This is a genomic window from Streptomyces sp. NBC_00376 (assembly GCF_036077095.1).
In the GTDB taxonomy this organism is placed as follows: domain Bacteria; phylum Actinomycetota; class Actinomycetes; order Streptomycetales; family Streptomycetaceae; genus Streptomyces.
This window is the reverse complement of sequence record NZ_CP107960.1, coordinates 6772385-7003070: the sequence shown is the minus strand read 5'-3', so window position 1 is coordinate 7003070 and position 230686 is coordinate 6772385. Positions and strand designations below refer to the sequence as shown.

At 71.6% G+C, this 230686-nt stretch carries 198 protein-coding genes, 1 tRNA gene and 3 pseudogenes (2 of these 202 cut by a window edge); 72 read left to right on the top strand and 130 right to left on the bottom strand.

What is annotated here, in order from left to right; all coding sequences use genetic code 11:
* From OG842_RS31595 to OG842_RS31580, 4 genes are all read left to right on the top strand, one after another.
* Window positions 1-360, top strand: partial view of a cryptochrome/photolyase family protein gene (locus OG842_RS31595; RefSeq protein WP_266736036.1) — the 3' portion only. It extends 1002 nt beyond the left edge of the window; only the last 360 of its 1362 coding nucleotides appear in the window; the start codon falls outside the window, past its left edge; the stop codon is at window positions 358-360.
* Window positions 361-421: 61 nt separating this feature from the next.
* Window positions 422-2050 carry a molybdopterin-dependent oxidoreductase gene (locus OG842_RS31590; protein ID WP_443064015.1) on the top strand — a complete coding sequence of 543 codons (1629 nt, stop codon included), beginning with the start codon at window positions 422-424 and terminating at the stop codon, window positions 2048-2050.
* A gap of 54 nt (window positions 2051-2104) precedes the next feature.
* On the top strand, window positions 2105-3085 hold the full coding sequence (locus OG842_RS31585) for an ADP-ribosylglycohydrolase family protein (RefSeq protein WP_266736037.1): 981 nt from the start codon (window positions 2105-2107) through the stop codon (window positions 3083-3085).
* Window positions 3086-3205: 120 nt separating this feature from the next.
* Window positions 3206-3649 (top strand): SPW repeat protein, encoded by a 444-nt coding sequence (locus OG842_RS31580; RefSeq protein ID WP_266736039.1) that lies wholly within the window; start codon window positions 3206-3208, stop codon window positions 3647-3649.
* A gap of 86 nt (window positions 3650-3735) precedes the next feature.
* Here the strand turns inward: OG842_RS31580 and OG842_RS31575 are convergent, their stop codons facing one another.
* The 5 genes from OG842_RS31575 to OG842_RS31555 all read right to left on the bottom strand — a co-directional run bounded on the left by OG842_RS31575 (window position 3736) and on the right by OG842_RS31555 (window position 10388).
* On the bottom strand, window positions 3736-4809 hold the full coding sequence (locus OG842_RS31575; protein ID WP_266736041.1) for a DUF917 domain-containing protein: 1074 nt from the start codon (window positions 4807-4809) through the stop codon (window positions 3736-3738).
* Window positions 4802-6397, bottom strand: coding sequence for a hydantoinase/oxoprolinase family protein (locus tag OG842_RS31570; protein ID WP_266736043.1), 1596 nt, complete (start codon window positions 6395-6397; stop codon window positions 4802-4804). The genes OG842_RS31575 and OG842_RS31570 overlap by 8 nt, the downstream gene beginning before the upstream one ends.
* Before the next feature lie 50 nt (window positions 6398-6447).
* Window positions 6448-7887 carry a purine-cytosine permease family protein gene (locus OG842_RS31565; protein WP_266736044.1) on the bottom strand — a complete coding sequence of 480 codons (1440 nt, stop codon included), beginning with the start codon at window positions 7885-7887 and terminating at the stop codon, window positions 6448-6450.
* 117 nt (window positions 7888-8004) lie between these two features.
* On the bottom strand, window positions 8005-9345 hold the full coding sequence (locus OG842_RS31560; RefSeq protein ID WP_266736045.1) for a hydantoinase/oxoprolinase N-terminal domain-containing protein: 1341 nt from the start codon (window positions 9343-9345) through the stop codon (window positions 8005-8007).
* Window positions 9342-10388, bottom strand: a complete 1047-nt coding sequence (locus OG842_RS31555; protein WP_266736046.1) for a DUF917 domain-containing protein — start codon at window positions 10386-10388, stop codon at window positions 9342-9344. The genes OG842_RS31560 and OG842_RS31555 overlap by 4 nt, the downstream gene beginning before the upstream one ends.
* Window positions 10389-10488: 100 nt before the next feature.
* Here OG842_RS31555 and OG842_RS31550 point away from each other — a divergent pair, with 100 nt between their 5' ends.
* The 3 genes and pseudogenes from OG842_RS31550 (at window position 10489) to OG842_RS31540 (ending at window position 14698) form a co-directional block, all read left to right on the top strand.
* The gene (locus OG842_RS31550) at window positions 10489-12063 is read left to right on the top strand and encodes a PucR family transcriptional regulator (RefSeq protein ID WP_266736047.1); all 1575 of its coding nucleotides are present in this window, start codon (window positions 10489-10491) and stop codon (window positions 12061-12063) included.
* A gap of 27 nt (window positions 12064-12090) precedes the next feature.
* Window positions 12091-13356 (top strand): annotated as a pseudogene (locus OG842_RS31545) (allophanate hydrolase); the annotation flags it as partial.
* A 208-nt stretch (window positions 13357-13564) separates the two neighbouring features.
* Window positions 13565-14698: an LLM class flavin-dependent oxidoreductase gene (locus OG842_RS31540; protein ID WP_266736048.1), complete on the top strand. Its 1134-nt coding sequence runs from the start codon at window positions 13565-13567 to the stop codon at window positions 14696-14698.
* Between the two features lie 117 nt (window positions 14699-14815).
* Here the strand turns inward: OG842_RS31540 and OG842_RS31535 are convergent, their stop codons facing one another.
* The 12 genes from OG842_RS31535 to OG842_RS31480 all read right to left on the bottom strand — a co-directional run bounded on the left by OG842_RS31535 (window position 14816) and on the right by OG842_RS31480 (window position 27064).
* Window positions 14816-17650: a DEAD/DEAH box helicase gene (locus tag OG842_RS31535; RefSeq protein WP_266736049.1), complete on the bottom strand. Its 2835-nt coding sequence runs from the start codon at window positions 17648-17650 to the stop codon at window positions 14816-14818.
* A gap of 45 nt (window positions 17651-17695) precedes the next feature.
* Entirely contained in the window at window positions 17696-18604 is a 909-nt protein-coding gene (locus OG842_RS31530) for a diacylglycerol kinase (protein WP_266736051.1), read from the bottom strand.
* A gap of 17 nt (window positions 18605-18621) precedes the next feature.
* Window positions 18622-19572 (bottom strand): twin-arginine translocase subunit TatC, encoded by a 951-nt coding sequence (gene tatC / locus OG842_RS31525; RefSeq protein WP_266736052.1) that lies wholly within the window; start codon window positions 19570-19572, stop codon window positions 18622-18624.
* Window positions 19573-19637: 65 nt separating this feature from the next.
* A complete protein-coding gene (gene tatA / locus OG842_RS31520; protein ID WP_266736054.1) occupies window positions 19638-19931 on the bottom strand; it encodes a Sec-independent protein translocase subunit TatA in 294 nt (97 codons plus the stop codon).
* Window positions 19932-20194: 263 nt separating this feature from the next.
* Window positions 20195-20392, bottom strand: coding sequence for a hypothetical protein (locus tag OG842_RS31515; protein WP_266736055.1), 198 nt, complete (start codon window positions 20390-20392; stop codon window positions 20195-20197).
* Between the two features lie 210 nt (window positions 20393-20602).
* Entirely contained in the window at window positions 20603-20872 is a 270-nt protein-coding gene (locus OG842_RS31510; RefSeq protein ID WP_266736057.1) for a hypothetical protein, read from the bottom strand.
* Window positions 20873-20891: 19 nt separating this feature from the next.
* Window positions 20892-21848, bottom strand: coding sequence for a helix-turn-helix transcriptional regulator (locus OG842_RS31505; RefSeq protein ID WP_266736059.1), 957 nt, complete (start codon window positions 21846-21848; stop codon window positions 20892-20894).
* A gap of 17 nt (window positions 21849-21865) precedes the next feature.
* Window positions 21866-22819 (bottom strand): helix-turn-helix transcriptional regulator, encoded by a 954-nt coding sequence (locus tag OG842_RS31500; protein ID WP_266736060.1) that lies wholly within the window; start codon window positions 22817-22819, stop codon window positions 21866-21868.
* 113 nt (window positions 22820-22932) lie between these two features.
* Window positions 22933-23307: an FKBP-type peptidyl-prolyl cis-trans isomerase gene (locus OG842_RS31495; protein WP_124718714.1), complete on the bottom strand. Its 375-nt coding sequence runs from the start codon at window positions 23305-23307 to the stop codon at window positions 22933-22935.
* Between the two features lie 46 nt (window positions 23308-23353).
* Window positions 23354-24307, bottom strand: a complete 954-nt coding sequence (locus OG842_RS31490) for an FKBP-type peptidyl-prolyl cis-trans isomerase (RefSeq protein WP_266736061.1) — start codon at window positions 24305-24307, stop codon at window positions 23354-23356.
* 126 nt (window positions 24308-24433) lie between these two features.
* Window positions 24434-25795 (bottom strand): Pup--protein ligase, encoded by a 1362-nt coding sequence (gene pafA / locus OG842_RS31485; protein ID WP_266421641.1) that lies wholly within the window; start codon window positions 25793-25795, stop codon window positions 24434-24436.
* A 9-nt stretch (window positions 25796-25804) separates the two neighbouring features.
* Complete coding sequence (locus tag OG842_RS31480; protein ID WP_266736063.1) at window positions 25805-27064, bottom strand: MFS transporter; 1260 nt, start codon at window positions 27062-27064, stop codon at window positions 25805-25807.
* A gap of 136 nt (window positions 27065-27200) precedes the next feature.
* Here OG842_RS31480 and OG842_RS31475 point away from each other — a divergent pair, with 136 nt between their 5' ends.
* Complete coding sequence (locus OG842_RS31475) at window positions 27201-28241, top strand: LacI family DNA-binding transcriptional regulator (protein WP_266736064.1); 1041 nt, start codon at window positions 27201-27203, stop codon at window positions 28239-28241.
* Between the two features lie 69 nt (window positions 28242-28310).
* Here OG842_RS31475 and prcA read toward each other — a convergent pair whose 3' ends face one another.
* From prcA to arc, 6 genes and pseudogenes are all read right to left on the bottom strand, one after another.
* Window positions 28311-29123 (bottom strand): proteasome subunit alpha, encoded by an 813-nt coding sequence (gene prcA / locus OG842_RS31470; RefSeq protein ID WP_266736066.1) that lies wholly within the window; start codon window positions 29121-29123, stop codon window positions 28311-28313.
* A 58-nt stretch (window positions 29124-29181) separates the two neighbouring features.
* The gene (prcB, locus tag OG842_RS31465) at window positions 29182-30027 is read right to left on the bottom strand and encodes a proteasome subunit beta (RefSeq protein WP_266736067.1); all 846 of its coding nucleotides are present in this window, start codon (window positions 30025-30027) and stop codon (window positions 29182-29184) included.
* Window positions 29979-30169 (bottom strand): annotated as a pseudogene (locus tag OG842_RS31460) (endonuclease domain-containing protein); the annotation flags it as partial. The gene prcB and the pseudogene OG842_RS31460, both read right to left, overlap by 49 nt.
* A 101-nt stretch (window positions 30170-30270) precedes the next feature.
* Complete coding sequence (locus OG842_RS31455; RefSeq protein ID WP_124718707.1) at window positions 30271-30489, bottom strand: ubiquitin-like protein Pup; 219 nt, start codon at window positions 30487-30489, stop codon at window positions 30271-30273.
* Between the two features lie 121 nt (window positions 30490-30610).
* Window positions 30611-32122: a depupylase/deamidase Dop gene (gene dop, locus OG842_RS31450; RefSeq protein WP_353962604.1), complete on the bottom strand. Its 1512-nt coding sequence runs from the start codon at window positions 32120-32122 to the stop codon at window positions 30611-30613.
* Between the two features lie 234 nt (window positions 32123-32356).
* Window positions 32357-34123, bottom strand: a complete 1767-nt coding sequence (gene arc / locus OG842_RS31445) for a proteasome ATPase (protein WP_266736068.1) — start codon at window positions 34121-34123, stop codon at window positions 32357-32359.
* A gap of 242 nt (window positions 34124-34365) precedes the next feature.
* Between arc and OG842_RS31440 the strand changes: the two genes are divergently transcribed.
* A complete protein-coding gene (locus OG842_RS31440; protein WP_266736069.1) occupies window positions 34366-34677 on the top strand; it encodes a ferredoxin in 312 nt (103 codons plus the stop codon).
* A 39-nt stretch (window positions 34678-34716) separates the two neighbouring features.
* Here OG842_RS31440 and OG842_RS31435 read toward each other — a convergent pair whose 3' ends face one another.
* From OG842_RS31435 to OG842_RS31425, 3 genes are all read right to left on the bottom strand, one after another.
* Window positions 34717-35295: a hypothetical protein gene (locus OG842_RS31435; RefSeq protein ID WP_266736071.1), complete on the bottom strand. Its 579-nt coding sequence runs from the start codon at window positions 35293-35295 to the stop codon at window positions 34717-34719.
* Window positions 35296-35541: 246 nt separating this feature from the next.
* On the bottom strand, window positions 35542-36450 hold the full coding sequence (locus OG842_RS31430) for a tRNA (adenine-N1)-methyltransferase (protein ID WP_266736072.1): 909 nt from the start codon (window positions 36448-36450) through the stop codon (window positions 35542-35544).
* 61 nt (window positions 36451-36511) lie between these two features.
* Entirely contained in the window at window positions 36512-37762 is a 1251-nt protein-coding gene (locus tag OG842_RS31425; RefSeq protein WP_266736074.1) for a site-2 protease family protein, read from the bottom strand.
* 171 nt (window positions 37763-37933) lie between these two features.
* Between OG842_RS31425 and OG842_RS31420 the strand changes: the two genes are divergently transcribed.
* Together OG842_RS31420 and OG842_RS31415 are read left to right on the top strand one after the other, a co-directional pair.
* Window positions 37934-38779, top strand: a complete 846-nt coding sequence (locus OG842_RS31420; protein WP_266736076.1) for a RecB family exonuclease — start codon at window positions 37934-37936, stop codon at window positions 38777-38779.
* 10 nt (window positions 38780-38789) lie between these two features.
* Window positions 38790-39461 (top strand): response regulator, encoded by a 672-nt coding sequence (locus tag OG842_RS31415; RefSeq protein WP_266736078.1) that lies wholly within the window; start codon window positions 38790-38792, stop codon window positions 39459-39461.
* Between the two features lie 48 nt (window positions 39462-39509).
* On the opposite strand, the gene OG842_RS31410 is transcribed toward OG842_RS31415, so the two are convergent.
* The 3 genes from OG842_RS31410 to metH all read right to left on the bottom strand — a co-directional run bounded on the left by OG842_RS31410 (window position 39510) and on the right by metH (window position 45811).
* Window positions 39510-41111, bottom strand: coding sequence for an ABC transporter substrate-binding protein (locus OG842_RS31410; RefSeq protein WP_266736080.1), 1602 nt, complete (start codon window positions 41109-41111; stop codon window positions 39510-39512).
* Between the two features lie 365 nt (window positions 41112-41476).
* Window positions 41477-42178 (bottom strand): HAD family hydrolase, encoded by a 702-nt coding sequence (locus OG842_RS31405; RefSeq protein ID WP_266736082.1) that lies wholly within the window; start codon window positions 42176-42178, stop codon window positions 41477-41479.
* A 120-nt stretch (window positions 42179-42298) separates the two neighbouring features.
* The gene (gene metH / locus OG842_RS31400) at window positions 42299-45811 is read right to left on the bottom strand and encodes a methionine synthase (protein ID WP_266736083.1); all 3513 of its coding nucleotides are present in this window, start codon (window positions 45809-45811) and stop codon (window positions 42299-42301) included.
* 239 nt (window positions 45812-46050) lie between these two features.
* Between metH and OG842_RS31395 the strand changes: the two genes are divergently transcribed.
* The 6 genes from OG842_RS31395 (at window position 46051) to OG842_RS31370 (ending at window position 53077) form a co-directional block, all read left to right on the top strand.
* Window positions 46051-46815 (top strand): IclR family transcriptional regulator, encoded by a 765-nt coding sequence (locus OG842_RS31395; RefSeq protein WP_266736084.1) that lies wholly within the window; start codon window positions 46051-46053, stop codon window positions 46813-46815.
* A 235-nt stretch (window positions 46816-47050) separates the two neighbouring features.
* Window positions 47051-47842 (top strand): MIP/aquaporin family protein, encoded by a 792-nt coding sequence (locus OG842_RS31390; RefSeq protein ID WP_266736085.1) that lies wholly within the window; start codon window positions 47051-47053, stop codon window positions 47840-47842.
* A gap of 56 nt (window positions 47843-47898) precedes the next feature.
* Window positions 47899-49425, top strand: a complete 1527-nt coding sequence (gene glpK, locus OG842_RS31385; RefSeq protein WP_266421599.1) for a glycerol kinase GlpK — start codon at window positions 47899-47901, stop codon at window positions 49423-49425.
* Window positions 49426-49430: 5 nt separating this feature from the next.
* Window positions 49431-51041 carry a glycerol-3-phosphate dehydrogenase/oxidase gene (locus OG842_RS31380; protein WP_266736086.1) on the top strand — a complete coding sequence of 537 codons (1611 nt, stop codon included), beginning with the start codon at window positions 49431-49433 and terminating at the stop codon, window positions 51039-51041.
* 151 nt (window positions 51042-51192) lie between these two features.
* The gene (locus tag OG842_RS31375) at window positions 51193-52251 is read left to right on the top strand and encodes an LLM class flavin-dependent oxidoreductase (protein WP_266736087.1); all 1059 of its coding nucleotides are present in this window, start codon (window positions 51193-51195) and stop codon (window positions 52249-52251) included.
* Between the two features lie 154 nt (window positions 52252-52405).
* A complete protein-coding gene (locus tag OG842_RS31370; RefSeq protein ID WP_266736088.1) occupies window positions 52406-53077 on the top strand; it encodes a FadR/GntR family transcriptional regulator in 672 nt (223 codons plus the stop codon).
* Between the two features lie 97 nt (window positions 53078-53174).
* Here the strand turns inward: OG842_RS31370 and OG842_RS31365 are convergent, their stop codons facing one another.
* The 5 genes from OG842_RS31365 to OG842_RS31345 all read right to left on the bottom strand — a co-directional run bounded on the left by OG842_RS31365 (window position 53175) and on the right by OG842_RS31345 (window position 59048).
* Complete coding sequence (locus OG842_RS31365) at window positions 53175-54227, bottom strand: ABC transporter permease (protein WP_266736089.1); 1053 nt, start codon at window positions 54225-54227, stop codon at window positions 53175-53177.
* Entirely contained in the window at window positions 54224-55744 is a 1521-nt protein-coding gene (locus OG842_RS31360; RefSeq protein ID WP_266736091.1) for a sugar ABC transporter ATP-binding protein, read from the bottom strand. Before OG842_RS31360 ends, OG842_RS31365 begins: the two co-directional genes overlap by 4 nt.
* A gap of 2 nt (window positions 55745-55746) precedes the next feature.
* Window positions 55747-56787: a sugar ABC transporter substrate-binding protein gene (locus OG842_RS31355; protein ID WP_266736092.1), complete on the bottom strand. Its 1041-nt coding sequence runs from the start codon at window positions 56785-56787 to the stop codon at window positions 55747-55749.
* Between the two features lie 129 nt (window positions 56788-56916).
* Window positions 56917-57696 carry an SDR family NAD(P)-dependent oxidoreductase gene (locus OG842_RS31350; RefSeq protein ID WP_266736094.1) on the bottom strand — a complete coding sequence of 260 codons (780 nt, stop codon included), beginning with the start codon at window positions 57694-57696 and terminating at the stop codon, window positions 56917-56919.
* Window positions 57693-59048 (bottom strand): L-fuconate dehydratase, encoded by a 1356-nt coding sequence (locus tag OG842_RS31345; protein ID WP_266736096.1) that lies wholly within the window; start codon window positions 59046-59048, stop codon window positions 57693-57695. Before OG842_RS31345 ends, OG842_RS31350 begins: the two co-directional genes overlap by 4 nt.
* A 256-nt stretch (window positions 59049-59304) precedes the next feature.
* On the opposite strand from OG842_RS31345, the gene OG842_RS31340 reads away from it, so the two are divergent.
* A complete protein-coding gene (locus tag OG842_RS31340; RefSeq protein WP_266736097.1) occupies window positions 59305-60387 on the top strand; it encodes a PAC2 family protein in 1083 nt (360 codons plus the stop codon).
* A gap of 63 nt (window positions 60388-60450) precedes the next feature.
* Here the strand turns inward: OG842_RS31340 and OG842_RS31335 are convergent, their stop codons facing one another.
* From OG842_RS31335 to OG842_RS31315, 5 genes are all read right to left on the bottom strand, one after another.
* On the bottom strand, window positions 60451-63495 hold the full coding sequence (locus OG842_RS31335) for an NPCBM/NEW2 domain-containing protein (RefSeq protein ID WP_266736098.1): 3045 nt from the start codon (window positions 63493-63495) through the stop codon (window positions 60451-60453).
* 134 nt (window positions 63496-63629) lie between these two features.
* A complete protein-coding gene (mshC, locus tag OG842_RS31330; RefSeq protein ID WP_266736099.1) occupies window positions 63630-64859 on the bottom strand; it encodes a cysteine--1-D-myo-inosityl 2-amino-2-deoxy-alpha-D-glucopyranoside ligase in 1230 nt (409 codons plus the stop codon).
* A gap of 152 nt (window positions 64860-65011) precedes the next feature.
* Window positions 65012-65884 carry an SCO1664 family protein gene (locus OG842_RS31325; RefSeq protein ID WP_266736100.1) on the bottom strand — a complete coding sequence of 291 codons (873 nt, stop codon included), beginning with the start codon at window positions 65882-65884 and terminating at the stop codon, window positions 65012-65014.
* The gene (locus OG842_RS31320; protein WP_124718684.1) at window positions 65848-66438 is read right to left on the bottom strand and encodes a DUF3090 domain-containing protein; all 591 of its coding nucleotides are present in this window, start codon (window positions 66436-66438) and stop codon (window positions 65848-65850) included. Before OG842_RS31320 ends, OG842_RS31325 begins: the two co-directional genes overlap by 37 nt.
* A gap of 104 nt (window positions 66439-66542) precedes the next feature.
* The gene (locus tag OG842_RS31315) at window positions 66543-67241 is read right to left on the bottom strand and encodes a histidine phosphatase family protein (protein ID WP_266736101.1); all 699 of its coding nucleotides are present in this window, start codon (window positions 67239-67241) and stop codon (window positions 66543-66545) included.
* A 65-nt stretch (window positions 67242-67306) separates the two neighbouring features.
* On the opposite strand from OG842_RS31315, the gene corA reads away from it, so the two are divergent.
* Entirely contained in the window at window positions 67307-68302 is a 996-nt protein-coding gene (corA, locus tag OG842_RS31310; protein WP_266736102.1) for a magnesium/cobalt transporter CorA, read from the top strand.
* A 25-nt stretch (window positions 68303-68327) separates the two neighbouring features.
* Here corA and OG842_RS31305 read toward each other — a convergent pair whose 3' ends face one another.
* Together OG842_RS31305 and OG842_RS31300 are read right to left on the bottom strand one after the other, a co-directional pair.
* Window positions 68328-69116 (bottom strand): ferritin-like domain-containing protein, encoded by a 789-nt coding sequence (locus OG842_RS31305; RefSeq protein ID WP_266736104.1) that lies wholly within the window; start codon window positions 69114-69116, stop codon window positions 68328-68330.
* 200 nt (window positions 69117-69316) lie between these two features.
* Window positions 69317-70366 (bottom strand): LLM class F420-dependent oxidoreductase, encoded by a 1050-nt coding sequence (locus tag OG842_RS31300; protein ID WP_266736105.1) that lies wholly within the window; start codon window positions 70364-70366, stop codon window positions 69317-69319.
* Window positions 70367-70506: 140 nt separating this feature from the next.
* Between OG842_RS31300 and OG842_RS31295 the strand changes: the two genes are divergently transcribed.
* Both OG842_RS31295 and OG842_RS31290 read left to right on the top strand, forming a co-directional pair.
* Window positions 70507-71490, top strand: coding sequence for an aldo/keto reductase (locus OG842_RS31295; RefSeq protein WP_266736107.1), 984 nt, complete (start codon window positions 70507-70509; stop codon window positions 71488-71490).
* Complete coding sequence (locus OG842_RS31290) at window positions 71487-73913, top strand: helix-hairpin-helix domain-containing protein (RefSeq protein ID WP_266736109.1); 2427 nt, start codon at window positions 71487-71489, stop codon at window positions 73911-73913. The genes OG842_RS31295 and OG842_RS31290 overlap by 4 nt, the downstream gene beginning before the upstream one ends.
* Before the next feature lie 92 nt (window positions 73914-74005).
* Here the strand turns inward: OG842_RS31290 and OG842_RS31285 are convergent, their stop codons facing one another.
* Window positions 74006-74656, bottom strand: a complete 651-nt coding sequence (locus OG842_RS31285; protein WP_266736111.1) for a hypothetical protein — start codon at window positions 74654-74656, stop codon at window positions 74006-74008.
* A gap of 47 nt (window positions 74657-74703) precedes the next feature.
* Between OG842_RS31285 and OG842_RS31280 the strand changes: the two genes are divergently transcribed.
* Window positions 74704-74892, top strand: coding sequence for a DUF5703 family protein (locus tag OG842_RS31280; protein WP_030918345.1), 189 nt, complete (start codon window positions 74704-74706; stop codon window positions 74890-74892).
* A 66-nt stretch (window positions 74893-74958) separates the two neighbouring features.
* On the opposite strand, the gene OG842_RS31275 is transcribed toward OG842_RS31280, so the two are convergent.
* The 3 genes from OG842_RS31275 to OG842_RS31265 all read right to left on the bottom strand — a co-directional run bounded on the left by OG842_RS31275 (window position 74959) and on the right by OG842_RS31265 (window position 77597).
* Window positions 74959-75735: a chaplin gene (locus OG842_RS31275; RefSeq protein ID WP_323185874.1), complete on the bottom strand. Its 777-nt coding sequence runs from the start codon at window positions 75733-75735 to the stop codon at window positions 74959-74961.
* Between the two features lie 138 nt (window positions 75736-75873).
* Window positions 75874-76107: a chaplin ChpH gene (gene chpH, locus OG842_RS31270; protein WP_266736113.1), complete on the bottom strand. Its 234-nt coding sequence runs from the start codon at window positions 76105-76107 to the stop codon at window positions 75874-75876.
* A 164-nt stretch (window positions 76108-76271) separates the two neighbouring features.
* On the bottom strand, window positions 76272-77597 hold the full coding sequence (locus OG842_RS31265) for a M20/M25/M40 family metallo-hydrolase (protein WP_266736114.1): 1326 nt from the start codon (window positions 77595-77597) through the stop codon (window positions 76272-76274).
* Between the two features lie 184 nt (window positions 77598-77781).
* Here OG842_RS31265 and OG842_RS31260 point away from each other — a divergent pair.
* Window positions 77782-77866: transfer RNA gene (locus tag OG842_RS31260), tRNA-Leu, on the top strand.
* 288 nt (window positions 77867-78154) lie between these two features.
* Window positions 78155-79090 carry a pseudouridine synthase gene (locus OG842_RS31255; RefSeq protein WP_266736115.1) on the top strand — a complete coding sequence of 312 codons (936 nt, stop codon included), beginning with the start codon at window positions 78155-78157 and terminating at the stop codon, window positions 79088-79090.
* 61 nt (window positions 79091-79151) lie between these two features.
* Here the strand turns inward: OG842_RS31255 and OG842_RS31250 are convergent, their stop codons facing one another.
* Both OG842_RS31250 and OG842_RS31245 read right to left on the bottom strand, forming a co-directional pair.
* Window positions 79152-79781 carry an MBL fold metallo-hydrolase gene (locus tag OG842_RS31250; protein WP_266736116.1) on the bottom strand — a complete coding sequence of 210 codons (630 nt, stop codon included), beginning with the start codon at window positions 79779-79781 and terminating at the stop codon, window positions 79152-79154.
* Complete coding sequence (locus OG842_RS31245; RefSeq protein ID WP_266736117.1) at window positions 79781-80866, bottom strand: S-(hydroxymethyl)mycothiol dehydrogenase; 1086 nt, start codon at window positions 80864-80866, stop codon at window positions 79781-79783. Before OG842_RS31245 ends, OG842_RS31250 begins: the two co-directional genes overlap by 1 nt.
* Window positions 80867-81246: 380 nt before the next feature.
* Here OG842_RS31245 and phsA point away from each other — a divergent pair, with 380 nt between their 5' ends.
* Window positions 81247-83070, top strand: a complete 1824-nt coding sequence (gene phsA / locus OG842_RS31240; protein WP_266737325.1) for an O-aminophenol oxidase PhsA — start codon at window positions 81247-81249, stop codon at window positions 83068-83070.
* 102 nt (window positions 83071-83172) lie between these two features.
* Here phsA and OG842_RS31235 read toward each other — a convergent pair whose 3' ends face one another.
* A complete protein-coding gene (locus OG842_RS31235) occupies window positions 83173-83874 on the bottom strand; it encodes a FadR/GntR family transcriptional regulator (RefSeq protein ID WP_266736119.1) in 702 nt (233 codons plus the stop codon).
* A 144-nt stretch (window positions 83875-84018) separates the two neighbouring features.
* Between OG842_RS31235 and OG842_RS31230 the strand changes: the two genes are divergently transcribed.
* Together OG842_RS31230 and OG842_RS31225 are read left to right on the top strand one after the other, a co-directional pair.
* Complete coding sequence (locus OG842_RS31230) at window positions 84019-84528, top strand: gluconokinase (protein ID WP_266736120.1); 510 nt, start codon at window positions 84019-84021, stop codon at window positions 84526-84528.
* Between the two features lie 11 nt (window positions 84529-84539).
* Window positions 84540-85937, top strand: a complete 1398-nt coding sequence (locus OG842_RS31225; RefSeq protein ID WP_266736121.1) for a GntT/GntP/DsdX family permease — start codon at window positions 84540-84542, stop codon at window positions 85935-85937.
* Here the strand turns inward: OG842_RS31225 and OG842_RS31220 are convergent.
* Together OG842_RS31220 and OG842_RS31215 are read right to left on the bottom strand one after the other, a co-directional pair.
* Complete coding sequence (locus tag OG842_RS31220; protein ID WP_266736122.1) at window positions 85926-86603, bottom strand: cytochrome b/b6 domain-containing protein; 678 nt, start codon at window positions 86601-86603, stop codon at window positions 85926-85928. The two genes, OG842_RS31225 and OG842_RS31220, sit on opposite strands and share 12 nt — an antisense overlap.
* A complete protein-coding gene (locus tag OG842_RS31215; protein WP_266736123.1) occupies window positions 86545-87270 on the bottom strand; it encodes a molybdopterin-dependent oxidoreductase in 726 nt (241 codons plus the stop codon). The genes OG842_RS31220 and OG842_RS31215 overlap by 59 nt, the downstream gene beginning before the upstream one ends.
* 155 nt (window positions 87271-87425) lie before the next feature.
* Here OG842_RS31215 and OG842_RS31210 point away from each other — a divergent pair, with 155 nt between their 5' ends.
* Window positions 87426-87875: an ASCH domain-containing protein gene (locus OG842_RS31210; protein WP_266736125.1), complete on the top strand. Its 450-nt coding sequence runs from the start codon at window positions 87426-87428 to the stop codon at window positions 87873-87875.
* Between the two features lie 21 nt (window positions 87876-87896).
* Here OG842_RS31210 and OG842_RS31205 read toward each other — a convergent pair whose 3' ends face one another.
* Window positions 87897-89552, bottom strand: coding sequence for an FAD-binding dehydrogenase (locus OG842_RS31205; RefSeq protein ID WP_266736126.1), 1656 nt, complete (start codon window positions 89550-89552; stop codon window positions 87897-87899).
* A gap of 210 nt (window positions 89553-89762) precedes the next feature.
* On the opposite strand from OG842_RS31205, the gene OG842_RS31200 reads away from it, so the two are divergent.
* From OG842_RS31200 to OG842_RS31175, 6 genes are all read left to right on the top strand, one after another.
* Window positions 89763-90656 (top strand): DMT family transporter, encoded by an 894-nt coding sequence (locus tag OG842_RS31200; protein WP_266736127.1) that lies wholly within the window; start codon window positions 89763-89765, stop codon window positions 90654-90656.
* A 67-nt stretch (window positions 90657-90723) separates the two neighbouring features.
* Window positions 90724-91353: a TetR/AcrR family transcriptional regulator gene (locus OG842_RS31195; protein ID WP_266736128.1), complete on the top strand. Its 630-nt coding sequence runs from the start codon at window positions 90724-90726 to the stop codon at window positions 91351-91353.
* 43 nt (window positions 91354-91396) lie between these two features.
* Window positions 91397-92170, top strand: a complete 774-nt coding sequence (locus OG842_RS31190; protein WP_266736129.1) for a glucose 1-dehydrogenase — start codon at window positions 91397-91399, stop codon at window positions 92168-92170.
* A 34-nt stretch (window positions 92171-92204) separates the two neighbouring features.
* Window positions 92205-92726, top strand: coding sequence for an NUDIX hydrolase (locus OG842_RS31185; protein WP_266736130.1), 522 nt, complete (start codon window positions 92205-92207; stop codon window positions 92724-92726).
* 51 nt (window positions 92727-92777) lie between these two features.
* Entirely contained in the window at window positions 92778-93173 is a 396-nt protein-coding gene (locus OG842_RS31180; RefSeq protein ID WP_266736131.1) for a YidH family protein, read from the top strand.
* On the top strand, window positions 93170-93481 hold the full coding sequence (locus tag OG842_RS31175) for a DUF202 domain-containing protein (protein ID WP_266736132.1): 312 nt from the start codon (window positions 93170-93172) through the stop codon (window positions 93479-93481). The genes OG842_RS31180 and OG842_RS31175 overlap by 4 nt, the downstream gene beginning before the upstream one ends.
* A 31-nt stretch (window positions 93482-93512) precedes the next feature.
* On the opposite strand, the gene OG842_RS31170 is transcribed toward OG842_RS31175, so the two are convergent.
* Window positions 93513-94457, bottom strand: a complete 945-nt coding sequence (locus OG842_RS31170) for an NADP-dependent oxidoreductase (protein ID WP_266736134.1) — start codon at window positions 94455-94457, stop codon at window positions 93513-93515.
* A 65-nt stretch (window positions 94458-94522) separates the two neighbouring features.
* Window positions 94523-95812 carry a glucarate dehydratase family protein gene (locus OG842_RS31165; protein ID WP_266736135.1) on the bottom strand — a complete coding sequence of 430 codons (1290 nt, stop codon included), beginning with the start codon at window positions 95810-95812 and terminating at the stop codon, window positions 94523-94525.
* Window positions 95813-95991: 179 nt separating this feature from the next.
* On the opposite strand from OG842_RS31165, the gene OG842_RS31160 reads away from it, so the two are divergent.
* Complete coding sequence (locus OG842_RS31160; protein WP_266736136.1) at window positions 95992-97014, top strand: phosphotransferase family protein; 1023 nt, start codon at window positions 95992-95994, stop codon at window positions 97012-97014.
* Between the two features lie 8 nt (window positions 97015-97022).
* Complete coding sequence (locus OG842_RS31155; RefSeq protein ID WP_266736137.1) at window positions 97023-98237, top strand: acyl-CoA dehydrogenase family protein; 1215 nt, start codon at window positions 97023-97025, stop codon at window positions 98235-98237.
* On the opposite strand, the gene OG842_RS31150 is transcribed toward OG842_RS31155, so the two are convergent.
* Together OG842_RS31150 and OG842_RS31145 are read right to left on the bottom strand one after the other, a co-directional pair.
* Entirely contained in the window at window positions 98221-102909 is a 4689-nt protein-coding gene (locus tag OG842_RS31150; protein ID WP_266736139.1) for a HEAT repeat domain-containing protein, read from the bottom strand. The genes OG842_RS31155 and OG842_RS31150 overlap by 17 nt on opposite strands.
* 73 nt (window positions 102910-102982) lie before the next feature.
* Window positions 102983-103147: a hypothetical protein gene (locus OG842_RS31145; protein WP_266736141.1), complete on the bottom strand. Its 165-nt coding sequence runs from the start codon at window positions 103145-103147 to the stop codon at window positions 102983-102985.
* A gap of 74 nt (window positions 103148-103221) precedes the next feature.
* On the opposite strand from OG842_RS31145, the gene OG842_RS31140 reads away from it, so the two are divergent.
* Window positions 103222-104109, top strand: a complete 888-nt coding sequence (locus OG842_RS31140) for a LysR family transcriptional regulator (protein WP_266736142.1) — start codon at window positions 103222-103224, stop codon at window positions 104107-104109.
* Window positions 104110-104132: 23 nt separating this feature from the next.
* Here the strand turns inward: OG842_RS31140 and OG842_RS31135 are convergent, their stop codons facing one another.
* From OG842_RS31135 to OG842_RS31125, 3 genes are read right to left on the bottom strand one after another with little or no spacing between them, the layout of a single operon-like run.
* Window positions 104133-104726, bottom strand: a complete 594-nt coding sequence (locus OG842_RS31135; protein ID WP_093541408.1) for a TetR/AcrR family transcriptional regulator — start codon at window positions 104724-104726, stop codon at window positions 104133-104135.
* Window positions 104727-104755: 29 nt separating this feature from the next.
* Entirely contained in the window at window positions 104756-106450 is a 1695-nt protein-coding gene (locus OG842_RS31130; protein WP_266736143.1) for an AMP-binding protein, read from the bottom strand.
* Window positions 106447-107211: an SDR family oxidoreductase gene (locus OG842_RS31125; RefSeq protein ID WP_266736145.1), complete on the bottom strand. Its 765-nt coding sequence runs from the start codon at window positions 107209-107211 to the stop codon at window positions 106447-106449. Before OG842_RS31125 ends, OG842_RS31130 begins: the two co-directional genes overlap by 4 nt.
* Before the next feature lie 185 nt (window positions 107212-107396).
* On the opposite strand from OG842_RS31125, the gene OG842_RS31120 reads away from it, so the two are divergent.
* The gene (locus OG842_RS31120; RefSeq protein ID WP_266736146.1) at window positions 107397-108662 is read left to right on the top strand and encodes an exo-beta-N-acetylmuramidase NamZ family protein; all 1266 of its coding nucleotides are present in this window, start codon (window positions 107397-107399) and stop codon (window positions 108660-108662) included.
* A gap of 57 nt (window positions 108663-108719) precedes the next feature.
* On the opposite strand, the gene OG842_RS31115 is transcribed toward OG842_RS31120, so the two are convergent.
* Complete coding sequence (locus OG842_RS31115) at window positions 108720-111542, bottom strand: penicillin acylase family protein (protein ID WP_266736147.1); 2823 nt, start codon at window positions 111540-111542, stop codon at window positions 108720-108722.
* A gap of 229 nt (window positions 111543-111771) precedes the next feature.
* Here OG842_RS31115 and OG842_RS31110 point away from each other — a divergent pair, with 229 nt between their 5' ends.
* Window positions 111772-112371 carry a hypothetical protein gene (locus tag OG842_RS31110; protein WP_266736149.1) on the top strand — a complete coding sequence of 200 codons (600 nt, stop codon included), beginning with the start codon at window positions 111772-111774 and terminating at the stop codon, window positions 112369-112371.
* 63 nt (window positions 112372-112434) lie between these two features.
* On the opposite strand, the gene soxR is transcribed toward OG842_RS31110, so the two are convergent.
* Window positions 112435-112908: a redox-sensitive transcriptional activator SoxR gene (soxR, locus tag OG842_RS31105; RefSeq protein WP_266736150.1), complete on the bottom strand. Its 474-nt coding sequence runs from the start codon at window positions 112906-112908 to the stop codon at window positions 112435-112437.
* Between the two features lie 131 nt (window positions 112909-113039).
* Here soxR and OG842_RS31100 point away from each other — a divergent pair, with 131 nt between their 5' ends.
* A complete protein-coding gene (locus OG842_RS31100; RefSeq protein ID WP_266736151.1) occupies window positions 113040-113501 on the top strand; it encodes a MaoC family dehydratase in 462 nt (153 codons plus the stop codon).
* Between the two features lie 78 nt (window positions 113502-113579).
* Here OG842_RS31100 and OG842_RS31095 read toward each other — a convergent pair whose 3' ends face one another.
* The 3 genes from OG842_RS31095 to OG842_RS31085 form a co-directional block, all read right to left on the bottom strand.
* Window positions 113580-114203, bottom strand: coding sequence for a TetR/AcrR family transcriptional regulator (locus tag OG842_RS31095; protein ID WP_266736152.1), 624 nt, complete (start codon window positions 114201-114203; stop codon window positions 113580-113582).
* 81 nt (window positions 114204-114284) lie between these two features.
* A complete protein-coding gene (locus tag OG842_RS31090; RefSeq protein WP_266736154.1) occupies window positions 114285-114575 on the bottom strand; it encodes a YiaA/YiaB family inner membrane protein in 291 nt (96 codons plus the stop codon).
* A 91-nt stretch (window positions 114576-114666) separates the two neighbouring features.
* On the bottom strand, window positions 114667-115818 hold the full coding sequence (locus tag OG842_RS31085) for an acyl-CoA dehydrogenase family protein (RefSeq protein WP_266736156.1): 1152 nt from the start codon (window positions 115816-115818) through the stop codon (window positions 114667-114669).
* Between the two features lie 65 nt (window positions 115819-115883).
* Here OG842_RS31085 and OG842_RS31080 point away from each other — a divergent pair, with 65 nt between their 5' ends.
* The 4 genes from OG842_RS31080 to ppk2 are packed head-to-tail and all read left to right on the top strand — an operon-like array spanning window position 115884 to window position 119331.
* A complete protein-coding gene (locus OG842_RS31080; RefSeq protein ID WP_266736157.1) occupies window positions 115884-116558 on the top strand; it encodes a TetR/AcrR family transcriptional regulator in 675 nt (224 codons plus the stop codon).
* A gap of 15 nt (window positions 116559-116573) precedes the next feature.
* Complete coding sequence (locus OG842_RS31075) at window positions 116574-117296, top strand: ArsR/SmtB family transcription factor (protein ID WP_401875559.1); 723 nt, start codon at window positions 116574-116576, stop codon at window positions 117294-117296.
* Window positions 117297-117329: 33 nt separating this feature from the next.
* Window positions 117330-118310, top strand: a complete 981-nt coding sequence (locus tag OG842_RS31070; RefSeq protein WP_266736159.1) for a DMT family transporter — start codon at window positions 117330-117332, stop codon at window positions 118308-118310.
* Window positions 118276-119331, top strand: a complete 1056-nt coding sequence (gene ppk2 / locus OG842_RS31065) for a polyphosphate kinase 2 (RefSeq protein WP_401875558.1) — start codon at window positions 118276-118278, stop codon at window positions 119329-119331. Before OG842_RS31070 ends, ppk2 begins: the two co-directional genes overlap by 35 nt.
* A gap of 31 nt (window positions 119332-119362) precedes the next feature.
* Here the strand turns inward: ppk2 and OG842_RS31060 are convergent, their stop codons facing one another.
* Window positions 119363-120445 (bottom strand): Zn-dependent alcohol dehydrogenase, encoded by a 1083-nt coding sequence (locus OG842_RS31060; RefSeq protein ID WP_266736160.1) that lies wholly within the window; start codon window positions 120443-120445, stop codon window positions 119363-119365.
* A gap of 60 nt (window positions 120446-120505) precedes the next feature.
* A complete protein-coding gene (locus tag OG842_RS31055) occupies window positions 120506-121894 on the bottom strand; it encodes an aldehyde dehydrogenase family protein (protein WP_266736161.1) in 1389 nt (462 codons plus the stop codon).
* A 317-nt stretch (window positions 121895-122211) separates the two neighbouring features.
* Between OG842_RS31055 and OG842_RS31050 the strand changes: the two genes are divergently transcribed.
* Entirely contained in the window at window positions 122212-123021 is an 810-nt protein-coding gene (locus OG842_RS31050) for a hypothetical protein (protein WP_266736162.1), read from the top strand.
* A gap of 63 nt (window positions 123022-123084) precedes the next feature.
* Here OG842_RS31050 and OG842_RS31045 read toward each other — a convergent pair whose 3' ends face one another.
* The 9 genes and pseudogenes from OG842_RS31045 to OG842_RS31010 form a co-directional block, all read right to left on the bottom strand.
* Entirely contained in the window at window positions 123085-124971 is a 1887-nt protein-coding gene (locus tag OG842_RS31045) for an ABC transporter ATP-binding protein (RefSeq protein ID WP_266736164.1), read from the bottom strand.
* A gap of 114 nt (window positions 124972-125085) precedes the next feature.
* Window positions 125086-125280: a hypothetical protein gene (locus OG842_RS31040; RefSeq protein ID WP_266736165.1), complete on the bottom strand. Its 195-nt coding sequence runs from the start codon at window positions 125278-125280 to the stop codon at window positions 125086-125088.
* Between the two features lie 11 nt (window positions 125281-125291).
* Window positions 125292-125426: pseudogene (locus OG842_RS45275) on the bottom strand (MFS transporter); the annotation flags it as partial.
* A complete protein-coding gene (locus OG842_RS31035) occupies window positions 125396-126853 on the bottom strand; it encodes a CitMHS family transporter (protein WP_266736167.1) in 1458 nt (485 codons plus the stop codon). The gene OG842_RS31035 and the pseudogene OG842_RS45275, both read right to left, overlap by 31 nt.
* Window positions 126854-126985: 132 nt before the next feature.
* Window positions 126986-129238 (bottom strand): molybdopterin-dependent oxidoreductase, encoded by a 2253-nt coding sequence (locus OG842_RS31030; protein ID WP_266736168.1) that lies wholly within the window; start codon window positions 129236-129238, stop codon window positions 126986-126988.
* 98 nt (window positions 129239-129336) lie between these two features.
* Window positions 129337-129957 carry a TetR/AcrR family transcriptional regulator gene (locus tag OG842_RS31025; protein ID WP_266736169.1) on the bottom strand — a complete coding sequence of 207 codons (621 nt, stop codon included), beginning with the start codon at window positions 129955-129957 and terminating at the stop codon, window positions 129337-129339.
* Window positions 129958-130078: 121 nt separating this feature from the next.
* Window positions 130079-131362, bottom strand: coding sequence for a hypothetical protein (locus tag OG842_RS31020; protein ID WP_266736170.1), 1284 nt, complete (start codon window positions 131360-131362; stop codon window positions 130079-130081).
* On the bottom strand, window positions 131359-132162 hold the full coding sequence (locus OG842_RS31015) for a hypothetical protein (protein WP_266737330.1): 804 nt from the start codon (window positions 132160-132162) through the stop codon (window positions 131359-131361). The genes OG842_RS31020 and OG842_RS31015 overlap by 4 nt, the downstream gene beginning before the upstream one ends.
* Window positions 132163-132287: 125 nt before the next feature.
* On the bottom strand, window positions 132288-134441 hold the full coding sequence (locus OG842_RS31010) for a right-handed parallel beta-helix repeat-containing protein (RefSeq protein WP_266736171.1): 2154 nt from the start codon (window positions 134439-134441) through the stop codon (window positions 132288-132290).
* 155 nt (window positions 134442-134596) lie between these two features.
* Between OG842_RS31010 and hmgA the strand changes: the two genes are divergently transcribed.
* From hmgA to OG842_RS30995, 3 genes are all read left to right on the top strand, one after another.
* Window positions 134597-135925: a homogentisate 1,2-dioxygenase gene (gene hmgA / locus OG842_RS31005; protein WP_266736172.1), complete on the top strand. Its 1329-nt coding sequence runs from the start codon at window positions 134597-134599 to the stop codon at window positions 135923-135925.
* 49 nt (window positions 135926-135974) lie between these two features.
* Window positions 135975-136751, top strand: a complete 777-nt coding sequence (locus OG842_RS31000; protein WP_266736173.1) for a GntR family transcriptional regulator — start codon at window positions 135975-135977, stop codon at window positions 136749-136751.
* A gap of 90 nt (window positions 136752-136841) precedes the next feature.
* Window positions 136842-138071, top strand: a complete 1230-nt coding sequence (locus tag OG842_RS30995) for a type ISP restriction/modification enzyme (protein WP_401875835.1) — start codon at window positions 136842-136844, stop codon at window positions 138069-138071.
* A gap of 19 nt (window positions 138072-138090) precedes the next feature.
* On the opposite strand, the gene OG842_RS30990 is transcribed toward OG842_RS30995, so the two are convergent.
* Window positions 138091-138798 (bottom strand): TetR/AcrR family transcriptional regulator, encoded by a 708-nt coding sequence (locus OG842_RS30990; RefSeq protein ID WP_266736177.1) that lies wholly within the window; start codon window positions 138796-138798, stop codon window positions 138091-138093.
* Window positions 138799-138861: 63 nt separating this feature from the next.
* Between OG842_RS30990 and OG842_RS30985 the strand changes: the two genes are divergently transcribed.
* Window positions 138862-139839 (top strand): ATP-binding cassette domain-containing protein, encoded by a 978-nt coding sequence (locus OG842_RS30985; RefSeq protein ID WP_266736179.1) that lies wholly within the window; start codon window positions 138862-138864, stop codon window positions 139837-139839.
* Between the two features lie 71 nt (window positions 139840-139910).
* Window positions 139911-140663 carry an ABC transporter permease gene (locus OG842_RS30980; RefSeq protein ID WP_266737331.1) on the top strand — a complete coding sequence of 251 codons (753 nt, stop codon included), beginning with the start codon at window positions 139911-139913 and terminating at the stop codon, window positions 140661-140663.
* 16 nt (window positions 140664-140679) lie between these two features.
* On the opposite strand, the gene OG842_RS30975 is transcribed toward OG842_RS30980, so the two are convergent.
* The 3 genes from OG842_RS30975 to OG842_RS30965 all read right to left on the bottom strand — a co-directional run bounded on the left by OG842_RS30975 (window position 140680) and on the right by OG842_RS30965 (window position 142895).
* A complete protein-coding gene (locus tag OG842_RS30975; protein ID WP_266736180.1) occupies window positions 140680-141288 on the bottom strand; it encodes a TetR/AcrR family transcriptional regulator in 609 nt (202 codons plus the stop codon).
* 242 nt (window positions 141289-141530) lie between these two features.
* Window positions 141531-141794: a hypothetical protein gene (locus OG842_RS30970; RefSeq protein ID WP_266736182.1), complete on the bottom strand. Its 264-nt coding sequence runs from the start codon at window positions 141792-141794 to the stop codon at window positions 141531-141533.
* Between the two features lie 300 nt (window positions 141795-142094).
* A complete protein-coding gene (locus tag OG842_RS30965; RefSeq protein WP_266736183.1) occupies window positions 142095-142895 on the bottom strand; it encodes an SGNH/GDSL hydrolase family protein in 801 nt (266 codons plus the stop codon).
* Window positions 142896-143124: 229 nt separating this feature from the next.
* On the opposite strand from OG842_RS30965, the gene OG842_RS30960 reads away from it, so the two are divergent.
* A complete protein-coding gene (locus OG842_RS30960; RefSeq protein ID WP_443064014.1) occupies window positions 143125-144219 on the top strand; it encodes a DUF5925 domain-containing protein in 1095 nt (364 codons plus the stop codon).
* A 10-nt stretch (window positions 144220-144229) separates the two neighbouring features.
* Here the strand turns inward: OG842_RS30960 and OG842_RS30955 are convergent, their stop codons facing one another.
* Window positions 144230-144607 carry a GntR family transcriptional regulator gene (locus tag OG842_RS30955; protein ID WP_266736187.1) on the bottom strand — a complete coding sequence of 126 codons (378 nt, stop codon included), beginning with the start codon at window positions 144605-144607 and terminating at the stop codon, window positions 144230-144232.
* A gap of 80 nt (window positions 144608-144687) precedes the next feature.
* On the opposite strand from OG842_RS30955, the gene OG842_RS30950 reads away from it, so the two are divergent.
* Window positions 144688-145608, top strand: coding sequence for a GNAT family N-acetyltransferase (locus OG842_RS30950; protein ID WP_266736189.1), 921 nt, complete (start codon window positions 144688-144690; stop codon window positions 145606-145608).
* Window positions 145589-146083, top strand: a complete 495-nt coding sequence (locus OG842_RS30945; RefSeq protein WP_266736191.1) for a DUF402 domain-containing protein — start codon at window positions 145589-145591, stop codon at window positions 146081-146083. Before OG842_RS30950 ends, OG842_RS30945 begins: the two co-directional genes overlap by 20 nt.
* Before the next feature lie 97 nt (window positions 146084-146180).
* Here the strand turns inward: OG842_RS30945 and OG842_RS30940 are convergent, their stop codons facing one another.
* Window positions 146181-146897 (bottom strand): TetR/AcrR family transcriptional regulator, encoded by a 717-nt coding sequence (locus OG842_RS30940; RefSeq protein WP_266736193.1) that lies wholly within the window; start codon window positions 146895-146897, stop codon window positions 146181-146183.
* Window positions 146898-147068: 171 nt separating this feature from the next.
* Here OG842_RS30940 and OG842_RS30935 point away from each other — a divergent pair, with 171 nt between their 5' ends.
* The 3 genes from OG842_RS30935 to OG842_RS30925 all read left to right on the top strand — a co-directional run bounded on the left by OG842_RS30935 (window position 147069) and on the right by OG842_RS30925 (window position 151751).
* Window positions 147069-148520 carry an APC family permease gene (locus OG842_RS30935; protein WP_266737333.1) on the top strand — a complete coding sequence of 484 codons (1452 nt, stop codon included), beginning with the start codon at window positions 147069-147071 and terminating at the stop codon, window positions 148518-148520.
* Window positions 148521-148610: 90 nt separating this feature from the next.
* Window positions 148611-150248 carry an amidohydrolase gene (locus OG842_RS30930; protein WP_266736195.1) on the top strand — a complete coding sequence of 546 codons (1638 nt, stop codon included), beginning with the start codon at window positions 148611-148613 and terminating at the stop codon, window positions 150246-150248.
* A gap of 75 nt (window positions 150249-150323) precedes the next feature.
* The gene (locus OG842_RS30925; RefSeq protein WP_266736197.1) at window positions 150324-151751 is read left to right on the top strand and encodes an amidase; all 1428 of its coding nucleotides are present in this window, start codon (window positions 150324-150326) and stop codon (window positions 151749-151751) included.
* Window positions 151752-151785: 34 nt separating this feature from the next.
* On the opposite strand, the gene OG842_RS30920 is transcribed toward OG842_RS30925, so the two are convergent.
* The 4 genes from OG842_RS30920 to OG842_RS30905 all read right to left on the bottom strand — a co-directional run bounded on the left by OG842_RS30920 (window position 151786) and on the right by OG842_RS30905 (window position 159020).
* Window positions 151786-153333 (bottom strand): trifunctional class I SAM-dependent methyltransferase/NUDIX hydrolase/VOC family protein, encoded by a 1548-nt coding sequence (locus OG842_RS30920; RefSeq protein WP_266736198.1) that lies wholly within the window; start codon window positions 153331-153333, stop codon window positions 151786-151788.
* Window positions 153334-153463: 130 nt separating this feature from the next.
* Window positions 153464-154357, bottom strand: a complete 894-nt coding sequence (locus tag OG842_RS30915) for an esterase/lipase family protein (RefSeq protein ID WP_266736199.1) — start codon at window positions 154355-154357, stop codon at window positions 153464-153466.
* Window positions 154358-154539: 182 nt separating this feature from the next.
* Window positions 154540-155547, bottom strand: coding sequence for a DNA polymerase Y family protein (locus OG842_RS30910; RefSeq protein ID WP_266736200.1), 1008 nt, complete (start codon window positions 155545-155547; stop codon window positions 154540-154542).
* The gene (locus OG842_RS30905; protein WP_266736202.1) at window positions 155544-159020 is read right to left on the bottom strand and encodes a DNA polymerase III subunit alpha; all 3477 of its coding nucleotides are present in this window, start codon (window positions 159018-159020) and stop codon (window positions 155544-155546) included. The genes OG842_RS30910 and OG842_RS30905 overlap by 4 nt, the downstream gene beginning before the upstream one ends.
* Window positions 159021-159208: 188 nt before the next feature.
* Between OG842_RS30905 and OG842_RS30900 the strand changes: the two genes are divergently transcribed.
* From OG842_RS30900 to OG842_RS30870, 7 genes are all read left to right on the top strand, one after another.
* A complete protein-coding gene (locus tag OG842_RS30900) occupies window positions 159209-160249 on the top strand; it encodes a DUF3533 domain-containing protein (RefSeq protein ID WP_266736204.1) in 1041 nt (346 codons plus the stop codon).
* A 159-nt stretch (window positions 160250-160408) separates the two neighbouring features.
* Entirely contained in the window at window positions 160409-161812 is a 1404-nt protein-coding gene (locus tag OG842_RS30895; RefSeq protein ID WP_266736205.1) for a hypothetical protein, read from the top strand.
* A 121-nt stretch (window positions 161813-161933) separates the two neighbouring features.
* Complete coding sequence (locus tag OG842_RS30890) at window positions 161934-163208, top strand: AAA family ATPase (protein ID WP_266736206.1); 1275 nt, start codon at window positions 161934-161936, stop codon at window positions 163206-163208.
* Window positions 163205-164449, top strand: coding sequence for a vWA domain-containing protein (locus tag OG842_RS30885; protein ID WP_266736207.1), 1245 nt, complete (start codon window positions 163205-163207; stop codon window positions 164447-164449). The genes OG842_RS30890 and OG842_RS30885 overlap by 4 nt, the downstream gene beginning before the upstream one ends.
* A 112-nt stretch (window positions 164450-164561) precedes the next feature.
* Complete coding sequence (locus OG842_RS30880; RefSeq protein WP_266736209.1) at window positions 164562-165074, top strand: hypothetical protein; 513 nt, start codon at window positions 164562-164564, stop codon at window positions 165072-165074.
* A gap of 112 nt (window positions 165075-165186) precedes the next feature.
* On the top strand, window positions 165187-165684 hold the full coding sequence (locus OG842_RS30875) for a phospholipase (protein WP_266736211.1): 498 nt from the start codon (window positions 165187-165189) through the stop codon (window positions 165682-165684).
* A gap of 299 nt (window positions 165685-165983) precedes the next feature.
* Window positions 165984-166859 (top strand): alpha/beta fold hydrolase, encoded by an 876-nt coding sequence (locus OG842_RS30870; RefSeq protein WP_266736212.1) that lies wholly within the window; start codon window positions 165984-165986, stop codon window positions 166857-166859.
* Between the two features lie 54 nt (window positions 166860-166913).
* On the opposite strand, the gene fxsT is transcribed toward OG842_RS30870, so the two are convergent.
* The 4 genes from fxsT to fxsA all read right to left on the bottom strand — a co-directional run bounded on the left by fxsT (window position 166914) and on the right by fxsA (window position 174874).
* Window positions 166914-170843, bottom strand: a complete 3930-nt coding sequence (gene fxsT, locus OG842_RS30865; protein WP_266736214.1) for an FxSxx-COOH system tetratricopeptide repeat protein — start codon at window positions 170841-170843, stop codon at window positions 166914-166916.
* Entirely contained in the window at window positions 170827-172188 is a 1362-nt protein-coding gene (fsxC, locus tag OG842_RS30860; RefSeq protein ID WP_266736216.1) for an FxsC protein, read from the bottom strand. The genes fxsT and fsxC overlap by 17 nt, the downstream gene beginning before the upstream one ends.
* A gap of 204 nt (window positions 172189-172392) precedes the next feature.
* Window positions 172393-174639 (bottom strand): radical SAM/SPASM protein FxsBH, inactivated beta-hydroxylase extension form, encoded by a 2247-nt coding sequence (gene fxsBH / locus OG842_RS30855; RefSeq protein WP_266736218.1) that lies wholly within the window; start codon window positions 174637-174639, stop codon window positions 172393-172395.
* Between the two features lie 67 nt (window positions 174640-174706).
* Window positions 174707-174874, bottom strand: coding sequence for an FxSxx-COOH cyclophane-containing RiPP peptide (gene fxsA / locus OG842_RS30850; protein ID WP_266736220.1), 168 nt, complete (start codon window positions 174872-174874; stop codon window positions 174707-174709).
* A 255-nt stretch (window positions 174875-175129) separates the two neighbouring features.
* On the opposite strand from fxsA, the gene OG842_RS30845 reads away from it, so the two are divergent.
* The gene (locus OG842_RS30845; protein ID WP_266737334.1) at window positions 175130-176026 is read left to right on the top strand and encodes a DUF4231 domain-containing protein; all 897 of its coding nucleotides are present in this window, start codon (window positions 175130-175132) and stop codon (window positions 176024-176026) included.
* A gap of 78 nt (window positions 176027-176104) precedes the next feature.
* Here OG842_RS30845 and OG842_RS30840 read toward each other — a convergent pair whose 3' ends face one another.
* From OG842_RS30840 to OG842_RS30795, 10 genes are all read right to left on the bottom strand, one after another.
* Complete coding sequence (locus OG842_RS30840) at window positions 176105-176584, bottom strand: hypothetical protein (protein ID WP_266736222.1); 480 nt, start codon at window positions 176582-176584, stop codon at window positions 176105-176107.
* 213 nt (window positions 176585-176797) lie between these two features.
* On the bottom strand, window positions 176798-177697 hold the full coding sequence (locus OG842_RS30835) for a S1 family peptidase (protein ID WP_266736224.1): 900 nt from the start codon (window positions 177695-177697) through the stop codon (window positions 176798-176800).
* Window positions 177698-177951: 254 nt separating this feature from the next.
* Entirely contained in the window at window positions 177952-178767 is an 816-nt protein-coding gene (locus tag OG842_RS30830; RefSeq protein ID WP_266736226.1) for a DUF1684 domain-containing protein, read from the bottom strand.
* A gap of 4 nt (window positions 178768-178771) precedes the next feature.
* Window positions 178772-180073, bottom strand: coding sequence for an NtaA/DmoA family FMN-dependent monooxygenase (locus tag OG842_RS30825; RefSeq protein WP_443064013.1), 1302 nt, complete (start codon window positions 180071-180073; stop codon window positions 178772-178774).
* Entirely contained in the window at window positions 180070-181137 is a 1068-nt protein-coding gene (locus OG842_RS30820) for an LLM class flavin-dependent oxidoreductase (RefSeq protein ID WP_266736228.1), read from the bottom strand. Before OG842_RS30820 ends, OG842_RS30825 begins: the two co-directional genes overlap by 4 nt.
* Window positions 181138-181255: 118 nt before the next feature.
* A complete protein-coding gene (locus tag OG842_RS30815) occupies window positions 181256-182230 on the bottom strand; it encodes an ABC transporter substrate-binding protein (protein ID WP_266737337.1) in 975 nt (324 codons plus the stop codon).
* A gap of 32 nt (window positions 182231-182262) precedes the next feature.
* Window positions 182263-183015, bottom strand: a complete 753-nt coding sequence (locus OG842_RS30810; protein WP_266737338.1) for an amino acid ABC transporter ATP-binding protein — start codon at window positions 183013-183015, stop codon at window positions 182263-182265.
* Between the two features lie 26 nt (window positions 183016-183041).
* A complete protein-coding gene (locus OG842_RS30805; RefSeq protein WP_266736230.1) occupies window positions 183042-183941 on the bottom strand; it encodes an amino acid ABC transporter permease in 900 nt (299 codons plus the stop codon).
* 100 nt (window positions 183942-184041) lie between these two features.
* Window positions 184042-185886, bottom strand: a complete 1845-nt coding sequence (locus OG842_RS30800) for an FAD/NAD(P)-binding protein (protein ID WP_266736232.1) — start codon at window positions 185884-185886, stop codon at window positions 184042-184044.
* Complete coding sequence (locus OG842_RS30795) at window positions 185883-186749, bottom strand: amino acid ABC transporter permease (RefSeq protein WP_266736234.1); 867 nt, start codon at window positions 186747-186749, stop codon at window positions 185883-185885. Before OG842_RS30795 ends, OG842_RS30800 begins: the two co-directional genes overlap by 4 nt.
* Window positions 186750-187258: 509 nt before the next feature.
* On the opposite strand from OG842_RS30795, the gene OG842_RS30790 reads away from it, so the two are divergent.
* Complete coding sequence (locus tag OG842_RS30790; RefSeq protein ID WP_266736236.1) at window positions 187259-188197, top strand: ABC transporter substrate-binding protein; 939 nt, start codon at window positions 187259-187261, stop codon at window positions 188195-188197.
* 28 nt (window positions 188198-188225) lie between these two features.
* Here the strand turns inward: OG842_RS30790 and OG842_RS30785 are convergent, their stop codons facing one another.
* Window positions 188226-189461, bottom strand: coding sequence for a DUF5685 family protein (locus OG842_RS30785; RefSeq protein ID WP_266736238.1), 1236 nt, complete (start codon window positions 189459-189461; stop codon window positions 188226-188228).
* A 308-nt stretch (window positions 189462-189769) separates the two neighbouring features.
* On the opposite strand from OG842_RS30785, the gene OG842_RS30780 reads away from it, so the two are divergent.
* Complete coding sequence (locus OG842_RS30780) at window positions 189770-190210, top strand: cell division protein SepF (protein ID WP_266736239.1); 441 nt, start codon at window positions 189770-189772, stop codon at window positions 190208-190210.
* A gap of 21 nt (window positions 190211-190231) precedes the next feature.
* On the opposite strand, the gene OG842_RS30775 is transcribed toward OG842_RS30780, so the two are convergent.
* Entirely contained in the window at window positions 190232-191428 is a 1197-nt protein-coding gene (locus OG842_RS30775) for an acyl-CoA dehydrogenase family protein (RefSeq protein ID WP_266736240.1), read from the bottom strand.
* 73 nt (window positions 191429-191501) lie between these two features.
* On the bottom strand, window positions 191502-193202 hold the full coding sequence (locus tag OG842_RS30770) for an MFS transporter (protein ID WP_266736242.1): 1701 nt from the start codon (window positions 193200-193202) through the stop codon (window positions 191502-191504).
* Between the two features lie 533 nt (window positions 193203-193735).
* Here OG842_RS30770 and OG842_RS30765 point away from each other — a divergent pair.
* Window positions 193736-194743 carry a phosphatase PAP2 family protein gene (locus tag OG842_RS30765; protein WP_266736244.1) on the top strand — a complete coding sequence of 336 codons (1008 nt, stop codon included), beginning with the start codon at window positions 193736-193738 and terminating at the stop codon, window positions 194741-194743.
* Window positions 194744-194856: 113 nt separating this feature from the next.
* On the opposite strand, the gene OG842_RS30760 is transcribed toward OG842_RS30765, so the two are convergent.
* The 4 genes from OG842_RS30760 to OG842_RS30745 form a co-directional block, all read right to left on the bottom strand.
* Window positions 194857-195072 (bottom strand): I78 family peptidase inhibitor, encoded by a 216-nt coding sequence (locus OG842_RS30760; protein WP_266736245.1) that lies wholly within the window; start codon window positions 195070-195072, stop codon window positions 194857-194859.
* A gap of 411 nt (window positions 195073-195483) precedes the next feature.
* The gene (locus OG842_RS30755) at window positions 195484-196443 is read right to left on the bottom strand and encodes a helix-turn-helix transcriptional regulator (protein ID WP_266736246.1); all 960 of its coding nucleotides are present in this window, start codon (window positions 196441-196443) and stop codon (window positions 195484-195486) included.
* A 58-nt stretch (window positions 196444-196501) separates the two neighbouring features.
* Entirely contained in the window at window positions 196502-197350 is an 849-nt protein-coding gene (locus OG842_RS30750) for a transferase (RefSeq protein WP_266736248.1), read from the bottom strand.
* The gene (locus OG842_RS30745; protein WP_266736250.1) at window positions 197347-198630 is read right to left on the bottom strand and encodes a glycosyltransferase; all 1284 of its coding nucleotides are present in this window, start codon (window positions 198628-198630) and stop codon (window positions 197347-197349) included. Before OG842_RS30745 ends, OG842_RS30750 begins: the two co-directional genes overlap by 4 nt.
* Window positions 198631-198997: 367 nt before the next feature.
* Here OG842_RS30745 and OG842_RS30740 point away from each other — a divergent pair, with 367 nt between their 5' ends.
* Window positions 198998-199798: a hypothetical protein gene (locus OG842_RS30740; protein WP_266737339.1), complete on the top strand. Its 801-nt coding sequence runs from the start codon at window positions 198998-199000 to the stop codon at window positions 199796-199798.
* 137 nt (window positions 199799-199935) lie between these two features.
* The gene (locus OG842_RS30735; RefSeq protein ID WP_266736252.1) at window positions 199936-200280 is read left to right on the top strand and encodes a hypothetical protein; all 345 of its coding nucleotides are present in this window, start codon (window positions 199936-199938) and stop codon (window positions 200278-200280) included.
* A 91-nt stretch (window positions 200281-200371) separates the two neighbouring features.
* Here OG842_RS30735 and der read toward each other — a convergent pair whose 3' ends face one another.
* The 6 genes from der to OG842_RS30705 form a co-directional block, all read right to left on the bottom strand.
* Window positions 200372-201841, bottom strand: a complete 1470-nt coding sequence (gene der, locus OG842_RS30730) for a ribosome biogenesis GTPase Der (protein WP_072484253.1) — start codon at window positions 201839-201841, stop codon at window positions 200372-200374.
* Between the two features lie 67 nt (window positions 201842-201908).
* Complete coding sequence (locus tag OG842_RS30725) at window positions 201909-202565, bottom strand: lysophospholipid acyltransferase family protein (RefSeq protein ID WP_266736255.1); 657 nt, start codon at window positions 202563-202565, stop codon at window positions 201909-201911.
* A complete protein-coding gene (gene cmk / locus OG842_RS30720; RefSeq protein ID WP_266736256.1) occupies window positions 202562-203263 on the bottom strand; it encodes a (d)CMP kinase in 702 nt (233 codons plus the stop codon). Before cmk ends, OG842_RS30725 begins: the two co-directional genes overlap by 4 nt.
* A 127-nt stretch (window positions 203264-203390) precedes the next feature.
* Complete coding sequence (locus tag OG842_RS30715; RefSeq protein ID WP_266736257.1) at window positions 203391-204476, bottom strand: prephenate dehydrogenase; 1086 nt, start codon at window positions 204474-204476, stop codon at window positions 203391-203393.
* Window positions 204473-204835, bottom strand: coding sequence for a chorismate mutase (gene aroH / locus OG842_RS30710; RefSeq protein ID WP_266736258.1), 363 nt, complete (start codon window positions 204833-204835; stop codon window positions 204473-204475). The genes OG842_RS30715 and aroH overlap by 4 nt, the downstream gene beginning before the upstream one ends.
* Window positions 204836-205038: 203 nt before the next feature.
* The gene (locus tag OG842_RS30705; protein WP_266736260.1) at window positions 205039-205467 is read right to left on the bottom strand and encodes a YidB family protein; all 429 of its coding nucleotides are present in this window, start codon (window positions 205465-205467) and stop codon (window positions 205039-205041) included.
* A 144-nt stretch (window positions 205468-205611) separates the two neighbouring features.
* Here OG842_RS30705 and OG842_RS30700 point away from each other — a divergent pair, with 144 nt between their 5' ends.
* Window positions 205612-206343, top strand: a complete 732-nt coding sequence (locus tag OG842_RS30700; protein ID WP_266736262.1) for a nucleotidyltransferase domain-containing protein — start codon at window positions 205612-205614, stop codon at window positions 206341-206343.
* On the opposite strand, the gene OG842_RS30695 is transcribed toward OG842_RS30700, so the two are convergent.
* The 14 genes from OG842_RS30695 to OG842_RS30630 form a co-directional block, all read right to left on the bottom strand.
* A complete protein-coding gene (locus tag OG842_RS30695; RefSeq protein ID WP_266736263.1) occupies window positions 206333-207124 on the bottom strand; it encodes a nucleotidyltransferase domain-containing protein in 792 nt (263 codons plus the stop codon). The genes OG842_RS30700 and OG842_RS30695 overlap by 11 nt on opposite strands.
* Before the next feature lie 3 nt (window positions 207125-207127).
* A complete protein-coding gene (locus tag OG842_RS30690; protein WP_266736264.1) occupies window positions 207128-208150 on the bottom strand; it encodes an ADP-ribosylglycohydrolase family protein in 1023 nt (340 codons plus the stop codon).
* Window positions 208147-208881 (bottom strand): NUDIX hydrolase, encoded by a 735-nt coding sequence (locus tag OG842_RS30685; protein WP_266736265.1) that lies wholly within the window; start codon window positions 208879-208881, stop codon window positions 208147-208149. The genes OG842_RS30690 and OG842_RS30685 overlap by 4 nt, the downstream gene beginning before the upstream one ends.
* Entirely contained in the window at window positions 208878-209957 is a 1080-nt protein-coding gene (locus tag OG842_RS30680; RefSeq protein ID WP_266736267.1) for an AAA family ATPase, read from the bottom strand. Before OG842_RS30680 ends, OG842_RS30685 begins: the two co-directional genes overlap by 4 nt.
* Window positions 209954-210607, bottom strand: coding sequence for a nicotinamide riboside transporter PnuC (gene pnuC / locus OG842_RS30675; RefSeq protein WP_266736269.1), 654 nt, complete (start codon window positions 210605-210607; stop codon window positions 209954-209956). Before pnuC ends, OG842_RS30680 begins: the two co-directional genes overlap by 4 nt.
* 130 nt (window positions 210608-210737) lie before the next feature.
* Window positions 210738-211892, bottom strand: a complete 1155-nt coding sequence (locus tag OG842_RS30670; RefSeq protein ID WP_266736271.1) for a pseudouridine synthase — start codon at window positions 211890-211892, stop codon at window positions 210738-210740.
* Entirely contained in the window at window positions 211892-212539 is a 648-nt protein-coding gene (gene scpB / locus OG842_RS30665) for an SMC-Scp complex subunit ScpB (RefSeq protein ID WP_266736273.1), read from the bottom strand. The genes OG842_RS30670 and scpB overlap by 1 nt, the downstream gene beginning before the upstream one ends.
* Window positions 212536-213537, bottom strand: a complete 1002-nt coding sequence (locus OG842_RS30660) for a segregation and condensation protein A (RefSeq protein WP_266736275.1) — start codon at window positions 213535-213537, stop codon at window positions 212536-212538. The genes scpB and OG842_RS30660 overlap by 4 nt, the downstream gene beginning before the upstream one ends.
* A gap of 112 nt (window positions 213538-213649) precedes the next feature.
* The gene (locus tag OG842_RS30655) at window positions 213650-214279 is read right to left on the bottom strand and encodes a hypothetical protein (protein ID WP_266737340.1); all 630 of its coding nucleotides are present in this window, start codon (window positions 214277-214279) and stop codon (window positions 213650-213652) included.
* On the bottom strand, window positions 214276-215394 hold the full coding sequence (locus OG842_RS30650; protein ID WP_266736277.1) for a ParA family protein: 1119 nt from the start codon (window positions 215392-215394) through the stop codon (window positions 214276-214278). The genes OG842_RS30655 and OG842_RS30650 overlap by 4 nt, the downstream gene beginning before the upstream one ends.
* Before the next feature lie 369 nt (window positions 215395-215763).
* Window positions 215764-216879, bottom strand: a complete 1116-nt coding sequence (gene ald / locus OG842_RS30645; protein WP_266737341.1) for an alanine dehydrogenase — start codon at window positions 216877-216879, stop codon at window positions 215764-215766.
* Between the two features lie 143 nt (window positions 216880-217022).
* Window positions 217023-219086: a tetratricopeptide repeat protein gene (locus tag OG842_RS30640; protein ID WP_266736279.1), complete on the bottom strand. Its 2064-nt coding sequence runs from the start codon at window positions 219084-219086 to the stop codon at window positions 217023-217025.
* Between the two features lie 189 nt (window positions 219087-219275).
* Window positions 219276-219902 carry an NUDIX domain-containing protein gene (locus tag OG842_RS30635; RefSeq protein ID WP_266736281.1) on the bottom strand — a complete coding sequence of 209 codons (627 nt, stop codon included), beginning with the start codon at window positions 219900-219902 and terminating at the stop codon, window positions 219276-219278.
* 89 nt (window positions 219903-219991) lie between these two features.
* The gene (locus tag OG842_RS30630) at window positions 219992-221677 is read right to left on the bottom strand and encodes a CTP synthase (protein ID WP_266736283.1); all 1686 of its coding nucleotides are present in this window, start codon (window positions 221675-221677) and stop codon (window positions 219992-219994) included.
* A gap of 393 nt (window positions 221678-222070) precedes the next feature.
* Here OG842_RS30630 and OG842_RS30625 point away from each other — a divergent pair, with 393 nt between their 5' ends.
* Window positions 222071-223897, top strand: a complete 1827-nt coding sequence (locus tag OG842_RS30625) for a glycoside hydrolase family 15 protein (RefSeq protein WP_266736285.1) — start codon at window positions 222071-222073, stop codon at window positions 223895-223897.
* Window positions 223898-223904: 7 nt separating this feature from the next.
* Here the strand turns inward: OG842_RS30625 and OG842_RS30620 are convergent, their stop codons facing one another.
* Window positions 223905-224786, bottom strand: a complete 882-nt coding sequence (locus OG842_RS30620) for a sulfurtransferase (RefSeq protein WP_266736287.1) — start codon at window positions 224784-224786, stop codon at window positions 223905-223907.
* 215 nt (window positions 224787-225001) lie between these two features.
* Here OG842_RS30620 and OG842_RS30615 point away from each other — a divergent pair, with 215 nt between their 5' ends.
* On the top strand, window positions 225002-226627 hold the full coding sequence (locus tag OG842_RS30615; RefSeq protein ID WP_266736288.1) for a PucR family transcriptional regulator: 1626 nt from the start codon (window positions 225002-225004) through the stop codon (window positions 226625-226627).
* An 18-nt stretch (window positions 226628-226645) separates the two neighbouring features.
* Here OG842_RS30615 and OG842_RS30610 read toward each other — a convergent pair whose 3' ends face one another.
* The 4 genes from OG842_RS30610 to OG842_RS30595 form a co-directional block, all read right to left on the bottom strand.
* Window positions 226646-227740, bottom strand: a complete 1095-nt coding sequence (locus OG842_RS30610; protein ID WP_266736290.1) for a glycosyltransferase family 4 protein — start codon at window positions 227738-227740, stop codon at window positions 226646-226648.
* 187 nt (window positions 227741-227927) lie between these two features.
* A complete protein-coding gene (locus OG842_RS30605) occupies window positions 227928-228692 on the bottom strand; it encodes a hypothetical protein (protein ID WP_266736291.1) in 765 nt (254 codons plus the stop codon).
* 28 nt (window positions 228693-228720) lie between these two features.
* Entirely contained in the window at window positions 228721-230466 is a 1746-nt protein-coding gene (gene recN / locus OG842_RS30600; protein WP_266736293.1) for a DNA repair protein RecN, read from the bottom strand.
* 108 nt (window positions 230467-230574) lie between these two features.
* Window positions 230575-230686: the 3' end of an NAD kinase gene (locus OG842_RS30595; RefSeq protein ID WP_266736295.1), read on the bottom strand. It continues 794 nt past the right edge of the window; only the last 112 of its 906 coding nucleotides appear in the window; its start codon lies beyond the right edge, outside the window; its stop codon occupies window positions 230575-230577.

Sequence of the window (230686 nt, the reverse complement as noted above, 5' to 3'; positions counted from 1 at the left end):
GTGGCCGGCTTCCTCACCAAGACGCTGTACGCCGACTGGCGGGTGGGTGCCCGGCACTTCCTGGACCTGCTGGTCGACGGCGATGTGGCGAACAATCAGCTCAACTGGCAGTGGATGGCGGGCACCGGCACCGACACCCGGCCCAACCGGCTCCTGAATCCGGTGGTCCAGGGCAAGCGGTTCGATCCGCGCGGCGCCTATGTGCGCCGCTGGGTGCCTGAGCTCGCGGAACTGGCGGACGGCGAGATCCATGAGCCGTGGAAACTCACCGGGCCGCGCCGGGCCGCGATCGACTACCCGGATCCGCTCGTCGGCCTGGCCGAGGCACGCGCCCGGTTCGAACGGGCCCGCGGCCTGTAACGGCCCGCGACCGATCGGGTGAGGGACCAATCCGCCCGGCGCCGGGCGACGAATCCCGATCGTGAGTGAAGACCGAGACGATGCACAGCCCACCGGAACCGCCCGGCCCCCGCGACCGGGCGGGACGCGCACCGCCCTCGCCGCGCTCAGCGGTCTGATCGCCGGGTTCTGCGCCCTGGCGGTCGCCGAGCTGGCCGCGGCCCTCGTACGTCCCGAGGCGGGCCCGGTCACGGCAGTGGGAGGTGCGGTGATCGACCGCACTCCCCCGGCCGTGCGGGACTTCGCCGTACGGAACTTCGGCACCGCCGACAAGCTGGCGCTCCGGCTCGGGATCCTGGTCCTCCTGGCGCTCTTCGCCATGGCGATCGGGGTGCTGGCGCTACGTCACCGACGGCTGGGGTCGGCTGCCGTCCTGGTCTTCGGCCTGGTCGGGGCGGTGGCGGCGGCAGGGCGTCCGGAGGGCGTGCCGGCCGATGCGCTGCCGTCGGTGGTGGGTGCCGCGGTGGCGGTGGCGGTGCTGTATCTCCTGGTCGGACGGCTCGCACCGGCGCCCGGTCCCGGTCCCGCGGCCGGAGGGCGGGACGAGGGTGCGGACGGCGGCTTCGACCGCCGCGGCTTCGTGGTCGCGGCCACCGCCACGGCGGCGGTCTCCGCCGGCGCGGGACTCCTGGGCCGCCGGCTCACCTCCTCCGTCCAGGCGGGGGCCTCCGCCTCCCGTCATGACCTGGTCCTCCCGGCCCCGCAGTCCTCCGCCCCGGCGGTGCCGGCCGGAGCCGATCTGAGGATCCGGGGGCTGACCCCGTTCATCACCCCGGACAAGGACTTCTACCGGGTGGACACGGCGCTGGTCGTGCCACGCGTCGATGCCGGCGCCTGGCGGCTGAGGATCCACGGCCGGGGTGTGGCGCGGCCCTTCACAGTCGGCCTCCACGACCTGCTGCGAAGGGAGGTCGTCGAACGCGACGTCACCCTGGCCTGCGTCTCCAACGAGGTCGGCGGACCCCTGGTCGGCAACGCCAGGTGGCTCGGGGTGCGACTGGCCGATCTGCTGCGCGACGCGGGAGTACGTCCCCCGTCCGAGGGCGGCCCCGCCGACCAGATCGTGGCGCGTTCCGTCGACGGCATGACGATCGGCACACCGGTCGAAACGGTCATGGACGGGCGCGACGCGATGCTCGCCTTCGGCATGAACGGTGAGCCGCTGCCCTTCGAGCACGGCTTCCCGGTCCGGATGGTCGTCCCCGGCCTGTACGGATACGTGTCGGCCTGCAAGTGGATCGAGGACATCGAGCTGACCACGTTCGCCGCCTACGACGCCTACTGGGTCCGGCGCGGCTGGGCCCAGCAGGCACCGGTCAAGACCGAGTCCCGGATCGACACCCCCCGCCCGTCCGCCTCCCCGAAGGCCGGCGTCGTGCCGGTGGCCGGGGTCGCCTGGGCCCAGCACCGCGGCATCTCCCGGGTCGAGGTCCGGGTGGACGGCGGGAAGTGGCACACCGCCCGCCTGGCCGCCGCCGGCACCCGCGACACCTGGCGCCAGTGGGTGTGGGAGTGGCCCGCCGCATCCGGCCGTCACACCCTGGAGGTCCGCGCCACCGACGGAACCGGCGCCACCCAGACCGGCATCCGCACGGGCACCGTGCCCGACGGTGCGACCGGCTGGCACTCGGTGGTGGTCGACGTGTCCTGAGCCCGGGTACCCCCACGACGTACAGCAGGAGCTCGCGCTCCGTACGCTGACCGGATGAGACGTCCGGGCATGGTGGACCGGCAGGACCGGGTGGCGGGTGCCGTCGTCGGATCGGCGGTGGGTGACGCGCTGGGCGCGCCCTTCGAGTTCGGGCCCGCCGGTGTGTACACGGCACGCTTCCCCGACGGCGTCGGCACGATGTGCGGGGGCGGCGGCTGGGACCCCGGCGAGGCCACGGACGACACGCAGATGGCCGTGCTGGTCGCGGAGTCCCTGCTGGAGCGGGGCGGCCTGGACCTTCCCGACATGTTCGGCCGGTTCCGCAGATGGGCGGCGGGCGACCCGAAGGACATCGGGCTCCAGACCGAGGAGGTCCTGACGAGCGGTGAGGCATGGGACCTCGCGGCGGCGCTGCACTTCCAGGTGAGCGGACGTGCGGCGGGCAACGGTTCGCTGATGCGGGCGGCCACCTCCGCCGTGTACTTCGCGGCCCGGGGCCGTGCGGCGACCATGGACGCCGCCCGCCGGATCGCCGCCCTGACCCACGGCGACCGGGCCGCCTGGGAGGGCACCGCCGTGCTCCACGAGCTGATCCGGGTGGCGCTGGACGGCGGCGATCCGCTCTCCGCCGTCCCGGACGCCCTGGAGAGCGTGCACGAGGATCACCGGGGCCGCTGGGCCACCGTCCTCGCACCCGGCTGGCGCCCGGAGGAGGCGACGGAGTTCAACGGTGCGGTCTGGCCGTGCCTCGGCACCGCGCTGTGGGCGCTGCGCACCACGGATTCGTACGAGAACGCCCTGGCCGCCGCCGTGGACGTGGGCGGGGACACCGACACGGTCGCCGCCGTGACCGGCGCCCTGGCGGGTGCGGTGCACGGCTTCGGCGCGATCCCCCCGCGCTGGACCGAGCCGCTGCACGTACCGCTTCCGGGGTACGGGGACCGGGTGCTGCGGACGCCCGGACTGGTGGCCCTGGCCGGGCGGCTGGACAGTGCGTCACCGCGTGCGGTTCCCACGGATTTCCGCGAGTCCTGAATCTACACATAAGGGCGATATAAGCGCAGAATGACAGAGCAGGCCGCTCAACGCGCACAGGTGGCGCGGTCGGTCGCTGCGGTGGTCGGCGGTCTGCCAGGAGCGAAGGAGACGAACCCCATGTCAAACATCTCGCACACCGGCCGTGACATGGCCAGTCACCCCGATGTCTCCGAAATGCGCGATCGCTATGCCCGCATGCTCGGTGGCCGCGATGTGGCCCTGGTGGACGCACCGGTGTTCCTCGTCGGTCTCTACTGCGCCATCTCGCCGTGGGTGCTGCACTTCACGGCAAGTCAGCCCACACTCGCGACGCACAACCTGATCATGGGTCTCGCGATCGCCGCGCTGGGCCTCGGGTTCACCGTGATGCCGGAACGCATGTACGGCCTGAGCTGGGCCATCTGCGCGATGGGGATCTGGACGATCCTCGCGACGTGGATCGTCGGCAGCAGCCCCGACCTCGGCATCGTCCTCAACAACGTCATCATCGGCGGCCTGACCATACTGCTGGGCCTGGCCTGCGTCGCCGTGTCCATGAAGAGCGGCAAGCGGACGGTCTGAGACGAGGGATCGTCCGGCGGAAGGGAATGCCCGGCCGGCCCGCTCCGTGCGGACCGGCCGGGCGCCGGAGTGGACCGGCCAGTGGGTCAGCTCTCCCGGAACGGCAGGTAGTCCACGTCGTACCCGAAGTACCGCGGCCCGGCGAGCGCCAGGCCGCCCGGGGTGGTCCAGCGCGGGTCGCAGGGCGCCGCGAGGACGCTGACGCGCAGGCCGTAGCGCAGCCCCTCCGTGGTCACCGGATCGCCGGTGTCGGTGTCCAGCACGCAGATCAGGTCGGGCGTGGTGGCGACCGTCTCGCCGTCGCGGGTGGCCAGCAGATGCTCGTTCTGGAAGCCGAGTTCGAGCACCCGGCCCGCGTCGTCGCCGATGCCCTCGATCCGGGCGCTGCCCCGGGCGAAGCCGCCCTCGGTGCGGCGGCTGACGTCGATCACCTTGCCGGTCAGCAGATGGGTTCCGGACAGCATGGTCCGGGCCGCGAGCACCGGGTCGGTGTGCGCGGCCCGCGCCTCGCGCACCGCTGCGCCCAGCCGCTCGGCGAGCGTCAGCGTGGCGGGGACGAGCCCGTCGACGAGCTGGTCGCCGCGCATCACGGTGTCGGCGCTGGAGATCTGGCAGCCCAGCTCCACGCAGACCGCCCGCGCGATGCGCTCGGCGGCGTGGTTGGAGACGGCGTCGACGATGATGCTGTTGCCCTTGTCGTCGGCGAGCGCCATCGGGGTGTTGGCCACCCCGATCAGGCCGGGCAGCACCATCTGCGCCTCGGGGAAGGCACGGCCCATGGCGTCGCCGTCGACCAGCGGCAGCCCCGCCTCGGCGGCGCAGGCGATGGGCAGCATGGAGTTGACGCCGCCGACCTCGATCGGTGCGATGTGGGTGGCGGCCCGGCCGATGTGCTTCTCCAGGGCGCGCAGCGCGGCCACTTCCTCGCCCCCGGCGGGGACGCGTTCCAGCAGCACCGTCGGTGCCCCCATCCCGGAGACGGGGACCACCGTCGCGTCGTCCGGCACCTCGTCGAAGGCGACGAGCCGCACCGGGCCGTACTTGCGGATGGCCTCGCGGGCCAGCAGCTTGCCGATGTACGGATCGCCGCCCCCGCCGGTGCCGAGGATGCCCGCGCCGCGCGCGATGTCGTCCAGGTTGTCGAGGTTGATCTCACGCATGTGACGCTGCTCCATGGATGTCGCGCGCCCCGGCCGGGGCGTGGGTGATGCCTATGCCGTTCAGGTCGAGGTCGCCGACCGCCTTGACGCGGATACGGGTCGCGCCGCCGGGCAGATAGGCCAGCGGGACCTCCTCCACGTCGACGACGCGGACCGAGCCGGGCCTGGCGCCCGCGCTCTCGGCCCGGCCCACCGCCTCCTCGCGGGCCTCGGCGAGCACCGCGTCCCGGCGCCCCTCCGGGACCTGGAAGACCCGGTCCACCTCTCCGCCGACCTGGGCGATGGCGGCCCCCACCGCGTTGGCGACGTCGAAGTGGCCGGGGCGACGCACATCGTCGAAGCCGGGCAGGGCCGCGGGTACCAGCACGCTGCCGCCGCCGACCGCGACGACCGGCAGTACCCCCGCCGAGGTACGCATCCGGTCGACGGTCTCCGCCAGCCGCTCCGCGATCCGGTCGAGCGCGCGGGCGGTGAACTCCGGGTCCAGGTGGGCGACCCGGGAGCGGTCACCGATGTCGGCGCGGCCCGCGGCGACCGCGAGATCGGTGGCCGTCAGGGTGTCGCCGCCGAAGACCAGCGCCTCCTCGGTGAGCCGGAATCCGACCGAGCGGGGACCGGTCTCGCCGTCGGGCGACACCAGGGAGCCACCGCCGATGCCGAGCGAGAGGACGTCGGGGATACGGAAGTTGGTCCGGATGCCCGCGGCCTCGCTCTCGCCCGCCGCCTCGCGCGGGAAGCCGCCGGCCAGGATGCCGACGTCCGCGGTGGTGCCGCCGACATCGACGACCGCGCAGTCCCCGAGGCCGGACAGGAAGGCGGCGCCGCGCATCGAGTTGGTGGGCCCGGAGGCGAAGGTGGCCACCGGGTAGGCGCGGGCGAAGTCCACGTCCATCAGCGTGCCGTCGTTCTGCGACAGGAAGAACGGGGCGGTCAGCGACACCTCGGCGAGCGACTTGGCGAACGACTCCACGATCACGGTCGCCAGGTCGCGCAGGGCCGCGTTGATGATCGTGGCGTTCTCGCGGGCCAGCAGCCCGACCCGGCCGAGCTCGTGCGAGAGCGAGAAGTGCACGCCGGGGCCCAGTTCGGCGGCCAGGATCTCGGCGGCCCGGCGCTCGTCCTCCTCGGCGACCGGGGAGAACACCGAGGAGACGGCCACCGAGGTCAGTCCGCGCGCGGCGATGTCGGCGGCGGTGCGCTTCAGCTCCTCGGGGTCGAGCGGCGACAGCGGCCGTCCGTCGAACTCCCGCCCGCCGTGGCAGAGATAGCCGTGCCCGCCGACGGCCGCCCGCTGGCGCTCCGGCCAGTCGGTCATCGGCGGCAGGGCGGCGGTGGCTGGCAGGCCGAGGCGTACCGCGGCGACGGGGGCGAGCCGGGCGCCCTCGATCAGCGCGTTGAGGAAGTGGGTCGTGCCGATCATCACGGCGGTGACCGATTCCATCGGCGGGTCCAGGGCCCGGATCGCCGCGGTCACGCCGGAGGTGACGTCGGAGGTGGTGGGGGTCTTCGCGGTGGCGATGATCCGGTCGTCGTCCCCCAGAAGGGCGGCGTCGGTGTTGGTGCCTCCGACGTCGATTCCGATGCGCATGGTGTGTCCGTCTTTCGTAGGGGGTGGGTGTGTCGGGGCGGGCGTACGGGTCAGGCGATGGCCTTCGACGACCAGGCCGTGCCCGATTCAGCCTCGATCGCCGCCGCGGGACGTGCGGGCTGTTCGAACGGCAGGTCGCGGGCGCCGCGCACCAGGCCGAGCTTGCCGAGGACGACATAGCCGAGCCCGGCCAGCAGCAGGGAGTTGAGCGCCGGGATGCCCCACCACTGGTAGTGGTCGCCGAGCCAGCCGAACAGGGAGGCGGCGGCCCACAGGGCGATGGTCGCGGGCACCCAGCTGGGTTCGGTCTCGGGCAGCCGGCCGGCGGCGCGCGAGGCGTCCAGCTGCGGGCGCCACTTCTTCACCACGAAGTACTCGGCGACCATGATTCCGGCGACCGGCGGAGTGAGGACACCGAGCACCGTGAGGAAGTCGGTGAACCGGTCCAGGATTCCGGCGGCCGCGGCGAGGCTGCCGAGGACACCGATCGTGACGGTCGTGCCGACCCGGTTGAGCCGGACCTTGAAGAGCGCCTCGACCGCGCCGATCAGGCCGAGCGAGGAGGAGTACAGGTTCCAGTTGTTGATCTTCACGGTGGCGGAGACCAGGACGATGACGCCGATGACGCCGGAGGAGGACGTGATGATCGCGATCAGGTCGGAGGACTTCACCGCGTAGGCGAGCAGCACCCCGCCGAGGCCCAGCACGTACTCGCCGAGGCTGATGCCCACGACCGTCTGCTTGACGACGTCGCCGGTGTTGCGGTTGAAGCGGGTCATGTCGGGGGTGGTGACCGCGCCGACGATGTACGAGCCGGCGACGATGGTCGCGCCGGTGGCGATGGACATGTGGGCGCCGAACGGCGCCGAGGCCACCAGGTCGCCGACGTTGTGCCGGGAGAACTCGACCATCATCGCCCAGCCCGCGAGGCCGAGGAAGGCGGGAACGGTGACGAAGGCCGTCCAGCCCATGGCGCGGAAGCCGCGCAGGACGAGCGCGGTGACGCCGAGCCCGCAGATCAGGCACCAGGCCCAGACCGGCAGCGTGGGCACGATGGAGTGCAGCCCGGCCGCGAACACCGCCGTCTGCACACCGAACCAGCCGAACAGGCTGACCGCTATGACGAGTCCGATGAGGGTGGAGCCGTAACGGCCGAAACCGGTCCAGCGGACCAGCATCGAGGTGGACAGGCCCTCCCGCATGCCGGCGATGCCGACGAATATGCAGACGATCTCCAGGATCACCGAGCCGAGCGTGAACGCCCAGAAGGCGCCCCAGAAGGAGAGTCCGGCGCCGAGCGCGGCACCGAGCAGGAACTGCGTCAGGTCGGAGAGCTGGCCGAAGCGCTGCACGGCGACGTTGAACCAGGAGTAGCGGGCCGCGCGCGGCACCCGCTCCAGCGGGTAGTCCTCGTCCTGCTGCGTCTGCGCCGATGTCTGCGCTTGTGTCTGCGTGGATGGCTCTTGGTGCACATCGAGCTGCTGGGTCATGGGGACGGATCCTCGGGTGAGCGGGTGAGCGGGTGAGCGGGTGAGCGGGTGAGCGGGCGGGCAGGAGGGCGCAGCAGCACGGCACCGGCCTGCTGCGGTGGGGCGGGGAGCGGGGGTTCAGAGCGGGAGGGGCGGTCCTACGGCACGGGCCCGCAGGAGCACCGCCCCGGGCAGGTACGGCACCGGAAGGTCCGGTTCCGCGTGGGTGCGTACGCGCCTGGGATCGGCCCCGGCCCGTACGGCGCCGGCCCGGGCCAGGTCGCGTACCTCGTCCCGTACGGCGTCGAGCCGTCGGCCGGGTCCCCGGCGGACGATCCGGTCGTACTGGCCGCCGACCGGGCTGGCCGCCGCGCCGAACGCCCCGGCGACTCCGCCGTGTCCGGGCCGTACGACGTCGAACCCGGCCAGCACTTCGGCGGGTACGTCGCCCGCACCGCCGCCGACCAGGATCAGCGGGAGGAGTCCGGCGGCGGGGCGCATCCGGTCGGCGGCCTCGGCGAGTTCGCGGTGGGCGTCGGCCCGCACGGTGATCAGGTCGGGGAAGCGCACGCTGACCGGGACACCGCCGATGCGTTCCCCGGGGCCGGCCTCCTGGGGGTAGCCGCCGGTCAGCGCACCGACCCGGGCGCGGCGTTCACCGATGTCGGCGACCACGGCGTCCTGGAGCCCGGCCAGGAGTCCGGCGCCGCGGATGGTGCAGGCGGGTCCGCTGCCCAGGCTGAGTCCGGGCTGGCGGCGCAGGTACTCCAGGCTCATCAGCGTGCCGTCGCTGCGGGTGACGAGGACGGCGGCGCCGGGCGCGAGACCGAGCCGGGGCAGGGTGGCGGTCAGTTCGTCGGCGACCTTGGCCACGAGCACGGACAGGGCCGCGTCGAGGACCGTGGCGTTCTCGCGGGCCAGCAGGTCGAGGGTGCCGACGTCGCTGGAGAGCAGGACGGTCGTGTCGGGGCCCGTCTCGGCGCGCAGGATCTCGGCGGCCTCCCGCTCCTGGCCCCCGTCGACGGGCGAGAACACGGCGGTGACGGCGAACGCCTCGGCGCGTCCGGCCAGCGAGGCACCGAACCGGGCGACCGCGTCCCGGTCGAGCGGCGTGGTGCCACGGGGCGCCAGACCACCGCCGCCCCGCACGTTCGCGGTGCCGGCGCACACGGCGTCGCGCAGGGCCTCGGGCCAGCCGAACAGCGGCCGCACGGCGTCGGCGGCCGCGCCGCCGACCCGCAGCACTCCGACCCGGGCGAGCCCGTGCCGCTCCCTGACCGCGCGGGCGGCGACCCGCAGGCCCACGGCGAGCTGGGTGGCCCGGCCGCGCAGCTCGGCGGGGAGCGCGCGGACGGCGGCGGCGAGCGATCCGACGGCGTCCCCGGCCAGCGAGGGCACCTTGACGGCCCGCACCGCCCGGTCGCCGTCGAGGAGCACGGCATCGGTGTTGGTGGGCCCGACATCCACTCCGAGGATCACGAGGTGCCTCCCGGAGCCCGGAACCCGTCGGCGGTGCCGGCGAGGCCGGCCAGACCGAATGCGGCGGGCCCGGCGAGCCGCAGGCCCTCGGGGGTGTACCAGGCGGGGTCCGAGGGGAGCGTGACGAGGTGGACGCGCAGTCCGTAGCGGACCTCCTCGACCGGGACGGCCCAGCCGGTCGCCACGTCGACCAGGGCGATGACGTCCGGTACGACGGCGAGCGGGGCGCCGTCCTCCAGGGCCGCGACGAATTCGCTGCGGGCCTCGACGAGCACCAGCCGGCCCGCGTCGGGGCCGCCGCCCTCCAGCAGGACACCCGTGGCGTCGTCGCTGTCGGCGCCCTCGGTGGCGTACCTCCGGACGGAGGAGACCTTGCCGGTCAGCAGTGGGGCCGGTCCTTCGCCGCGGCCCAGAGCCAGGGCGCGGGTGACCGATCCGAGGACGGCGTGCCGGGCCGCCTGCCCGGCGGTGAGCGGGTAGTCGGTGGACGCGGCGCGCCCGCCGAAGGCGACGACGGCGGCGCGGGCGAACTGTTCGAGGTGCGCGCCGTCCACGTCGTCGACCACGACGGTGTGACCGTGCTCGTCGGCGAGGACGGCCGGTCCCGGACGCAGCCCGGCCAGCTCCAGGACGTTCTGGTCCATCCGGGGAAAGGCCCGGCCCATGGAGTCGGCGTCGAGCAGCGGCAGCCCCAGCCGGGCCGCCCAGGCGACGGCGACACAGCCGTTGAGGCCGCCGATCTCGCTGCTCATCACCGCGGCGACCGGTGCGCCGTGCAGCGCCTCGAAGCGGTCCCGCAGCCGTGCGGGCTCGGCCCGGCCGCCGATCCGTTCGGCGGCGACGGCGGGCGATCCGACCAGCCCCACCGGCATGACGAGCGCGTCGGCGGGGAGCACCGCCGGGTCGACGACGGGCACCGGACCGCTCTCCTCGATCGCCTGTCCGGCGACGGGAAGGGTCACATCGGCGGGTCCGCCGCCCCCTGATCCCAGGACGGCACAGCCCCGCGCGAAGTCGGCGAGTGCTCCGGCGTCCACGTGCATGAATCCCAGCGTACGGAGACGGATCGCGCCCCCCGTGGGCCATGAGCCCGTGATTCGGCGGCCGGGTGTGCTGGTGGCACATCGGCAGCACACTGGAGGGATGGCGAACATCCTGGAACTCCTCTCCTCCCCCGGACTCGAAGCGGTCCGCCCGCTGGTGGGCCCGCTCGACGCGGTGGAGGTCACCGGGGTGCGGCTGGAGCCGCGCCCGGACCGGCTCGCCGCCATCCCCGCCGGGACGGTCGCCGTGCTGCTGGCCCCGGTGCCGGGGCATCTGCTGGACGTGGCGGTGCGGGACGCGGCCGCGGCGGGAGCCGCCGCGCTGGTCCTGACGGGCGTGACCGAGGCCCCGCACGGGCTGCCCGCCGAGGTGACGGCCACGGCACGGGCGCTCGCCGAGCGGGGCCGGGTCGCGGTGCTGTACGCCGAGGGGGACCTCGCGGCTCTCGTGGTGGCCGTGGAGCGGGCGGTGGCCGGGTCCGCGGCGGACGCGCTGGCCCGGGTCGAGGCCGCGGCGCGGGAGGTGACGGCGGTCGCGGGCGACCCCGGCCGGGTGGCCGTGGCGGCCGGACGCGCCCTGGGCGTGCCCGTGGAGCTGCGCGCCGCGGGTCCGGGCGAGGAGGGCGCGGCTGCCGCGGGCCCGGACGGCGAGATCCGGCTGGCGGCCCCGGCCCGCCCCGGTCACGCGGGTACGGCGGTGCGCTCGGTCCTCGCGCTGGCGGCACTCGCCGCGGCGGGCGGCGGGCACGGCGACGTTCCGGTGCGCTCCCGGGGCCGGCTGCTCGCCGAACTGCTGGTGGCCCCGCAGGACCAGGCCGCCCGGCTGGCCGCCCGGGGCCGGGCGCTCGCGCTGCCGGTGGACGGCTGGCACATCGCGCTGCGGGTCGAGGCGGGCGGTCTGGACGCCTCGAACCGGCCGAAGGCCCTGGACGCGGTCATGTCCCAGGCACTGACCCTGCTGCGGACCTGGGACGGGCCGGCGGCCGCCCCCGGCACCACCACCGCGCCGTCCGCCCCCTCTGCCTCGTCCCCGCAGTCCGCCGACTCCGTCCAGTGGAACGCCGCGCTGGTCGACGACGCCCTCGTCCTGCTCAGCACCTGGCCCGCGGACCCGGGGACGAACGGGCGGCGCGCCACTCTGGCCCGCGCCCGCCGGGTGGTGGACCGGCTGGCCGGACTGCGCCCGGAGGCCGGTCTGCGGTGCGGCGTGGGCTCGCCGCACCGGGGCCCGCTGGGCATCCGTACCTCCGCCCGGGAGGCCCGTGCCGCGGTGCCGCGCGATGTGGGACCCGCGGTGGCGGCGCACGACGCGGTGGGTCTGGACCGGATGCTGCTGGAGTGGTACGCCTCCGACACGGCGCGCGAGGCGGTCAGCGAACTCCTCGCCCCGGTACTGGCGCTGGGCCCGGAACGCGCCGAGCCGCTGCTGCGCACGCTCCAGGGGTACCTGGACCACAACAACTCGCCCGCCCGCGCCGCGGACGCGCTCCATCTGCACCGGAACGCGGTGGGCGCCCGCATCCGCAAGGTCGTCCAGCTGACGGGCGCCGACCTGAACGAGCCGGACGTCCGCCTCGCGCTCCAACTGGCCTGCCGCGCGGGCCTGTCCGCTCACCCGACCGAGTCGTTCACGACCACCGGCAGCGGCACGCCCGACGCCTCGACGACGCACTGAGGCAGGACAAGAATCCGAGGACCGACCATGGCGACAACCTCCACCGTCCTCAACCGCGTCCGGGACGCCCATGCCCGTATCGACGCGGTGGAGCGCCCCGAGCTCTGGATCGATCTGCGCCCCCGGCACGACGTGGAGGCGGAGGCCGCACGGCTCGACGCCCGCCTGGCCTCGGGCGAGCGGCTCCCCCTGGCGGGCCGCCTGCTGGCCGTCAAGGGAAACATCGACGTGGCCGGCCTACCCACCACCGCGGGCTGCCCCTCGTACGCGTACGAACCGGGCGCCGACGCCCCGGCGGTGGCCCGGCTGCGCGCCGCCGGTGTCCTGGTGATCGGCACGACCAACATGGACCAGTTCGCCACCGGCCTGACCGGCACCTGTTCCCCGTACGGCGCGGTGGCCTGCGCGTACGATCCCGACCGGATCGGCGGCGGCTCCAGCTCCGGTTCGGCGGTCGCCGTGGCCCTGGGCATCGTGGATCTCGCCCTGGGCACCGACACCGCGGGCTCCGGCCGTGTCCCCGCCGCGTTCAACGGCGTCTTCGGGCTGAAGCCGACCCGCGGTCTCGTACCGACCGACGGCGTGGTCCCCGCCTGCGCGAGCCTGGACTGCGTCACCGTCTTCGCCCGTACGCTCCCCGAGGCCGAACGGGCGATGGCCCTGATGGCCACCCCCGCCCCGCACCCCGACCGCTCCCGCGTCCCGGGCCCCTGGCGGATCGCGGTCCCGCCCACCGGTCAGCTGGAAGCCGCCCCGAACTGGGCGGCGGCGTACGAGTCCACGGCCGCCCGGCTCCGTGCGGCGGGCGCGGTGCTCCGGCCGGTCGATCCGGCGCCGTTCACCGAGGCGGCCGCGATGCTGTACGACTCCGCGTTCGTCGCCGAGCGCTATGCCGCGGTCGGCGCGTTCATCGACGGCGCGCCCGACGCCCCAGGCCTCGACCCCACGGTGGCGGGGATCATCACCGCGGCCCGCGACATCCCGGCGCACCGGCTCTTCGCCGACCGGGCCCGGCTGGCCGGCCTCCGTGCCACCGCGACGGCCGCACTCGGCGACGCGGACGCCCTCCTGCTGCCCACCGCGCCGGAACACCCCACGCTCGCCGAGGCCATGGCGGACCCGCGGGCCGTCAACACCCGCCTCGCCCGGTTCACCGGCTCCACCAACCTGTTCGACCAGTGCGCGGTGGCGGCCCCCGCCGGTGAAGTGGACGGGCTGCCGTACGGCGTGATGCTGATCGGCCCGGCACACACCGACGAGCGACTGGCCCGCATCGCCGAACTCGCCGGACCCGTCCGCCCCTTACTCCCAGGAACCGGTTGACCGCTCACCAACACACCTGTTCCACTGGACGGATGCGCCCTCAGCTGCGGCTGGTCACCCGTGACCACATCGACTTCGGTCGAGTGTGGTCCGCCTCGTGTTGCCGCTGACCGTTCCCACGTCAGCGCTTCCCACGACCGGTTCTCCATTTCTCCGCAGCACGAGATGAGGCTTCGCCATGCCCGTCGAGTTTCTCGGCATCGCAGCAACGAACGAAGGTTCCGAGGTGACAGCCCGCTCCGGGGCGTCCTTCGACAAGGAGTACACGCTCAAGCTGGCCCGCGCGCACGAGGACCACGGCTGGGACCGGGTGCTGTTCGCCTACGGTTCCGGCTCCCCCGACCCGTCCCCGGCCGCCGCCTACGTCGCGGCCCGCACCGAGAAGCTCCGGATCCTGGTGGCGCACCGCCCCAACGTCTCGTACCCGACGTTCGCCGCCAAGACCTTCGCGACCCTGGACCGGATCAGCGACGGACGCCTCGCCGTGCACTTCATCACCGGGGGCAATGACCACGAGCAGCAGCGCGAGGGCGACTTCCTCACCAAGGACGAGCGGTACGCGCGCACCCGCGAGGCCATCCGGATCATCAAGCGGGCCTGGACCTCGCACGAGCCCTTCGACCACGAGGGCACGCACTACCGCTTCAACGACTTCGTGAGCGACACCTTCCCCGTGCAGCAGCCGCATCCGCAGGTCTCGTTCGGTGGTTCCTCAGCGGCGGCGTACGCGGCCGGGGGCGCCGAGGCCGACATCTACTGCCTGTGGGGCGAGCCGCTGGCCCAGACCGCGGAGCAGATCGCCTCGGTGAAGGAGGCCGCAAGGGCGGCGGGCCGTACGGACGTGCCACGGATCCAGGTCGCCTTCCGCCCGATCATCGCGCCCACCGAGGAACTGGCCTGGGAGAAGGCCCACCGCACCCTGGCCCGGATCAGGTCCCACAAGTCGGGCACACCACGGAAGGCCCCCGAGAACACGGGCTCCCGGCGCCTCCTTGCGGTGGCCGCCGCGAACGACCGCCACGACCGCGCCCTGTGGACACCGACCGCGGCGGAGACCGGCGGCGCCGGCAACTCGACGGCCCTGGTGGGAACCCCCGAAACGGTGGCACAGGCCCTGCTGGACTACTACGACCTGGGCGTGGACATCTTCTCGGCCCGCGGCTACGACCTCCTGGACGACGCGATCGACTTCGGCCGCCACGTCATCCCGCTGGTCCGCGAGGAAGTGGCCAAACGAGACGCGGCCGACATATCCAGCCCCTCCGGCCACACCCAGCCCTCTCCGGCCGCACCCAGCCCCTCCGGCGTCTGAGGAACGGGGGTCCGGGGGCAGAGCCCCCGGTCACGGGAAGGGGCGGGTAGGGGAACACCCCCGCCCCGCACCCGGCCCCCGCCCCACAACGCCAACCGCCCCGCACCCGCGGGCACCTCACCCCACGGAGCTGTACGCCACAACCCCCCGCAACACCGCGTCCACCGCCTTGTGCGCGTTCCGGGCCACGGAACTCCCGTCCCTCGGCGCCGCAGCGGCGATCTGTCCCAGCACGTCGATCACCTGCTTGCACCACCGCACGAAGTCCCCGGCCGGCATCTCCGCCTCGCCCAGCACCTCGTCCAGCGTCCGCCCCGACGCCCACATGTAGACCGCCCAGGCGAAGCCGAGATCGGGTTCGCGCTGCCCGACCCCCTCCGCCTGGTTGATCTTGAAGTCCTCTTCCAGGGCGTCGAGCCGGCCCCAGATCCGGACCATCTCACCCATCGCGGTCTTCGCGGGCCCCGACGGCAGCTTCGGCGCCACCGCGTCATCCGCCTGCCGCGCCTCGTACACCAACGCCGAGACGCAGGCAGCGAGTTCGGCAGGGTTCAGTCCCTCCCACACACCCGCCCGCAGGCACTCGCTCGCCAGCAGATCGAGCTCGCCGTAGAGCCGCGCGAGCCGGCGCCCGTGCTCGGTGACCTCATTGCCCCGCAGGTAGTCGAGCTCGGTGAGCAGCGCGACGATCCGGTCGAAGGTGCGGGCGATCGTGTTCGTCCGCCCCTCGATCCGCCGCTCCAGCTGCCTCGTGTCGCGCTGCAGCCGGTGATACCGCTCGGCCCAACGCGCGTGGTCCTCGCGCTCGTCGCACCCGTGGCAGGGGTGCGCGCGCAGCTCCGCCCGGTAGCGGGCGATCGCCCGGTCGTCGGCCGCGACGGACCGGCTCTTGCGGTGCCGCTCCGGAACTATGTGCCCGGCCTTGGTCCGTAGCGCGGAGGCCAGGTCGCGGCGCGACTGCGGGGAGCGCGGATTGAACGACTTCGGCACCCGCATCCGCTCCAGCGCCTCCACCGGAACCGGGAAGTCGATCGAGGCGAGCCGCTTGACCTGGCGCTCGGCCGTGAGCACCAACGGCCGTGGCCCGTCGTGGTATTCGAGCCCGCGATGGCCGTGCCCATTGGTCCGCCCGGCGGGCAGACCCGGGTCGAGCACCAGCGCCAGCCCGGCGAACTTGCCGGTGGGCACATGGATGACATCGCCGGGCTTGAGCCTCTCCAGGGACGCCGCCGCCTCGGCCCGCCGCTGCGTCGCGCCCTGCTTGGCCAGCTCGGTCTCCCGGTCCTTGAGGTCGCGGCGCAGCCGCGCGTACTCCTCGAAGTCACCGAGGTGGCAGGTCATGCCCTCCCGGTAGCCCTCCAGCCCCTCTTCGTTCTTCTGGACCTGCCGGGAGATACCGACCACCGACCGGTCGGCCTGGAACTGCGCGAAGGAGGTCTCCAGCAGCTCGCGCGAGCGGTGCCGCCCGAACTGCTGCACCAGGTTGACGGCCATGTTGTACGAGGGCCGGAAGCTGGACCGCAGCGGATACGTGCGCGTACCGGCGAGTCCGGCCAGCGCCCCCGGATCCATGCCGCGCTGCCACAGCACCACCGCGTGGCCCTCGACGTCGATGCCGCGCCGCCCGGCCCGCCCGGTCAGCTGGGTGTACTCACCGGGGGTGATGTCGGCGTGCTGCTCGCCGTTCCACTTGACGAGCTTCTCCAGCACCACCGAGCGTGCGGGCATGTTGATACCGAGGGCGAGCGTCTCCGTGGCGAAGACGGCCTTGACGAGCCCGCGGACGAACAGCTCCTCGACGACTTCCTTGAACGTCGGCAGCATGCCCGCGTGGTGCGCGGCGATGCCCCGCTCAAGTCCTTCGAGCCACTCGTAGTAGCCCAGGACGTGGAGGTCCTCGCCGGGGATGGAGGCGGTCCGCTCCTCGACGATCTCGCGGACCAGGCGCCGCTTCTCCTCGTCGTTGAGCCGCAGTCCGGCGTGCAGGCACTGCTGCACGGCGGCCTCGCAGCCGGCCCGGCTGAAGATGAACGTGATGGCGGGGAGCAGCCCTTCGGCGTCCAGCCGGTCGATGACCTCGGGCCTGGCCGGGGTCCAGATCCGGCTGCGCTGGCGCCGCTCGCGCTCCCGGTCCGCCTCGCGGACCATCTTGCCGCGACGGCGCTCACGCGGGTTGTAGCCCCGCTGGTTCTCCATCCGGGCGAGCCGGACGAGGTCGGGGTTGACCTCGCGGCGTCCGGCGCCGCGGCCGCCGTGATCGGTCTCCTCCTCGAAGAGGTCGTACATCCGGCGGCCGGCCAGGACGTGCTGCCAGAGCGGCACGGGCCGGCTCTCGGAGACGATCACTTCGGTGTCACCGCGGACGGTGTCCAGCCAGTCGCCGAACTCCTCGGCGTTGGACACGGTCGCCGACAGTGACACGAGGGTCACGGAATCCGGGAGGTGAATGATCACTTCCTCCCAGACGGCGCCCCGGAAGCGGTCGGAGAGGTAGTGCACCTCGTCCATCACCACGTACCCGAGGCCCCGCAGCGCCTGCGAGCCCGCGTACAGCATGTTCCGCAGCACCTCGGTGGTCATGACGACCACCGGGGCATCGGCGTTGACGCTGTTGTCGCCGGTCAGCAGGCCGACCTTCTCCGGCCCGTAACGCTTGACCAGATCGGCGAACTTCTGGTTGGAAAGGGCCTTGATGGGCGTGGTGTAGAAGCACTTGCGGCCCTGTTCGAGGGCGAGGTGCACGGCGAACTCGCCGACGATCGTCTTGCCCGAGCCGGTCGGGGCGGCGACGAGTACTCCCTTGCCCGCCTCCAGGGCCTCACAGGCCTCGATCTGGTAGGGGTCCAGATCGAATTCGTACAGCTCACGGAAGGGCGCGAGTGCGGTGGCCTGCTCGGCGGCGCGGATCCGAGAAGCCTGGTATCGCTCAGCTGGTGAGAGGTCCTCTGTCATCGTGCTTTCGAGCCTACCCGCCACCTCTGACACCAGGCTCGATCTTTAAATCCCGCCGGAAGAACCCGGCGTGAGCACCCGCACGGCACCGGGCACGCAGCGTGCGGTGAGCGGCAGGGACCCGAGCGGTTCACCGTCCGCGTAGGCGGTGACACCCGCTGCGACCAGCTCGATCGAGGAAACCCGGTGCACGGTGACCTTGGGGTGGCTGAGATGCGTGCCCTTGTAGACCCGGGGGAACACCTTGAGCAGGGTGGTACGGCTGCAGTCCCCGACGACGGTCACGTCGAACAGCCCGTCGTCCATCTCCGCGTCCGCGCAGATCCGCATGCCCCCGCCGTACGTCGACCCGTTGCCGACCGCGATGAGCGTCGCCTCGATCTCCCTGACCGGTCCGTCGTCCAGCCTGACGCGGTACGCGATGGGCTTGAACGCGGCGAGTTCGGCGAGGATCGCGAGGTCGTACTTGAACCGTCCGCCGACCCATCGCATGCGGTTCCCGCGGTCGTTGACCCGGGAGTCGAAGCCGGAGGCGAGCACCGATCCGAACCAACGCTCACCGACCCGTCCGAGGTCGATCTCGCGGACGCCGCCGCCCTTGAGCGCCTCGGCGGCCAGCCGTCCGGCGGCGGCCGGATCCCGTATCGGCAGCCCGAGCGCGCGGGCGAAGTCGTTGCCGGTGCCGACCGCGACGACCCCGAGCGGGGTCATCGTCCCCGCGACGGCCTGCAGGGCGAGGGACATCATGCCGTCCCCGCCCACGGCTATCAGCGCTCCGGTCCCGCCCGCGACGGCCTCACGGGCCCGCCGCAGGGCGTCGTCGGCGTCCTCGCCGAGAACCGTGCGCACGGAGAATCCGGCGTCCCGCAACGCGGAAGCGGCCGGCTGCGCGGCGTGCGCGCCCCGGCCGCGTCCTGCGGTGGGATTGACGAAAAGGGTGATCTCGCTGGTCACCCGGGGACCCTACAAGGTCAGGTGATGTCGTCGTAACCGTTCACACGGTCCCGGTCCGAACTCGCCTGTGCGGGCAACGACCGGCTGGAGGAGACCGATTCGATCTCACCGATGTCCTCGGGGGTGAGGTCCAGGTCCGAGGCCTCGTCGTCGGCGGGTCCGCCCGCCTCCAGTTGCGCCTTGCGGCGGTCGTTGAGGAGCGAGATCCCCGTGGCCACGAAGTAGAGCACCCAGATCGGTCCGGCGAGCCCCAGCATGCTCACCGGGTCGGTGCTGGGCGTGGCCACCGCCGCGAAGACCGTGATGCCCATGATCATGCCCCGCCACCAGCCGAGCATCCGTTTGCCGGTGATGACCCCGCCGAAGTTCAGCATGACGAGCAGCAGCGGCAGCTCGAAGGAGAGCCCGAAGACCACCACCATGCGTGTGATCAGATCGAGCAGTTCGTCCAGCGGCAACTGGTTGTCGAGGTCGGCCGGCGAGAATTCCAGAAGCACGCGCGCCATCGTGGGCAGCGTCATGTACGCGAAGAAGCCACCGGCGAGGAAGAGGGGGAATCCCGCGCCGACGAACGCCAGCGAGTACTTCTTCTCCTGCTTGTGCAGGCCCGGGGCGACGAAGGCCCACAACTGGTAGAGCCAGACCGGCGACGAAAGGACGACGCCTGCCATCAAGGAGACCTTGAGGGCAAGGGTGAACGGGGTCAGCAGACCGTTCAGGACGATACGCGCGCAGGTGGCGTCCTCCTGCTTGGCGAGTTCGGCGAAGCTGGACGCACACCCGACCGACTTCAGCACCGGGTTGGTGAAGAACTCGATGATGTCCTTGTAGAAAAACGCGGCCACAATCGTGACGACGACGATTCCCAACAGGCCCTTCGCCAGCCGGTTACGCAGCTCACGCAGGTGCTCCACCAAGGGCATGCGGCCCTCTGGGTCCGTCTCCTGCTTGCGGGCAGACTTGAGCAACCCACGTCCTCATCTCGTGCAGCAGGCCCTCACATATCAGGGCGCCTGCGTCGGCCCGGTTGTTGTCAGCGCTTGGTCGAGTCGGTCGGCTCCGCGACCGGACGCGAGCTGCTCACGTCGCCGGGGGCCGCCTTGATGGTGCGCTGGGCGGTCTGGTCCTGGGCCGCATCGTTGGCGGCCGGCTCGGCCGGGGTCGCCGAAGGGCTGCCCTCGGACTTCATGGCCTTGGCCTCGCTCTTGAGGATGCGGGCCGACTTGCCGAGCGAGCGAGCCATGTCAGGAAGCTTCTTCGCGCCGAACAGCAGAACAATGACGACGAGGATCAGGATGATCTCGGGAGCGCCGAGCCTTCCGAACATATGTGTGTACCTTCTCACCGAGGCAGCAGGGGTGGGGCGGATCGAACCTCGGACGGACGTCCGACCTTCGTACTGTCAGCGATCGTATCCCGCAGGAGTAAACGCAGGGCAATACCCACGCATCCTTGCGATTACGGCCCACGCCTCGCTCTCCGGGCCGCCTTCAGCAGCGTACCCCTCGAAACCGGGAAACTGGAGGCCGCGCCCGCTCCGATCCATCCGCCCTGCTCACAGGGCGGATCGGGGCAGCGGAGGCGGTACGGCTAGCGCAACGCCTCGCCGGCGGCGGCGAGGTTGGTCGCCGCCCTTTCGAGGTCCTCCGCGGCCCGGTTGATGCGCTGGGTGGTACGCGTCACCTGACGCCCGAGCCGCTGGGCCTCGATGAAGACCTTGACGGCCAGCACGCCGAGAACGGCGATCCCCAGGAACCCCAGGGCGATGGCGAGCATGGGCCAGAACATGGGCTGAGCCTCGATGTGTCTAGGGGGTGTCTGATAAATGGATGCGGGAGAAGGAGCGGCGTCCGGTGCGTGCGATCGCAGGGCGCCGGAGCGGCCTCGTGGCGGAGCCACGTGGGCGTTTCGGCAACGCCGCGAGCGTGCGTACCGGACACCGCGACGCCGCAGGCATTTGTCAGACACCCCCTGGGGGGCCGACAGCATGGAAAGTGGCTAGAGGCCGGCGTGCAGGCGCAGCGTCCGCACCCCGCCCCTGGTGAGGAGCTCGACTATCCGCTCCCCCGCGGGCTTGCGGACGGCCGCACCGCACTGCGGGCAGGTGAAGGAGTAGAACGTCGTCCGGCGACTCGCACCCACCGCGAGGCGAATGGCGCCCGCGGCCAGTTCGAACCGTTCGCGACAGTCCGGGCAGGCGGCCTTGAACCGTACGGACTCGGGCACCACCACGGTCGGAACACCTGACACCACAGACATATTGCTCATATCTCCCTCAGGTTTCCGCTCAGGCCGGTTCGTCGTACGCGGCGAGCGCCGCACGGGCCGCATGCTGTGCACTGCGCGCCAGCTCCGGCGGGGAGACGATGCGGCCTTCACCGCCCAGCCGCAGCGCGAGCCTGCGCAGCGAGGCCGGGTCGGGGGTGCGCAGGGTGATCCGCAGCCCGCCGTCGGGCAGCTCCTGTGCGCTGTCGTGCGGGTAGTACTCGGCGACCCAGCGTCCGCCGGGGCCCACCTCGACGACGACTTCCGGGTCCTCCGCGGCCGGCTGGACGAGCCCCTCGGACAGGTCCCGCAGTTCCAGCTCGGGCGGTGCGGCGGGCTCGTCCAGCAGCCGGATCTCGGCGACCCGGTCGAGCCGGAACGTACGCCGGTCCTCGGACGACCTGCACCAGGCCTCCATGTACGTGTGCCCCACGGCGAACAGCCGGATCGGGTCCACCTCGCGCTCGGTGAGCTCGTCGCGCGCGGGCGAGTAGTAGCGCAGCCAGAGCCGGCGCCGCTCGGAGATCGCCCGGTCGACATCGGCGAAGACGCCGCCCTCGGACTCGAAGGTGACCGAGAGCCGCGAGCTCGCCGCCCCCACCTCACCGGCCGCGGTCTCCAGCTTCGCGGTGGCCCGCAGCAGCGCCTGCCGGTCGCTCTCGCGCAGCCCCGGCAGCGTTGCCACGGCACGGGCGGCGACCAGCAGGGCCGTCGCCTCGTCGGCGGCGAGCCGCAGCGGCTCGGCGACGTCGTCCGGGTTGTGCCACCAGATGCGGTCGCCGTCGGTGTCGATGTCCAGCAGGTCCCCACCGCGGAAGCTCGTCCCGCACATGGGCAGCACGTCGAGGTCCGAGATCAGCTCGTCCTCGGTGATCCCGAAGGCGCGGGCGACGTCCTGGACGTGGGCGCCGGGGCGCTCGCGCAGGTACGTCACCAGGGAGAGCATCCGGCGGGTCTGGTCGATCGCGTTCGTGGCCATGGGTTGCCGTCCCTCTCTCAGTCCTTGGCCACGGCGCGCAGCCGGTCCACCACATCGGCCCGCAGATCGGCGGGTTCCTGTACGACGACGTCCGGGCCGAACTCGACGAGCCAGGCGTCCAGGCCGTGTCCGTACGGAATCTCCAACTCGTCCCACCCGTTCCCGAGTTCCCGGACCGACACGGCGCGCGAACGCAGCGGGTAGCCGGCCCCGGTGCGCAGCCTGATCAGCGCGGTCCGGGTCGCCGTCTCCCCCGCCCAGCTCTCGACCGTCTCGCGTACGGTCACGACGTCGGGCACCGCGGCGGTGAAAGCCCCGGCCCGGGAGCGGACCCGGCCGGTGATCCGGGAGAGCCGGAACACCCGCTCGGCGCCTCGGTCCCGGTCCCAGCCGGCCAGGTACCAGTGCCCGCGCCAGCACTCCAGGGTCCACGGCTCGACCTGGCGCTGTTCCGGCGTGGCGGCGTTGCCCTTGCGGTAGTCGAAGGTGACCGGACGGCGGTCGCGGCAGGCCAGCATCAGCGGCTCGAACGCCGCCTCGTGGACGGGGATGCGCGGTTCGAGAGGGCTGTGCACCTCGTACGCGTCCTCGGCCTCCGGCATGCCGGCGGCCCGCAGCTTCTGGAGAGCACCGCTGGCCGCACCGGCCAGCCGCGCCTGCTGCCAGACCTTGGCGGCCAGCCCGAGCGCCGCGGCCTCCTCGGCGTCCAGTGTGATCGGGGGCAGCCGGTTGCTGTCGCGGCGGGCGAGATATCCCGTCTCGCCGTCCAGGTTCTCCACGGTCTCGATGATCAGACCGAGCTCGCGCAGATCGTCCTTGTCGCGCTCGAACATCCGGTTGAAGGCGTCGTCGGAGCCTGCCTCCAGATAGGCCTCGATGGAGCCGCGCAGCTCGCGCTTGCTGAGCGGGCGGCGGGTCCCCAGCAGACACAGCGCCAGGTTCATCAGCCGCTCGGCCTTGGCAATCGCCATCGACGCCCTTTCTGTTTCGCTCTACGACGCTCGACCGTACCGCTACGCGCTGTCGGGACAAAAGCGAGGGCCCGTGCCTGGCGGCACGGGCCCTCGTATCGCACGGGTGCGGATCAGACGGCGACCAGGTCGCAGACGAAGATCAGCGTCTCGCCGGGCGCGATGCGGCCGCCACCGGCGCCGCGGTCGCCGTACGCGAGGTGCGCGGGAATGGTCAGCTGGCGACGGCCGCCGACCTTCATGCCCTGGACACCCTGGTCCCAGCCGGCGATGACCTGGCCGGCACCGAGCTGGAACTGCAGCGGGGTGCCGCGGTTCCAGGAGGCGTCGAACTCCTCGCCGGTGGAGAAGGCCACGCCCACGTAGTGGACGGAGACGGTGGCGCCCTTCTCGGCCACCGGACCGTCGCCCTCCCAGATGTCCTTGATCTCCAGGTCGGCCGGCGGCTCGCCACCCGGGAAGTCGATCTCGGGCTTCTCGATGCTCACTGACTTGCTCCTCTTACTGATGAACTGCTGGACAACCGGGACAGTCTTACATCTTCGTCAGGAGGTCCACGGCGAAGACCAGCGTGGACTTGGCGGGGATGGTCTGCTGAGCCTTGTCACCGAAGCCCTGGTCCGGCGGGATGACGAGCAGCACCCGGCTGCCGATCTTCTTGCCGACCAGACCGTTCTTCAGCCCCTTCAGGGTCACCTGGGAGAGCGGGAAGGTCTGCGTCTTGCCCGCCGCGTAGGTGCTGTCGAAGGTCTTGCCGTCCTTCCACGTCAGTCCGACGTAGTTCACGACGACGCTGTCGGTGTCCTTCACGACCTCGCCCTTGGACTCCAGGATGTAGTTGGAGACGAGCTTGGTCGGCGGGTCGGTCTTGGTCGGGATCGTGACCTTGGGGGCCTTGCCGTCCGTGTTGGTGCCGACCTTCGGGAGGTCGATGTTGTCCTGGGCGACCTCGGTGCCCTTGGCCGAGGCAGGGATCTGCGTCGCCTTCAGGACGTCGACGACGAAGACGAGCGTGGCCTTGGGCTTGATGTCGCCCTGGCCCTGGTCGCCGTACGCGAGGTCCGGCGGGATGACCAGCTGGACCCTGCTGCCGACCTTCTGGCCGACGAGACCCTTGTCCCAGCCCTGGATGACCATGCCGGCACCGAGGGTCAGGTCGAACGGCTGCTTGCGGTCGAAGCTGTTGTCGAACGGCTTGTCGGAATCCCAGGACTGACCGAGGTAGTTGACCTGGATCGCGTCGCCGTTCTTGAGCGTGGCGCCGTCGCCCTGGCTGACGACCTTGGTCTTCAGCTCCTTGGGCGGGTTCCCCGTGCCCTTGGCCAAGGTCGGCTTCTCACCGAATTTCGCGCCCGCGGTGATAGCGGGGAACCCGTCCTTCGTCGCGGCGGAAGCAGAAACGGAATCGGAATTGGAGCCCTTTTCGCCACCGCAGGCCGCTGTCAGCAGCAACAGGGGGACGACGAGAAGGCCGGCAAGTCGGCGCACTTGTTCCTCAGATCTCAGACGGCACAGTTGGATGAGTCCCCGACACTCTAGGGCGTACGCAGGGCCCCGTACGAGGAGCGTACGGGGCCCGCGTCGCGTCGGTGGCCGGGATCGTGCCGTGCCGGCTCACATACCCGCGATCAATTTCTCCACCCGGTCGTCGACCGAACGGAACGGGTCCTTGCACAACACGGTGCGCTGCGCCTGGTCGTTGAGCTTGAGGTGGACCCAGTCGACGGTGAAGTCCCGCCGCTGCTCCTGCGCCCTGCGGATGAAGTCGCCGCGCAGCCGCGCCCTGGTGGTCTGCGGGGGCACGGACTTGCCCTCGAAGATCTTCAGGTCGTTGCAGATGCGGGCGGCCTGTCCCTTGCGCTCCAGCAGGTAGTACAGGCCGCGACGACGGTGGATGTCGTGGTACGCGAGGTCTATCTGGGCGACCCGCGGATGCGACATGGTCATGTTGTGCTTGGCCCGGTACCGCTCGATGAGCTTGTACTTCATCACCCAGTCGATCTCGGTCTCGATCCGGTCGAGGTCCTCGGCCTCGATCGCGTCGAGCGTGCGGCCCCAGAGCTCCAGGACCTGGGCGACGGTTCCGGTGCGGATGCCACGGCGGTCGACGAAGTCGACGGCCTTCTCGTAGTACTCGCGCTGCACCTCGATGGCGGACGCCTCGCGGCCACTGGCCAGGCGCACCTTGCGCTGTCCGGTGGTGTCGTGGCTGACCTCGCGGATCGCCCGGATCGGGTTCTCCAGCGTCAGATCCCGCATCACCGTGCCCGCTTCGATCATGCGGAGCACCAGGTCGGTCGCGCCGACCTTGAGCAGCATGGTCGTCTCGGACATGTTGGAGTCACCGACGATGACGTGGAGGCGGCGGTACCGCTCCGCGTCGGCGTGCGGTTCGTCACGCGTATTGATGATCGGGCGGGAACGCGTGGTCGCGGAACTGACGCCCTCCCAGATGTGCTCGGCACGCTGGCTGACGCAGTAGACCGCGCCCCTGGGGGTCTGCAGCACCTTGCCCGCGCCGCAGATCAGTTGCCTCGTGACGAGGAAGGGAATGAGGATGTCCGCGAGCCGGGAGAATTCTCCGTGCCGTGCCACGAGGTAGTTCTCATGGCATCCGTAGGAGTTTCCCGCCGAGTCGGTGTTGTTCTTGAAGAGATAGACGTCGCCCGCGATTCCCTCCTCGTGCAGGCGGCGTTCGGCGTCGACGAGCAGGCCTTCGAGAATGCGCTCGCCGGCCTTGTCGTGGGTGACCAGCTCGGTCAGGTTGTCGCATTCGGGGGTTGCATATTCCGGATGCGATCCCACGTCGAGGTAGAGGCGGGCGCCGTTCCGCAGAAAGACATTGCTGCTGCGGCCCCATGACACAACACGGCGGAAGAGGTAGCGCGCCACTTCATCAGGGGACAGTCGGCGCTGTCCCCTGAACGTGCACGTGACGCCGTACTCGTTCTCCAGCCCGAAAATGCGGCGGTCCATGACTGAACATTACGCCTGATGGCCTGAGCTGAAACCGGGTTCGACAGCACCGTTTCGATCATTTTCCGATCCCCGTACGGAAACGGCCGTACGCCCGGGAACTGCGAGTACCCTTCCCGTCGCCAGCAGGACGAGCAGCGCCGCCACCCCACCGGCCCCCGCCACCGCGAAGCTCCACGAGGTGCCGCCCAGCTCGACGGCCGGGCCCGCCACGGCCGTTCCCGCCGCCGCACCGACCCCGAAGGTCGTCACCAGCCAGGAGAACGCCTCGGTCACGGTGCCCCGCGGCGCGTGCCGGTCGACCACGATGAAGGAGCAGGCGATCGCGGGCGCCAGAAAGACTCCGGCCACTGCCGCCAGTGCGGTCATGGCGACCACTCCCGGGGTCAGCATCAGCGGCAGATAGCCCAGCGCCAGCAGCGCGACGATGACCCGCAGCCGGCGCTCCGGCGCCCCGGCCCACTGCCGTGCCCCGTAGACCGCGCCGCCGATCAGCGCGCCCAGCCCGAGCGCGGCCATCAGCCAGCCGTACACCGACTCCCGGCCGTGGTCGTCGGCGTAGGCCACACCGGCCACCGTGATCGAGCCCAGCGCGAGTCCGACGAAGAAGAACGACCCGAGCAGCGCCAGCAGCCCCGGTGAGCGCAGCGCGCCCAGCCAGTGCGCCTCGCGGGGTGCGGAGCGCCAGGCCCGGGAGGGCTCGGAGAGGACGACGGAGAGCGCCCCCAGGACGCCTATCGCGTTGATGACGAGCAGGGCGGCGGCGGGCGACCACAGCGAGACCAGCACCGTCACCAGCAGCGGGCCCACGGTGAACATGACCTCCTGGGCGACGGCGTCCATGGCGTACGCCCGGTGCACCCGGTCCTCACCGCCCAGCACGCTCGGCCACAGGGCCCGCAGACCGCCCTCCAGCGGCGGTGTGAAGACCCCGGCCACCACCACAGCCCCGTAGGCCAGCGGCAGCGATCCCAGGCCCACCAGGGCCAGCAGGGCCATTCCCAGCGCCGACACCACGGCGGCCGGGAGCTGGACGCGCGGCTGGCCGTACAGGTCCACGGCGCGGCCCAGCAGCGGCTGCCCGACCGCGGTGGACAGTCCGTACACGGCCGCGAGCGCGCCGGCGAGGGTGTAGCTGCCGCCCTCGGCCCTGGTGAAGAGCACGATCGCGATGTGGGCGGTGCCGCTCGGCAGCCGCCCCACGAGGGTTCCCGCCAGCAGGCGGGCGGCATGCCGCGCCCGGAGGATGTCCAGATATCCCGCGGCCATGTCCTGTCGCCCCTCTCCCTCGGGCGATCTTCCGGCACCCAGAGGTTTTACGTATAACGTCGAGGTTCATACGTACCATGTGCCCAGTCCGCAGGTCCACCTCACGGCGCCTGCCCCGACCGGCCCGGAGGCCCGAGTGACCAGCGCACCACAGCCCGCCCCGACCCGGCCCACCAGCCGCGACGTCGCGCGGGCCGCAGGCGTCTCACAGGCCACCGTCTCCCTCGTGCTCGGCGGCAAATGGCGCGGCCGGGTCTCCGAGGCCACCGCCGAGCGCGTGCGCCGCACCGCCCACGAACTCGGCTACCGGCCCAACCTCGCCGCCCGCAACCTGCGCCTGGGCCGCACCAGGACGGCACTGCTGGTCGTCCCCGCGCTCACCAACGAGTTCTTCGCACGCGTCTACACCGGCACCGCCGAGGTCGCCGCCGAGCACGGCTTCGGCGTCGTCCTCTACCCGTCCCCCGAGGGCACCGGCCCGGCCCGGGACCCCTTCGCCTCGGCGAGCGCCTCCCTGGACGGCGTGATCGCCTCCTCCATGGCCGCCGGGGCGCTCGACGCGCTGCGCGGCGCGGGACTGCCGCTGGTGATGCTCGACAGCGATCCGGCGGACGCCGGTGTCGCGGCCCGCGTCAACCTGGACATCGCCGACGGCATGCGGCAGGTCGCGGAGCACCTCCTGGCCCTCGGCCACCGCCGCTTCGTCCACCTGGCGTCGGCGGTCGGCTCCTGGACCTTCGCGGTACGCGGCAGGGCGCTCCACGAGGCCCTGCGGGCGGTGCCCGGCACCTCCGTGCGGACCGTCACGGCGGCGCTCGACGTCCACGCGGGCCGCGTCGCTGCGGAGCACACGCTCGCCGCCCCGGGCCCCCGGCCCACCGCCCTCGTCTGCGACGACGACATCCTCGCCGCGGGTGCCTGCAAGGCCGCCCGCAGACTGGGCCTGCGGGTGCCCGACGATCTGTCCGTCACCGGGTTCGACGATCTGGCCCTGGCCACGGCCGTCGAGCCGGAGCTCACCACCGTGCGGCTGCCCGCCGAGCAGGTCGGGGAGCGCGGCATGGCCGCCCTGCTGGCCGTCCTGGACGACCGGCCGGCCGAGACCGGCAGCCTCCCGGTGCAGCTGGTGGCCCGCGGCTCCTCGGCGCCCCCGCCCCCGGACGCCCCGCGGGCATGACCGTGCCCCGGCCCGCCGGAAGCGGCGGACCGGGGCACGGTCACAGCGGTGGAACCGTCCTTCGACGGACTACTCCACGTCACCACCGGAGTCGGTGGGCCTCGATTCGTCGGGAGCGGCGGCGGACCCGCTGCCCTCGCCCTCCTCGGTGTCGGACGGGGCGTCCGTCGGCGCGGAGCCGCCGTCCGCCTCCAGCAGCCGCGCCAGCTGCCTGCCGACGATCCGCTTGAACTTGCGCTGCTGGGGCCGCGTACGGTCCAGGACCGCGACCTCCAGCCGCTCGGCGGGGATCTCCCGCTCGCTGCCGTTGGGATCGCGCGACAGCGCCTGCACCGCCAGCTTGAGCGCCTCGGCGAGCGTCATCCCGTCGCGGTGGCGCTGGTCCAGGAAGGTGCTGATCTGCTCGGCGTTGCCGCCGACCGCCACCGAGCCGTGCTCGTCGACGATCGAGCCGTCGTGCGGCAGCCGGTAGATCTGGTCGCCCTCCGGTTCGGTGCCCACTTCGGCGACCACCAGCTCCACCTCGTACGGCTTCTCGGCCGCACTGGAGAAAATGGTGCCCAGCGTCTGCGCGTACACGTTGGCCAGCCCACGGGCCGTCACATCGTCACGGTCGTAGGTGTATCCGCGCAGATCGGCGTAGCGCACGCCGCCGATACGGAGATTCTCGTACTCGTTGTACTTACCGGCGGCGGCGAAACCGATCCGGTCGTAGATCTCGCTGAACTTGTGCAGCGCGCGGGACGGGTTCTCGCCGACGAACACAATGCCGTCGGCATACTGCAGCACAACCAGGCTGCGACCACGGGCGATGCCCTTCCGGGCGTATTCCGCCCGGTCGGCCATGGCCTGCTGAGGTGAGACATAGAACGGCGTCGACACCGGTTATCCGTCCCTTTCTGTCAGTGACGAGAGCATCGGAGAAGCAGCGGAACGGAAGTCAGAGCAGCGCGGCACGCGGGCCGTCGGGCTGCTCCAGCCGGCGCTCCAGGACCGAGCGCGCGATCTCGGAGGACTCCGCCTCGTCCAGCCTCCGGAAGCCTTCGTCGGTGATGACGGTGACGATCGGGTAGATCCGCCGGGCCACGTCGGGGCCGCCGGTCGCCGAGTCGTCGTCCGCGGCGTCGTACAGCGCCTGCACGACCAGAGTGAGGGCCTCCTGCTCCGTCAGCTCCCCGTGGTAGAGCTTCTTCATCGAGCTCCGGGCGAAGACCGACCCGGAGCCGGTGGCCGCGTACCCGTGCTCCTCGGAACGGCCTCCGGTGACGTCGTACGAGAAGATCCGGCCCTTCTCGCGGTCGATGTCGAAACCGGCGAAGAGCGGCACGACGGCGAGGCCCTGCATGGCCATCGCCAGATTGCTGCGGATCATCGTGGAGAGCCGGTTCGCCTTGCCCTCCAGGGAGAGCTGGGCGCCCTCGACCTTCTCGAAGTGCTCCAGCTCCAGCTGGAAGAGCTTGACCATCTCCACGGCCAGTCCGGCCGTGCCGGCGATGCCCACCGCCGAGTACTCGTCGGCCGGGAAGACCTTCTCGATGTCACGCTGGGCGATCACATTGCCCATGGTCGCTCGCCGGTCACCGGCCAGCACCACACCTCCGGCGAACGTCACCGCGACGATCGTCGTCCCGTGCGGCGCCTCGATGGCCCCTTGGAGGGGCGGCAGCTTCCGGTTGCCGGGGAGCATCCCGGGCGACTGGTCGGACAGGAAATCCATGAACGAAGAGGATCCCGGCGTCAGGAAGGCAGCTGGTAGACGCCCGGTGCTACGAGTGTTGGCTTCCACGCGTTTCCCTCCAGGTAAGCGACGGCCCTGAGCAAGGCGTCAGGATCGTCTCCCAACTTGCCGATGGCCGAGTTGCAGTTGATGCGGTTACGCCACGGACCCTACCCGCCCCGTGGCGGTGATCCACATGAACCGCGGGGGCAGCTGCACGGCTCGCGGTGCCGTTTGCGCCCGCGCGGTACGGGCCGGACCGGCCCGTACCGCGCGCACCGCTCTCCACTCCCCCGCGTTCACATCCGTGAACTACTGTCCACCCTTTTGAACGAAGGAACGCACGAAGTCCTCGGCGTTCTCCTCGAGCACATCATCGATCTCGTCCAGAACCGAGTCGACGTCGTCGCTCAGCTTCTCCTGGCGGTCCTTGAGGTCCTCGGAGACCTGCGCGTCCTGCGCCTGCTCCTCGACCTCCTCGGTGGAACGCGTCGCCTTCTGCTGTCCGCCGCCGGTGTCCTTGGTCGCCATCTAGCTCACCCCGCTCGGTTCGAAGCACTTGATCAGACCCTACCCACGGGCTCCGACATCGGCCCGGTACTTTCCCTCAACGTCCGGGGGTCATCCCGATGATTCCCCGATCCCGGCCCTTTCAGCCGCCCGACAGGACCTGGACCAGCTCCTCCGCCGTGCGGCAGCGGTCCAGCAGCTCCTTGACGTGATTGCGGGTACCACGCAGCGGTTCCAGGGTGGGTACCCGTTGCAGTGAGTCATGACCGGGCAGGTCGAAGATGACCGAGTCCCAGGAGGCCGCCGCCACGTCGTCGGCGTACTGCTCCAGGCAGCGGCCCCGGAAATAGGCCCTGGTGTCCTCCGGGGGCTTCGTACGGGCCTGCTCGACCTCGTTCTCGTCCAGCAGCCGCTTCATCTTCCCGCGGGCCGCCAGACGGTTGTAGAGGCCCTTCTCGGCCCGCACGTCGGCGTACTGGAGATCCACCAGGTGCAGGCGTGCCGCGTCCCAGTCCAGGCCGTCCCGGCGGCGGTAGCCCTCCATGAGCTCCCGCTTGGCGATCCAGTCGAGCTCGCCCGACAGGCTCATCGGGTCGTTCTCCAGCCGGTTGAGTGTGTCCTCCCAGCGGATCAGGACGTCCTTGGTCTGCTCGTCGGCATCCGCCCCGTACCGCTCCTCGACGTACTTGCGGCCCAGCTCGAAGTACTCCATCTGCAGTTGCACCGCGGTGAGCGTACGGCCGCTGCGCAGCGTGATGAGGTGCTTCAGGGTCGGGTCGTGGGAGACGTGGTGCAGGGTGCGCACCGGCTGGTCGACCGCGAGATCCACGTTGATGAAGCCGTCCTCGATCATGGAGAGGACCAGGGCGGTGGTGCCGAGCTTGAGATAGGTGGAGATCTCCGAGAGGTTCGCGTCACCGATGATCACATGGAGCCGGCGGTACTTCTCGGCGTCGGAATGGGGTTCGTCGCGGGTGTTGATGATGGGGCGCTTGAGCGTGGTCTCCAGCCCGACCTCGACCTCGAAGTAATCGGCGCGCTGGCTGATCTGGAAGCCGTGCTCGTGGCCGTCCTGGCCGATTCCCACGCGCCCCGCCCCGGTGACCACCTGGCGGGAGACGAAGAACGGCGTCAGATGGCGCACGATGTCGGAGAACGGGGTCTCCCGCTTCATCAGGTAGTTCTCGTGCGTGCCGTACGAGGCGCCCTTGTTGTCGGTGTTGTTCTTGTAGAGGTGGATCGGCTGGGCGCCGGGGAGCTGGGCCGCGCGCTCGGCGGCCTCGGCCATGATGCGTTCGCCGGCCTTGTCCCAGAGGACCGCGTCCCGCGGATTGGTGACTTCCGGGGAGCTGTACTCCGGGTGCGCGTGGTCGACGTAGAGGCGGGCCCCATTGGTGAGGATGACATTGGCGAGGCCGATGTCCTCGTCGGTGAGCTGGCTGGAGTCCGCGGTCTCGCGGGCGAGGTCGAAACCTCGCGCGTCCCGCAGCGGATTCTCCTCCTCGAAGTCCCAGCGGGCGCGGCGCGCCCGGTGCATCGCCGCTGCGTAGGCGTTGACGATCTGGGACGAGGTGAGCATGGCATTGGCGTTGGGGTGGCCGGGGACGGAGATCCCGTACTCCGTCTCGATGCCCATTACTCGCCGTACGGTCATGCGGCCCTCCTTGCCCGGCGGCGCTCCCTTGAGGGGCGGCGCTCAAGTACCGCTGCTTGTCGGTGCGCGTGCACTGCCCGTCCACGCACTGCGCGACCGGGCGGTACGCAAGAGCCTAGAGCGCCTCTGTGCTGGTGGGGAGATCAATTACGTCTTTGCTGCGGTGTCGCGCGATCGGGACCGAAAGCAACCGGCTGCGGATGCCCGGCCGGGCATCCGCAGCCTGACTGCGTTCTACAGGTACTGACCGGTGTTCGCCACCGTGTCGATGGAGCGACCGGTGTCCGCGCCCTGCTTTCCGGTGACGAGCGTGCGGATGAAGACGATCCGCTCGCCCTTCTTGCCGGAGATCCTGGCCCAGTCGTCCGGGTTGGTGGTGTTCGGCAGGTCCTCGTTCTCCTTGAACTCGTCCACGCACGCCTGGAGGAGATGGGAGACGCGAAGGCCCTTCTGGCCCTGGTCGAGGAAGGCCTTGATGGCCATCTTCTTGGCCCGGTCGACGATGTTCTGGATCATCGCGCCGGAGTTGAAGTCCTTGAAGTACAGGACTTCCTTGTCGCCGTTGGCGTACGTGACCTCGAGGAAGCGGTTCTCCTCGGACTCGGTGTACATCCGCTCGACGACCGACTGGATCATGGCGTGCGCGGCGGCTTCCTTGGAGCCGGTGTGCTCCGCGAGGTCGTCGGCGTGCAGCGGCAGCGAGGGCGTGAGGTACTTCGCGAAGATGTCCTTCGCGGCCTCCGCGTCCGGGCGCTCGATCTTGATCTTCACATCGAGGCGGCCGGGTCGCAGGATCGCGGGGTCGATCATGTCCTCGCGGTTGGAGGCGCCGATGACGATGACGTTCTCCAGGCCCTCGACGCCGTCGATCTCGGCGAGCAGCTGGGGGACGATGGTGTTCTCCACGTCCGAGCTGACACCGGATCCGCGGGTACGGAAGAGCGACTCCATCTCGTCGAAGAAGACGATGACGGGAGTGCCCTCGCTCGCCTTCTCACGGGCACGCTGGAAGACCAGGCGGATGTGCCGCTCGGTCTCGCCGACGTACTTGTTGAGGAGCTCCGGACCCTTGATGTTGAGGAAGTAGCTCTTGCCCGCCGGCTGGCCGGTGACCTCGGCGACCTTCTTGGCAAGGGAGTTGGCGACGGCCTTGGCGATGAGTGTCTTGCCGCAGCCGGGGGGACCGTAGAGCAGGATGCCCTTCGGCGGACGCAGTTCGTGTTCCTTGAAGAGGTCGGGGTGGAGGTAGGGGAGTTCGACCGCGTCCCGGATCAGTTCGATCTGGTCGCCCAGGCCGCCGATCTTGTCGTAGTCGATGTCCGGTACCTCTTCGAGGACGAGCTCTTCGACCTCGCTCTTGGGGACCACTTCGTAGACGTAGCCGGACCTGGGTTCGAGCAGGAGGGCGTCGCCGGGGCGGATGGTGATGTCCAGCAGCGGCTCGGCGAGCCGCACCACCCGTTCCTCGTCGGTGTGCCCGATGACCAGGGCCCGCTCGCCGTCCTCAAGGATCTCCTTGAGGGTGACGATGTCCCCGGCCCGCTCGAATTCCATGGCGTCGACCACGTTGAGCGCTTCGTTGAGCATGACTTCCTGGCCGCGCCGGAGGTCGTCGAGCTCGACACTGGGACTGACGTTCACCCGGAGCTTTCGGCCTCCGGTGAAGATGTCGCAGGTGCCGTCCTCGTTGCCCTGAAGAAACACACCGAACCCGGCCGGCGGCTGTGCGAGCCGGTCGACTTCTTCCTTGAGGGCCACGATCTGGTCGCGGGCCTCGCGCAGTGTGCTGGCGAGCCGCTCGTTCTGTGCGGACACGCCTGCCAGGTTTGTCTGCAACTCGACGATCCGCTCTTCGAGAATCCTCGTATGGCGCGGAGAGTCGGCGAGCTTACGTCGCAGGACGGCGATTTCCTGCTCGAGATAGGCGACCTGGCCGGCTGGGTCTTCGGACCCCCGCCCGGGCCGGATGCCGCGGTTGATGTCGTCGTCGTGGGCTGCCACGGTCCTCACCTCCTCCAAGGGGAGCTGGACGCTTCCTGACCCTACCTGGGTGGGTGATGATTGAAACCCCTAGATCACAAAGACTGCGGGGCGTGTCCGATCTTCACCCTTGCGTTCCCCCTCGTGTCAGGGGAATACCCACCCTTCAACATCGGAAAGCTGCCGGTTGTATCGTCGAACCGTTCAACACCCGTCAGGGCTGGCTTCTTTTGGTTCGGATAACGCAGGAAACGGCAGGAGAAATGACCGTGCAGCAGGACGCTCCCATCGGTGGCGACGCGCAGGACCTGGAAGTCTGGATCGACCAGGACCTCTGCACGGGCGACGGAATCTGCGTCCAGTACGCACCCGAGGTGTTCGAGCTGGACATCGACGGTCTGGCCTATGTGAAGAGCGCCGACGACGAGCTGTTGCAGGACCCGGGCGCGACGACGCCCGTTCCGCTGCCGCTCCTCCAGGACGTGGTCGATTCGGCCAAGGAGTGCCCGGGGGACTGCATCCACGTCCGTCGCGTCTCGGACAGCGTCGAGGTGTACGGCCCCGAGGCCGCCTGACCCGGCGGTCGCGGGTCTCCGGTCACGCGCGGTGACCGGTCAGGCGTTGCCGGGGGCGGCCTGGGTGGCGCGGACGAACGCGCCGCCCTTCCACTGCCAGGTGACCCGCTCCTGCTGGTCGGGGCAGCAGCGCGCGACCTCGTCGGAGGAGTAGCCGAGCAGGGTGGCCGAAATGATTCCGTCACGCACCGCGAAATCGCTGATGCTCATCGCCTGAGCGGGGTCCACCAGGGTCGCCACGACCCTCGGTGCGGCCCCGCTTCCGCGTGTGAGGACGTAGACGCCGCTGGGCGGGGTGCCGGAGCCGGCCGCGCAGTGGACCACCGCGACGGTCTCGGGGCGGCCGTCACCGTCGAGGTCGCCGGTGGCCTGCTTGGCCACGGTGTTCTCCAGCCCGCCGCATTCCAGGGGGAAGTCCGCCTGCGCCGGGTCGGGGGCGGTGACGGTCGTGGTGCCGTGCTGCGCCGTGGTGCGGTGGGGGGTGGAGGCCGAGGCCGAGGGGTCCGGCTGGAGCAGGCCGGCGGCCGCGACCACTGCGGCCATGGCCGCCGCCGTGGCGAGCCAGTGCAGCGGCTTGGTGTCGGTGTGCGCGAGGTCCGGGAGCTCGGAGTGCTGCACGCGGGATGTCTCCTGTGGTTCCTGTGGATCGAGGACGCCCGGGTGGGCGGCGCCACCGGTGGGGCTGCCGCGGCGGCATGAGTGGCCAGCATCGTGCCACACCTCACAGAACAGCGGAACGGTGGGGTCGGCACGGATTACGGGACGTCCGAGGACGGTGCCCTCGGACCGGCAACGAAAGGGCGCCGCCGTCGAGTTCCCGGGTCGGTCCGGGAACTCGACGGCGGCGCCGGTGCGTTGCGCGGGTCAGCCGCGGGAGGAGCCGCCGCTCTGGCTGCCGGGACCGTCGTAGTCCTCGCCGTAGGCGCCCTTGGCGGGGCGGCGGCGGCGCAGCGGGGCCTCCACACCGTCGGCCAGGCGGCGGGCGGTGACGAGGAAGCCGGTGTGGCCGATCATGCGGTGGTCCGGGCGGACGGCCAGGCCCTCGACGTGCCAGTTGCGGATCATCGATTCCCAGGGCTGCGGCTCGGCGAAGCAGCCGATCTCACGGATGGACTCGACGGTCCGCGCGAGCTGGGTGGTGGTGGCGACGTACGCGCAGAGGATGCCGCCGGGCACCAGCGCCTTGGAGACGGCCTCCAGGCACTCCCAGGGGGCGAGCATGTCGAGGACGACACGGTCGACGTCGGTGTCCGAGAGGTTGTCCTGGAGGTCGCCGACGGTGAGCTGCCAGGCCGGGTGCGGTTCGCCGAAGTAGCGTTCCACGTTCTGCTGGGCGATCTCGGCGAAGTCCTCGCGGCGCTCGTAGGAGTGCAGCATGCCCTGGTCGCCGACGGCGCGCAGCAGGAAGGTGGAGAGCGAGCCGGAGCCGACGCCGGCCTCCACGACGCGGGCGCCGGGGAAGATGTCGGCGAAGGCCAGGATCTGCCCCGCGTCCTTGGGGTAGACCACGGCGGCGCCGCGGGGCATGGACAGGACGTAGTCGGGGAGCAGGGGGCGCAGCGCGAGATAGGCGACGTTTCCCGTGGTTCGGACAACACTGCCCTCGGGAGCACCGATCAGCTCGTCGTGCGGGAAAGAACCCTTGTGGGTGTGGAAGTTCTTTCCGGCTTCGAGCGTGAAGGTGTAGTGGCGTCCCTTGGGATCGGTGAGCTGGACCTGGTCCCCGACCTTGAAGGGCCCGCGTCGGCGGGCGGCACCGGTCGGTTCAGACATGTGACCAGCGTACCGGTGATTCCCCGGGCTCCGACCGCGAGCCCGGGGCGGGGGCGGGCGGTCAGGCGGCGGGCCTGGCCAGAGCGGCGACGAACGCGCGTTCGACGTCTGCGGTGGAGAGGACTCCGTAGATCTCGCCGGTCTCCTCCAGGACGAGGTACTCGGTGGCCGGGCTGGCCTTGAGCCGGTCCAGGAGGGCTTCGCCGGACAGCTCGGCGGAGACCTTCATGCCTTCGGTGAGGTCCTGGGCGAGACCGCTGACGGCGACCCAGGGGCGGCGGTGTTCCGGTACGCCCACGATGGCCGTCTCCCGGACGATGCCCTTCGGTTCCCCGTGGCCGTCGACGACGACGAGTGCGCGGGCACCGGCTTCGTTGGCCCGGCGCAGGGCCTCGGAGAGCGGGGTGGCGGACTCCACCGGGACGGCGCGCCGGGTGAGGGTGCGGGCGCGCAGTTCGGGGAGGTGTTCGCGCAGGCGGGCCATGCGCAGGCTGTTGCCCGCCCCGGTCCAGATGATCGCGGCGAGGATGGCGGCGAGCAGCGCGTCGGTGATGGTGTCCATGCCGCTGAGGTCGCCGGGGTCGTTGCCGAAGGTCCCGGTGTGGGTGAGCAGCGGCAGGCCGATCAGGGTGATGACGGCGAGGGCGCGGCCGACCCAGGCGGCGGCGACGGTGCCGCTCATCGGCTTTCCGGTGACCTTCCAGACGACTGCGCGGAGCATGCGTCCGCCGTCCAGCGGGAGTCCCGGCAGGAGGTTGAAGGCGGCAACCAGGAGGTTGGAGATCATCAGGCCGGCGAGCAGGACGCCGGGCACCGTGCCGGGCTCGACGAACATCATCCCGATGTAGAAGAGGCCCGCGAGCACCAGGGAGAGCAGCGGTCCGACGAAGGCGAGCAGGAATTCGCGGCCCGGGGTCTCGGACTCCTTCTCGATCTCGGAGACGCCGCCGAAGAACTGGAGCTGGATGCGGCGCACCGGAAGCTTGTAGCGCAGTGCCACGACCGTGTGGGCCAGTTCGTGGACGAGCACGGAGGCGTAGAAGGCGATCGCGAAGAAGAGGGAGACCAGATAGCGCGCCGAGCCGAGCTCGGGCAGCACCCGTTCGAGCTGGCCGCCGAAGACCCAGGTGATCAGCGCGGCCACGAGGAACCAGCTGGGCGCGACGTACACGGGCACGCCGAAGGGGCGGCCCATGAGAAGGCCGCCTCCGGGCTCTTCGGGGCGCTGCGGTTCGTCCTTGTCGGGGCCGGGTCCGGGGGTTGTTCCCCCTGCACCGGGCTGCGGCCGCCCGCTGTCGCCGCTCTCGTCCACGGGGTCCCTTCGGTCGGTGCCCTACGGCACGGTCATGCAGTGTTCGAGGCTGTGTGGTCGATGGTATGCCGCCCGCTGTCAGTGGCGGGCCGTAGGGTCTTCGACATGACCTCCCTGCCGCGGCCCGCTCAGCCGCCTTCGTCCCTGTCTCCGTCGCGGGCGAGTGATTTCATGCAGTGTCCGCTGCTGTACCGCTTCCGGGTCATCGACAAACTGCCGGAGAAGCCCAGCGAGGCGGCTACCCGGGGCACGCTGGTCCATGCGGTGCTGGAGCGGCTGTTCGACAACCCCGCGGTGGAACGCACTGCGGGCCGGGCCACGGCGCTGATCCCCGCCCAGTGGGACCGGCTGCTGGAGTCCAGGCCGGAGCTGTCGGAGCTGTTCGCCGAGGATGCCGGGGGCGAGCGGCTGGCGCGCTGGCTCTCGGAGGCGGAGAGCCTGGTGGAGCGGTGGTTCTCACTGGAGGATCCGACGCGTCTGGAGCCCGCCGAGCGGGAACTGTTCGTCGAGACGGAGCTGGAGTCGGGGCTGCGGCTGCGCGGGGTGATCGACCGGATCGACGTGGCGCCGACGGGCGAGGTCCGGATCGTCGACTACAAGACGGGGAAGGCGCCGCGCCCGGAGTACGCGGAGGGCGCGCTCTTCCAGATGAAGTTCTACGCCCTGGTGATCTGGCGGCTGAAGGGTGTGGTGCCGCGCCGGCTCCAGCTGGTCTACCTCGGCAGCGGGGACATCCTCACGTACGACCCGGTGGTGGCGGACCTGGAGCGGGTGGAGCGCAAGCTGCTGGCGCTGTGGGACGCGATCCGGCTGGCCACGGAGACGGGCGAGTGGCGGCCCCGGCCGACGAAGCTCTGCGGCTGGTGCGACCACCGGTCGGTCTGTCCCGAATTCGGTGGCACTCCCCCGGTCTATCCGTTGACGGCCCGCCCGGCAGGGGCGGAGCAGGATGTGCAGGGCAGAATGGATCCGGTCCGTACTGAGGCCGGCCGGCCTGTGGCCCCCGAAGGACCCTGAAGGAGACTCTGTGGCTATCCGCGTCCTACTGGTCGACGACCAGCCCCTACTGCGCACCGGCTTCCGGATGATCCTGGAGGCGGAGGGCGATCTCGCGGTGGTGGGTGAGGCCGGTGACGGTCTCCAGGCTCTCGACCAGGTGCGGGCGTTGCAGCCCGATGTGGTGCTGATGGACATCCGGATGCCCCGGATGGACGGCGTCGAGGCGACCCGCCAGATCACCGGACCGGGCCGCGACGGCCCGGCGAAGGTGCTGGTGCTGACCACGTTCGATCTCGACGAGTACGTGGTGGAGGCGCTGCGCGCCGGTGCCAGCGGCTTCCTGCTGAAGGACGCCCCGGCCAATGAGCTGGTGCAGGCCATCCGGGTGGTCGCGGCGGGCGAGGCGATGCTCGCCCCGAGCATCACCCGCAGGCTCCTCGACAAGTACGCGGACCATCTGCCGTCCGGCGAGGAGCCGTTGCCCGACACCCTGCACACGCTAACCGACCGCGAGGTCGAGGTGCTGAAGCTGGTGGCCCGCGGCCTGTCGAACGCGGAGATCGCCGCGGATCTGTTCGTCAGCGAGACGACGGTCAAGACGCATGTCGGCCATGTGCTGACCAAGCTCGGGCTGCGCGACCGGGTGCAGGCCGCGGTGTACGCGTACGAGAGCGGCCTGGTCCGCCCCGGCGCCCAGTGACCTGAGCGGCGGGTGCCCCGGCCTGACGGGTCCGGGGCACCTCCCGGCTCAGCGCGGGTCTTCTGCCAGCTCCCACAGCTGGAGGTCGGCGGAGGCGTTGAGCGCCCATTCGACGCCGGTGAGGCCCTCGCGGGAGGCGACGTACTGCTTGCCCTGCCAGATCGGCAGTACGGGTACGTCGGTGGCGACGACGTCCTGGAGCTGCTGGAAGGTCTTGGTCGCGGCGCTGCGGTCGGTCTCGCGGCGGGACTGCGGGATGAGCGTCTTCTGCGCCAGGGCCGACTTGTAGGGCGAGTTGAGGAAGTTGTTCCGGTCGAGGAACGGCGCCGTGAAGTTGTCGGGGTCCGGGAAGTCGGGGAACCAGCCCATGCCGTAGACGGCGTAGTCGCCGCGGACCTGGGCGGGGCGGAATTTCTCCCAGGGGGTGCCCTTGACGGTGACGTCGAACAGCCCGGTGTCGTTGAACTGCTTCTTCAGGGCCTGGAATTCTGCGGCGGTGCCGACACCGAAGTGGTCGGTCGTGTAGTGCAGGGTGAGCTTCACCGGAGTGCGGATGCCCGCCGAGCGCAGGATCGCCGCGGCCTTCGCGGTGCTGGGCTCGCCGTACTTGTTGTAGAACGAGTTGGTGTGCCCGGCGATGCTGGAGGGGATCAGCGAGTACAGCGGCTCGGCCGTGGTGCCGTACACCTTGCCCGCGATCTCGCCCCGGTCGATGACCTGGGCCATGGCCTGACGGACCGCCTTGTCCTTGACGGCCGGGTCCTTGGTGTCGAAGCCGAGACAGCGGATGGCGAAGCTGGGCATCTCGGTGAGATCGACGCCGCTCTCGGGCTTCTCCAGCAGCTGCTTGGCCTGTGCGGGCGTCATGGTGCGGGCCATCATGTCGATCTTCTTGCTGTCGAACGCCTTCCCCATCGCGGCCGCGTCGGGGAAGAGGTCCAGCTCGACCTTGTCGTTGCGCACCTTCAGGTCCCCCTTGTAGCGGGGGTTCCTGGTGAAGTGGATCTTGACGACCTTGTCGTGCCGGGTTTCCGCCTTCATGGTGTACGGGCCGGAGCCGTCCACCCGGAACCCGGTCCGTGCGGACTTCGCCGGATACGCGCTCCGCGGCACGATCCCGGCGACGGGGGTGGACAGCTTGTACGGGAACGTGGCGTCCGGTGTGCGCAGGTGGAAGACGACCTCCCGCTCGCCCTTCGTCTCGATCGTGTCGATGTTGTCGAGCAGGGCGACCGGCCCGTTGGCGGCGTGGATACCGATGACCCGGTCCATCGAGTACTTCACGTCGTCGGCGGTGACCGGCTTGCCGTCGGCGAACTCCAGGCCGCTGCGCAGCTTGCAGCGGTAGCTCTCGTTCTGGGTGTCCGTGAAGGCGCAGCCCTCGGCCGCTTCGGGCACCGGCAGGCCGCCGCCGCGCGGCACGTGCATCAGGGTCTGCACGGTCTGCCGGAGCACGTTCCACACGCCGGCTTCGTAGCCGATGGCGGGATCGAGCGGCGCGGGGTTGTCCTTGGAGGCGACGAGCTGGTCCGTGGCACCGACGACGACGGCGTCCTTGCCGTCGCCCCCGTCACCCGACGCGCCGCAGGCGGCGAGTACGGGCGCGAGCAGGCCGACGACGGCCGGCAGCACCAGAGTCTTGCGGTTCATCTTGGACGCTCTCCCTCATCCGGGCATGGAGAAGGCGACATTAGTAGGCATCGTCGACAATGCCGGACCGGAGAACTGCCGGCGCACAATCGGGTGGTGCGGGGAATTAACGGCGAGCCATTTCCCCGCACCAGGAATGTTCCGCAGATATCCGGATGAACCAGGACACCTAAGCACCCCAAATCGGACGCGCCGGGGGATCTCGAAAAGCCCCCGGACCGCTCTTCCGGTGACAAAGCTCACGCCCAGGGCCGTTCGAATCCCCTATTCGATCACCGACTCGCCCACGCTCGCACGACAGAAAACGCACCATCCGCCGCCGAGAGCTTTTCTATTCATTCACAGAAATACTCTCGGTATGCGGATCAACGCTTTCCCGTGACCAGGCCCCGGAGAAAAGCGAGGTCGACTTCTTCGAGCGAACGTACGACCACCCGGCCGGACGCGGGGGCGATGGGGGCGACGGACGGTACGGCGACCACCCGGCAGCCCGCCGCCTCGGCGGCCGCGACACCGGTCGCGGTGTCCTCGATGACCGCGCAGTACTCGGGATCCGCGCCGAAGCCGGAAGCAGCGAAGAGGTACGGCTCCGGGTGCGGCTTCGTACGGGAGACCTCGTCGCCCGCGACGGTGAGGGCGAAGTGGTGACGGCCCACCGACTCCAGTACCCGGTCGATGATCCGCCGGTGCGAGGCAGAGACCAGGGCCGTGGGAATGTCGTGCCTGACCAGTTCGGCGAGCAGCCGGGCCGCGCCGGGCATCAGCGGCACACCGCGGCCGATGCGCTTCTCGAAGCGGTCGTTGAGCAGCACGGTCAGCTCGTCGAGGGTGATGTCCGCACCGGTGACGTCCATGAGGTAGCCGGCACTGCGGGTCATCGGCCCGCCGACCACCACGTCCCGCCAGGCTTCGTCGAGCTGGTGCCCGAGCTCGGCGAAGACCTCCACCTCCGCGTCCCACCAGAACCCCTCGGTGTCGACGAGGGTGCCGTCCATGTCGAGGAGGACGGCCTGGAGCGCGGCGCCTTCGGCCGTGCGGGTCAGGGACGCGGGGACGGTGCTGGTCATCCGGCACACCTTCCGTAAGGGACGAGAAGGCCGGCCGCCATTTCCCGTGGGAAGGGCGACCGGCCTGCACTGGGCCGACAAGTGTACGACTTGTCGTGCTACCTCGCGTTGAACTGCGTCTTACCGCGCGTTGAAGTACTTCGCCTCCGGGTGGTGGATGACGATCGCGTCGGTGGACTGCTCCGGATGCAGCTGGAACTCCTCCGAGAGATGCACCCCGATCCGCTCCGGCTGGAGCAGCTCGGCGATCTTCGCGCGGTCCTCCAGGTCGGGGCAGGCCCCATAGCCGAGGGAGAAGCGCGCGCCCCGGTACTTCAGGGCGAACATGTCCTCGACGTCGGTCGGGTCCTCGCCGCCGAAGCCCAGCTCGGCGCGGACCCGGGCGTGCCAGTACTCGGCGAGGGCCTCGGCGAGCTGGACGGACAGGCCGTGGAGTTCGAGGTAGTCGCGGTAGGAGTTGGCCTCGAAGAGCTTCGCGGTCTCGGCGCCGATCCTGGAGCCGACGGTGACGACCTGGAGGCCGATCACATCGGTTTCGCCGGATTCCTCGGGGCGGAAGAAGTCCGCGAGGCACAGGCGGCGGCCGCGGCGCTGGCGGGGGAAGGTGAAGCGGGTCCGCTCCGAGCCGTCCTCGTGGAGCAGGATCAGGTCGTCGCCCTTGGACACGCACGGGAAGTAGCCGTGGACGACGGCGGCTTCCAGGAGGTTCTCGGTGTGGAGCTTGTCGAGCCAGCCGCGCAGGTGCGGGCGGCCCTCGGTCTCCACCAGCTCCTCGTACGTGGGTCCGTCGCCGGTGCGGGCCTGCTTCAGCCCCCACTGGCCCTTGAAGAGGGCGCCCTCGTCGAGCCAGGAGGCGTACTCCTTGAGCTGGATGCCCTTGACGACGCGGGTGCCCCAGAACGGCGGGGTCGGGACCGGGTTGTCGACCGCGACGTCGGAGCGCACGCCCTCCTGCGGCTCGTCGACCTCCAGGACCGCGGTGTCGCGCTTGGGCACCCGGCGCTGCTTGAGCTCGGGCAGGACCGCGCCCGGGACCCCGCGCTTGACCGCGATCAGCGCGTCCATCAGCCGCAGGCCCTCGAACGCGTCGCGGGCGTAGCGGACCTCGCCCTCGTAGATCTCGTGGAGGTCCTGCTCGACGTAGGCGCGGGTCAGGGCCGCGCCGCCGAGGATCACGGGGAAGTCCGCGGCCAGCTTGCGCTGGTTCAGCTCCTGGAGGTTCTCCTTCATGATCACGGTCGACTTGACCAGGAGGCCGGACATGCCGATGACGTCGGCGCGGTGTTCCTCGGCGGCCTCCAGGATCGCGGAGACGGGCTGCTTGATCCCGAGGTTGACGACGTTGTAGCCGTTGTTGGACAGGATGATGTCGACGAGGTTCTTGCCGATGTCATGGACGTCGCCGCGGACCGTGGCCAGGACGATGGTGCCCTTGCCCTCGGCGTCCGACTTCTCCATGTGCGGTTCGAGATAGGCCACCGCGGTCTTCATCACCTCGGCGGACTGCAGCACGAACGGCAACTGCATCTGCCCGGAACCGAACAGCTCACCGACGACCTTCATGCCCTCCAGGAGGGTGTTGTTCACGATGTCCAGGGCGGGCGTGGTGGTGAGCGCCTCGTCGAGGTCGGCCTCCAGGCCGTTCTTCTCGCCGTCGATGATGCGGCGCTGGAGCCGCTCGTCCAGCGGCAGGGCCAGCAGCTCCTCGGCCTTGCCCGCCTTCATCGACTTCGTGCTGACCCCCTCGAACAGCTCCATGAGCTTCTGGAGCGGGTCGTATCCCTCGGCCCGGCGGTCGTAGATCAGGTCGAGCGCGACCTTGACCTGCTCCTCCTCCAGGCGGGCGATGGGCAGGATCTTCGAGGCGTGCACGATCGCGGAATCGAGGCCGGCCTTGACGCACTCGTCCAGGAAGACCGAGTTCAGCACGACCCTGGCAGCCGGGTTGAGACCGAAGGAGATGTTCGACAGGCCCAGGGTGGTCTGCACGTCGGGGTGGCGCTTCTTCAGTTCACGGATCGCCCCGATCGTGGCGATGCCGTCGCCCCGCGACTCCTCCTGGCCGGTGCAGATGGTGAAGGTCAGGGTGTCGATGAGGATGTCCGACTCCTGGACGCCCCAGTTGCCGGTGAGGTCCGCGATCAGCCGCTCGGCGACGGCGACCTTGTGCTCGACGGTGCGGGCCTGGCCCTCCTCGTCGATCGTCAGCGCGATCAGTGCGGCACCGTGCTCCACGGCCAGCGCCGTGACCTTGGCGAACCGGGACTCCGGACCGTCACCGTCCTCGTAGTTCACCGAGTTCAGAACGGCACGCCCGCCCAGCTTCTCCAGACCGGCCCGCAGCACGGGCAGCTCCGTCGAGTCCAGCACGACCGGGAGGGTGGACGCGGTCGCGAAGCGGCCGGCCAGCTCCTCCATGTCCGCCACACCGTCGCGGCCCACGTAGTCGACGCAGAGGTCGAGCATGTGCGCGCCCTCGCGGATCTGGTCGCGGGCCATCTCCACGCAGTCGTCCCAGCGGGCTTCGAGCATGGCCTCGCGGAACTTCTTCGACCCGTTGGCGTTCGTACGCTCACCGATCGCGAGGTACGAGGTGTCCTGGCGGAACGGGACGGTCTGGTAGAGGGAGGCGGCGCCCGGCTCGGGGCGCGGGTCGCGGGGGGTGACGGCCACGCCGCGGACCCGCTCGACGACCTGGCGCAGGTGCTCCGGAGTCGTGCCGCAGCAGCCGCCGACCAGCGAGAGGCCGTACTCCCGGACGAAGGTCTCCTGGGCGTCGGCGAGCTCGGACGGGGACAGCGGGTAGTGCGCGCCGTCCTTGCCGAGCACGGGGAGACCGGCGTTCGGCATGCAGGACAGCGGGATGCGGGAGTGCCGGGCGAGGTAGCGCAGGTGCTCGCTCATCTCGGCGGGGCCGGTGGCGCAGTTCAGGCCGATGAGGTCGATGCCGAGCGGTTCCAGGGCGGTGAGCGCCGCGCCGATCTCGGAGCCGAGCAGCATGGTGCCGGTCGTCTCGACGGTGACGGAGCAGATCACGGGGAGGTTGGCCCCGGTGGCCTCCAGGGCGCGCCGGGCGCCGATGACGGAGGCCTTGGTCTGGAGCAGGTCCTGGGTCGTCTCGACCAGGAGGGCGTCGGCGCCGCCCGCGATCATGCCCTCGGCGTTCTGCTGGTAGGCGTCGCGGAGCTTGGTGTACGGGGCGTGGCCCAGCGTCGGCAGCTTCGTGCCCGGGCCCATCGAGCCCAGCACCCACCGCTGCTGTCCCGTCGACGCGGTGAACTCGTCGGCGACCTCGCGGGCGATCCGCGCACCGGACTCCGAGAGCTCGAAGACCCGCTCGGGAATGTCGTACTCGCCCAGGGCCGCGAGATTCGCGCCGAAGGTGTTCGTCTCGACGCAGTCGACGCCGGCGGCGAAGTACTCCTCGTGCACCGAACGCACGATGTCCGGGCGCGTGACGTTCAGGATCTCGTTGCACCCTTCGAGGTTCTGGAAGTCCTCAAGGGTCGGGTCCTGCGCCTGGAGCATGGTGCCCATGGCACCGTCGGCCACCACCACGCGGGTGGCGAGCGCCTCGCGGAGGGCTTCGGCTCGGTTCCGGCTGTCGGCGGAAGGGGTCGGCGACGAGGCCATGGATGTACTCCCTGGGATGCGACGGCTGTCGGCTTTGCGTCTTCGGTGGAAGGCGCACCAGGCCAGCGTAGCCGGGCGACGCCCGGGGCCGTCACTCCGTCCCACGGAACGGACTGCATGCTGTGCGGGGGGATGTCCGGTTCGCAGCGGTGTCGCGGTTTTGCCGCGCGATCGAGCGGGGGTCGACATCGACCGATAGTGTTCAGCATTGTCGAACCGAGGTGGAGGAGTACGGCGCGATGGCCAAGAACATCCAGTCGCTGGAGCGGGCGGCGGCGATGCTGCGCCTGCTGGCAGGCGGCGAGCGTCGGCTGGGGCTCTCCGACATCGCCTCTTCACTGGGCCTGGCCAAGGGCACGGCGCACGGCATCCTGCGCACGCTCCAGCACGAGGGCTTCGTCGAGCAGGACGCCGCGTCCGGCCGCTATCAGCTGGGCGCCGAGCTGCTGCGCCTGGGCAACAGCTATCTGGACGTCCACGAGCTGCGGGCCCGCGCACTGGTCTGGACGGACGACCTGGCCCGCTCCAGCGGCGAGAGCGCCCATCTGGGCGTGCTGCACCAGCAGGGCGTCCTCATCGTCCACCACGTGTTCCGCCCCGACGACAGCCGGCAGGTCCTGGAGGTCGGGGCCATGCAGCCGCTGCACTCCACGGCCCTGGGCAAGGTGCTCTCGGCGTACGACCCGGTGGCGCACACCGAGGCCATGGAGGCCGAGCGGCAGTCCTTCACGCCGCGCACCGTCACCGATCCGGAGGAGTTCGAGACGATGCTCGACCTGATCCGGGCGCGCGGCTGGGCGGCCGACGTGGAGGAGACCTGGGAGGGCGTGGCCGCGGTGGCCGCCCCGATCCACGACCGGCGGCGGATGCCGGTCGGCGCGGTGGCCGTGACCGGCGCGGTGGAGCGGGTGTGCGCCGACGGGGAGCTGCGCCCCGAGCTGATCGCCGCGGTGCGCGACTGCGCCCGTGCGGTCTCCAGGGACCTGGGCGCCGGGCGCTTCTGAGCACCGCGGCGCCGCGCCACCCGGTAACGATCGAGTTATAGGCCACACAACCCTTGACGCCCGATTCACCTGGGGGAAGCATTGCCGTTCATCGGTCGGCATTGTCGAACACCAAACGGAAACAGCGTTAGGGTGTGACAGCGCCAAGGGCCGGAAAACGCCCTCCCACGAGGGCGCGGACCACCGGAGGGACCCGGGGTTCGGCTTCCCTGGACGAAGGACAAAGGAGTCGCGGGTGTCCAGCTCCGACATCTTCATCGGCGAGACCATAGGTACCGCCGTGCTCATCCTGCTCGGCGGCGGTGTCTGTGCCGCCGTCACTCTCAAGCGCTCCAAGGCGCGGAACGCCGGCTGGCTGGCCATCACCTTCGGGTGGGGTTTCGCCGTGCTGACCGGCGCGTATCTGGCCGGTGGGGTTTCCGGCGCGCACCTCAACCCGGCGGTCACGATCGGTCTCGCGATCGAGGGCGGCACCGAGTGGAGCGACGTTCCGCTGTACCTCGGCTCCCAGCTGCTCGGCGCGATGATCGGCGCGGTGCTGGTCTGGCTGACGTACTACGGGCAGTTCCGGGCACACCTCACGGATCCGGAGATCCTGTCCGCCCACACGGGTGAAGAGGGCATGGTCGACAAGGCCTCCGCCCCGAAGGCCGGGCCGGTCCTGGGCATCTTCTCCACCGGTCCCGAGATCCGCCACGCCGTGCAGAACCTGGTCACGGAGATCATCGCCACCGTCGTGCTCGTCCTGGCGATCCTCACCCAGGGCCTGAACAACGAGGGCAACGGTCTGGGCACGCTCGGCGCGCTGGTCACCGCCCTGGTGGTCGTCGGTATCGGTCTCTCGCTCGGCGGCCCGACGGGCTACGCGATCAACCCGGTTCGCGACCTCGGTCCGCGTATCGTGCACGCGCTGCTGCCGTTGCCGAACAAGGGCGGTTCCGACTGGGGCTACGCGTGGATCCCGGTCGCCGGACCGCTCATCGGCGGCGCGATCGCGGGCGGCCTCTACAACGTCGCCTTCGCCTGAGCCGTGGCGCCCAGAGCCGCAACCCTCACGACCACACAGACTTCCGGGAGCACACCGTGACCGACGCACACACCACCGGCCCGTTCATCGCGGCCATCGACCAGGGCACCACCTCCAGCCGCTGCATCGTCTTCGACAAGGACGGCCGGATCGTCTCCGTCGACCAGAAGGAGCACGAGCAGATCTTCCCGAAGCCGGGCTGGGTCGAGCACAACGCGACCGAGATCTGGGAGAACGTCCAGGAAGTCGTGGCCGGCGCCATCGTCAAGGCGGGCATCACCGCCGCCGACGTGAAGGCGATCGGCATCACGAACCAGCGCGAGACCACGCTGCTCTGGGACAAGAACACCGGTGAGCCGGTCCACAACGCCCTCGTCTGGCAGGACACCCGGACGGACGCGCTCTGCAAGGAGCTCGGCCGCAATGTCGGGCAGGACCGTTTCCGCCGCGAGACCGGGCTGCCGCTCGCCTCTTACTTCGCCGGCCCCAAGGTCCGCTGGCTGCTCGACAACGTCGAGGGGCTGCGCGAGCGCGCCGAGCGCGGCGACATCCTCTTCGGCACCATGGACTCCTGGGTCATCTGGAACCTGACCGGCGGCACCGACGGCGGCGTCCACGTCACCGACGTCACCAACGCCTCGCGCACCCTCCTGATGAACCTGCACGAGATGCAGTGGGACGAGCGGATCCTGCAGTCGATGGAGATCCCGGCCGCGGTGCTCCCCGAGATCCGTTCCTCCGCCGAGGTGTACGGCAACGCCAAGGGCGGCGTGCTCGACGGGGTCCCGGTGGCGTCCGCGCTCGGTGACCAGCAGGCGGCCCTCTTCGGCCAGACCTGCTTCTCCGAGGGCGAGGCCAAGTCCACGTACGGCACCGGCACCTTCATGCTGATGAACACCGGTGAGACGCCCGTCAACTCGTACAACGGGCTGCTGACGACCGTCGGGTACCGGATCGGCGACCAGAAGCCGGTCTACGCCCTGGAGGGCTCCATCGCCGTCACCGGTTCGCTGGTGCAGTGGATGCGCGACCAGATGGGCCTGATCAAGTCCGCGGCCGAGATCGAGACCCTGGCCTCCTCGGTCGAGGACAACGGCGGCGCGTACTTCGTGCCCGCGTTCTCCGGTCTGTTCGCCCCGTACTGGCGCTCCGACGCCCGCGGTGTCATCGCCGGTCTGACCAGGTACGTCACCAAGGCACACATCGCCCGTGCCGTCCTGGAGGCCACCGCCTGGCAGACCCGCGAGATCACCGACGCCATGACCAAGGACTCCGGGGTCGAGCTGACCGCCCTGAAGGTCGACGGCGGCATGACCTCCAACAACCTGCTGATGCAGACGCTCGCCGACTTCCTGGACGCGCCCGTGGTGCGGCCCATGGTCGCCGAGACGACCTGCCTCGGCGCCGCCTACGCCGCCGGTCTGGCCGTCGGCTTCTGGCCGGACACCGACGCGCTGCGCGCCAACTGGCGCCGGGCCGCCGAGTGGACCCCCCGCATGGACGCGGACACCCGCGACCGCGAGTACAAGAGCTGGCTCAAGGCCGTGGAACGGACCATGGGCTGGATCGAAGACGAGGAGTAATCGACATGACCACCCTGCAGAGCGTCCCGGCCCTCGGGACCCACCCGGCCTCCGGCTCCCTCCCGAGCCGTGCCGAAACCCGGGAGCAGCTGTCCAAGGCGGCGTACGACCTCCTGGTGATCGGTGGCGGCATCCTGGGCATCTCCACCGCCTGGCACGCCGCGCAGTCCGGGCTGCGGGTGGCTCTGGTGGACGCCGGCGACTTCGCCGGCGCCACTTCCTCCGCCTCCTCCAAGCTGCTCCACGGCGGTCTGCGCTACCTGCAGACCGGCGCGGTGAAGCTGGTCGCGGAGAACCACTTCGAGCGCCGTGCGGTGTCCCGCCAGGTGGCCCCCCACCTGGCCAATCCGCTCACCTTCTACCTGCCGGTCTACAAGGGCGGCCCGCACGGCGCGGCCAAGCTCGGCGCGGGGGTGTTCGCCTACTCGGCGCTCTCCGCGTTCGGTGACGGCGTCGGGCATGTCATCAGCCCGGCGAAGGCCCGGCGCGATGTGCCGGAGCTGCGTACGGACAACCTGAAGGCCGTCGCGGTCTACGGCGACGACCAGATGAACGACGCCCGGATGGCGCTGATGACGGTGCGCGCGGCCGTCGACGCGGGTGCGGTCGTGCTCAACCACGCGGCGGTGACCGGGCTGCGGTTCACCAGGGGCCGGGTGACCGGCGCCGATCTCGAGGACCGCCTGGACGGCACGGAGTTCGGTGTCAACGCCCGTCTCGTGCTGAACGCCACCGGGCCGTGGGTCGACCACCTGCGCAGGATGGAGAACCCGGACGCGGCGCCTTCCATACGCCTGTCCAAGGGCGCGCACCTAGTCCTGAAGCGCACCCGTCCGTGGAAGGCCGCGCTGGCCACCCCGATCGACAAGTACCGCATCACGTTCGCCCTGCCGTGGGAGGACATGCTGCTGCTCGGCACGACGGACGAGGCGTACGAGGGCGATCCCGCGGACGTCGCGGTCAACGAGAAGGACACCGCACAGATCCTCGACGAGGCGGCGTTCTCCATCCGGGACCAGCAGCTCTCGCGCGATCTGATCACGTACTCCTTCGCCGGTCTGCGGGTGCTGCCGGGCGGCCCCGGCGACACGTCCAAGGCCAAGCGCGAGACGGTCGTGACGGAGGGGCGCGGCGGGATGCTGTCGGTCGCGGGCGGCAAGTGGACGACGTTCCGCCACATCGGCCGTACGGTGATGAGCAAGCTGGCCGCGCTCCCCGGGCACCCGCTCGCGGAGGACATGGAGCCGATCTCGCGGCTGCCGAAGAAGCTCCCGCTGCCCGGCATCGCCAACCCGAACGCGGTGGCGCACCGGCTGCTGATCGACGGCGCCGCGCCGGGTCCCCGGATGTCGGCCGACACCGCGCGGCACCTCGCCACGCACTACGGTTCGCTCTCCTTCGACATCGCCCGGATGGCGAACGAGAACCCGGCGCTGGCCGAGCGCATCCACCCGGACGCGCCGGAGATCTGGGCGCAGGTCGCCTACGCCCGTGACCACGAGTGGGCCGAGACGGCGGACGACGTGCTGCGCCGCCGCACCACGCTCACGATCCGGGGCCTGGCGACGGACGAGATCCGGGCGGGCGTCGAGTCGATGCTCGGCGACCGGGACTGACGAGGACGTACGTACGGGTACGGGGACGTAGGTCGAGGGGGCGGCTCCCGCGGGGGAGGCCGCCCCTTCCCGCGTGTCCGGAACGGCACGGTCTGCCGACGCGCCACACGGCTGCCATACGGGCGCAATACGGCACGGGGACAGTTGAACCATGAAATTCTCTGTGCTCTCCCTCATCGGCCACGCCCCGCACCCGCTGAACCACCGGCTCCCCTCCCCCGCCGAGCGGTTCGAGGAAGTGATCGGGACCGGCGTCGTCGCGGAACGGCTCGGTTTCGACGCGTACGCGATCGGTGAACGGCACGCCGGTCCGTTCCTCTCGTCCAGCCCGGGTGTGGTGCTCGGCGCGCTGGCGGCCCGTACCTCCACGATCCGGCTGCTGACCGGCGTCACGGTCGTCGCGATCCTCGATCCGGTGCGGGTGGCCGAGGACTTCGCGACGCTCGACCAGATCTCCGGGGGCCGGATCGAGCTGGTCGTCGGGAAGGGTGCGGAGGCCGGCCACTTCGACCTCTTCGGGCTCGACGAGGAGCGGCAGTGGGACCTCCAGAAGGAGAAGTACGAACTGCTGCGCCGGCTCTGGAGCGAGGAGGGCGTCGACTGGGAGGGCGAGTTCCGGCCCGCCCTGAAGAACACCACGACCCTGCCGCGCCCGTACGCGGGACCTCCGTGCGTCTGGCACGGCTCGGCGACCAGCCTCGAATCCCCCGAACTGGCGGCGCGCCACGGCGATCCGCTCTTCACCGCCAACGCCGTCCAGCCCCGTGCGGCGTACGCCCGGCTGATCGACCACTACCGGGAGCGCTTCGAGGCGTACGGCCACGATCCGGCCCGCGCGCATGTGGCCGCGGGCTCGGGCGGGCTGCTGATCGCCGACAGTTCGCAGCAGGCCGTGGAGCGCTACAAGGAGCTGTACGAGGCGAAGGTGGCACAGTCCTTCCGGCCGCACCTGGAAGGGAGGGCCGGGTACAACACACCGTTCCGGACGATCGAGGAGGCCATCGCGGACGGGCCCCAGCTGATCGGCAGCCCGCAGCAGATCACCGACAAGATTCTCGGCTGGCACGAGGTGTACGGGCACGACCTCCAGTCGGTCGGCGTGGACGGCTTCGGGCTGAGCGCCGACGAGCAGGCCGAGACGCTCCAGCGGTTCGCGGAGGAGATCGCTCCGGTGGTGCGGCGCGAGGCACCGTCCACGCTCTGGGACTGACCCCGGCGGGCGTCCGGCCGCCCGCACCCTGGACGACCTGCGGCAGACCTGGTTCATCCGCCTCCTCCGACCCGCATAATGAAGGGATACATCGGATGTCTGAACCCAGTTCTGATTCCAGTTCTGATTCCAGTCCGGATCCAGGAGGACCGTCATGGCTGTCACCGACGAGGCGATCGAGAAGATCAAGGGAATGATCGTCTCGGGTGCGCTGCGCCCCGGCGACCGGCTCCCCAAGGAGAGCGAACTCGCGGCGGAGCTCGGGCTCTCCCGCAACTCGCTCCGGGAGGCGGTGCGGGCTCTTTCGCTCATCCGCATTCTCGATGTGCGCCAGGGCGACGGCACCTATGTGACCAGCCTCGATCCGCAGCTGCTCCTGGAGGCACTGAGCTTCGTGGTGGACTTCCACCGCGACGACACGGTGCTGGAGTTCCTCGCGGTCCGCAGGATCCTGGAGCCCGCCGCGACGGCGATGGCCGCCACCCGGATCAGCGAGGCCCAACTGGACGCGCTCAGCTCTCAGTTGGATGCGCTGGGGGCGCAGCCCTCGGTGGAGGAGCTGGTCGCCAGCGATCTGGAGTTCCACCGGGGCATCGTGCAGTCGTCCGGGAACTCGGTGCTCTGCTCGCTGCTCGACGGGCTGTCGGGGCCGACGACCCGGGCGCGGGTCTGGCGCGGGCTGACGCAGGAGGACGCGGTCACCCGGACGCTCCACGAGCACCGGGCGATCGTGTCGGCGCTGCGGGACCGGGACGCGGAGGCCGCGCGGGCCTGGGCGACGGTGCATGTGGCGAGCGTGGAGCAGTGGTTGCGGTCGTCGCTGTAGCGCGGGGCTGGACGGACCCGGGGCTCCGGACCGGACCCCCGGACCTCGAACGCCGGACGGGCTGGATCTGCACCGTCCGGCGTTCGGGAAGCGGGATTCAGTCCTGCTTCTCGCCGCTCGCGAAGCGGGAGATGACCAGGGCGACGATGATGATCGCGCCGTTGAGGAACTGGTTCCACAGCGCCGGGACACCGCCGAGGGTCATCACATTGACCACCAGCTGGAGCGTCAGCACACCGGTCAGCGCCCCGAACAGCGTGCCGCGGCCGCCCTTGAGGCTGATGCCGCCGATGACCGCGGCGGCGAACACCTGGAAGATCCAGCCGTTGCCCTGGGTCGCCGCGACCGATCCGTAGTGACCGGTGTAGAGGATGCCCGCGAAGGCCGCCAGCAGGCCGCCGACGGCCAGCACGATCCAGGTGACCCGGTCCACCCGGATGCCCGCCGCGCGCGCCGCTTCCGGGTTGCCGCCGATGGCGTACAGCGAGCGGCCGTGGCGCAGCCAGGCCAGCGCGGCGCCGCCGACGGCGAACAGCGCGAGGCAGATCCAGACGGCGGCCGGTGCGCCGAGCCACTCGCTCTTGCCGAGGTAGCGGAAGGACTCCGGGACGTCCGTGATGGACTTGCCCTCGGTGATGCCGATGTGCAGGCCGCGCAGCATGGTGAGCATGCCGAGCGTGGCGATGAAGCCGTTGACCCTCAGCTTCAGCATCAGGAAGCCGTTGACCGCGCCGATGACCAGGCCGACCAGCAGACAGAGCGGGATCGCCGACCACGTGGGCAGCAGCCCCAGGCCCGCGAAGCGGCCGCCCTCGGCGGGCAGCACCAGCCACATCGCGACGACCGGCGCGATGCCGATCGTCGACTCCAGCGACAGGTCCATCCGCCCGCAGATCAGGATCAGCGCCTGGCCCAGCACCAGCAGGCTCAGCTCGGAGGACTGCTGGACGACGCTGATCAGGTTCTCGGAGGTCAGGAACACCGGCGAGACGATGAACCCGATCACCATCAGCACCAGGATCACCGGTACCAGCGAGAAGTCGCTCCACCTGATCAGCTTGAGCCGGTCCAGCGGCCTTTCGCCGGCCGGGGAGCCCTTCGGTCCGCTGTCGATGCCGTCGGCCGTCAGGGGCCGTACCGTGCCGGTCATTCCCTCTCCCCCACACCTTCCATGGCGGCGACGAGCTCCCCGTCGTTCCACCCGCTTGCGAATGTCGCGACCACGCGTCCGTGGAACAGGGCGAGCACCCGGTCGCAGACCCGCAGATCGTCCAGCTCGTCCGAGATGATCACTGCGGCGTTCCCCTCGTCGGCGACCCGCCGTACGACTCCGAGCAGCGAGTCCTTGGACTTGATGTCCACGCCCGCGGTGGGCCGCACCGCCACCAGCACGCTGGGTTCACGGGCCAGCGCCCTGGCCACCACCACCTTCTGCTGGTTGCCGCCCGAGAGTCCGGAGACGGGCTGTTCGGGCCCCTGTGTCTTGATGTCCAGCGAGGCGATCATCGAGCGCGCGAACTCCCTGGTACGGGAGGGCAGTACGGTCCCCCACGGGCCGAGCTGGTCGGTGACCGTGAGCGTGGCGTTCTCGGCGACGCTGCGTTCCAGGACGAGGCCCTGGTCGTGCCGGTCCTCGGGGATGTAGCCGATCCCGGCGTCCAGCGCGTGCGGCACGCTGCCGGAGCGCACGGCCCTGCCGTGCACCCGGACGGTGCCGCCGCCCGCCTTCCGCATGCCGGCCAGGGTCTCGCCCAGGGCCGTGTTGCCGCTCGCCGCCGATCCGGCCAGGCCGAGCACCTCGCCGGGGCGGACCTCCAGGTCCAGTGGTTCGAACTGGCCCTGGACGGTGAGCCCTTCGGTACGCAGCACGGGGTCGGCCGATCCGTCCCGTGCCGCGGCCCCACTGCCGCCCGCGTGCCAGGCGGTGGCACCGGCGGACTGCTCGCCGGTCATCGCCGCCACCAGCTCCGCCTTGGCGATGTCGGCGACCGGGGCGGTCAGCACATGGCGGGCGTCACGGTAGACGGTGACCGCCGTGCACAGCTCGTACACCTCCTGGAGGTGGTGGGAGATGAAGAGGAACGCCACTCCCTGGCTCTGCAGTTCCCGCAGCTTGTCGAAGAGCCTCCCGATGCCCCGGGCGTCGAGCTGGGCGGTCGGCTCGTCCAGGACGATCAGCCGGGCGCCGAAGGACAGCGCCCTGGCGATCTCGACGAACTGCCGCTGCTCGACGGCGAGATCGCGTGCCCGGGTGCTGGGGTCGACCTCTACACCGTACTCGGCCAGCAGCCGCTGCGCGCGGCTGCGGAGCCTGCCCCAGCTGATCCAGCGTGCCTTGTCGTCGAAGCGGTTGAGGAAGAGATTCTCCGCGACGGTCAGATCCGGGACGACCATGGATTTCTGGTAGACGCAGGCGATCTTCGACTGCCAGGCCGCGGTGTCCCCGAAGGCGGGCGCGGGCTCCCCGCCGAAGGCGACCGTGCCCGCGTCCGCCTTGTGGAGTCCGGTCAGGACACTGACCAGGGTCGACTTTCCGGCGCCGTTGCGCCCGACCAGGGCGTGCGACTCACCCGGCTGCACGGTGAGCCGGACCCCGTCGAGCGCCACGGTGGGCCCGAAGCGTTTGACAACGCCTTCCGCCTGTACGGCAGGTGGTGCCTGGTCCATGGCTAGCTCTTCTTCTCCAGCTGGTTGGCCCACAGCTTCGGGTCGTCGACGTTGTCCTTGGTCACCAGCGGCGCGGGGAGCTGGTCCTCGAAGCCGTTCGGGATCTTGATGATGTTGGAGTCGTGGTCGGTGGGGCCTTCCTTGAAGGTCTTGCCGTCCAGGGCCGCCTTGGCGTAGTACAGCGCGTACTTCGCGTACAGGTCGGCGGGCTGGGAGATCGTCGCGTCGATCTTCCCGGCCTTGATGGCGTCGAACTCCTCGGGGATGCCGTCGTTGGATATGATCGTGATGTGCCCCGGCGTACCGGCCGGCTTCAGCAGCTTCTTCTGCTCCAGCAGGGCGAGGGTGGGCTGCAGGAAGACACCGCCGGCCTGCATGTAGATGCCGTTGATGTCGGGGTTGGCGGCCAGGGTGGCCTGGAGCTTGGCGGAGGCGACGTCGCCCTTCCAGTCGGTGGCCAGCTCGAAGACCTTGATGCCGGGGAAGTCCTTGTCCATGCAGGCCTTGAACGCCTCGGACCGGTCGCGGCCGTTGATCGAGGAGAGGTCGCCCTGGAACTCGACGACCTTGCCCTTGCCCTTGAGCTGCTCGCCGAGGTACTTGCAGGCGTTGGTCCCGTACGCCTTGTTGTCGGCGCGCACCACCATGTAGATGTTGCCCTTGTCGGGGCGGGTGTCGACGCTGACGACCGGGATCTTCTTCTCGTTCAGCGTGTTGAGCGACTCGGCGATCGCACCGGTGTCCTGCGGTGCCATCACCACGGCCTTGGCACCCTGGTCGGTGAAGGTCTGGACGTTGGCGACCAGCTTGCCGATGTCGTTCTGCGAGTTGGTCAGCGGCAGCGCCTTGACCTCGCCGGCCTCGACACCCTTCTCCACGTAGTTCTGGTACGAGTTCCAGAAGTCGCTGTCGCTGCGCGGCAGGTCGATCCCGACCTTCCCGCCGCCCGCGCCGTCGGCGGTCGACTCGCGGTTGCAGCCCGCGAGGGCGGTGACTGCCAGCAGTACGGCGCAGGCCGCCGCACTCGTCGTACGCACTCTCATTGGTGTCCCGTCCTTTGTGAGTACCGGCTCGGAGCCCTGTCGGCAAAGCGGAGGTGCATCGTGCGCGGAGGTGCATCGTGCGCGGGGGGCGCGGCCCATGACGCGGCTCGGGCCGCGCTCCCCCGGTCGTCAGCTCTCGGCGGGGCGCAGGCGCAGCCCCTGCATGCCGCCGTCGACGGCCAGCGCCGTGCCGGTGACCGAGGCGGCGGCGGGGCTCGCGAGGTAGACGATCGCGGCGGCCACCTCGTCGGCCGACACCAGCCGTCCCAGAGGCTGGCGGGCGTTGAGCGCGGCCCGCTCGGCTGCCGGGTCGTCGGCCTGGCCGAGGAGCCGGCCGATCCACGGGGTGTCCGCCGTACCGGGGTTGACGCAGTTGACCCGGATGCCCTCGCGGACGTGGTCGGCGGCCATCGCCAGGGTCAGCGAGAGCACCGCGCCCTTGCTCGCGCTGTACAGGGCGCGCTGCGGCAGCCCGGCGGTCGCCGCGATGGAGCAGGTCTGGGTGATCGAGACGGCGCCTGGGCGGTCGGCCGCCGCGCGCCGCAGATGGGGCAGGGCGTGCCGGGCGGTGCGGACCATGCCGAGGACGTTGATGTCCAGGACCCGGGTCCACTCCTCGTCGGCGTTGTCCTCGACGGTGCCGATGGATCCGATGCCGGCGTTGGAGACGACGGTGTGCAGTGCGCCCAGTTCGGCGGCGGCCCGGTCGACCGCCTCGCGCACCGCGTCGTCGTCGGTGACGTCGGCCTTGACGGCGAGGACGCCCTCGGGGGCGCCCGCGGTCTCCCGGTCCAGTACGGCCACCCGGGCGCCGCGCGCCAGCAGCATGGTCGCGACGGCGGCCCCGATGCCGGAGGCGCCGCCCGTGACCAGGGCTCCCATTCCTTCGAAGTCGCTCGTCGCGGTCATCGGCCGGCCTCCTCGGTGGTGCGGCGGGACTGCCATACGGCGCCCTCCGGATAGCGGTGTGCGTCGATCGACTCGGGGAGCATCCGGGCGGAGAAGCCCGGGGAGCTCGGCGCGGTGTAGCGGCCCGACTCGATCACGGTGGGATCGGCGAAGTGTTCGTGGAGATGGTCGACGTACTCGATCACACGGTTGTCCCAACTGCCTGAGACCGCCACGTAGTCGAACATCGAGAGGTGCTGCACCAGCTCGCAGAGTCCTACCCCGCCCGCGTGCGGGCAGACCGGCACGCCGTACTTGGCGGCGAGCAGCAGGATCGCCAGGTTCTCGTTGACGCCCGCGACGCGGGCCGCGTCGATCTGGACGAAGTCGACGGCCCCGGCCTGGAGCAGTTGCTTGAACACGACCCGGTTGGCGACGTGTTCGCCGGTTGCGACCTTGACCGGCTGGCCCGCGCGGACGGCGGCGTGGCCGAGGATGTCGTCGGGGCTGGTCGGTTCCTCGATCCAGTGCGGGTCGTACGGCGCGAGCGCGGTCATCCACTCGACCGCGTCCTGGACGTCCCAGCGCTGGTTGGCGTCGACGGCGATCCGGATGTCCGGTCCGACGGCCTCGCGGGCCAGGGCGAGTCTGCGGACGTCGTCGCTCAGGCTGCCGCCGACCTTCAGCTTGATCTGGGTGAAGCCGTCGGCGACGGCCTCCTTCGCGAGCCCGACCAGCTTGTCGTCGCTGTAGCCCAGCCAGCCGGGCGAGGTGGTGTACGCCGGGTACCCTTCGGCACGCAGCCGCTCGGCGCGCTCGGCCCGGCCGGGTTCGGCGGCCCGCAGGATCTCCAGGGCCTCGTCGGGGGTGAGGGCGTCGGTGAGGTACCGGAAGTCGACGAGGGAGACGAGCTCCTCGGGCGTCATCCCGGCGAGGAACTCCCAGACCGGCCTGCCCGCGAGCTTGGCGGCCAGGTCCCAGGCGGCGTTGACGACCGCTCCGGCCGCCATGTGCATCACGCCCTTCTCCGGGCCGAGCCAGCGCAGTTGCGAGTCATGGGTGAGCTCGCGGTGCAGTGCGGCGAGATCGGCCGCGGTGCGGGGCACCGGGCGCCCCAACAGATAGGGGCGCAGCGTGTCGATGGCGGCGGCCATCACCTCGTTGCCGCGCCCGATGGTGAAACAGAAGCCATGTCCCTCGATGCCGCCGCTGCCGCTGTCCGGTCCGCCCGTGCGGTCCTGGACATCGGTGCGCAGTACGACGTAGGCAGCCGAGTAGTCGGGATCGGGGTTCATGGCGTCCGAGCCGTCCAGTTGTTCCGAGGTCGGAAAACGGATGTCGTGGACCTCGAAATCCGTGACGGTCTGACTCATGTGCGCCCCCAGGGGAATAACATCGGACCTCTGTTCTGGTCATCCGATGTATAGCGCCACGAAGACCCCAACGTCCAGCGCCTGAACGAAATCTACCCATCACAGCTCGGATGTATCCCGGGTCTGATGCCCTGATTCGACCGGTGATACGCCTGTGCGGGCCGGGTTCGCCCGGCCGTGTGCTCGGGCTGCGGCGCAAGTGGCCGGAAGCCGTAAGGTTGATGGGTACACAAGGGAACTTCGGAAGGAGGCCTGGGTGATCGAGCTCGAGGGGGTTCCCGAGCTGATCGACCCGGTCATGGTGGCCGCGTTCGAGGGTTGGAACGACGCAGGGGACGCCGCCTCCACGGCGGTCGCGCACCTGGACCGGGAGTGGAAGGGCGAGGTGTTCGCGGCGCTGGACGCCGAGGACTACTACGACTTCCAGGTCAACCGGCCGACGCTCTGGCTGGACGGCGGGGTGCGCAAGATCACCTGGCCGACCACCCGGCTCTCCGTGGTCCGCGTCGGCGGGGACAAGCCCCGCGATCTCGTCCTGGTCCGGGGTATCGAACCATCCATGCGCTGGCGCTCGTTCTGCAACGAGATCCTGGGCTTCGCCCATGAGCTGGGAGTGGAGATGGTGGTGATCCTGGGCGCCCTGCTCGGCGACACCCCGCACACCCGGCCGGTGCCGGTCAGCGGAGTCACCTCCGACCCGGACCTGGCGCGGACCATGGACCTGGAGGAGACCAAGTACGAGGGGCCGACGGGCATCGTCGGCATCCTCCAGGAGGCCTGCACGCACGCGGGCGTGCCCGCGGTGAGCCTGTGGGCGGCGGTGCCGCACTACGTGTCGCAGCCACCCAACCCGAAGGCCACGCTCGCGCTGCTGAACCGGCTGGAGGACCTCATCGGTCTGCGCATCCCGCTGGGCGAACTGCCCGAGGACGCGCGCGCCTGGCAGCTCGGCGTCGACCAACTGGCCGCCGAGGACAGCGAAGTGGCCGAGTACGTGCAGACGCTGGAGGAGGCCCGGGACACCGCCGAGCTGCCCGAGGCGAGCGGCGAGGCCATCGCCCGGGAGTTCGAGCGGTATCTGCGCCGCAGGGACATCGGTCCGGGCCAGGCACCGGGCGGGCACGCGACGGAGAGCGGCGACACCTCGTACCTGCGCGACACCTCCAGCGGCCGCACCCGGCCGCCGAAGCCGGTCCGTCCCGAGACCGGGGGCGACACGGGACCCGGCACGCCGCCCGCGGACGGACCCGGCCGGCAGCCACCGGCCGACCGGGAGGGCGACGGCGGCGGGGACGGCGAGGGACCCCAGGGTCCGCCGGAGGACTCCCCGGAGGACTGACGGGACCGGTGGAGCGCCGGGCGGGTACGTGACCGCCCGGCGCTCCCGTGCTGTCCGGGACATTCAGGAACAGGTGAACCGGGCTCCGGCCCAGTCCCCGTGGTCACCGGTCTTGGAGCCGTTGGTGTCCGTGACCTTCAGGTGCACATGGCGCGCACCGTCGAGCTTCACGTCGACCGGCACGGTCGCCGAGGCCCCGGTCACCTTCGGGGAGGTCCACAGCACCTTGCCGTCCGCCTCGACGGAGAAGGCCACTTCCCCGTAGCCGTTGATCTCGTCGTCGATGCCCGCGTCCGCGGTGAACGTGGTGCAGCGCCCGCCGAGATAGACCTCGATGTCGGAGTCGGCGTGGGTGCCGATCCCCTTCTCGTACGTCTTCCCGGCGAGGGTCAGCGGGTGCCCGTCGGTGGCGCCCGACTCGCCGTTGCTGCGGTCGCGTTCGGCCGGTCCGTAGCCGTTGGTGGACTTCAGCCACACCAGATCGCTCGCCCAGGCCTCACCGGTGGGCGGCGGTGGCATCACTCCGGCGGCGAACCGCTGGGTGGCGGTGCGGGATTCACCGGCCGACCGGTAGCGGACGAGGGCGGTGATCCGTGCCTCTCCCGCCGTGGCGTCCTTCGCGGGGGTGACGGAGACCTCGACCCGCCGGGTGGTGCCCGCCGGGATCCGGTCCACCTTCGCGGGCCCGGCGACCTGCCAGCCCTCGGGGACGTCCAGACCGACCTGGGCATCCGTCACATCGGCCGTGCCCGCGGTGACGTCGACGGTGACGGTGCCCTCGGCCCCGGCGCCGACCTCCTGGCCGGACGGCGCGGAGACCACGGCGTTCGCCGCGGCGGTCCGCCCGCCGACCGCGCTGGTGTTCTTCAGCTTCACCGAGAACGACCCGGCGGTGGAGAGCGGCGCGGTCTTGATCTTCACGACGCCGCCGCGGTCGTCCCGGTCGTACCACCAGCCCTGCTTCGCGGCCTTGTACGCGGCGGCGGAGTCCAGCCGGGGCAGCTTCCCGCCGAGTTCGACCGCGCTCGGGGCGGAACCGGTGTGCACGCTGAACTCGTACGGGCGCTTGCCCTGCTTGCCGGTGAACTCCCCCTTGCTCGCGCCGATCCGCACGGTCACGTCGCCCGCGCCCCGAACCGGTGCGTCGACGTCGGCCCGCTGGGTGGCGTACTTGCCGTCGCGGTGCTGCCGGGTGACGCCGTCGTCCTCGTACAGCGTGAAGGACGACTTGCCCTGCGGGTAGATGTCCCAGGCGAGCGGGGAGCCGGCGGTGCGGTCCTTGTACGAGCGGATGCCGGGCCACATCGGCACGCTGGCACCGCCCTTGACGAACAGCGGCAGGGTGTCGAGCGGGGCGCTGTAGTCGTCGAGGGTGACCGGCCCCTCGTAGGTCCGCCCGCTCCAGTAGTCGGTCCAGGTGCCCTTCGGCAGGTAGATGCCGTCGCGTTCGGTGCTGTCCTGGTAGACCGGGGCGACGAGGAAGTCCTCGCCGGACATGAATTCGTACTTCGCCGCGTCCGTCGCCGCCTTCGGGTCGTCCGGGTATTCGAGGACGAGCGGGCGGACCATGCCGACGCCGGTCTTCGTCGCCTCGTGCGCGTAGGAGTACTGGTAGGGCAGCAGCGACTCCTTGAGCTTGAGGTAGTCGCGGTTGATCGTGGTGTGCGGCTCCCCGTACCGGAAGGGCTGCTTGTCGCTGGCCGCCCAGCCGTCCATCGTCATCGTGGTCCCCAGGAACATCTTCCACTGGAGGTCACGGGTGTACGTCTTGGCGCTGCCGCCGAAGATGCCGTCGACGTCGCCGGTGGTGTAGGCGAGACCGGACATCGTGGCGCCCGCGTAGGTCGGGATCTGCCAGCGGATGTAGTCCCAGGTGCCGTACTGGTCGCCGGACCACTGCACACCGCAGCGCTGCGCGCCCGACCAGCTCTCGGGGGCGTAGGTGAAGCCGCGGGCGTCGCTGTTGTCCTCGATGCCCTTGTACGCGTCCTTGCAGCCGTCCAGGGCGAACTTGTAGCCGGCGCCGATCCAGGCGACGTCCAGCTTGGCGACCCGCTGGCCGGCCTTGACCTGCTCGGCGATCTTGTCGATGCCGTCCTGGGTCCACAGGCCGAGCTGCATGTCGCGGTCCTGGAGGCCCTTGGCCGTCTCGGCGAGGTCCTCGTGGCCGCAGCCGTAGCCGTCGTTGACGAGCATCCAGCCGTTGGGCATGTCGTTCTCGACGTAGCCGTCGGCGACCTTCAGGGCGTCCAGGGTGTGGCGCTCACCGCGGTTGGCGTTGTGGAGGTAGCAGTCGGCGTCGCCGATCTCCATCCCGTACACCGGCGGCAGGAAGGGCTTGCCGGTGAGCTTCGTGTACTGCCCGATGACGTCCTTGGCGCTGTCGCCCGCGAAGTAGTAAGCGTCGAAGCGCTGCTCCTTCGCGCTGGTGGTCACCGGGTCGTTGAAGGCGTAGGTGTTCGGCGCGTAGGTGTTGCGGAAGACGCCGTAGCCGGCCGAGGAGAGGTAGAACGGCACCGAGTTGGGGTGGCCGCCGTCGTTCCAGTTGTAGTCGACGCCGACCTCGACGGTCTTGTCGCGGTGCGAGGTGTTGCCCCGGCCGTTCTGCATGCCGGCGCCGTAGAACTGCTCGTCCGCGCCGCGGGCCAGCGTCTGGGTGGTCTTCCCGCCGTTCCAGCTCAGCCCCTTGGCCTCGGACCAGACCTGGCTGCCGTCCGCCCGGTACAGGGCGAAGCGCAGGGGAGATTTGTAGGCCCGCAGGGTGACGTCGGAGGTGGAGAGTTCGTAGCGGTCGCTCCGCTCCTTCCACCGGGTGTGCGGCGGGGTGCCCTGCGGCAGGACGATGTCGTCGCCCGTCGGGTCCGAGAACGTGCCGTCCGGGGCGAGTTCGATGCGGAAGGTCTCGTCGGAGACGAAGCTGACCCGGGCCTCGGCGGCTCCGGCCTTCAGGTGGTAGACGGATCCGTCGGCGGAGAACCCGGTGAGGTCGCCGACCGTGGTGTCCGGCTCGGCAGCACCGGCCTGGGCCGCACCTGGTCCCGAGAGGACGGCGAGCAACCCCAGCAAGGCTGCAACTGCCGCCGTTCTGATGCGCGTTGATGATTGCATAGAGCGCTTTTAGCGCAGCATCGAGCACTTGACCATGGACAAAACGGAACCGGCCCTGAACTTCGTCGAGAAGTCCAAGGCCGGTTCGTCCGGAACGTCCGGTGGATATCAGCGGGTTGCCACCCTGCGCGGCGCTACAGGGCGACGCCCAGCAGTGCGTCGACGGTGCGCGAGACGAGGCCGGGCGCGCCCTCGTCCGTACCGCCCTCGGCGTTCTGCCGCTCGGCCCAGCGGTCCACGGCGGCCAGCGCGGCCGGCGCGTCCAGGTCGTCGGCGAGGGCCTCGCGGACCTCCTCGACCAGGGCATCGGCGGGCAGTCCGTCGGGCCGGGAGACGGCGGCCCGCCACCGGGCCAGCCGCTCCACCGCGTCGGCGAGCACCTGGTCCGTCCACTCCCAGTCGGACCGGTAGTGGTGCGACAGCAGCGCCAGCCGGATCGCCGCCGGGTCCACGCCGTCGCGGCGCAGCTGCGAGACGAAGACCAGGTTTCCCCTGGACTTGGACATCTTCTCGCCGTCCAGGCCGACCATTCCGGCGTGCACGTAGGCCTGGGCGAAGGGGTGTTCACCGGTCAGCACCTGGGCGTGCGAGGCGCCCATCTCGTGGTGCGGGAAGGCGAGGTCGGACCCGCCGGCCTGGACGTCGAAGCCCATGCCGAGGTGGTCCAGGGCGATGGCGACGCACTCGATGTGCCAGCCGGGCCGGCCGGGGCCGAGCGAGCCACCGTCCCAGCTCGGCTCGCCCTCGCGGGCGGCCATCCAGAGCATCGGGTCGAGCGGGTTCTTCTTGCCGGGGCGCTCCGGGTCGCCGCCGCGTTCGGCGGAGAGCAGCCGCATCGCCTCGGCGTCGAGGTTGGAGACCTCGCCGAAGTGCGGGTCGGTCTCGACGGAGAAGTACACGTCGCCGTCGAGCTCGTAGGCGGCGCCGGCGTCGCGGAGCCGTTCCACCAGCGGGACGATGCCGGGTATCGCCTCCACGGCGCCGATGTAGTGCTTCGGCGGGAGCATGCGCAGGGCGGTCATGTCCTCGCGGAACAGGGCCGTCTCGCGCTCGGCGAGCTCGGTCCAGTCCTGGCCGTCGCGCACGGCCCGCTCCAGGAGCGGGTCGTCCACGTCGGTCACGTTCTGGACATAGTGAACCTGCCGCTTGGTGTCGAGCCACACGCGCTGAACGAGGTCGAACGCGTTGTAGGTCGCCGCATGACCCATGTGGGTCGCGTCGTACGGCGTGATGCCGCAGACGTAGATGCGGGCGACGGGACCGGGGTCAAGGGTGATCCGTCCGCCGGTCGCGGTGTCGTGGATCCGAAGGTCGCGGCCCTTGCCAGGCAGGGCGGGGACCTCAGAAGCGGGCCAGGCATGCATGTCACGAGCGTAACCGGATGCATGTTCCGGATACGAACCGGATGCCGGATCTTGACCGAAGAGGCACTCTTGCGCCGGGCGGTTCCATCTGCTTGGGGAGACGGCCCGGTCACCCCGGTCCGCGCCCCGCCACCCCGTTTCCGCTGCTCCGCTCAGACCGGGGGCCAGGGGATCGACGGCCATTGCCCGCTCGGCTCCGGGTGTCTGCCCGTCGCCCTGAGCCCCGCCACACGGCCCCGCAACGCCTCGATCTCGACCTCGGTGATCAGCTCGGCCAGCCGGGTGACGAGCGGGGTTCCCGGCGCGAGTTCCGCGCCCAGCCGTTCCACGACCTCGACGGCCTCGGCCGTCAGCGGCTCCCCCGCCCAGCCCCAGAGCAGCGTGCGCAGCTTGTCGTCGGCGTTGAATGTCACACCGTGGTCGATGCCGTAGAGCCGGCCGCCGGGTGCGGGCAGCAGATGGCCGCCCTTGCGGTCGCCGTTGTTGATCACCGCGTCGAGGACGGCCAGCCGCCGCAGCCGGGCGTCGTCCGCGTGGACCAGCAGGGCCGTCCTGCCCTCACCGACCTCGGCGTGGGCGACGGCCTTCCAGCCCTCCCCCGGCTCCTCGTCCTCGACGAGCGCGAGCAGTGGCGGCTCGCCCGCCTCGCCGTCCCCGCCATTCTCGTTGTCCTCGTCGCGCTGGGGTGCCGCGTCGATCCACAGCTGGCACATGCCCTCGCCGTACGGGCCGTCCCGCAGCACGGTGGGCGGCACCAGGCCCCAGCCGGTCGCCTCGGAGATCTCGTACGCGGCCACCTCGCGGGCGGCGAGCGTGCCGTCCGGGAAGTCCCACAGGGGCTGCTCGCCGGCCACCGGCTTGTAGACGCAGGCCGCCTCCTCGCCGTCGCGCGCGACCGTGCAGTAGAGCACCGCGTTGGACGCGCCGCGGATCTGTCCGAGAACGGTGAGCTCGCCCTCGGTGAGCAGATCGACCAGTTCGCTGCCGGTCAGGCTCCGCGACGGTATCCGTTCTGGCGCGGGCATACGTGTCCTTCCGGGTCTAGCGGCAGGCTGCACAGCGGGCACGGCGGACGTCCGGCGTTCACGACGTCCAGGGCGCGCTTGGCGAAGGCCCGTGCCTGCGCGCCGCTGAGACGGACCCGGAGCATCGGCGGTCCGTTCTCCTCGTCCTGGAGCAGCCGTTCCTCGGCCTCGGCGAGATCCTCGTCGGATTCCACGTCCAGTTCGACCAGCGCCTGCGCCTCGACGATCATGCGCTGTTCCTCGCCGTCCCAGGCGAGCGCCATCGTGCCGACCCGGAACTCCTCCTCGACGGGGACGTCCAGGGGCGCGGTGTCGGTGACGTCCATCGGCGCCACGGCGGGCACCGGGGAATTCCCGCCGGTCCGCCGCACCACCTCGTCGAGCAGTTCGTCGATCCGCTCGGCGAGCGCGGCGACCTGGGTCTTCTCCAGGGCCACGCTGGTGACACGTCCGCCTGAGGATGCCTGCAGGAAGAACGTACGACGTCCAGGCAACCCGACCGTACCGGCCACGAAGCGGTCCGGGGGGTCGTAGAGGAACACCTGACGGGACACGTCCTGTCTCCCTTGAACTCGACGGTGGATGGGGGGCGGCCGGGGCCCGGGACATTCCCCGGGGCAAGGCGCCTACGGAGCGTCCACCCTACTGCGCGAAGCGATCACGGTGCCCCAGCGCCGCCCCCGACCGCCGCGTCCGCGTCCGAGCCCTCCGGGCGCGGGTGTTCGCGCGGCGCCAGCGACGCAAGGTCCCCGGTGTCGCCGAGCCGCAGCAGGAAGGGCCGCAGCCTGGTGTAGCGGATCGCGGTGACCGAGCAGGGGTCGGCGTGGATCCGCTGGAAGAGGTCGAGATGCATGCCGAGCGCATCGGCGACCAGGGCCTTGATGATGTCGCCGTGCGAGCACATCACGTACATGGCGTCGTCGCCGTGCCCGGCCTCGATACGGGCGTTCCAGTCCCGTACGGCGTCGACCGCTCGCGCCTGCATGCCGCGCATCGACTCGCCGCCGGGGAACGCCGCGGCCGACGGGTGCTGCTGCACTACGCCCATCAGGGGTTCGTCGGCGAGTTCCGCGAGCTTGCGCCCCGACCAGTCGCCGTAGTCGCACTCACTGATCCGGTCCTCGGTGTGCAGCTCCAGCTCCGGACGGGCGGCGAGCAGCGGCCGCAGGGTCTCCCGGCAGCGCTGGAGCGGGCTGCTGACGGCGGCGGCCAGGGGCAGCCCGGCGAGCCGTCCGGGCAGCGCCGCGGCCTGCTCGGCACCGCGTTCGTCGAGCGCGACCCCGGGAGTGCGGCCCGCGAGCACCCCGGCGGTGTTGGCGGTGGAGCGTCCGTGGCGTACGAGGATCAGGGTGGGCATACGGGCCAGCCTAAGGGCTGGCCGCCGACGCCGATGAGGTGCGCCCAGGACCGCGGCAGGGAAGAATGCGCGCCGTGATCGTGGACTGTGCCATCTACCGGGACGGGCGCCGCACCGACGGCCCCGCCGACCTCTCCGATGCCCTCGAAGAGGCACGGGCCACCGGCGACGCGTTCCTCTGGATCGGGCTGCACGAGCCGACGGAGAAGGAGTTCGGCCTCGTCAGCAGCGAGTTCGGCCTGCATCCGCTGGCCGTGGAGGACGCCCTGAGCGCGCACCAGCGCCCCAAGCTGGAGGTGTACGACGACTCGCTCTTCGCGGTCATCAAGCCGGTGGTGTACGAGCAGAGCAGCGACACCGTCACCACCGACGAGCTGATGGCCTTCATCGGCGATTCGTTCGTCGTGACGGTCCGGCACGGGGAGGGCGCGCCGCTCGCCGCGGTGCGCCGCCGCCTGGAGGCCGAGCCGGAGGTGCTCAAGCACGGGCCGACGGCGGTGCTGTACGCGATCAGTGACGCCGTCGTCGACCACTACATAGAGGTCGCGGGCGAGCTCCAGGTCGACCTGGAGGAGCTGGAGGCCGAGGTCTTCGCGCCGACCGGCGTCGGTGACACCAAGAGCACCGCGTCCCGCATCTACACCTTCAAGCGGCAGATCCTGGAGTTCCGCCGGGCGGCCGGACCGCTGAGCTCCCCCATGGCCCGGCTGGCGAGCGCGGACGTGCCGTTCGTCCACGAACACTCGCAGCCGTTCTTCCGCGACGTCAGCGACCATCTGACGCGCGCCAACGAGTACGTGGAGGGGCTGGACCGGCTGCTCTCCGACATCCTCTCGGCCCATCTGGCCCAGGTGGGCGTGCGGCAGAACGACGACATGCGCAAGATCTCGGCCTGGGCGGCGATGGCCGCCGTGCCGACGATGGTGGCGGGGATCTACGGCATGAACTTCGACCACATGCCGGAACTCCGCTGGGTGTGGGCCTATCCGGCGGTGATCGCGCTGATGGCCGCCGTGGTCTTCGGGCTGTACCGGCAGTTCAAGCGTCGCGGCTGGCTCTGAAGTACGGGCGGGCGCCCCGCCCGGTTCAGGCGAACCCGGGCTCCGGCGTGGCGGGACCGCCCAGCGCGTCGCGCCGCTCGGGCTGTTCCAGGCTCACCATGCGCCGCCACCCGACGAGCCGTTCGTACGTGTAGACGGCGTGGATCCCGGCGGCCAGCACCGCCGATCTGACCCGGGGCCAGCCCAGGATGCGGCCCATGTGGTCCATCACGGCGAGGCTGACGTCGCGGTAGACCCGGATCTCGACGAGCGCGCACTCGCGCAGGATGTGCTGGACGGTGCGGCCGTGTCCGGCCCGTGCGAGGCGGAGCAGTTCCTCGTGGCAGTACGCCAGATGGTTGTCCTCGTCGTTCGAGATCATTTTCACGGCGCGGCCGAGGTCGGGGTGGTCGGCGAAGTACTTGCGCAGCAGGGCCATCTGCTCGGAGGCGCGCTGCTCGGTGACCCGGCTGTGGGCGAGGTAGGTGATGATGTCGCGCTCGGAGAGCCGTTCCTCGCCCCGCAGCTGCTCGTGGGCGAGGCCGATGCCGTGCTTCTCCAGCAGCATCGTGTAGTCGGTCTCGTGCGGGACCTCCGCAGGCTGGAGCCCACGCTTCTTCAGCAGCGCGTTGAAGATCCGGCCGTGCTTGTCCTCGTCGGCACCGTGCCGCGCGATCTTGGGCGCCAGGGCGCGCTGGCTCTCGGGCACCAGGGCGGCGATACGGCCGTTCTCCCAGCCGCCCTGGGCCTCCCCGCCGGCCGCGATGGAACAGAACAGCCGGAACGACTCGTCGTCTTCGAGAATCTCCTGGAACAGGTTCCTTGCCGAGAGCATCACTGCCACCTCCGTGCCGCATCCACCGAGCGACAGTCAAGTGCGGCACACCCACGCGGGCAACAGGAACGAGCCCCGGCTACTCCGGATGGGGGTGCGGCCCGGCGTAACCGAACTGCCGTGCGCGCGTTGATATGCGTAACGGCCGTGGCGGGGAGCCCCCGAGCCCCCACCACGGCCGTAGAGCTGCCTCCCGGGGCTTACGCGAGCCCGGAGCGCTCCAGCGCGTCCGTACCGGCCCGCAGGGCCGTGAGCCGCTCCTCCAGCGTGAATCCGGCCGGGGCGAGGGTCAGTGTCGTGACACCCGCGGCGGCGTAGGCCTGCATCCGCTCGGCGATCCGCTCGACCGGACCGAGCAGCGTGGTCTGGTCGATCAGCTGGTGCGGTACGGCGGCGGCGGCGCCGCTCTTGTCGCCGGACAGGTACTTGTCCTGGATCTCGGCGGCTTCCTTCTCATAGCCCATGCGCTGCGCGAGCTGGTTGTAGAAGTTCTGCTTCCGGCTGCCCATGCCGCCCACGTACAGGGCGGTGTACGGACGGAACATGTCCGCGAGGCCGTTGACGTCGTCGCCGACGGCGAGCGGCAGGGTCGGGCAGACGTCGAAGCCCGCCATGGTCAGACCGGCCTTCTCCCGGCCCGCCCGCAGGTACTTCAGCGCCGTGTCCTCCAGGTGCTCGGCGGAGGGGAAGATCAGCAGCGCGCCGTCGGCGATCTCGCCGGTCTGTTCCAGGTTCTTCGGGCCGATCGCGGCGATGTAGAGCGGGATGTGCTCGCGCTGCGGGTGGACGGTCAGCTTGATGGGCTTGCCCGGACCGTCCGGCAGCGGCAGCGTCCAGTGCTGTCCCTCGTAGGAGAGCCGCTCGCGGGACATGGCCCTGCGGACGATCTCGACGTACTCCCGGGTACGGGCCAGCGGCTTGTCGAACTTGACGCCGTACCAGCCCTCGGAGACCTGCGGTCCCGACACGCCGAGGCCGAGCCGGAACCGGCCGCCGGAGAGCGAGTCGAGGGTGGCGGCGGTCATCGCCGTCATGGCCGGCTGGCGAGCCGGGATCTGCATGATCGCGGAGCCGACGTCGATGGACTCGGTCCGGGCGGCGACCCAGGAGAGCACGGTCGGCGCGTCGGAGCCGTACGCCTCGGCCGCCCAGCACACGTCGTATCCGAGCCGGTCGGCCTCCTGGGCGACGGCGAGATTGTCGCCGTCCATTCCCGCGCCCCAGTAACCGAGATTGATGCCGAGCCGCATAGCCGCTCCCCTTACCGATCAGTAACGTCCCTGAGCTCCGGACTCTAGCGCGCGGCGGCGCGATCCGGCAGGGGCGACTTGACGCCGCGTTGTCCACAGGCTTCCGCCGAGTCGGCTTCCGGCCAGTAATCTCAGCGCCCATGGAGCAGAGGCATCTCGGCCGCACCGGCCTTCGAGTGTCCCGGATCGGGCTCGGCACCCTCACCTGGGGCCGGGACACCGATGAGCACGACGCCGCCGAACAGCTGAAGGCCTTCTGGGAGGCGGGCGGCACGCTGGTCGACACGGCCGATGTGTACGGCGGCGGGGAGGCCGAGTATCTGCTCGGGCAACTCGTCGGCGGCCTGGTGCCACGGCACGATCTGGTCATCGCGACGAAGGCCGGCAGCGTGGCCGATCCCTACCGCCGGTTCGACGGATCGCGCGGGCATCTGCTGGCCGCGCTGGACGCCTCCCTGGAACGGCTCGGCACGGACCACGTGGATCTGTGGCAGATCCACGCCTTCGACCCGGGGACCCCGCTGGAGGAGACCCTTCAGGCAGTGGATCTGGCGGTGTCCAGCGGGCGTGCCCGGTACGCGGGGGTGTCGAACTTCTGCGGCTGGCAGCTGGCCAAGGCGGCGACCTGGCAGCTCGCCTCGCCCGGGGTGCGCACCCGGCTGGCGAGCACGCAGATGGAGTACTCGCTGTTGCAGCGGGGGGTGGAGCGGGAGGTGCTGCCCGCCGCCCTCGATCTCGGTGTCGGGCTGCTGCCCTCCTCCCCGCTGGGCCGCGGGGTCCTCACCGGGAAGTACCGGTCGGGCACTCCCGCGGACTCGCGCGGTGCCTCGGAGCTGCTGGCCCCGTTCGTCGAGCCGTATCTCGACGAGGCCGCGAGCCGCGTGGTGGACGCGGTGGCGACGGCTGCGGACGGGCTGGCCACGACGCCGCTCCAGGTGGCTCTCGCCTGGGTGCGGGACCGGCCCGGCGTGGTGGCCCCGATCGTCGGCGCGCGCAATGCGCAGCAGCTCACGGAGGCGTTGTCAGTGGAGGCGCTTAGTCTTCCTGACGAGATCTGCCAGGCGCTCGACGATGTGTCGGCGCCCGTGCACCGCTATCCCGACCAGGACTGGAGCACGCTGTGACTGCGCTTCCCCGGGGGGAAACCCCCGGCTCCCCGGCCGCCGACGACGCCGTCGTCGCGCCCCCCTCCGCCGACGTGCCCGCCCCGTCCACCGGGGACGGGACGGAGACGGAGGGCGGCGCCCCCGGGCCCACCGGGGCGGGCGACACGGAGCCGGCCCCCGGCACCGGCGGACCGGCCGAAGCGACGGACGGCGGACCCGACGATGCGGCGGACGGCGAACCGGCCGGAGCCGCGGCCGAAGCGACGCACGACGGGCCGGACGGAGCCGACGACTCCGACGGCCCCGACGACTCCGCGGACGGGACGACGGACGACGGACCGGCCGAGCCGGCCGAGGCCGCGGAGGACACGGCCGACGGCGCCGGGGACGGGGCGGACGCCGCCCCCGCGCAGCTCTCCGAGGCCGAGGCCGAGCTCGCCGCCCAGCGTGAGCTCCAGGAGCGGATCGAGAAGCGCAAGGCCGAGAAGGCGGGCCCCATCGCCGCTGGGGGGAAGCTGAGCGGCAAGGCGGCAGACCTGCTGGCGGCCGTGCGCGCGGTGGAGAGCGGCGAGCAGTCGGCCACCTCGTTCTTCGACTCGCCCGCACCCGCCGCCCCCCGCCGGACCGCACCCGAGCCCGCTCCGGCCCGCCCCCGCGCCCCCGAACCGGCGCGGGCGCCGCAGAGCGCCTCGCCGCAGGCCGTCGCCGCGACCGCCGCCGTGCTGGCCGACGGCGGGGCTCCGGCGGCGCTGGCGGGACCGGCGGCCGAAACCCTCGGGGCGCAGGCGGCCGACGCCCTGCGCGTGGACCCCTGGCAGCTGCTGGCCGTGCCGGGGGTCAGGCCCGAGCAGGCGGACGGGTTCGCGCGGGCCCTGCTCGGTGCCGAGTGCGGTCCGGACGACGAGCGGCGGACCGCCGCCCTGGTCGGCTGGCTGCTGGAGCGGGCCGCGCTTCGGGGCCACACGGCCCTGGACGCGTCGGAGGTACGGGCCGCGCTCGCCGAGCGTTCGGTGACCGATCCCGACGCCGCCGTGCAGCACGCTGTCGCCGAGGGCGTCGTCCTGGTCTTCCAGGACGACGGACAGGACGGGCAGGACCACGACGGGCAGGGGGCCGGGGCACCTGCGGAATCCGGCGAGGAACCCGGCGCGGGCGCCGAGCGGGCCGGGCAGGAGCCGGTGCAGGTACTGCTCGGCCTCGACCGCTACGCACTCGCCGAGGAGAGCCTCGCCGACGGCCTGGCCCGGCTGGTCAACGCCTGCGAGAAGGACGCCGACTGGACGGAGGCGGCCTCGGCCGCGAGCTCCCCGTCGGCGGCCGAGCTGATCCGCGCGGTCGCGGCCCACGGCCTGGTGGCACACACCGGGGGCGAGGCCGCCAGGGCCGAGCCCGCCGCCCTGATCACCGCGGCCCGCGCTCTCGGGCTGCGCGCCCTGGGCGCCACGCACAGCGCCGACGGCAGGCGCCGGCTGGCCGCGGCGACCGGTGCCCCGGAAACGGCCGTCACCCTCGCCGGTCTGCTCTCGGGCGAGCAGGGCCCGGGACGCGACGAGGAAGGCGCCGTCGCCGTCGACCTGCTCGTCGTGCTGGACGCCCCGCAGCTGGACGTGGAGACCGCCGCGATCCTGGTCGAGTCGCTGGCCGACGGCACCCGCCTGGTGCTCAGCGGCGATCCCGGGGTGCTGGGATCGGCCGGTGCGGGGCGGGTGTTCGCGGATGTGCTGGCGGCCCGCGCGTGCCCGCAGATCGTCTCCCGTACGCCGGATCCGGGACCCATCGGCGAGCTCGTCTCCGGCATCGGCATCGGCGAGCTGAACCAGGTCGAGGCGCCCGGCAAGGAGGTGGTGATCGTCCCCGTGCGCGATGCGGGCGAGGCGGTGCACCGCACCGTGCAGCTGGTGGCCGACTCGGTGCCGCGCGCCATCGGCGTACCGTCGTCCGACACCCAGGTGATCACCGTCGGCCACGGCGGCTCGGCGGGCACCCGGGCGCTGAACGCGGCGCTGAAGCAGCGGCTCAACCCCGGGCCCGGCCGGTTCGGCGGCTTCGACCCGGGCGACCGGGTCGCCCACGTCCCGGCGCCGGGCAGGACCGAGCCGGGTGTGGTCGTCTCGGCGGACGCCGAGGGCCTGCATCTGGACTGCGCGGGCACGGAGGTCGTCGTGGCCCAGGAGCGGGTGGAGTCCTCCGTGCGCCACGGCTGGGCCCTCAGCGCCCACCAGGCGGCCGGGATGCGGTGGCCCGCGGTGGTCGTCGTGCTGCCGGGCGACGCGGCGCAGGGACTGAGCCGCTGCTGGGTGTACACCGCCTTCAGCCGCGGCGAGCGCCATCTGTCCGTGGTGCACGGGGTGGATCAGGCGCTGCCGCGCGCGGTCGCCCAGCCTCCGGCCCAGGACCGCACGACGCGGCTGCGCACCCTGCTGGAGACCCCGGCCCGCTGACCGGGTCCCGTCGGGGACGACAGGGCCGGACGGGCTCGGCACATAGCCCGTCCGGCCGACGGATCAGCAGGCCCGCCGCCCGACGGCAGGGGTCAGACGGGGTCCAGGCGGGCCGGCTCCTCGTCCGGTTCGTCCTCGTCGAAGACGGCGCTGACGTCGAAGCGGCAGACCACCAGTTGCGGATCCGCGTCGTCGAAGGGCGCACCGAGCCACTCCCCCGCCTCGGGGAGCTCCTCGGCAGCCGTGACCCAGAGTGTGGAGTCCCCCTCCTCCAGCCCGAACTCCGTGTGCCGGGAGGCGATCTCGTCGGGTTCGTACTCCCCGAAGAGCACGCCGAGCGCCGCGTGGACGCTGGAGCCGACCACCGCGGCACTCCCGCTGCGCTCGTCCTGGTCGAGGTCGGCGATCCGCTGGGCCTGTGCGAGCAGCCTCGGCGGCTCCACCACCGCGTAGTCGCGCCGGATCAGCACACTGAGTGCGTTCGGCTCCTCTGGGCCGGTGTACGGCGGCAGCGAATCCTCCGCACCCGGGATCTCGAAAGGAGTGACTTCGTCGTACCGGTCGTAGAGCAACTCGTCGTAGAACTCGGCGGCAGCGGCCAGTGCGTTGAACGCGTCATAGACGGCCACGTCGTCGTCCCCGGTCCGGCGTTCGACGGCCGCGAGGTGGTGGTCGAGCGCGGCTTTGACCGCCTCGGCGGCGGCGCGTACCTCGGCAGCAGTGGGCTGCGCAGCATCAGACATAGTGCAGACGCTATCCGTACACGGGCTCTGCCCGCACAATAGATGCGATGCCGGAATACGAATTTGTCGATGTGTACGTGCCGCGCGGGGTTTCCCGGAAGGAGACAGCCCGCCTGCTGACCGACCATGCCGAGTACGGTCACTGGGAGTTGGACCGGCTGACGCTGCGTCGCGACGGCAGTCGAAGGGTGCGCCTGCGGCGGCGGATCATCCGCCAGCTCCGGGCCACCTGGTAAGCCGGAGCGGGCCCGGCATCCGCGGGGCCCGCTCCGTTCTTCCTGCTCGCTCGCCGTCCCGGTCCGTTACGCGGACGTCCGGGCGCGGCGGTAGAGCATCGTGCCCGCACCTGCCATCAGCAGGCCCGCACTCGCCGGGATCAGCAGGTCGAGCCCGCCCCCTCCGGTGTGTGCCAGCTGCGCCACGTTTGCGACGTTCCGGGTCTCGGGCACGTTCGGCACGGTCCGCGGTCCGGGAGCCGGAGGTTCGGTGACCGGGGTGACCGGGGGCGGGGTGCCGATGGGCGGCGTGACGGCGTCCGGGCCGTTCTCGCAGTCGTTGCCGAGGGTTGGGTTGAGCAGACCGCCGATGGTGATGCTGTTCCCGCAGGCGTTCACGGGGATGTCGATGGGCGCCTGGATGTTGTTGCCGGACAGCACCCCCGGCGAGCCCGTCGTGACGCCCTGGGCCGTCGCCCCGCTCTGGGCCGTCGCCCCGCTTCGGGCTGTCGGCCCGCCGCCGATCGGGGCCCGGTGCTTGCCCGTGCCGGGCCGACTCGCCTGGGTGAGGTCGCCGGAGACGCGGCTGCCGGAGACGTGCCTCCCCTGGGAGTCGTCCTGCGAACCGTTTCCGCAGGTGTTTCCGAACGCCGGGTTGAGCAGTGCCACGACGTCCACGGAGTTGCCGCACACGTTGACCGGTACATGGACCGGGATCTGTACCGAATTCCCTGACAGCACCCCCGGGGAATTCGTCGCTTCGCCGGACGCTCCCGCGTCCGCATGCGCGTAACCGCCACTCAGCGCGAGCGCCCCGCCCGCCGCCGCCATGGTGATCAGGCCTTTACGCGTGACCTGTCGCATAGGTTGTTTCCTGCCTTCTGCCTTCCGGAAAACCCCCGGACTCGACCGTGCGGGGGCGAAGTACCCAGCGGCCCCGGAGTGCATGGTGTGCACTCCGGGGCCGACCGGATTCAAACCCTTACGGGTTGACGCACGACGTCAGGCGTTGACGCAGGTGTTGCCGAAGGCGGGGTTCAGCAGCCCGATCACGGAGATCGTGTTGCCGCACACGTTCACCGGCACGTGGACGGGCACCTGGATGTTGTTGCCCGAGATCACGCCGGGGCTGCCGACTGCGGCGCCCTGGGCACCGGAGTCCGCGACGGCCATGCCCGCGCCAGCGAGCACCAGACCACCAGTGACAGCCGCAGCAGCGACGACCTTCTTGATCATTATTCCTCCTAGTTGGCAATGCGGTCCCAGCCGCGGACCGCATCACCTGTAACGAGGAAGAGGTAATCGGGCTACGAGCGTGCGCTCCCTTTCACTCGTTCCGGTCAAATACGCACAAGCTGGCGATTGTTGGTGCGGGAAGTCGGCGAAACACCGGCAAGGCGTCAGCAGTTGTCGATGAAACGGTCGAGCACCCGCACACCGAACTTCAGACCATCCACCGGCACGCGCTCGTCAACACCGTGGAACATGCCCGCGAAGTCGAGCTCCGGGGGCAGCTTCAGCGGGGCGAATCCGAAGCAGCGGATGCCCAGGTCGTCGAAGGACTTGGCGTCGGTGCCGCCGGAGAGCATGTACGGCACGGCACGGGCGATCGGGTCCTCCGCCTTCAGGGCGACCTGCATCGCGTCGACGAGCGAGCCGTCGAAGCTGGTCTCCAGCGCCTTGTCGCCGTGCACGTCCTCGCGCTTCACGCGCGGGCCGAGGATCCGGTCCAGATCCGCCAGGAACTCCTCCTCGTAACCGGGCAGGAACCGGCCGTCGACATGGGCGATGGCCTGGCCGGGGATGACGTTCACCTTGTAGCCGGCACCCAGCATGGTGGGGGCGGCGGAGTTGCGGAGCGTGGCGCCGACCATCTTGGCGATGCCGCCCAGCTTGGCGAGCGTGGCCTCCATGTCCTCCGGGTCGAGCGGGGTGCCGAGCGCGTCGGACAGCTCGTCGAGGAAGGACCGCACGGTCTTGGTCACCCGGACCGGCCACTTGTGCCGCCCGAGCCGTCCGACCGCCTCGCAGAGCTCGGTGATCGCGTTGTCGTCGTTGGTCATCGAGCCGTGGCCGGCGGTTCCGTCCACGGTGAGCCGCATCCAGTGCATGCCCTTCTGGGCCGTCTCGACGAGGTAGAGCCGCAGCTTCTCGTTCACCGTGAAGGAGAAGCCGCCGACCTCGCCGATCGCCTCGGTGACCCCCTCGAAGAGGCTGGGGTGCTTGTCCACGAGGTACCGCGCGCCGTACGTTCCGCCCGCCTCCTCGTCCGCGACGAAGGCCAGCACGATGTCGCGCGGGGGCTTGCGGCCGCTGCGCATCCGGTCACGGACGACCGCGAGGGTCATCGCGTCCATGTCCTTCATGTCGACCGCGCCCCGGCCCCACACGCAGCCGTCCGCGACCTCGCCGGAGAACGGGTGGTGGGTCCAGTCGTGGGCATTGGCCGGAACCACGTCGGTGTGACCGTGGATGAGCAGCGCGGGCCTGGACGGGTCCTCGCCCTCGATCCGGGCCACGGTCGAGGCGCGGCCCTTGTGGGACTCGAAGATCTGGGGTTCCAGCCCGACCTCGGCGAGCTTCTCCGCGACGTACTCGGCCGCGCCCCGCTCCCCCGGTCCCGAATGGTCCCCGTAGTTGCTGGTGTCGATCCGGATCAGCTCACGACAGAGGTCCACGACCTCGTCCTCGCCGGAGCCGGTCCGAGCCGTGCTGGTCTCGCTCACGCTGCTTCCTTCCACCGTCGCTGTGGTGCTCCCCCTCATCCTCCCGCGCCCGGCCCGTACGCCCAAGGGCACCCGCCCCTCGTCATGCGCCCTTCACGCTGTCCGGGGCGTGATCGAGCACCCCCGAATGTTTGCTATTGTTTTCCACGTCGGAACGGGCCGGAGCCCGCGAGACAGACACCTAGTCCGGGTGGCGGAATGGCAGACGCGCTAGCTTGAGGTGCTAGTGCCCTTTATCGGGCGTGGGGGTTCAAGTCCCCCCTCGGACACAATGCGAAAGCGTCGATCAGGAGCAGTCCTGATCGGCGCTTTCGCGTTGTGTGGCCGCCGCCCCGCTGGACCCGCTCATGTGTACCGGGCACATCCCGAACCGGCGTCGGATGCGCTGCACGGCCGGCTCGACGGGGGCCGAGCTCATCGGCTGCGGTCCGGAGAAGGTGACGCTGCCGGGCGCGTGAGGGTGCCGGCCCGGTGACCGGCGATAATGTGCGGACATCCCGGGCGACGGAGCGAGGAGCCGGCACCATGAGCACCGCCGTAGTGGTCGGCGTTCCCCGATGAGGGGGCGTGCGAAGCCCCCGGCGGCGCCGCTGCCGCAGCGGGACGGGATCGATCCGGTCCGGCTGCGGCTCCCGGAGGATCCGGACGGTGCGTGGCCGACGGTGCGTGATCACCTGCTGGCGCGGTTCTCGGACGCGATCGGGGTGCGGCGGGTGGACGCCATGTTCGCCGAGGGCCGGTTCGTCTCGGTGCGAGGCCCGGTGTCCGCCGACGAGCCGTACGAGAAGGGCCGGTACATCTGGTTCCACCGGGATTTCGCGCCGGAGGAACCGGTGCCGTTCCCGGTCGGGGTCGTCCACCGCGACGAGCATCTCGTCGTCGCCGACAAGCCGCACTTCCTGGCGACGACGCCGCGCGGCCGGCACATCACCGAGACCGCGGTGGCCCGGCTGCGCCGCGAGCTGGACCTGCCCTCGCTCCAGCCGGCGCACCGGCTGGACCGGCTGACCGCGGGTCTCGTGCTGTTCGTCGTACGGCCCGGGGAGCGGGGCGCGTACCAGACGATGTTCCGGGACCGTCTGGTGCGCAAGGAGTACGGGGCGGTGGCGCCGTACGATCCCGCGCGGGCCTTCCCGCGCACCGTGCGCAGCCGGATCGTGAAGGAGCGCGGGGTCATCGCCGCCCGGGAGGAGCCGGGCGAGCCGAACAGCGAGAGCCGGATCGAGCTGCTGGAGCACCGGGCGGGTCTTGGCCGCTACCGGCTGCTGCCCGCCACCGGGCGGACCCATCAGCTGCGGGTCCATATGAACGGCCTGGGGCTGCCGATCGTCCACGACCCGGTCTATCCGGTGGTCGAGGCGGAAGGGGCACCGGACGACTTCGCGCAACCGCTCCAACTCCTGGCCCGGGTGCTGGAGTTCACCGATCCGGTCACGGGCGAACCGCGCCGCTTCGAGAGCGGGCTGCGGCTCTCCGCGTGGCCGGACCGGTGAGCGTGCGCGGTTTCTCGGTGACCGCGGTCGTCAGTGACCGCGGTTCTCGATGACCGCGTTCTCAGTGGCCGCGGGCGATCCACTCGTCCAGCTGCGGGGCCTCCGCGCCGATGGTGGTGGAGTCGCCGTGTCCGGTACGGACGGTGGTCTCCGGCGGGAGGGTGAGCAGCCGGTCCCTGATCGACTCGACGATGGTCGGGAAGTGGGAGAAGGACCGTCCGGTGGCTCCGGGCCCGCCCTGGAAGAGCGTGTCCCCGGTGAAGACGGTGGACAGCTCGGGGGCTTGGAGGCAGACGGCGCCCGGGGCGTGACCGGGGGTGTGCAGGACCTTGAGCACCGTTCCGGCGATCTCCAGCTCCTGGCCGTCGGCCAGTTCGCCGTCCGGGAGGCGGTCCGGGTGGGTCTGCTTCCACAGCGGCAGGTCGTCGGGGTGCAGCAGGACCGGCGCGCCGGTCGCTTCGGCGAGGGCCGGGGCGGCGTCGATGTGGTCGTTGTGCGCGTGCGTGCAGACGATGGCGCGCAGCGTACGGCCGTTCAGCGCGGCCTCGATGGCGGCGGCGTCATGGGCGGCGTCGATGACGATCGCCTCGGTGTCGTCGCCGACGATCCAGACGTTGTTGTCGACGTCCCACTCCCCGCCGTCGAGGGCGAAGGTGCCGGAGGTGACGAGGTGGTCGATGCGGGCGGCCATCAGAAGACCACCACCGAGCGCAGCACGTCGCCGTCGTGCATCCGGGCGAATGCCTGCTCGACGTCGCCGAGTCCGATGGTCTCGGTGACGAACGCGCCGAGGTCGATCCGGCCCTGCTGGTGCAGGTCGATGAGCATCGGGAAGTCGCGCGAGGGCAGGCAGTCGCCGTACCAGGAGGACTTGAGCGAGCCGCCGCGCCCGAAGACGTCGATCAGCGGCAGCTCCAGCTGCATCTCCGGCGTGGGGACGCCGACCAGGACCACGGTGCCGGCGAGGTCGCGGGCGTAGAAGGCCTGCTTGTACGTCTCCGGGCGGCCGACCGCCTCGATGACGACGTCCGCGCCGTTGCCGCCGGTCAGGGAGCGGATCGCCTCGACCGGGTCGGTGGAGCGGGAGTTGACGGTGTGCGTGGCGCCCATCGTCTTCGCCGTCTCCAGCTTGCGGTCGTCGATGTCCACGGCGATGATCTTCGCCGCGCCGGCCAGCCGGGCGCCGGCGATCGCCGCGTCACCGACGCCGCCGCAGCCGATCACGGCGACCGAGTCGCCGCGGCCGACCTGTCCGGTGTTGATGGCGGCACCGATGCCCGCCATCACGCCGCAGCCGAGCAGACCGGCGACGGCCGGGGAGACCTCCGGGTCGACCTTGGTGCACTGACCGGCGGCGACCAGGGTCTTCTCGGCGAACGCACCGATGCCGAGGGCCGGCGACAGTTCGGTGCCGTCGAGCAGGGTCATCTTCTGCTTCGCGTTGTGGGTGTCGAAGCAGTACCAGGGGCGGCCGCGCAGACAGGCGCGGCACTGGCCGCACACGGCACGCCAGTTGAGGATGACGAAGTCGCCGGGGGCGACGTCCGTGACGCCCTCGCCGACGGACTCCACCACGCCCGAGGCCTCGTGGCCGAGCAGGAAGGGGAAGTCGTCGTTGATTCCGCCCTGTTTGTAGTGGAGGTCGGTGTGGCAGACGCCGCACGCCTGGATCTTCACCACGGCCTCGCCGGGGCCCGGGTCCGGGATCACGATCGTCTCGATCCGTACCGGCTCGTTCTTCCCCGGTGCGATGACCCCTTGCACCTGCTGCGACATACCGTGGTCTCCCTGTTTCCGTCTCTTTGCGAAATTCGATCGCGAACAACCGTACGCCCCGCGAGGGTGTCACGGCGGCGCGCCGCGTTGGCGGGAAACGACTGCCGCCCGCCCGGCGGGCCGTACCGGTTTCGGTCAGATTACGCATATCACTGAACTGCCGCGCTTTCCGGGCGGTCCTTCGATGCACAGGGGCCGCCGAATCCGTACCTGCGGGGGCAGGGGTCGTGTGGTCCACCAGCAGTGGAATCACTGATCATGGGGGAAGTACCTTGACGGAAATCGTCGAATTCGCCGAACTCGCCGAGATCACGGAGAAGACGGGGCAGACAGACCGGCGCACCGACGGACCGGGACCGGGTTCCGGAGCGGCGGCGCCCGTGGCGCCGGTCGGCGGACTCGTGCCGTACACCGACGCGTTGCCCGTCCCGCCGGTGCTGCGCCCGCAGACCGGTGACGTGCTCCGCGAGACGGAGATCGCCCTGTCGCCCACCTGGGTGCGGCTGCACTCGCAGCTGCCGCCGACCCTGATGTGGGGATACAACGGCACGGTGCCGGGACCGACCATCGAGGTGCGGCGCGGGGAGCGGGTCAGGATCGCCTGGACCAACCGCATCCCCAGGGGCAGCGAGTACCCGGTCACGGCGGTGGAGGTCGGCCCGGTCAAGCAGGGCGAACCGGCGCCGCACAACCGGCCCGGACGCGACGGAGTCGAGCCGAACCCGGATGTCGCCGCGCTGCCCGCCTGGACGGTGACGCATCTGCACGGCGCGCAGACCGGTGGCGGCAACGACGGCTGGGCGGACAACGCGGTCGGCTTCGGCGACGCGCAGCTCTCGGAGTACCCGAACGACCACCAGGCCGCCCAGTGGTGGTACCACGACCATGCCATGAACATCACCCGGTGGAACGTGTACGCCGGGCTCGTCGGCACCTATCTGATCAGGGACGACGAGGAGGACGCGCTCGGTCTGCCGTCCGGCGACCGGGAGTTGCCGCTGATCCTGGCCGACCGCAATCTGGACACCGACGAGGACGGCCGGCTCAACGGGCGGCTGCTGCACAAGACGACGGTCCTCGTGGAGGCCGACCCGGAGACCGGGAAGCCGGTGTCGCTGCCGTTCTTCGGCCCGTACACGACGGTCAACGGCCGTATCTGGCCCCATCTGGACGTGGACGACGCGTGGTACCGCTTCCGGCTGGTCAACGCGTCCAACGCGCGGATCTACGACCTGGTGCTGGTCGACGAGGACAACAACCCGGTCCCGGGCGTGATCCGGCAGATCGGCAGTGACGGCGGGCTGTTGCCGCGCCCGGTGCCGGTCGACTTCGACGAGGCGCTGCCGCAGCTGACGATCGCCCCGGCCGAGCGGATGGATCTGCTGATCGACTTCTCGGCGCTGGCCGGCCGCCGGGTCCGGCTGGTCAACCGCGGCAAGCTCGCGCCGGGGGTGCCGGACCCGGCCGCGAACGTGCCGTTCCCGCAGGTGATGGAGTTCCGGGTAAGGGAGACGGGGCAGCGGGACGGTTTCGAGCTGCCCGAGGTGCTGTCCGGTTCGTTCCGGCGGTACGAGCACGGCCAGGTGGAGCACGGGCACCGGCTCGTGGTGCTGACGGTGCCCGGCACGGTCGGCGGCGGCGGTCACCCGGAGATCTGGGAGATGGCGGAGGTCGAGGGCGCCGCCGAGGTGCAGGTGCCCTCGGACGGTGTCATCCAGGTCCGGGGCGAGGACGGCACGGTGCGTACGTACCGCAGGATCGCGCGGACCTTCAACGACGGGCTCGGCTTCACGGTGGGCGAAGGCGCCTTCGAGCAGTGGTCGTTCCTCAACCTGGGCGGTCCGACGCATCCGATGCACATCCATCTGGCGGACTTCCAGGTGATGGGCCGGGAGGCGTACGAGCTCGACGGCTTCGACCCGGCGCTCGGCGGAACCCGCTCCCCCGTGGCGTTCGACCATGGCACCACGATCCCGACGGCACCGAACGAGCAGGGCTGGAAGGACGTCTTCCGGGTGCCTGCCGGGCAGTTGGTGAAGGTGCTCGGGAAGTTCGACGGGGCGTACGGGCGGTTCATGTACCACTGCCATCTGCTGGAGCACGAGGACATGGGCATGATGCGGCCGTTCGTCGTGATGCCGCCCGAGGCGGTGAAGTTCGACCACGGCGCCGGGCACGGCGGCCACCACGGGCACAGCGGCTGACCACGCGTACCGGCTGAACCGGCGGCCCCCGCGGAATCGCTCCGCGGGGGCCGCTGTGCGTCCGGGGACGGCGGGGCCGTCGTGCGTCCGATGAACCGTGGTTCAGGGGGCGAGTACGTCCAGCTCGTGCAGGGCGCCCACCGCGATCTCCTTCGTCAGCCGCTCCGCCTCCACGGCGTCGCCCTCGCGCACCGCCTCGGCGAGCCGGACGTGGAGGGTGACCGCGGCCGGGTCGGGGTCCTCGAACATCACCTGGTGATGGGTACGGCCCGCCAGGACCTCGGCGACGACATCGCCGAGCCGCGCGAACATCTCGTTGCCGGAGGCGTTGAGCACGATCCGGTGGAACGCGATGTCGTGCTCCAGATAGCCCTCCAGCTGCTGGCCGCGCGAGGTGGCGACCATGCCGAGCGCGCACTCGGTGAGGGCCGCGCACTGCTCCGGGGTGGCGTTGCGGGCGGCGAGACCGGCCGCGACCGGTTCGATCGCCGAACGCAGCACGGTCAGGGAACGCAGCTGGCGCGGGCGGTCGGCGCCGGCCAGCCGCCACCGGATGACCTGCGGATCGTAGACGTTCCACGCCTCGGTCGGCCGCACCGTCACGCCGACCCGGCGCCGGGACTCGACCAGGTGCATGGACTCCAGGACGCGGATCACTTCCCGTACGACGGTGCGCGAGACGTCGAAGCGCTGGGCCAGCTCGTCGGTGCGCAGCACCTGCCCCGGCGGGTGCACCCCGGCGGCGATCTCCAGACCCAGGGTGTCCAGCACATGTGTATGCAGCCCGGCGCCCTGTGTGGTCATGAGCACAGCCTACGGGGCGCCCCTCAGGAACAAAAAGTACGACGTTTACGTCACAGAATCTTGAATAAGTCGTACGTATAGGTTTCAGTAGCGCGACGGACCGATGTCGAGGAAGACGTCGAACAAGACTGCGAGGCACCACCAATGAGCACCCCCCACGTCGTCGTGGTGATGGGCGTAGCAGGGACCGGCAAGACCACGATCGGCCCCCTGCTCGCCGCCGGACTCGGCGTTCCGTACGCAGAGGGCGATGACTTCCATCCCGCGGCGAACATCGCCAAGATGTCGGCCGGCATCCCGCTGGACGACTCCGACCGATGGCCCTGGCTCGACGCGATCGGCCAGTGGGCGCACGGCCGGGCCGGGCTCGGCGGAGTGGTGAGCAGTTCGGCGCTCAAGCGGGCCTACCGGGACCGGCTGCGCGCCGAGGCCCCCGGTGCGGTCTTCCTCCACCTGACCGGCGACCGGGCTCTGATCGAGCGGCGCATGACGGAGCGCAAGGGGCACTTCATGCCCACCGCGCTGCTCGACTCGCAGTTCGCAACCCTGCAGCCGCTGCAGGAGGACGAGGCCGGTGTCTCGGTCGACGTGTCCGGCACCCCTGAAGAAATCACCGAGCGAGCCGTCGCCGCGTTGCGCCGGCTCGATAACTAAGGATCACCACCGTGACCAGTCTCAGCGTCGAGATGTTGGCAGCGGACGCCGTCGAACCGATCACTTCGGCAGGCAACGCGCAGCTGGGTGTCGCCGTTCTGGCGGGCATCGCCGTCATCGTTCTGCTCATCACCAAGTTCAAGATGCACGCGTTCCTCGCGCTGACCATCGGCTCGCTGGCGCTCGGCTCGTTCGCCGGTGCCGCTCCGGCCAAGACGATCGCCAGCTTCACCGCCGGCCTCGGCTCGACCGTCGCGGGCGTCGGTGTGCTGATCGCGCTCGGCGCGATCCTGGGCAAGCTGCTGGCCGACTCCGGCGGCGCGGACCAGATCGTCGACACCATCCTGGCCAAGGCGAGCAGGCGTTCCATGCCGTGGGCGATGGTGCTGATCGCCTCGATCATCGGTCTGCCGCTCTTCTTCGAGGTCGGCATCGTGCTGCTGATCCCGGTGGTGCTGCTCGTCGCCAAGCGCGGCAACTTCTCCCTGATGCGGATCGGTATCCCGGCACTGGCCGGCCTCTCCGTGATGCACGGCCTGATCCCGCCGCACCCCGGCCCGCTGGTGGCGATCGACGCCCTCGGCGCCAACCTCGGGGTCACGCTGGCGCTGGGTGTGCTGGTCGCGATCCCGACCGTGATCATCGCCGGGCCGCTCTTCTCCCGCTACGCCGCGCGCTGGGTGGACATCAAGGCTCCCGAGAAGATGATTCCGCAGCGTCCTTCGGAGGACCTGGACCGTCGTCCCAGCTTCGGCGCCACTCTGGCGACGATCCTGCTGCCGGTCGTGCTGATGCTGGTCAAGGCCCTGGTCGACATCGTGGTGGACGACCCGGAGCAGGGTCTGCAGAAGGTCACCGATGTGATCGGCTCGCCGCTGATCGCGCTGCTCGCGGCCGTCATAGTCGGCATGTTCACGCTGGGCCGGGCGGCCGGGTTCTCCAAGGGCCGGCTCTCCACCACCGTCGAGAAGTCCCTGGCCCCGATCGCCGGTGTGCTGCTGATCGTGGGCGCGGGCGGCGGTTTCAAGCAGACCCTGATCGACGCCGGTGTGGGCCAGATGATCCTGGACTTCTCCAAGGACTGGTCGATCCCGGCGCTGCTGCTGGGCTGGCTGATCGCCGTCGCGATCCGGCTGGCGACCGGTTCGGCGACCGTGGCCACCATCTCGGCGGCCGGTCTGGTCGCCCCGCTGGCCGCCGACATGTCGACGTCCCACGCCGCCCTGCTGGTCCTCGCCGTCGGCGCGGGCTCGCTCTTCTTCAGCCATGTCAATGACGCCGGATTCTGGCTGGTGAAGGAATACTTCGGCATGAGCGTCGGACAGACGGTGAAGACCTGGTCGGTGATGGAGACGATCATCTCCGTGGTCTCGCTGGCCTTCATCCTGCTGCTGTCGCTAGTCCTCTAGCGCGCGGCCGCCCGCACGGTCCTCCCCCCACAGCGCATGCTGTGACCGTGCCCAATGGCGCTCGACCGACCCGGTGCGCATGCCACGGCGTGCCTCCGGGTCGGCGAGCGCCATTGCCATGTGTCCGGCCAGCACGATGCCGACCGCGAGCGCCAGCCAGTCGTGGACGAAGGTCGCGCCGGTGCGCCACGGCAGCGGGGCGAGGCCGGTGAACCACATCAGTACGCCGGTGCCCGCCATCACCAGCGTCGCGCCCGCGATCCATGCCGCGTACAGCTTCTGTCCGGCGTTGAACTTCCCCGCCGGCCGGGATTCCGGCCGGTGGTCGCGGCGGCGCACCGCGCGCAGCCACTGCCGGTCGTGCGGCCCGAAGCGGTTGAGCCGGGACAGGTCGGCCCGCAGCGCCCGGGACAGCAGGCCGGCCAGGACGGGCACCGGGGTCAGCACCCCGGACCACTCGTGCACGGTGACCACGAGACGGCGGCGGCCGACGAGCTCGGCGAGCTGGGGCACGTACAGACAGGCCGCACCCGCCACGCACACCAGCATCAGCGCCGCCGTGGTCCGGTGCACCCAGCGCTCCGCACGGGTGAAGCGCTGGACGCGGTCAGACGGTGGGGGCGTCGTCGCGGCCGTTGGACCGGCCGACCCAGGCGTCGACGTCATAGCCGAGCTCCTCCCAGTAGCCGGGTCGCACGGAGTCGGTGACGGTGATCCCGGAAAGCCATTTCGCCGACTTGTAGAAGTACATCGGGGCCACGTAGAGCCGGACCGGCCCGCCGTGCGCGTGGGTCAGCGGGCTGTCCCGCAGGCGCAGCGCGACCAGTACGTCCGCGCGGCGGGCCTGGGCGAGGGTGAGACTCTCGCTGTAGGCGCCGTCGAAGCAGGTGAAGCGGACCGCCTTCGCCCCGGGCCGTACCCCCGCCGCGTTCAGCAGCGCGGAGAGCCGGACCCCTTCGAAGGGCGTCCCGGGCACCCGCCAGCCGGTGACGCACTGGACGTCACGGACGATGCGGGTCTGCGGCAGGGCCTTCAGGCCGTCCAGGGTGTACGTGGCCGGGCGGTCGACCAGACCGTCCACGGTCAGCCGGTATTCGTCCGCGTTCTTCTCCGGCACGGAGGAGGTGACGGAGTAGTAGCGGAAGCCGCCGCCGTTGGGCAGCAGCCCGGTCAGGCCGGTGGGGTCCTTGTCGGCGACCGCGCCGAGACCGGATTCCAGCGTGCGTTGCAGCGCGGGCGCCGCTACGACTCCGGCGGCGCCCAGGCCGAGCACGGCCAGGACGAGACGGCGGCCCACGGGGGTGCCTTCGGCGTCGGGAGGGCGACTGTTCACCCGGCCATTCGACCAGTTGCGGCCGCCGGTCGCCAGGGGCGGGGTGCCGCCCGCCGGGAGTCGCGGCCAACTCAGGCTGACCGGGGCGGAGTTGGCCGACCCGGCCCGGCGCTCGGCCCGGCGCCGCGCTCCGAGGGCATGTCAGACTTGTCGCCATGTCGAACCGTGAACCCCTCAAGCCCTTCCTGCTCGCCTTCCCCGGACCGCTGCGCGATCAGCTGGTGGGGGCGGTGCTCGCCGGTACGAAGGTCTCGACGACCGGGCTGCTCGCGGAGTACGAGGCGGAGAAGGAGGAGCTGCCTCCGGTGGGTGAGCGCTCCGCGCTGATCGACTCGGACGGCCGGGAGACCGCGGTGCTGGAGGTGACGGAGGTACGGGTGCTGCGTCTGGGAGACGTCGACCTCCAGCATGTGATCGACGAGGGCGAGGGCGACACCTCGGTCGCCCAGTGGCGTGCGGGGCACGAGAGGTTCTGGCACGGCGAGGAGATGCGGGAGGCGCTCGGCGACCCGGACTTCACCGTCGACGACGACACCATGGTGGTCGCCGAACGGTTCCGGGTCGTCGAGCTGCTGGACCCCGTCGTGGGGGCGGAGGAGCGGTAGGCCCTCCGGCCGGCCGCCTTTCTAGCCGACCGCCTTCGCCGCCGCCCGGCCGGCCGCGCGGCCGGAGAAGATGCAGCCGCCGAGGAAGGTCCCTTCCAGCGACCGGTAGCCGTGCACCCCGCCGCCGCCGAAGCCGGCCGCCTCCCCCGCCGCGTACACACCGTCCAGCGGGGTGCCGTCCTCGGTCAGCACCCGGGAGGACAGGTCCGTCTCCAGGCCGCCGAGCGACTTGCGGGTCAGGATGTTCAGCCGTACGGCGATCAGCGGGCCGGCCTTGGGGTCGAGGATGCGGTGCGGCGGGGCGGTGCGGATCAGTTTGTCGCCGAGGTAGGCGCGGGCCCCGTGGATCGCGGTGATCTGGAGGTCCTTGGTGAAGGGGTTGGCGACCTCGCGGTCGCGTGCGGTGATCTCGCGGCGCAGTTCGGCCTCGTCGATCAGCCGTTCACCGGTGAGCGCGTTCATGCCCCGGACGAGTGCGGAGAGGTCCTTCTCGACGACGAAGTCCGCGCCGTTGTCCATGAACGCCTTCACCGGGGCCGGTACGTCGGCGCGGGCCCGGCCTATGACGTCGCGGATCGACTTTCCGGTGAGGTCCGGGTTCTGCTCGGAGCCGGAGAGCGCGAACTCCTTGCCGATGATCTTCTTGTCGAGGACGAACCAGGTGTGGTCGTGGCCGGACCTCATGATGTGTTCGAGGGTGCCCAGGGTGTCGAAGCCCGGGAAGAGCGGGACCGGGAGACGCTTGCCGGTGGCGTCCAGCCAGAGCGAGGACGGTCCGGGCAGGATCCGGATGCCGTGCCTGGCCCAGATCGGGTTCCAGTTCTCGATGCCCTCGGTGTAGTGCCACATCCGGTCGCGGTTGATGTGGTGGGCGCCGGCCTCCTCGGCGATGCCGAGCATCAGCCCGTCGACATGGGCGGGGACGCCGGAGAGCATCTTCGCGGGCGGGGTGCCCAGCCGTGCGGGCCACTGCTTGCGCACGAGGTCGTGGTTGCCGCCGATGCCTCCGGAGGTGACGATCACCGCCTGGGCCCGCAGCTCGAACGTGCCGGTGGCGACCCGGCTGCTCGCGGTGCCCCGGGCCGCCGCGCTCGGCTCCAGCACCTCGCCGGTCACCGTGTCCACGGCGCCCGCGGTGCGGCCGAGGCCGGTGACCCGGTGGCGGAAGCAGAACCGTACGAGGCCCTTGGCGACGCCCGCGCGGACCCGGCGCTCGAAGGGGGCGACGACGCCGGGGCCGGTGCCCCAGGTGATGTGGAAGCGGGGTACGGAGTTGCCGTGGCCGTTCGCGTCGTAGCCGCCTCGCTCCGCCCAGCCGACGACGGGGAAGATCCGCAGCCCCTGGGCGTGCAGCCAGGAGCGCTTCTCACCGGCCGCGAAGTCGACGTACGCCTCGGCCCACTTCCGCGGCCAGTGGTCCTCCTCGCGGTCGAAGCCCGCCGTGCCGAGCCAGTCCTGGAGGGCCAGCTCATGACTGTCCTTGACCCGCATCCGGCGCTGCTCGGGCGAGTCCACGAGGAAGAGCCCGCCGAAGGACCAGTGCGCCTGGCCGCCGATCGACTGCTCGGGCTCCTGGTCGAGCAGGATCACCGAGCGGCCCGCGTCGACCAGCTCGGCGGTGGCCACCAGGCCCGCGAGCCCTGCCCCGATCACGATCACATCAGCGTCGTACGCCATGGGTTCCATCCTTGTCGGGGCGATCCGGTCACGGCCACGGGTCCGGCTCCGGCACCGTCGCGGCGCCTGAAGTTACTCGTGCGTCAGATCTTCGGCACCTGCCGCTGCGGCGTCAACCGCCCGGTCGGCGGCGCTCCGGCCGCACCCCTGGGACTGAGGCGTTATGGTCGAGACAAATCACCCACTTCTGGCCTGACTTGAGGTAGAAGCGTGTCGGTGCTGGTCCTCGTTCTCGCCGTGAGCGCCGCCTGCTGCCTGGGATTCGGCTTCGTCCTGCAGCAGGCCGCCGCCTCGCACGCCCCGAGGAGCGACTACCTCTCGCCCCGGCTGCTGCTGGACCTGATGCGGGTGCCGAGCTGGCTGGCCGGGATCGGGCTGATGGTCTGCGGCATGGTGCTGGGCGCCCTGGCCCTGGGCAAGGGCGAGGTGTCCGTCGTCGAACCCCTCCTCGCGACCAATCTGTTCTTCGCGATGGTCCTGTCCCGCCATCGCACCGGTCAGCGCCTCGGCCATCAGGGCTGGGCCGGTCTCTGGCTGCTGGCCGGCGGGGTCACCGCCTTCCTGCTGGCGGGCCAGCCGCAGGGCGGCCAGGCGGTGACCAGCCCGCTGCGGCACTGGCTGGTGATCGGCGTCGTCGTGGGCACCGCACTGCTGCTCACCGCCTTCGCCAGACGCTCCGAGTCCGGGGCCGCCCCCGCGCTGCTCGCGGTGGCGGCCGGGCTGCTGTACGGACTGCAGGACGCGCTCACCCGGGTCAGCGGCCAGCGACTGTCCGACGAGGGGTTGGCGACGCTGGTGACGGGGTGGCAGCCGTACGCGGTGGTGGCGCTGGGGGTGACAGGGCTGCTGCTGGTGCAGAGCGCCTTCGAGACGGGCCCGCTCCGGGTCTCGCTGCCGCCGCTGACCGCCGCCCAGCCGCTGGCCGGGATCGCCTGCGGGGTCGGATTCCTCGGCGACCAGCTGCGTACCGACGCCGGCGCGCTGGCCTGGCAGGCGGTCGGCCTGGTGGCGATCGTCGTCGGGATCGTGCTGCTCGGGCTGCATCCTGCGATGCCGGAGGGGCCGGTGGGCGGGCGCCGCGAGAAGAGCCTCCAGCCGAACTGAGCGGAGTCCGGCCGGCCGCCGGAGCTCTCCACTGGTTTTTAATAATGCCCAGCATTAGAGTGGCGCCATGGCGCGAACATCCGGTCAGGAGACCAGGGAGAAGCTGATCCGCGCGGCCGAGGAGGTCTTCGCGGCGCAGGGCACCGACGGCGCCCAGCTGCGGGACATCGTCCGGCTGGCCGGGCAGAACAACCCTTCCGCGGTCCAGTACCACTTCGGTTCCCGGGCCGGGCTGCTCGACGCGGTGATGGCGGGCCGCCAGGCCCGTACCGAACAGGTGCTGGCCCCCCTGCTCGACGAGCTGGGCGAGGACTGCGGAGTACGGGAGCTGCTCGCCGCGCTGATCGCGGCCGAGGCGAGCCTGCTCGCCGACGACCGGGGCCGCCGCTGCCTGCGGATCTCGGCCCAGCTCACCCATGAGACCGGGCTGCGGACCGGCCGGCTGCACCCCGCCCTGGACGGCACCGCCTACGGACGACTGATCGGCCGCATGGGGGAGCAACTGGAAGAGCTGCCCGGCCCCGTGCGCCTGGAGCGCCTCGATCTGGCGCTCACCCTGATCGGCGCGGCGCTGGCCGACCGCGCCCACCAGCGTCTCGACGGCATCGAATCGCTGACCGGCGACGAGCTCTTCCTCGCCGATCTCGTCGAGACCACCACCGCGTTCCTGTGCGCTTCCGCGCCGGGCAACGCGTGACCAACCGCACCACTTGGCATCTGTACCGCACGAAGGAAGCGACATGACCGACAAGAGCAACCTCACCGACAAGACCGTCATCATCACCGGCGGCGCCCGGGGCCTGGGCGCCGAGGCCGCCCGTCTCGCGGTGGCCGGCGGCGCCAATGTGGTGATCACCGACGTGCTCGACGAGGAGGGCGCCGCCACCGCCGCGGAGCTGGGGGCGAAGGCCCGCTTCATGCACCACGACGTGACCTCCGAGGAGGGCTGGCAGCAGGTCGCGGAGTTCGCCGTCGCCGAGTTCGGGCGGATCGACGGCCTGGTCAACAACGCCGGCGTATCCACCGGCCAGATGCTGGAGAGCGAGAGCGTCGAGCACTTCCGCAAGGTCATCGACATCAACCTGACGGCCGTCTTCATAGGCATGAAGACGGTGATCCCGGTGATGAAGGAGAACGGTGGCGGTTCGATCGTCAACATCTCCTCGGCCGCCGGTCTGATGGGCCTCGCCCTGACCTCCAGCTACGGCGCCTCGAAGTGGGGCGTGCGCGGTCTGACGAAGGTCGGCGCCGTGGAGCTGGGCACGGCGAGGATCCGGGTGAACTCGGTGCACCCGGGCATGGTCTACACGCCGATGACCGCGTCCGTCGGCATCCAGCAGGGCGAGGGCAACTACCCGAACACCCCGATGGGCCGGGTCGGCGAGGCCTCGGAGATCGCGGAGGCGGTCACCTTCCTGCTCTCGGACGCCTCCTCGTACATCACCGGTGCCGAGCTGGCCGTGGACGGCGGCTGGACCACCGGCCCGACCGTCAAGTACGTCATGGGTCAGTGATCATCCACAGCGGGTCTGCTGTTGGATGAGGGGCATGACTCCTTCTGACGAGATCCTGGACATCGTCGACGAGAACGACGTGGTCGTGGGGCAGGCCCCGCGCGGTGAGGCCACCGCGCGGGGCCTTCGCCATCGCTGTGCCTTCATCGAGGTCCGGGACGCGGAGGGGCGGCTCTTCGTCCACCGCAGGACCCCGGGCAAGCTGGTCTTCCCGTCCCACTACGACATGTTCGTCGGCGGGGTGGTCGGCGCCGGTGAGTCGTACGACGAGGCGGCGCTGCGGGAGGCCGAGGAGGAGCTGGGGGTGTCCGGGCTTCCCCGGCCGGAGCCGCTCTTCAAGTTCCTGTACGAGACCCCCGAGCACTCCTGGTGGTCGTACGTCTACCAGGTACGGTGCGACCTGCCGGTGAACCCGCAGGTGGAGGAGGTCGACTGGTACGCCTTCCTCACCGATGACGAACTGGCGCGGCGGATCGGCGACTGGGAGTGGGTGCCGGACGGCGTGGAGGCGTACCACCGGCTGCGCGCCTTCCGGGCGGGCGGGGCGGACGCCTGAGCCGGACGGCGGACACCGGCGGGGCGGCAACGCGGCAGATAAGGTTCACACGTGAACGAATTTGTACAGAGCCTGCGGCTGTGGTTCGCGCCGCAGCGGATCCGCGAAGAGGGCGACACCCCCGACTACCGGTTCTCGCTCGCCAACGAGCGCACCTTCCTCGCCTGGATCCGGACGGCTCTGGCGCTGATCGGCGGCGGGTTCGCGGTCGACCAGTTCCTGCCGGAGCTCGCGTGGGGGATCCGCGCCGGTCTGGCGCTCGCGCTGCTGGCGGCCGGTGTGCTCTGCGCGCTGCGGGCGGTCAACCACTGGGTGCGGTGCGAGCGGGCGATGCGGCGCGGCGAGGACCTGCCGGTCTCGCGGTTCCCGACGCTGCTCGCACTGGCTGTCGGGGTCGTCGCCGTGGCGATGGTGGTGGTGGTCCTCTTCGGCTGGGAGGGCCGGTGACCTCGGTGGACCGCGACCCCGGCCTTCAGCCCGAGCGGACCCGGCTGGCCTGGCGGCGTACGACGCTGTCGTGCACGGTGGTGGCGCTGCTGGCGGTCAAGCAGGCGCTGCACGGCGGGGTGGACCCGGCCGCGGTCGTGGCGGTGTCGCTGAGCGCGCTGGCCTGGCTGGGCTTCCTGCGGGTGGCGCATCTGCGGGTGCTCGCCATGGGGACGGCCCGGCCGCGACCGCTGTCGGCGCGCGGTGCGCTGACGGCGGCGGCGTGCACGGTGGCGCTCGCGGTGTTCGCCGCGGCCATGCTGTTCTGAGGACCGGTCACAGGGATCTGGCCGGGGGCCGTCAGAGGTCCGGGACCTCCCAGGGGACGGCGACGACGATCTTTCCGCGGGTGTGCCCCTGCTCGCTGAGCCGGTGGGCGTCCGCCGCCTGTTCCAGCGGGAAGACCCGCTCCACATGGACCGAGACGATGCCCTGCTCGGCCAGTTCGGCCAGATGGGTGAGGTCGGCCGCATCCGGACGTACGTAGGCGTAGCGGCCGCCGTGCGCGAGGACCTCGCCGTCCGCGATGGAGGCCAGGCGACCCTGGGGCTTCAGCACTTCGGCGGAGACCCGGAGCGCCTCCCCGCCGACGGTGTCGAACGCGGCGTCGATGCCGTCCGGGGCCAGGGCCCGCAGCCGGTCGGCGAGACCGTCCCCGTAGGCCACCGGTTCGCCGCCGAGCTGCCGGACGTGGTCGTGGTTGCGCTCGCTCGCGGTACCGATGACGCGGGCGCCGGCGTGCCGGGCGAGCTGGACGGCGAACGAGCCCACGCCGCCGGCCGCCGCGTGGACGAGGACCGTGTCGCCCTCGCGGATCCGCAGGGCGCGGTGCAGGACCTGGTAGGCGGTGAGACCGGCCAGCGGCAGGCCGGCCGCCTCCTCGAAGCCGAGGCTCAGCGGCTTGCGGGCGAGGGTGCGCACGGGTGCGGCGACGTATTCGGCGAAGGTGCCGCGGGAGAGGAAGTCCTCCCGCACGTAGCCGATGACCTCGTCGCCGACCGCGAACTCGTCGACGGCCGCGCCGGGCTGCACGACGACACCGGACACGTCCCAGCCCGGGATCACCGGGAACACGGCCTGCAGGGCGGCGTCGAGGTGGCCCTCACGGGCCTTCCAGTCGACCGGGTTGACGGCCGCGGCCCGTACCTTCACCAGGACGGTGTCCGGGCCGACCCTGGGGTCGGGCCGCTCGCCGTACTCCAGGACGTCGGCCCCGCCGTACCCGCTGTAGCTGATCGCCTTCATGCACCGACCATCGGTGCGGGTCGGGACACCCGCAAGTCAGGCCGCCGCACCGGGCGAGGCGCCCCTCACCAGCGCGGGATCGTCGGCGTCTCCCACTCCGGCTCGGCCTTGCGCATCGCGGCCGCGTCGTCGCGCTCGCGCATCGTGCCGTCGTCGTCGAGCCAGCGCCGGTGCAGGGCGGCCAGGCGTTCGCGGTCGAGTTCGACACCGAGGCCGGGCGCGTCGGAAACGGTGAGCCGGCCGTCCTCGAAGACGTGGCGGGCGGTGATGACGTCCTCGGTCTGCCAGGGGTAGTGGCTGTCGCAGGCGTAGTCGAGGTTGGGCACGGTGGCCGCGACATGGGTCATCGCGGCGAGGCTGATGCCGAGGTGGGTGTTGGAGTGCATGGAGAGCCCGACACCGAAGGTGCGGCAGATCCCGGCCAGTTCGCGGGTACGGTGCAGCCCGCCCCAGTAGTGGTGGTCGGAGAGGACCACCTGCACGGCGCCCCGGGCGAAGGCCTCCGGCACCTCCGCGAGGGTGGTCACGCACATGTTGGTGGCCAGCGGTACGTCGGTACCGGCGGCGACCTCGGCCATCAGCTCCGTGCCGCTCGCCGGGTCCTCCAGGTATTCGAGTACGTCCTTCAGCTGCTCGGCGACGTACAGCGAGGTCCCGGCCGACCATGCGCCGTTGGGGTCCAGGCGCAGCGGCTGCCCGGGGAACTCCTCGGCCAGGGCGCGGATCGCGGCGATCTCCCGGTCGGGTTCGAAGACCCCGCCCTTGAGCTTGAAGGAGGAGAAGCCGTACTCGCGGGCGAAGCGCCTGGCCTGGGCGACGACGCCGGCCGGGTCCAGGGCGGCGCCCCAGTCGTCCTTCTCGCCGCCCTCGGGGTGGGCGGCCCAGCGGTAGAAGAGATAGGCGCTGTACTCGACGCTGTCGCGGACCTTTCCGCCGAGCAGGGCGTGCACGGGCAGGCCGAGCGACTTGCCCAGCGCGTCCAGGCAGGCGACCTCGAAGCCGGAGACCACGGAGAGCCGGAGTTTGTCGGCGGTCTGGACGCCGCGCAGTCCGCCCGCGTCGACCCGGTCGTCCGCCGCGCGTGAATCACCGCACACCTCGTCGGCCAGAGCGAACAGACCGTTCAGATCGCTGACCGGGCGTCCGGCGAGCGCGGTGGCGAGCGGCCGGGCGAGTTCGAGGTACTTGCCGTCCCCGTACGTCTCGCCGATGCCGGTGACTCCGCCTCGGGTGACGACCTCCACGACCAGCCGCGGCGTGTAGGGCTGGTGGACGCCCTGGGTGTTGAGCAGCGGCGGGTCGGCAATCAGGATCGGGGTCAGCCGGACTTCGTCGATCAGCAGCTCTGTATTCATACGTGAACCTTATTCAGAGATACGACCGAACACCAGGCTCCGGACCAAGTCGGAACCGAGTGGGCCCGAAGGATCCGGGCGCGAGTCCGCCCCATGGATTCCGGGTGCGTACTGGACGACATACCGACTGGTCGGCATGATGGTCTCCGTCCGTCTTACACCCCCCGGAGGTGCGCACGATGAGCTCAGTCCACCCGCCAGGTCTCGACCTCGACCGGCTGCGCGGACATCTCGACCGCGAGCGGCCGGGCCTGGTGAGCGGACCGCTCGAAGCCCGGATCATCGAGGGCGGCCGGTCGAACCTGACGTACGTCGTCACGGACGGCACCGGCCGCTGGGTCGTCCGCAGGCCCCCGCTGGGCCATGTGCTGGCCACCGCGCACGACATGAAGCGCGAGCACCGGGTGATCAGCGCGCTGCACCCGACGGCCGTCCCGGTGCCCGAACCGGTGCTGCTCTGCGAGGACGACTCGGTGACCGGGGCGCCCTTCTACGTCATGGAGTACGTCGAGGGCACCCCGTACCGCACCGCCGGGCAGCTCGCCCCGCTGGGCGCCGAGCGCACCCGGGAGGCGGTCCTCGGGCTCGTCGACACCCTGGTCGCGCTGCACGCCGTGGACCCGGAGTCGGTCGGGCTCGGCGACTTCGGGCGGCCCGAGGGCTTCCTCGACCGGCAGCTGCGCCGCTGGGGCAAGCAACTGGACGCGTCACGCAACCGCGAGCTGCCCGGCATCGACGAACTGCACGCCGCGCTCGGGCGCGAGCTGCCCGTCTCCCCGGCGCCCACCGTCGTGCACGGCGACTACCGGCTGGACAACGTCCTGATCGGCTCCGACGACCGGATCAAGGCCGTCCTCGACTGGGAGATGTCGACGCTCGGCGACCCGCTGACCGACCTCGGCCTGCTGGTGATGTACAGCTCCGACCTCGGTCTGGCCGATTCGCCGGTCTCCACCACCAGCGGCGCGGCGGGCCACCCCTCCCCCGCCGAACTGATCGAGCGCTATGCCGCCCGCTCCGGCCGGGACACCTCCGCCATCTCCTGGTACACGGCGTTCGCCTGGTTCAAGCTCGCCGTGATCCTGGAGGGCATCCACTACCGCTACACCCTGGGCCAGACCGTCGGCGCCGGCTTCGACCGCATCGGCGACCTCGTCCCCGTCTTCATCGAGCACGGCCTCACCACCCTCCAGGAAGGCTGATCACCCCCATGGACTTCGCATTCGACGCCCGCACCGAAGAGCTGCGCGGCAAGCTGCTCGCCTTCATGGACGAGTACGTCTACCCGGCCGAGAAGACCGCGGACGAGCAGCGCGCGCTGCTGGCCTCCCCGTGGGACACCCCGCAGGTGGTCGAGGACCTGAAGGCGGAGGCGCGCAGGCAGGGCCTGTGGAACCTCTTCCTTCCGGACGCGGAGTACGGGGCCGGGCTGACCAACCTCCAGTACGCGCCACTCGCCGAGATCACCGGCCGTTCCCCGCAGTTGGCGCCGACCGCGCTGAACTGCGCGGCCCCGGACACCGGGAACATGGAGGTGCTCTTCCAGTTCGCCACCGAAGAGCAGAAGAAGCGGTGGCTGGAGCCGCTGCTCGCCGGTGAGATCCGCTCGGCCTTCGCGATGACGGAGCCCGAGGTCGCCTCCTCCGACGCGACGAACATCGAGACCCGGATCGTGCACGACGGCGGCCACTACGTCATCAACGGCCGCAAGTGGTACATCTCCGGTGCGATGAACCCGGACTGCGAGATCTTCATCGTGATGGGCAAGACCGACCCCGAGAGTGCCGATGTCCGCCGTCAGCAGTCGATGATCCTGGTCCCCCGCGACACCCCCGGTCTCGAAGTGCGGCGCGCCATGCAGGTGTACGGGTACGAGGACCACTACCACGGCGGTCACGCGGAGGTCGTTCTCACCGATGTGCGGGTGCCGGCGGAGAACCTGATCGGCGAGGAGGGCGGCGGCTTCGCCATCGCCCAGGCGCGGCTGGGACCGGGCCGGATCCACCACTGCATGCGGCTGATCGGCATGGCCGAGCGGGCCATCGAGCTGATGTGCCGGCGGGCGGTGTCCCGTACGGCCTTCGGCAAGCCGCTCGCCCAGCAGGGCGTCGTGCAGAACTGGATCGCGGACGCGCGGGTCACGGTGGAGCAGCTGCGGCTGCTGGTGCTGAAGACGGCGTGGCTGATGGACACGGTGGGCAACCGGGGCGCGCACACGGAGATCCAGGCCATCAAGATCGCCACCCCGCGCGCGGTGGTCGACATCCTCGACCGGGCGGTGCAGCTGCACGGCGCGGGCGGGGTGAGCCAGGACTTCCCGCTGGCCGAACTGTGGGCGGCGGCACGGACGTTGCGGCTGGCGGACGGCCCGGACGAGGTGCATCAGCGCTCGCTGGCCCGGCGGGAGATCAAGCGGTACGTGTAGGGCGGCCGGGCTCTGTGGGCAGGCCTTCGTCCTCCCCGGCCCTGATCCGGTCCAGTACGTCCGTGTAGCGGGAGCGCCGGTCGGGCCGGGCGTGGGCGGCGGCCTTGCGGAGGGCGGGGACCGCCGCCCCGCCCAGTTCGGCGAGCGCTTCGGCCGCCGCCCCGCGCACGACGGCGTGCGGGTGTCCGAGCAGTCCCGTCACGGCGGGGAGCGCGGGCTCCCAGCCCGCCCGGCAGAGCATACGGATCGCCATGCGCACCACGTCCGGACGCGGGTCGTCCAGGAGGAGCTCGGTGTGGCGCAGGTGGGTCCGCAGGTCGAGCATCGTCCGTGAGGTCCGATGGGCGCGGAGCCGGACCCTGGACCGGTGGTGGGTGAGCAACTCGCCCAGCAGGTCGACGAGTCGGCGGTCCCGGTCCGGCTCCGGTCCGGTGTGTGTCCCGGCCAGTTCCGTGAGCGCCCGGCAGATCTGCTCCGGTGACCCGGTCGTGGCCAGGTCCAGCAGCTCCTGCCGGGTCGGGCGCCGTCCGGCTCCGGCGGGTACCGCCGTGCCGCGGTCGCGGAGCGCCGCCAGTGCCGCCGCGTCCTCCCGCTCCGCGTCCGGCCCGCGCAGCGGGCCCTCGACGAGCAGGAGCCGGTCGGCGAGCTCATCACGCCCTTCGGCGCGCAGGCGTCGGCGGGTCCGCGTCAGTGCGGGGGTGCGCAGGAGCGGACGGCCGACGAGCAGGTCCAGGAAGCCCCAGGCCCCGGCTTCGAGCCGGTCGTCCAGGGCTCCGGCCAGCACATCGGCGGGGCAGGCACGCAGCGCGTCGACGACGGTGCGGGCCACCGCGGGCGGGGCGTGCTCCCACCACTCGAGCAGCAGCGGGACCAGCCGTTCCAGCTCCCACGGATCGAGCCGGGCGACGAGCGCCACCCGCTCGGGCAGGACGCCCTCCTCCCGCAGCTCCGCCTCGTCGATCAGGCCCAGCAGACCGGCCAGGTCGGTGCCGGGGCCGCCGGGCAGGCCGATCCGGCCGCGGAGGTACGCGCGCAGCACCGGCAGCCGGGTCTCCGGTTCGGGCCACCGCGTCAGTGCGAGGGCGGCGGTCTGCCTGCGGTCCGCGTCGGCCGATCCCAGCATGGCCAGCAGCCTTTCCCGCAGGGCGGCCGAACGGGGCTGGTCGAGATCGTCGACGCGTACGTCCCGTGGTGGCGGGGCCGGCGCGTGGGCGGTCTCGGTGATGGTCCAGGGCGGTGCGCCGATGGGCTGAAGCACCGTCATCCAGTCGAGCAGCGCGGCCCGGACCCCGGGGCCGGCACCCCGGTGGGCCTCGATCAGGGCGGTCAGCCGGTCCCGCGAGGGGACCGAGCCGTCGTCCCTCCGGCGGAACTCCTCCAGCGTGCCCGGGGTGCGGACCGCCTCGTCCAGCGCGCCCCGCCATGCCCGGGTCCCGGCGGGCGGGGCGTCGGCGGCGGCCGTCTCCGGTACGGCGAAGGCCTCACGCAGCACGGCGGTCTCGGCCCGCCAGGGGTCGGCGCCGAGCCGGGTGTCCGCGAGGGCCCGGTCGAGGTCGGCGCGGACCGGGACCGCGCCGAGGCGGCGCAGCAGCGTCAGCGTGGACCGGCTCGGCGTCGCGGGTGCGGGGCGCAGTGCCCGTACGGCGGCGACGGCGGCCGGCCGCTCGGTGGCCGTCAGCCTCGGCGCGACCGCTTCGAGCAGGGCGATCAGATCGTGCCGGTCGCCGTCCCGGGCGCCGGCGAGCGCGTCCAGCAGGACCGGGGCGGACCGGGCGAACACCATGAGCTCCGCGTCCCGGGGCTCTTCGCGGAGCCGAAGCGCGAACCGCTCCACACCCCCGGGCCCGGTGCAGAGCCGCAGCGCGAACCGCACCACCTTGTTCCGTGTTTCCCCGCCCCCGGTCCCCGGCCGGGAGCCGGCGAGCCGGAGCCAGTCGGCCAGCATCGGCCGGAGCTGTTCCGACTGGTCGTGGCGGAGCTGCCCGTCCCGTTCGGCGAGGCGCAGCGCGACCTCCGGGTCCCAGCCCCGAACCACCAGTGCCCTGATGTCACGGTCCACCTCGTCGGCCGCCGACGACGGCTGCTCGGCGGCCGGGACGGTGATCCCGTGCCTGGCCAGGGCCGGCGCCAGGTCCCGCACCGTGCCCGAGGCCAGTCCTACCCGGCGGGACGCCACCAGCGTGAGCAGCGTGGCCGCCACCGGTGAGGCCTGTTCCTCCAGCGCGAGGACCGAGCGTGCGGTGAGGGTGCCGTCGAGGCCCGCCAGCAGCAGTTCACGGGCGCCGTCGTCCCCGCTGTGCTCGGCGGCGGCGAGGAGGGTGGCCGCGTAGGCCTCACCGAGGACCGCGTGCATGGCCGCGACGAGGCTGCCGCGCAGACCGGGGTTGCCGTCGTGTCCGAGCCGGAAGAGGAGCTTCGGGAGCGCCGCCGGGGTGCCCGCCCGGACCAGTGCCTCGGCCGCCGTCTTCCTGATGTTCATGTTCGGATGGTCGAGGCAGGCGGCGATCGCGGCGCCCGCCCAGTGGGCGCGGGCGTGGCCGAGGGCGAGCAGCGCCTGCCGGACGGTTTGGATGTCCGGCGCGGCGGTCAGCGCGATCAGGGTCGCCGACAGGGCCTGGGCGTCCTCTCCGGTGGCGTCGCGGGCGAGGAGGGCGATGACGTGCTTGCGTACGTGCCGGTCGCGGTGGCGCAGCAGCCGGTGCACCCTCGCCCGGGTGCCCGTCCAGGGGGTCCGCAGGAGCAGTTCGAGCAGGATCGCCTGCTCCCCGTCGGACAGTCCGGGCCTCTCCAGCAGGTCCAGTGCCAGGGTCGCGGCGAGTGCGTCACCCGCTTCTCGCGCGTCCGTGGCGCCGAGCAGGCAGACCGGCCGGATCGCGCCCCGTTCATGGAGTCTGCGGCCCAGGGCGCTCACCGCGTCCAGGACCTCCTGCGGCACCACCGGCTCACCGGCCGGCTGTCCGTACTCGCCCGTCCGGGCGGCCGCGCCCGGGTCCCCCGCCGCGGCCTGCTCGGCCACGATGCGCAGCAGCAGGTCGGCGATGACCGGGAGAGTGCCGGTGTTGCCGTGGGCCGCCAGCCGGCACAGCGCCGCCTCCGGCGCGTCCGGGTCCAGGTGGGAGCTCAGCAGGGCCAGTTCCCGCTCGTCCGGGCCGCCGAGACCGGCCGCGACGCGGGGCGGCAGATCGACGGGGTCCAGCCGTGCGAGGAGTTCGCGGCGGAGCTCCGGATCGCGGTTCAGCAGCCACAGCAGTTCGAGGGCGCGGTTGCGTACGGGGCGCAGATGGGGCGCCGTCCCGCCCGTGGTGAGGCCCAGCCCTTCGCGCAGGGCCTCGGCCGTGCGGTCCCCGCCGATCGCCTCCAGGGCGTCCAGGGCCGCGGCCGGGGCGGTGGGCAGCAGGGCGATCACGGCTTCTTCGGCGTCCGCGTGGCGCAGTTCGCGGATCGCGTCGAGGAACGGCCCGGGGACGGGTGCGGCGGTCAGGACGCGTGCGATCGCGTCCCCGATCGGGAGGTCGCCGGCCCCCTGTCCGGCCAGGGCCACCAGCAGGGCGAGCCGTCGCGGCCAGCTTGGATCGTCGGCCGGTATGTCCGTCAGTACCCGGAGCGTCTCCTTGCGGGCGGTGAAGAGGATCGTCGCCACGTCGCGGGGCGGGATCGAGTGGTCGGCCAGGGCCAGGCCGACGACGGCGGGGACGTCCGGACCGTCCGGGAAGTGGCCGCGCCGGTGGAGTCCGCGCAGGCAGGTCACGGCCGGTCCGCCCAGCAGCAGGGGGTCGCGCGCGGCGACGGCCGTCAGCTCGCCGATGTCGTCGCGCTCCGCCAGGTCACCGAGCAGTTCCATGCCGCGCCGGCGAAGGCCCGGCGGTAGGCCGGGGTCGTCGACGACCCGGCGCAGCAGGCCCCGGTGGCCGTGGCGCGCGGCGGCCGCGAGGGCGGCGTCGGCCACCTCGGGCCGGACCGGCACCGCGTCTCCCGCCGGCTCCTCCGCCCCGGCCGGCTCCGGACCTCCCCGCTCCGGACCGGCGGCGAGGAACGGGGCAAGGAGTTCGGGCGGCAGCGGATCCGTCGCCGCCCACGGTTCGGCGAGCTCGCCCAGCGCACCGACAACGACCGGGGTGCTGCCCGCGCCCAGCAGGCCGATCAGGTCCTCCCGGACCAGCGCCGGGGCCAGCAGTCCGGCGTGCAGCCCCTCCCGGGCCAGCCGCAGCGCCTCGGCCCGGAGCACCGGATCGCCGCTGCCCGCCAGCTCGTCCACGAGCCGCGCCGGCCGGTGCGTGCCCGCGATGCCCGCTCCCCGTACCGCCTGGTAAAGGAGTTCGCCCGGAGTCTCGTCGCGGAGCACCCCGGGGTCGTGCAGCACATCGGCGCGCAGCCAGGCGATCCGTACCGCCGCCGGCAGCTGCCCGGCCGTGCGCCACGGCGGCCGGGGACGGCCCACGAGACGGTGGCCGAGCCGTTCGTAGAGTCCGGCCAGCAGGAGGTCCGCCTCCGGCAGCCCGGTCAGCGCTGCGGGCAGCAGCCCGGCGAGCGCGTCCGTCTCCCCGTCGTCGGACGGGGGGTGGTCGGTGAGGCGCTCGGTCAGCAGGACCAGCCCGAGATGACGCTGGCCGGGGTCCTCGTGCCCGATCAGTCTCTCCAGGGCATGGAACCGTTCCTCGGCGGACGTCTGCATCGTCGGATGCTAACCGGGCGCTCCTCGGCCCCACCAACGGGTTCCGGGCCCGCGCGCCCGCCCGGCAGCCGGCTCAGTAGCCGCCGGACCCCACGTGGTCCGCCAGTGCCAGATCACGGACGAAGGCCCTGATCCGCAGCAGGCACCGGGCGGCGAGGCGTACGGCCGGCGCGTGGTGTGGACCGTACGCCGCGGTCCAGAGCGCGGGGACGTGTGCGGACGTCTGGATGTGAGTCATACCTCCAGCTTCGGCCCGCATCCGTGATCGGTCCAACAGATGGTTCAGCTGGCTGGGATCGATACCGTAGATGGATGGAGCTACGCCAACTCCGCCACTTCATGGCGGTCGTCACGCACGGCGGTTTCACCGCCGCGGCCCGTGCCGAGCTGATCGTGCAGTCCGCCCTGAGCACCTCGGTGCGCAACCTCGAACGGGAGCTGGGGGCCGAGCTGTTCGACCGGACCGGCCGACGGGTGATCCTCACCGAGGCGGGCCGGGCACTGCTGCCGGCGGCCCGGTCGGTGCTCGCCGGGACCGAGGCGGCACGGCACGCGGTGGCTGCCGTGGCGGGGCTGGTGACCGGCCGGGTCAGGATCGGCACCATCCAGACACTGACCTGCGTGGATCTGGCGGCCGAGCTGGCCTCGTACCACCGGCGGTGGCCCGGGGTGCAGATCTCGCTGCGCGAGGCGACCACACCGGAGCTGGTCTCGGGGCTGCGGGCCGGTGAGCTGGACCTCGCCTATCTCGCGCCGGACGCCGCCGAACTCCCAGAGGGCATCGTCGGGTTCGCGACCTGGCACGAGGACCTGGTGCTGATCACCGCGCCGGGCCACCGGCTGGCGACCGCCGGACGCACCCTGATCAAGGATCTCGCCGACGAGCCGTTCGTGGACTTCCGCGCGGGCACAGGGCTGGAGACCGCGGTGCGGAGGCTGGCCGCGCACTGCGGGCTGGAGCGCCGGATCACCTGCGACGTCACCCAGATCCGGCTGCTCGTCGATCTCGTACGGGCCGGGATCGGCGTGGCGATCGTGCCCCGGCGGATCGGTGAGGACGCGGGGCTGCCGTGTGTGAGCATCCGCCAGCCGGAGCCCGGCCGGACCGTGGTCCTGGCGGGGCGGGCCCCCCGGCCGGGCAACCCGGCGGCGGAGGCACTGCTCGACCGGCTGACAGGCCCGCCCGGAGCGGGCGGCTGACAGGCCCCGGCCGGAACGGCCGGCTAGGGCCGCAGTGCGCGCAGCAGCAGATCGGCCAGGTGGTCGGCGACCTCCTGCTGGCTGAGCGGGCCGTCGGGGCGGTACCAGGTGGACAGGTGGTGGACCGAACCGAAGTGGTAGTCGACGATCAGGTCGGCCGGGGTGGCCGTGGAGAACACTCCGCTGCGCTGCCCCTCCTCCACCAGGGCCCGGAAACGCTCGTGGTAGCGGCGCCGCTCCACCCGGACCTGCTTGTTCTTCTCCGGGCTCAGGTGGTGCATGGACCGGAAGAAGATCGAGGCGTCGTCGAGGTTCTCGATGGTCGTGACGACCACGTCCGCCGCAGCGTCGCGCAGCCGCTGTTCGACGGGGGCGTCGGCGTCGGCGAAGGCGTCGAGGCGCTCCTGCTGGAGGCGGAGCACCCGGGCGTAGACCTCCTGGAGGAGGTCCTCCTTGGAGCCGAAGTAGTGGTAGAGCGCCCCCTTGGTGACGCCTGCCGCCTCGACGATCTCCTGGACCGAGGTGCGGTCGTAGCCCTGCTCGGCGAAGAGCCGGGTGGCGGCGGCCAGCAGCCGCTGAGGGACGGGAGCCGTGTCCCCGTCCGTCGCCTTGGCCATTGCCGCCACCTTCCTTCCGCGTGAATCGGTCATCGAGGGGAACGCAGTTCCCGCCTGAGGATCTTCCCACTCGCCGTCTTCGGAAGTTCGGCCAGGATCTCGACCTCGCGCGGGTACTTGTACGCGGCGAGCCGTTCCTTGCAGTACGCACTCAGCTCCTCCGGCCCGGCCGAGGCGCCGGGCCGCAGGCTGACGTAGGCGCGGACGGTCTCGCCGCGGTAGGTGTCGGGGACCCCGACGACGGCCGCCTCCCGGACCGCCGGATGGGTGTAGAGGACGTCCTCCACCTCGCGCGGCCAGACCTTGAAGCCGGAGGCGTTGATCATGTCCTTCTTGCGGTCGACGACGTAGAGCCAGCCCGCGCTGTCCATGAACCCGATGTCGCCGGTGCGCAGTTCGCCGTCCGGGAAGGCGGCGGCGGTGGCCTCGGGCAGCCGCCAGTAGCCGGAGACGACCTGCGGGCCGCGGACCGCGATCTCGCCCTGCTCGCCGAAGGGCACCTCCGCGCCGTTCTCGTCGAGGATCCGGACCACCGTGTCGGGGCCGGGGACGCCGACGGACAGGGTCCCGGAGACCGGGTCGACCGGGGCCTCGCGCTCCGGCGGCACCGAGGCGCAGGGGGCGGTGCACTCGGTGAGGCCGTAGCCGTTGCGGATGTACGGGCCGAAGCCCGCCCGGAACTTCTCGACCAGCGCGGGCGGCAGCGGTGCGCCGCCCGAGGAGATGACCCGGAAGGAGGCGAAGTGCTCGGGGGTGACGCCGGGGTGGGCGGCGAGCGCCATGAAGGCGGTGGACGGGCCCACGGTGTAGGCGGGGCGGTGTTCGGCGAAGGCTTCGAGGACGACGCCGGGGTGGAAGCGGTACGCGAGGACGAGGGTGCCCGCGTTGGTGAGGCAGGCGGCCAGCTGGCACACCATGCCGGTGATGTGGAAGAGCGGGGCGAGCGCGAAGTAGGAGGAGCCCTCGGCGACGGGGTGCCCGGTCCGCTGGCGCTCGGCGTTGATCATGATGTTGCCGTGGGAGTTCATGGCGCCCTTGGGGGTGCCGCTGGTCCCGGAGGTGTAGCTGATCAGCGCCACATCGGCGGCGGCGGGTTCGCGGCCGACGGGGGCCTTGTTGCCCTGCCGGGCGACGGCGACCAGGTCGTCGGTGTCCTCGGGAACGGGCAGCCGTTCGAAGCCGAGCACGCGTGCGTCGTTCTGTGTCTGGAGGTCCAGCTCGCTGGTGGTGAGCGCGATCCGTACCGTCGGGGCGCCTGCCGCGGTGTCCCGCAGAAACGCCTCCCAGGCCCGGTCCGCGCAGATCAGCGCGGTGACCTCGGCGTCCTTCAGTACGTGGCCGGCCTCGCCGGACTTGTACATCGGGTTGAGCGGGACGACCGTGGCGCCGGCCTTCCAGGCGCCGAGCAGCGCGATCACGAACTGCGGGGTGTTCTGCAGCATGATCGCGACCCGGTCGCCGCGCTCCAGGCCCCGGGCGGCGAGATGGCCGGCCACCGAGTCGGAGAGCGAGTCGGTCTCGCGGTAGCTCAGCCGTCCGTCGAAGTAGGCGAGCGCGGGGTGCCCGGGGCTGCGGGCGGCGGAGTCCCGGAAGGCGTGGACGAGGGTCGCGGCCGGGTCGACGGGGGCCCGCTGGGCCTCGCTGAGCAGCGCGACCCAGGGCTTGGCGGCGTAGACGGACCCGGCCGTGCGCCGGTCTCCTCCCGCTTCGATGGACTCGGTCATACGCCCGTCTCCTCCCACTTCTGCTGAAGGTGGTTCATGCTCCCGAGCCAGTGGTCGGTGTCCTTGCTGCGGGCCCTGTAGTACCCGGCGACCTCGGGGTGCGGCAGGACGAGGAAGCGGTCCTCGGCCATGGCGTCGAAGAGCGCTTCGGCGACAGCCTCGGGCTCGATGGCGCTGGGGGCGAGGACGAGTTCCCCGGCCGATCCGGCGGCGGTGAGCATGTCCGTCCGTACGCCCTGCGGGCAGATCGCGTGGACCTTGACGCCGCGGTGGCGGTAGGTGAGCGAGAGCCATTCGGCGAAGGCGACGGCACCGTGCTTGGTGACGCTGTACGGCGCGGCACCGATCATCGTCAGCAGCCCGGCGGCGGACGCGGTCGTGACGAAGCGGCCGCTGCCGCGCTCCAGCCAGTCGGGCAGCAGCGCCCTGGCCGCGCGGACGTGGGCCATCACGTTGACGTCCCAGGCCGCGGCCCAGACCTCCTCGTCCGCGAAGGCGTCGCCGGGCGAGGCGAGGCCGGCGTTGGCGCAGTAGACGTCGACGGTGCCGTCGAGCGCGTCCCTGGCGGCGTCGACGATCCGCGAGGCGTCACCGGCGACGGCGATGCCGCCGATCTCCTCGGCCAGCGGCTTGATCCTCGCCTCGTCGAGGTCGTTGACCACGACCCGTGCACCCTGGGCGGCGAATCCGCGGGCCAGGGCGGCTCCGATGCCGCCTCCGGCCCCTGTGACCACCACGCCCGCGCCCTGCACCGCACTCATCGGGTCCCGCCTCTCTCAGCCGACTGCCCTGGCAGACTAACCAGTCGGTATGCCGGAACGGAAGGGTTGGAGACCGCTCTGGCGACACTCCTGTCACAACCGCCCCGTCCGGCACGTTCCGTATGGCCTGAACGCGCGCTAGCGTGCGTGACCATGACAGAGGTCGCGATCATGGAGGTAGCCGAATGAGCCTGTCCAGACGTGGTTTGCTGGCCGCCGGCGGTGCGGTGGGGGCCCTCGCGGCGACGGCCGCCGGGACCGGGGCCGCGAGCGCCGCCCCCGCCGCGGGCAAGGGGCACGGCCGGGTCCGTACCGGCTTCGACCGGCTGGCGGCGGACGGCTACGCGCTGTTGAAGGGCGAGAAGATCGGGGTGGTCACCAACCCGACCGGGATCACCTCCGACGTGCGCCACATCGTCGATGTGATGCACCCGGACGAGCGGGTGGACCTGATCGCCGTCTTCGGGCCCGAGCACGGTTTCCGCGGCACCGCGCAGGCGGGCGGTTCGGAGGGGCGGTACGACGACCCGGCGACCGGACTGCCGGTCTACGACACGTACTTGAAGAGCGGTCGGCCGCTCGCCGATGTCTTCACGGCGTCCGGCGTGGACACGGTCGTCTTCGACATCCAGGACGCGGGCGCCCGCTTCTACACGTACATCTGGACGCTGTACGACTGCATGGAGGCGGCGGCGCTCGCCGGGAAGCGGTTCGTCGTCCTGGACCGGCCGAACCCGGTGACCGGGCGGGCGGCGCTCGGCCCGGTGCTCGACCCGGCGTTCGGCACCTTCGTGGGCCGCCGGGAGATCGCCCAGGCACACGGCATGACGGTCACCGAGCTGGCCCTGCTCTTCAACGCCCGGTTCCTGGCCGAGCGGCCGGTGGACCTGCGCATCGTGAAGATGTCCGGCTGGAAGCGCTCGGACTTCTTCGACGCGACCGGGCTGCCCTGGGTGCCGCCGAGCCCCAACATGCCGACGCCCGACACGGCGCTCGTCTACTCGGGGACCTGCCTGTTCGAGGGCACCAACCTCTCCGAGGGGCGCGGCACCACCCGGCCGTTCGAACTGCTCGGCGCGGAGGGCATCGACCACCGCTGGGCGGCGGCCGCGAACGCGCTCGACCTGCCCGGGGTGGCGTTCCGCGAGGCGTACTTCGCGCCGACGTTCTCCAAGTTCCAGGGCAGGACGGTAGGCGGTGTGCAGCTGCACGTCCAGGACCGCGAGGTCTTCGATCCGGTACGCACCGGGATCGCGCTGCTGGTGACGGCGAAGCAGACGTGGAGCGGGTTCGCCTGGCGTGCCGACAACTGGATCGACAAGCTCACCGGCAACACCCGGGTCCGCACGATGATCGACGCGGGGGCGGACACGGACGAGGTGGTGGGGGCCTGGGCGCAGGATCTCGCCGCGTTCCGTGCCGTGCGCAAGCGGTACCTCCAGTACCGGTGATACGACGCCGGGCGGGCCCGAGGAAATCGGACCCGCCCGGCTCTTCGGTTCATCCCCCTACCGGTGGGCGGGGAACTCCACCACCTGCTGGTACGTCGGGCGGTTCTGCCAGTGGATCGCCTTCTGGCCGATCCCGCCGAGCGGCCGGTGGACGATCGAGTCGGCGCACCACTGCTGGCCCGCCTTGCAGTTGTCGTCCCCGGGGTAGACCTCCGTCGCCGGCTGGGCCACGGCCTGCTTCAGGGACGCGAGCAGCGCGTCACGGCAGCTGCCCGCATCGCCGTTGCCGCAGTACGTCCTGGCCAGCGGCCCCTTGACCGGCTTCCCCAGGACCTGGCGCAGGTCCTTGTCCACGAAGCCCCACCAGCCGTACTGGAACGCGGATCCGCTGTGCGCCCCGCTCGCCCCGTGGCTCGCCGCCGGGGACTCGTCGGTGGCGACGTTGACGGTCAGCGCTCCGTACAGGTCGTCACCGAGCCCCGGCTTGAACTCGGCCTCGACCAGTTTCGGCCACCACGCGTCCATGATCCGCACCGCGTCGGCGTGGGTGTACGTGTGCGAGCCGGGGCTGCTCTCCCGGCGCTGCGAGCCCGAGGCCCGCCAGGACTCCAACTGCTGGACCGCTGCGTTGAGTTCGGGATCGGTCACCGGCTTGGAGCGGATCACCTTCAGCAGTTCGGGCAGCAGCTGCTCGCCGCGCAGATCGGTGACGGCGGCCTCGGCCATGGCCCGGGTGAGGGACGCGCGGGTCACCCCGCCCTCCTCGACCAGCTTCGCCACCCGGTCGTCCAGCAGATCGCCCCGGTGCACGGCGCCGAGGCCGAAGCCCGCGGTGGCGTACCCCTTGGCCTGCTTGTTGTTCCAGGAGATGTAGTAGTCCTGCCCGCTGGAGTGCGGGTGCGCGGCGAACGGGGTGTACGCGGCGGTGTTGGCGGCCGGTTCGTACCCCTGCCACTCGTAGGCCCGTGTGGCCCGCACCGGCAGCGCCGGGTCGACGCCCGCGGCGCGCACCGGGTTCATGCCGCTGTTGTAGTAGGAGGCGGTGCGGGAGTCGGCGTAGAACCAGTTGAAGGCGTAGTCGATGTTGCTCGCCGCCCGCTGGAAGGAGGCGGCGTCCTTGACGTACGACGGGTCGTTGAGCATCTGGAAGCCGATGATCGAGTCGGCCTCGTGGCGGTAGGTGGTGCGCAGCGAGGTGTACGCGACGGGCTTGCCGCCCACGGTGGCGCGGTGGGTGACGATGCCGTAGTTCGTGCGCCTCACCTGCATCCGGTAGGAGCCCTTCGCCGTGGAGTCGGCGACGGTCGGCTTCCAGGAGTTGGTGTGCTCCAGCGTCTCCATGGCGGTGCAGGCGCCGTGGTGGACGTAGTGCGTGGAGTCCTTCGTCGGCGTGGAGCCGTCGGGCTCGCACAGGTCGATGGCGTAGGTGTCGGTGATGTCCTGGCCGGCGGAGGTGGCACTCCAGGCGTAGTCCTGGCCGCGGCCCATCTGGATGTACATCCCGACACCGGCGAAGGAGACACCACGGGCGCTGATGCCCGGCCCCTGGAGTTCCTGGAGCATCATCAGCTGCGGGGCGAAGTAGCCGGTCTGCGGCCCGAACACGGCGATGGGGTTTCCGCTCGCGGTGTTCTTCCCGGAGACCAGCAGGGCGTTGGACATGCCGCGCTTCTGGGCGCCGGATCCCGAACCGGGCAGCGAGCCCTCGGGGATGACGCCGTCGTCGTAGATGCCCTGGGCCTTCTTGAGCGGGGCCGGGGCCTTGACCGGGGCCTTCTTGTCGGTGCCCGCGGAGCCGGTGCGGTCGTAGATCACGGGTTCCGCGGTGACGGACCCGGCGTCGGGCAGCGCGGTGCCGCGCGCCTTGCCGGGCTTGCCCGCGTACGGGAACGCGGTGCCGTCATGGATCGTCAGCACGGCCTCGGGGTCCTCGCGCTGGCGGAAGGACTCCCAGACCTTGGTGCCCTCGGCCACTCCGTACTTCTGCTGGGCGGCCAGCAGCGAGAGCGCCGCCTGCACCTCCCCGCCACCGCCGCCGCCGAACTGACCGCCGACCACCGAGGCGATGGAGATCAGGTCGGTCAGCTTGAAGGGCTGTATCTCGCCGACGTTGGTGATGGCGTCGACCTTGCCGGTGAGGACGTACTCGCCCGGGAAGTAGCGGCCGTTCTTGGACTTCGTCCGGTAGGCGTTGATGCCGTCGACGTACGCCTGGGCATCGGCCATGGCCTGCTCGCCGCGGGCGCCCTCGTGGGTCTTGATGTACTCGACCTGGGCTTCGAGATCGGCCTCGGTGTACGGGGCCTGCGGCCAGAACTGCTGCTCCAGGCCCTGGTTGGCGAGGGCGCCGCCGGCGAACGAGGTCAGTTCGCCGCGTCCGATGTGGCGGAAGAGGTCCATCAGCCAGAGCCGGTCCTGCCCGGCGGCGAAGCCGGCGCCGAACTCGGTGCCGTAGCGGGTGGTGCCCTTGATGTGCGGGACTCCGGTCGCCTTGTCACGGGTGATGGTGACGTCGTCCCGGGGCGAGGTTACGGACTCGACCTGGCCCTCGGGCACGCCGAACGAGGCATCGTTGAAGAAGTCGGTCAGCTTCTGGTCGGTGAGGCCCGACTGTCCGGCCACCAGGCCGTTGTAGCGGTCGAGTTGGTCGTCGCTGTGCTTGGGATGCGTACCGAACGCCTTGTTGCCGAGGATGTCGACGAGGGTGGCGTTGCCGTTCTCGCCGGGCGGCAGGATGTCGTCGCACTGTCCCTGGCAGTAGTCGGTGACGGGGGCGGGTTCCGTGGCGCCGGCCTGCGGCGAGGCCGCGAGCAGGGTGGTGCCGAGTACGAGAACCGCCGCGACGGTGGCGGCTCTGAACTTGATGGTGCGTGGGGGCATGCGTGCTCCTCCGAGAGGCCGATGCGCCGGAGGTTACTGGCGGTATGACTCGTCAGTAAGGTGAGCAACCGTCACCTTTTCCGAATCGTCACACGGCATCGACCGCAGCGGCACCGCACTGACGGACCGTACCGAATTCCGGACAACATCAGCCTCCGCGGGATCCGATCGGGGCGGCCGTACGTCCATCCCTTGACGCCGAAGTACGAGCGACGGAGGTGACGGTGCGGTGGCGGGATTCCGGAGTCTTGCGAGACAGGTCCGCGATCCACGGAGCGATCTGGCACTGCGGCGGTATTCGCTGCGCAAGTGCCTGGAGAGGTTCGCCCCTTACGGACATCGGGCGACCTGGGACCACCTGTGCGTGCGGCACGGTATCGGGCCCGAGGACCGGTCCCCCGATCCGGCGCGGCTGATGCGCGCGCTGGACGAACTGGAGGCGGCGCGGGCGGTCTGGCTGGGTTACGAGGCGGGGTTCGCCGAGCGCCGCAGGCGGGAGAAGCACGAGGGGCTGCGCCGGCCCGGCGCGTTCGACGACTGGCACCGGCGCAGTTGGGGCGGCAACGGGGTCGCCCGCTGCGAGGACCCGGCGGTGCACCCGTCGGCACCGCTCGCCGAGGTCCTGAGCCGGCTGATCACGGCGCTGGAGTCGCCCCCCGGCACGGCCTGCCCGGTCTGCGCGGGCGCCGACCTCCGCTGGCTCCACGAGCCGTGGTCGGGCCCGGTCTGCACGGACTGCGGGATCGTGGTGCCGCAGCCGGTACTGACCCCGCGGGCACTGGCGAAGGCCCGGAGCACACCGCGGCGGGATCTGGCATCGGTGGCGTGAAGCGCGACGAGGGCGTACGGCCCGACCGCGCCCGCCCGGCACCCGTACGTGCGGCGTCCTGAGCTACGGGTGCCCGGCCGGCGGGCGCTCCGGCATCAGGCGGGAGCCGCTCATCCGCTGGCCGGAGACGTCGTCGGGATTGGAGAGCACGCAGTTCTCCAGCGACAGGCAGCCACAGCCGATGCAGTCGGTGAGGTGGTCCCGCAGGCGCCCCAACCGCGCGATGCGGTCGTCGAGTTCGGAGCGCCAGGCCGCGGAGAGCCGTGCCCAGTCCTCGCGGTTCGGGGTGCGCTCCTCGGGGAGTTCGGCGAGGGCGTCCCGGATGGTGGCGAGCGGGATGCCGACCCGCTGCGCCGCGCGGATGAACGCCACCCTGCGCAGCGCGTCCCTGGTGTAGCGGCGCTGGTTGCCGCTGGTGCGGCGGCTGCTGATCAGGCCCTTGGCCTCGTAGAAATGCAGGGCCGAGACAGCGGCGCCGCTGCGCGCGGAGAGCTGTCCGACCGTGAGCTCATGGAGCGTCTGTGGGATCTGGGGCACCCCTCCAACCCTACTGTCCCGCCTCGTGCCGGGTCCGTCGTTGACAGGAACGCACCCGCCACCCATGCTGAGCAAGCGCTTAGAAAGTGCGATGAGGGATGCCCAGAGCTGGAAAGGCAGGGACCAGGGACATGGCAGAGCCGAGGATCTTCACGTCCGCGCAGGAACTGAGCGACGGAGTGGGCGAGCAGCTGGGGCACAGCGACTGGCTGGAGATCGACCAGAAGAGGATCGACCTCTTCGCCGACGCCACCGGTGACCACCAGTGGATCCACGTGGACCCGGAGCGGGCCGCCGCCGGGCCTTTCGGCGCGACGATCGCGCACGGCTATCTCACGCTCTCGCTGCTGCCGACGCTCGTACCGCAGATCATGCGGGTCGAGGGCATGAAGATGGGCATCAACTACGGGACGAACAAGGTCCGTTTCCCTTCCACCGTGCCGGTGGGCTCGCGGCTGCGCGCGTCGGCCGTCCTGAAGAGCGTCGAGGAGGCGGGGGGCGGCGTGCAGGTCACTGCCGTCGTCACGGTCGAGCGCGAGGGCGGCGACAAGCCGGTGTGCGTGGCCGAGTCGGTGTCCCGCTACTACTTCTGAGGACGCGCGACTGTTCCCGGGGCGCGCCACCGCCCTCTGGCGACGCGCGACCGCCTCCGACGTCGCGGCCCGCTGCCGCTACCGCTTGGCCGCGACCATGCGCAGCACGAGGTCGGCGTAGAGTTCGCCGACCTCGTCCGGCGTCCGGCTGCCCTGCTCGTTGAACCAGCGCGCCACGTCGATGCAGAGCGAGAGCACGGCGAGCGTGGTGCCCGGCACGTCGGGAACGTCGAACTCCCCCGCCTGCACGCCCTCGCCGATGATCCGGCGCACCACCGCGTCGCTCCTGCGCCGCAGTTCGACGATCTCGGTGCGGTGCTCCTCGCCGAGGGCGTCGAGTTCGTACTGGACCACGCGGGCGGTGGTGTGACGCTCGGCGTGCCAGCGGACGAAGGACCGTACGGCCTCGGCCAGCCGCTCGGCCGCCGTGCCCCCGCTGTCGGCGGCCGCCTCCAGGACGAACAGGGCTCGGTCGTGACCGATCCGGCTGATCCGGTGGAGCAGTTCTTCCTTCGTCTTGTAGTGGATGTAGAGCGCGGCGGGACTCATCCCCGCCCGGCCCGCGATGTCGCGGGTGGTGGTGGCGTGGTACCCGCGCTCGGCGAAGGCGTCGACGGCGGCGACGAGCAGCCGCCTGGCCGCCTCGGGCGTCACCTCGGCCCACGGCGCACTGTCGCCGTCGGTCTCCTCCGCCGTGCTCATCGTCACTCGCCCCTCTCATCAGCAGGACGAACACCATACCCCGAACCTGAGCAAGCGCTTAGGGTCCGTCCGGCGGGATCGTCAGAGCTTCTGGAAGGGGTCGTGCTCGGCGAGGATCTTCTCCAGCCGGGCCTGGTCGACCCGGCTGGCGATCCGGCCCTCTTCCTGGCGGTCACGGATGACCTTGGCCAGGGTGAAGCAGGAGGTGACGAGGTAGAGGACGCCGATCGCGAGGAAGCCGCGCACCCAGGCATCGGCGTCCAGGAAGTAGATACCGAGGGCCACCGCGCCCATCGCCACCCCGAAGGAGGCGACGGCCTGGCCGTAGAAGGCCGCGGTGCCCTGCTGCTTGACCTGTGCTGTCTCACTCATGACGCCCAGCATCGGCCGACGTGGCGTGCGCCACATCCGCTCGGGTACTCAGCCAGGTACTCAGACGCCCGTTCGAGCGACGGCGCGGGTATCAGAAGGCGGAGACCCCGGTGAGCGCGCGGCCGATGATCAGCTTCTGGATCTGGCTGGTGCCCTCGTACAGCGTCATCACCCGGGCGTCGCGCAGCAGCTTGCCGACCGGGTACTCGTCGATGTAGCCGTATCCGCCGAAGACCTGGAGCGCGTTGTTGGCGGCGCGGACGGCGGCCTCGGAGGCGAAGAGCTTCGCCTTGGAGGCGGCGGTGGCGAAGTCCTCGCCGCGGTCGACAAGGTCCGCCACCCGCCAGGTCAGCAGCCGGGCGGCGTCGACGTCCACGGAGATGTCGCTGATGAGTTCCTGGACGAGCTGGTGGCTCGCGATGGACTTGCCGAACTGCTCGCGCTCGCCCGCGTAGCCCACGGCCGCGTCGAGGGCGGCCTGTGCGATGCCGACGCAGCCGGCCGCGACCGACATCCGCCCCTTGGCCAGGGCGGACATGGCGATGGAGAAGCCCTTGCCCTCCGGCCCCATGAGCGCCGAGGCGGGCACCCGGACGTCCTCCAGGACCACCTCGGCGGTGGCCTGGCCGCGCAGGCCGAGCTTGCCGTGGATGGTGCGGCGGCTGAGGCCGGGGCTGTCGGTGGGGACCAGGAAGGCGGATATGCCCTTGTGGCCGGGGGTGTCGTTGGTGCGGGCGAAGAGCAGCACGACATCGGCCCAGGTGCCGTTGGTGATGAACGTCTTGCTGCCGTTGACGACGTAGTCCGCACCGTCCCGGACGGCCTTCGTCGTCAGGTTCCCGGCGTCGGAGCCGGTGTCCGGCTCGGTGAGGCCGAAGCAGCCGATCGCCTCGCCGGCGGTGAGCCTCGGCAGCCAGTGCCGCTTCTGCTCCTCGTCGCCCCAGGCGGCGATGGTCTTGGTGACGAGGCCGAGGGAGACGGAGACGATGCCCCGGACCGAGGAATCGCCGCGCCCGAGCTCCTCGGTGACCAGGCAGTAGGCGAGGTGGTCCCCGCCGGAGCCGCCGTACTCCTCGGGGACGGTCAGCCCGAGGAAGCCGACGGAGCCCAGCTTCTTCACGATCGACTTGTCGACGTTCTCGGCCCGGTCCCACGCCACGACGTGCGGGGCGACCTCACGGGCGACGAAGTCCTTGGCGAGCTGCCGGACGGCTTCCTGCTCCTCGCTGAGCTCCAGGTTCATCCTTCGACTCCCACGCTTTAATTAGCACTGCTAGTTTTATGTTTGCAGGCCCTACTATGTGCCGCATGGCCCGACCGCGCAAGCCCCTCCTCAGCAGAGACCGCATCGTCGAGACGGCGAGCGCACTCGTGGACTCCGAGGGGCTCGACGCCGTCTCCACCCGTCGGCTCGCGGCCGAACTCGGAGTCAGCGGACCCTCGCTCTACAACCACTTCCGCAACAAGGACGAGATCCTGGACGCGGTCGCGGACGCCGTGTCCACGCAGGTCGACCTGTCGATGTTCGACGAGTCGGACACCCGCGACTGGCGCGCCGCCCTGCACGACTGGGCCGTCTCCTATCGTGCGGCGCTCACCGAGCACCCGCACATCGTTCCGGTGCTGGCCCAGGGGCCGGGCCGCAGGCCGGCCGGACTCCGGGTCGCCGACGCGGTGTTCGGCGCGATGGTCAGGGCCGGCTGGCCGCCCGCCCAGGCCACGTACATCGGGGCCCTGATGCGCTACTTCATCACCGGTTCGGCACTGGGCTCCTTCGCCCGCGGCTTCGTCGACGACGAGACGGCGTACGACCCCGCCGACTACCCGCACCTCGGCCAGGCCCATCTGCTGGCCGAGCGGGGCCGGAAGATCGACGAGGGGGCCTTCGAGACCGGGCTGCGGGCCCTGGTCGACGGCCTCTCGGCCCAGTACGAACTGCTGGCACCAGGCGGAACGGTTCGGCCCGCACCGAAGCGTCCCTGACGCATCCTGGTTCCCATGGCACGCATGGCACACCCCGACCCGGCAGCGCCCCGGCTCGCCGCCCTGGCCGCGCTCCTCGCCGACGAGACCCGCGCGGCCTTCTGCCTGGCCCTGCTCGACGGCCGCGCCTGGACCGCCGGCGAGCTGGCCCGGTACGCCTCCGTGGCACCGTCGACCGCCAGCGAACACCTCGGCAAGCTCGTCGCGGGCGGGCTGCTGGCCGAGGAGCGGCAGGGCCGCCACCGCTATCTGCGGCTGTCCGACGAACGGATCGCGCACCTCGTCGAGGACCTGGCGGCCCACGTCGTCCCCGGCTCCGCGCCTGTGCGGCCGCGCACCCTGGGCGCGGCGAGTGCGGACAGCGCGATGGCCCGCGGCCGCACGTGCTACGACCACCTCGCGGGTCGGATCGGCATCGCGATCGCCGACGCCATGACCGTACGGGGGCTGCTGGCCCAGGACACCGGCTTCGCGCTCACCGGCGAGGGTCTGCGCTGGTTCGACGAGCTGGGCATCGGCCTGGAGACGGGTTCGCGGCGTCCCCTCGTGCGGAGCTGCCTGGACTGGACGGAGCGCAGGCCGCACCTGGCCGGAGTGGCGGGCGCCGCGCTGTGCCGCCATGCGCTGGATGCCGGGTGGTGCGTACGGATCGGTTCCGGGCGTGCGGTGAAGGCCACCCCGGCCGGGGAGCGGGCGCTGTACGAACGCCTCGGCATCGAGCCGGAAACAATTCGGTAGGTGCCGAACGGTCGCGGCCCTACCGTCGGTGCCATGACCACACCCCCTGTCCCCACCCCCGCCGCCGCCCACCGCGACTGGCGGGCCACCGCCGCGGCCTGCACCACGGTGGTGCTCTGGGCCTCCGCCTTCGTCTCCATCCGCAGCGCCGGCGAGGCCTACTCGCCCGGTGCGCTCGCCCTCGGCCGGCTGCTGGCCGGCTCGCTGGCGCTCGGCGTGCTCCTGGTGGTGCGGCGCGAGGGGCTGCCTTCGCGGGCCGCCTGGCCGGGGATCATCTGGTCCGGGCTGCTCTGGTTCGGGCTGTACATGGTGGTGCTCAACTGGGGCGAGCAGCAGGTCGACGCGGGCACGGCCGCGATGGTGGTGAACATCGGACCGCTGCTGATCGCGCTGCTCGGTGCCCGGATGCTGGGCGAGGGGCTGCCCGGCAGGCTGCTGGCGGGCATGGCCGTGTCGTTCGCGGGCGCCGCGGTGGTGGGGCTCTCGATGTCGGGGGACGGCGGTGCGTCGGTGCTCGGCGTGGCTCTGTGCCTGCTGGCCGCCGTGGCGTACGCGACCGGGGTGGTGCGCCAGAAGCCCGCGCTGCGGCACGGCTCCGCGCTGCAGATCACCACCTTCGGCTGCCTGGTCGGCACCGTCGCCTGTCTGCCGTTCTCCGGTGCGCTGATCTCCGACGCCGCCGACGCACCGCTTTCCGCCACCCTGAACATGGTCTATCTGGGTCTCTTCCCGACCGCGCTGGCCTTCACCACCTGGGCCTACGCGCTCGCCCGGACCACGGCGGGACGGATGGGCGCCACCACTTACGCGGTGCCGGCGCTGGTGGTGCTGATGTCCTGGCTGGTGCTGGACGAGGTGCCCGCGCCGCTCACCGTCGGCGGCGGGCTGCTCTGCCTGGCCGGGGTGGCGGTCTCCCGGATGCGTCCGCAGACTGGCCTGACGCGAAAAGATCCGGCACCGCCGGTGGAGGGACGCCGACATGACGCGGAACACCGGGAAGCCGACCGGCGCTGAGCGGACGGAGCAGCGGGACGCGAAGAAGACGGGGCAGCGGGACGCGAAGAATAAGACGGCCGGGGACCGGGAAGCCATGCTGGACGCGCTCACCGAGGCGGCCCGGTACGGCGGCTCCGGGCTCGAAGGCTTCCGGGTGGCCGACAGCGGCGACGACGATCCGGTCCTGGTGACGCCCGAGGGCCGGGCCCGGGACGCCTGGCGGGAGAACTACCCGTACGACCGCAAGCTCGGCCGCAGGGCGTACGAGAAGTCCAAGCGCGCCCTCCAGATCGAACTGCTCAAGCTCCAGCACTGGGTGAAGGAGCGCGACGAACGCCTCGTCATCCTCTTCGAGGGACGGGACGCGGCCGGCAAGGGCGGCACGATCAAGCGGTTCACCGAGCACCTCAACCCCCGTGGCGCGCGGGTGGTGGCGCTGGAGAAGCCCACCGAACGCGAGCGCACCCAGTGGTATTTCCAGCGGTACACGGCACATCTGCCGTCCGCCGGGGAGATCGTGCTGTTCGACAGGTCCTGGTACAACCGGGCCGGTGTGGAACGGGTGATGGGGTTCTGCAGCACCCGCGAGTACCTCGAATTCATGCATCAGGCACCGGGCTTCGAGCGGATGCTCGCCCGGGACGGCATCCACCTGGTGAAGTTCTGGTTCTCCGTCTCCCGCAACGAGCAGCGCAACCGGTTCATGATCCGCCAGATCGATCCGGTACGGCAGTGGAAACTCAGCCCGGTCGACCTCGCCTCGCTGGACAAGTGGGACGCGTACACGGAGGCCAAGGAGCTGATGCTGTTCCACACGGACACGGCGGACGCGCCTTGGACCGTGGTGAAGAGCAACGACAAGAAGCGGGCCAGGCTGGAGGCGATCCGGCATGTGCTGCACCGCTTCGACTACCCGGACAAGGACACGGCGGTGGCCCACGAGCCGGACCCGCTGATCGTGGGCCCGGCCTCCCGGCTCTTCGAGCAGGGCGAGATGGACGCCCGGCTGCTCACCACGCACCGGGCGGTCGGCCCTTAGGGCCTGGTGCGGCGGGGATCGCGGGCGGCGGTCAGAAGACCACCAGGGCCCGGCCGCCCTTGCCCGCGATCATGTTGTCGAACGCCGCCGGGATGCCGTCGAGGGTGATGCGCTCGGTCACCAGGGCGCTCAGGTCGAGGCGGCCCTCCCGGACGTGGGCGGCCAGGACGGGCAGGTCCCGTGCGGGGTCGGAGTTGCCGTAGACGCAGCCGGAGAGGGTGCGGCCCCAGTGGAAGAGCTCCAGGGCGTTGAAGGTGACCTGCTGGTCCTTGCCGCCGATGCCGACGACCGTGGTCCGGCCGCCGCGCCGGGTCGACTCCCAGGCGGTACGGATGGTGGCGGCGCGGCCCACGCACTCGATGGCGGCGTCCACCCCCTGCTTGCCGGTGAGGGCCCGGATCTCACGCGCGGTGTTCTCCGAGGCCACCACGTAGTCGGTGGCACCGGCCCGGCGGGCCAGCTCCTCCTTCTGCGGGGAGACGTCGACCGCGACGATGCGCGAGGCACCGGCGATGCGGGCGGCCTGGAGCGCGGCCAGCCCCACTCCCCCGGCGCCGAACACCGCGACCGTCTCGCCCTCGCGCAGCTTCGCCGAGTGGTGCACGGCGCCGTATCCGGTGAGGACCGCGCAGCCCAGGAGGGCCGCGTCGGTGAGCGGGATGCCGTCCGGCACGGGCAGGACGCAGCCGGCGGAAACGACCGTCTCCTCGGCGAACGCGGCGACGTTGAGTCCGGGGTGCAGTTCGCTGCCGTCGTCCGCGCGCCGGGCGTGCACGGCGCCCGCACCGTTCAGGGCGTTCGCGCAGAGCCAGACCTCGCCCAGCGCACAGGCGTGACAGCTCCCGCAGGAAGGCGCCCAGTTGAGGACGACGCCGTCGCCGGGTGCCACATGGCCGACGCCCTCGCCGACCGCGACGACGGTGCCCGCGCCCTCATGGCCGAGGACGGCGGGGACGGGCACCCGCATGGTGCCGTCGGACAGCGAGAGGTCGGAGTGACAGACCCCGGCGGCGGCGAGGGCGACCCTCACCTGACCGGGGCCGGGCTCCGGGAGTTCGATGCCGGTGATCTCCAGGGGAGCTGAGACGGCGGGCAGTACGGCGGCGCGGACCACGGACAGGCTCCTTGACGGTGGACGACGGAGGAACGGGGTGGGGCGGGGCGAACAGCGCGGTCAGAACTGGAGGGACTTGGTCTGGAGGTACTCCGCGAGCCCGTGGGAGCCGAGTTCGCGGCCGACGCCGGACTGCTTGTAGCCGCCGAACGGGGCGAGCGGGTTGAACCGGCCGCCGTTGATGTCCACCTGCCCGGTGTCCATCCGGCGGGCGAACGCCACCGCCTCGGCCTCGTCTCCCGCCCAGACCGCGCCCGCGAGGCCGTACACGGTGCCGTTGGCGATGCGCAGGGCGTCGTCCTCGTCCTCGTAGCGGATGAGCGAGACGACTGGGCCGAAGATCTCCTCCTGGGCGACGGTCATCTCCGGGGTGACGTCGGCGAACACGGTCGGACTGACGAAGTAGCCCTGTTCGCGCGGGGCTTCGGGGCCGCCCGCGACGAGGCGGGCGCCCTCCGCCACCCCCTTCTCGATGTAGCCGCGCACCCGTGCGTGCTGCTTGGCGTTGACGAGGGGGCCGATGCGGTCGCCGTACTTGGCGGCCGCCTCCGCGGCGAGCGCGACCGCCTCGTCGTACCGGGAGGTGTGCACCAGCATCCGGGTCCAGGCGCTGCACGTCTGGCCGGAGTTGCCCATGACGTTGGCGACGCCCACGGCGACGGCCCTGGCGAGGTCGGCGCTCGGCAGGACGACGTTGGCGGACTTGCCGCCGAGTTCGAGGGCGACGCGCTTGACGGCCGCGCCCGCCGTGGCGCCGATCTGCTTGCCGACGGCGGTGGAGCCGGTGAAGGAGACCAGGTCGACGCCGTCGTGCTCGGCCAGCGCCTGTCCGGCGACCGGGCCGAGGCCGGTGACCAGGTTGAACACTCCTGCGGGGACGCCCGCTTCGTGGACGGCCTCGGCGAAGAGCTGGGCGGTCAGCGGGGTGTCCTCGGCGGGCTTGAGGACGACCGTGCAGCCCGCCGCGAGCGCGGGGGCGACCTTGGCGACGATCTGGTGCAGCGGGTAGTTCCACGGGGTGATCGCGCCGACGACGCCGACCGGCTCGGCATACACGGTGGAGTTGCCGACCTTCTCCTCGAAGGCGTACGAGGCGGCGAGCTCGGCGTACGAACCGGCCACCAGGACCGGCACGCCCGCGTGCACCGCCTGCGAGAACGGCAGCGGCGCGCCGAGCTCGGCGGTGACGGTCGCGGCGATCTCGTCCTTGCGGGCGACGAGCACGTCGCGCAGGGCGGCGATCCGCGCGGCCCGCTCGGCGGGCGCGGTGGCCGCCCAGGCGGGGAGCGCGGCGCGGGCGGCCCGTACCGCGGCGTCGACGTCCTCGGCGGTGCCGGCCGGAACATGGGCGATGATCTGCTCGTCCGCCGGATCGATCACCGCGATCGTGTCCGTGCCCGCGGCGATGCGCCACTCGCCGCCGATGTACATACCGTCGTGGGCCTTCATCGCGTTCCTCCCGGGGGCCGTGGTCACGGCGTAGTCGTCCGCGCCCCAAACTAGCGCTGTTAGTTTTTGGGCGCCAGGGGCCATTTCACCAGGGCCGCTAGCCATGGCTCCCGTCACGGTGTCACGCCGTACGCCGGATGTCCGTCCGGCCGGGCCAGTAATACGCCAGTAACGCCCTCCTCCTAGCGTCCGGGACCAGCCCGCCCCGCTCCGTGACTTCCCCGCGGTTCCGGGACCACCGGGACGGGATCCCCCGCACCCCTCCAGGAGGAGCATTCCCATCACCTGCCCCGATCCCCACGGCGCAGATCTGCCGCGTGGGCGGCCGCGATCACGGCGGCGGCCGTGCTGACCGGCCCGGCCCCCGCCTTCGCTCAGTCCGGCGCGAAGGTGCGGAGCGCCGCCGCGCAGATGCCCGCCGGTCCGGTCGGCTCGCCGAGGCGGTCTCGACGGGACGGTGGGCGCTGCGGCTGGCCGAACGCACCGGCGATCCGACTGCGGTCGCGTTCGAACGCGCCAACCTTGCCGAACTTCACCTGCTGCTACGGGAGTTCACGGAGGCCGAGGGGCAGGCCCGGACAGCGGTACGGGAGACGGGCGAGCGCGCCGAGTGGTGCGCCCCGTACGCCCTGGCCGCGCCGGCCCGGGTCCTGATCAGGACCGGCGGGCCGGGGGCTGCTGAGCTGCCGGCGCGTGCCGGGGAGGTGGCCGGGGCCCAGGGCGACGAGCAGGCCGTGCGCGAGGTGCGCACGGCACGGGCGGAGCTCCTGCTGCGCGAGAACCGGCCACGGGAGGCGCTGGTGGCGCTGGCCGGCGGCAGCGGGCCCGGCACGGCCCCGCTGCCGGCCTGGGCGCACCTGCTGTCGGGGCGCGCGGAGCACGCGGTCCGGCTGGCGTCGCCGGAGACGGTGCGCGCCGAACAGGCGGGCGAGCGGCTGTCGTTGACCGAGGCGTACACAGTGCGCGCGGCCGCGCTCGCGACGCTGGGCCGGGAGCGGGCGGCGCACGAGGAGTTCGGCCGGGCCGCGGCCCTGGCAGCGGAACTCCCGTATCCGGCGGGGGCGTCAGCGGTGGCCGAGGCCGCCGCGTCGAACTGGGACGCCGCCGGAACCGGGTTTCCCGGCTGACCCGTCGTCCTGGCGGGACCCGCCGGGTCCCCGCCGGCCGCCGGTCGCCGGGCGGCCGAGAAGTCAGCCGATTTCCGCGGGCTCCGCACCGGGGTTCTCGAACTGGGTGCGGTACAGCTCCTCGTACCGGCCGCCGGCCGCGAGGAGTTCGTCGTGCGTGCCCCGCTCCACGATCCGCCCGTTCTCCACGACCAGGATGAGGTCGGCCGCCCGTACGGTGGAGAGCCGGTGGGCGATCACGACCGCGGTGCGGCCGGCGAGCGCCTCGGTGAGTGCTTCCTGGACGGCCGCCTCGGAGGTGTTGTCGAGGTGGGCGGTGGCCTCGTCGAGGATGACGACGCGCTGGCGGGCCAGCAGCAGCCGGGCGATGGTGAGGCGCTGGCGTTCGCCGCCGGAGAGTCGGTAGCCGCGTTCGCCGACGACGGTGTCGAGCCCGTCGGGCAGCGAGGCGACGAGTCCGTCCAGGCGTGAGCGGCGCAGCGCGTCCCAGAGGTCCTCCTCGGTGGCTCCGGGGCGGGCGAGCAGCAGGTTGGCGCGGACCGACTCGTGGAAGAGGTGGCCGTCCTGGGTGACCATGCCGAGGGTGTCGCGCAGGGTGTCGGAGGTCAGGTCGCGTACGTCGACGCCGCCGATGCGTACCGAACCCTCGTCGGTGTCGTACAGGCGGGGCAGCAGTTGGGCGATGGTCGACTTGCCGGCGCCGGAGGAGCCGACGAGTGCGACGGTCTGGCCGGGTTCGGCGCGGAAGGAGATGCCGCGCAGCACCTCGTCGCCGCCGCGGGTGTCGAGGCTCGCGACGTCCTCCAGCGAGGCGAGCGAGACCTTGTCGGCGGAGGGGTAGCCGAACCGCACCTGGTCGAACTCGACGGACACCGGGCCGTCCGGGACCGCGCGGGCGTCGGGCTTCTGCTCGATGAGCGGCTTGAGGTCGAGGACCTCGAAGACCCGCTCGAAGCTGACGAGCGCGCTCATCACCTCGACGCGCGCCCCGGCCAGTGCGGTGAGCGGTGCGTAGAGCCGGGTCAGCAGGAGGGCCAGGGCCACGACCGCGCCCGCGTCCAGCTGCCCGCGCAGCGCGTAGAACCCGCCGAGCCCGTAGACCAGGGCGAGGGCCAGCGCGGAGACGAGGGTGAGGGCGGTGATGAACGCGGACTGGGCCATGGCCGTGCGTACGCCGATGTCACGCACCCGGCCCGCCCTGACGGCGAATTCGGCGGACTCGTCGGCGGGGCGACCGAAGAGCTTGATCAGGGTGGCGCCGGGGGCGGAGAAGCGCTCGGTCATCCGGGTGCCCATCGCGGCGTTGTGGGCCGCGGCCTCCCGTTGGAGTCTCGCCATCCGGGAGCCCATCCGGCGGGCCGGCAGGACGAAGACCGGCAGCAGCACCAGTGCGAGCACGGTGATCTGCCAGGAGATGGAGAGCATCACGCCGAGCGTGAGCAGCAGGGTCACGACATTGCTGACGACCCCGGACAGGGTGTTGCTGAAGGCCCGCTGGGCGCCGATGACGTCGTTGTTGAGTCGGCTGACGAGCGCGCCGGTGCGGGTCCGGGTGAAGAACGCGACCGGCATGCGCTGCACATGGTCGAAGACGGCGGTGCGCAGATCGAGGATCAGGCCCTCGCCGAGATTGGCCGAGAGCCAGCGGCTGACCAGGCCGAGCGCGGCCTCCGCGACGGCGATCACGGCGATGAGGAGGGACAGCCGGGTGACGGTGCCCGACTCCTTGCCGGTCACGATGGCGTTGACGACGCGGCCGGCGAGGACGGGGGTGGCGACCGCGAGCAGCGCCGTCGCCACGCTCAGGATCAGGAAGAGGGCGACCCGGCGCCGGTGCGGGCGGGCGAACGCGGCGATGCGCCGCAGGGTGTTCCGGTCGAAGGGGCGTCGGTCCGCTTGCGCGTTCATGACGTTGTGGAGCTGTGTCCACGCCGTGGTTTCCATGCTCATGGGAGGAACGTACGACCTCCAGTGGACTTGAGGTCAACGAACGGGTTCCCCCGCAGCGAGACGTCCGGGGCGGCGGCGTCCGGGCTGGGGTCAGGCGGGGGGCGGCGGGGGAGGTCAGGCGCGGTTCCGGTCGGTGGGGCGCCGCCGGGGCCGCGGTGCCGGTGCGGCCGCCGGGGCGGCACCGGGCTCCCCGTCCCGCGCCGGGGCGGCACCGGCCTTCCCGTCCCGCCGCCCGCCTCGTACGCCCAGTCCCGCCGCCGCGACCAGGAGGGCGCCGAGCATGACGAACGGTGCCGCGGTGCCCGCCACCCCGGCGATCAGGAGACGGCGGGCCGCGCCATCGACACCGCCCCCTGCGCGAAGGCGAAGGCGATGACGAGGCGCAGCAGCCAGCTCCTGCCGGGCTCTTGGACGGTGCGCACGGTCAGATGATGCCGAACAGGAGACCGGCGCAGAGGATCACCAGCGAGGTGAGCGCCGCCCACTTGACGGTGAACCTGGTGTGGTCGCCGAACTCGACCTTCGCCATGCCGACGAGCACGTAGACGGCCGGGACGAGCGGGGACGACATGTGCAGGGGCTGACCGACCAGGGAGGCGCGGGCGATCTCCAGCGGGGAGACACCGTGGGCGGCGCCCGCCTCGGCGAGCACCGGGACGACACCGAAGTAGAAGCCGTCGTTGGACATGAAGTACGTCAGCGGGATGCTGAGGATGCCGGTGACGATCGCCATGTGCGGGCCCATGCCGGAGGGGATCGCGCCGACGAGCCAGTCGGCCATGTGCTCGACCATGCCCGTGCCGGAGAGGACGCCGGTGAAGACGGCGGCGGCGAAGACCATGCCGGAGACGTTGAGGACGTTGTCGGCGTGGGCGGCGATCCGGGCCCGCTGGTCGGGCATGTGGGGGAAGTTGACGGTGAGGGCGAGGGCCGCGCCGAGCAGGAAGAGCACCGGGATCGGCATCAGTTCCATGATCATCGCGGTGAGCAGAGCAATGGTGAGACCCGCGTTGAACCAGTAGAGCTTCGGGCGCAGGGTGGCCCGGTTCGGGTCCAGCCCCTTGAAGCCCTCGTCCCCGTCCTCGTCCCCGTCGGCGTCGATGTCCCCGTCCACGTCCGGTCCCGCGTTCTGCGCCGCGTCGCCGCCCGTGCGCGTTCCGGCGCCGCCGGAGTTCTTGCGGGTGCGGTCGTTGCCGCCGCCAGCCCCGACCAGTACGGTCTCCGGCTCCATGGCCGTCCCGGTGGCCAGCGCCTCGTCGAGGGTGAGCATGCCGAGCCGCTTGCGCTCGCGTCGGCCGAGCACGACGGCGAGCAGCAGGACGGCGGCCAGTCCGACGCCGAGCGCCGGGATCATCGGGACGAAGATGTCCCCCGCGTCGAGCTTGAGCGCGGTGGCGGCGCGGGCGGTGGGGCCGCCCCAGGGAAGGGTGTTCATGACGCCGTTCGCCGTGGCGGCGACACCGGTCATCACGACCAGGCTCATCTTGAGGCGCTTGTAGAGCGGATACATCGCCGAGACGGTGATCATGAAGGTGGTGGAGCCGTCACCGTCGAGGGAGACGATGGCGGCGAGCACCGCCGTACCCACGACGATCCGCATCGGGTCTGCCTTGCAGAAGCGCAGGATGCCCCGCACGATCGGGTCGAAGAGGCCGACGTCGATCATCACGCCGAAGTAGACGATGGCGAACATCAGCATCGCGGCGGTCGGCGCCAGATTGCCGACGCCTTCGATGACGTAGTCACCGAGCTTCGCGCCCTGCCCGACCGCGACGCAGAACAGCGCGGGGATCAGGACCAGCGCCGCGATCGGCGACATCTTCTTCAGCATGATCAGGACCAGGAAGGTCGCAATCATGGCGAAGCCGAGGATTGTCAGCATGTGGATACCTATCGCTCACCCTTGAACTCCCACCGGACTCGGCGGTGCGGATGACGTTAGGGCGCGACTCGAAGCGTTAACAAGATGTTGACATGCGAGCAATACGAGCAAAACCCCAGGTCAACGTGGGGGTCATGGTTTGGCGGGGGTCACCGTCACCGGGAACCCGTTGAGCACGGCGGTGCCGGAGAGCGGGTCGAGCCGGGTGCCGTCGAGCAGCTGGTTGACGTTGACACCGGGGCGGGCGGCGGCGACGGAGAGCCGGGTGCCGGGGCGGTGGTGGCCCCACCCGTGCGGGAGGCTCACCACTCCCGGCCGTACGCCGTCGGTGATCTCGACCGGGGCGGTGACCGCGCCGCCGTCCGATGCGACGGTGGCCGGGCCGCCGTCCACCAGCCCCAGCCGGGCCGCGTCGGCGGGGTGCACCTGCAGGGTGCAGACGTTGGAGCCGCCGCTCAGTTCGGCGATGTTGTGCAGCCAGCTGTTGTTGGAGCGCAGATGGCGGCGGCCGACGAGGACGAGCGCGTCCGGTCCCTGCCGGTCGGCCAGCGCGTGGCGGAGCCTGGGCAGGTCGGCGGCGATCGGTCCGGGGAGGAGTTCGATGCGCCCGCTGCGGGTGGTCAGGACCTCCGGGATCCGAGGCCGGAGCGGTCCGAGGTCGATGCCGTGCGGATGATCGAGCAGGCGCTCCAGGGTGAGGCCGTCCGGGTCGGCGCCGAAGCCGTCGCCGTACGGGCCGAGGCGGAGCATCAGGTCGAGGCGGCGTTCGGGTCCGGTGCGGCCGGTGAGGGCGGCGGCGAGCGGGGCGGGGCTCCGGCCGTGCACGGGCGAGTGCGGGTCGGCCACGGCCCTGGTCAGCATCCGGTCGATGACCAGGTCGTCCACCGCGGACGGGTCGGCCCCGTGCATCCCGGAGACGGCGAGGACGAGCCGGGCCAGGATCTCGCTCTCGTCGAGCAGGCCGTCCTCCAGGGGCACGGCGGGCCGGGTGTAGCGGACCTGGTTGCGCACGGCGAGGGCGTTGAACGCGAAGTCGAAGTGGGCGCTGCGCGAGGGCGGCGGCGGGGGCAGCACCACGTCCGCGTGGAGCGAGGTCTCGTTGAGATACGGATCGACGCTGACCATGAAGTCGAGCCCGCCGAGGGCCCGGTCGAGCCGGTCGCCGTCGGGTGCGGAGAGCACCGGGTTGGCGGCGAGCACGATCAGGGCGCGGATCCTGCCCTCCCCCGGCGTCTCGATCTCCTCGGCGAGCGCGGCGACGGGCAGTTCGCCCTTGGCCTCGGGGTGGCCGGAGACCCTGCTCGTCCAGCGCCCGAGGGCGAAGCCCTTGCCGGGCGTGGCGGGGCGGGGAGCGCGGGCGGTGGCGGAGAGCGGGAAGAGCGCGCCGCCGGGGCGGTCGAGGTTGCCGGTGATGATGTTGAGTACGTCGACGAGCCAGCTGGCGAGGGTGCCGTGCTCGACGGTGCAGCTGCCGATGCGTCCGTAGACCGCGGCGGAGGGGGCAGCGGCCAGTTCGCGGGCGATCGTACGGATGGTGACGGCGTCCACGCCGCAGGCCGGGGCGACCGCCTCGGGCGTGAACTCCGCCATGGCGTCCGCCACTTCGCCGAGCCCTTCGACATGGCCGGCGAGCGCGCCCGGGTCGGTGAGCTTCTCGTCGAACAGGACGTGGGCGAGGGCGGCGAGGAGGAGGGCGTCGGTGCCGGGGCGAATGGCGACGTGCCGGTCGGCGAGGCGGGCGGTGCGGGTGCGGCGCGGGTCGACGACGGTGAGGGTGCCGCCGCGGCGGCGCAGCGCCTTGAGCCGGCCTGGGAAGTCGGGGGCGGTGCAGAGGCTGCCGTTGGATTCGAGCGGGTTGGCGCCGAGGAGCAGCAGATGGCCGGTGCGGTCGAGGTCGGGCACCGGGATGGCGTTCGGATCCCCGAAGAGCAGTCCGCTGGAGACGTGCTTGGGCATCTGGTCGAGGGTGCTCGCGGTGAACAGGGCCCGAGTACGCAGGGCGGAGAGCAGCGCGGACGGGTAGAGCGCGCCGGCCACGGTGTGCACGTTCGGGTTGCCGAGGACGACGCCGACCGCCTGCGGCCCGTGCTCCTCGGTCAGGGCGGGCAGAGCGCGGGCGATCACGTCGAACGCCTCGCCCCAGGTCGCCTCCGTCAGGACGCCGTCCCGGCGGACGAGGGGGGTGCGCAGCCGGTCGGGGTCGGCGTCCAGCCCGCCGATGGACGCACCCTTGGGGCAGATGAAGCCGTGGCTGAGCACGTCCTCCCGGTCGCCCCGGGCGCCGGTGACCCTGCTCCCCTCGATGGTGAGGCTGAGCCCGCAGGTGGCCTCGCAGAGAGGGCAGATGCGCAGGGCGGTACGGGAGCTGCTGGGGTCGTGCGACATGGGCCCTCCCCGGGGCGGCGACAGCGGTGGCGCGCGTACGTGGGCAAGCACGGCGAGCATACCGACCGGTACGCACGGCGGGGAGGCCGCCGTTCCCGTCACTCCAGTACGCGCGCCAGGTAGGCCCGCAGCATGGTGCGGGTCTCGGCGACGATGGCCTGGTCGCCCGACGGGTCGGCGCGGAAGGCGAGTTGGAGGAGGGCGTCGGCGGCCTCGACGCAGACCAGGACGGTACGCGACAGATCCTCGTCGGAGGTGGCGCCCAGGTACCCGGAGAGGAGTTCGCCGAGCCGGCCCGCGACCCGCTGGTTGGCGTCGTTGGCGAGGTCATCCTCGGGTGCCGCCGCACCGAAGTCGACGAGAGCGAATCCGGCCACGGAGCGCTTCATCGCCAGGTATTCGTCCAGCACGGCATCGATGGCGCTGCGCCAGTCCGCGGCCGGGATGACGGCCAGGCGGGCGGTGACGCGTTCGGCGTAGCTGTCCAGATTGCGCCGGGCCAGCGCGTCGGTCAGTGCGCGCTTGTTGGAGAAGAACCGGTACACGGAGCCGATGGGAACCCCGGCACGGATGGCCACGGCCCTGGTGGACAACTGCTCGTAGCCGGTCTCGTCGAGGAGTTCGGCGCAGGCGTCGAGTATCCGGGCGAGGCGCTCGGCGCTGCGCTGCTGCACGGGGGCGCAGCGGAGGTTCGTGTTCGTATGGGGCACGGGCTCCATGATGCCGTGGGTCTCCTCTGCGGCGGTGGCCGCCTGTTTCCGGCGTGGTTCTCACACGATGAGCGACGTTGGTTCTCACGCGACGAGCGGCGTGATCCTCATGCGCCGGGCAGCGTGGTCCTCACGCGATGAGCAGTGACAGCCCGCCGATGGTGTACGTGATCATCAGGACCAGCAGCGGGAGTTGTCCCGCGACGGCGCGGCCGGACGGGAAGAGGCGTACGGAACGGTCGTGGGCGGCGATGACGCCGAGTACGTGGCCGAGGACGATCGCGGCGACCTGGAGCGTGGCGACACCGCCGGGGCCCAGGGGCGACTCGGGCGGGGACGGATTGTCAGTGCCGAATGCCACCATGACCGTACGTGGACCTTCGGTGACGAAGAGTGTGAAGTAGTGGGCGATCAGATAGCCGAGGGCGATCGGGACGAGCGAGTGGGCGAAGGCCGTGAGGGGGTGGGGCAGTTGACCGGAGATCAGCCGTACGGCACCGGCACAGAGGGCATAGAGGGTGGCGACGAGGGCGACGGCGCCCAGGAGCCCCAGGGTGGCGGCGGTGGTGCGGCCCAGGGGTGAGGTCTGGACGGTGTTGATCCAGGACGGGGCGTCGGAGAAGCCGTCGTAGGCGGTGGAGCCGAGCATGACGCAGACGGTGACTACGAGCCCGGGGGTCTGCGGGGTGGCGTCGAGCCCGTTGAAAGGGGAGCGGAGCACGAGGCGGCGGTCGGCGGGGCGGCGGCCGAGCGGGGAGAGCCGGGCGAGCAGCCCCGAGTAGACCTCGAAGGCGTCCCCCCGGTCGAACCATCCGGCGCCGTGGCGGGCGGCGCCCGCGAGGTGGACGGCGGTGTAGAGCGCGAGGAAGAGCAGGAGGGCGGTGGCCGACGCGGGATCGGGGGCGACGAGTTCGAGCCAGGTGAAGGCGAGGAGCCCGGCGGCGGCGGGCCACAGACCGAGCCGTACGGGAAGGGGGCGGCCCGCGGCGGGGTCGCGGCCCAGAGCACGGCAGACGAGGAGGTGGACGGTGCGCAGCGGGTTGACCATCCGCCAGACGGGACCGAGGAGGAGCGAGGCCGGGACCAGCCCGACCCAGAGGAGTACGTATACGGCGCCGGGGCCCGGGTTGCGGTCCGGGTCGTCCGGGCCGAGGAGGAGTTGGAGCGTGACGTACAGGGCGGCGGCGAGGCCGAGTGCCCGCAGGGCGATACGGGTGGGGCGGGCGTCGGCGAGGCGCTGGAAGGCGGACGGGAGCGGCCGGCCCGCCCGGTCGCCGCGGAACCGGGAGGCGGACCAGAGCAGGCCGAGCGCGAGGAACGAGACGAAGAGCGCGGCGAAGGCACCCGCGAAGGCGTAGAAGGGGGACAGCGGAAGGTCGTGCTGGGCGCCGATGCCGTGGGCGAGGACGCTCACCGTACGACGAGTTGGGTCAGGAGCAGGTCGGACTCATGCGTCTCGACCTCGAAGAGCCCGCTGCGGTCGGCGGTGAAGGTCAGGGTGACGGTCCTGCCCGCGGGCAGGGCGGCCTCCTTGTCGTAGCCGTGGACGTGGAGGCGGTCGGCGCGGTCGCTGCGCACCCGGAGTTCGACGGTCCGGCCCTTCTTGATCTCGGTCCGGCCGGGGGCGGGGCTGACCTTTCCGTCGGAGACGACGATCTCGACAAGTGTCGTGTCGGGCCGGGGTGTCGCGGAGCCGCTCCCTTCGGGCGCGGTGGCCGCTTTGGAGGCGCTGGCCGGGGAGAGGGGGGTGGAGGCCTGGACGGGGGCGGAGTTCACGGCCCAGGCGGTGTGGTCGTCGGCGTAGAGCCGTGCGGTGAGTTCGGTGCCGCCCTTCCCTGCGCCGCGGACGAGGGAGGCGGGGAGGTGGAACCAGGAGCCGTACAGGCGGGCGAGGGGGTGGCCGTCGAGGAACAGCCTGGCGTGGCCGCGCCCGAGGAGTGCGGCGCCGCCCACGCTGTCCGGGGTGAACTTGAAGTTCCGTACGGAGAGGTGGACGTTCCATCCGTCCTCGGAGTCCGGCCGTACGGCGACCGCCACCGAGGGGGCGCCCTCGGCGTCGACCTGGCGAAGCCGGCTGCCGGAGCCGTCGTCGGCGGCGAGCAGCTTGCCGACGCTGCCGCCGGCCTGCTCATGGCTGGTGCCGGGTTTGTGATGGGTGGTGGCCCGCCCGCCACAGGCGCTCGCCCCGAGGACGAGTGCGCCCGCGGTGAGCAGGGTGACGGCGGCTGCGACCGGCCGGGCGGCCCGGCGCGGCCGGGCGGCCCGGCGCGGCCGAGCGGCCGGGGTCGGCCGAGCCGCCGGGGCCGGCTGGGTGGCCCGAAGGGGCCTGGGGGAACGCTTCACGACGCGTCTCCTTCCGGGGCGGGCGCAGGGCCAGGAGCGGGAGCAGGGGCAGGGGCAGATGCCTGCGCGGAACGCGGGGCCGCGCCTTCGGCCGACGCATCCGGGGAACCCGGGGCATCGGGCGCATCCGGGGAACCCGGGGCGTCAGTGGTGTCCCGTTCGCCGTGGCGGGCGGCGGCGACCACGGCCCACAACACCCAGACCACGCCGAGCAGTCCACGCGCCCAGGCCGGGCTGAGCGGAATCCACGGGATCATGAACACGGCCTTGTCCACGGCGTCCAGCAGCGTGAGCGCACCCAGCACCACCGTGGTCCAGCCCAGCCAGGGCCGCTCCCTGCGGAGCACGAGACCGATCCCGGTCCACCACACCCCGGTCAGCAGCAGCGCCAGCGCGGGCACGTAGGAGGCGGACAGCCCCATCGTCGAACCGGCCACATCGAGCCCGAGGCCGATCGCACCGAGCCCCGTGGCCACCGTGGCGAGCCGGCTGCCGCGCAGCCTGCGCCACCACAGCACCCCGCCGACCAGCGCGAGCACCACCGCGACCGTCAGCGCGATCTGTACCTCGATCCGCTCGATGCCCCGCGCCCCGTACCAGTCGCAGCCGGCCGGCAGCCGACGCGCCTGCACGTTGTAGTCGGCGCAGACGAGCAGTTGGGCGAGCTTGACCGGTTCGCCGACGAGCCGGTCGGCGTGTCCGGACACGGCGCCGCGTTCGGAGCCGCAGGCGGGCAGGGCCCGCGGGGAGGAGGGTCCGGTGTCCGACTGCCAGCAGTTGCCCTCGCCCTGGCCGTCCCACCACACATCGGTGCGGTTGGGCCGGGAGTTGCCCGCCTTGTCCACGCCGAGGTGGTTGCCCGCGTACCGGTTGTGGTGCGAGGTGTCGGCCTGCTTGGACAGCGCCTCCTCGCCCCGGATGTAGGCGGGGACGGCGGTCAGGACGAAGGCGGCGCGATGCTGCCCGTAGATCCAGTTGTTCTCGTACCGGTTCCAGTTGCCGCCCGCGGTGATGATGCCGGAGCCCGGCGGCATGGAGATCTGCGGGCAGACGACGCCCTCCTCGTAGCCGCGGTCCACGGGCGGTTTGGCGCAGGTGCCGTCGGCGACGTAGCGGTAGTAGTCGGCGTTGTTGTCGTGGATCAGGTTGCGTTCGAAGCGCGCGTGGTTCTGCGGCAGTCCGGGGTGGCCGGGGAAGGCGCTGTCCATCGAGGCGCCGCCCATGTTGTGGTCGAACTCGTTGTCGTGGACGTAGACGGAGTCGCCCGCGGTGCCGGAGTAGCCGACCATGTTGTGGTGGCTGCGGCAGCCGGTGATCTCGATGGAGTAGCGCGGCACGTCGTAGCCGTAGCCGTCGTTGATGTTCGACGCGCTGCCCGGGTAGATGCCGGAGTCGCCGTTGCCGTACGACTCGCAGTTCTTGTACAGCCCGTGGTCGCTGGCGAAGGTCAGGAAGCCGTACTCGTCGTTCCAGCGGGTGAGGACGGAGTCGATGACGAAGCCGTCCTGGGCCAGGACGTACAGGGAGTTGAAGGTGGTGCGCTGGGCGGTGAAGTTACGGAAGTAGACGCCGTCGGAGCCGTCCGCGCGGATCGCGTTGAGCTTCTGGTACTTGGCGTCGACGACCACGTCCGTGCGCTCGGCGCCGGTGCCCTCGATCTGGAGGTCCTTCTTGCCGAGGATGGCCACCAGGTTCTGGTTGTGCGGGCACCGCGCCTGCTGGGCGTACGACAGGATCTGGTAGCCGAGCTGGGACTTGCGCGCCTTCAGCCGGGCGCACTCCCCGGTCGGCTTGGGCAGCGAGGGCTCCTCCTCGTACAGGCCGGGCAGGACGGCGATGTTCATGCCGGGCCGGTCCACCGCGTCGACGGCCTGCTGCAGATGGCGGTAGCCGGACTTCCGGCACCGTTCGAAGAGCTTCAGGTTCCGCTCCCGCAGCGCGTCCGGGAAGCCGGACACCCGGCGCTCGAAGTCCGCCCGGTCGGTCTTGCAGACCAGCAGATCGGGCTCGCCGGTGCGGTACACGGGGACGCTTCCGGTGCCGTCGGGCAGGGTGACCGGACGTTCCTCGTGCGCCTGGGCGGCCGGGGCCGCGAGGAGGGCGGCGGCGAGGGCCGCCAGGATCACCAGAAGTCTTCGTGTCCACGACATGTGCGGGAGAGTAGAGCATTGTTCAACTTTTGGAACCCCCCTGTGCACCACGCATTTGGACCCCCGGGCACCCGGGTGCCTCACGAATGCCGTTGACTCACCCCGTTTCGATTCCTACGGTTACCCATAGGATTCCTTCGGCACCGGGAGCGCACATGAGCGGCATCGAGCAGGCGAGGAAGACGGCGGAGGCACTGGAGCATTCCGCCGGTTTCGGCAATCAGCACAGCTCGGAGGCGGTGGCGGGGGCACTGCCACACGGCCGCAACTCCCCCCAGCGGGCGCCCCTCGGGCTCTACGCGGAGCAGCTGAGCGGCTCGGCCTTCACCGAACCCCGCGCCCACAACCGCCGTTCCTGGCTCTACCGGATCCGCCCGTCGGCCGCGCATCCCCCGTTCGTCCGCATCGGCAACGGAACGATCCGGACCGCCCCGTTCACCGAATCCGTGCCCGACCCCAACCGGCTGCGCTGGGACCCGCTCCCCGAGCCCGCGGCCGGGACGGACTTCCTGGCGGGCCTGTGGACCCTGGGCGGAAACGGCGACGCGGCTCAGCGCACCGGCATGGCCGTGCATCTCTACCACGCCGATTCGTCGATGACGGACCGGGTGTTCAGCGACTCGGACGGCGAACTGCTGATCGTCCCCGAGCGCGGCGGCCTGCTGCTCCGTACCGAACTCGGCCTGCTGCGCGCCGAACCGGGGCACGTCGCGCTGATCCCGCGCGGCGTCCGCTTCCGCGTGGAGCTGCTCGACGCCACCGCCCGCGGCTATGTCTGCGAGAACTACGGCCAGCCGTTCACCCTCCCCGACCTCGGCCCGATCGGCGCCAACGGCCTGGCGAACGCCCGGGACTTCCTCGCCCCGGTCGCCGCGTACGAGGACGACGACCGCCCGGTGGAGGTGATCAACAAGTTCTGCGGGAACCTCTGGTCGGCGACCTACGACCACTCGCCCCTCGATGTGGTCGCCTGGCACGGCAACCACACCCCGTACGTCTACGACCTGCGCCGGTTCAATGTGATCGGCTCGATCAGCTACGACCACCCCGACCCGTCGATCTTCACGGTGCTGACGTCGCCGTCCGACACCCCCGGCCTGGCCGGGGTCGACTTCGTCGTCTTCGCGCCGCGCTGGCTGGTCGGCGAGGACACCTTCCGGCCGCCGTACTTCCACCGCAATGTGATGAGCGAGTACATGGGCCTGATCGAGGGCGCGTACGACGCGAAGACGGCAGGCAAGGGCGGCTTCGTCCCGGGCGGCGGCTCGCTCCACAACATGATGTCGGCGCACGGCCCGGACCGGGAGACCTTCGACCGCGCCAGCGAGGCGGAGCTGAAGCCGCAGAAGATCGAAGACGGCCTCGCCTTCATGTTCGAGACCCGCTGGCCGGTGACGGCGACGGAGCAGGCGGCGACCGCCGGACACCTTCAGCACGGTTACGACGACGTGTGGCAGGGTCTGAGCCGCAACTTCAGGCCGTAGGCGACACCACCGCTCCCCGACCCGGCCCGGTCCGAACGAAAGGCCCCAGGTGCCTCAGACGCCCAAGATCTCCCCGGGGCCGGCCTTCGCCCCCGACTCGCTGGTGCTCAACCGCAAGCTGCCGCTGTGGTACCAGGTCTCGCAGTCCCTGCGCGCCTCGATACTGGGTCGCGCCAAGGACGCATCGGCGCGGCTGCCGACCGAGGAACAGCTCGCCGCGCACTACGGCGTCAGCGTCCTGACGATGCGCCAGGCGCTCAAGGAGCTGGAGACGGAAGGGCTGATCAGCAGGCACCGGCGGCGCGGCACCTTCATCGAGCCGCGTGCCCGCCGGGTGTCGCCGGTCCGGCTGCTGGGTTCGATCGACGCGATCGTGGCCCAGCAGTCGGGCGAGCGGACCTCGGTGCTCGGCCACGGCCCGGTCCCCGTGCCGGGGGAGCTCACCGAGTACTTCCCCGACTGCGCCGAGCTGGTCAGCTACCGCCGGCTGCGCCGCGACGGGGACAGCGACGAACCCACCAACTGGGCGGAGAACGTGGTGCGTCCGGAGGTCGCGGACCGTCTGGACGTCGCCGATCTCGAACGCTGGCCGATGACCAAGGTGCTGCGCGACCGCGTCGGCGTCCGTATCGCGCGCATCACCGACACCGTCGAGGCACGCCTGGCCGACCCGGCCACCGCCGAACTCCTCCGGGTCCCGCTGCTGAGCCCGATCCTGTTCTACACGGGCGTGACGTACGACGAGAGCGGCCAGGTGGTCGACGTGGCGCAGATCCGCTACCGGGGCGACCGGTTCTCCTTCTCGGTCACCGTGGAGGCGCACTGAACCGGCCGAGCGGTCCCTGAGACCTGCCGCACGGGCGCGGTTACGATGCCCGGGAAGGCGGGCGGACGTGGCGACGGGGAGGACGACACGGTGGCGGCACGGGCGGCGGGCGGCTCCGGTGATGCCCGGGACACGGACGCCCCGCTCCTCGACGACCTGATGCCCTGGTCCGTGCGGCCGCTGCGCACCGGCCGCCCCTGGGTGATCGCCCCCGACGCCGCCTCGCTCAGGGCTCGCTGGGAACGGCTGGTGCGGGCCCCGGCCGGCGAACGCGAGCGGCTGTTCCGGGCGACCCGCTCCCGTACCCCGCTGACCCCGGTGGCGGCACTGCCCGGACAGGCCACCGGAACCGGCCGGTTCGCCCGCGAGGAGGGGCCGTGCCCGGAGCCGGTACGGATCGCGCACGGCCCGTTCGACGAGCAGTGGCTGCTCCCCGACCACCGGCTGATCGATGCCGCCCGCCCCGAGTTGTGGCGGGTCGCCGACGGGCACCAGCTCTTCGCCGTGGAGCACGGGTACGTGCCCCGGGACACCGGCCCCGCCCTGTCGGTGACGGCGCTGCTGCCGGACGGCCACTCCCCCGCGGGCCGGGCCGGCCGGATCCGGCCGCTGTTCCGGCGCCCCGAGGGTCACGAGCCCAATCTGGCCCCCGGGCTGCTGAACCTGCTGCGCGCCCGCCACGGGGACTCGGTGACGGCCCGTTCGGTGCTTGCCTGGGTGCTCTCGGCGGCCCGCCACTCCCCCGCCGGATGCGTGGTGCCGCTGCCTGCCGACCCCGCGCGCTGGTCCGCCGGAGTTGAGCTGGGCCAGGAGCTGCTGCGGCTGCACCTGCGAGGGGCCCGCGGCACGGAGCGGCCACGGCTGCCGGGCGGGCGGCGGCCCTATGTGCGGGCCGCGGTTCCGCCCGCACCGGCCGGGCTGGCGTACGACGCGGACAGCGAGACGCTCACGGTGGGGACGGGCCGCATCTCGCCCGTACCGCCCGGGGCCTGGGAGTTCCGGGTGGGCGGGATCCGGATGCTGGAGCTCTGGTTCGAGCGGCGGTCGGCGGCCGGTGCGCAGAGCGCGGACGGCCTGGAGGCGGTCCGGCCGCACGCCTGGCCCCAGGAGTGGACCTCCCAGCTGCTGGAGCTGATCACCCTGCTCGCCCTGCTCGACGGGCTCCGCCCCCGCCAGGAGGGCCTCGCCGACGGCCCGTCGATCACGGTCGCCGAGCTCAGGGCGGCGGGCGTCCTGCCCGTCGCGGCCACGGCCCGGCGGCCCGCTTCGGTGCTCGGTCATCAGGAGGAGGGCCCGGACGGGCAGTTCGCACTGCTGTGAGGGGGCCCGGCCCCGGCCACTACCGGCCGAAGGAATCCAGCACCCGGTGGAGCGCCCGGTCGAAGACCCCTTCCAGGTCGATCGGCCCGGGGTCCTCGGCGAACCCCGCCGCCATCCGGGGATACTTCCCGGTCGCGATCTGGCTGATCAGATAGCCGGTGCGCGCGGCGTGCTCCTGCTCCTCGGACCAGGGCAGCGACCGGCTGCGTTCCGCCGTGGCGATCTCGTTGGCCACATAGATGGTGACCACGCCGTTGACCATGGCGATGAGTTCCATCTTCTCGCCGAACCGCGCGTCGACCCCGTCCAGGCAGCTGAGCGCGTACTCCAGGTACCGCAGGGCGTTCGGACTGAATCCGTACACGGGTGACATCAGCCGGGGCGCCCAGGTGTGGCGGTGCATCATCGCGCGGGCCTGGTGGGCGAGCGCGACGAGGTCGGCGCGCCAGTCGCCGGACGGCTCGGGATATTCGTACCCCCCGCTGACCGCGTCGAGCATCAGCTCGTACAGGTCCTCCTTGCGCGGCACGTAGTTGTAGAGCGACATCGTGCCGCAGCCGAGCTCCGCCGCGACCTTGCGCATCGACACCGCGTCGAAGCCCTCCGCATCGGCGATACGGACGGCGGCCGCCGCGATGTCCGCACGGCTGAACGCGGGCTTGGGGCCCCGGCCCGCACGCTCGGGGCGCGCCCAGATCACTTCGGGTACAGCGGGTCGCCCCACCATCGATCATCACCTCGCCCACCATCGTAGTTACGTACACCGTACGTAGTGCGATACGGTGGGCGCATGACGACTACGTACGCTGTACTTAGTGAAGGTCTGGAGAAGCGATACGGCGATGTCCACGCGCTGCGCGGGCTCGATCTCGCGGTCGCCGAGGGCACCGTCTGCGGAGTACTGGGGCCGAACGGCGCGGGCAAGACCACCGCCGTCCGGGTGCTCACCACGCTGACGGTCCCGGACGGCGGAAGCGCCCGGGTGGCGGGCCACGACGTGGTGCGCGAGGCGGGCGCGGTGCGCGAGGCGATCGGCGTCACCGGACAGAGCGCCTCGGTCGACAGCGAACTGTCCGGCCGGCAGAACCTGCGGCTCTTCGCCAAGCTGCTCCGGTTCCGCGGCGAGGCCGCGCGCACCCGCGCCGACGAACTCCTGGAGCGCTTCGAGCTGATGGAGGCCGCCGACCGCCCGGCCCGCACCTACTCGGGCGGCATGCGCCGCCGCCTCGACCTCGCCGCCAGCCTGCTGACCCGCCCGCGGGTGCTCTTCCTGGACGAGCCGACCACCGGCCTCGACCCGCACAGCCGCAACCAGATCTGGGCGGCGGTACGGGAGCTGGCCGGCCGGGGCACGACCGTCCTGCTCACCACGCAGTATCTGGAGGAGGCCGATCAGCTGGCCGACGACATCGTGCTGATCGATCAGGGCCGGGCCGCCCATCGCGGCACCCCCACGGAGCTGAAGGCCCGCATCGGCAGCTACGCCGAAGTGGTCGTCCCCCATGCATCGGCGCTGGTCCCGGCGGCAGGCGTCCTCGATCAGCTCACCGGCACCGAACCGGTACTCGACCACGAGCGCCGCACCGTGGGCGCCGTCGCGACCGACACCACGCTCACCCTCCCCCGTATCGTCCGCGAACTCGACGCAGCGGGAGTACCGGTGATCGACGCGAGCCTGCGCCCGCCGACGCTCGACGAGGTCTTCCTCCGCCTGACCGACCGCGGCGACGGCCGCACCTCCCCGCCCCTGAAGGAGACGGCAGCATGAGCAGCGCCGCACTGGCCCACGAGCAGTCTGTCGCGCCCGCCACAAGCGCCCCGATCGCCGATGCCCTGGCCATGCTGGGCCGCCATCTGCAGCGGATCAAAGCGGCGCCGGGCGTAATGATCCTGACCCAGACCATGCCGATCACGATGCTGCTGTTCTTCGGGTACGTGTTCGGCAGCGCCCTGGCCATGCCCGGCCAGGAGTACCGCGCGTTCCTGGTGCCGGGCCTGCTGGCGGCGACGGCGGCCAACGGCATCATGGTCGGGATGTTCCAGGCCTCGCAGGACTGCCACCGCGGGGTGATGGACCGGCTCCGTACGCTGCCGATGAGCCGGGCCGCCGTACCGTTCGGCCAGACCGCCGCCGATCTGCTGACCACGGCCATCGGCATGATTCCGCTGATCCTGGTCGGACTCGCGGTCGGCTGGCGGATCGAGGGCGGTCCGCTCGCCGCCCTGGGTGCCTTCGGGCTGCTGCTGCTCCTGCGGTTCGCCACGTCGTGGCTGGGCTGCTGGCTGGGCCTGCTGATCCGCAACGAGGAGATCGCCGGCCAGTTGGGCAGCGCCACCTTCATCCTGCCGCTGCTGTCGAGTGCGTACATCCCGACCGACAATCTGCCGGGCTGGCTGCGGACGATCGCGGAGTGGAACCCGATCAGCGCCATGGCCTCGGCCACCCGCGAACTGTTCGGCAACGCGTCCCCGGCCGCCGACGCGGCCTGGCCGGTCGCCCACCCGGTGGCCGGAACGCTCGCCTGGTCGGCGGTGCTCCTCGCGGTGTTCGTGCCGCTGTCCGTACGGCGTCACGCCCGCGGCGGCGAGTGACCCTGGCCCGCCCCGTTCACCGGGGCAGCGCGCAGGGCCGGTCCAGGGCGCCGAGCAGGCTGATGAAGCTCGACTCCAGGAAGGCCCCGAGCTCCGTCGGCGCATCGGGTCCACCGTGCGGCCAGCTGGTCACGGCCTCCTCCGCGAACGCCGTCCAGGCGCGGGCGGCGACGGCCAGCCTCGGCGAGTCCGGCATCCCGAGCCGCCGCTGCCCCTCCGCCACCCGCCGGGCAAGGGTGGCCCTGGTGCCGTCGACGATGTCCTCCACCGCGGGGTGACTGCCCGCGGCACCGCGGACCAGGGCGAGATAGACCCTGCGGTGCTCCAGTACGTACCGCACGAAACCGGCGATGAACGATCGCAGCCAGGGAACGGGCCCCAGCGAGGGGTCCGGTTCCGTGGCTGCGACGAAGTCGTCGCACTCCTGCTGCACCACGGCGCGGTAGAAGTCGCGCTTGGAGTCGAAATAGTGGAAGAGCAGCCCCCGCGAGATACCGGCCCGTCGCGCCACGTCGTCCGTGGAGAGTTCGTCCAGTGACCGGTCGGTGAGCATGTCCAGGCCGATGGCGACCAGCTGGGCCCGTCGTTCGTCGGGGCTCAGGCGCGCGGCTCGCTTTCCGGACATACATACAGTCTAGAAGTGCTTCGACGCCGAAGTATTTTTCGGAACTCCCGGTCGTCACCCTCCGATGCCCCGCGAACACACCGAAGCGCTGCCGTGGGCCCTGGGGATGACGGGAGGGCGGACAGCAGCGCAGCGCCGGGACGGTGTGGTCACTCGCGGCCCCGAGCGGGGGGCGGGCGACAGACCCTGGCCGGGGAGCCCGGGGCGGAGGACCGGTCGAGCGGTCGTGACGGGCCGTCGGGTCAGCGGCGGCTGCCGAAGAGCGAACGCCTCAGCCGTCGCAGCGGCGCGAAGAGCGAGACCCGCGCACTCTTGCTCCGACGGCGGTGGGCGGCATCGCGCGAGGTGAGCTCGCGCATCAGCAGGGTCGCCTCCGCAGCCTCGCGCTGTGGCACGGCAGGACCGCCGAGCACCGCGAGATGGCGGTCGAGGCGCGAACTCGTCGCACTGCTCCCGCATGTGATGGCAGGCACACGCGGCCTGCTCCGCATCGCTATCTGTTCCATGTCACTCCCCACCCGTACGAGGGCACCCGGCCCGGGCAGGTTAACCCTATCGCCCCGCGGTGACACTCGTGTATCCCGGTCGCAGGATTGCGCACACACATACGGAGGTTGACGCCCCGCTCATGAATCCGCCCGATTTCAGGGCGAGTTGGACAGAACGGATACGGACGGAGACGCTCCGGCCGCGACCCCGCCCATGGCCTGCGGACCGCCCCGCACCACGCCGGACGGAGACCCCTGCGAACAGAGGCCTCCTGCCCGTCGGACGGCCGAACGGGCCCGGCACACGCACTGGTGGTATCAGGCCGCTGTGTTGAAGGCGGGCAGGTAGCCGCTCGACTGTCCGGCGACGGTGGGGTGGTAGGACTCACCGATGTTGAGCCAGTTGACACTGTGCAGCCATGCGCTGCCGGAGCAGATCTCGTGACCGGTGAACTTCCCCGCGACATCGGCGAAGGCGAATCCGTGGTCGGCCGCGCGCTTGGCGGTCGTCGAGTTGAGGAGGTCGGCCGCGCTGTTGATCGCGGTGCGCACCTTGTCGCTCAGGCCGACGGCGCAGCTGCCGCCGATCTTGTAGAAGCGCGGGTATCCGAGGACGACGACACGAGCGGACGGCGCCTTGGCATGGATCGCCGTGTACACCGAGTCGAGGTTGCCGGGCAGGGTGGACTCGACATAGCTGCGGGCCGTGGCGATCCGGCTGAGGCAGGTGGCCTCCGAATTGAGGACACAGGTCGTCATGACATCGGCGAAGCCCGCGTCGTTGCCGCCGATGGAGATCGAGATGAGGTCGGTCGAGGAGTTCAGGGGGCCGAGCTGATTGGCCTTCACATCACCCGTACGAGCGCCCGAGCAGGCGGCGAAGGAGAACGAGGCGGGCGAGTTGGCGGCGGCCCAGAGCGCGGGATACGCCTTGGTGCTGCGCTTGCAGTCGCCACTGGCGCTGTCGTAACTGCCGGATCCGACACCCGAGGAGTACGAGTCGCCGAGGGCGACGTAGTCGACGGCCGTGGCGGCGTTGGCGGTGGCCGCCCCGGTCAGGGCGAGTACGGCACCGAGCAGGAGCGAGGACGAGAGTGCCGCGAGTCTGGACAGTTTCATGGAACCTCCCTAGGACCGACCGGTGGGATCTCCGCACGGTCTGCCGAGACCGTGGTAGCAGCACCGGCACCCCCACCGGAAGTGTGCATGCCAACTTTCCCCACATGCCTTGAGCTCCTCTATGCGCCCCCTTGAGCCCCCGTCATGTCCGGTGCCACTGCCGGAAAAAGGGGAGGAAGACAGTGAAACCCGGGTGCGCCGGGTACCCCCTTGCCGGATCATGGGCGCCATGTCCGCCACCCCTGAGTCCGCTCTGCCGATCCGGCTCACCGTCGACGACAGCGATTCCCCGTCCGACGTGGTCGACGCGCTGTTCCTCGGCCGTTTCGCGACGGGCGAGCAGCCGTACTCGCACAGCTCCTCGCTGGAACGCGTCAAGGCCGGGGCGACGTTGCTGCCCCCGGCCGCCAAGGTGCTGCGCGCCGCCCGCGACGACGACCGCAGCGCCACGCTCGCCGAGGGCGACGGCTGGACGCTGCTCGTCTCGCGGTGGAGCCGCGGCGCCGACGTCACGGTCACCGCGACCAGCCCGGAACTGGCGCGGCAGATCCTCGAACGGGCGACGGACGGCGCCCTGGACGAGCCTGAACCCCAGCCCGAGAACGTGACGATGGGCTTCTGGTACGTCTCCCCGCGCCGCGGCCCGTACCGCACCACCCGGCAGATCGCGGCCGGCACCTGGGACGAGGTCCGCAGCAACTACACGGCACCGGTGGCCGATGCCATGGACCGGCTGATGAAGGTCACGCCCGACGACATCGCGGGCCGGCTGCTCCTGCTGCACGGCCCGCCCGGCACCGGCAAGACGTCCGCACTGCGCACGCTCGCGCGCTCGTGGCGGGACTGGTGCCAGGTCGACTGCGTGCTCGACCCGGAGCGGCTCTTCAACGACGTCGGCTATCTGATGGACATCGCGATCGGCGAGGACGAGGGCACGGCCAAGGGCCGGTGGCGGCTGCTGCTGCTGGAGGACTGCGACGAGCTGATCCGGGGCGAGGCCAAGCACACCGCGGGCCAGGCGCTGTCCCGGCTGCTGAACCTCACCGACGGGCTGCTCGGGCAGGGTCGCAACGTGCTGGTGGGCGTCACCACCAACGAGGACCTGGAGCGGCTCCATCCGGCCGTGGTCAGGCCCGGCCGCTGCCTCGCCAGGATCGAGGTGGGGTCACTGACCCGCAAGGAGGCGGTGTCCTGGCTGGGCACGGAGGAAGGGCTCGGCCGCGAGGGCGCAACACTCGCCGAGCTGTACGCGCTGCGGCGCGGCAGCACTCCCGCGTCGGTGCCGAAGCAGGACTCCGGGGCGGACGCGGGCCTGTACCTCTGAGCCCGCCGGTTCACTCCGTCCCGTACGCCGCCCGGACCGCGTCCCGCGCCAGGGACAGCGCCTCGGCCCGGGACAGGCCGAGCCGCCGGGCCTGCTCCGCGTACTCCTGTGCCGCGGCGGCCGCATGACGGTCCGCCGCATCACCGGCGGCAGCGATGAACGTGCCGTTGCGGCCACGGGTCTCGATCACCCCGTCGGCCTCCAGCGCTCGGTACGCCTTCGCGACGGTGTTGGCGGCGAGGCCGAGTTCCTCGGCGAAGCCGCGTACGGTCGGCAGTCTGAAACCGACGGGCAGCGCGCCGGAGCGGGCCAGTTCGGAGATCTGCGTGCGCAGTTGCTCGTACGGGGCGGTACCGGCGTCCGGATCAAGAGCGATCTTCAGGGTCACGCCCCGATTCTCCCCCACGTCCGCCGCGCCGCCGGAAATTCAGGGGCGGCCGGTGGCGGCCCACGCGTAACGTCCGGCCCATGACTGTCATCGTTCGCGACTTCCTCCCGGCCGACGCCGAAGGCTGGGTACGGGTCCGGCGCGCCGCTCTGCCCTACATGGTGACGACACCCGAATCCGTCATCTTCGAGCTGGCCTCCGCCCACCCCGACAAGCGCTCCCGGCTGCTGGTCGCCGAGGCCGACGGGGAGCTCATCGGCACCGCGCAGGTCGGCATCGTCCACGACAGCCCCGAACCCGGCCAGGGGTTCTGCAACACGTACACGCGTCCGGACCGCACCGGGCGCGGGGCCGGTGCGCTGCTGGTGCGCACGGCCGAGGAGCACCTGGCCCGGGAGGGCGCGAGGGCCGTCTACACCTGGGTGCTCGACACTCCGTCGAACCGGGCCTTCGCCGAGAAGCGCGGCTACGCGCCGAGCCGTCCGGCGCACTTCCTCCATCTCGATCTGGCGGGCGGACCGCTGCCGCCCCGTCAGGAGCTCCCGCCGGGCGTCGAGCTGCGTACCGCCGCGGACTTCGCGGACGACCCGCGCCCGCTCTTCGAGCTGGACGCCGAGACCACCGCCGACGAGCCGAGCGACACCCCGGCCCAGCTGTCCGACTACGAGGACTGGCTGAACAACATCTGGCGCGCCCCCGCGCTCGACCGCGAACTCACCTCGGTCGCGCTGGTGGACGGGGAACCGGCGGCGTTCAGCGCCGCGCAGACCGACGGCCTGACCCGGTACATGTCCGGGATGACCGGCACCCGCCGGGCGTACCGCGGCCGGGGCCTGGCCAAGCTCGCCAAGAACGACTCGCTGCACCGGGCGCGCGCCGCCGGATACACGGACGCGTACACCGGCAACGACGCGGACAACGGCCCGATGCTGGCGATCAATCGATGGTTCGGCTACGAGATCTGTGCCACGGAGGTGCGCCATGTCCGCGAGCTCGGCTGAATCCGCTCTGGTGGTCGCCCTGGTGAAGGCCGGGCGGACCAAGATCCGCTACCCGGCGGACGTGGTCCACGACGACGGAGTACGCGTCACGGTGCGTGCGCCGTGGGCGGCGCCGGGGGTCCGTGACTTCGGCTTCGTGCGGTTCGAGCCCGGCGATGTCTTCACCGAGCACTACTGGCGCGACCGCTGGTTCGCCGTGAAGGAGGTCCGCAGCGGCGCGGGCGGGCTCAAGGGCTGGTACTGCGACATCACCCGCCCCGCGGTGCTGCGGGACGGGGAGCTGCTGGTCGAGGACCTGGACCTGGACCTGTGGGTGTCGGCGGACGGCTCGTCCGTACTGCGGCTGGACGAGGACGAGTTCGAGGAGAGCGGTCTCGCCGGACGCGATCCGGCGGCGGCCGACGCGGCGCTCCGGGCGCTGGACGAGCTGGAGCACCTGGCCCGCACGGAGGGTCTCGCGCCGTTGCTGGGCTGATGCCCGCAGCCGCCTTCCGTCCGCCGGGGCTGGGATGTCGCGAGGAGCGGGGCGGAGCGGACCGCCCCGGTCCGCTCCGCCCGTGTCCGGTCCGGATTCAGTCGCCCGCCGCTGCCGCCCCGGGAAGCCTCGCCTCCGCGGCGTCGAGGAGCAGTTCCAGCGCGAACGGATAGCCGCTGAGGACCATGTCGTCGGCCAGCAGCCGCACGGTGGCCGCGATATGGGGGTAGGCGTCCGCGTCCAGGCGGCCGTAGCGGTGCTGCCACACCTGAAGATCGGCCGCCTGAGCGGCAGCCGGCAGAGCGAGCGCGGCCGCGTCCAGGGCCGCGAAGGCGAGCGCCTGGTCCACGAAGGCGTGATAGATCCGTACCACCTCGGAGTCGGGGAAGCCCGCCGACCGGAGTATGCCGAGGATCGCCTCCACGGCCCGCATCTCGTTGTTCCGCCCCGTCGTCCGGTGCGCCGCCAGCAGGGCGGCCTGCGGGTGCGCCTGGTACGAGGCATGGACGCGCAGGCCCAGTTCGCACAGGTCGCTGCGCCATGCGCCGGTGGGCCGCCAGCCCCGATGGGCACGGCCGATGAGTTCGTCGGCGACCGCCAGCAGCAGATCGTCGGTGTTGTGGAAGTACCGGTAGAGCGCACTGGGGTCGGCGCCCAGCGCGGCGCCCAGCCGCCGGACCGTCAGGGCATCCGCACCATGCTGGCCCACCAGCCTCAGAGCCGTCTCCACGATGACCTGTTCGGACAGCACCGTGCCCTGTTTCGTCGGCCTTCTGCGCCGCCGCTGCGACTCCGGAACCACACGCTCATTCATGGCGCGGAGCTTACGACAACACCATTGACGTGTGAAGAGGGCAACGGTTTCATGGCCTGCCATCCGGCTTGTCCGGCCACCTCCCCCTTGAACAGGCGATGACCGTTGGTGGTACCAGTGAAAAACACATGCACCACGCCGGCCAGCGGCGACCAGACCCCACAGGTCACGATGCGCAAGTCCATAGGCGTCGTCGACGGCATGGTCCTCGCCGCGTCGAGCACTGCGGCCACCAGCAGTATCGGCATCGGGCTCGGACTGATGGCGACCATCGTCGGCCTGCACCTGCCGGCGATCATGCTGCTGGCCTTCCTGCCCGTGCTCGGCATAGCCGGCGGATACGGCCGGCTCAACCGCGTCGAACCGAACGCGGGCAGCAGTTACCAGTGGGTCGGCCGCATCTTCAGTCCCTGGCTGGGCTTCCTGACCGGCTGGGTCAACGTCGTGGGCACCATCGTGTTCATGGCCTACACCACCACGATCACGGGCTCGGCGATCATCCAGCTGCTGGGCCAGGCCACTCTCCACAGCATCGGGGGCCTGACCCTCGATCCGAACTCCACCTTCCAGTCCACCCTGCTCGGCATGGCCGTCCTGGTCGCTGCCGCGCTGGTCGCGGTGCGCGGGCTCGACCTCGCGGCGCGTCTGCAGAAGTACCTGCTGATCTTCGAGTACGGCGTGCTGCTCGCGTTCTGCGGCTACGGCCTGTTCGCCGGTGACCAGCCCTTCTCGCTCCAGTGGTTCAACCCGTTCGACATCCCCTCGGCCGCCGCCCTCGCCCAGGGCATGGTGCTCGCGGTCTTCTGCTACTGGGGCTTCGAATCGGTCTTCAGCGTCGGCGAAGAGGTCGGCGACCCGCGGGACGCCTCCCGCGGCGGGTTCATCGCGCTCACCGTCATGCTGCTCCTCTTCCTGCTCGCCGGCACCGCCTTCCAGCGGGTCCTGCCGCTGGACGAACTGGCCGACAACGGCGCGCAGGGACTCGCCTACTTCGGCACCAAGCTCGCCGAGCAGCCACTGGCCGCCCTGCCGCTCATCGCCCTCACGTTCTCCGCGGTGGCATCGCTCCAGGCATCCGTCATCCCCACCGCCCGCGGGCTGTACGCGATGGGCCGCGACGGCGTTCTCGGCCCCGTCTGGACGCGGCTGCACCCCAAGCACAAAACCCCCGCCGCCGGCACCCTGCTGATCACCGCGATCGCCCTGGCCCTCGCCACGCTGGCCCTGGTCATCCCCACCGTCAACGATCTGATCTTCGCCTCCGTCAACGCGATCGGCATCGTCGTCGCCCTCTACTACGCCCTCACCGCCGCGGCCGCCGCGGTGCGCTTCCGCCACCTGCTGCGCACCTCACCGCTGGAGGCCCTGCGCGCCGTGGTCGGTCCGGTGCTGGGCGCGCTCGCGCTGCTCGCCACCGGCGGCTACCTCGCCTGGACCTTCTACCGCTCCACCGATCACTTCGAGGTTTCCGCCGACAACGGATGGTTCGCGCTGCTCGTCCCGGTCCTGATGATCGGCTCCGGACTGCTGGCCGCCGCGTGGGCCCGCTGGCGCCGTCGGTCGCCCTACTTCGTCGCCGCCCGCGTCCCCTCCGTCACCGACGAGGCCGGTGCCGCAGTGTGACGTCCGCACCGCTCACCCGCGGTGCGGACCGTGACACCTCGTTCCCCCAGCGGTCCCGCTCGGGCCGCCGAACCACCAGGAGTACCTCCCATGACCAAGGCCGATCTGGTCTTCACCCAAGGCCCCGTGCACACCGGCGACCCCGCCCGCACCCGGGCGAGCAGCCTCGCCGTCACCGGGGAACGGATCTCGGCCGTCGGCCATGACGAGGTACGGGAACTGATCGGCCCGGGGACCGAGGTGGTCGATCTCAGGGGCAAGCTGCTGCTCCCCGGCTTCCAGGATTCCCACATCCACGCCGTCTACGGCGGCCTGGAGCTCGCCGAGTGCGACCTCAGCGGCACCGTGGGCGTCGACGAATACCTGCGTCTCCTCCGCGAGTTCGCCCGGTCCCACCCCGACAGCACCTGGATCACCGGCGGCGGCTGGTCCCTGGAGAGCTTCGAGGGCGGCCTTCCGACCCGGCAGCTGCTCGACTCGGTGGTGCCGGACCGGCCGGTGTACTTGGTCAACCGCGACCACCACGGCGCCTGGGCCAACACACGCGCGCTCGAACTCGCGGGCATCGACCGGGACACCCCGGACCCCGTCGACGGCCGGATCGAACGGGAGGGCGACGGCACGCCGAGCGGCGTCCTCCAGGAAGGCGCCACCGCTCTGGTGGCCCGGCTGGTGCCCAGGAAGACCGCCGCCGACCGCCTCGACGGCCTGCTGCGCGCGCAGCGGCTGCTCCACTCGCTCGGGATCACCGGCTGGCAGGACGCCCTGCTCGGCGTGTTCAACGGCCAGCCCGACCCCTCCGACGCATATCTCACCGCCGCCCGCGCGGGAACTCTCACCGCCCGGGTCAACGGTGCGCTCTGGTGGGACCGCGCCCGGGGCTCCGACCAGATCCCGGAGCTGGTCTCCCGCCGCGAGGAGCTGGCTCACGGCAGGTTCCGGGCAGGCTCGGTGAAGATCATGCAGGACGGCATCGCGGAGAACTTCACCGCCGCGATGACCACCCCCTACCTGGACGGCTGCGGCTGCGCCACCGCCAACAGCGGCCTGAGCTTCGTCGACCCGGTCGCGCTGCGCGGGTACGTCACCGAGCTCGACGCGCTCGACTTCCAGGTCCACTTCCACGCTCTCGGCGACCGCGCGGTGCGCGAGGCGCTGGACGCGGTCGAGGCGGCCCGCACCGCCAACGGCCGCCGTGCCACCCGACACCACCTCGCTCACCTGCAGGTGGTCCACCCCGACGACATCCCGCGTTTCGCCAGGCTCGGGGCGATAGCCAACATCCAGCCGCTCTGGGCTTCGCACGAGCCTCAGATGGACGAGCTGACCATCCCCTACCTGGGCCCCGAGCGCGCCGCCTGGCAGTACCCCTTCGGTTCCCTGCTGAGGGCCGGTGCCACGCTCGCGGCGGGCAGCGACTGGTCCGTGAGCAGCCCCGACCCGCTCGCCGGAATCCATGTCGCCGTCAACCGGATGCAGCCCGGCGCGACCGACGGCCGGGTCTTCCTGCCCGAACAGCGGCTCGACCTCGCCACCGCCGTCGCCTCGTACACCGCGGGCTCGGCCCACGTCAACGGCACGGACGACGCCGGAACGCTGCAGCCGGGCCACCTGGCCGACCTGGTGGTCCTCGACCGGGACATCTTCACCGAGCCGGCCGAGGAGATCCACACCGCCCGGGTCCTGCAGACCTACGTGGGGGGATCGCGGGTGTACTCCGCCTCCTGACGGCCGTGCAGCCGGCCACCGAGCACCCCGTGGGCGACTCCCACACCTCTCCGCCTCAGCGCAAAGGACCCTCGTATGACCGACCTCACCGACCTCGCCCATCTGTCCGCCACCGAGGCCCTGCGCCGCTTCCGTGACCGCTCTCTCTCACCGGTCGAGCTGATGTCCGCGGTCATCGCGCGTGCGGAAGCCGTCGAGCCGAAGATCAACGCCCTGGCCGAGCAGACCTTCGAGGAGGCGCTCGCCGCCGCCCGCGAGGCCGAGGCCCGCTACGGGGGCAAGGGCGAGGCGCCCCGCGCGCTGGAGGGCCTGGCCGTCGCGACGAAGGAGGAGCAGCCCATCGCGGGACGTCTCAGCACGGACGGCTCGCTGGCGTTCCGGGAGGAGATCGCCGAGCAGACCCACCCGGTGATCGAGCGGGTCCAGGCCGCCGGCGGCATCGTGCACGCCCGGACCACGACCCCGGAGTTCAGCTGCGCGGGTTACACCCAGTCACGGCTGTGGGGCGTCACTCGGAACCCGTGGAACACGGAGTTCACGCCGGGCGGCTCCTCGGGCGGTGCGGGCGCCGCGCTCGCGGCGGGCGAGACGACGCTGGCGACCGGCTCCGACATCGGCGGCTCGATCCGCATCCCCGCTTCGAACACGGGCACGGTCGGCTTCAAGCCGCCCTACGGGCGCGTGCCGTCGATGCCGCCCTTCAACCTCGACACGTACTGCCACGACGGCCCGATGGCGCGTACCGTCGCCGACTGCGCCTTGCTGGAGAACGTCATCGCGGGGCCCCATCCGCTGGACGCCGTCTCGCTGCGGCCCAAGATCGTCCTGCCCGAGCGGTTCGAGAGCGTCGAGGGCCTGCGGGTGGCGCTCTCGGTCACCCTCGGGGACTGGCCGGTCGATCCCGAGGTCGAGGCCAACACCCGTGCGGTCGCGGAGGCGTTGCGCGCGGCCGGTGCCGTCGTCGAGGAGGTGGAGGTCCCCATCATGCGGGCGGACGTGATGCGGGCCGCGATGATCCATTTCGGCTCCATCTTCGGCCCGTACATCGCTTCGGTCGCCGCCGACCACGGTGACCTGCTCACCACGTACGCGCTCGACTTCGCCCGGCAGGCCAACGAGGCTGTCCGCGAGCCCGGCAGTTTCCTCCGGGGCCTCGAGCTCGAAGCCGGGGTGCAGACGACGCTCGGTGTGCTGCTGGACCGCTACGACGTCCTGCTGTGCCCGACGACCGCCGTCCCGGCGCTCGCGGCGGACGACGACCACCTCTCGACCAAGGTCGTGATCAACGGCGTCGAACTGGACTTCTATCTGGAATCCGCGATGACCGCACCGTTCAACATAGCCAGCCGGTGCCCGGTGCTGAGCGTGCCGTCCGGCTTCGCCTCGAACGGCGTACCGACGGGGGTGCAGGTAGTCGGACGCACCTATGACGACAGCACGGTGTTCCGTGTCGCGCAGGCCATCGAGTCCGCCCGGCCCTGGAACCGCATCCCGGTCCTCTGACGGGGCGCCGGCCGACCGGCGCCCGAACCGCCGGTCAGTCCCGGCGCCGTGCCCACACATCGGTGTACGGCGCCGGTTCCTCCGGTACCGGGCGGGGCTCCTGGACTCCGGCGACCAGCTCCACCTCGTACCCGGCGGCGTCCTCCAGGTAGGCGGCGATGTGCGCCTCGCCGCCCGCGTGCGGGTAGCGGTCCGGGAAGAGCGGCCGCCAGCCGTGCTCCGGGGCTCTTTCCACCAGGGCGTCGAGGGTGGCGCGGTCGCGGACGTGGAACGCGAGGTGGTTGAGCCCGGGGCGGCGCCGGTCGTGCGGGCCCGGGCTCAGATCGGGTGACTGCTCGACCACGACATAGCTGTCGCCGCGCCGCCAGCTGCGGCCGTGTTCCCAGCGCTGGTACGGGACATGGCCCAGCTCGCCCAGGAGCCAGCCCCACCCCCGCTCGGCCACCGCCAGATCGGGCACCCACAGCTCGATGTGGTGCACCCCGCCGGTGCCGGTCCGGGCGGCGGGCAGCGGAACGGCGCGGCGGACGCCGTCCGGCTCGTACGCCACGGTGTCGCCGTCCTCGTGCCAGTGGATCAGGAAGCGCTCCCCCGCCCGGTAGCCCTCGATCCCGGCCCGGCAGTAGGCGACGGCATCGTCCGGGAGGGCGTCCAGCGGGAACCAGGCCAGCTCGGAGCACTTGTCCGGTTCGCGGTTGTACGGCGGGCGGTCGGGGTCGTACTCCGCCTCGAAGAACCACCCCGTCCTGGGAGCGCCGCCGGGGCCCCGGTGCTGCATGACCAGGGCGACCCGCAGCTCGTCCGGGTCCAGTTCGACACCGATCTCCTCGGCCGCCTCGCGGATCATCGCCTCGCGGACGTCCTCACCGTCCTCGACGTGTCCGGACGGGGCGTTGAACAGCCCGTCCGCGTATCCCGTGCCGGCCCGGCGGGCGAGCAGGACCTCGGGGCCGCGGCGGAGGATCAGGTGGACGTCGACGACCTCGGTGTGCCGGTGCGGCGGTTCGGCGCGGGCCACCAGGGCGTAGCGCTCGTCGTCGACCCGCCTGCCCCACAGATCGGGATCGCCGGAGAGCCGCTCGTGGTGGACGCGTTCGGTGAACTCCGAGAGCAGGACGGTCAGTTGCCCGGCGGAGAGGCCGACACCGTTCCAGACGCCCTCGATCAGGATCAGCCGGCCACCGGGCTGCAGCAGGGTGAACCAGTGGCGCAGGGCCGCCGCCGGGTCGGGCAGCAGCCACACCACATGTCTGACCATGATCACGTCGAACCGCTGATTGCCGACCGGTGGCCGGGCCGCGTCCCCGAGCAGGACCGCGGTGCCCGTCCCGGCGAGCTTGGTCCGGGCCTGCTCCACCATGCGCGGGGAGCGGTCGACGGCGGTGACCCGATGGCCCTGCCCGGCGACGAGCAGCGCCAGGCTTCCGGTGCCGCACCCCAGGTCGAGCACCTCGGAGCGCCCGTCGGGCAGCCAGCTCTCCAACCGCTGCGCCCAGGCGTGCCGGACCACCGGGTCGAGCAGCCCGTGGTCGGGTTCCTCGTCGAAGGAGTCGGCTGCGGAGTCCCAGTCGATCGTCGTCATGAGTAGATCGTGCCAGTCGCCGCCGACAGCGGTACGAAGGATGCACCGACCGGGACCCGCCCGGACTCCGCGGTACGAGGGGTCCGGGCGGCCCCGGACCCCTCCTACCGCGGCTAGCGCGGCCCGACGGCTACCCGACGGCCGAGGCGCAGGTGGTGCGGGTGGCGTGCGCCGGGTCCAGGGCGTTCGCCACCTCGTGGTAGGCGACCCGGTCGACGGTGCCGATCGCCACGTGCTCGGAGAGGTCGACCGGGCACAGGTCCTGGAGCAGGACGTTGCGCACGTCCGGCCCGTCCAGGAACTGTGTGCGGTACGGGGTCACGACCTCGTCGTACCTGGTCGCGATGACGGTGTAGTGCACTCCGGGCACGGTGTCGGGGAGCGAGTTGAGCTTGGTGATGAACGGGGAGCCCGCCACCTGGTCGGCGAGGCCGGGGGTGTTGGCGTTCAGCAGGTCCTCGGCTCCCGGGAAGTACGGCAGCAGCTTCGTCAGACCGAGCAGGGTGGTGCCGTGGTTGTCGGGCGCGATCCCGATCATGGCGTTCACCTTGGCGGCCCCGCCGAGGAACTTCAGGTAGTAGTTCGGCATCATGCCGCCCTGCGAGTGGCCCACCAGGTCGGCCTTGTCCGCGCCGGTGGCGGCGAGCACCTTGTCGACGAACGAGGAGAGCTGGCCGGCCGACCTGTCGACCGGGCCGAGTCCGTTGAAGAGCGGCACGCCGGGCAGTTGCCCGTAGTCGAGCGAGTAGACGCAGTAGCCCCGGTTGACCAGGTAGGGGGCGAGGACCAGCCAGTTGTCGATCGAGTTCCCGAAGGTTCCGTGGACCAGGACGACGGGGCGGGGGTGGGCCGCGGACGGCTTGCAGGAATAGTCGTTCCAGCCGCGGGAGGTGGCTGCGGCGGCGGTGGGGGTGGCCGCGGCGGCAGCGGCGGTGGGGGTGGCGGCTGCGGCGACGGCGAGGAGCAGTGCGGCAAGAGCTCTTCGCGCGCGTGGGGTGCGCGACGCACGTGTCCAGGGCAGCATCGTGTGGTCTCCTTGCGGATCAAGGGAGTTGCGATGTCTGTGCACCCTGCGGCCCGGACCACGGGTCTGACTGCTGATTCATCCGTGTTCCCGGGCCAAATTACGCGTGAGTAGGGTGGCCTGGGAAGTTACGCGTCGGTAAAAAGTGATGATCCATCAGTCGGGCGGGCCCGAAGGAGTGATCAGGCCGCGAGCCTTCCCGGCATCACGGCCTGCGGGCCGAACCTGGCCCGCAGCCGGTCCGCCACCGCCTCGATCCGGCGGGCCCTCTCGTCCACCGGGTCGAACGACAGCTGGTGCGCGGCCCGCTCGCTCTCCATCAGCCCCTCCGCGCGCAGCGCGATCCCCCGTACCCGGGCCCGCTGCAGGGCGAACGAGTCATGGATCCGGTACGCGAGTGCGGTGAGCGCCGCGGAGTGGGCGGTGGGTTCCTGGAGCGTACGGCTGCGGGTCAGCGTCGAGTATCCGGTCCGGTCGGCGTAGCGCACGGAGACCGCGAGGCCGCGGCAGACCTGCCCGTCCCCGCGCATCCTGGCCCCCAGCTCCTCGGTGAGCGACATGAGTGCGCGGCGCTGCCGTTCCCGGTCCAGTTCGTCGCGGGGGAAGGACCGTTCGGCGGCGATCGACCGGGCCGCGGCGCCCGGCACGACCGCCGTGCGGTCGATACCGCGCGCCCGCTCCCACAGTTCGCGTCCGGTCCGTACGCCGGTGATCCGCTGGAGGGTGCCGAGCGGGGCCGCCGCGATCCGGCCGACGGAGTCGAGCCCGTACTCGCACAGGGTGCGGGCCGTCGCCGCGCCGACGCCGTCCAGTGCCGCGGCCGGCCGGTCCGCGAGGAACTCCGCTCCCCCGCCCCCGGGCACCACGAAGGTCGTCCCGGGCGCGGCCCGCCGGGCCGCCGCCCTGGCCAGCATCGGGTTCTCCGCCGCCCCGACGGCGCAGTCCACGCCGTGCAGGGCGAGCGCGCGGATCCGGATCACCGATGCCAGCCCCCGCACGTCCAGCCCGAAGTAGCGCAGCGCGCCGCGCACATCGACGAGCGCCCCGTCGGGCGGGGCCGCCTCGACCACCGGGGTGAACGCGCCGAGCAGGGCGAGCAGCCCTTCGTAACCGGCGCTGTCCGGGAGGCCGCCGCCGACCTTGCGGAACCGCAGGTACAGGATGCCCGGGACCTCGGGTGCGGCGCTCATCCCGCGCTCCCCGGGCTCTGGTGGTACAACTTCCTGCCGGTTGCGATGCCTTCGCCGGGCGGCTGGAGGTCGGACCAGGGGTTCATCTCGTATCCGGTGGGCAGCTGGATGCGGCGGCCGTTGCCGGCGGGGCCGGCCTTCCCGGCCTCCTCGGCCCGGGGTTCCTCCGCCAGCCGGTCCGCGACCGCGTCGAGTCCGCCGGTACGCCGCAGCTCGGCCAGCTCCGCCAGGTTCCAGGCGGCCGCGCCGACCACGCTCAGGCTCCGCGGTCCGCGGCGCTGCACCACTCCGCGCACCAGCAGCAGCCAGGAGTGGAAGACGGTGTGCGCGCAGGCGGCGTGGCTGTCGTCGAAGAAGGCCAGGTCGACCAGGCCCGTGCCGTCGTCCAGGGTGGTGAAGACGACCCGGCGGCCGGAGCGGACCGGCGGGGTCTGGGTGGCCGCCTTGGCGCCCGCGACCAGCACGGTGTCCCCGTGCCGTGCCTCGCGCAGCCGGTTGGCGAGGACCACACCGAGCTCCTTCAGGAAGACGTGGTGATCGTCCATCAGGTGGCGGGAGACGTCCATGCTCAGGACGCCCAGCTCGGCGCTGAGCCGTTCCGTCTCGTCGAGGTCGGGCAGGCCGATGGAGCCGGTCCGGTGTCCGCCGCCGAGCGGCAGCTGCCCGCCCGGTCCGCCGCTGGAGCCCGTGCCCCGCTGGGCGCGGTGCAGTTCGGACAGGTGCAGCAGCAGATCGCGCCGGTTGGCGCCGAACGCGTCCAACGCGCCTACCCGGGCCAGCCGTTCGGCGGCCGGCCTGCCCGGCCTGGCGCGCTGCCAGAAGTCGAGCAGCGAGGTGTAGGGCTGTCCGGCCTCGATCCGGGCGACCTCGGCCGCGCCGATGCCGTGGACGTCCGAGAGCGCGAGCCGCACCCCCCAGACACCCTTTCCACCCTCACCATCGGACACCAGTTCGATTCTATGAATGGCCGCCGACCTGTTGACGTCCAGTCCCAGCACCGGCACCCCGCGCCGCCGCGCGTCCGCGAGCAGCAGCCGCTTCGGGTACATCCCCGGGTCATGGGTGAGCAGCCCGGCGTAGAAGGCGGCCGGGTGGTGAGCCTTGAGCCAGGCCGACTGGTACGTCGGCACGGCGAAGGCGACCGCGTGCGCCTTGCAGAAGCCGTAGCTGCCGAACGCCTCGATGATCTCCCAGGTCCGGGCGATCGCTTCGGCGCCGTACTTCCTCTCCGCCGCCCGCTGCGCGAACCACACCTTGATCCGGTCCTGCGATCCGGGGTCGGAGAGTCCGCGCCGCACCCGGTCGGCCTCGTCCCGGCCGCAGCCGGTCATGATGTCGACCATCTCGATGATCTGCTCGTGGAAGACGACCACTCCGTACGTCTCGCGCAGCGGTCCTTCCAGATCGGGGTGCGGGTAGCGCACGGGGGCCCGGCCGTGCCGGGCCTCGATGAACGGCCGCACCATGTCGGCGGCGACCGGCCCGGGGCGGAACAGCGAGATGTCGACCACCAGGTCGTGGAAGCCGGCCGGCTGGAGCCTGCCGACCAGGTCGCGCTGGCCCGGCGACTCGATCTGGAAGCAGCCCAGCGTCTCGGCGCTCCTGATCAACCGGTACGTCTCCGGGTCGTCCGGCTCCACCGCGTCCAGGTCCACGGCCCGCCCCGAGGCCCGCCCGATCTCCGCGACCGCGTGCGCCATCGCCGACTGCATCCGCACACCCAGCACATCGAGCTTGAGCAGCCCCAGCTCCTCCACGTCCTCCTTGTCGAACTGCACCATCGGGAAGCCGTCGCCGCTGGTGGGCACGGTGGGCACCCGGCGCAGCAGCGTGGCGTCCGACAGGAGCACCCCGCACGGGTGCATGGCGATGCCGCGCGGCAGTGCGTCCAGCGCCTCCACCAGCTCCCAGAGCCGTCCGTACCGGTCCTTCTCCCGTGCCACTTCGCGCAGTTCGGGCAGTTCCTCCATGGCCGCGCGGGCGTCGCGGGCCCGGATGTGCGGGAATGCCTTGGCGAGCCGGTCGGTCTCGGCCGGGTCCATGGAGAGCGCGGCACCCACGTCACGGATGGCGTGGCGCACCCGGTAGGTCTCGGGCATGGCGACGGTCGCGACCCGCTCGGTGCCGAAGCGTCCGATGATCGCGCGGTAGACGTCGAGCCTGCGGGCGGACTCCACGTCGATGTCGATGTCGGGCAGCACGAAGCGGCGCCTGGACAGGAAGCGCTCCATCAGCAGCCCGTGCTCGACCGGGTCGGCGTGCGCGATCCCGAGGAGATGGTTGATCAGGGATCCCGCCCCGGAGCCCCGGGCGGCGACCCGTACCTTCATCTCCCGTACGTCGTCCACCACTTGAGCGACTGTCAGGAAATAGGAGGCGAAGCCGTGGTGGGCGATGATGTCCAGTTCCTGGTGCATCCGCTCCCAGTAGTCGCGCCTGCGGTCGTAGCCGCGCAGCACCATGCCGGCGGCGGCGCGGGAGGCCAGTACCCGCTGGGCGGTGCGCCGCCCGGCGCCGACGAGCTCCGCTTCGGGGAAGTGGACGGCGCCGAGACCGAGGTCACCCTCGGGGTCGACGACGCAGGCGTCGGCGGTGCGCCGGGTCTCCGCGAGCAGCCGCGCCCCGGCGCCCTTGCCGAGACCGGCAGCCGTGGCGATCCGCTCCGCGGTGTCCGCCATCGCGCGGGCGTCCTTCAGCCAGCGCTCCCCACTGTCGAGCGGGGCCCGGCGGGGGTCGACGGGGACCAGCCGACGGGCCGCGTCGAGCACATCGGCGACCGGGCCCTGCCCGGCGTCGGCGTACCGGACCGCGTTGGTCAGCACGGCCCGCACCCCCTGCTCGGCGGCGAGGCCGACGGTACGGGCGGCGAGCCGCAGCGAACCGGGGCCGGCGCCTTCCCGCCCGTGGTGGACGGCTTCGAGGCGCAGGTCGTCACCGTAGATCTCGCGCCAGCCGGCGAGCAGCGCGGCGGCCCGGTCCGGGCGGCCGGCGGCCAGCGCCCTGCCGACGTCGGAGGCGGGGCCGAGCAGCACGGTGAGCCCTTCGGCGGGCAGTTCGGCCCGGCCGACCAGGGGCTGTCCGGCGCCGTCGGGCGCGGGGGCGTGGGCGGCGGTGACGAGGCGGCACAGCTCCGCCCAGCCCCGGGCGCCGTCCCGGGCGAGGAAGGTGACCCGGGGTGCGGATTCGTCGATGAAGGCGCCGCCGCGGACCGGGGTCCGCAGCCGCTGCGCGGGCCCGCCCGTTCGCTCCGCCGTCGCGGATCCCACCGCGAGCTCCACCCCGAAGAGCGGCCGTATCCCGGCCTTCTCGCAGGCCCTGGCGAAGCGGACCGTGCCCGCGAGGGTGTCGCGGTCGGTCAGCGCCAGCGCGTCCATCCCCCGCTGGGCGGCGCGCTCCGCCAGCCGCTCCGGGTGCGATGCCCCGTACCGCAGGGAGAACCCGGAAACGGTATGCAGATGCGTGAACCCGGGCATCTGCACCTCCTGGACCGATCCGTACTCACCACCCCCTTGTCTCCACCATAGACCAAGTTTCGAACATTCGTGCGATAGCAGGAACGCGGGACCTCCCTCGCCCCGGACCGGCGGCCCGCGAGGGATCCGATCAGCCATTCGGCCCTGCCCCGCCTGCACGAACAACCGGCGCCCCGGAGCGTGGGGGCATGACTTTCGTCGACGAGGTGAAGAACGCCGTCACTCCACGGGCCGCACTGCTCGTCATCGGTGTGCTCGGACTGCAGTTGCTGTTCATCGCGTCCTACGTCGGGGCGCTGCACAAGCCGAGGCCGACGGACGTGCCCTTCGGCCTCGTCGCACCCCGGCAGATCTCCGCACAGCTCCTCACCGAGCTGAAGAATCTCCCCGGCGGCCCGCTGGACCCCCGCACGCTCGCCGACGCGGCCACCGCCCGCGAGCAGATCCTCGACCGCAGGATCGACGGCGCCCTGATCGTCAGCCCCGAGGGCACGACCGACACCGTGCTGGTCGCCTCCGGCGGCGGCACCTCGCTGGCCACCACCCTGACGAAGATCATCACGGAGGTCGACCGGACCCAGCAGCGCACGGTACGGACCGTGGACCTGGCCCCCGCCTCCGACCAGGACTTCAACGGGATCTCGTCGTTCTACCTGGTCGTCGGCTGGTGCGTCGGCGGCTACCTCTGCGCCTCGATCCTGGCGATCAGCGCGGGCGCCAAACCCGCCAACCGACAGCGCGCGGTGATCCGGACCGGTGTCATGGCGCTGTACTCGATCGTGGGCGGGATCGGCGGCGCGATCATCATCGGCCCGATCCTCGGCGCCCTGCCCGGAAGCTTCTGGGGCCTGTCGGGCCTGGGCGCGCTGACCGTCTTCGCGGTCGGCATGATCACCCTCGCCCTCCAGGCCGTCACCGGCATCGTCGGCATCGGCCTGGCCGTCCTGATCGTGGTGATCGCGGGCAACCCGAGCGCCGGCGGCGCCTACCCGCTGCCGATGCTCCCGGACTTCTGGCGGGCGATCGGCCCCGCGCTGCCGCCCGGGGCGGGCACCTGGGTGGCCCGCTCGATCGCCTACTTCAGGGGCAACGCGGTCACCGGCTCCCTGCTGGTGCTGTCCGCGTGGGCGGCGGTGGGCACGGCCGTCACGCTCCTGGTCGCCGCGCGCCGCAGCCCGGAGGAACTCAGCGGCGAGCGCCCGCCGTTCGGTTCGAATCCCGCCGCCTGACCTCCGCACGAAGGGCCGTGGCCCCCGCCCAGTCGCACAGGGGGGGAAGGGCGGCCCGAATACACCTGGCATTCGGGGAGACGGGGAGCTACGCTGCCCCGCGATGACAACTCACTCTGCCAACAGATTGGGGGCCCCGTCCGCGCAAGGTGAGTGCTGATGCTCACTCAAGACGCGAACAGGGATTCCCGCCTGTCCTTCTGGCTGCGCGTGCGAGAGTTCGCCGTGCCGCCCTCCATGATCGAGACCGCGACCGCCCGCCGTCATGTCGGCGACTGGGCGGGGGCATGCGCCGCCGCGGGTGTCGACGTCGATCTCAGCCCACGGTCCGTGGCACGTACCCACGGGCGAGAACTCGCGTCCCGGATCCGGGACGATCTGCGCCATCTGGCCCCTGACCTGTTGCGCTGGCACCTGCCGAGGATCTCTCCGCACGGGCTGCTGCGCCCGGGGCTGACGGTCACCCTGGCCCGGTACGACACCGAGGGGCCCGGCGGTGTGCGCCCGGTGCGTCTGGTGGTCCGGACCCCGCCCGCCTGGGCGGATGCCGGTCAGCGGATCGGGCTCGCGCTGTGGGACGGACCGGAGTCCGGCACCGAGGCCCGCCGCCATCCGCACCACCGCCCGAACCCCCGGTTCCGCCTCGACCTGCACCGCCATCTCTGGGATGCGCGCAGGGCCGACGAGCTGCGGTCCCGGTCCGGGGCCGACGGGCCGCCCGCCGGCCGCCGAGTCGCGGTGCCTCCCGAAGTGCTGGAGCTGGTGCCGCCCGCCCGTCGCTGCGCCGTCGACCGGTGGGCGGACGAGGCGGAGATCCTGCTCCGGGCCGAGGGGCGGTCCGCCGGGACCGTCGCCGTGCGGTTCGGGGCCCGGCACCGGCTGCTGCTGGACCTGGTGCCCGAGGGGGACGGCCCCGGGCCGCCCGCGTTGCGGATCGCGGCCGCCACCACGGCCACGGGCGGTGGCGCCTGTGCGCTGCCGGTGCTGCCCGACGCGGCGACCTGGGTGCTGCCCGACCTCGATCTGATCCGTACCGGGTCGATCGAGGCCGGGCGGCTCCATCCGCTGGTCGTCGCGGCGCTGGCATCGGACGTCCCGCCCGGTCCGGCACCGGCCCAGGACCGGGCGGGACAGCCACGCCTCGTGGAATGCCGGGGAGCCCTGCACCGGATCGGCCTGGTCGACGGGGTGCTGGCCCCGCTGGACCACGACCCGGCCGAGATCCGCCGGGAGGAGCTGCTGGTCGCGCTGAGCGGCACTCCGCTGCCCTGCCTCCAGGCCATCGACGAGGCGCACCGCCGTCCGGACTGCCTCACCGGTGTGCGCGAACGCCTGGACCACGGCGACATCACCGGTGCGCTGGCCGTCGTCGAGGGTCTGCTGGGCCCCGGTGCGCTGCTGCGCAGCGGCGAACTGCGGGACGAGCTGGAGGAGGCCGCGCGGCAGCGGATCACGTACGGGCTGTTCCGGGCGGGCCTGGTCGAAGGGCCCGACCGCCTCCACCCGTACCGCCGCCGGCCCCGTGACCGCCGCTCGCACCCGCGCCACGCGGTCCGTCGCTGACACACGGTCCGTCACCGGCCCGCAGCTCGCATGCCGTCCGCAGTCGGTGCGCAGTCCGGCACCGACCGGAATTCCTCACTTCTCGCGTATGCCCCACCACGAACCCACAGGTGATTCAGACATGCTCACACGCACCCCTTTCGTCACGTCCGCCCCTTCCTCCGGCCAGGACCGCGCCTCCCAGCTCGACATCGCCGGTGAGCTGACGGCCCTGCTGCGCGACACCACCACCGAACCCCGTCCCGACATCCAGCTGGAGGCCCTGACCCTGGCCGTGGCCGCCGATCTGCCCGTACTCCTGTGGGGCGAGCCCGGCATCGGCAAGACCGCCGCGCTCACCCAGCTCGCCGTGTCCCTGGATCTTCCGCTGACCACGGTCATCGCCAGCGTCCATGAGCCGTCCGACTTCTCGGGGCTGCCCATCGTGGGGGACGACCCCGCTGGGCAGGGCGTGCCGATGGCGCCGCCGGACTGGGCGGTGCGGCTGGTGCGGGCGGGCCGGGGGCTGCTGTTCCTGGACGAGCTGTCCACCGCGCCGCCGGCCGTTCAGGCCGCCCTGCTCCGTCTCGTGCTGGAGCGGCGGATCGGCGCCCTGCAACTGCCGCCCGGGGTACGGATCGTGGCCGCGGCCAATCCGCGTTCCTCGGCGGCCGACGGCTGGGAGCTGAGCCCGCCGCTGGCCAACCGGTTCGTGCATCTGCAGTGGACCCACGACCACGAGGTGGTGGTGCGCGGCCTCGGCGGGACCTGGCCCCGGGCCACACTGCCCCGGCTCGACCCCGAACGGCTGCCGGAGGCCGTGGACTTCGCCCGTCGCGCGGTGTGCGGGCTCCTCGCCTCCCGCCCGGCACTCGTGCACCGGCTGCCCAGCGGTGAGACGCGCCGGGGCGGTCCCTGGCCGTCGCCCCGGAGCTGGGACATGACCCTGTGTCTGATCGCGTTCGCGACCGCGGCCGGCTCCTCCAGGGACGTGCTCGCCCTGCTGGTCCGGGGCACCGTGGGGGACGGTCCGGGGCTGGAGCTGCTGGCGAGCCTGGACCGGATGGATCTGCCGGACCCCGAGACGCTGCTCGCCGACCCGGCGGGCGCCGTCCTGCCCGAGCGGGGGGATCTGCGTCAGGCGGTGCTCGACGGTGTGGTGGCGGCGGTCCGCAATCGTCCGGAGAAGCCCCGCTGGGATGCGGCATGGGCGCTCCTGGTCCGGGCGCTGGAGACCGGTGCCCCGGACGTGGTGGTCGTCCCGGCGACCACGCTCGCCTCGCTGCGCCGGGCGGACTGGGACGTTCCGGCATCGATCGAGCAGCTCGCCGGGGCGGTGTCCCTGTCCCGGCGGGCGGACCGGGCGGCGACCCGGGCCGCGGACCGGGCAGCCGCGGCGGCGAAGGCCGGCCGATGACACCCGACGCGCCGGGGGCGCTGGACCTCGACAAGCTCTTCGCCGCCCGGCTGCAGGCCGTCCGGGCCCGCCCCTACCTGGCGACGGCGTTGTTCGCCCTGCGCGTCGTGGAGTCGCGGCGGGTACCGACGATGGCCGTCGACCGGCACTGGCGGTGCTACGTCTCGCCCGGCTTCGTGGACCGGACCCCGGAGGAGGAACTGGCCGGGGTGTGGGTGCACGAGGTGTCGCACCTGCTGCGCGACCACCACGGGCGCAGCGACCGGGTCGCGCGGCAGCAGGGGCTGACCGGTCCCGCCGAACGGCTGCGGATGAACATCGCCGCCGACTGCGAGATCAACGACGACGTGTTCGGCGAGGGGCTGGTCCGGCCGGAGGGTGCCGTCGGTCCGGCCTTCCTGGGGCTCCCCGAGGGGCAGCTCATGGAGGACTACCTGCGCCAGTTCAGGCTCGGGCCGCATACGGAGCACCTGGCCTGGCTGGACTGTGGCAGTGGCGCCGACGGGCTGGATCGGGAGTGGGACCTGGGGCCGGACGGCGCGCACGGCCTGAGCGAGCAGGAACGGGACGCGGTCCGGTTCCGGGTGGCGCAGGGCATCACCGGCCGTCCGGGGAGCGCCTCGAAGGGGTGGCGGCGGTGGGCCGAGGAGGCGTTCCACCCGCCGCAGCCGTGGCGGGAGCTGCTGGGTGCGGCGGTCCGTTCGGCCGCCTCCGGGTCCGGCGCGGGCGAGGACTACACGTACGGCCGCCCCTCGCGGCGCTCGGCCGGTGTGCCCGGTGCCGTTCTGCCGAGCCTGCGGCGCAGGCCGCCCCGGGTCAGCGTGGTCATCGACACGTCCGCTTCGGTCAGCGACACCGAACTGGGCAGCGCGCTCCTGGAGGTCGCCGCGATCTCCCGCGCGGTCGGCGGCCGTCGCGACCTGATCACCGTCCTCCCGTGCGACGCGGCGGCCAGGGTCGCGCACCCGTTGTGCCGTGCCGAGGGAATCCCGCTGGTGGGCGGCGGGGGCACGGATCTGCGCTCGGGCTTCGCCAGGGCCCTGCGGACGCAGCCGAGGCCCGATGTCGTCGTGGTCCTGACGGACGGCCAGACCCCCTGGCCGAGTGCACAGCCGGCGTGCCGGACGGTGGTGGGCCTGTTCCCCCGGTTGCGGGACGAGGACGATCCGTACTACGTCCCGGACTCCCCGCCCGAGTGGGCACGCACGGTGCTCATCGGGGCGGTTCCCACGGCCCGGTAGGGCTCCGGGCGTTCGCCGTCACCCCTTCGTCCGGCCCGGTGCACCACCCCGGGTACTGTCCGCTTGTTCGAATCAGGCCCCGTAGCCCGGGGCTGCACGTGGGAGAGTCGTCATGAGCGGAGCAGGACCGGCGGAGCGTATGTGGAAGCCGAACAACGAGGAGGGCGGGGCGCTCGCGGGCCGGTGGTGGCAGTGGGCCCTGTCCGCGCCCGACGACCGGAGCCCGGTCAGGGACACGACGGGTGAGCACGCCGCCTGGAACCAGCCGGACGACCTCTGGTTCCTGGCCGGCACCTACGGCGGGCGGGTGGTGCGGCGCTGCGCGATCCCCTCGGACCGGCCGGTCTTCTTCCCCGTCCTCAACATGCAGCACCCCCGGTCGTACTCGAGGATTCCCCAGCGCATGACGGCCACGGAGGCCACGGCCTCGCTCAACAGCGTGCCGCTGTCCTTGCAGGAGTTCACCGCACCGTTCCGGACCGGGCTGACCCAGCGTTACGCCTGGGGCATCTGGGGCGGCTTCGAACCACTGACCCCCGGTCAGTACGTGCTGGAGATCAAGGCCGCCGCCACGAACGGCTTCTGGGTCGACACGACCTACCACCTGGAGTCGAAGGCGCCCTGATCCACCGGACAGCCCCTACGCGTCGGGGACGCATGGCATCATGCTGAACGATCTCGTGAGACCACGAGGAGCACGTTCAGCACAACTCCCTTTCTTATTGCGGAGGTTGCTCATGCGTCGCCGATTCACCGTCCCGCTCGCCACGGCCGCTCTGTCGCTCCCCCTCGTCCTGCTCCCTGCCGCGTCCGCCTCGGCAGCCCCTGCCGACAAACCCCAGGTCCTCAGCTCCTGGACCCAGACGAGCCTCTCCAGCTACAACGCCTGGAACTCCGCCCGCAACAACCAGGGCGCCTGGTCCGCGTACGGCTTCGACTGGTCGACGGACTACTGCAGCAGCTCGCCCGACAACCCGTTCGGCTTCCCCTTCCAGACCGCCTGCGCCCGCCACGACTTCGGCTACCGCAACTACAAGGCGGCGGGCACCTTCGACGCCAACAAGTCGCGCATCGACTCCGCGTTCTACTCGGACCTCAAGCGCGTATGCGCCGCCTACTCCGGAGCGAAGCTCACCGCGTGCAACAGCACGGCATGGACGTACTACCACGCCGTGGACATCTTCGGCGTGGCACCGGCGAAGGCGGGCGCCGAAGGACTGACCCGAGCCGCCTGACTCCTTCTGAACGTGACGACGGGCTCGTCCGCATCGCCTCGATCGATGCGGACGAGCCCGTCGCCGTGCGGCAGGACCGGAACAGGGCGCCCTCGATGCCCTCACCGAAGCCCGGACCGCATCGCCGCCGGCGGACTCGGCTCCGCCCGCAACAGCTGGGTCCGACCCCTCCCGCAGCATCCGCAGCCCTCCAATGGGTTTCCAACTCCCATACCCGGTAAGAGCTCTGATGAGTCATCATCGAATCGGGCGGGAAAAGACGGGCACGCGGTGCCCGCACCATTCCAAGGAGGCGCCAAGTGCGTAGTCGGGTGCGCGCGGTGGACGGGCGGCATCTGGTGGTGGAGCGACGGGGGGATCCTCGCGGCAGACCGGTCTTCCTGCTGCACGGGATGCCCGGCAGCAGGCTCGGTCCGGCTCCGCGCGGCATGGTCCTGTACCAGCGCAAGACCCAGCTCATCACCTACGACCGGCCGGGCTACGGCGAGTCCGACCGGCTGCCGGGCCGCTGTGTCGCCGATGCCGTTCAGGACGTACGGGCCATCGCCGACCACCTCGGGCTCGAACGGTTCGCCGTGGTGGGCCGCTCCGGTGGTGCCCCGCATGCCCTGGCCTGCGCGGCGCTGATGCCCGAGCGGGTGACCCGCACCGCCGCACTGGTCGCGTTGGCCCCCCGGGGGGCCGACGGTCTCGACTGGTTCGACGGGATGGCCGCCTCCAACGTGCTGGCGTACTCCACGGCGACGGCCGATCCGGACGGGCTCGCGGAGTCGTTCATCTCCCGGTCCGCGGTGATCAGGAGGAACCCGGTCCAGCTCATCGACGATCTGCGCCGGGAGCTGACCGACTCCGACCGGATGGTGGTCAACGACGCCGGGGTCCGCACCATGCTGCTGCGCAACTACCGTGAGGGGCTGCGCACTTCGGCCTGGGGCTGGATCGACGACGCGCTCGCGTTCAGCAATCCGTGGGGGTTCGACCCTGCGGACATCACGAGCCCCGTACTGCTGTGGCACGGCGAGAAGGACGTGTTCTCCCCGGTGGGCCACTCGCGCTGGCTGGCCGAACGCATCCCGAACTCCACCGTCGTGGTGGAACCGGCGGCAGCGCACTTCGACGCGCTGCACGCGCTGCCCAGGATCCTGAACTGGCTGCTGGAACCGCCCGCCGAATGACGGGCAGGGCCGGTGTTCCGGGAGCGTCCGGCGACGGCCGGACGCTCCCGGGGCTCACACCGCCGTCGGTTCCAGTTCGCGCTCGAACCGGTCGTCGTCCCGGGCGATCCGGGTCATCGGATGGTCGTCACCGAGCTGACGGGCCAGTTCCTCGACCGTCTCGGTCCTCAGCCGCAGCGCCTCGTCCTTGCGCCCCATCGCGTCGAGCGTGACCGCCATGTTCGACGTCATGGCCAGGGTCTCCGGGTGATGCGCCCCCAGTACCCTCCTGAGCTGCCCGGACACCTTCTCCTCGGTCTCCAGCACCAGATCGAGATCGCCCCGCTCCGCCGTCGCGTTCGCCAGGTTCATCACGCAGAACAGGGTGTTGGGGTGCTCCGGCCCGTACACCTCCCGCATCGAGGCGACCACCCTGGTCAGCACCCGCACCGACTCCTCGGAAGCGCCGGCCCCCGACTGGTAGACGCCGAGGTTGTTCAGCGCGGCCAGGGTGTACGGGTGTTTCTCCCCCGGCACCTTCATGTACTGGTCGACGACCTCCTGTGCGGTGTCCCTGGCCTCAGTCGCCTCACCGGCCGCGAACAGGTCGGCCGCCATATTGAGATCGCAGGCCAGCGACTCCGGGTTGGCGGAGGTGTACTTGGCCCGGTACCTGGACCGGGTGGCCACCGTGAGCCTGCGGGCGTCCTCCAGTCTGCCCGCTCGGCGCAGCGACACCGCGAGGCTCTTCGCCGCGCTCAGCGTGCCCGGGAAGGCCCTGCCGAGCGTGGCCTTGTAGCTGTCGTACGTACGGCTGAGGATGCCGACCGAGTCCTCGTACCGTCCGACGTCCCGCAGGTCACGGGCCAGGTTCATGGCCGAGGAGAGACTGTAGGGATGCTCCGCGCCGAGCACCTCGACGCGCCGGTCGAAGACGTCCTGGTCGATCTCGCGGGCCTTGGCGTACTGGCCGATGGACCGCAGGGTGAAAGCCAGGTTGTTGGCCGCGGCCAGCGTCCTCGGGTGCGACTCGTGGAAGATCTGGTTGAACCCGTCGGTGGCCTCCGTCGCCAGCTCGATCGCCCTGGTGTACTCCCCGAGCGTGCCGAGATCGGTCGCCAGGCTGCTGGTGCTCATGTACGTGTGCGGATGCTCCGGGCCCAGGACCTCCCGCTGTGTCGCCAGGGTGATCTCGTCGAGCTCCCTGGCCTCCACGTAACGGCCGCGCGAGCGGTAGATGTTGGAGAGGTGGAAGCAGAGGTAGAGGTACTGGATGTCCCGCTCCCCCAGCGTCTGACGCCAGATCTCGCGCAGCTCCTCGCAGACCGTCGTCGCGGTCCGGAAGTCACCGCGCTTCCAGAGGTAGCGGACCCGGTCGATCAGCAGCCTGCGGGCCTCGGGCTCCTTGCAGTTGCGCGCGTCGGACGGGCCGAGGTGCGGCCAGATGGTGGCGAACTGCGGCCAGGTCGAGGGGTTGTCGATCGGCTCGTCGTCGTCGGGCCGGGCGCCCGCCAGGATGCGGTGGACGGCATGCCGGGCGTCCTGCTGCTCCTCCTCGGTGAGCTGCGCCCGGATGACGGCCTGGACGAGCCGGTGCACCTGGATGGAGTTGGAGACCTGGTCGACCTTGGCGAGGGCGAACCGGCCGATCTCCCGGATGACCCGGCCCAGCACCAGCTTCTCCTGGAGCGAGGCGTCGTACGGCTTCAGCGCCTCGATCATCTCCTTGCTGTACAGGAGGTTCCCCGAGATGGGCTCGGGTGCGAAGAAGGCGCAGAGCTGGAGCAGCCGGACCGCGGCGGGCGAGCGCTCCTTGAGCCGCTGGATGGAGATGTTCCAGGTCGCGGCGACCGGCTCCGGGTATCCGGCCGGCTGGTTGAGCGCCAGGACCTCGGGCGCCTGCTGGGCCAGCTGTTCGAGATAGGTGTCGATCGGGGTGGCGGTCTCCGCGATCCAGGCCGCCGCCTGCTCCACGGCCAGCGGCAGGTCACCGACGGCGGTGGCCACCTGGGCGGCGTCCTCGTCGCTCAGCCCCGGGGCCCGGCGCTGGAGGTGCTCGATGGACTCCTCGCGCAGGAAGACGTCGACCGGCAGCGCGTCGCCGTGCTGGGACCATGCCTGGTTGCGCGAGGTGACCAGGATGTGGCCCGAGCCGCCCTGCGGGAAGTAGCGGCGGAGCCGTTCGGGGTCGTCGGCGTTGTCGAAGACCAGCAGCCAGCGGTCCGAGGGAACACCCCGGCGCAGCAGGTCCACGGCCTCCTGGGAGGCGGCCGCCATGTCGTCGCCGCCCTGGGCGCCGAGCCGGACCGCGAGCTCGGCGAGCGCGGCCACCACGTCGTCGGTCTGCTCGGAAGATATCCACCAGACCAGGTCGTAGTCGGCCATGAAGCGGTGCACGTACTCCAGGGCGACCTGGGTCTTGCCGACGCCGCCGAGCCCGTACAGGGTCTGCGGCTGCGGCAGCACCACGGCCATGCCGCCGCCGAGCTGGTCGCGCATCCGTTCCAGGACCAGGGAGCGGCCGGTGAAGCCGGGGTTGCGCGGCGGGGCGTTCCAGATCCTGGGGACGGTGCCCGGGAAGCGCGGTCCGGGCGACACCGCGTCGGTGAGCTGTACGGGCCGGTCCAGGGCGCGCAGCAGGGCGGCGGCGGCGTGCACCTCGTCGAGCCGGAAGAGGTCGACGGGGTTGCGGTCGATGTAGGGCGCGGAGAGCCGTACGTCACCGACCCTGAGTGGCAGCAGATGGCGCCGGCCGCCGCCGGGGTCCTCCGCCACGGCCCGGTCCCAGAGGTTCACCGCGCGCTGGGACTTGAGGTAGGCGCTGGAGAGCAGCACCACGGTACGGGCGGCGCTCTCGGCGGGCGCCTGTTCCACGTTCTCCCGCTGGGCGGACACGTCGCGCGGCACGACGCGGAACCCGGCCCGGGTGAGCACGGACTCGATCCAGTCGGCCCACATCCGGTTCTCCGCCACATAGCTGAGGAAGAGATCGGCCGGCAGCGCCGGCCTGCGCCGGGTGAACGCGTCCCGGATGCGCAGCCGCACCTCTTCGCCGACCGGTGGCATCGAGGTGATCTGCTGGTTGGTGATGACGGAGGTGAGCCGCTCGAAGGCGGAGAGCAGGGAGTTGGTGAGACCGGCCTCGTCGCCGAAGGTGGCGAGGGTCTCCTCGTAGGCGTAGTAGGGGCGGTACGGGATCTCCACCGCGCCCCAGTAGGCGGTGAGTTCGTCCCCGGACAGGTCGCGCGGCAGCCGGTCGAACTTCAGCCGGGCCAGCGCCCGTCCGGCATCCGCCTTCTCCTTCTCGCCCTCGTCGATGCGCATCGGGACGGGGAAGATGGAGATGGGGCGGCCGGTGTAGCGCTCGGAGATCTGCCGGGCGACGGAGGCGGCGCCGTCGATGGACTGGTCGCTGAGCGTGAAGCAGTCGACGAGGACGTCGGGGAGGTGGACGGTGCAGATGTCGGCGATGTCGCTGAGGCCGGTCCGGCTGTCGATGAGGACGTAGTCGTAGTTGGCCTTCATGTCGTCGCGCAGGGCGTCGAAGAAGTGGCCGCCGCCGAGCCGGTCGTAGAAGTTGTCCCAGTCGAAGGTGGAGACGGTCGCGGAGTACTCGCGGTTCTGCCGTCCCGCGGAGACGAAGTCGAGCGTGCCGCCCTGCGGGAACTCCCAGCCGAGCGCCTCGGGGGTCAGGGAGACGGCGTGCGGCTGGATCCGGGCGTAGTCGCGGTGCCAGTCGTCGGCGCGCTGGACGGGGCTGGTCGCGGCCCACGCGTATTCGGTGATCAGATCGATGACGCCGGTGGTGGCACCGAGTGTCGACGGGTCGAGGAACGGGTGGAAGAACCGGTGGAGCCCGGGTGCCTCCAGGTCCCAGTCGACGGCCAGTACCCGTTTCCCGTTGGCGGCGAGTATCCAGGCGGTGTTGGCCAGGGCCATGGTGCGGCCGGTGCCGCCCTTGTACGAGTAGAAGGTGACGATGCGCCCGTCACGACTGGCCGTCATCCGTGTCCTCCGCATCCGTCGCAGGGTCGTGTGTCTCGGGGATGTAGTTCGTCTGCGCCATCGGCCCCATCAGCCGTGTCCGTTCGGTGTGACCGCCTCCGGTGGCGGGTGGGTACACCGCCGCGTGTCTCAGGTACTGCTGGGCCGCCACCTCGACCACCTGCGGCAGGATCTGCCCGAAGGCCTCCATGCTGGGGACGCCCTTGGCGGCGGCCCGGCAGTAGGCCCGTCCCTGGCGCATCTTGGTCGGCATGGTCTGTTCGAGCTTCTCGGTCAGTTCGGCCTCGGCCGCCATGCTCTCGTGGTCCTCCCGGTTCCACGGCACGATCATCGTCACCCAGGGGCGGTTCTCGGCGTCGAAGGCGGCGAGCCGCCGGCACCGGTCCTCGTCCTGCAGGGCCCAGCGGTCGACGAGCAGGATCTCCGGTCTGCTGGGCGGCTGCTTGCCTTCTCCGTGCCCGGTCTCCTCGTCGAAGGAGGAGATGGTCGCCTGGTAGTTGAGGGAGCGCACCAGGTCCTCGGCGACATAGGCCAGCGGCCGGGCGGCGGCCGGGTGGTAGGGGTTCCAGTCCTGCGGACTGTCTCCGTAGTAGTCGGCACTGCGTCCGGCGGGCAGGTCGTGCCGGGTGGCGGCGGCGATGGTGACCTGCATCGGACGGGGGCCGCCCATCGAGCTGTTGGGCGGGCCGAAGGCACTGGGCGCCAGCCGGTAGTCGACGGGGCGGCCGGTGCCGATCCTTATGGTGTCGGCGACGTTGACGATGCGCTTGGCGAGTTCGTACACCGCGCGCTCGTACTCCTCGGCGAAGAGCCGGAGTTTGATCAGCCCGTAGAGTCCGTCACTGACGTAACGGTCCCCGAAATCACGGTGGTTGAACTGTAATCGCTCGGCGGGGCCGGGGAGTTGGCTCGGGGGTACCGGGACCCAGAGGGCCGGGACGATCGCCTCGGCCCGCTGGTTGGAGCGGGCGCGGTGATGGATGGCGCGCTGGGCGAATGCGTACCACTCCTTGCCGCACATCTCGCTCGCGAAATAGCGCGGCGAGAACAGCGGAACGAACACCCGGCAGGTGGCGAGCACCTCACCGAGCCGTTCCGACCAGCCCTCGCCGGAGCGTATCTCGCGGTCGATGAACCCCGCGGGCGCGCCCGCGGGCAGATCCGTCATGGCCAGTACATGGTCACAGAGATCCTTGAAGAGGCGTTCGACCCACATATCCGGGTCGGTTCCACGGCCGTAGCCCGGTGTATGGGCATAACTCAAGAAGAAGTACGGCCGATGGTCCGCCGCTCGCTGCTGCGTTGTTGCGTGCACACGACCCCCGTCCTGTGTGAGCACCCGCATCCGGGGACTGAAGTGAATGCGAGCGAATTCATCATTCCGGAGCGGACCTTGCTCCACCCCCATGGCGTTCGGTCATTCAACGCCGGTTTTCAGTCATACGTTCCCAGGTTCCGCCGAACATTTCCTTGATCGAATTCGGTCTGCGGCTGTTCCTCCCAGTTGTCCCGTGTGTTCCGACCCTTCGGCCGAACCGGAATTCGACCCTCAGATCTCTTTTCGCATCAGATCCAGCAGCCGCTTTCCGCTGACGGTGAGCTCGGCGGCACCCTCCAGCGTATCGAGGGCCTGTGGTACGCCCTCCAGACAGCGTGGCTCGAATGCGCTCAACGCCATCCGTTCATAGGTCTCGGCCAGCAAACGGGAAAACGGAACTGGTTCTTCCTGCCAGGGAATTCGATGTTCCCAGGCGCCGTCCGCCGCGTAAAGATCCGTGACATCGGCCAGCGCCTGCAATTCGGCCCGCCGCGATCCGCGCAGCAGCGCGAGCGCCAACTCCTCGGCACTGCCGTCCGCGACGATGCCCAGCGCGCCGTAGCCGTGCCGCCCCACGGCGGGTTCGGCCGCGGCGGGACCGATGAGCGGCGTGAGGGTGGTGAGGCGCCCCGCCATCTCCGCGGCCCGCAGCGGCGCCTTCGCCACGATCAGCGTCCAGGCGTCGCCGATCCTGGCCACCAGCTCCGCGGCGGCCCGGTCGTCGAGCGCGGCCGAAGCCGGCGCGGCGAAGCAGTCTCGGTACGGGTCGAGGTCGTCGATCGCCAGGTCGAGCACCGGGCCGGAAGCGGCGCCGGGAACCGAGAGCCGGCGCACCGGCCGCCAGCCGGGACCGGCCGCCGTCGGCGCCACCCGCCACTCGGCCGGGTCGCCCTCGTCCCGCCGGACCAGGAAGCCGTCCTCGACGGCGCGCACCAGCGCCGTGCCGCGCCCCCCCGCTCCCCCGATCCGCAACTCGCCGAGCCCCGGAAGGACCAGCCTGCCGTCCGCGTAGCCCACCCCCACGGGGATGTCGAGGCCGGCCCGTACGGCGGCGGCCGCGAGATGAGCCGGCAGTCGCAGCGCGTGCTCAACCGCCCCCGGCCGTTCGTCGTGGAGCGCTTCCAGGGCACGGAGCAGCCAGGTGCGGGTGTACGGGTGGGCCAGCACCTCGTCCAGGCCGCGGGCCCCCTCCTCGTCGGCCTCGATGGCGGCGGCCAGCTCCCAGGCCCGGACCCACCGCTCGTCGCCGTGCTCCTCGACGTCGGCGTTCAGCCGGGCCAGCAGCATGCGGGTGAGCTCTCGCTGGGAGGCGGCCAGCTCGACCGGGTCGGCAATCTCGGGCGCGACGAGGGAGGCCGCCGTGCGCGCCTCGATGCCGCGCACCAGGGCGGCCAGGTCCTCGCAGTACACGGACGGGTTGTCGAACTCGCCGGACGGCCCGGTGGAGCGGTACCGGTGGGTGTAGAGCCCGCCGCCGCACGAGCGCACGACGGGACAGCTGCGGCAGGTCTCGCTGACACCGGCCAGCCCGAGCTGACGGGCCCGCACCCCGGGGTGGGCCGCCACCTCGTCCAAGGTGTGGGTGAAGACGTCGAAGCCGGTGGCCGCGGCGCCCTCGTAGGCGCTCTTGAGCGAGTCGACCTGCTCCAGCTGGCCGTCGGTCTCGACGACGACCAGATCGGTCGGGGCGAGCCCCAGGGACTCGGTGAGGCTGGGGCCGCCGCTCAGCGTGGACAGCACCGAGGAGAAGAGCCGCACCGGCACCGGACGCCCCTGCTCCTGCCAGCGGTCGAAGACCGCGAGGAGCCATTCGGCGTAGGCGGTGGGCGAACCGTCCGGACGTGGCGGCGGATCGTCCCAGGTGGCGTGCGGGAGCAGGAAGTCGATGAGCGGCGGATCGAGCTCGGTGAGCGCGTCGAGGACCGCGATCGGGTCGTTCTCGATGTCGACGGTGCACAGGAGCCCGAGATCGAGGTGGCGGTAGCGCTCCTGCCGGAGCAGTTCCACGGCCTTGAGGACCAGGGGATGACTGCTGCGCCCGTCCGCGTAGCGGCGGTGCCGGTCGTTGGCGGCCCGGTCGCCGTCGAGGGAGATGCCGACCCTGACGTTGAACTCGTCGAAGAGGTCGAGATACCGCGGACTGAGCTGGAGTCCGTTGGTGTGGATGCGGAGGTCGAGTTCCGCGACGCCGTCGAAGGCGGAGGTGAGCACTTCGCAGACTCGCCGCAATCGGGCGGGCCCCGCCAGTAGAGGCTCCCCTCCGTGCAGGATCACTGACACGGAGGGCAGTGCATGTGCCTTGGCATGCTCGGCCAAGCGTTGAGCAGTCCGGAAAATGACATCATCAGAGATTGTCCTGGGCCGGGTTCGCCAGCTCTGATCTGCATGTTCATAGACATAGCAATGGTCACAAGCAAGATCGCACCTGCTGTGAACCTTGAGAACGACTTCACGGAAAGGGACCAGGGGTCCTGTCATTCCACCAGTCTAGCCAGCCCGAAGGGGTGCTCGGAGCGCGGTTCACGAGGTGTTGGGCGGGTTGATTTCAGAGTGCCGAGTTGAAGGTCGATGCCTGGGTGGGGCGACCGGCTGACACGGCGTGCACGCGGCCGAGCTTCCGGGCAGCAGCAGTGCCGCGGACATCGATCTGGGCGAGCGGCACACGGTTCCTCTTCGCAACGGCGAAGGAGAGGGTGGATTCTGAGGTGTTCACGGCCGTCCTTGAGGGGATTTGTTCCGATGGAATGGTTCCGGACAGGAATGCAGCAACAGTATCTGCACCATTGCAGGTCCGGCGGCACGACTTTACTCTCATGGCCTCGGTTGGCAACTGAGGACGGCCACTTGGAACGAGAGCGTCACACAAGGCCGTCCCGAATCGAACGGAACCCCTGATTCCGCCATTCAGGTGACGACATAACCGCAGACGGGAGTGAACATGACGGCGCTTCCCGGGCCGCTCCAGAGCATGGTCTTCAGGAACGCCGATCTGCCGGCGCTCTTTCACCACACGGACGAGATCGCCATCGCAAGGCAGCGGGAGGCCGTGAACACCACCCGCATCCAACTGATACTCCTGGTCGCAGGGGCACTGCCCGCCGCCGTCCCCTGGCACGCCGAGCTGGGTGACACGTTTCAACTCACCGATGCCGCAGGCGTGTTGGCCTACCTGGGTGTCCTGATCACGACGTACCTCTCCGCCCGGCGCAAAGCAAAGTCGCATTGGCAACTCAACCGCTCGGCGGCAGAGTTCATCAAGTCGATGTGCTGGCGTTACTCGGTTCATGGATCGCCTTTCGACACCGGTACCCAGCACCCGGAGGCGGTGTTCGCGAACCGTCTCGAAGAGGGCCTTCAGGAGCTGCGCAAAGTGGGGTGGGCCGATCCTCGCGACCTGACGGCCGATTCGGGCGGGCTGATCACCGAATCGATGCGCGAGTTACGGGACAAAGCGTTCACCGTACGCAAGGAGACGTACGTGCGTGACCGCCTTATCGAGCAGAGAAGTTGGTATCGCAGGCGCCAGGAGGTGTCCCGGCGGGCCACTCTGGCCTGGTCGACCACCATCGCCGCGCTGACCGCGCTCGCCCTGGTGTTCGCCCTGCTGCGGACGTTCTCCGTCACCCAGTCCTTCGCCCTGACGGGGGTGCTGTCGGCGGCGGCGGCCGCCTGCCTGGCGTGGAGCGAGATGCGCCGTCACCACCCGCTGATCTCGGCCCACTCCCTGGTGGAGCAGGACCTCGAGGCGATGCAGGTGGCGATGGAGACCACACTGACCGAGCGCCAGTGGCCGGGCGCGGTCTTCGAGACCGAGCGCATCGTCTCCCCGCAGCACACCGACTGGCTTGCCCGGCACCAGATGTGACGTAACGTCAGTGATGCAGGACGGCCGCATCGGCGGCCGACCCCGCGCGACGCGGATGCCGGGCGGCCGGACCGGCCGTCAGCTCCGCTCCACGCCCTCGCGCCAGATCACCGTGACCGGGCGGCCCAGGCTGCGGGCGTACGTCACGATGTCGCCGGTGCCGCCGAGGCCACGGGCCGGCCTGCCGTCCCACACCGCGAGCAGCCGGTCGCAGTGGTCGGCGATGTACGCGCCTGCCGCGTAGTACGCCTCGTCGGTGGAGTGCGGGTAGTCGAGCCGGACCTCCCGCACCGCCCGGTCCTTGAGGGCCCGGTAGCGGGCGAGTTCGGCCGCGTCCTCGAAGCAGGACTCGTAGTCGCCGCTCGGGATCACCACCGTCAGGTCGGCGCCGCGGGCCAGGGCGAGGTCGGCGAAGAGCTGGTCCGCCCCCACCGCCAGACTGGAGAGGGCCTCCAGGGCGCCTTCGTGGCCGCAGAGCGCCGCCCGTAACCCCGCGAGCACATGGGCGTGGGCCTCCTGCGGAATGGTGCGATGACCGGTCACTCCGATGCGTTTCACGGACCTGGAACCCCCTGAGGTGTCTGCCGGGGGCCCCGGAGGTCATCCCCTCCGGCTGGCGCAGCACCGCCCCCGTTGCTCCTGCGTGACCGACCTGCCCCACATCCTCTCAAAAGCCGCGGGGTGCGCGGGAGCCCCCGCCCGGGATTCGGGCAGGGGCTCCTTCACGGTCGGCCGTTTGTTCGAGGGCCGGTCCGGGGGTGTGCCGGGGTGTCAGTAGACGCTGACCCCGTACGCGCTGAGCGCCTCGGTGACCGGCTGGAAGTACGTGGTGCCGCCGGAGGTGCAGTTGCCGCTGCCGCCGGAGGTGAGACCGATCGCCTTGGAACCGGAGTAGAGCGGACCGCCGGAATCGCCGGGCTCCGCACAGACGTTGGTCTTGATCATGCCGTAGACGATGTCGCCGCCGCCGTAGTTGACGGTGGCGTTGAGGCCCGTGACGGAACCGCTGTGGATGCCGGTGGTGGAGCCGCGGCGAGTGACGGACATGCCGACCGTGGCGTTGGCCGCGCCGGTGATGTCGACGCTCCCGACGGTGCCCGCGTGGTCGACCGCGGCGTTGTCGTACCGGACCAGGCCGTAGTCGTTGGTCGGGAAGCTGGAGCCGACCGTCGGGCCGATGCTGGTCGAGTTCGACGAGTTGGTGTACCAGGGCGGGTTGCCGTCGGTGCAGTGACCGGCGGTCAGGAAGTAGTAGGTGCTGCCGCTGCGGACGTTGAAGCCGAGGGAGCAGCGCCAGCCGGGGGCGTAGATCGCGTCGCCGCCCGAGAGCAGTTTGCTGAACTTTCCGGTGGTGCGCTCGATCTTCAGGGCGCCGGCGTTGACCCCGGCGGACTGCTTGATCTGTTCGATCTCGGCTTTCGAAACCGTGCGGTCGACGGTGACCACGAGCTTCTTGCTCACCGGGTCGACGTTCCACGCCGTGCCCGCCACGTCGGCGCCGAGCACGGCGTCGCTCGCGGCGGAGAGCTGCGCGGCGCTGAAAGTGGTGTTGGTGTCTGCCTGGGCGCTGGGGACGGCGAGGGCGGCGACGGCGACGAGGCCCGCGGCGATGGCGACGACCCTGGTACGTCTCGCTGTGCCGCTGAGGGGGGTGGTGCGCTTGATCCTCACTTTTCATTCCTCCCGAGGGGAAGTCGGGGGTCCGCCTGTGGGGTGGTCGGACCCGTGAGGCGCAGTCGGGCGCACGGCCGTGCGCCCGCGATACGGGCATGCCGTGTTCCTGACAAGCGCTGCTCGGGAGTATTCAAGGCGTCAACTTGTGGCGCAAGAGGGCCCTCTGGCCTGAACTTGTCGCGCCGCACCGGAGCGGCCCCGGCAGCGCACGGGCTGCCGGGGCCACCGTCCCGGAGAAGTGTGACTGCACGTCAGCTGTCGACGCGGTTGCGCTCCCCCGCCTCGACGGCGACGGACAGGGTGTTGCCCGGGGGCGGGAAGGGGCAGATGAAGTGGTCCGCGAAGGCGCACGGCGGCAGCAGCGCGCGGTTGAGGTCGACCGTCACGCTGCCGTCCTCGGTGGGTGCCGCGGGCCGCAGGAACCGGAAGCGGTAGCTGCTGTTCCCGCTGGTGGCGTCGGCGAACACCGCCCAGAGCGAGCCGTCCGGCTCGACCGCGACGTGCAGCGTGTGCTCCGTACCGTCGAGCTCGAAGGCGATCTCACCGGCGAGCCCGAGACCGCGCTCGACCCCGTCGGCGTTCTCGACCCGGACGGTGCGGGCGCTGTCGTACGGGCGGAAGGTGCCCGGGAGCACCCAGCGGGGGTCGTACGGGGTGGCCTCGATGGCCCTGAAGGCGCGCCGGGCCCGGGAGTCCGGGTCGAAGTCCCGTACCGCCCATAGCCCTTCGCGGCTCAGCACGACCAGCCGCCGCTCGCCGTGCGCGACGCGGGACTCGCCGATCGGGCCGCGGTCGGCGGTGAGGCGGACCTGGCCGGTGAAGGGCTCGCCGTCCACGGTCAGCCCGTCCGCTACGGAGGCGCTGAGCACCAGCTCGTCGCCCTCCTCCCGCCACTGCCCGGGTACCTCGGGGATGCGGCCCTCCGGGTGGTCGGAGAGCCAGTGGGTGCCGGTGAGGGAGAGTGGTCCGTAGGGGCCGGCCACCGTGGCGGTGCGCTCCTCGTGCCAGTGCTTCCAGTCCTGTGCCGCCTGCTCGGATCCGTGCGGCTGCTGTGCGTCCGTGCTCATGCGGTCAACCCTTCCATACCGGCTCCGCGAGCCCGAGGTGTGAACGCAGTGTGGGACCGGTGTATTCGGAGCGGAACACTCCGCGCTCCTGGAGGAGCGGGACCACCCGGTCGACGAAGTCGTCCAGGCCGCCGGGGGTGAGGTGCGGCACGAGGATGAATCCGTCGGCGGCGTCGGCGGCGACGAACTCGGTGAGCTGCTCCGCGACCGTTCGCGGGCTGCCGATGAAGGACTGCCGGCCGGTCGTCTCGATGACGGTCTGCCGGATGGACAGCCCCTTCTCCTTGGACAGCGCCCGCCAGCGCGCCGCCACGGCGAGCACGTCGCCGGGCCCGACCCGGCCCTGGACCAGCGAGGATCCGGGGCCCGGGTCGATGTCGGGCAGCGGCCCGTCGGGGTCGTACGCGGAGAGGTCGCGGCCCCAGATCTGCTCCAGGGCCAGCAGCGCGTTCTGCGGGGAGACCTGCTGGAGGCGGATCTCCGCCGCCAGCTCCTGGGCCTCCGCGTCACTGTCACCGAGTACGAAGGTGACCCCGGGCATGATCTTCAGCTCGCCGGGTTCCCGGCCGTACTTCGCCAGCCGCGCCTTGACGTCGGCGTAGAACTCGCGCCCCGACTCCAGGGTGCCGTGCCGGGTGAAGACGATGTCGGCGGTGGACGCGGCGAACTCACGGCCGTCCGGGGAGTCACCGGCCTGGATCACAACTGGATGGCCCTGCGGGGAACGCGGGACGGTGAACTCGCCCTCGATGGCGAAGTGCTGCCCCCGGTGCGTGAAGGAGCGCGGGGTGCCGTCGGGCGTCCAGCTGTCCCACAGTTCGCGGGCGGTGGCGACGAACTCGGCGGCCCTGGTGTACCGGTCGGCCCGGTCGAGGTAGCCGCCGCGCCGGAAGTTCTCCCCGGTGAAGGCGTCGAAGGAGGTGACGACGTTCCAGGCGGCCCGGCCCTCGCTGAGGTGGTCGAGGGTGGCCAGGCGGCGGGCCAGTTCGTACGGCTCGTTGAAGGTGGCGTTGACGGTGGCGGCGAGGCCCAGCCGGTCGGTGACGGCGGCCAGCGCGGCCAGCACGGTGAGGGATTCGGGGCGGCCGACCACGTCCAGGTCGTGGATGCGGCCGTTGTGCTCGCGCAGCCGCAGCCCTTCGGCGAGGAAGAAGAAGTCGAACCTGCCGCGCTCCGCGGTGCGGGCGAGGTGCTCGAAGGAGGAGAAGTCGATCTGGCTCTTCGAGCGGGGGTCCGCCCAGACGGTGGTGTTGTTGACGCCCGGGAAGTGGGCGGCGAGATGCATCTGCCTCGTCGCGGTGCTCATGCCCGTCCTCCTTCGAAGGCGTACCGGTTGGCGGGGCGGGCCAGCCCCAGGTGCTCGCGCAGGGTGCCGCCGGGGTAGAAGGTGCGGAACAGGCTGCGGTGCTGGAGCAGCGCCACGGTGCCGTTGACGATCCGTTCGAGATCGCGCCCGGGGGTGATGGGTGTGAGGTGGAAACCGTCCGCCGCGCCGCCGCGGTGCCACCGGGTGATCAGTTCGGCGAGGTCGACCGGGCCGCCCCGGTAGTACGAGCCGCCCGCGGCGAGCGGTGGTCCGCTCTCCAGCCCCGGTTCCGGGGCGGTCTCGGCGTCGCCGAGGTCGACGGTGAGCGCGACCAGGACCCGGAGCGCGCCGGGGCCGCGTCCGTACGCCGCCGCTCGCCGGCGCAGATCGGTACGGGCGCCGGCGGCCTGCTCGGGGGTGGTGGCCCGGACCAGGACGACATCCGCGTGGCGGGCGGCGGTCTCCCGGGCCGGGCCGCTCGTCCCGTCGACGACGATGACCGGGCGGCCCTGCGGGGGCCGGGGCACGATCGCCGGGCCCCGGACGGTGAAGGAGGCGCCCTCGAAGTCGATGTAGTGCAGCTTGTCCCGGTCGATGAAGCGGCCGGTGGCGACGTCCCTGATCTCGGCGTCGTCCTCCCAGCTGTCCCACAGCCGGGCGCCCGCCTCGGCGCTGTCACCGGCCTCGCGCCACAGCTCGTCGGCGGGCGCCGCCGGGCGCCGGCCGAACAGCCGGGCCTCGGCCCCGGTCGTCGACACATCGGCCTGCCAGCCCGCCCGGCCGCGGCTCACCCAGTCCAGGGTGGCCACGGCGGACGACACGTGGAACGGCTCGGTGTGGGTGGTGGTGACGGTGGGCACCAGGCCGATCCGGCCGGTGGCGGGCGCGACCCGGGAGAGCACGGCGAGCGCGTCGGGGCCGGGTCGGGCGAAGGAGTCGCCGAGCGTGACGAAGTCAAGGGCGCCGTGCTCGGCGAGCCGGGCGAGGCCGGTGTAGTGCCCGGGGTCGTAGCGTGGCGGACCGCCGATCTCGGCGGCCAGATGAAGGGGGGCGGTCGAAGACATGGGTGGTACCTCTCCAGAGCTCTCTCAGGTGTTCTCTCGGGGATCCCGCCGGGCTCGGCTCCGGGCTCGGCTCCGGGCTCGGCTCCCGGGCTCTCGGCTCCGGGCTCGGCTCCCGGGCTCAGCTCCCGGACTTGGGCAGGCCGGGCGGGTTGATCTCCGACTCGGTGACGGCCTCGTCGGTGAGCCCCCAGCGCTTCAGCACCCTGGCGTACGAGCCGTTCCGCACGATGTGGTCGATGGCCGCCGCGTACGCCCCGACCAGGCCGCTGCCCTTCTTCGTGGTGGCGGCGATCTTGCCCTGGAGCCCGTCGCCCGCACCCGACAGCGTGCCGACGATCTCGGACTGGCCGGCCGACGCGACGTGGTAGTTGGCGGACGGGCTGGGGCCGAGATAGGCGTCGATCCGGCCGGACTGGAGCGCCAGGTAGTAGTCGGTGTCCTTCTGGAAGTACTTGATGTCGACCGGCTCGCGCCCGGCCCTGACGTTCTCCTCGCTCCAGTCGACGAGGATCTTCTCCTGGTTGGTCCCGGACGCGACGGCGATGGTCCGCCCCGCCACGTCCTTCGGCCCCTTCACCTTCCAGCCGGAGCCCTTCTTGGCCTCGAAGGCGATGTTGTCGAGCCGGTAGGTCGCGAAGTCGTACTTCTCCTTGCGCTCCTCGGTGACCGTGACGTTGGAGAGCACGCCGTCGAACTTGGAGCTGTCCAGGCCGACGAAGAGGTTCTCCCAGGAGACCTGTTCGAACCGCGGCTCCAGGCCGAGCGTGTCGGCGATCAGGGTCGCGATGTCGATCTCGGAGCCGATCCGGGTCCTGTCGTCGGTCGCGTAGAAGCCGAGCGGTGGCGAGGCTTCGGCGCTCGCGCCCAGCCGCAGGGTGCCCCGCTCGCGGATGGCCCCGGGCACCTTCGCCGCGACGGCTTCGTCCTTCTTGCCCCTGATCCGGTGCTGGTCGGGGCCGATGTTGATGCCGGTGCCCCGTTGACCCTTCGGCTTCACCTCGTCGGTCGCGGCGTCACCGGTGCCGCAGCCGGTGAGCAGCCCGGCGGTGGTGAGGGTGGCGAGTGCGGCGGACAGGGTGCGGCGGACGGACACGGCGGTGCTCCTCGGTGCGGACATGGGTGGGATCACAGGACCTTGGACAGGAAGGCGCGGGTGCGCTCGTGCTTCGGACGGTCGAGTACGTCGCCGGGGGCGCCCTGCTCGACGATCCGGCCCTCGTCCATGAAGACGACGGTGTCGGCGACCTCGCGGGCGAAGCCGATCTCGTGCGTGACGACGATCATGGTGGTGCCCTGGAGCGCCAGGTCCTTGATGACGTCGAGGACTTCGCCTACCAGCTCGGGGTCGAGCGCCGAGGTCGGCTCGTCGAAGAGCAGCAGTTTCGGTTCGAGGGCCAGCGCGCGGGCGATGGCGACCCGCTGCTGCTGTCCCCCGGAGAGCTGCTTGGGGTAGGCGTCCGCCTTCTCGGCGAGCCCGACCCGGGCGAGCAGCTTCTCCGCGGCGGCCACGGCCTCCTTCTTCGGGCGGCCGAGGGCGGCGACCGGGGCCTCGGTGATGTTCTCCAGCACGGTCAGGTGCGGGAAGAGATTGAAGTTCTGGAAGACGAAGCCGATCCGGGTGCGCCGGCGCAGCACCTCGCGCTCGCGGAGCTCGTACAGCTTGTCGCCGGCCCTGCGGTAGCCGACCAGGGTGCCGTCGACGCTGATCCAGCCGTGGTCGACCTTCTCCAGGTGGTTGATGGTTCGCAGCAGTGTGGACTTGCCGGAGCCGGACGGGCCGAGGACGACGGTGACCTCTCCCGCCCGTACGGACAGGTCGATGCCGCGCAGCACTTCGAGGTCGCCGAAGCTCTTGTGGACGGAGCGGATCTCGACCATGGCGTCGGTGGATCCGGTGGTGGTGCTCATCGCGTGGCCCCCTTGGCGTAGTGACGTTCGACGTAGTGCTGGAGGACGGAGAGCACGGTGGTCAGGAGGATGTACCAGACCGTCGCGACCATCAGCAGGGGCACGACCCTGCCGTTGCGCCCGTAGACGACCTGGACCTGGTGGAAGAGTTCGCCGATCGCCATCACGGAGACGATCGAGGTGCCCTTGAAGAGCGAGATGATCTCGTTGGCGGCGTTCGGCAGGATGGAGCGCATCGCCTGTGGGAGCACGATCCGGCGCAGCTGCCGGTGCCGGGGGATCCCGAGCGCCGCGGCGGCCTCCGACTGGCCGGCGTCCACGGCCAGTACCCCGCCGCGGACGATCTCCGCCGCGTAGGCGGCCTGGTGCAGTGCGAGACCGAGGACGGCCGCGCTCATCGCGCCGACCAGGTTCATCGTGTCGAAGGAGAAGAAGCCGGGCCCGAACGGGATGCCGAACTGCAACTCCTTGTAGAGATAGGCGAGGTTGAACCAGAAGAGCAGCTGGACGATGAGCGGGATCGAGCGGAACGCCCAGATGTACGCGTGGGCGACCGCGCTGAGGAACGGGCTGGCCGACAGCCGCATGAAGGCGAGCACGATGCCGAGCGCGAAGCCGAGGACCGTGCCGTAGAAGGTCAGTCGGAGGGTGACCCAGACGGCCTTGAGGACGGTCCCGGCGGTGAAGAACTGGGCGAAGACGTCCCACTCCCAGCCCGGGTTGGTGACCAGACCGTGCAGGAACTGGGCGAGTACGACGGCGGTGGCGGCGACGGCGGCCCAGCGCCAGGGGTGGCGCAGGGGTACGACGGTGAGCGCGTCGTGGCCGTCGTCGGCGGGCGGGGCGACATATGGTCCTGTCGCCTTGTCGACGGGTGGATCGCTGGTGAGGGTCATGAGGGGTCCTTGGGCTGCGGTGTACGCGGGCGGGGTGGCGGGCCGTGCCCTCCTGGGGGCGCGGCCCGCTCCTGGGGGCTGGCTGTGGGCGGGCCGGCGGTCAGCCGTCGCTGGGGGCGAGGTCCCTCAGGAGGACGAGCGCCGTGCGGGCGGTGGCGTCGTTCTGCCGGAAGGCCGGACCGCCGGTGCGCGGCCGGGTGAACGCCCCGCCCGCGCGGGCGGTGGTGAACGGGCCGAGCGCGAAGCGGCGCGGGTGCGGCCGGCCGTCACGGCCCAGGATCCGGCCGCTGTCGGGGGCGACCCGGAGCAGCCCGGTGGCGGTGGCGGCGGCCCCGTCCTCGTGCAGCTCCCGGAGCAGCGGGCTGCGGGTGCGTTCCAGGGTGGGGTCGGGCAGCCGGGCCTCGACCAGGGTGCGGGCCGCTATCCGCTGTCCCGGCACGGTGGCGCTGCCCGCCAGGAACAGGCCCCGCCGCTCGTCGGCCTCGACGGTCATTCCGGCGCCGAGGAAGCGGACGACCCCGGCCCGGGAAAGCGCGAGGAGCTGGTGCAGCCGGGGTCCGGGCGGGCCGGAGGCGAGATAGCTGAAGAAGCCGTGCCACCAGCCGCCGATGTCGCCGAGCCGGATCAACTGCCCGTAGGCGGACAGCAGTCCGAGGAAGACGGCGAGGTCCGGGCTGCGGCCGGGGTCGTGGCGGCGTTCCAGGTCGGCGGTGATGTAGTCGCGCAGCCCCTCCTGGAGCGCGTCGAACGAGGGATGGCGCACCCCTTCCAGGGGGTGGTCGAGCGCTTCGAGGTCGAGCCGGTCCTCCGGGTCGGGGACGGCTGCGGCGACGAGGGCGGCCAGTTCGGGACCTGCCGGGTCGGCGGCGGCGTACTCCGCCTCGAAGCCGGCCCAGTCGCCGGTGGTGCGCTCGGGGTGGGCGGTGAAGAGCCGGTGGTAGTGGGCATAGCCGAGCTCTTTGTCGACATGTGGCCATACGTCGCGCCGGAAGTCGACCGGCCGGTCCGCCTGCAACAGCGCCTCGGTCAGCTCCGGGCCGAGGAAGCGCGGCAGCGGCGGCCGTTCGCCCTCCCAGGCGTAGCCGATCTTGGAGTGGTACGGGACGCCCCGGCGCGATCCGATGTGGAGCAGGGGCTCCCGGCCGGACGGCACGTACTCGCCGTCCTCGTACCGTCCGCCGCGGCCCTCGGTGAGCAGCACCATCAGGTCGACGAAGGCGAGTCCGAAGCCCCGTACGATGACCGGCTCGCCCGCGGGCACCTCGCTCAGGTCGGCGTCGGCGGTGAAGTCCGGCGGCAGGTGGACGAGCCCGTGCCGGTCCGCGAAGTCGGCCAACTCGACCTGCTCCGGCTCCGGTTCGGCGTCGAGGTGGCCGATGGTGACGGCTACGGCATCGGCGAGCAGCGGTGTGCCGCGTCCCTCCAGCCAGACCTGCTGGCGGCCCTCGCGCGGCCCGGTGACCCGCAGGGCGGTGCCCCGGTGCCAGTGGACGGTGACACCTTCCGGGAGGGCGGCCACGGCCTGCTCGTACACCCAGCGCAAATAGACGCTCTGCAGCCGTCTGCTCGGGAAGTCGGTACCCTCCAACGCCTTTATCTCGTCGAGGAGTTCGGGCTCCGCCTCGGCCCCGTCCGGGAGTGTCGCGCGCCCGTCCCGGATGTCCGCCGCCCAGGTGTGCAGCGCGGGGCCGGGACGGACCGGCCCTTCCTGCCGGACGGTGTCGTCGGTGAACATCGTGACGTCCTCGGCCATGGAGTTCATCCAGAGCAGCGGCGACTGGTCGTGCCGCCAGATCCGTCCGCCGCCGGGCGGATACGGGTCGACGAGGTGAATGGTCAGCGGGCGGTCCCCGTACAGGGCGGGGGCGTTGGCGGCGATGCGCTCGATCAGGCCGGTGCCGCGCGGTCCGGCGCCTATGACGACGAGCGCCGGTGTCCCGCTCACCGGGCACCCGCCGTGCCGCGCGCGTAGTGCCGCTCGACGTAGTGCTGGCCGATGCCGAGCAGCGAGGTGACCACGGCGTACCAGATGGTGGCGACCAGCAGCAGTGGGATGACCTGGTAGGTGCGGTGGTACACGAGCTGCACGGAGTAGAGCAGGTCCTGTACCGCGATGATGCTGACGATCGAGGTGCCCTTGAGGGTGCCGATCAGCATGTTCCCGGCGGGCGGGACGATGGAGCGCATCGCCTGCGGGAGGACGATGCGGTGGAACCGGCGCCAGGGCCCGAGGCCGAGCGACTGGGCGGCCTCGATCTGTCCGCGTTCGACGGAGAGGATGCCGCCGCGGACGACTTCGGCGGCGTACGCGGCCTCGTGCAGGGTGAGCCCGATGACGGCGACCGTGACCGGGCCCAGGAGGTTCACCGTGCGGACGCCGAGGATCTCCGGGTACAGCGCGCCGATGTTGAACCAGAACAGCAGCTGGACCAGGATCGGGGTGGACCTGAACAGCCAGACGTACCCCCAACTGACCGCCTGGAGAACGCGGTTGGCGGAGAGCCGGAGGACGGCCAGCAGGGTACCGAGGGCGAAGCCGAGCACCATGACCAGTGCCGTGAGCCAGAGCGTGAGGCCGAGGCCGCGCAGCACCGCGGTGGTGGTGAAGTAGTCGGCGACGACATCCCACTGGAAGGCGTCGTTGCGGACGACGGATTCCAGTACCAGCGCGAGCAGCGCCAGGACGGCAACGGCCGCCGCCCACTGGCCGGTTCGGCGCACCGGGACGATCCGGAGCCGGTCGGTTCCGTCGCTCTTGGCGAGCGGTGCGGCGGGAGAGGGAAGGAGGGTATCTGTCTGCGCGGGCATGCGAAGGCTCCGTGGATGCAGAGATCGAACACGGGGCGTGCCTTCGGCGCGAACACAACGCGGACCGGGCCCCTCAGCGCCGGTCCGTCTCCGAGATAAGCGCTGTCCGTCGCGCGTTGTCAAGCTCGTCCACACTGTGAGCCGTGCGCCGGGGCTCGGTTGACGGACCACCGGATGCCTGTTCCACTGGGGCCATGCATTCGCAGCAGTGGCTGGTCAAGCGCTCCCACATCGACTTCGGTCGCGTGTGGTCCTCCTCCTGTTGAGCCGACCCCCTGCGTTTTCGCGTGTCCTGCCCGGCGCCGTGTGCGGCGCCTGAGCACATTTCCCCGCGTGTCCTCCCGTACACAACACCGTTCTCCCCTCCCCTCGCTCCGCCGTCCTTCCCCGGGCCCGTCCGGCCCTGATCCGCCGGACCGGCCCCAGCCCCGACCGTGGGGCCGCCGCACGCTGCCCGCCCGCCGCCGGCGCGCCCGCTCACGGCCGACGAATCTGGAGAACCACACCTCATGCCCCGGACCCGGCACACCGCTGCCTTCGCACTGATCACCGTCGCCGCTCTCTCCCTCACCGCGTGCGGGTCCGGTGATCCGGCGGCCGCACCGGCCGGCGCCGCCGCCGCGGACAAGGGCGAGGTGCCGACGACCGATGTCGTCTCCTCGGTACGCAAGGACGGGGCGGCGGCGAAGCTGCTGCCCGCCGACGTCCGCGCCGCCGGGACCCTGACCATCGCCGCGAGCGTCAGCAACCCGCCGGGCGCCACCTACCTCGCGGACGGCAGGACGGTGGCCGGCACGGACATCGACTTCGCGGACGCGGTGGCCAGGAAACTCGGGCTGCGCCTCACCCGCGAAGTGGCCTCCTTCGAGGCGATCCTCCCGGCGCTGGGCAGCGGGAAGTACGACGTGGGCACCGGGAATTTCGGGGTGACCGAGGAGCGCCGCAGGACGATCGACTTCGTCACGTACATCAATGACGGTCAGGGCTTCGCGGTCCGTGACGACAGCGAGCTGAAGAAGGTCACCGATCTCACCCGGCTCTGCGGCCTGACCGTGGGCACCGGCGCGGGCACCACCTTCGAGGTGACCCTGGAGGAGAACCGGCATCTGTGCGCCGACGCGGGCAGGAAGCCGTACGACGTGAAGACGTACAACGACCAGGGCGCCACCTGGGCCTCGCTCCAGCAGGGCCGCAGCGATGTGGTGATGTCCACCATCAACGGGCTGCGGTACGCGGTGCGACAGCAGGAGGGCGTGCGCTTCCTCAACGAGTTCAAGCGCCTCGACGTCGGCTTCGCCTTCAAGAAGGGCACCGCGCTGGCACCCGCCTTCCAGGCCGCGGTGAACAGTCTGAAGGCGGACGGCACCTACGACCGGATCCTGAAGAAGTGGGGCATCAGCGCTTCGGCGATCAAGGCCTCGCAGATCTCGCCGCCCGAGATCAAGTGAGCCGGGCCGGGCGGCCGGGCTCACGCCCTCAGCAGCTGCAGTCGCAGTCGCAGCAGTCGCACCCGTCGCAGCAGTCCCCGCAGTTGCTGCAGCAGTCACAGGCATCGCAGACGTCGCCGCAGTCGCACTGGCTGCAGAGTCCTTCGCGGCGCTGGTGGCTCCACGGGTCCTCGAAGGTGCCGCAGCACATCTGGCAGGTGCAGGCCAGCCCCGCCCACACCAGGCAGCCCATGATCAGACCGCGCCGGTCGCGCGGCGGCTCGGGCGGCGGCTGCGGCGGACCGGCGGGACCGCCCGGACTCGGCGCGTACGGATTGCCCGGCACCGGCCCGAAGGACCCGGCCGGCCGCGCGGCTGACGGGCCGCCAGTTCCGTCCAGGAGCACAGCGCCCGGCTGGTGCGAGCACGCCGTGGTGCCGAAGGCCCGGTCCACCGACTGCCGCAGTTCGTGCGCCAGCAGCACATGGGCCAGCTTGCCGTCGGTGAATTCCGCGTCGCGCAGCGCCAGCCGTACGCCGTGCAGCGCGTCGTCGCACAGCCGCCGGGCCTCCGCCCGAGAGGTGCCGGTGGCGGTGAGCGGGTTCCAGGCACCCGACGCGGCGTCGGCCTCCTGGTCCTCCACGGCGTCCAGCAGATGCGCCAGCCGCCCGAAGAGGCGGCCGGCCTCGGCGAGCGGCTCCGCGTTCTGCGGCTTGCCCGCGAGCACCGCGGTGTGGGCGAAGGCGGCCGCGGTGGCGGTCTCCGTGGGTTCGGTGACCGTGAGCAGCGGGGTGCCGGGACCGGCGATGAGCTCGATGCCGGTCTGCCGGTCGACGGCATCCACGAGCAGCGCGGTATCGAAGCCGAGCTGGGCGCCGGTGCGCGCGCCGGCCCGGTCCCAGCCCGCGGCGACCCGGCGCGCGGCGGCGGCGACCGGACGGCGCCTCAACAGGCCGTCCCCGTCCGCGACGTGGTCCCGGACCTTCGCCGAGGCCAGCACCAGGGAGACGGCGGCGGCCAGCCTGGCGCCCTCGCCGCGGGCGACCGGGGCGGTCCGCATGGCGCGCAGCGGGCAGGGCCCCGCCGTGCGGCGCCATCCGGTGGTGCGCTCGGACTGAGCCTCCGTCAGAACAGAAACAATCAGGCCGTCATAGTTCGTAACGATCCGGGCGAATTGCCCGTGATCGGAGCGAAGTGCGAGGCAGAGCCCGCAGAGATGGGCCATCCACTCGGTCCTGAGCCCCTCGGACAGCCGATGGGTGCAGGGCCTGACTATTCCGAACACGACGATCCCCCGAGAGTCGTTCACCTTCGCGCCGAGCTCGTACGGCGTGCGCGAGGTGCATCGTATCGAGCGGTCCGTTCACCCGTACGCCCCCCATGTCACCCGTACGGCCCGGGCATCATATTTTCTTTCTTTCTGACCCCTTATGCGGGAGGAATCCTGACGAATCGCCACATCTTCTGTGCCAGTACCGTCACGAACCCCCTGCGCGCCGACTATCCACTTGGCGCACGATCCGCATCATGGACGACCATAGGGATACGAAAGAGATGCGGAACGCCACGGAACCGCGGTGAGAGGAGGCGTCCATGGGATCGGTGCGCAAGGCGAGTGCCTGGCTGGGCCTCGTGGAGGACAACGACGAGCGGTACTACGACGACGAGTACGCCGAGGGCGCGCAGACCGGGACCGGTGGCCAGGCATGGGTGACGGACCCCCGGGTGCAGGTCGCGTCCGAGACGGCCGAGGAGACGGGGCGCCGGATCGCCACCGTCACCCCGGACAGCTTCCGTGACGCACGGGCCATCGGAGAGCTCTTCCGGGACGGCGTCCCGGTGATCGTCAACCTCACGACCATGGACCCCACCGACGCGAAGCGCGTCGTGGACTTCGCCGCCGGGCTGATCTTCGGACTGCGCGGCTCGATCGAGCGCGTGGCCACCCGGGTCTTCCTGCTGACCCCGGCCGACACCCAGGTGGTCAGCGAAACCGCCGGCCGGTCGGCCGACGGCTTCTTCAACCAGAGCTGAGCAGGGCGCTCGCCGGACGGTCTAGCGGAACGCGTCGAGACCGGTGAGCGCCTTGCCCAGCACCAGCTGGTGCATCTCCACGGTTCCCTCGTAGGTGAGCACCGACTCCAGATTCGTCGCATGGCGCATCACCGGGTACTCCAGCGAGATCCCGTTGGCGCCGAGGATCGTGCGCGAGGTACGGCAGATGTCGATCGCCTCCCGCACATTGTTGAGCTTTCCGAAACTGACCTGCTCCGGGCGGAGCCTGCCCGCGTCCATCCGCCGGCCCAGATGGTGGGCGAGCAGGATGCCCTTGTGCAGCTCCACGGCCATGTCCGCGAGCTTGGCCTGGGTGAGCTGGAAGCCGCCGATCGGCCGGTCGAACTGTTCCCTGGTCCTCGCGTAGTCCACGGCCGCCTCGAAGCTGGCGCGGGCCGCGCCCATCGCACCCCAGACAATGCCGTAGCGGGCATGGCTGAGACAGCTGAGCGGGCCGCGCAGACCGGTGACGCCCGGGAGCACTGCGTCGGCGGGCAGCCGCACCTCGTCCAGGACCAGCTCGCTGGTGACCGAGGCGCGCAGCGACCACTTGTGCTTGATCTCGGGCGCCGAGAAGCCCGGGGTGTCGGTCGGCACGGCGAATCCGCGGATTCCGTCGTCGGTCTGCGCCCAGACGACGGCGACCCCGGCGACCGAGCCGTTGGTGATCCACATCTTGCGGCCGGTGAGCACCCAGTCCCCGCCATCGCGCTTGGCGTAGGTACGCATCCCGGCCGGGTCGGAGCCGTGGTCCGGCTCGGTGAGGCCGAAGCAGCCGATGATCTCGCCGGCCGCCATGCCCGGCAGCCAGCGCTGCCGCTGCTCCTCGGAGCCGAAGCGGTGGATGGCGTACATGGCGAGCGAGCCCTGCACGGAGACCAGGGAGCGGATCCCGGAGTCGGCCGCCTCCAGCTCCAGGCAGGCCAGTCCGTACTGGACGGCGGTGGCGCCCGCGCAGCCGTACCCCTGGAGGGACATGCCGAGCGCGCCGAGCGAACCGAGCTCACGGGCCAGCTCGCGGATGCCGGGCAGCTCGCCGCTCTCGTACCACTCGGCGATGTGCGGCAGGATCCGGTCGGCGGCCCAGTCCCGGACGGTCTGGCGGATCGCGAGGTCCTCGGCGCTGAGCAGATCGTCGATGCCGATCGGGTCGGCGGGGTCGAAGGGCGGGAGCTTCGACGACTCGGTGGTGGACATGAGGGCGCCTCCGGCGGCTCGCACGATGCTAAAACTAGCAGTGTTAGTTATGCTCTCGCGCCGACGTTACGGCTCAGCGTGCCGCTCGTCCAGAGCCGGTCGCCTCGGCGGGTCGGCGCCGGGCGGGCCGCGTCGGGGGCCGCTGCGCACGGCCCTGGGCGGGCACCTCGTGCTCCGCGCGGTGTTCCCGCACCTCGCTCACGTCGGCCCGCTCCGGCTCGTCGAGCACCGGCGCCGGGCAGTCCATCGCCCTCGGCAGCCGCAGCGCGGCCAGCGCCCCGGCCAGCAGCAGCGCGGCGCTGACCAGCAGCGTGACATGCAGCCCGGTGATGAAGGAGTGGCGCGCCGTGGAACGCAGCACCGCACCCAGCGGGCCGCCCAGCCGGTCCGCCACCTGGTACGCCTCACCCAGCGAGTGGGCGGCGGCCGCGCGGGCCCCGGCCGGGACACCCGCTTCGGGAAGCTTCGAGAGCCCGGGGGCGTAGGCGGCGTTCATGACACTGCCGAGCAGGGCGATCCCCATGCCCGCGCCCAGCTGGTACGAGGTCTCGCCGATGGCCGCCGCCCCGCCCGCGCGGTCGGCGGGGGCCTCGCTGAGCATCGATTCGTACGCCCCGAAGAGCGTGGTCTGGAGCCCGAAGCCGAGGGCGACGAAGGCCGCCGTCAGCAGCGCCGGCCGGTCGTGCTGCCCCATCGAGGTCAGGATCAGCACCGATACGGCCGTGAGCACGAAACCCCAGCCGACCATCCGGCGTGGACCGATACGGCGCAGGGTGTACGAGCCGGTGGCGCCCGCGGCCATGGCCGCGAAGGTGAGCGGAAGCAGCCGCAGTCCGGTCTGCAGCGGGCTCAGCCCGAGGACGAGCTGGAGGTACTGGACGGCTATGAGCTCAAGGCCGACCAGGGCCAGCATGGCGATGACGATGCAGCCCACCGCGGTGGAGAACGCGGGCCTGGTGAACAGCCCCATGTCGATCAGCGGATGCGTACGCCGCTTCTGGCGGCGCACGAACACGACGAGCAGTGCCGCCCCGATCAGCAGCGGGGCGAGCGTGGCCGGGCTCAGCACCTCACCGGCGCCCGCCCGCTTCACCCCGAGGACCACGCCCAGCACTCCGGCGGCGGCCATCAGTGCGCCCAGCACGTCCCACGGGCCGTCGTGGCTGCCGCGCGACTCGGGCAGCAGCAGCCGGCCGACCGGCAGGATCAGCGCCATCAGCGGGACGTTGATCAGAAAGACCGAGCCCCACCAGAAGTGCTCGACGAGGAAGCCGCCGATGACCGGCCCGGTGGCGGCGCCCACGGCGGCGACGGCGGTCCAGATGCCGATCGCCACTGCGCGTTCACGCCGGTCGGGGAAGACCTGCCGGAGGATCGAGAGCGTCGCCGGCATGATCATCGCGCCGCCGACCCCGAGCAGCGCACGCGCCGCGATGAGCACCGCGGGACTGCCGGCCATCGCGGCGACCGCGGAGGCGACACCGAAGAGGGCGTAGCCGAGCAGCAGGACGCGACGCCGGCCGACCCGGTCCCCGAGGGTGCCGAAGAGGATCAGCAGCGAGGCACAGACCAGCGGGTAGGCGTCGACGATCCAGAGCAGACCGACCGCACTGGGGTTCAGGTCCTCGGTGACGGCGGGCACGGCGACGTGGAGCACGGTCGAGTCGAGCGCCACGAGCAGGAGGCTGAGGCAGAGGACGACGAGGACGACCCATCGATTGGCACCGTCGGCCGCCGGGCGCAGCCGGATCCGGGCTGTGGTCGTCCCTGACATGCATGTACCTCCCAAAGGTCCCTCGCGCTCGGCGGGCCAACCGGGGATGCGGCGGTTCGCCGCTCCTCATGGCCCGGCATCGACGGGCGAGTGGGCGTCAGCGTACGCGAGTTCGGAGCCCTCCCACGTGGCCGAACTCATACCCGGTCGAGCCGCGGGGTGTGGCGTACGCCACCCCGGCCCGCCGTCCGGACCTGCGAGGACACCCGGCCCGTCCGGAACGGGACGGTACTCGGTGGCCTCCTCGGAGCACCCGCCGGGCCCGCACCGAGAGCGGTCGGTGACCGGACCGGCACGGTCCGTTCCACCCCCTTCCGGGCGCGGATAAATTCATACCGGCACCTCCTGCGCTTTTCTGCCCACGCCCAAACACCCTTCCGAAATGCGTGCGAAATCAATAGCGCGAAGACCTGTCGAGACACTTACCCGGATCAGGAATTAAGACCGCACTGAGACATAGTCCACATCACATCGTCATCACAAAGAGACCGGAACGACCTGGTCACTCACTAACTCGCTGTAACGTCGATTGGGTGCGTACCGACATCTTTGCCCGGCTGGACCGGGAGCCGGAGCCGCCGAAGATAGAGCCACCGCGGATGAGCCGTCACCGCATCGCGCTCTTCGGCGGGACGTTGGCGTTCTATCTCGCCATCGTCATTGCCGTGCTGGCCTCGTCCTGGCTGGTGACCCTGGACTGGAAGGTCATGCTCTTCCGGCCGTATCAGCAGTGGCCGGAAATCCATGCCTTCCTCGACTACTACATCGTGCTCGGCCAGCGTGGTCCCACCGCCACCATGGTCGCCTGCTGGCTCGGCTGGCGCTCCTGGCGGCAGCACACGCTGCGCCCCCTGATAACGCTGGGCGTGGCACTGCTGCTGCTCAATGTGACGGTCGGCGCGGTCAAGATCGGCCTGGGCCGTCTCGGCCCGCACTACGCGACCCAGATCGGCTCCGCCGAGCTCTTCGCGGGCGGCGATATATTCCCCTCCGGCCACACCGCCAACGCGGTTGTGACCTGGGGAATCCTCGCCTATCTGGCCACCACCCCCCGAGCCCGGCGCTATCTGTCGGCCATGTCGGCGATCGTCTCGCTGGGCGTCGGCCTCACCACCGTCTATCTCGGTACGCACTGGCTCAGCGATGTCCTGCTGGGCTGGGCCGCGGGGCTGCTGATCATGCTGGGCCTGCCCTGGGCCGAGCCGCTGATCACCCGGGCCGAGGCCTGGATCTTCGCCCAGCGCGAGAACCTGCGGGGATTCGGCCGTCCCGTGCCCTCCGTGCCCGTCGCGGCCGGAGGCCCCCGGACCGTCCTGCTGCCGCAACCGGACGGCGGCGACGCCCCGGCCCGGAGCCCGGCGCTGGAGCCGGTCGCCGCGGCGGCCACGGGCGCCCGCTCACGCGCACACGCCTCGCACCCGGCGCATGCTGTGCGCTCGGAGCGGACCCCGGTCACCCCGGCCGGCAGCCGACGCCCGCCGCACGCCGACCGCACACCGCGCGGCGGCACGAGCCCGGCCCGCCCGGTGGCCGGCGGCTGAGACCCGGCGAGGGAGCCGGTACGCACAACCGCTCCCCGGACATGACCGAAGGCCCCGACGGACGTCGGGGCCTTCTGCCGTATCCGGGCCCGGGGTCCCGGGCCGCAGGGGCCTCAGCCCACCCAGCAGCGGGTGACGCGTGCTCCGTCGACCTCGAAGTTGATCCGTCCGCTCCGGAACTCCATGGTGATGATCGCGCCCGGCGGCAGGGATCTGACGGTGCTCCAGCCACGGCTGCGGGCCCGCCGTTCGGCGGCGTCGGCAGCGAGGCCGACGTACTCGCCGGGCGCGTCGTCGGGCTGGGCGGAAGGGGTCGGTATGGGTGCCATACCCCTCACCGTAGGCGGCCGCGGGCGGCGACGGAAGCCGGGGCGCCCGCCGTCGCGGGGCATCCTCACGTTCCCCGCCGGTCACACTTGTGTCACAGGATCACGACACGTGCACGGCATGAATCACGCCACCCGGACAGGCGGCCCGGGACCGGACACACAGTAATCACACAAGCCGGAGAACGATCATTCGGAAGGCCCGGAATCGGAGCGGAATATCCCGTATCGAGGGGGCGTAATTTCCGTCCCGAATAACATGCGTAAATGAGCATGTCGCCAGGAATTCACGCTTCCTTATGGCAGCCTTATCCTTTGGTCACAATATTCACGCCGCGGTACGGGACGGCCTCCGACTGCCACCGGTATAGCGGGCGGACCCGGCCGACCGTATGGCGTTGCCGCAGCCGGCGCTCAGTCCAATGCCCTGGTCAGCCGGTCCCTGGCCACCCTGATCGCATCCTTCAGCTCCGGTGGTTCGACGACCTCGAACTCGAACCCCGTCATCATCACGTGGATGACCATCACGTCCGTCGTGGCCGCCCCGGCGCGCAGCAGACAGGTGTCCGCGTCGACCGCCTCCAGCACCCCGGCCGAGGGCGAGATCCGCTCGGCCGCCCGCTCCATCCCCACCTTCAGCCGGATCACCGCCCGCGTCGGGTACACGGCCGTGGAGATCCCGTTCGAGACATAGGCGGCCAGGTCCTCGGCGGGCGCCTCGCGCGGTACGAACCTCGGGCCGTGCGGCGGCGTGGGGATGATCCGGTCCGCCCGGAACGTACGCCAGTCCGCGCGGTCCAGGTCCCAGGCGACGAGGTACCAGCGGCGCTCGGTGCACACCAGCCGGTGCGGTTCGACGGTCCGCCGCGAGACGGAGCCGGAGTGGTCCCGGTACTCGAAGCGCAGCCGCTCGGCGTCCCGGCAGGCCCCGGCGAGCTCGGTCAGGACGCCCGCGTCGGCGACCGAAGCGCCGGGCCCGCGGAGCAGTGGCACGGTGAAGGTGTTCAGCGCGTTCACCCGGCGCCTGAGCCGGTCCGGCAGCACCTGTTCGAGCTTGGTCAGGGCGCGTACGGAGGTCTCGCCGATGCCCTCGACGCCGTTGCCCGCCGCGGTGCGCAGCCCGACGGCGACGGCGACGGCCTCCTCGTCGTCCAGGAGCAGCGGCGGCAGCTGGGCACCGGCACCGAGCTGGTACCCGCCGCCGGTGCCGGGGCTGGCGTTGACCGGGTAGCCCAGTTCGCGCAGCTTGTCGACGTCGCGCCGGACGGTGCGCGGGGTGACCCCGAGCCGGTCGGCAAGATCGGCGCCGGACCAGTCGCGGTGTGCCTGGAGCAGTGAGAGCAGTCGCAGCAGTCGTGCCGAGGTCTCCAACATGGCGGCGAGTCTGCCAGGGGTTGCGGACAGCCCGGGTCCGCATCCCCCGGCGGGGTCCTCAGGGCGCCGGTTCCGGTTCGAGCCGTACGCAGAGGTCGTTGTCGGTGGAGTAGCAGGGCGTGGCTCGGCAGCCCTCGCCGGCGTCGCGGCCCGGGTAGACGAAGATCTTCTTGCGGTCCCAGACGTCGTCGAGGATGCGGGAGATCCGTACGCCGCCGGCCGGCGCTTCCTCCGCCGTCCCGGGGACGAGCCAGAGCGTCCACAGCTGCGGTGCGGTGACGGGCCCGTCGGCCAGCCGGTCCAGGGGGAGCGTGAAGGCGAAGGCGCCCTCCTGACCGGTGACCGGCACCCGCAGGACCCGGCCGTCGGCGCCGGGCTGTCGCGCCTCGACGCGGGCATCGGCGCCGAGGCCGGTCCCGTACAGCGTGCCCTCGACCGTCATTCCGTGCCCGTCGAACGTCACCGGTCCGGCCTCGGCATGCGGTGCGCGCAGCCAGCAGCGCACGGCGAGCCGGCCGTCGAGGGTCGGGTACGGGATCCGGACCGCGATCCGCCCGCTGCCCGGCGCGTGGTCGACGAGCAGCCGCAGGTCCCGGACGCCGGGCTCGACGGCCACCGCCCCGCCGTCGTCCGCGCCGGGCTCCCGCAGGTAGACGTCCCAGCGCCCCTCGGCGGGTTCCACGGCCCCCGGCAGCACCGCGCGCAGCCGTCCGTCGCGCAGCGGGCTCAGCGGCAGCCGTACGGTGTCGCCGTCGCCGCCCGCGCCCTTGGCGCCGCGCAGCCGGAGCAGCAGTTCGGGGGCCTCCCCGTCCTCGCTGCGGCCGAGGTCGAGATCGAAGGTGATCCCGCCGCCGGGTCCCGCGGTGCAGTCGGCCCGCGGTGTCCTTCGCCCTGCGGAGTCGGTCATGCGGTCTTCCCCTTGCGGATCACGGCGGCTGCCTTGTAGCGAAGGGCGTACGCCCCGTCCAGCACGGTGCCCCGGGCGCGGTGCAGTGTGGTGCTCAGCGCGCCGTGCGAGCGGTCGCGCGGGCCCCGCGAGGCGAGTTCGGTGAAGAGACGTTCATGGCGTTCGGCGATCCGTGACGGGTCGAACCGCTGCGACGCGGTCAGTGCGGCACGTCCCGCGCGGTGCCGTGCCTCGTCGTCGCCGATCAGGCCGAGCAGCGCGTCGGCCACGGCCGCCGTGTCACCGACGGGCACCAGCCGTCCGTCGGTGCCGTCGTCGATGATCTCGCGGGGGCCGTGCGGGCAGTCGGTGGCGACGACCGGCAGGCCGCAGCGCATCGCCTCGACGATGGTCATGCCGAAGGACTCGCGGTCCGAAGTGACCGCGGCGATCGACCCCTTGGGCCACTCGGCCTCCAGCGGGTTGACCGGTCCCATCAGGAACACGTGGTTGTGCAGCCCGAGTTCCGCGATGAGCGCGAGCAGCGCCGCTCGCTCGTTCCCGGTCGCGTCGCCGCCGCCGTAGATGCGCAGCCGCCAGTCCGGGCGGACCGCGACCACGTCGGCGAACGCCCGGACGAGCAGGTCGTACCGCTTGACCTTGTGCAGCCGGCCCGCGGCGATCACCCATTTGTGGTCGCCGTCGGCGGGCGGGACCGCCGGTTCGGGCACGCTGTTGGCGATGGCCTCGATCCGTACGCCGGGCAGTTTGAACCCGGTCCGGTAGGCGTGGGCGTCGGCCTCGGTGACGGTGGTGATCGCGTCGAGCAGCGGGTAGCGGTGCGCGATCTCGCGGCGGAGCCGGTAGCCGTGGCTGTCGAGGGTGAGGTGCTCCTGCCCGATCCGTACCGGTCCCCGGCGGGCCTGCCTGCTGATGTGCACATTGAGCCCCGGCCGGGTGCCGACCACCACGTCCGCCTCCAGGGAGCGCAGATGATCAGCCACCCTTGCGTCGGACAGCCTGCTGTACTGGCGGTACCTGCTGTCGCCGCGCGGGAACACGGTCGCGGGGCGTGCGTATTCGGCGGCGTCGCCGTCGTACGTCGGGCTCTTCTTCCGCAGATCGACGAGGTGGCTCATGCGCACCCCTTCGGGGGCGCCGAGCGCGGGAACGTCACGGTGCCGGAAGACCGAGACGATCTCCACGTCATGGTGCCCGGCCAGCTCCCCGGCGAGATTGAACGTCGTGCGGATCGTGCCCCCGACTCCATATGCGTTGTGGAGCAGGAAAGAAATGTGCATGAAACGCCATATCTCCCGGGTCGGCTGATCAGCGGCAGGCTGCACTTGCCATGACGGCGCAGGGCTGTCGGCGGTTCACTCCGAGTAGGGGCGAGTTTCGGTCAGTCGTGAACTCGTCCGCTTTGTCGTTTTGCCGCTTTGTTACCGTATGTCGGTGCACCGTCGCATCGCCGAGTCGATCACACCCCGAACCGTCGGACCGGCGCGAACGGTCCCCAAGTGCACTTCCGGGCCCCGGGATTCACTCTCCGGGCCGGTTGGTTCGATTACGTTCCCTTTCTCGCGTGACCCCGGCCGCGGCTCGCCCGTTGTCATATCCATGAGCCGGGAACCGCCCGGCGCACGTACCGAGTTCGAGGAGCCACCCGTGCCGCGCATGCTCGACGTCAGCGAGGACGTACGCGCCGAGATCGGCGACGCCGAAGCCGACCGGCTGCTTGTCGGCGACAACGCCCCGGGCAGTTACGACTGCACTTCCTGCCGCACCCCCGGAGACTCCGAGCAGGAGCGCACCAGCACGGTGCTCTTCGTCGGCGACGAGACCGCCGTCCTCGCCTTCGCCCACGCGACGTGCATCCCCTCCCAGGTCGTCCAGGTCGCCGAGGAGCAGCTCCAGGGCGCCGTACGCAGCATCACCGGCGGCGAGGGCCCGGCGAGCGCCGGCGCGGGCCGGCCGCAGGACGCCCTCACCGAACAGGCCGTCCTCGGCATCACCAGCGGCCTCGTCCTGATCGACGACGAGCTCCACCCGGCCCTCGTCGTCGAGCCCGCCGGCGCGATCGCCCGGCCGGGCACGGACGGCAGCCGGGGCGACGAATTCCTCCAGCTGCTGCTGGAGCAGGGCTTCCACCCGGTCCACCGGATGGACCAGGTGCCCGCCGTGCTGCACGGCTGGTCGGTCCTGCTCGCCATGGGCCAGCTGCACGCCGTGCTCCAGCCGGGCACCGGCGGCGGCGCACCGGTCGCCTGGTGGCAGGCGCACGCGCCGCTCCAGGTCACCGAGGGCTGGCGGACCGCGGCCAACAAGTCGCAGACCGTCCTCGTCTTCGCCGCCCCGGCAGGGTCGATCGGCCAGCAGCCCCGCGAGGATCTGCTGCGCGACGCCCTGGACAAGGCCGCGGCCAACGGGCTCCTGGTCGCCGCCGCGATGCCGCTGGCCGGTACCTGATCGTGGCCGCAGGCTTCTCGCACCGACGGCGAACAGCTATTTCTCCGCCACGCCCGCATCCGACCGACACCGATGTCGTTGGCACATACGTGCACTCATACGACTCCTCCCACCAGCGCCCGAGCCCGATCCCTGCCATGCGGCCCTCGCAGGAGCCATCGGGCGGTGAGTCCCACACCCCGATCTACGACGCGCTGTACTCCGAGTACCGCCGTTCGTTCCGGGCGCTGCCGGGTGACCGGAGCGGCGAGGAGAATCTCGGCTTCGTTGCCTTCGGCACCAGTCTCTTCGGCAGCCGCCTGCCGCTGAGCAGCCACTCCGGCCACTCCGCCGGGTTCTCCACCGGTCTCTCCGTGGCGGGCGGTGCCACGGGACACGGCACCAGTGCCGGCTCCGGCGGCCTCGGTTCCTGGCACCGGGTGGGCCGGCACTCCGGGCGCACCCAGCCGGCGGCCCTGCCCCCGGGTTCGCGGGGCGCCTGACCGTACGTCCGCGGATGCCCGACCGCACGAAGGAGCCCCGGGCCGTCTCTCGTCCGAGACGGCCCGGGGCTCTTTCGTGCGTCCGTGCGTGCTACTTGTTGCGGCCGCGCTTCTCGCGGACCCGCACCGAGATGTGGATCGGGGTGCCCTCGAAGCCGAACTCCTCGCGCAGCCGGCGCTCGACGAACCGCCGGTAGCCGTGCTCCAGGAAGCCCGAGGCGAACAGCACGAAGCGCGGCGGCTTGGTGCCGGCCTGGGTGCCGAAGAGGATCCGGGGCTGCTTGCCGCCGCGGACGGGGTGCGGGTGGGAGGCGACGATCTCACCGAGGAAGGCGTTCAGCCGGCCGGTGGGGACGCGGGTCTCCCAGCTGGCGAGGGCGGTCTCGATGGCCGGGACGAGCTTCTCCATGTGCCGGCCGGTGACGGCCGAGACGTTGACCCGCGGGGCCCACGCGATCTGCGCGAGCTCCGTCTCGATCTCCCGCTCCAGGTAGTAGCGGCGCTCCTCGTCGAGCTTGTCCCACTTGTTGTACGCGATGACCAGGGCGCGCCCGGCCTCCACGGCCATGGTGATGATGCGCTGGTCCTGGACGCTGATGGACTCGCCCGCGTCGATCAGGACGACGGCGACCTCGGCCTTCTCCACGGCGGCGGCGGTACGCAGCGAGGCGTAGTAGTCCGCGCCCTCCTGGAGGTGGACGCGGCGGCGGATACCGGCCGTGTCGATGAACTTCCAGGTGATGCCGCCGAGCTCGATCAGCTCGTCGACCGGGTCACGGGTGGTGCCGGCCAGCTCGTTGACGACGACGCGGTCCTCGTTGGCGACCTTGTTCAGCAGCGAGGACTTGCCGACGTTCGGACGGCCGATGAGCGCGATCCGGCGCGGGCCGCCGATCGCGGTGCCGAAGCGCTGCGCGGGCGCCTCGGGAAGCGCTTCGAGCACGGCGTCGAGCAGGTCGCCGGTGCCGCGGCCGTGCAGCGAGGAGACGGGGTGCGGCTCGCCGAGACCCAGCGACCACAGAGCGGTGGCGTCCGCCTCGCCGCTCTGTCCGTCGACCTTGTTGGCGCAGAGCACGACGGGCTTGCCGGCCCGGCGCAGCAGCTTGACGACGGCCTCGTCGGTGTCGGTCGCGCCGACCGTCGAGTCGACCACGAAGACGACCGCGTCGGACGCCTCGATGGCGTACTCGGCCTGGGCGGCGACGGAGGCGTCGATGCCCAGCACGTCCTGCTCCCAGCCGCCGGTGTCGACGACCTTGAAGCGGCGGCCCGCCCACTCGGCCTCGTAGGTGACGCGGTCGCGGGTGACGCCGGGCTTGTCCTCGACGACGGCCTCGCGGCGGCCGATGATCCGGTTCACCAGCGTCGACTTGCCGACGTTGGGGCGGCCGACGACGGCGAGCACGGGCAGCGGTCCGTGACCGGCCTCGTCGATGGCGCCCTCGACCTCTTCGAGGTCGAAGCCCTCCTCCGCGGCGAGCTCCATGAACTCCGCGTACTCGGCGTCGCCAAGCGCTCCGTGCTCGTGGTCCGAGCCGTCGGAGTGAATCTGGTCGTTCATGAAGTCCGTTCCTCTTTGCATCATCATCGATGGGCCACGACTGCGCGGCCCACTACTCAAGTCTTACCTAGCGCCCGGTGAAACGCCTGGCCTCGTCCAGATGGGCGGTCAGCCGTGCCTGGATCCGTACCGTCGCCCCGTCCAGCGCCTTGCGCGTACGCCGACCGCTTCCGTCGCCCGCCTCGAAGGCGTCGCCGAAGACGACGTCCACCCGGCTGCGCAACGGCGGCAGTGCCGATATCAACCGTCCGCGGCGCTCGGTGCTTCCCAGGACGGCCACGGGCACGATCGGCGCCCCGCTGCGTACCGCGAAGTACGCGAGCCCGGCGCGCAGGGAGGCGAAGTCGCCCTCGCCCCTGGTCCCCTCGGGAAAGATCCCGAGCGCCCCGCCCTTCTCCAGCACGCCGAGGGCGTGGGTGATGGCGGTGCGGTCGGCGGTCGTACGGTCCACCTTCAGCTGACCGATTCCACGCAGGAACGGGTCGAGCGGGCCGACGAACGCCTCCTTCTTGATCAGGAAGTGGACGGGCCGGGGCGCGGTGCCCATCAGCATCGGACCGTCGATGTTGTGCGAGTGGTTCACCGCGAGTATGACGGGTCCGGAGGCGGGGACTCGCCACGCACCGAGAACGCGGGGCTTCCACAGCCCGTACATCAGCCCGATGCCGATCCCGCGCCCGACCGCCGCTCCGCGCGGCGAGGGGCGGCCCGTGGCCTGGGTCACTTCGTGGCCCGCTTCTCCTCGACGAGGGTGACGACACACTCGATGACCTGCTGAAGGGTCAGCTCTGTGGTGTCCACCTCGACGGCGTCGTCCGCCTTGGCGAGCGGGGAGGTCTTGCGGCCGGAGTCGGCCGCGTCCCGCTTGATCAGCGCTTCCTTGGTGGCGGCGAGGTCGGAGCCCTTGACCTCTCCGCTGCGCCGGGCGGCGCGGGCCTCCGGGGAGGCGGTGAGGAAGATCTTCAGGTCGGCGTCGGGCAGCACCGTGGTGCCGATGTCGCGGCCCTCGACCACTATGCCCCGGTCGGCCGCGGCGGCGATGGTGCGCTGCAGCTCGGTGATCCGGGTGCGCACCTCGGGGACCGCGCTGACGGCGCTGACCCTGGAGGTGACCTCCTGGGTACGGATCGGGCCCGAGGCGTCCTCGCCGTCGACGGTGATCGTCGGGGCGGCCGGGTCCGTGCCGGAGACGATGACCGGCTTGGCGGCCGCGGTCGCCACCTCCATCGCGTCCTGGACGTCGATGCCGTTGTTCAGCATCCACCAGGTGATCGCCCGGTACTGGGCGCCGGTGTCCAGGTAGCTCAGGCCGAGCTGCGCGGCGACGGCCTTGGACGTGCTCGACTTGCCGGTGCCGGAGGGCCCGTCGATGGCGACGATCACTGCGGCCGGAGCCGTACGGGTTTCCACGGTGGTGGACACCTTCCTGGTACACGGGGTGGGCGGGACGGGGGCGTGTGCGAACCCGCCCCGCACAAGGTTACCGAGTGTCGGGGCCGGCCTCCGCACCCCTGTGGACAACTGCCTCCCGGTCCCGCCGCGCCCCTGCCTACTGCCGTATCGACCAGCCGCGCTCGCGCAGCGCCGCGCTCAGTGCGGGCACCGCGCTCGGCTCGACCATCAGCTGGACCAGACCGGCCTGCTGCCCGGTGGCGTGCTCGATGCGCACGTCCTCGACGTTGACCCCGGCCCGTCCGGCGTCGGCGAAGATCCTGGCCAGTTCGCCCGGCCGGTCGCTGATCAGCACGGACACCATCTCGTACGCGGTGGGGGCGGTCCCGTGCTTGCCGGGCACCCTGACCCGGCCGGCGTTGCCGCGGCGCAGGACGTCCTCGATGCCCTCGGTGCCCTCGCGGCGCTTGTCGTCGTCACCGGACTCCAGACCGCGCAGCGCCCGTACCGTCTCGTCCAGGTCGGCGGCCACCCCGGCCAGCACGTCGGCGACGGGGCCGGGGTTGGCGGAGAGGATCTCCACCCACATCCGGGGGTCGGAGGCGGCGATCCGGGTGACGTCCCTGATGCCCTGGCCGCAGAGGCGTACGGCGGTCTCGTCGGCCTCCTCCAGGCGGGCGGCGACCATCGACGAGATCAGCTGCGGGGTGTGGGAGACCAGGGCGACGGCCCGGTCGTGCGCGTCGGCGTCCATGACGACAGGGACGGCCCGGCAGAGCGCGACCAGCTCCAGGGCGAGGTTGAGGACCTCGGTGTCGGTGTCACGGGTCGGGGTGAGGACCCAGGGCCGGCCCTCGAACAGGTCCGCGGTGGCGGCGAGGGGGCCCGACCGCTCCTTGCCGGCCATGGGGTGCGTACCGATGTACGGCGTGAGGTCGAGGCCGAGTGCCTCCAGCTCACGGCGCGGGCCGCCCTTCACGCTGGCGACGTCCAGGTAGCCGCGGGCGATGCCGTCCCGCAGGGCGGTGGCCAGGACCGTGGCCACGTGGGCGGGCGGCACGGCGATGATCGCCAGGTCCACCCGCTCCTCGGGCGCCTCGTCCGTACCGGCGCCCAGCGCGGCGGCGGTGCGGGCCGACTGGGGGTCGTGGTCGACGAGGTGGACCCGGATGCCGCGCCCGGCGAGGGCGAGGGCTGCGGACGTGCCGACGAGGCCCGTTCCGATGACGACGGCGGTTCTCACTGGGCGATGTCCTTGCGGAGTGCGGCGGTGGCACCGAGGTACACGTGGGCGATCTCGGACTTGGGAAGGTAGGTCTCGACGTGCGCCAGGACGCGCACCACGCGGGGCATGGCGCCCACGATGTCCAGCTCCTGGGCGCAGATCAGCGGTACGTCGACGATACCGAGCCCGCGTGCGGCGGCGGCCGGGAAGTCGCTGTGCAGGTCCGGGGTGGCCGTGAACCAGATGCTGATCAGGTCGTCCGCGACGAGACTGTTGCGTTCGAGAACGGCGGTCAGCAGGGCGCCGACCTGCTCGTCCATGTGTCCGGCCTCGTCCCGCTCCAGCTGGACGGCTCCGCGGACCGCTCGTACCGCCACGTCGTGCTCCTCGGTTCTTCGTACTCGATCTCTGCACGATCAGCCTAGAGGGGTGACGGGGTGGACGGTCCGGGGTGCTCTGTCCGTGAGACGGGGCGGGCGCGCAGTCCTCCGTCCCTGCAACGGAGCTCGCACACGAGCGCGGCCCGGGTCCTGCCCGGCCGTGATCCGCCGGACCGGCCCCGGGCCGCCTCCGCTGTCGGTCAGAGCTGCTGCTCGCGGACCAGGTCCTCGATCGAGCGGCCCTCCGGCACCTCCCCCGACGGGGTCAGTCTGTCGACCGCGGTCGGCAGCGACCGGGCGATCTGGTCGGCCGCCTGCTCCGTACTGACCCCTGCCTCCTGGGCGACCTTCCGCAGGGTCTCGTCCGGCAGCGCCTCGGCGATCTGGGCACCGCTGACCGGCTGGTTCTCCCCGGTACCGACCCAGGAGTGGGCCTGGTCGACTAGGCCGGACCTGGTGAGCATCCCGATCAGCCCTTCGAGCGCGTTGCCGCCGCCCTGGCCGCTCCGGCCGCCGCCGAGTGCGCCCAGCAGCGCGCCGAGGATGTTCCCCGCGCCGCCCGGACCGCTGCTCTGGCCGCTGCCGCCCAGCAAGCCGCCGAGCAGGCTGCCAAGATCGTTTCCTGCCATGGTTCTGCCTCTCCAGAGGGGATGATTTATCGACAATGTCGATCAGAACCCGGGCTTGTGCCACTTGAGCGCGGCACTCCGTGCCAGGGCGGCGACGCCGAAATTCCCGGTGTGCCCCGGCCCCGCTCACGTACCCTCGCCGGCATGATCACCCCCGGACCCGAGGCTCTCGTCCGCGACCACACGGTCTACTCCTGCGTGATGGGCTCGCGCGCCTTCGGGCTCGCCACGGAGGAGAGCGACACCGACCGGCGCGGTGTGTTCCTCGCGCCGACCCCGCTGTTCTGGCGGTTCGAGAAGCCGCCGACGCATGTCGACGGCCCGGCGCCGGAGCAGTTCTCCTGGGAGCTGGAGCGCTTCTGCGAGCTGGCGCTGCGCGCCAACCCCAATGTGCTGGAGTGCCTGCACTCGCCGCTGGTGGAGCACATCGACGACGTGGGCCGTGAACTGCTCTCCCTGCGCGGCGCGTTCCTGTCCCGCCTGGCCCACCGGACGTTCGTCCGCTACGCGTCGGGGCAGCGCAAGAAGCTGGAGGCGGACGTACGGCAGTACGGGGCGCCGCGCTGGAAGCACGCCATGCATCTGCTGCGGCTCCTGAGCACCGGCCGCGACCTGCTGCGCACCGGCGAGCTCACGATCGAGGTGGGCGCGGCGCGCGACGAACTGCTGGCGGTGAAGCGGGGCGAGGTGCCGTGGGAGGAGGTCGAACGCCGCATGAACCTCCTCACCGAGGAGAGCGAGGAGACCGCTCGGAGCTCCCCGCTCCCCCCGGAGCCGGACCGGGCCCGGGTGGAGGACTTCCTGATCCGCACCCGCCGGGCGTCCGTGGACCGGTTCCAGGGCCTGTCCGGCGGATCAGGGCCTGTCAGGCCCTAGGAGAACCCGCCAACCGCACCCGCACCACGAGGTCGTGCAGCGCGTCGAACCCGGCGGCCGCCGCGGGAAGCCCCGATTCCGCCTGGGCCTCGTCCAGCACCCCGTGCAGCGCCGCGACGTCCCGCGACACCACCGCACCGTCCACCTCCCCCGCTCCCCCGTGCTCCGCCTCGGCCTTCGCCTCGATCAGCTCGGGCAGGTACGCGGGCGCCGCCACCTCCCCGAGGAGGGTCGGCAGATGGGCCCGCACCTCACCGCTGCGCATCAGGTGGATCCCGGTGAGCAGCGCCCGGAACGTGTACAGCAGCGGCTTCAGTTCACCGGTCTTCCCGAAGAGCCGCCACTGGGTGCCCGCGAACCCCCGGTAGTGGTGGGCGTGGTTGCGGGTGACCACGCCCGGCGCCAGCTCCACCAGTTCCGCGTGCGGCTCGCTGGTGTGCACGACCAGCGGCGAGAGCAGCTGTTCCAGCACGTAGCCGTTGGGCTTCAGCATCAGCCGGACGAACTTCCGCAGGTCGTGCGTGACGAGATCCATCTCGACCCCGTCCCGGTCCCACATCCGCGAGCGCGTCTCCTCGGCCTCGCGCAGTCCCACGAGGTCCTCCGCGGGCAGGAGATGGACCCCCCGAAGGTCCACATCCGAGTCCTTGGAGGGGAACCCGTACAGATGCGCCCCGGAGACCGTGGCGAAGAGCAGCGGGTGACGCTCCCCGGCCAGGACCGGGCCGAGGTCGGTGACCGGCAGACCGGCTTCCCTGAGGTGCTTGGTTTCCATGCTCATGGATCAAGAATCCCAGAGCGCCCCCAGCGACAGCAGATCGCTCCGGTACTCGATCCGCTCCGCCCACTCCTTGGGCCAGGCCGCCGCCCCCAGGTGCGCCCCGGCGAACGCGCCGGTGAGGCAGCCGAGGGAGTCCGAGTCGCCCCGGGTGCAGGCGGCGCGGCGGAGTGCGGTGACGGGGTCCTCGGGGAAGAGGAGGAAGCAGTGCAGGGCCGTGGCCAGGGCTTCCTCGGCGATCCAGCCGTCGCCGGTCAGCTCGCAGGGGTCGGTCTCCGGGGACGGGGCGCGCAGCGCGTCCTGGACGCGGGCCAGTGCGGTGAGGCATTCGTCCCAGCCGCGCTGGATGTACAGCTCGGGCGAGGAGTCGCCCGCGTACCGCCAGAGGTCGCCGAGCCAGCGGGTGAGGTAGCGGCCGCTGTTCTCGTACGCGTAACTGCGCAACTGGCCGATCAGGCCCATGGGTTCCGCCCCCTGCGCCAGCAGGTACACGGCGCGGGCCGTCAGGTCGGACGCGGCGAGCGCGGTCGGGTGCCCGTGGGTGAGGGCCGCCTGCAACTGGGCGGCGCCGGAGCGCTGTTCCTCGCTGAGTCCGGGGACGAGTCCGATCGGCGCGACCCGCATGTTGGCGCCGCAGCCCTTGGAACCGGTCTGGCTGGCCTCCTGCCAGAGCCGGTCGCTGTCGAGCAGCCGGCAGGCGGTCATGCAGGTACGGCCGGGGGCACGGTTGTTGTCGGGCGAGTGGTACCAGTCGACGAACTCCTCGCGCACCGGGCGGGTCAGCCGCAGCGGGGTGAGCAGCCCGCGGTCCATGGCGGTGCGGATGCCCCGTCCCAGGGCCAGTGTCATCTGGGTGTCGTCGGTGACGTGTGCCGGCTTCGGCAGCCGCATCGTGCGCCACGGACCGCACTTGGCGAGGATCGACGGGACGTTGTTGAACTCGGTCGGGAAGCCCAGTGCGTCGCCGAGCGCGAGCCCGGTCAGCGCGCCGGTGGCGGCCTGCTTGGTGATGGTCCTGGTCACGATCACGTGCTTCTTCCTTCCGGTCTCAGCAGTGGTGGGTGCAGGGCGGTAGCGGCACCCGCCCGGTAGAGCGCGGCCGGTTTCCCCCGTCCGCCGGTGCGGCGCGGCGATCCCTCCACGGCCTGGACGAAGCCGGGTGTGGTGAGGACCTTGCGCCGGAAGTTGGGCCGGTCCAGCTCGACGCCCCAGACCGTCTCGTACACCTGCTGGAGTTCCCCCAGGGTGAATTCGGGCGGGCAGAAGGCGGTGGCCAGACAGCTGTACTCGAGCTTGGCGCCGATCCGGTCGTGCGCGTCGGCGAGGATCCGTTCGTGGTCGAAGGCGAGCGGGCCGAGTGCCCCGGCGTCCCACCACCGGGCGCTGGCCGCGTCGCCGCCGCCGCGCGGTTCGGGCAGGTCGGGTACGAGTGCGGCGTAGGCGACCGAGACGACCCGCATCCTGGGGTCGCGGTCCGGATCGCTGTAGGTGCGCAGCTGTTCCAGGTGGAGGGCGCTGACGGTGCCCTCGGTCAGTCCGGTCTCCTCGGCGAGTTCCCGGCGGGCGGCGGACTCGGCGGACTCCCGCGGCAGCACGAAGCCGCCGGGCAGCGCCCAGTGCCCCTTGTACGGGTCCTCGCCCCGTTCGACGAGCAGGACGTGCAGCCGGCCGTCACGGACCGTGAAGACGGCGAGGTCGACGGTGACCGCGAAGGGTTCGAAGGCGTGCGGGTCGTAGCCTTCGGGGACTTCGGGGCTCATCGGTGCTCCGGCAGGGGCGCGGCGAAGTTCCAACTGTCGGCGAGCAGTGCGTCCACGGCGGCGACCGCGGTGGCCAGGCGTTCCTGACGGCCGCCGGTGAGCTCTATGAACTCCCTTCCGGTACGGGTGAGTTCGGCCCGGAAGCGGTCGGTCATCCAGGGCCGCAGCTCCTCGCCGTCGCGCAGTCCGTCGTCCTCGAAGGCGACGCCCTCGTGGTCGGTGAGCAGCCACAGGTGGTGGGCGACCCGGTCCGCGGTCTCCTCGACGAGCGGGTTGCGTCCGCCGATGTACCGCTCGTGCCAGACGGTGGTGGCGAAGGAGTCGGTGTCGCAGAAGAGCACCGGCGACCCGGTGCGTGCGGCGGCCTCCTCCCTGTCGTTCTGGGTCCGGGCGATCAGCGGGAAGTCGTCGGTGGTGAAGCTGACGTCCTCCCACTGGGCCCCGGGCCACCGCTCGCGCAGGGCGGCCAGCTTCTGTTCGCTGAACTCCCGCCCGTACTCGGCGACGTATCCGGTCCGCGCCCAGACGCCGCCGCGCGCGCGGTAGTGGTCGGCGAGGGCGCGGGCCACGGTCGTGGTGCCGGTGGATTCCGCGCCGAGGACGACGACCCGGCGGGCGAGGGCGGCCCGTACGGGCGGCTCCAGGAAGTCCCAGCAGCCCACCGGGTCCTTGCGGACGGCGGTACCGGAGACCGGGAAGACCGTGCGGTCGGGGTCGACGCAGACGGATTCGGCGCCGAACCGGCGGGCGAGTTCGTCCCCGTACGACTCCGAGGTGAAGACGGCATCCACCGGCTCGGGCACGGCCCCGGTGAAGACGGCCATGTGCGCGTCCCAGATCACCGGGTCGTGGAGGTCCATGCGGATGTCGTCGACGGCGCCGACGACCCGTACGTCCGGGTGCACCTCCCGCATCCAGGCCACCCGGTCGGCGAGCGGCACGGACTCGACGGAGGCGGCGCAGACCAGGACGGTCAGCCGCTCGCAGCGGTCCTGCGCGGTGCGGACGAGGTGGTGGTGGCCGGCGTGCGGCGGGTAGAACTTGCCGAGGACCAGCCCGTGCCCGAAGCGCTTCATGCCGCCACCTCCGCCAACTGCCGCCGCTGTCCGGTGAGATCACGCCTCCAGTTGCGCAGGCCGAGCAGGCAGAGCGTCAGGAAGCCGATGTACAGCAGCGAGGTCAGATAGAGCTCCTTGTACGCATACAGCGGGATGTACACCACATCGGCGGCGATCCAGAGCCACCAGGACTCGACGAGCTTGCGGCACTGCCCGTACGTCGCCGTCAGGGACAGCGCGGTCGTCAGGGCGTCCCAGAAGGGCACGGTCGAGTCGGTGGCGTGGTCGAGCAGGACGGTGAGGGCGACGGTCCCCACCGCCCCCGCCGCGAGCAGCCAGGTCCATTCGGTGCGCGTGGTGCGCCGAACCGGCAGGTCCGGTGAGCCCGGTCCACCCCCGTGGGTCCAGGTCCACCAGCCGTACGCGGCAAGGGCGATGAAGACGATCTGGAGTCCGGCGTCGGCGTACAGACCGGACTGGGCGAACAGCAGGATGAAGAAGAGGTTGTTGGCGATGCCGATCGGCCAGTTGGCGAGGTGCTGGCGGGCCACGAGCCATACGCACAGCGCCCCGCTGCCGAAGCCGAGCACCTCGGTCCAGCTGACCGGGGTGTCGAGCACCGTCACCAGGGGTTGCTGCAGGGGATCGAGGAAATCCGCGAGACTCACACCCGCCTCCTTCTTAATAGTCACTCTGACTATAAAGGTGGAAGGAGCGCAGGAAAAGGCCCGCGGCCGGTTCCTGTTCGAAATTCGAGAACAGGAACCGGCCGCGGGCCGTGGAGCGGACGGAGGAGGGTTACAGACCGACCTCGCGCATCAGCATGCCCACCTCGGTGTTGGTGAGGCGGCGCAGCCAGCCGGACTTCTGGTCGCCCAGCGGGATCGGTCCGAAGGATGTCCGTACGAGCCGCTCGACCGGGAAGCCGGCCTCTGCCAGCATCCGGCGGACGATGTGCTTGCGGCCCTCGTGGAGGGTCACCTCGACCAGGTAGTTCTTGCCGGTGTTCTCGACGACCCGGAAGTGGTCGGCGCGGGCGTACCCGTCCTCCAGCTGGATGCCGTCCTTGAGCCGCTTGCCCAGGTCGCGCGGGAGCGGTCCCTGGATGGCCGCCAGATAGGTCTTCTTCACCCCGTACTTGGGGTGGGTCAGGCGGTGGGCCAGCTCACCGTGGTTGGTGAGCATGATGATGCCCTCGGTCTCGGTGTCCAGCCGGCCGACGTGGAAGAGCCGCGTCTCACGGTTGGTGACGTAGTCGCCGAGGCACTGGCGGCCGTCCGGGTCCTCCATCGAGGAGACGACACCGGCGGGCTTGTTCAGCGCGAAGAAGAGGTAGGACTGGGCGGCGACGGTCAGACCGTCGACCTTGATCTCGTCCCGATTCACATCGACGCGCATGCCCTGCTCGAGGACGATCTCGCCGTTGACCTCGACGCGGGCCTGCTCGATCAGCTCCTCGCACGCCCGGCGCGAGCCCATGCCGGCCCTGGCGAGGACCTTCTGCAGCCGCTCGCCCTCCTGCTCGGCGCCCGGGTGGGTCTTGGGCGTCTTGATGTCGGCCTTGCCCGCGTACCTGTCCCGGTTGCGCTGCTCGATCTTGGCGTCGAGCTCACGCGGACGGGACGGGGCGCCGTACGGGGTACGGCGGCCGCTGCTCCTGGAGCCGCCGGTCGCCGCCTTCGGGCCGCCCTTGGCGCCGCCGCGGGCCGCCGCGCCGCGGCCCTTACGGGTGCCGCCGTCGCCGCCCGGCTTGTCGTTGCCCACGTCGTAGCGGCGCTCCTCGGGGCGGGGCCGGCGGGGGCGCTGCTCCTGCTTGTCGTCACGCTCGGAGCCGGGAACCCGAGGGTTCGGGTTGCTGTTCCTGCCGCTGCCGGTGTTGTTCCTGCCGCCGCTCCTGCCGCCGCCGCTCCTGGCTCCGCCGCCGCTTCCGCTGTTCCTGCCACTGCTTCGCATCAAAAATCCGTCTTGTCGTCTGCGTGAGTATCCGGGGTGTCCGGTGCGTCCGGATCGAACGACGGCACACCCTCTAGCGTCTCAGCCTCGATCGCGTCCGCCTCGGGGAGGAAGGGCGCGAGCTCCGGGAGCTCATCCAGGCCGCGCAGGCCCATCCGCTCCAGAAAGTAGTTCGTCGTCCTGTACAGGATCGCACCTGTTTCGGGTTCCGCGCCCGCTTCCCCCACCAGCCCCCGCTGCAACAGGGTCCGCATGACCCCGTCACAGTTCACGCCGCGGACCGCGGAGACCCTGGAACGGCTGACCGGCTGGCGGTACGCGACCACCGCGAGGGTCTCCAGCGCCGCCTGGGTCAGCCGGGCCTGCTGGCCGTCCAGGACGAAGCCCTCCACGGCCGCCGCGTACTCGGGACGGGTGTAGAAGCGCCAGCCGCCCGCCACCAGCCGCAGCTCGAAGCCGCGCCGCTGCACGGTGTACTCGTCGGCCAGCTCGCGCAGCGCGTCGGCGACGTCCCTGCGCGGCCGCTCCAGCACCTTGGCGAGGTGCTCCTCGGTGGCGGGTTCGTCGACGACCATGAGGACGGCCTCCAGCGCGGGCCTGAGATCGAGATCCGCGACGCCGGAGCCGGTCTTCTCCTGCTGACTCATGCCTTCCCATCCTCCTGGACGTCCCTCGCCTCGGTGTCGAACTCGTCCGTGACGACGGGCCCGGCCCCCTCTCCCCCGGCCCAGCGCACCATCAGCTCCCCGAGCGCCTCGTCCTGGTCGAGCGCGACGGCCTTCTCCCGGTACAGCTCCAGCAGCGCGAGGAACCGGGCGACGACGGTGAGGGTGTCCGGGGCGTCCTCGGTGAGCGTACGGAAGCTGATCTCGCCCGCCTCCCGCAGCCGCGCCACCACGATCCCGGCCTGTTCCCGCACGCTGACCAGCGGCGCGTGGATGTGGTCGACGTACACCTGCGGCTCGGGCCTGGGCTGCATCGCCTTCACGGCCAGCGCGGCGAACCCCTGTGCCCCGATGCTGATCACGACCTCGGGCAGCAGCTCGGCGTGGTGCGGCTCCAGCCCCACGGTCCGCGGGAAACGCCGCCCCTCCGAAGCCAGCCGCTCGCTGAGGATGTCCGCGATGCGTTTGTACGCGCGGTACTGGAGCAGCCGGGCGAAGAGCAGGTCCCGCGCTTCGAGCAGCGCCAGATCCGCCTCGTCCTCCACCTCGGCGGCGGGCAGCAGCCGGGCCGCCTTCAGATCGAGCAGGGTCGCGGCGACAACGAGGAACTCGGTGGTCTGGTCCAGGTCCCAGTCCGGCCCCATGGCACGGATGTGCGCCATGAACTCGTCGGTGACCTTCGACAGCGCGACTTCGGTCACATCGAGCTTGTGCTTGGCGATGAGCTGGAGGAGGAGGTCGAACGGCCCCTCGAAGTTCGCCAGCCGGACGGTGAACCGCCCGTCGTCGGCGGGCCCGGGAGGCCCAGTGGGCTCGGTGTCCCCGGGGGCCGCACTCGGCACCTCAGGTGCCTCGGGCGCGGGCGGCGCAGGGGCCTCTGCCCCGGCGCCGCCGCCCATCGGCTCCGGCACGCTCGCGCCGCCCGGACCGCGCCCCAGGGGGCGGCGTGGGGTGCGGGCGGGCTCGTCGGTCGTCGGCATGGAGGTCCAGGGGCAGCGGGATACGGGCGGCGGGCCGAGGCCCGTACGGAAAGGGCCTGGCCGCTCGTCCGGCGGCCGCCCACCGGGGGCAGGCTACCGGCCGCCGCACCGGTCAGCGGCCGCGCAGCCGCCGTACGAGGATGCTCGCGTCGCCCCGCGACTCCAGATCCGCGAGCACCACCGCGACCGCCTCACGGACGATCCGCCCGCGGTCGACGGCGAGCCCGTGCTCCCCGCGCAGCACGAGGCGGGCGTGCTCCAGGTCCATCAGTTCCTCGGCCGAGACGTAGACGGTGATCTTCTCGTCGTGGCGCTCGCGGCCGCTGGGCCTGCGGTTCGCCCCACGCCCGCCTCCGCGCCTGCGCTGCTGCTGGACGGCAGGGGCGGGAACCGCCTCCTGCGTGGACGAGGACGCGCCGGGCGACGCGGACGGGGGTGCGGCCGCCGGTACGGACTGCTGGGGCCTGCGGCCCGCCTGTGCGGCCACCGCGACCCGGTCGGCGTCGCGGCTGCGCGACTCCCCCGCGTCGGCGTCCGCCGCGGAGTGCTCCTCGCGCGAGGAGCCGTCGGCGTCCTGCGACACTTCCGTGCCGGATCCGTCCGTCCCGGAATCGTTCTCCCCGGCCGGACCGGGCACCCGGGCCTCACCGTTCGCCTTGCGTCGCCGGTCCGCGGGGGACGAGGCCTGGAGCCCCATTCCTCCGGTGGTACGGAACAGTTCGTCGGCCCCGGGCAGACTCACTCGGCGTGACACCGGGCGAGCACCTCCCTGGCGAGCTGGCGATAGGCGGCGGCACCGACCGAGTTGGAGGCGTACGTGGTGATGGGCTCACCGGCGACGGTGGTCTCCGGGAAGCGCACAGTGCGCCCGATGACCGTGTGGTAGACGTGGTCGTCGAATGCCTCGACGACGCGCGCGAGGACCTCACGGCTGTGCACCGTACGGGAGTCGTACATGGTGGCGAGGATGCCGTCGAGCTCCAGATCGGGGTTGAGGCGCTCCTGGACCTTCTCGATGGTCTCGGTGAGCAACGCCACACCACGCAGCGCGAAGAATTCGCACTCGAGCGGCACTATGACCTTGTGGGCGGCCGTGAGGGCGTTCACGGTGAGCAGGCCGAGCGACGGCTGGCAGTCGATCACGATGTAGTCGTAATCGGCCATCAGCGGCTTCAGGGCGCGCTGCAGCGTGGATTCCCGGGCGACCTCGCTCACCAGCTGCACCTCGGCGGCCGACAGGTCGATGTTGCTGGGCAGCAGGTCCATGTTCGGGACCGCGGTCTTCAGCAGGACCTCGTCGGCCGACATGCCCCGCTCCATGAGCAGGTTGTAGACCGTGAGGTCGAGCTCCATCGGGTTGACGCCGAGCCCGACCGACAGGGCACCCTGCGGGTCGAAGTCGACGAGCAGGACGCGTCGTCCGTACTCCGCGAGTGCGGCGCCCAGGTTGATGGTCGACGTGGTCTTGCCGACGCCGCCCTTCTGGTTGCACATCGCGATGATCTTCGCGGGGCCGTGATCGGTCAGCGGGCCCGGGATCGGGAAGTAGGGCAGGGGCCGGCCGGTGGGGCCGATCCGCTCGCGGCGCTGGCGGGCAGCGTCGGGCGCGAGGGTGGCCGCGTACTCCGGATCGGGTTCGTACTCGGCGTCGGGGTCGTAGAAGTGCCCCTGGGGCACCTCGTCGAAGTCGGCGAAGTGGGCGGTTTCCCGGCCACTCTCGTTGCCGGCCATGGCGTTCACGTGTAGGCCGTCCATCATCTGGGGGGCTGTCGTCATGTGCTGTTGGGTGGCGAAGGTGCGGACAGCGACGGAGCCGACAGCCTCCAGCCCGTTCGGGCTCTGGCCCCGTGCAGGCATCCCTGGATGAACACCCCCGGGAGTAAATGTCGACTCATTCACAAGTCGTCTTACCTCCTTGGACGTGACCAGGAAACTTATCGATAGGTCAGCGTGGCACCATGCCGACGATTGGCGACTCTATGGCGTGTCACCGCTTCGCAGCAACACAATCCGTCGGACCCGGCCCGATGTGTCGGCAATCGAACACGCCCCTGTCAAGGGCGTGCGGCCACCGGGGCACAGATTTAACGGGCGTACGAATCGGCTAAAGGGTTACGTTCGAGACGAGTTGAACGGGGTCGCCGAAGGGGCCCGGCATGCGTACGGCCGGACCTTGCTCGGCAAGGTCCGGCCGTGTGCGTGAGGTTGACGGAAGGTGTTGACCCGTCAGCCGAGGAGCGAGCTCAGCTCGACGTGCTCCAGGCCGTGCGCCTCGGCCACCTCGCGGTAAACAACCTGCCCGTCATGGGTGTTGAGGCCCTTGGCGAGCGCGGCGTCGCGGCGCAGCGCCTCGACCCAGCCGCGGTTGGCGAGCTCCACGATGTACGGCAGCGTGGCGTTGGTGAGGGCGTACGTCGAGGTGTTCGGCACCGCGCCCGGCATGTTCGCGACGCAGTAGAACACCGAGTTGTGGACCTTGAAGGTCGGCTCGGCGTGCGTCGTCGGGTGCGAGTCCTCGAAGCAGCCGCCCTGGTCGATCGCAATGTCGACAAGTACACTTCCGGGCTTCATCTTGGCGACGAGCTCGTTGGTGACCAGCTTCGGCGCCTTCGCGCCGGGGATCAGCACGGCGCCCACGACGAGGTCGGCCTCGATGACGGCCTTCTCCAGCTCGAAGGCGTTGGAGACGACGGTCTTCACCTTGGTGCCGAAGACCTTGTCGGCCTCACGGAGCTTGTTGATGTCCTTGTCGAGCAGCGTGACGTGGAAACCGAGACCGACGGCGATCTGCGTGGCGTTCCAGCCGGAGACACCGCCGCCGATGACGACGGCCTCGGCGGGCGCCGTGCCCGGGACGCCGCCCGGCAGCACGCCGCGGCCGCCGACCGAGCGCATCAGGTGGTAGGCGCCGACCTGCGGGGCCAGCCGGCCCGCGACCTCGGACATCGGGGCGAGCAGCGGGAGCGCGCGGTTCGCGGTCTCGACCGTCTCGTAGGCGATGGCCGTGGTGCCCGACTCGATCAGCGCGTCGGTGCACTCGCGGGAGGCCGCGAGGTGCAGGTAGGTGAAGAGCGTCTGGTCCTTGCGGAGGCGGTGGTACTCCTCGGCGACCGGCTCCTTGACCTTCAGCAGCAGGTCGGCGGTGGCCCAGACCTCGTCGGCGGTGGGGAGGATCTGCGCCCCGGCGGCGATGTACTCCTCGTCCGTGATGGAGGAGCCGGCCCCGGCGTTCTCCTCGACGACGACCTGGTGGCCGTGGCGGACGAGCTCGTGCACACCGGCAGGCGTGATCGCCACGCGGAACTCGTTGTTCTTGACTTCGCGGGGGATGCCGACCTTCACGTCGATCACGGTCCTTGGCTCAGAGGGTTACCCGGGCATAGCTATACATACCCGGATAGACACTACGTAAATGGAGACACCGCGAACACACGCGGCAGAGCCAGTCTAATGAAGGGTTTCGTGCTGTCTAGCCTTACAAAGCATTATTTTTCTGTCGCCGCACTACGGATTTCGCAGGTCACACCCTCCTGGCCCAGCAATCTGTCGGCCAGACCCCGGTGCAGCTTGGCCGCAGCCGGGTCGCCGAGCCTGTCGAGCGTGTCGGCCAACCGGAGCTCCAGCGCCGCCTGGAGTCGTACGTCACCTGCCCGCCTGGCCCACTCGACGGCCTCCTGGCAGGTGTGCAGGGACTCGTGCGGCCGGCCCGCGTACTCCTGGACCCGCGCCGCCTCGCTGAGCGCCCGCGCCTGGGCCGGCACGTCGCCGAGCCTGCGGTACCCGGCCGCCGCGGCGCGCCAGTTCCGCAGCGCCTCGCCGTACCGCCCGGCATAGGTGTGGACGGCGCCGAGCCGCCCGTACAGCCGTGCCTCGTCGGCCCGCTCCCCCTGGGTGAGCCGCTGCGCCAGCGCGCGGCCGTACCAGTCGGAGGCCCGCTGGAAGTCCCCCAGCTCGGCGTAGGCGCCGCCTACGGATTCCATCGCGCGGCCGGTGGCGTACGGGTCCTTCGCGGCCCGTCCGGCATCCAGCGCGGCCCGGTAGCGGGCCAGCGCCTCCCGGGTGCGGCCGGTCCTGGCGTCGAGGTCGGCGAGGTTGAGCAGCGCCGCGGCCCGCTCGCGCGGCAGCTCGCGCCGCTCGGCCACGGCCAGCACCAGGCCGTGCAGTCCGTACAGCTCGGGTGCGGCGGCCTCGGTGCCCTGGTGCACGGCCAGCGCCCGCACCAGGGCGGCCACCAACCGCCTTGCCAGGGTGTCGAGTTCACCGTCCTCGACGGCGATCCGGGCCGAGGCCAGCAGGGCGGGCCGGCGGATCCGCAGCCATTCGGCGGCCGCCTCGGGGCCCGGGAAGCGCAGCGAGCGCGGGAGCCCGGCGAGCTTGCGGCGGGCCGGGGAACCCTCGGGCTCGGTGACCGCCCGGCAGGACTGGAGCAGCCGTACGGTGCGCTCCAGCATCCGGGCCCTGGCCAGCTGGAGCTCCGCCGGCCGGTCCCTGGCCTCCAGCAGCGCCCGCAGCAGCGGCGCGAGGCAGCCAGGCACCTCGTACTGCGGCTGGTCCGCCCCGTTGGTGTGCAGCAGGCCCAGGGCCACGAAGTCGTCGAGGGTCGTCTGGGCGGCCGAGACGGAGCAGCCGGCCAGCGCGGAGGCGGTGTGGGCGTCGGCGAGTCCGGCGGGGGCGAGGGCGAGCAGCCGCAGTATCCGGGCCGCGGTCGGCGGCAGCGAGTCGTGGACCAGCCGGAAGGCGCGGGCCAGCGGGCGGGAGCCGGTGGACTGCTCCGTGTCGTCCGGCAGTTCGCGCAGCTGCTTGGTGACATCGGCGACCGATGCCATGGGGCGGGCGGCGAGCCAGCCGGCGACCATGGCCAGGGCGGCCGGCAGCCCGCCGCACTCCTCGGTGAGGGTCTCGGCGGTCCGCGGGTCGACGGTGATCCTGACCTCTCCGATGGTGCGGGCGAGCAGCCGCACGGCGGAGCCCGCGTCCAGGCCGCCGATGGTGCAGGGGCGGACGCCCGGGATGCCGGTCAGCGGGCCCTCGGACGTGGCGACGACCAGGCAGTCCGGGTTGTCCGGCAGCAGCGGGTCGACCTGTTCCGCGTCCGCCGCGTCGTCCAGGAGCAGCAGGGCGCGGCGTCCGGCGAGCTCCTCGCGGACCATCCCGGAGAGTTCGTCCCCGTCCGCGCCGGGCGGCCCGGTCACCCCCATCCGGTCGAGCAGCTCGCGGGCGGTGCGCTCGGTGGGCACCGGTGCGCCGCCGGGTTCGGTGAGCCGGACGCGGAGCAGTCCGTCGGGGTGGTCGCCCTCGGCGAGCAGCCTGCGGGTGAGTTCCTCGGCGAGCGCGGTGCGTCCGGATCCGGGGCGTCCGGCGATCAGCAGCACCCGGGCGCGGGCGGCCTTGCGGCCGGCCAGGGTGTCCAGGCCGGCCCGTTCGATGTCGGCCCGCAGCGCCTTCAACTCGCGGGCGCGTCCGAAGAATTGGGGTGGGGCGGTGCCGGACGGCTCCTCGGTACCCGCTGCCTCGGCCGGGCCGCTGGTGTCCACCGCCTGATCCGTCACGGGCCACGCTCCACTTCGCTGCACGCGTCGCCCGCCGGGACTCCGGTCCGGGCATTGTGAGCGTAGTTCAGGCGTGTGGACGTTCTGCCTGGAGCAGGACCGAGCACGACACAGAGGTCCCCCGATCGGATCAGTATCTTGTCGGATCGAAGGACCTCGGTGTGCGCCGTCCGGCGGTCCTGCCGCCCGTCAGGCCTCGAAGGGGCGGGCCGGCCACGGCGCGTCGGCCGGGCGCAGCGAATCGATCCCGTCACCGGCGAGCACCGCCGCGAGCGAGAGGACGCCCACCACGAGGCAGTTGTTGTGCAGCTCCCCCGCGAGCACGCCCCGTACCAGCTCCTGGAGCGGCACCCGGGCCAGCTCCATGTCGGCCTCCTCCTCGGAGACCTCGAAGCGCTCCCCGTCGGCCTCGGAGAGGTTCCGGGCCAGGAAGATCCGTACGGCTTCGTCGCAGCCGCCCGGTGTGGTGTAGACGTCGGTCAGCACCCGCCAGTCCTCGGCCTTGACGTACGCCTCCTCGTAGAGCTCGCGCTGCGCCGCGTTCAGCGGGTTCTCGCCGGGGACGTCGAGCAGTCCGGCCGGGATCTCCCAGAGCTTGTGGCGCACCGGGTGGCGGTACTGCCGCAGCACCACGACCCGGTTGTCGTCGTCGAGCGCGAGCACGGCGACCGAGCCCGGGTGGACCTGGTAGTCGCGGCGCACGACCGTGCCGTCCGGCATCACCACTTCGTCGGTGCGGACGCTGGTCTTGTTGCCGGTGAAGGGCGTCTCGGTCGCGGTGACCTGCCACTCCTCGGGCGTGTCCTGGAAACCCATCTACGTCCTCCCACGAAAAACAGAAACCGGGGTACGCGTCCTCGAAGGACACGTACCCCGGTCAACGTTAACGCCTGTGCGGCGCCGGACTACTTGCCCGACGGCTTGCCCTTGCCGTCACCGGCCGCGGCACCCGTCTTGCGCGCGACGGCCGCCTTCACCAGACCCGCGAAGAGCGGGTGCGGGCGGGTCGGGCGGGAGCGGAGCTCCGGGTGCGCCTGGGTGGCGACCAGGTAGGGGTGGATCTCGCGCGGGTACTCGACGTACTCGACGAGCTTGTTGTCCGGGGAGGTGCCGGAGAAGACCAGACCGGCCTTCTTCTCCAGCTCTGCCCGGTAGGCGTTGTTGACCTCGTAGCGGTGGCGGTGGCGCTCCTCCACGTACGGCTCGCCGTCGTACGCCTCGCGGACCAGCGAGCCCTCGGCGAGCTTCGCCGGGTACAGGCCGAGCCGCATGGTGCCGCCCAGGTCGCCCGCGCCCTCGACGTACGCCAGCTGCTCCTCCATCGTCGAGATGACGGGGTGCGAGGTGGCGGCGTCGAACTCGGTGGAGTTGGCGTCGGGGATCTCGGCGAGGTTGCGCGCGGCCTCGATCACGATGCACTGGAGGCCGAGGCAGAGGCCGAGCAGCGGCACCTTGTTCTCGCGGGCGTACTGGATGGCGCCGATCTTGCCGTTGACACCGCGGTCGCCGAAGCCGCCGGGGACGCAGATCGCGTCGACGTCACCGAGCTGCTTCGCGGCACCCGCCGTGGTCTTGCAGTCGTCCGAGGCGACCCACTTGACCTTGACCCGCGCCTTGTTGGCGAAGCCGCCGGCCCGGATGGCCTCGGTGACCGAGAGGTAGGCGTCGGGCAGGTCGATGTACTTGCCGACGAGCGCCACGGTGATCTCGTGGTCGGGGTTGTGGACGCGGTCCAGCAGGTCGTCCCACGTCGTCCAGTCGACGTCGCGGAACGGCAGGTCGAGCTTGCGCACCACGTAGGCGTCCAGGCCCTCGGTGTGCAGCACCTTCGGGATGTCGTAGATCGACTTGGCGTCCACGCAGGCCACCACGGCGGCCTCGTCGACATCGCACATCAGCGAGATCTTGCGCTTGATGGCGGTCGGTACGTCACGGTCGGCGCGCAGCACGATGGCGTCGGGCTGGATGCCGATGTTGCGCAGCGCGGCGACGGAGTGCTGGGTCGGCTTGGTCTTGAGCTCGCCGGACGGGCCGATATAGGGCAGCAGCGAGATGTGCACGACGAAGACGTTGTCCCGGCCGACCTCGTGGCGGACCTGACGGACGGTCTCCAGGAACGGCAGCGACTCGATGTCACCGACCGTACCGCCGACCTCGGTGATGACGACGTCGACGTCGTCGGTTGCCATGCGGCGGATGCGGTGCTTGATCTCGTTGGTGATGTGCGGGATGACCTGCACGGTGTCACCGAGGTACTCGCCGCGCCGCTCCTTGGCGATCACCTGCGAGTAGACCTGACCGGTGGTGACGTTGGCGGACCCGTCGAGGTCGACGTCGAGGAAGCGCTCGTAGTGGCCGATGTCCAGGTCGGTCTCGGCGCCGTCGTTGGTGACGAACACCTCACCGTGCTGGAAGGGGTTCATCGTGCCCGGGTCGACGTTCAGGTACGGGTCGAGCTTCTGCATGGTGACCCGAAGGCCGCGCGCCTTGAGCAGGGCACCGAGGCTGGAGGCAGTCAGACCCTTGCCGAGGGAAGAGGCGACACCCCCGGTGACGAAGATGTGCTTGGTCGTCGTGGATGTGGGCTGCATAGCCAAAGGGGGCTCCCGTGGTCGCGATCGTGAGGTGCGTACCGGCGTTTTCGTCCGGAGACTCCGGAGGCGCCGTCGCTGCGGTTCGGGGGCCTCGTCTGCGGTTGCGGACGACCACCGGTCCACGGGCTACCAGGGTATCAGCGCCGAGGGGAGCCCGCTTCCGGCCGCATCCCGGCGCCCACCTCGCATGATCACCACGAGTGTCCGCGCACACACCCGTTCGGGTGAGACCGGTTGTCAAGACCGTCGCGCGGATCACCTGGGTGCGTCGTATCCTGCTCGGACACTCGCCCCGGCACTCGCCCCGGGCGAGGTGACGCGTTCGCAGGTTCCCCCACAACACCCCCTTGCGACGACCTCTTCACCCGCAGTAATGCCCTACGGGGCGACATGGCCGTTCGACTGGAGACGCACGTGGCCGGGCGCATCGAGGATTACGCACTCATCGGAGACATGCAGACCGCCGCCCTGGTCTGCCGGGACGGCACAGTGGACTGGCTGTGCCTTCCCCGCTTCGATTCGCACGCCGTCTTCGCGGGACTGCTGGGCACCGAGGAGCACGGCTTCTGGCGCCTGGGCCCGGCGCGGGCGGACGGGACGCAGCCGCCGGCCGCGGACCGCCGCCGTTACCGCGGGGACTCCCTCATCCTGGAATCGGAGTGGGACACACCGCGCGGAACGGTCAGAGTGACCGATTTCATGCCACCGCGTGACGGTGCGCCGCAGGTGATCCGGATCGTGGAGGGGATCAGCGGCCGGGTGCCGATGCGCTCCGAGCTGCGCATGCGGTTCAGCTACGGCCGGGTCACCCCCTGGGTGCACAAGGTCGACGGCCGTACGGTCGCCGTCGCGGGCCCGGACTCCGTCTGGCTGGACACCCCCGCCGACACGTACGGCGAGAACCTCACGACGTACTCCGACTTCACGGTCGCGCCGGGTGACCGGATCGCGTTCACGATCAGCTGGCAGCCCTCGCACCACGAGCCGCCCGGTCTGCCGGACCCGGAGGGTTCGCTGGACGCGACCGCGGACTTCTGGCGCGAATGGGTCGAGCAGTGCACGTACCACGGGCCCTACCGCGAGGCCGTGGTCCGCTCCCTGATCACCCTCAAGGCCCTGACGTACGCGCCGACCGGCGGCATCGTCGCCGCGCCCACCACCTCCCTGCCGGAGGACATCGGCGGCTCCCGGAACTGGGACTACCGCTACACCTGGCTGCGCGACGCCGCGATCACCCTCTCCTCGCTGCTGCGCACCGGCTACCGCGAGGAGGCCCGAGCCTGGCGCGAGTGGCTGCTGCGGGCGGTCGCCGGCGACCCGGAGAACCTCCAGATCATGTACGGCATCGCGGGCGAGCGCGAGCTGGGCGAGGCCGAGCTGGACTGGCTGCCCGGTTACGAGAACTCGGCCCCGGTCCGGGTCGGCAACGGCGCGGCGGGCCAGCTCCAGCTGGACGTGTACGGCGAGGTCATCGAGGCGCTCCACCTCGCCCACATGACGGGCTTGACCCGCAACGACTACGCGACCGGGCTCCAGCTCAAGCTGATCGAGTACCTGGAGAAGCACTGGGACGAGCCGGACGAGGGCATCTGGGAGGTGCGCGGGCCGCGCCGCCACTTCGTCCACTCGAAGGTGATGGCCTGGGTCGCCGTCGACCGCACCATCAAGCTCATCGAGTCCGGGGACGCGGAAGGGCCGCTGGAGCGCCTGCACGAGCTGCGCGACGACATCCACCGCGATGTCTGCGAGCGGGGCTACGACCCGGAACGCAACACCTTCACCCAGTCCTACGGCTCGAAGGAACTGGACGCCTCGCTGCTGCTGATCCCGCAGATGGGCTTCCTGCCGCCGGACGACAAGCGCGTGATCGGCACGATCGAGGCGATCCAGCGCGAGCTGTCCACCGAGGACGGCTTCGTGCTGCGCTACCCCACCTCGGGCGAGGACGCGGGCGTCGACGGCCTGGAGGGCGACGAGGGCGCGTTCCTGGCCTGCTCGTTCTGGCTGGCGGACGATCTGGCGATGATCGGCCGGGTCGACGAGGCCCGCCAGCTCTTCGAGCGGCTGCTGTCCCTGCGCAACGATCTGGGCCTGCTCGCGGAGGAGTGGGACTCCCGGCTCCAGCGCCAGGTGGGGAACTTCCCGCAGGCCTTCAGCCATGTGCCGCTGATCGACACGGCGCTGCGCCTGACGGCGAGCGGGGCGTACGTCGGCTGAGGCCGGGTCACGGGGCGGGCGGGGATCCGTCCGCCCCGGTCACCACGGGCCGCCGCGACGGCAGCCCCCATTCGCTCCAGGACCCGTCGTACACGGCCTGTCCCCGGTACCCCGCCAGCTCGGCCCCCAGGGCCAGCACGCACGCGGTGACGCCCGATCCGCAGCTGAGGACCAGCCGCTCCCGCTCCCCGGCGAGGGCCGCGAACACGGCGCGCAGCTCGTCCGCCGGACGCATCCGCCCGTCGCGCCGGAGCTCCCCGAAGGGCAGGTTGACCGCCCCCGGCATGTGTCCGGCGCGCAGTCCGGGCCTGGGTTCGGCGACGGCGCCGGTGAACCGTTCCCGGGTACGGGCGTCGAGGACCACCGCCGCGGGGTCGGCCAGGGCCGCCGCCACCTCATCGGCGCCGACGAACATTCCCGGGCGCGGCCGTGCGGTGAAGTCGCCGGGTACGGGGGCGGGCTCGGGCCGGACGCTCTCCAGCGGCAGCCCGGCGTCGGCCCAGGCGGGCAGGCCGCCGTCGAGCACCGCGACCCGGTCGAAGCCCATCGCCCGCAGCATCCACCAGGCCCGCGCGCTGGAGTAGATGCCCGCGCCGTCGAGGACGACGACGGTGTCGGAGCCGTTCACGCCGAGGGCGCGCAGCTCCTCGGTGAACCGGGCGGCGTCGGGCATCGTGTGGGGCAGCGGGCCGGAGTGGTCGGACAGCGCCCCGTCGATGTCGAAGGCCCGCGCTCCCGGGATCCGCCGCTCGCCGCCCCGGTGCGCGCCGACCGAGGCGTCGAGGACCACCAGTCCCGGCCCGCCGAGCCGGCGTGCCAGCCAGTCGACCCCGACCAGCGGGCCGGGAAGCTCCGGACCGCTCGGGTGCTCCGTCGTTTCGTCGCCCACGTCTGCTCCAGGTCCGGTCCGGATGTCGGGGCCGCCCGGGATGCCGGGCCCGATCGGCCCGGACCGCGCGGCGTCCACAAGATCGCAGCGGCGCTCGTCCCGTGTCAACAGCTCTCCAGCGGCTCCCCCGACGACGCCTCGGGCGCTCCGGGCCGGTACCTTCCTGATGAGGGCGACCGCCGTCCGACCCGAGGGAAAACGCGAGGCCAGAGCCAGTGGAGACGCAAGGCGGAATCACCGTGCAGCGAGCACTCGAACTGCCGGGGCTGCGCGGCGGGCTCCCGGAGGTGGTGGCCGGCGCGGACCGGCTGAACCGTACGGTGCGCTGGGTGCACGCGGGCGAGGTCCCCAACATCGCTTCGCTGCTCAAGGGCGGTGAACTGCTGCTCACCACCGGTCTCGGGCTCGGCACCCGCCCGGCCGAGCAGCGCGCCTTCGTCCGCAGGCTCGCCGACCGGGGCATCGCCGCCCTGGTGGTGGAGCTCGGGCCGCGCTTCAGCAGACTGCCCGCGTCGATAGTGGACGCCGCCCGCGCCGCTGGGCTGCCGCTGGTGCAGCTGCACCGCGAGGTGCCGTTCGTGACGGTGACCGAGGAGATCCACACCGAGATCGTCAACGGTCACTACGCGCTGCTGCGGCAGGCCGAGGACGTGCACCGCCGGTGCACGAAGGCGCTCCTGGGCGGCGGCGGGGTGCCCCAGGTGCTCGGCATCCTGGCGGACTTCGCGGCCAATCCGGTCTTCCTGGAGACGGCGGACGGCCAGCTGCTGTACGCGGCGGGCCCCGGCTCCGGCCCGGTCTGTGCCGACCCGCTCCAGGTGTGGGACGGGATGCGCGGCGGCCGGGCGGCGCGCGAGACACCGCCCACCGGTTCGGTGCTGGTGGATGTGCCGGGCGGCGGTCCGGGCGCCGGTTCGGTACGGGCCAGGCTGGTGCTGCTCGCCGTGTCCGGGCCACTGGTGACCGTGCACCGGATGGCGGCGGAGCGGGCGGCGGGCATCCTCGCCGTGGTGCTGATGCAGGCCCGCCAGGAGGAGGAGCTCGCGGCCCGCGGCCGGGGCGACTTCCTGACCGACCTCGCCGAGGGCCGGATCACGCCGGAGGACGCGCCCGCGCAGGCCCGCGTACTGGGCTTCAAACCGGCCGAGATGCCGCTGCTGCCGGTGGTGATGCGGCTGGCCCCCGAGCTGTCGGTGTCCGGGAACTGGGCGTTGCTGGCGCGGGCGGTGCTGGAGGAGCTCTCGTCGGTGGGGGTACCGGTGCTGCTGGGCGTACGGCCCGTGGAGGGCCGGGTTCCGGTGCTGCTGGGGCTGCGGTCCGAGACGGAGCGCACGGCGGTCGCGGACCGGGTCGCGGCGGCGCTGCGGGCCGGTGTGGAGCGGGCCGGGCTGGAGCGGGCCGGTTCGCATCCGCCGGTCGTGGTGGTCGGTGTGGCGGGCGGCTGGGCGACGGCCGGCGCGGGGCTGCGGCACGCCGCCGAGACGGCGACGGCCGCGCACGGCCTCAGCGACCGGCCCTGGTACGACGCCCGGCGCCTCGACATCGACCTGCTGCTGTGGCGGTTGCGGGACCACCCGGATCTGGCGGCCTTCGTGGACCGGGCGATCGGCCCGCTGCGCGATCACGACCGCACCTCGCGCCCGGCACTGCTGCCGACGCTGGAGACGTATCTGGCCCACGCCGGCCGCAAGGCGGAGACCGCACGCGAGCTGCATCTGAACCGTCAGACGCTGTACAACCGGCTGGCCCGCATCGGCGAGCTGCTCGGCACCGACCTGGACGACCCGCAGGCGGTACTGGCGCTGAGCCTGGCTCTCCGGGCCCGCCGCCACATCGCGTAGCCGGGCCGGGCGGCCGGCTCACCGCGCCCGTGCCGCCAGTGGCTGGGTCAACTCGTCGTACACGCTGAGCACCTGGGCGATCGTGTCGTCCTCGGTCGGCCAACTCGCCGCCTGGGCAAGCCCGTCGGTCACCATCTCGGCGCGCCGCCGGGGATCCCCGAGGAGCCTGGCCACCACCCGCGCGAGCGCCTCCGTGTTCCCGTACGGCACGAGTTCCGCCGCGTCCCCCACGAGTTCGGGTACGCCGCCGACCGCGGTGGCGACCAGCGGGACGCCGAGCCGCAGCGCCTCCTGTGCCGACACCGAACGCGCCTCCCAACTGCTGCACAGCACCGCCAGATCCGCCGCGGCGAGCAGTTCGATCCGGTCGTCCCGGCTGCCGACGAGCCGGACGGGCAGCTCCTCGTTCCTGATCCGGCGCTGGAGGGCGGACCGTTCGCGCCCCTCGCCCACGACGACCAGGAGCGGCGCGGGGTCGAGCTCGCGCCACAGCCGTGCGGCGTCGAGCAGTGCGCCGTACCCGTGATGCGGTACGAGACTTCCGCAGGCGATGATCAAAGGCCTTTCCACCGCCCCGAGTTCGGCCCGCGCCTTGCCCGCGTGGGCGGTGACGGGCAGCCGGGGGACGGGGGCGGAGACGGGGGCGAGCCGCGCGTCTCGCGCGCCCCGGTGGCGGGCCCGGTCGACCAGGTCGGAAGTCGTGCCGAGCACAACTGCCGCCGCTCGGGCGGCCCTTCGCTCCATCAGCCGGATCATCCGGCTGCGGGCCCCTTCGGCGTGGGCGCGGGCGTGCCAGGTGACGACCAGCGGGACGCGTCGGCCGCCGAGCGCGAGAGCGGCGCGCACGGCGGCGTGCGGCCCGTGCGCGTGGACGACGTCCGCCGTCAGGCAGGCGGCGCGCAGGGCGGCGACGGAGGCGGGGTCACTGCGCCGGGGCACGGGGGCGAAACCGGCGCCCGTGCCGGAGTAGTCGTAGGCGTGGTCCAGTTCGGCCGGGGCGCAGACGGTGACGTGCACGCCCCTCGCCACGAGTCCCGCGGCCAGCGAGCTGACGTGGGCACTGCTGCCCGCACTGCCGCCACCCAGGACTTGGACCGTACGCAGCTGTGACACGTTGAATTGGCTCCCGGGGCTCCCGAAGGGCTGTGATGGCACCGCCAAGGATGCCAGTCCGTACGCGCGTTCCTGCACGGTCGGGCCGTCGTTGCGGCCCGCATCGCAACAACCGGACCCGGCCTACCACTCGCACGGGTGAGAAACTGGCGCACGATTGACTCGCCCACTCCCGCGGCTTCCTCCGTCAGCGCCCCGCCGCCACCTGGACGAGTCGGCTGATCCGGTCCCCGTACGCCGCTGCGGCGACCAGCCCCGCGGCATGCACGGCGAGTCCGGCCCGGCCGCGGCCCGCGACGATCGCGACCCCGAGGGCGGCCCCCAGGGCATGGACCCCGGTGTCCCCCAGCATGGTCCGCTCCCCCAGGTCGTCCGCGACGAGTGCGGCCACGGCGCCCATCGGCGCGGCGGCGAGCCCGCCCCGCGGCAGGCCGGGGGCCCCGAGGGCGAGCACGGTGGCGGCGGCCGCCGCGGGCCGCACGTCGACCAGGTTGACGAGATGGGCGGTTCCGGCGATCACAACCCCGGCGAGCACCCGGTCGACGGGCCGTTCCTCGATCAGCGCACCGGCCGCGAGCCCGGCGGCCCCGATCCCGAAGAGCTTCACCGCGCCGGAGGTCACCTCGCCCTCCCGCAGCGCACCCAGGTGGGCGCGGAACCCGCGGCGCGGATCGTCCGCCCCGGCGAGGTCGTCGTACGCGCCGCAGCCACCGGCCGCCAGCACGGCGAGCACGGCGGCGCAGCGGGTACGGGCCGGCAGCGGGAGGACGGCCGCTCCGGCCGCGGTGCCGAGGGCGGCGGCCGGACCCGCGTACAGATCCACGGTGCGGCCCGCGTAGTTGGTGCGCTGCAGGAGCGGGCGCGGCCGGGCCCGCAGCGCCCGGTACACACCCCCCGCGACGACGGCGGCGACTGCACCGGACTTCGCGGCCCTGCTGAGCGCTGCTCCCATGCGCGCCACCCTACGCAGTGGCCGGCCCTTACCCGTCGGCCCGCGCCGCGGCCAGCAGCTCCTCCGCGTGGGCCCGTGCCGTCTGGGAGTCCTCCTGGCCCGCGAGCATCCGGGACAGCTCCCGCACCCGGTCCTCGCCCTCCAGGACCGTGACCCCGCTGCTGGTCACCGACCCGTCGACGGTCTTCTCGACCAGCAGTTGCCGGTCCGCGAAGGCCGCCACCTGCGGCAGGTGCGTGACGACGACGACCTGGGCGGACCTGGCGAGCTTGGCGAGCCGCCGCCCCACCTCGACCGCGGCCTTGCCGCCGACGCCCGCGTCGACCTCGTCGAAGAGGTACGTGGGTACGGGGTCGGCGCCCGCGAAGACCACCTCCACGGCGAGCATCACCCGGGACAGCTCACCGCCCGAGGCCCCCTTGGCGATCGGCCGGGGCTGGGCACCGGGGTGCGGGGCCAGCAGCAGCTCGACCTCGTCGGCGCCGGACGGCCCGTAGACCACGTTCCGCCCGTCGATCTCGATGCCGGACGCCTCGTCGGCCGCCTCGGTCTGCCGGATGTCGAAGGAGACCCGGGCGTGCGGCATGGCCAGCGAGGCCAGCTCCGCGGTCACCGCCTCGGCGAAGAGCGCGGCCGCCCGGTTGCGCGCGTCGGTCAACGCCTGGCCGAGGCCGGAGAGTTCGTCCCGCAGCGCGTCGCGTTCGGCGGTCAGCTCGCCGATCCGGTCGTCGTCGCCCTCCAGCTCGGTGAGCCGGGCGGCGCCCTCCTGGGCCCAGGCGAGCACTGCGCCGATGTCCTCGCCGTACTTCCGGGTGAGCGCGGTGAGCGCGGCGCGGCGCTCCTCCACCGCGGCGAGCCGCAGCGGATCGGCGTCCAACTGATCGGCGTAACCGGCCAGTTCGCCCGCCACGTCGGAGAGCAGGATCGAGATCTCGCCGATCCGGTCGGCGAGCGCCGCCAGCGCCGGATCGTGGGCGCGCACGGCGTCCAGGGACCGTCCGGCGGCGGCGACCACGGTCGTGGCGTCGACGCCCTCCGGGTCCTCCGGATTGCCCGCGAGCGCGGTGTGCGCGAGAGCCGCGGCGGAGGAGAGCGCTTCGGCGTGGCCGAGCCGTTCGGCCTCGGAGGCGAGGTCCACGTCCTCGCCGGCCAGTGGTTCGACCGCGGCGATCTCGCCCAGCCCGAAGCGCAGCAGATCGGCTTCCTGGGCGCGTTCCCGGGCCCGTGTGGTCAGCTCGTCGAGCTCCGTGACGACGGCCCGCAGCCGCCGGTACGCCGCCGCGTACTTCGCGTGCGGCCCGGCGACCCCGTCGCCCGCGTACCGGTCGAGCGCCTGCCGCTGCCGGGCGGGCTTGAGCAGCCCCTGCTGGTCGGTCTGGCCGTGCACGGCGACGAGTTCGTCGGCGAGTTCGGCGAGCACCCCGACCGGCACCGACCGGCCGCCCAGATGCGCCCGGGAACGCCCCTCGGCGGAGACGGTACGGCTGATCAGCAGCGCGCCGTCCTCGATCTCGGCCCCGGCCTCCTCGGCCCGCAGGGCGACGCTGTCGCCGTCGGACACCGTGATCCGCCCCTCGACGACGGCGGCCTTGGCCCCGATCCGTACCAGGGCGGGGTCGGCGCGCCCGCCGAGCAGCAGCCCGAGGCTGGTGACGACCATGGTCTTGCCCGCGCCGGTCTCACCCGTCACCGCGGTGAAACCGGGTGACAGCTCCACCACCGCGTCGTCGATGACTCCGAGCGACCGTATCCGCATCTCCTCCAACACGGACACGACCTTACGAGGTCCGGGCGCCGATGTGCGACGGACCCCGCCTCCCGGACCTCACTCTCCCGTGTGCTCACGATCCATTCGCCACACCTCCGGGGGAATGCCCGACGGTCAGTGCGGTGCGCCCCGCCACCCCGAGACCGGCAGGGCGAACTTCGCGACCAGCCGGTCGGTGAACGAGGCGTGGTGCAGCCGCGCCAGCCGTACGGGCACTGCGCCGCGC

Bases quoted from the DNA above. Each gene is read 5' to 3' on its own strand.
- OG842_RS31585 (WP_266736037.1), top strand. From the start codon at position 2,105: ATGAGACGTCCGGGCATGGTGGACCGGCAGGACCGGGTGGCGGGTGCC.
- OG842_RS31580 (WP_266736039.1), top strand. From the start codon at position 3,206: ATGTCAAACATCTCGCACACCGGCCGTGACATGGCCAGTCACCCCGAT.
- OG842_RS31575 (WP_266736041.1), bottom strand. From the start codon at position 4,809: ATGCGTGAGATCAACCTCGACAACCTGGACGACATCGCGCGCGGCGCG.
- OG842_RS31570 (WP_266736043.1), bottom strand. From the start codon at position 6,397: ATGCGCATCGGAATCGACGTCGGAGGCACCAACACCGACGCCGCCCTT.
- OG842_RS31565 (WP_266736044.1), bottom strand. From the start codon at position 7,887: ATGACCCAGCAGCTCGATGTGCACCAAGAGCCATCCACGCAGACACAA.
- OG842_RS31555 (WP_266736046.1), bottom strand. From the start codon at position 10,388: ATGCACGTGGACGCCGGAGCACTCGCCGACTTCGCGCGGGGCTGTGCC.
- OG842_RS31550 (WP_266736047.1), top strand. From the start codon at position 10,489: ATGGCGAACATCCTGGAACTCCTCTCCTCCCCCGGACTCGAAGCGGTC.
- OG842_RS31540 (WP_266736048.1), top strand. From the start codon at position 13,565: ATGCCCGTCGAGTTTCTCGGCATCGCAGCAACGAACGAAGGTTCCGAG.
- OG842_RS31535 (WP_266736049.1), bottom strand. From the start codon at position 17,650: ATGACAGAGGACCTCTCACCAGCTGAGCGATACCAGGCTTCTCGGATC.
- tatA (WP_266736054.1), bottom strand. From the start codon at position 19,931: ATGTTCGGAAGGCTCGGCGCTCCCGAGATCATCCTGATCCTCGTCGTC.
- OG842_RS31515 (WP_266736055.1), bottom strand. From the start codon at position 20,392: ATGTTCTGGCCCATGCTCGCCATCGCCCTGGGGTTCCTGGGGATCGCC.
- OG842_RS31510 (WP_266736057.1), bottom strand. From the start codon at position 20,872: ATGAGCAATATGTCTGTGGTGTCAGGTGTTCCGACCGTGGTGGTGCCC.
- OG842_RS31505 (WP_266736059.1), bottom strand. From the start codon at position 21,848: ATGGCCACGAACGCGATCGACCAGACCCGCCGGATGCTCTCCCTGGTG.
- OG842_RS31500 (WP_266736060.1), bottom strand. From the start codon at position 22,819: ATGGCGATTGCCAAGGCCGAGCGGCTGATGAACCTGGCGCTGTGTCTG.
- pafA (WP_266421641.1), bottom strand. From the start codon at position 25,795: ATGGACCGCCGCATTTTCGGGCTGGAGAACGAGTACGGCGTCACGTGC.
- OG842_RS31480 (WP_266736063.1), bottom strand. From the start codon at position 27,064: ATGGCCGCGGGATATCTGGACATCCTCCGGGCGCGGCATGCCGCCCGC.
- OG842_RS31455 (WP_124718707.1), bottom strand. From the start codon at position 30,489: ATGGCGACCAAGGACACCGGCGGCGGACAGCAGAAGGCGACGCGTTCC.
- dop (WP_353962604.1), bottom strand. From the start codon at position 32,122: ATGACCGTACGGCGAGTAATGGGCATCGAGACGGAGTACGGGATCTCC.
- OG842_RS31440 (WP_266736069.1), top strand. From the start codon at position 34,366: ATGACCGTGCAGCAGGACGCTCCCATCGGTGGCGACGCGCAGGACCTG.
- OG842_RS31430 (WP_266736072.1), bottom strand. From the start codon at position 36,450: ATGTCTGAACCGACCGGTGCCGCCCGCCGACGCGGGCCCTTCAAGGTC.
- OG842_RS31420 (WP_266736076.1), top strand. From the start codon at position 37,934: ATGCAGTGTCCGCTGCTGTACCGCTTCCGGGTCATCGACAAACTGCCG.
- OG842_RS31410 (WP_266736080.1), bottom strand. From the start codon at position 41,111: ATGAACCGCAAGACTCTGGTGCTGCCGGCCGTCGTCGGCCTGCTCGCG.
- OG842_RS31405 (WP_266736082.1), bottom strand. From the start codon at position 42,178: ATGACCAGCACCGTCCCCGCGTCCCTGACCCGCACGGCCGAAGGCGCC.
- metH (WP_266736083.1), bottom strand. From the start codon at position 45,811: ATGGCCTCGTCGCCGACCCCTTCCGCCGACAGCCGGAACCGAGCCGAA.
- OG842_RS31395 (WP_266736084.1), top strand. From the start codon at position 46,051: ATGGCCAAGAACATCCAGTCGCTGGAGCGGGCGGCGGCGATGCTGCGC.
- OG842_RS31380 (WP_266736086.1), top strand. From the start codon at position 49,431: ATGACCACCCTGCAGAGCGTCCCGGCCCTCGGGACCCACCCGGCCTCC.
- OG842_RS31375 (WP_266736087.1), top strand. From the start codon at position 51,193: ATGAAATTCTCTGTGCTCTCCCTCATCGGCCACGCCCCGCACCCGCTG.
- OG842_RS31370 (WP_266736088.1), top strand. From the start codon at position 52,406: ATGGCTGTCACCGACGAGGCGATCGAGAAGATCAAGGGAATGATCGTC.
- OG842_RS31365 (WP_266736089.1), bottom strand. From the start codon at position 54,227: ATGACCGGCACGGTACGGCCCCTGACGGCCGACGGCATCGACAGCGGA.
- OG842_RS31360 (WP_266736091.1), bottom strand. From the start codon at position 55,744: ATGGACCAGGCACCACCTGCCGTACAGGCGGAAGGCGTTGTCAAACGC.
- OG842_RS31355 (WP_266736092.1), bottom strand. From the start codon at position 56,787: ATGAGAGTGCGTACGACGAGTGCGGCGGCCTGCGCCGTACTGCTGGCA.
- OG842_RS31350 (WP_266736094.1), bottom strand. From the start codon at position 57,696: ATGACCGCGACGAGCGACTTCGAAGGAATGGGAGCCCTGGTCACGGGC.
- OG842_RS31345 (WP_266736096.1), bottom strand. From the start codon at position 59,048: ATGAGTCAGACCGTCACGGATTTCGAGGTCCACGACATCCGTTTTCCG.
- OG842_RS31335 (WP_266736098.1), bottom strand. From the start codon at position 63,495: ATGCAATCATCAACGCGCATCAGAACGGCGGCAGTTGCAGCCTTGCTG.
- mshC (WP_266736099.1), bottom strand. From the start codon at position 64,859: ATGCATGCCTGGCCCGCTTCTGAGGTCCCCGCCCTGCCTGGCAAGGGC.
- OG842_RS31325 (WP_266736100.1), bottom strand. From the start codon at position 65,884: ATGCCCGCGCCAGAACGGATACCGTCGCGGAGCCTGACCGGCAGCGAA.
- OG842_RS31315 (WP_266736101.1), bottom strand. From the start codon at position 67,241: ATGCCCACCCTGATCCTCGTACGCCACGGACGCTCCACCGCCAACACC.
- corA (WP_266736102.1), top strand. From the start codon at position 67,307: ATGCGCGCCGTGATCGTGGACTGTGCCATCTACCGGGACGGGCGCCGC.
- OG842_RS31305 (WP_266736104.1), bottom strand. From the start codon at position 69,116: ATGCTCTCGGCAAGGAACCTGTTCCAGGAGATTCTCGAAGACGACGAG.
- OG842_RS31300 (WP_266736105.1), bottom strand. From the start codon at position 70,366: ATGCGGCTCGGCATCAATCTCGGTTACTGGGGCGCGGGAATGGACGGC.
- OG842_RS31295 (WP_266736107.1), top strand. From the start codon at position 70,507: ATGGAGCAGAGGCATCTCGGCCGCACCGGCCTTCGAGTGTCCCGGATC.
- OG842_RS31285 (WP_266736111.1), bottom strand. From the start codon at position 74,656: ATGTCTGATGCTGCGCAGCCCACTGCTGCCGAGGTACGCGCCGCCGCC.
- OG842_RS31280 (WP_030918345.1), top strand. From the start codon at position 74,704: ATGCCGGAATACGAATTTGTCGATGTGTACGTGCCGCGCGGGGTTTCC.
- OG842_RS31275 (WP_323185874.1), bottom strand. From the start codon at position 75,735: ATGCGACAGGTCACGCGTAAAGGCCTGATCACCATGGCGGCGGCGGGC.
- chpH (WP_266736113.1), bottom strand. From the start codon at position 76,107: ATGATCAAGAAGGTCGTCGCTGCTGCGGCTGTCACTGGTGGTCTGGTG.
- OG842_RS31255 (WP_266736115.1), top strand. From the start codon at position 78,155: ATGAGGGGGCGTGCGAAGCCCCCGGCGGCGCCGCTGCCGCAGCGGGAC.
- OG842_RS31250 (WP_266736116.1), bottom strand. From the start codon at position 79,781: ATGGCCGCCCGCATCGACCACCTCGTCACCTCCGGCACCTTCGCCCTC.
- OG842_RS31245 (WP_266736117.1), bottom strand. From the start codon at position 80,866: ATGTCGCAGCAGGTGCAAGGGGTCATCGCACCGGGGAAGAACGAGCCG.
- OG842_RS31235 (WP_266736119.1), bottom strand. From the start codon at position 83,874: ATGACCACACAGGGCGCCGGGCTGCATACACATGTGCTGGACACCCTG.
- OG842_RS31230 (WP_266736120.1), top strand. From the start codon at position 84,019: ATGAGCACCCCCCACGTCGTCGTGGTGATGGGCGTAGCAGGGACCGGC.
- OG842_RS31220 (WP_266736122.1), bottom strand. From the start codon at position 86,603: ATGACGTCGACGCCTGGGTCGGCCGGTCCAACGGCCGCGACGACGCCC.
- OG842_RS31210 (WP_266736125.1), top strand. From the start codon at position 87,426: ATGTCGAACCGTGAACCCCTCAAGCCCTTCCTGCTCGCCTTCCCCGGA.
- OG842_RS31205 (WP_266736126.1), bottom strand. From the start codon at position 89,552: ATGGCGTACGACGCTGATGTGATCGTGATCGGGGCAGGGCTCGCGGGC.
- OG842_RS31195 (WP_266736128.1), top strand. From the start codon at position 90,724: ATGGCGCGAACATCCGGTCAGGAGACCAGGGAGAAGCTGATCCGCGCG.
- OG842_RS31190 (WP_266736129.1), top strand. From the start codon at position 91,397: ATGACCGACAAGAGCAACCTCACCGACAAGACCGTCATCATCACCGGC.
- OG842_RS31185 (WP_266736130.1), top strand. From the start codon at position 92,205: ATGACTCCTTCTGACGAGATCCTGGACATCGTCGACGAGAACGACGTG.
- OG842_RS31170 (WP_266736134.1), bottom strand. From the start codon at position 94,457: ATGAAGGCGATCAGCTACAGCGGGTACGGCGGGGCCGACGTCCTGGAG.
- OG842_RS31165 (WP_266736135.1), bottom strand. From the start codon at position 95,812: ATGAATACAGAGCTGCTGATCGACGAAGTCCGGCTGACCCCGATCCTG.
- OG842_RS31160 (WP_266736136.1), top strand. From the start codon at position 95,992: ATGAGCTCAGTCCACCCGCCAGGTCTCGACCTCGACCGGCTGCGCGGA.
- OG842_RS31155 (WP_266736137.1), top strand. From the start codon at position 97,023: ATGGACTTCGCATTCGACGCCCGCACCGAAGAGCTGCGCGGCAAGCTG.
- OG842_RS31150 (WP_266736139.1), bottom strand. From the start codon at position 102,909: ATGCAGACGTCCGCCGAGGAACGGTTCCATGCCCTGGAGAGACTGATC.
- OG842_RS31145 (WP_266736141.1), bottom strand. From the start codon at position 103,147: ATGACTCACATCCAGACGTCCGCACACGTCCCCGCGCTCTGGACCGCG.
- OG842_RS31140 (WP_266736142.1), top strand. From the start codon at position 103,222: ATGGAGCTACGCCAACTCCGCCACTTCATGGCGGTCGTCACGCACGGC.
- OG842_RS31135 (WP_093541408.1), bottom strand. From the start codon at position 104,726: ATGGCCAAGGCGACGGACGGGGACACGGCTCCCGTCCCTCAGCGGCTG.
- OG842_RS31130 (WP_266736143.1), bottom strand. From the start codon at position 106,450: ATGACCGAGTCCATCGAAGCGGGAGGAGACCGGCGCACGGCCGGGTCC.
- OG842_RS31125 (WP_266736145.1), bottom strand. From the start codon at position 107,211: ATGAGTGCGGTGCAGGGCGCGGGCGTGGTGGTCACAGGGGCCGGAGGC.
- OG842_RS31120 (WP_266736146.1), top strand. From the start codon at position 107,397: ATGAGCCTGTCCAGACGTGGTTTGCTGGCCGCCGGCGGTGCGGTGGGG.
- OG842_RS31115 (WP_266736147.1), bottom strand. From the start codon at position 111,542: ATGCCCCCACGCACCATCAAGTTCAGAGCCGCCACCGTCGCGGCGGTT.
- OG842_RS31100 (WP_266736151.1), top strand. From the start codon at position 113,040: ATGGCAGAGCCGAGGATCTTCACGTCCGCGCAGGAACTGAGCGACGGA.
- OG842_RS31095 (WP_266736152.1), bottom strand. From the start codon at position 114,203: ATGAGCACGGCGGAGGAGACCGACGGCGACAGTGCGCCGTGGGCCGAG.
- OG842_RS31090 (WP_266736154.1), bottom strand. From the start codon at position 114,575: ATGAGTGAGACAGCACAGGTCAAGCAGCAGGGCACCGCGGCCTTCTAC.
- OG842_RS31085 (WP_266736156.1), bottom strand. From the start codon at position 115,818: ATGAACCTGGAGCTCAGCGAGGAGCAGGAAGCCGTCCGGCAGCTCGCC.
- OG842_RS31080 (WP_266736157.1), top strand. From the start codon at position 115,884: ATGGCCCGACCGCGCAAGCCCCTCCTCAGCAGAGACCGCATCGTCGAG.
- OG842_RS31075 (WP_401875559.1), top strand. From the start codon at position 116,574: ATGGCACGCATGGCACACCCCGACCCGGCAGCGCCCCGGCTCGCCGCC.
- OG842_RS31070 (WP_266736159.1), top strand. From the start codon at position 117,330: ATGACCACACCCCCTGTCCCCACCCCCGCCGCCGCCCACCGCGACTGG.
- ppk2 (WP_401875558.1), top strand. From the start codon at position 118,276: ATGACGCGGAACACCGGGAAGCCGACCGGCGCTGAGCGGACGGAGCAG.
- OG842_RS31055 (WP_266736161.1), bottom strand. From the start codon at position 121,894: ATGAAGGCCCACGACGGTATGTACATCGGCGGCGAGTGGCGCATCGCC.
- OG842_RS31045 (WP_266736164.1), bottom strand. From the start codon at position 124,971: ATGAGCATGGAAACCACGGCGTGGACACAGCTCCACAACGTCATGAAC.
- OG842_RS31035 (WP_266736167.1), bottom strand. From the start codon at position 126,853: ATGCTGACAATCCTCGGCTTCGCCATGATTGCGACCTTCCTGGTCCTG.
- OG842_RS31030 (WP_266736168.1), bottom strand. From the start codon at position 129,238: ATGTCGCACGACCCCAGCAGCTCCCGTACCGCCCTGCGCATCTGCCCT.
- OG842_RS31025 (WP_266736169.1), bottom strand. From the start codon at position 129,957: ATGGAGCCCGTGCCCCATACGAACACGAACCTCCGCTGCGCCCCCGTG.
- OG842_RS31010 (WP_266736171.1), bottom strand. From the start codon at position 134,441: ATGTCGTGGACACGAAGACTTCTGGTGATCCTGGCGGCCCTCGCCGCC.
- hmgA (WP_266736172.1), top strand. From the start codon at position 134,597: ATGAGCGGCATCGAGCAGGCGAGGAAGACGGCGGAGGCACTGGAGCAT.
- OG842_RS30990 (WP_266736177.1), bottom strand. From the start codon at position 138,798: ATGGTGGGGCGACCCGCTGTACCCGAAGTGATCTGGGCGCGCCCCGAG.
- OG842_RS30985 (WP_266736179.1), top strand. From the start codon at position 138,862: ATGACGACTACGTACGCTGTACTTAGTGAAGGTCTGGAGAAGCGATAC.
- OG842_RS30980 (WP_266737331.1), top strand. From the start codon at position 139,911: ATGCTGGGCCGCCATCTGCAGCGGATCAAAGCGGCGCCGGGCGTAATG.
- OG842_RS30975 (WP_266736180.1), bottom strand. From the start codon at position 141,288: ATGTCCGGAAAGCGAGCCGCGCGCCTGAGCCCCGACGAACGACGGGCC.
- OG842_RS30970 (WP_266736182.1), bottom strand. From the start codon at position 141,794: ATGGAACAGATAGCGATGCGGAGCAGGCCGCGTGTGCCTGCCATCACA.
- OG842_RS30965 (WP_266736183.1), bottom strand. From the start codon at position 142,895: ATGAAACTGTCCAGACTCGCGGCACTCTCGTCCTCGCTCCTGCTCGGT.
- OG842_RS30960 (WP_443064014.1), top strand. From the start codon at position 143,125: ATGTCCGCCACCCCTGAGTCCGCTCTGCCGATCCGGCTCACCGTCGAC.
- OG842_RS30950 (WP_266736189.1), top strand. From the start codon at position 144,688: ATGACTGTCATCGTTCGCGACTTCCTCCCGGCCGACGCCGAAGGCTGG.
- OG842_RS30945 (WP_266736191.1), top strand. From the start codon at position 145,589: ATGTCCGCGAGCTCGGCTGAATCCGCTCTGGTGGTCGCCCTGGTGAAG.
- OG842_RS30940 (WP_266736193.1), bottom strand. From the start codon at position 146,897: ATGAATGAGCGTGTGGTTCCGGAGTCGCAGCGGCGGCGCAGAAGGCCG.
- OG842_RS30935 (WP_266737333.1), top strand. From the start codon at position 147,069: ATGCGCAAGTCCATAGGCGTCGTCGACGGCATGGTCCTCGCCGCGTCG.
- OG842_RS30930 (WP_266736195.1), top strand. From the start codon at position 148,611: ATGACCAAGGCCGATCTGGTCTTCACCCAAGGCCCCGTGCACACCGGC.
- OG842_RS30925 (WP_266736197.1), top strand. From the start codon at position 150,324: ATGACCGACCTCACCGACCTCGCCCATCTGTCCGCCACCGAGGCCCTG.
- OG842_RS30920 (WP_266736198.1), bottom strand. From the start codon at position 153,333: ATGACGACGATCGACTGGGACTCCGCAGCCGACTCCTTCGACGAGGAA.
- OG842_RS30915 (WP_266736199.1), bottom strand. From the start codon at position 154,357: ATGCTGCCCTGGACACGTGCGTCGCGCACCCCACGCGCGCGAAGAGCT.
- OG842_RS30910 (WP_266736200.1), bottom strand. From the start codon at position 155,547: ATGAGCGCCGCACCCGAGGTCCCGGGCATCCTGTACCTGCGGTTCCGC.
- OG842_RS30905 (WP_266736202.1), bottom strand. From the start codon at position 159,020: ATGCCCGGGTTCACGCATCTGCATACCGTTTCCGGGTTCTCCCTGCGG.
- OG842_RS30900 (WP_266736204.1), top strand. From the start codon at position 159,209: ATGACTTTCGTCGACGAGGTGAAGAACGCCGTCACTCCACGGGCCGCA.
- OG842_RS30895 (WP_266736205.1), top strand. From the start codon at position 160,409: ATGCTCACTCAAGACGCGAACAGGGATTCCCGCCTGTCCTTCTGGCTG.
- OG842_RS30890 (WP_266736206.1), top strand. From the start codon at position 161,934: ATGCTCACACGCACCCCTTTCGTCACGTCCGCCCCTTCCTCCGGCCAG.
- OG842_RS30885 (WP_266736207.1), top strand. From the start codon at position 163,205: ATGACACCCGACGCGCCGGGGGCGCTGGACCTCGACAAGCTCTTCGCC.
- OG842_RS30880 (WP_266736209.1), top strand. From the start codon at position 164,562: ATGAGCGGAGCAGGACCGGCGGAGCGTATGTGGAAGCCGAACAACGAG.
- OG842_RS30875 (WP_266736211.1), top strand. From the start codon at position 165,187: ATGCGTCGCCGATTCACCGTCCCGCTCGCCACGGCCGCTCTGTCGCTC.
- fxsT (WP_266736214.1), bottom strand. From the start codon at position 170,843: ATGACGGCCAGTCGTGACGGGCGCATCGTCACCTTCTACTCGTACAAG.
- fsxC (WP_266736216.1), bottom strand. From the start codon at position 172,188: ATGCGGGTGCTCACACAGGACGGGGGTCGTGTGCACGCAACAACGCAG.
- fxsBH (WP_266736218.1), bottom strand. From the start codon at position 174,639: ATGACAGGACCCCTGGTCCCTTTCCGTGAAGTCGTTCTCAAGGTTCAC.
- OG842_RS30845 (WP_266737334.1), top strand. From the start codon at position 175,130: ATGGTCTTCAGGAACGCCGATCTGCCGGCGCTCTTTCACCACACGGAC.
- OG842_RS30830 (WP_266736226.1), bottom strand. From the start codon at position 178,767: ATGAGCACGGACGCACAGCAGCCGCACGGATCCGAGCAGGCGGCACAG.
- OG842_RS30825 (WP_443064013.1), bottom strand. From the start codon at position 180,073: ATGAGCACCGCGACGAGGCAGATGCATCTCGCCGCCCACTTCCCGGGC.
- OG842_RS30820 (WP_266736228.1), bottom strand. From the start codon at position 181,137: ATGTCTTCGACCGCCCCCCTTCATCTGGCCGCCGAGATCGGCGGTCCG.
- OG842_RS30810 (WP_266737338.1), bottom strand. From the start codon at position 183,015: ATGGTCGAGATCCGCTCCGTCCACAAGAGCTTCGGCGACCTCGAAGTG.
- OG842_RS30805 (WP_266736230.1), bottom strand. From the start codon at position 183,941: ATGACCCTCACCAGCGATCCACCCGTCGACAAGGCGACAGGACCATAT.
- OG842_RS30795 (WP_266736234.1), bottom strand. From the start codon at position 186,749: ATGCCCGCGCAGACAGATACCCTCCTTCCCTCTCCCGCCGCACCGCTC.
- OG842_RS30790 (WP_266736236.1), top strand. From the start codon at position 187,259: ATGCCCCGGACCCGGCACACCGCTGCCTTCGCACTGATCACCGTCGCC.
- OG842_RS30780 (WP_266736239.1), top strand. From the start codon at position 189,770: ATGGGATCGGTGCGCAAGGCGAGTGCCTGGCTGGGCCTCGTGGAGGAC.
- OG842_RS30775 (WP_266736240.1), bottom strand. From the start codon at position 191,428: ATGTCCACCACCGAGTCGTCGAAGCTCCCGCCCTTCGACCCCGCCGAC.
- OG842_RS30770 (WP_266736242.1), bottom strand. From the start codon at position 193,202: ATGTCAGGGACGACCACAGCCCGGATCCGGCTGCGCCCGGCGGCCGAC.
- OG842_RS30760 (WP_266736245.1), bottom strand. From the start codon at position 195,072: ATGGCACCCATACCGACCCCTTCCGCCCAGCCCGACGACGCGCCCGGC.
- OG842_RS30755 (WP_266736246.1), bottom strand. From the start codon at position 196,443: ATGTTGGAGACCTCGGCACGACTGCTGCGACTGCTCTCACTGCTCCAG.
- OG842_RS30750 (WP_266736248.1), bottom strand. From the start codon at position 197,350: ATGACCGACTCCGCAGGGCGAAGGACACCGCGGGCCGACTGCACCGCG.
- OG842_RS30745 (WP_266736250.1), bottom strand. From the start codon at position 198,630: ATGCACATTTCTTTCCTGCTCCACAACGCATATGGAGTCGGGGGCACG.
- OG842_RS30735 (WP_266736252.1), top strand. From the start codon at position 199,936: ATGCGGCCCTCGCAGGAGCCATCGGGCGGTGAGTCCCACACCCCGATC.
- der (WP_072484253.1), bottom strand. From the start codon at position 201,841: ATGAACGACCAGATTCACTCCGACGGCTCGGACCACGAGCACGGAGCG.
- OG842_RS30705 (WP_266736260.1), bottom strand. From the start codon at position 205,467: ATGGCAGGAAACGATCTTGGCAGCCTGCTCGGCGGCTTGCTGGGCGGC.
- OG842_RS30700 (WP_266736262.1), top strand. From the start codon at position 205,612: ATGATCACCCCCGGACCCGAGGCTCTCGTCCGCGACCACACGGTCTAC.
- OG842_RS30695 (WP_266736263.1), bottom strand. From the start codon at position 207,124: ATGAGCATGGAAACCAAGCACCTCAGGGAAGCCGGTCTGCCGGTCACC.
- OG842_RS30685 (WP_266736265.1), bottom strand. From the start codon at position 208,881: ATGAGCCCCGAAGTCCCCGAAGGCTACGACCCGCACGCCTTCGAACCC.
- OG842_RS30680 (WP_266736267.1), bottom strand. From the start codon at position 209,957: ATGAAGCGCTTCGGGCACGGGCTGGTCCTCGGCAAGTTCTACCCGCCG.
- OG842_RS30670 (WP_266736271.1), bottom strand. From the start codon at position 211,892: ATGCGAAGCAGTGGCAGGAACAGCGGAAGCGGCGGCGGAGCCAGGAGC.
- scpB (WP_266736273.1), bottom strand. From the start codon at position 212,539: ATGAGTCAGCAGGAGAAGACCGGCTCCGGCGTCGCGGATCTCGATCTC.
- OG842_RS30660 (WP_266736275.1), bottom strand. From the start codon at position 213,537: ATGCCGACGACCGACGAGCCCGCCCGCACCCCACGCCGCCCCCTGGGG.
- OG842_RS30650 (WP_266736277.1), bottom strand. From the start codon at position 215,394: ATGCCTGCACGGGGCCAGAGCCCGAACGGGCTGGAGGCTGTCGGCTCC.
- OG842_RS30635 (WP_266736281.1), bottom strand. From the start codon at position 219,902: ATGGGTTTCCAGGACACGCCCGAGGAGTGGCAGGTCACCGCGACCGAG.
- OG842_RS30630 (WP_266736283.1), bottom strand. From the start codon at position 221,677: ATGCAGCCCACATCCACGACGACCAAGCACATCTTCGTCACCGGGGGT.
- OG842_RS30625 (WP_266736285.1), top strand. From the start codon at position 222,071: ATGGCCGTTCGACTGGAGACGCACGTGGCCGGGCGCATCGAGGATTAC.
- OG842_RS30605 (WP_266736291.1), bottom strand. From the start codon at position 228,692: ATGGGAGCAGCGCTCAGCAGGGCCGCGAAGTCCGGTGCAGTCGCCGCC.